This is a genomic window from Rahnella aquatilis CIP 78.65 = ATCC 33071 (genome assembly GCF_000241955.1).
In the GTDB taxonomy this organism is placed as follows: Bacteria; Pseudomonadota; Gammaproteobacteria; order Enterobacterales; family Enterobacteriaceae; genus Rahnella; species Rahnella aquatilis.
Map to the genome: position 1 here is coordinate 2,929,298 of NC_016818.1, position 230,686 is coordinate 3,159,983.

The window sequence follows — 230,686 nt, forward strand, 5'->3', positions numbered from 1 at the left end:
AAAGCAGTGTAAGCAGCAGCATCTGGGCGATCATAATTCGCCGTACGAGCGTTGGAGTTCTCAGGTGGCGCCAAAAATTTCGCATCAACCAGCCCCTTTCTGAATCGGCACAGTATCAATGACATACCCTACGCCCCTCACCGTTCGTACATAGCCGTCGCCGATTTTGCGACGTAAATTACCCATATGCACATCGAGTGCATTGCTCATATTTTCTTTTGCGCCGAATATCCTTTCTTCCAGAAACCTTCGTGTAAGCACGCGATCAGTGCGCATCATTAACGTTTCAAGCAGCGCGTATTCACTTGCCGTCAACTCAACATTCCGCGCGCTCACTGTCACGCGACGAGTCGGCACGTGGAGAGATAACCCACGAATTTCTATCACCTCATTCTCAAAACCGTAACTGCGTCGCGCAAGGGCTCTCACCCTGGCCAATAACTCGGCAAGAATAAAAGGTTTGACGAGATAGTCGTCGGCACCGGCATCCAGCCCGCACAGGCGATCCTGCAGAGTGCCTCGCGCGGTCAGAATAATGACGGGGATCCCCTTGAGCTGCTGGCGCAAGTACACCATCAGGCTCATGCCATCGCCGTCAGGCAGTCCGAGGTCGAGCAACACAAGTTCCGGCACGCAGGCATCGAGTTGATGCAGCGCATCCACTTTGCGGCGAACCCATATGACATCTAATCCTTGATCTGCAAGGGCAATACGTACGCCGTTGCCGAGATCCAGGTCGTCTTCGATGAGGAGAATTTTCACAATAGTTACGTTATCAGCAGTGAATGAAGAACGTCTGAAGAAAAAAACGGTATCAGGAAATTTATCAGGTTTGTGTCACCGGCACGTGCTTAAGTATTTCTTCATTTTTAGCTCATGAGAACTTTAGGGTGCGTATTCAAACTGAGCGTTCTGGCGTTTAAAACCCGCTTGTATCGTAATCATTTGAATCCATAAGGACTTCTTTAATGAGCAACTTCGAACTGCGTCATAAGTTCCCCTATTTACTCTCAGGACGCACCCTGAAAAAAATGCTGCCGGGCGCGCTGCTGGCGTTACTGGCCACCCCAACACTTGCGGCAGAACCACAACAGGGTAACGCCTTAACGTTGGGAGGAGGCGTGGATGTTACGCCACTTTATTCTGGTTCGGATGAGAACCGCGTCACGACAGCCCTGGTGCTTGATTACTCGATGCATAATGGGTTCTTCGTGAGTACCACGCGGGGTATCGGTTACGGCAACAGCATCGGCAAGCTGGATTACAGTACTGCGCTGAGTTATCGCGCAGGCCGTAAGGATCATGACGTGGACAGCGACTCAATGAGCGATGGCAGTGACGACTTACGGGGTATGGGCGATGTCAAAGGCTCGGCTATCGGGGCATTGGGTCTGGGGTATAAGGTCACCGACTGGCTTCATTTACAATTGCAGGCTGAGGTGCCGTTTTCTCAGCGGGACAATGGCGCGGCCCTGCATTTCAGCATTATCAGCCCGCTTTATAGCTCATCGGAAAATACCGTGACGATGGCGCTGACCAGCAGTTGGGGAACAGGCAACTATATGCAAACTTACTACGGGGTAAGTTCATCACAGTCAGCCGCATCGGGGTTTACTCAATATGATGCCGGTTCCGGGATTTATGCCTATTCAATGAATATGGACTGGACGCACAAGTTCAACCAGGACTGGAGTGTAGTGGCCGCGACAGGCTTTACGCAGTTGGCTGGTGATGCACGCAACAGCCCGATTGTGCAACGAAAAGCATCGCCCAATGGAAGCTTGAAAGTGACATATCGCTTCTGATCATTGTTCGATTGCACTGTCAATAAATACACACTCGATCCGCCCCGATTCAGATGATGGGGCGGTACTCACAAAGGACGTAAGGATAAAGGGTTACTGGCGTCATGCTATATTCACGTTAAAGCATTAAAACGACTTTGTAGAAAAGATTACACGAAAACTTACAGCAATAACGTCCGCTAATATTAAAGCATTGCCCGATGAATAGATTTTGCCGTTTGGCCTTTTCACATCAAGAGATGCAACATCCGCTTCTGGCACAGAACGGCTGTTAAATCACGTTCGATCTTATGCCCAGGTTCAAAAGAGTCTCTGAATCATTTCCTTCGGTGATTTGATCTTCAGCCCATGCAATGAACAGGGGGGCCAGATCATTGTGGAGAAAGTGATATTTGCGGGAAAAAACAAGCAACCCGAGTAGGTCATTGAGTGTGTATAGAGACGGCATCTGATAATCCTTTACCTGTATTTTTTTCATGAACTCTGACAGTGATAATTTCTGAGTACATCATGAACTGAACAGTGAGTCGGTGTAACCGAATGAAACTCTAATTAACCTTCATTTTATCTTACCTATTGATATGGATTCTATAAAGAGTGCCAGAAGAGGAAGAGATTGCTCAAGCGCTAATTCTGACCATGAGTGATCCTGATAAATCCATTCAGGATTAGAGGAGTATGATCTTACCCACGTAATGTGAACATGGCCCTAAGCGAGGTTCTGGTTTTCAAACTGTTCCGGGCTGAGTCCGCCACAGGCGCTGTTACGTCGCCACCGATTGTAATCACACTCGATATAACTAAACACCGTCGTCCGCATGATTTCCCGGCTGATAAAGCGCTCACCGTGGATACATTCCACCTTCAGCGAGTGGAATTAGAAAAGCCCGCTTAAGGAAACTTAAGCGGGCTTTTTATTCAAATCAGCAACCTGTTTGACTATTTACTTTCTCAATGCACATGCGTATTGCTCGTACCCCAGGCGTGTTGATAACCGGGATATTTATGCACGGTGATTTCGCAAGCTGCTAATATTTATTCTACGATGCTAACATTTGTTTTATCGTTATTATCAGTCACGGCATGAACTTCTATCTTGTGAACTGAAACATCGACCTGATTACTGTTTTTGCTGCAACCAGATGAAAGGCAAAAAAATAGCATATTGATCACCATGATTATTTTCATAATTTATTCCATTTTTAATTAACAAGGTTACAGTCTTGTTGACGTACTCTGTCCTGCTTGTGGCGGATAATGAGAAAAACGAATAAAGTTCGCAGCGGCTCGCCCTCCCTCTAGCTGAGAGGATTCAAGGATTTTCTCTCCGTTGCTACCAATAACACCAATATAAGCAGACCCACCGCCATCTAAATTTAGCGCAGTACCTGGTATTGGGTTTAACTGGTTAATTCTGTTCACTACCATTGACCATTCTGACAATGTATAGCCGTTAGAACTTAAAGCCCCCCTCTCTCCGGTACTTTTTCCTATCAGCAACCGCTGCATCCCCTCGTCAACAATCTTCCTCGTTGAAATAATCGCAGCCCTTGGATTAGGATGTGCCGCATGGGTCAGCGTTCCTGGCTCGGGAATCTGTCTGGGATTTTTTAACTTATAATTTGCATCATTCGCCGGGAGAGATTCAAAGCGGGGCTGACCACCGGAAGATAATAATGGTGCACTACTTAACTTGCTCTGATATCCCAATGAGAGTGAATGATAGTCATTAGCATATTGGGAAGGAACGGGTAGTGACTTTACCTGAGTATTCCCATTATACACAGTGGGGCCTATGGGGGTGTTTTCAGGTTCATTTCCTGCTGCCTTTTGACCCATGTTATAAAACCCCCCATTGATTACCACTGTCATTTTATTTAATGCGTTGACCTTACCCAGGGCTTGCAAATCTTTTCCTGCTGAGGTGACTGGATTTATTACTGTACTCCCCCCTACAACCGACGAGCGGTAATATTTTGAGGAAATAGCCAGATATTCAATGGTTCTGGGCTCACTGGTTTCCCTGGAAAATTTAAATCCTAAAGGACTTAATTGTTCATTAGTTCCTTTAATGGAAACATGGATTAACCCTTCAGCAATATCCTTAACTATAAAATGTGAATTTTTTCCCTGTGAAGGTTTACATCCGTATCCCTTAATTTCATTTTTTGCTTCATCACTGATCATACCGCCAATATCATGATATGAAACAGGGTTATTATGCACCATGCAATATAAATTCAGGCCATCGGCAATACCCCCCGGATCGGCGCTAACCCAACGGCAACACCACGGCATATAATAACGAAGACCATAATAATATAATCCGCTTCTATCCAACTCTTTGCCACTGTAACGGACATATTTATATTTTACTTCGCTGCTATTCCCTGCCCATACGGCAGTACCGCCAAATGGAAAATACTCCTCAATGGTTAATACATTCCCTGCCTCGTCAAGTTCAATATTTTGTGACCGAATAAGATTACCGAGACTGTAACGCCATTGCGGACTGGTAATGCTGGTATCTCCCCCTGTTTCCCAGACCAGTACGCGCAACTGCGCAGACCCCGCGGAGATATTCACTGTCACGATTTGTTCTGAGACATTCTCACCAGCACGGGTACAACGTATTTCCATGCCCGGTAAATACAACACCTGTTGTGTATTCTGCCCGCTATTTAATTGGGCTTTTTTGGCAATCCGCTGATGTCCTCCTGCATAATAATAACGCTCCCAGTCACTGTCATTCTCATTACTGCGCTGCACGAGTGTAATCTGCTGCAATTCATTACGCTGATCCCAGATCATGGGTTGACCGGGCTGAAGCATTAATATATTTCCAGTTGCGTCAAAACTGTCGTCAACATCTTCAGGTTTCACGTCGCCCGTTTGCAGTAGCGCACGATTGTTATTTGTGGCAATAACCGTTTGTTGAGTAAAATTTTGCTCGCTGAGATGTGAGAATTGCGTCATGTTGCCCGCAGCGTCATAGGTATAACTTCGGTTCCAGGGAACAAGATTACTGCTGTCAACAATCGGGGCGGGAAGCTCAGGGCCTTGGTGAACTATTGTATTATTCTGACGACCACTGGCGCTGATCAACTGGTATAACGCATCGTAGGAATAGGTTTTATCCGGCGTCACACGGCGGTTTTTGTAAAATCTGACGTCTTGAGATAGATCGGTGACAAAGGTGACGTTGCCGACGGGATCGTACTCATACCGCAGATCACACAGCGTTGTGTTGTCCCCACGCAGTGTGGTAACCCCCGTAATACGCTGAGTCTCCGCTTCATAAATATACTGTGTAACCACACCATTTCCTGCGGTTTCACGCAGGATCTGACCGGCAGCGGAATATTCAATATCACTGACAGTCACTTTCTCCGTGTCTCCTGCTAACGTGAGATAATGTTCCTGAAGCTGCCCTGCAACATTGCATACCCAGCGTTGCTGATTGCCCCTGGCGTCGGTTTGCAAGGTGGTATTGCCCGTCGCGTCATAGTCCCAGTTGGTCTGAAAACTTTCCGGGTTTAGCGCGACCTGCCAGGCGCTTTCATCTTCTCCAGCCCAGTTTGCCGGTGTATCCATATCGGCAAGCAGTTGCCTGCTGATGCCTGCCGGTTGTCCGGTCAGCATGTAGGCAAGGTTTTTTTCTACACCGGCGGGATCATAATGCGCTATCAGCCTGCTATTTTGATTGAGTGATTTATCGCTACCGTAAATGAACCGTTCACTGACGCAACTGGCCTGATCCATTGCCTGCTCGGTGACCATGACAGGCCGGCCAATGTTGTCATACTGATGCCAGCACTGATTACCTTCACTATCTTGCCCCCAACAAAAGTGTCCTTCACAGGTTCCCATCTGCCATGAACTACCCGCATCGACGCTTTCCGTTTTCAGCGGCTGGCCCGACAAGGAATAGATCGTCGTAATATTCGGCACAACACTTTCACCATGCTGCATACGGGCAAAGAGCCGCGCATCTGTGCTCTGCTTGATAAAACCCTGATCGGTATAGCTGTTTTGCGAGATAAGTTCCTGTAGCGCATCATCCAGACTGGCCCGGTTATAACGCAAACCGCGAATTAATAATCCCCGATTATCGTAGACGCCAATATCTGGCGTCTGAGTGTACAAATTCGTTTGCTGTTTCATTATCGTCCTCTGATTTTTTAATGGGTCCAGATTATCCGGACCCATTGAAAGGTTATGCTGTCAGTGTGTCATTCTCGTCTTCACTGACCACAAACCACGGGTAGTAACTTTTTTTGCGCAGGTAACCTTTCGCCGTAATCACCTTGTTTTCCCTCCCTAATGCATCGTAGTAGTGATCATCGGCGTAACCCTCTGCACGCATCGCGCAGTCTTTTACATACTGCCAGTCGTCAACGAACCCAGGTTGATATTGACGTACCACCAGCCCCTTATTGTCATATTCCACCCTGCCTGAGACTGCCCAGCGAGTTGCGGCGTCAATGATTACCGGTTGCCCGTTTTCATCCACCACCAACTCACCGTCTGCATCTCGTTGCCAGGCTTCACCTGGCGAAACTTTGCCGCAGGCTTGCAACGGGCGACCAAAGCCATCCTGATAAGCAACTGCCACTCTGACTTGTTGCGCACAATCATCGGGATAACGATCTGCGGTGAGGGTCGCCACCTGAACAGGAGAGATTTTTGCCTCGCCAAGGATTTGACGGGTAGCAGCGGAGAGTCCGGTTGCGGTCTTCTGATGACGAAGCCATTGATGACCGGCACTGCGGATAAAACCTTGCGGCGTAAGGAAACGCAGTGACACCAGACGCTGCCACTCATCAGAGGTGAAGGAAAGTGGAATCACCTGCCCCATCCAGCTAAAGAGATCATAGGCAACCCTGCTGGCCTGCGGCTGGATTGACTGTCCGGCGCTGGCAATCACATCCGCGACACTCTGACCCGGTGTCACAGGGCTTGACATTAATGAATCAAAACCTGTTGCCACACCTTGCCCGGAACCATAAAACGTTGTCGCGATAAGATTTCCCAGGGCATCGCGCTGAACTTCCCGGGTGTTATCATTGATATCTACCCCCTGCCAGGGCTGTAAAAAGCGGTAATCGGCAGCGCTGAACATCGTGTTGCCTAAGGCATCCGTTACCGCAACGATCAGGCAGTTGTAATCATCCCATACGAAGGTGGTCGGACCGGTCAGGACGGTGCTTTGCACGGTAACGGGCCGATAAAAACCATCAAGCGCTTTAAAGGTGGTGAAACCCTGTTCAATTGCCCACACTAATGCCTCGTCCGCTCCCTCGGCCTCTAAGACCCGTTCCGTTTGGATATAACCCGCCTCCAGCAGCATGTTTTGCAACGCTTCACTTTCCAGTGCACCGTCATAGGCAGCCAGCGCAGCATCATCCAACTCGGCCACCACGCAATGATCCACCAGCGCGGTAAAATCGGGCGCATCCCCTCCCTGATAAATGACTTCGCTTTGCCCGGCAAAAGTGCGTGGTTGGGTATGGCCCAATAATCCGTCAGGAGAGATAAGATCTTCATAACGCAGGCCGCCGCCGCGCCAAGCCGGCTGGCTTAGAAAATTTTGCCGTTGCTGATGGGCAAGCCCCAGACGCCAGGCCTGGCTGTCAACCAGGTGGTAAACACTGCAACGCTGCTCGCTGATGCGCAGGAATGTCTGCTGATCGTCGTAACTACTTTGCCAGGTGGTCGGTGGCAATGTGTCCGGATAAGGGTTGTCGGCTGGCTGGTCACGGCGGGGGTAATTAAGATTCACAGACCAAAGCGGCGTGGCAAACTCATCACGTTGTATTGTGACATGCTGACTCACCTGTGGGTCAACCGCCAGCCGTTCATAGCCCCAGTTCCATTGCTCCAGCGGCGCAACCAGCGCCACGCACGGCTGGCTGCTACAGGCGACCTGTACCCGACGAACCAGATAGCGGTTAAGGCTCACCTGATAAGGGATGTTTTCCTGATCTCCACCGTCCAGACCATAGCTTTCACTGCGCAGTAACTGTCCTTTCAGCGCCCGATAAAGCCACCATGAGTCGGTGTCGTCAGCCTGTAACGGGATGTCCATTTCATCCTCTTCGCTGTATTCGCTAAAGTACGTCGGGCTTATCGCGAAGGCCAGTGGATCCTGATACGGCGTACCATACAAAGACGCTTCATCCTGCTGCTGACCGGTGTGATACCAACCTTTTGTTAATAAGGGCGGTGTAAAACTGATGGGACTACCATCACTGGCCCAGTCTCTCTGGCTATCCTGCAACTCAAGATAGCCAAAACCACGAAATTCCCGTTCATTGCCGTCATAAACCCCTTTGCGATAGCGATACTGTTGCGTAAGGATATTGCCGGTAATTTCGTCGGTAGCGACCACCTGCGACACAATGTGAACCGGAAAAGGAAGCTGGCTAACTGCCTGAGTATTTTCCTTTTTTTCATCCAGCCATTCCTGAGCAGAACTCCGGTAAATAAGCGAGGTATCGCCGCCCATATTGTTATTCGTCCCGCTGAGTAACCAGGGCTTCGCGGTGGCAAAATCGTAACGCCAGTGTTGGGGGGTCGGATGGGGTAGTGAAAATATCAGGCTGGCCATTCCCTGCCCCTGGACGTCTGCCGCACTGACCTGGCACAGCCTGTCATAGCGCGTTCCCTCCGGCAGCGGCAATGTGACCGGCGCGGAAAGACTGTTTCCTGACTGATTAAACCAGATACGCAACTGATCGCTTTCCCTATACAGCAGATCGGCGGTACCAGAACCATCGAGATCGGCTAACAGCACCTGTTCGGGGTTAAACGTCTGTTCGTCAAAATCAAGTGCGGCGAGCTGGAACGGCGCGGCAAAGACGCCGCCCCCGAGATTTGGCCAGACGGTAATGTCATTGTAACGAATGCGTACCAGATGCAGCTGACCGCTACCCAGCACATCACTGAATGCCACCAGTTCCCGGGCATCACGCCCGGCAACCGTCAAGTCATTGCGTTGGCTGACCGTCAGTGCCGGGGCGAATCCCTCGCGCAGATTGCCGTAAAACCGCACACTTTTCGGACCTATCATCGCCAGATCGCTCAGACCGTCACCCGTCAAATCCACCAGTTGTGCCTGCGTATGGAAAAACTCGCTCGGCAAGGTGTTGAACGCCGTAAAATTCGACCACTGGGCATCAGGGCTGAGTGAGAAAAACCCCGCCAGTCCCGGCTGTGTCACCAGCCAGTCCAGCTTGCCATTGCCGGTGATATCCATCAGCCGTGTTTTTGCAGGTTGTAGCGAGGGCTGCCATGGAAGGGGCTGCCAGGCGCTGTAACTGACCGAATCCCCTTCAGCAGAGCCCCGTTCCGGCGCGCGATAACGCCACTGCTGTCCGGCACGGTATAAAATGCCGGGAAGACCTTCCCCAAAGAGATCCACCAGCTGGTAAAACGGGCTTTCATCCACCCCCGGCATAGCGTCAAACGGTTGCCATTGGTCCGCATCCAGTCGCGGTTCAAACGTGTTGTAGCGTAAGTCCAGTGGCGGCACACACTGTACCGTTCCTGCGTCATCCCAGGCCATTGACTGAGCGCCCACCAGCACAGTGAGGCGGGGATCCTGCTGATATTCAAGCCGGAGACAGGAAACCAGGGTGTCCTCTTCTGCCAGTTCGTCAGGAAAATGATGGAACATTAGTACCTGCTGGCATAACCGGTGAGTACGGATCTCAAAGCCATAGTCATAACGGGAAAAAGGATCCTGGCGCAATGTCCATGGCCCGGTTGCCGTGAACAACGGTGCGGTATCAGGATCCATTCCACGTTCGCCATAATCGAAGACCAGCGTAAACAACCAGTGTTGACTGGCTGACAGATCCTGCCATGCATAGAGGTCGGGCGACGCCACAACGTTGCTGTAGTCTATCCCCACCAGATAACGCTGGCTGCGACAATCGCGGCTGGCTTCAACCGAACCTTCTGCTATGCCATCGGTGGTTTCCGGCTGATAGCGATAATGAATATGCTCTCCGCCGGGAGAAACCGACTCTTCCAGCATCCACACCGCAATGTGGGTGGTGTTATCCGGATCGGCAATTTGCGTATTGGCGTTTTTGCCAAAGCAGTGCAACTGACCGTCTGTGCCGTGCAACAGCCAGAACTGCGCAGTGTCATGTTGCCAGCTTTCGATACGGGTAAAGGCACCTTCGATCCGGGGGGAATAACGAACGACCTGCCAGGTTTCGTTCAGTTGAATCTCACCATAAGCGGCACAGGTGGTGGTAATCACCTGCCCATTTTCATCCCGCTCAGGCATGAGTACTTCGCCACCCGGTGCTAAAAACTCATCCTGACCGGTGTACTGAGGCACGCCCTGAGAGGTACGGCGGCTGATGTAAGGAATATTCACGCCCCAGCCGAGGCCAAAAACACCATTACCGGCGCTGCTGCTGTAGCTCAGCCCAATATCCGGGCCATAACCACGCCCTGCGGAAACCGGTAAAGGAATGGAAAGACTTGCCAGGCCAGATGGCCCGATATTGCCTAGCGCTTCACCCATGCCAGGCAGCGCACCGCCGCCTTTGGGTAAGGAGGGGGGCGTCACTGCCACCGAACGAGACTGATTCTGCTGTGTCATGCACAATTCTCCCGCCACCGACATGCGTCGGTGGCCTCAATGAATTAAAGGATTAAGGTTGCGATGCGATGACCGACTGTTCAAAAGTGGAACCACCGTAGACGGCGGTGTAATGCACCTGAACAATCACATCGCTCAACGCTGCAAGAAGCGCACTTTGTTCCGCAGACGTCGGATTAGGGAAGCTCAGTTGCCAGGCCGAGACCGCCCCTGTTCCCTCAAACGGCAGATAGCGTTCGTCACTAAAGCTCAGCTCAAACAGCCCGCTGTCATTCAGGCCGCTTGAAACCGCCACTTGCTGGCTGGCTCGCAGGTTATTGATAATGTTTGTGTTGCTACCAGTGTCAGAGTCATTGAGGTGATTCACTCCCTCGATATCCGCTTTTAGCAGCGTACTGCTGGAGGTTTGTGTCAAGGTTGCCCGCACGTCCTGGTAAGGCCCCAATAATGTCGGTAACGAGACGGTGACAAATTTCAACTGCCGCTGATAATGGCCAGGATAATCACTGTCCAGAAGTGATTCATTGAGGGCAAAATTCAGCGTGCCCTTCGCGATAAATGCGTTCCAGGTTGTGTCATCATTAATTAATGATTTCAGCGACAGTGTTTTAGTCAGCTCCAGACGACGCTGGTTACGGTTAAGCCAGGAGGACTCCATCTGATGCAGATTGAGTTGTAAAGATTCTCCCACCAGCAGCCCGTGATACGTGTCGTTCCAGGTATTCGGCTGAATAAACCGGGTCACGGTATCGCACATTTCATATTGCCAGCAAGCCTCTGCACTCAGGCACAGAGATACCACTGCGTCATAAGCCTGATAATAAAGTGCGGATAGTTGCCCGGTGAGCCAGTTGTAAAGCGAAGCCTGGGTAAAACGAGACGTCAGGTAGTTCAGCGTTGTTTGCAGGTTTGCCTGTTGCGCCTGCGCCTGCTGTAACGAGGTCTGTGCAGCCTGCTGTCGTATTGCCAGCGCAGCAAGCTGATCGTCGATATTTGTGATCTGGCGATCGGCCTGATCGGCCTGGAATTGCCACTCCTCATTGCGACGACGATATTCTTCGGAAAGTTGAATACGGCTGGCGACCAGTTCCTGACTCTGACCCGTCAGTTGCAGGATCAAGCCCGATGCGTAAGCCGCACCGCCCCATTTCGAGCCGCCATCGGAAAATCCAAAAATATCAGGTGCCATATTCATACCGGCCCCCACAGCAATAAGCGGTTCGGCTGCCGTGAGCAGGGAGCTGGCGCTGGTTTGCAGATTCATCGCCTGACTTTCGCTGGAGGACACCCCATTGGTACACAGTGTAGAATAGTGATTACTGGCCTCCACGGCGATGGTCTTGCTGGCTTCAAGCGCCGTCTGGTCAGCATTCAGCGCATCAATAGCCTGCTGTTGTAAGCTGATGGTGAAGCTGGAAATATCCACCATCTGCTGTGCCTGCATTTGCTGTAATGACGCATTGTCGCCGCGCTCATAAAAACTGAGCAATGTCTGACCAAATTGCGTCAGCGTACTCACCGCACCATAAGCACTTTGCAACATTCTGCGGAATCGATACGGCGGAATCATCGCTGAAAGCCCGGCACTGGCGCTCGTCAGTGAACCGCCCTGCGCCGATTGCTGCATGAGTACGGTAGGGTTCACTGGCGTCGCATACAGCGGAATATTCAGCGGCTGACCATCGATACTCAGATTGTGTCGCAGGTTATACATGCGGGAATCCAGCACATTCCAGTAATTCAAAAGCTGCGTGTTGAGTGGCAGAACGAAATTAGGATTGATGTCGGTTTGCAGGGCAGTGGCCATCTTACCGGGGAAGGCATAAAGTCTGTCTGCTAAAGTGTTCTCCAGCTGGCTTAGCTGAGGATCAGTTGCACCCGCGATGACGTCCAGCGTGTCTGGCTGCCAGCGGTTTACAAGTTGCACATCCGGGCGCGGTCCCAGCAGATTTTTGGCCTGGCTATAGCGCAGTTTCGCCTGACTGAGTCCATCATTGGTCAGCAAACGGTAATCTGCATCACCGGCTGCGATCATATTGCGGACATAGGCCATAAACAGTGCTTTTTGATAATGCATAGGATCGGCAGTGGCCAGCGCATCCGGGTCGACGGGATTTTGTAATGAGTCAGCCAGACTTTCGGGGCTACTCTCTTCGACCAAAGGCCGGACGCTCCAGTAATCCGGTTCATCGTTATCACGGCCGCGCGCGGTGGGGTCAAAGATATAATTTAGCCAACTCAGGGCTTCATCATATTGCTGTTCCTGATTCAGGCGATACCCCACCAGGAAAGGCATATGAAAAAATAACTCCCAGAAATAAAGCCCGTTGGCACCATTAAAATCCATGGGGGCAGGTTCGCCATCGGCAACCAGTGCAGGCTCCTCGGTCATCTGCGTATCCCAGGAAAGCAAAGCATCAATACTGGTGCTGGCTTTATTAATCAGCTCTTTGGCAAATAACGTATTCAGGCGAATAGGACTAATTGGCGTGCCATCGGAAAAAGTCATTGACTGAAAATCGAGAAATACAGCAGTGCCGAGTTTAGAATCAGTATATTCTGACAATGAAGGTGTAAGAATTGTGTCCATAGAGGTCACAGTAATATTAAATGAACGCCATGCTATAGTACTGTACGGGTCTCCTCCTTGTTGTTCTCTTTCAATCCCATACACAAAGGTTGTTATACCTATAGTGCCAGGGATCTTGACGGCGTATTCTTCATCAGTACCCGCATAAATTATTTTTTGAGCAAGCGGGCTATTCTCCGCACCCCAGTCCCCAACAAAGGCTTTGGCCCACCAAGTGATGGGGTCTTTATCAGGTTGATCCATGTAGAAGTTTGGAGAAACATGTCCACCGCCATAGTTAAAATATAAATTAGCGACTTCACTATTCCAAAGCTTATCTTTTAGCTCTTTATATTCCATCGGGTAATTACTGAATATATAATTTTCATTATCAGAATTATATTCTATATTCTCGTCACTCTGATAAACTGGATCGGAGTAAAAAACACCGCGGTCGTCCTGAATGTTCATATCGACACCGCTGAGATCAGCATGATCCTCCAGGTCAATAGATACACTGCCATTTAAATAGGCTATATTATCGCAAAACTCAATTGATATGTCCGAACTAGTGATATCCCCGGAAGCACCACTGATCTTGTAAAATTGATAAGTACATGGGTCAACAGAATATTTCAATGGTATTGAAATTATATAAGTGTTATCTGTCTGTTTAGTTAAACTCATGTCGCCTATGGAAATATTATCAATGTAAGACAGTATCCCACCGTTAAAGTTATCACCGCTGTCTACAGCTGAAACAGAAGTAATAATAACTTCATCATCGCCCGGTATTGTATACTGAATTAATTTTTGACCATCGGCCGTTCCAAAAACACTACATACGGGAGAAACATAAGTATCTTCATACAGAACGGGATTGAACCATGCGTCAACTCCCACGCTAAACGTCTGATATATACCATCTTCAACTGTCACATACAAACAGAAAAAACCCGTTGCTGATTCCGACTGCTCAGTTTTGTTGCTGCACAAAGCCATAGTGAAATAGTCATTAGCCTCTGCAGACAACAACAAACTCGTGCTACGATTACCTTCACGTGAACCTACCACGGAGATTGCACTCCAGGTATTATCAAAACGCAAATATGAGGTATTACAGGTCAGTGTTATAATATCATCAACGGTTGTTCCATCTTCACTCACTGTCTGTCCTGTCACCATTCTTTCAAACCAGACAGCATAGAGTCTATTATTAAAGATAGTCGGCCTGACGGTGCCAACAAGCGCATCGTCATTGATAGATAATGTGGCTTCATTCCATTCTGACCAGGCATTTACAGAAATAACATTTGAAACATTCTCAGCCATATCGAAAGTACGCCAAAAATATTTCGCTGAGGATCCCCTCGTTTTCCCCAGCAGATAGTATCTGTCCTTTGTCACATCAACGCCATTAAGATAACCGCTTACCATATCCAGATTGGCCACCTGCTCGAACTCATTCAAATAGTTAAGAACGGCATCCTGTGCTGTATCAGAATTAATCTTGTTTTGATTAAGAATGGTTTCCAGATCCTGAAAATAGGTAGTTTTATTTTGGCGTAATGTCGGATCAATATAATCCTCAGGGTAGTTTTGCAACTCCATTTCCCCTGCCCAGATAGCGTACTGATTATTCCCATTTTTCCAGCCCTGTAACTGGTCGTTATCAATATTACTACTATTAAAATCCGGCTCCATATTTAACGCCATGCTGTTCATATACTGCTGGATGCTGGATATTGCTGCCGCCACCTGAGAGGTCGTCACATCATTAGAAACCATTGGATCAATCAAAAGATATTCATACACATCTTCCGGTGTTTTAATATAAGGTGACAAATCAGCATTATTTTCTACATACTGACCGAGATAATAAGAAAGCAACGCATTACGGTGCGTCTGATTTAATTGTGCAGAAATTGACGTTGTCATAAATAATATTCCTGTGCGAATTTTAGACAGGCGGGGTTACCACAGCGATCGCGGTAATTCCGACACGTTAAATAAAAGAGCTAACGGATAAGCGCCCGTGGCGCATTACTCTTATGAAGCGGTTCCCTGCACCGCAACCAGCGATTCCCCGACAGGTTGCCAGGTTTCGTAATCTGAGTCAGGGTTAAGCGCCGCCACCTGAAGCAGTATTTCTACACAGAGACCGCTCTGCTCCGCGAGGTTTTGCAGGCGCATCACTCCATCAATATGCGTTAACGTCGTCGCAATACTGTCTGTTTCAGATTCAGGTTCAGGTGTAATAGGCGCAATATGATTCACGGCCAGTTGTACTTCACTGGCCTCCCAGCCAAGTAATTTCGCCAGCGCTTTTGCCGCGCTGATGGGTGTCACCGCATTGGATCCATTAACCCATTTAAGATAGGCCAGCAAGGCATCTTCATCAGTGGTAATCACCATCATTGCATCGGCATAGCGGCTAAACTGATAAAACGTCCTTAAATTAATCGTGTTATCATTTACGCCGAACCAGGCTGGCCAGGTTAAATAGGCGTTTAACATCGCAGGGGTTAATGTAAATTCACGGGTCATTTCTGCCCGACACCCCAGTTTCAGCATCAGTGATAAAAAGGCAAGGATCCCGGGGTCTTGTGGATCGGAAATATCTTTCAGCGCCCAACACTGACTGAGAAATTGCCAGCTACTGGAATTCGCCCATGTTAATAAGAATGGGGGTAAGCCCTGTGCCAGAGTGTAGTTTTTGGCAATACTGCTGTTCGCAATCCCATCCTGCGAGAGCTTAGTTTGATAAATCAGGTTTGTCAGAATGGCGTCAATTTCATCATCTGAAAGCGGGCTATTAAAATCAATACTTCCGATCACCGTATCAATTTCTGTATAAAGGGCGTTATAAACAGTTTCATCTGCACTGGTCACTACCGGTAAAATAATACCGTTTGCATCAATGAGAGAACTTAACGTATCCATCCAATTAATGGATCCCCCCCCCGCAGTTTCATTAGGTACACCGCACGTTTCGAGGATAGTTTCGCTTAATAATGATGAAACAAGCTGCTGATTAATATCTGCAATTAAATTAAATTGTGCGGCGGTAGTATATTTTGGTTGTTCTTCCGTGTTATCTAACGTTGTAAGTGCCAGCAGCAGCGAAGGCGAAAGATTATGTTGTCGCAGCCAGGTACAAGCATCAGACATCGCCATAAGTGTATCGAGAATGTCAGTGGCAGGTGTTTCGGCAGGACTAATAAAGGGTATGGCAGCCAACTGAGGTAACAGCGTTTTATCAATTAATTGCATTAACGCAATACCATTGTCAAAATTTAAACCTAATAGTTCAGGTAATTTAACCAGTCGATAAAATGCTGATACTATCGCTAATGAGCAGGGTAACGTCGTCGTTCCTTCTCCCGGTTCACAAGCCGGACGAGTCAGACTTGCGCAAATTTGATCGCCCAGAAAGCGGAACTGAACCTCATTAATGCCCAGCCCTGCGCAGAGTTGCTTAACAACCCGTTCAGTTGGATCAGTATAATCAAATTGTTCATCCGTGATTTCAAAAGGCTCTTCAAATAGAGAAGGCGAATTAAAGAGTTGATCGATAAATGGCACCTCCGGAGCAATAGCATAAGGGGTGATTTCATTGATTATCGCCGCGAATTGTGCCGGCGTGGTCCCATAACTTTTGGAGTAATAATTAAAGATACCCAACATTCTTAAGGTATTATCGTTCATCACCCGCAAGGTGTTTTCTTCAGCATTCATGGCGGCAGTCACCAGCAAATCCACCTGACTGTAAGGGAGTGCCAGCCATTTCTGCAAACGAATCAATCGATTGATCCGGTCCATGCGATCATCGGAGAGATTTGCTAATTCCGGATCCGTTGATGAGGTAATAACAATAGGATCTACGCCGTTATTGATAAAAACAGCACCATAATTATTCGGTGTTGGGGTCGCAGGTGCTGAGGGTGAGAGATAATTTGGAGAAACGGTCACGTTATATCCGCCGGCTGTGCCCGCAATCAATTCCTCAACCTCACGCACCGTAAGTGCGGCTTGTTGAGAAAAAACTGTCAGAGGTTCGAACACACTATAGGAATCGGCATTAATACCGAAATTTGTCATGTAGAACGTCGGCAAACTCGCCGGGTCAACGGGCAGGTCTTGTAAGATTTGATATTGTTCGGGAGCCAGTTCCCCCCCCATTTCCCAGGCGATTTGCCGTAAGCCAGTATTGCTGGTTACGGCCAAAAAATAAGGCCAGGCAATATCCATTTCTGCAATCATATCGGTCAAATTAAGCTGACACTGCGCCAAAGACAAAAGAGTCTGTTGCTGGGGAAATGTGTAGGGTAAAGAATTAGGGTAGCGTGTTGTCGCCAGTGTTTTATCCGCATCATCGCCTGCGGTGGTCATAATGGCAGTCGCCAGGATATTATTAACAATATCGAGCGATGGAACGACCTGGTTAATGGCATTATCATTAATAAATAATACCGGCAGATCGGGGCGCCTAACGGCCAATTTAAAAATATCAGCAGTATTTTCCGTGGAATTCTCCCAGGCTAACGACTGCGTATATAGCCATGCCAAATATGAAACTGGAGAGTCATTTGCTTCCGGCGCTGATTTCAGACAATAGGCCGCCCAATTTTCATCGAATAATGACTGCCAGGTGGGTCCTGATTTTTGTATACCGCCCGGGTTATCTCTCTGACCAGGCATATTCATGACACTTTTTTCCTTGAATATACGATTTACCTGTTGTGAAAAACCGGCAGCTAAATCGTAAACTGAGGCGGCTTGTTGCTTAAAATCATGACGATGTTTCTGGGCGAATTCATCCCTACTCATTTTAATAATATCAAATGTAGATTGATAACCACTTTGCTGCAGCTTTGTGTTCATCTGCAAAACATCTTCCATGGTGTTAATAAGCTTACTGTGTGAACTCATAACCTAAATCCTCGATGTATTATGATTATTGTTTTTCCAGAGTGTATTTAAAACCGCCAGAAATTGCAGCGTTTTTACATTCTAAATTAACAATACCCTTATTAAGTGCAAGGACGAGATTACCCGTTATTCCAGAACGTCTTCAAGATCATTTTTTGCACATTATCTTTTCATTTTTTAAGAGGAAATTAACTTTATCTTGAGTGGACTATTTTCTTTAAATTGTATGGAATATTTACGCGATATCTCAACACATAGGGATTTGAAATGAGTAATTTTATAGCTAAAAATGTTCAATATTTTATACGAGTAGCTCAGAAAAAAAGCATTGTGCATGCTGCTGATGATCTTTGCATCACATACTCTCCACTTTACAAAATTATCAAGGAGTTAGAGAAAGATCTTGGAAAAAAGCTATTCTTTAAAAAAGATAATTTATTAGAGTTAACAGAGTTTGGAAAACATCTCTACGAAGCATTACACCCTCTTTACCAGACCCTCGACTCTTTGGAATCAACTCTATTTAGACGTAAAAAAAATTATTTTGTGACATTCATCGTGGATGAACAATGCCCGGATTTTATTAGTCATCAAATAATTTCCCTCAATAAAAACATTCATTTCGATAATATTTTACACGAAAGTATTGACGAGTCGACACTTTGCAGTACATTAAATAACTATTCGAACAGTGCAATCATCTCTCTTAATCATTTCACCCATGATAAAATGATCAGTTCAATTGAGCTTATTTCAGTCGAATGCTGCCTGGCAATACCCTGTAAATATAAAGACCAGCCTATTTCTGAAACAATTAAAGAATTGCCCATTCTGCAGAATGCCTCGAACAAGATTATGCATACGCTTATCTCTATCATCAGTGATAGCTTGATTGAGAATAAGATCGCACCCACAATCACTACCAGCAAACATGACATTGCTACAAACCTTGAACTTATTGCAAAAGGGGGTTATATGGGGATTTTTCCCAAGAAAATCGTATCGTTTATTAATCATCCGGGTGTTTGTTTTACCGAACCAGATCACAAAAAACTCAGGCTCCCCTACAAAGCGTATTTTTTGACAAGCAACGCAAAACAAATAGAAGAAATTTGCACTCAGTTAAAATGAAATGGCACTCACTAAGAAATAAATGTCTATAGTCTGGTAAAGGTCATCCCAGCCAGAGGAGCAAAATTAAAAAAAACCGCTTAAGGAAACTTAAGCGGGCTTTTTGTTAATCCCTGGTGGCAAGTCTTGCTAAAAACTTGCTGCGCGACTCAACAAATGCTGATGTTTTGGCGTTAAAACATAACCGGGACGTGTATTACGCAGGCCGGTATGCAATCCCGGAATATTTTCGGGGAAGGCGCTCCAGTGTTCAGGTTGCGAAATCTTTTGTGAACGAAAATAGTGACGCCACTCCGCTTCTGTATCCACGACAGTCCAGTCACCTCCGTCAACGATGGCCACCGGGAAAGGCCCGGGTCTGGCGACAACGCCCAGATAACCCTGACTTTGTTCTACGAGATGCCGCTCTTCCTGCCACATATAAGGCACAAAATTATTTTGTGCGCCGTGACGGACGGCGTTCATGTGAGTCGCTTCGAAAGGACGGGAAGGATCGACTACCGCAATATTTTTATTGATGGCATGACGAATGCCAGTCTCGTCTTCGCTGCCTACTGCCGGCGCTGCGCCACTGCTTTTTGAGACGATATCGTGCATATCATAATCCCCGGTGTAAGGCACGATACGTTTGGCAGCAATATTGTCCCTGAACCGGGTCAGATCCTCGTTTCTGGACAGGTCAAGCGCAAAAATTTCGTCTTTTGCTTTTTCAATATTATGAACCCAAATGCCAGAAACTGCGCCGGCAGCGCCCCCCCAATGCCCCACCAGTCCAATCAGCCCTGCATTTTTGGCATTCTCCAGCATCTGTGCTGAATCCTGGCCGTAAACTGCATTAACAGACTTATCTTTTATCGTTTTCTCCAGGATATTATGCCCCTTAGCAGCCGCACCATTATTCAGAGCATCTATGGTATAAACACCGGATTCCCGGAAACTCAATATGGCGTTTTTCTCCCGGGCGGCTGATTCTATCGGTGCCATGTGCGCTGCGGTGACAAACTCACGCATAACACGCTGCCGGGCCTCTGCGCCGGTGGTTATCAGACCGCCGGTATCATATTGAGTAACGGGATTGTTATGTACCATTATGAAAAGGTTCAGCCCGTCCACTTCCCTGGCCGGATCAGCCGCCGTCCAGCGGCATAACCACGGGGCATAATAGCGATATCCGTAGTAATACAACCCTGTGCCGTCACGCTCTTTACCGGAATAACGCACCGTTTTATACGCCGCTTCGGTCTCATTGCGGGTCGCCCATACCGCCGTGCCGCCGAACGGATAATATTCCTCCCGGCTGATGATCTGGCCGGTTTCATCCAGTTCCAGCTGTAAGGAACCGATGTTGTCATCCAGGCTGTAGCGTATCCGGTTGTTCTCCAGCCCCGCCGGCAGCCCCTTCACCCAGCGCAGCACCCGTACCTGACTGCGCCCCGCCTGTGTGGTCACCACCTCCAGTTGTTCACGGTACGCGGGCTGACTGCTGACACCGTTGCTCACCGTCTCCTGCCAGGTGTTACGCAGCTCCAGCCCCGGAAGATAACGCACTTCGCTCACCGTCCACAGTCCGCTGCCGGCATTCGTCAGCGTACGGGTCTGTTTACGCACCCGGATCCCCTCCCGGTACTGATATATCTCGCGGTCGTTCTGTTCTGCATCCGCCTCACTGCGGCTCACCCGCGTCACCGTCTGCAACTGGTTGTTCGCATCCCACGTCAGCGGCCCGGTGGCATCTGTATAGCCGCTGGCGGGTTTACCGCCTTCCGTCTGCAGGGTTTTCAGCTGCCCGCCCGGCGTGAACCAGCTATCCCAGTCCACACCCGCCGGGGTCAGGCTGCTGTTATTGTCCTGACGGATACTGCGGTTGGAGGTAAGCTGCGTAACCATATTCATGGTGCTGTTCACCGCACCGGTGTGCGTCAGGGTGCTCAGGTTGCCGCTGTCGTCGTAGGCATAGGTTCGCGTGTAAGGCACGCACTGGTCACCGGTGGCCGGAAGATGGCTGTCCTGCGCGCCGTGCGCGGCATTTTCACGCCCGCTGGCACGGATAAGCTGATACAGCGCGTCATAAACGAACTGCCGCACGCCATCCGTACTCTGGTTACTGAACCAGGCGGTACTGACGGTGGAATCATCCACATGAGTGATGTTGCCCACCGGGTCGTAGAGATATTTCAGCGACTGCAAATGCGTGGTATCACTGTCCCGCGTGGCAACGATCTCACTCAGGCGCAGCGTCGCCGCCTCATAACTGCAGGCGGTGGTCACGCCGTTACCGGTATGCGCAGTCAGAATCTGCCCTGCCGCGTTCATTGTCATCCCGGTCAGCAGCGGCACGGGGGACTGCCCCTGCAACTGGAGGGTCTGCGTCAGCAGTACACCGCTGACATCGCAGGTAACGCTGACGGCATGTCCGCTGGCATCGGTCTGTGTGAGGGCCGCCCCCAGCGCATCCGTCTGGAGCATGGTGGTATAGGCCGTTTCTTCCAGCAGAGTCCGCCGTCCGGCGTTGTCGTCCGGCCAGTCCGGCAACCCGTCAGCCTCCCGCAGGAAAGTCTGAGAAGAGGAAAGAACCGTACCGCTGAGGGCAACGCTGCCGGTAGTCAACAGCCCGCCTTCATCGTATTGTCTGACACAGACACCGCGCAGATTATCGTCCTGCGGATTGATTGTCTGCGCATCGCTGTCGCCGTACACCAGCACGGCGGACGTGCTGGTGTCAGGGTTGCCACTGCGTTGCCGGGTGGACGACTGCGTCCGCCCCAGCGTATCGTATACCCACTGCATGACCGTACCCGCCGGGTCACGGGACCAGAACGCGCGGCCCCCGGCATCAGAGAGCATGGCTTCCCGACCACTGTCGGTACTGTCACGGCGTAAAGGGCTGCCGTTCAGCGAACTGAAAGTCGTGAGACTGGCTGCGGTGGAAGACTCAGCCTGCCAGGCGGTAAACAGACGCGGGTCCCGGGCACGGACGGTCAGTGAGTCGTTGGACACCAGACTGTGGGTGATCAGCAGGCTGGCCGGATCGCCCGCACGTGTGCGGTTCCAGTTAAGGGTGCGTATCGCGATGCCACGGTTGTCGGTGACACTGATTACAGGCGTGCCAGAATAAATACTGTTTACCATGAGATTATTCCCTGGATAACGAAATATATTATTTACGACGAATAAAGCTGAATAACCGTCTAAAAATCCCGCTAACAAAAGAAGTAAAACGACTCCACAAACTTGTTTTATTAACCGGAGCTGCAGCAGACTTTGGTATGAATGGCGGAATACCTTCTAAAGGATCATTTTGAGTATTCATTACAGGCGCAGGTGCCACGACAGGTTTCGGTTTCAATGCGAGCTTTGGAGAAAATATTTTATAATCAGGTACCCCCTCAGACATACCCGCCTCTGAAACGGCAACAGACCTCATCCAGTTCTCATCAACACCCGCATATTTTTTGGCATTCTGATGACCAGGATCTGCATACATTCCATCATCTCCGTGCTGATTATCCCAGTGGATCTGGAGAGAGGATACTTTTACCGAGGGTTCCAGCCCTATGCTATCCGAGAGCCGGGCCAGGGCATTGTACTGTGCTTTCATCTCGACAGATTTATCATGATACCTTTCACGCGCGGCCAAGAGCGCGTTCTGGGCATTATTTTCCTCACCAATATGCAAAAGACGTGATGCCAGAAATACACCTGTTCGTCCCATGCCTCCCCAACAATGCGTGGCAACTTTTCCGGTTTTACTGTATTCATCAACCAATGCATTATAAGCAGCCAGCTGATTAACCGAAGGCGCATGCCAGTCATTTATGGGGAATAAAATAAACGTTATGCCCTGCTTATTAAGGGCTTCTTTTGATGCCTGATAGTTATTTGATTCCAGGGCGATAACCGTTCTGACTCCCTGATTTTTTAAATACTCAGCTTTTCTGTCTAAATTCTCATTAACAGAAAACAAAGACATGCCGGCAAAATTATGCTGCCCACCATCCGCCCTTCTGACCCAATTAAAACCATTAGGTTTTTCAGCAAAAAAGCCGTTTTTATCTGTATAAGTCACGGGATTGTTTTTGACCATTCGATACAGATTTAAGCCATCCATCGTCCCGGCGGGGTCGGCACTTAACCAGCGTCCGGCCCATGGCTGATAATAGCGGTAACCGTAATAGTACAACCCGGTTGCATCCCGTTCCTTGCCTGAGTAACGCAGGATTTTGTAGTCTGCTTCTATTGCACTGCGCGCCGCCCAGACAGCGGTACCCCCATAGGGATAATACTCCTCCTGACTGATGACAACACCGTCGCCATCAACTTCTAATCCAGTGCTGCCCACCAGATTATCGTAACTGTAACGCAATTGACCATTACTGATGTCCGCCGGTTTACCCCTCTCCCAGTACAGCATTCGCACCTGCGCCCTGCCAGCTTCACCTACAGTGATCACCTGCAAATCCTCTGTCAGCCCGCTGCTATTCGCTGTACTTCTCATCTCCAGTCCGGGCAGATATAACACCCGTTTGCTCTGCAGGCTGTTGTTGGTTTTTTGTGTACTGACTTTCAGCACCCGCAAACTGCTACCATCGTAACGGTAGCTCTCACTGTCATTATCGTCTGCGTCACGCGACACCGGTGCTACCTGCAAAAGCTCTGCACGTGCAGTCCAGCTAAGTTGCTGCCCCGGCTGTAATTGCTTCTGAACGCCGCGTGCAGTGAACAATGCATCTACCTCGGATGACTCTCCCGTCAACGTGCTGAGCACGCCACGGTTAGTGCGATCACTTATCGTTATGCTGGTGGTGTAGTTGTTATTTGTCGCGGGAGCGCTATGGCGGATCTGTGTCAGATTGCCCCCCCGGTCATAGCTGAAATTGCGGGTGTAATTGGTGTAAGTGCAGTTGTCAATGGGAACCGTGGCAGGAGGTAAATCACTGCCTTGCTGGCCAACATTAGCCATCTCCCGTCCTGTGGTACTGACCAGTTGATACAGGCTGTCATAGTGATATCTACTCTCAGGCACCACTTTCTGATTTCGCCAGAATCGGGTTTCTTCTGCGTCGTTGGTGATGCACAGCACGTTGCCGACCGGATCGTATTCATAGCGCAGATCTTGCAGTATTTTTGCCCCTGCGACATGTCCAGCCGGACGCGCAGTAGTTATCCCCATCAGACGCAAGGTCTGTGGCTCATAACTGTAAGTCGTCACCACACCATTTCCGTGGACCTCCCGCAACTTCTGCCCGGCAGCTGAGTATGCCAGGGACTGAATAATCGCTTTCTCTACACCCTTAACTTTCAGCCAACTGCCCGACAGCATTCCTGCGACGTCGTACTTCATACGCTGCAGATTACCGGCTGCATCGGTAGTCATAAGCGGCAGACCGCTGGCATCCGTTGTCGTCAGGGTCGTATAACTCTGCATAGCCAGTTGGTCATTCCATGCGGACATCTCTTCTCCCTGCCAGTTCGCGACGGTATCCGGGTCATCTGCATTCTTCAACAGCCTTAAAGTGACTGACGACGACATGCCTGTCAGCGCCACACTGTCTGTATGTATAAGGCCAGCCGTATCGTAGTGGCTGACACATATCCCTGCCAGGTTCACATTTTTTTCTGTCTCTGTATGGCCTGCATACACGAAACGTTCGGATACTCTGGCAATATCTCCGGTGACGTGATCAGTGATACTTAACGGACGTCCTGGCAGGGTGTTTCCTTCATATTTGTAGCTGCTGGTCACAGCCTGTGAACAGTCGACATGTCCCTCGTCATTGGTACTGATACCGCTCACTATCATTAACAATCGTCCGGCAGCATCGTTAAGGGCGATGGTGGTACCCGCGTCGGCACTCAGGGTTCGCAGAATATTCCCCGACAGATCGGTCAGATACATGAAGTTAGTTTGTGCAGTCTGAGACAATCGTGGGTCGGCGCTATGAGTCATAAAACCACGCGCATTATACTTAAGTTGGATGATGCGCTCGTCTGTCACTGTCACTGTGTCCGGATGGCGGTAATATGCAATGTCACGCACAGTAAGTCCGCGATTATCCACCACGGTGATATCCGGTGTACGCTGATATAACGTATTATTTGTGCCAGACATTAGCGGCCTCCTTTGGCGTATCATTAAACAGAGTCATAATGCCTCCTGCGTATCGTTCTCATCCTCACTCACTGTAAACCACGGGAAATATTGCTGACGGGTCTGGTAACCTGACCCCGCTCTGACCACTTTAATTTCCCGTCCCGGCGCATCATAAAAATGGGTATCCGCATAACCTGCGGTGCGCAGCGCGGAATCAACAACGTATTGCCAGTCGTTAATGAAATAAGGCTGGTATGCCCGCACCGGCAGCCCTTTATTGTTGTATTCCACCCGGCCACTGACTGCCCAGCGCGGGTCAGCCGGTGTTGTCACCGGCTCGCCTCCCGTGGCGATCACCAGTTCTCCGGCGGTATCGCGCACCCACGCATCGCCCGGGGCAACCTTGCCGCTTTGTTGCAATGTCCGGCCAAAGCCATCAAAAAAAGCCACGCTGATGCGGACCTGTTGTTGATCATCATCGGGATAGCGGTCTGCCGTCAGGGTGGCAACATGAACAGGTGTCGTCACCGCATCAGCAAGAAGCCCACGAACAGAAGCATCAAGGCCGCTAATCTCCCGCGTCGAGTTTGCCCAGTCCCGCCCGGCAGCACGAATATAGCCCTCAAAGGTAATAAACCGCTGTTCCAGAAGAGTATCCCAGCCACTACCACACTGTTGTTGTGTAACCTGCCCCATCCAGCTGAAGGGGTCATCAACAATAACGGTTGCCAGATGCTGCGGGCTGCCTTCGGCCTGATTAATGGCCTGTTCAACCGTCAGTGTTACCGGAACAGGGTATTCCGTCACCGAATCAAATCCGGTCATCACGCCCTGCTCCGTTCCGTAGAAACTGCTTCCCATCTGCCCGCCGAGTGCGTCCAGTTGAATTTCAGCGGTATTATCGTTGATATCAATGATCTTACAGGGCTTGAGGAAGCGATAGTCATAGGCGGCGGAGGTGGTATTCCCGGCAGCATCACGCGAGCTGATGACACAACAGGCGTAATCGTCATAAGTGAGTGTGGTCGCGCCGGTTAGCATGGTTTGCCGCTGTGTCTCAGGCAAATAAAAACGGCTGGCGGGCAGATAAGTCGTATAAGCACTGGCAATACAATAAACCGGTTCATCACTGGCACCCGGCACTGGCAACAACGCCGGTACGTGCACATATCCTGCCTGCGCCAGCAGAGGAATAAGTTCGTCACGGCTCAGTATGCCGTCATAGGCCGCCAGACTGGCCTCATCCAGTTCAGCCGTTTCGACATGATCAACCCTTGCGCCTAAATCCGGCACGGCAGGTTGATAAAAAATCTGACTTTGACCTGCATAAATACGCGGGCGACTATTGCCGAGTAACCCGTCTGGTTCAGACAACATTTCAAACGTAATGCCGCTGGCCGGTAACGCGTAATTTTCATAGGTCAGGATATTGGTACGCTGACAGTCACTGATCCCCGGACGCCATGCCTGAGCGTCAGTTAAATCAATATAAGATGCCCGCCCCTCGGTTATTCTCAGCACCTGCTGCTGACTGTCATACGAACTCGCCCATGCCGTATCCGGTAATATGGCCGGATACGGATCAACCCCGGGTTTGGTCAGACGGGGATAGTTTATATTCACCTGCCACACCGTGGCACCAAAGCAGTCTTTTTGCATCACCACTTGCTGGGCAATCAGCGGATCTGTGGCGATCTGCTCCCAGTTATAGCTGACCGACTCAAGCAAGCCCGGCATCGCTACGCTGGCGTTTTTACCTTTGGCGGGTTGCACCAGCCGCACCTGATAACGTTGTCGGGTCTGGGTATAAGGGATCGGGTTATCTGCCCCATACACCTCACTGCCAAGTAATGATCCTTTCAGCGCACGATAGAGCATGGCGCGGTTTTCGTGACTCACATCCGTCAGTGCAATGTCTTTGCCACCGGACGCATCGAACTGACTCAACCAGGTCGGGTTCACCGTGACAGTAAAACGCCCCACATAGGGTGTGCCGTAGAGGTCGCTTTCATCTTCTTCGCGTCCGGTATGAAACCAGCTTTTACTGATCAGCGGCTCTGTATCTTCACTCGTTAGAACACCACCGGTAGTATCGGTTTGTTCAAGATAACCAAAGCCATAAAATTCGCGCATAACGCCGTCATACACCCCTTTACGGTATCGGCTGCGTTGCGTCAGTACACTGCCGCTGATCTCGTCGGTGTTGACCGTTTGCGAAACGATATGGATCGGGAAAGGCAGTGCTGAAACAGCGCCGGGAAACTGCTGTTTTTCATCCAGCCACTCTTGCGCCGAACTGCGGTAAATAATTTGGTTGTGATTGCCCTGATTGTTATTCACCGCCTCCAGAAGATAAGGTTTTATGCTGGTTAAATCACAATGCCAGTGCCGGGGCGTCATGTAGGGCACCGACAGGATCAGACTGGCTACGCCCAGGCCCTGCGAATCGGCGACATTTAACTGGCACAGATTGTCGTAACGGATACCGGCTGGCAGCGCAAGCTGCATCGGGGCGGCCAGGCCGTTACCCGACAGGTTAGCAAAAACCTCGATGTAATCACTGTGCATATACAACAAATCAGCGCCACCCGATCCGTCCAGATCGGCCAGAATAATGCGGCCGGGGTCAAAACTCTGGCGATCAAAGCTCAGCGTACTGAGAACAAAAGGTTCACCAAATTTGCCATGCCCCAGATTCGGCCAGACGGTGATGCCGTCATAACGGATGCGGATCAGATGTTGCTGGCCTGATCCCAGCATGTCGCTGAACCCCACCAGCTCAGTGGCATCCCGGGCAAAAACCGGCAAAGTGTATTGCTGCTCGATCTGCACCGGACGGGTAAAACCCTCGCGGTTATTGGCATACAGACGCACGCTTTTCGGCCCGATTAACGCGATGTCCGTCAGCCCCGAGCCGGACAGATCGGCCCACTGTGCTGAAGGATGGGTGAATTCTGTCGGAAAGGCGGAAAACGGCGTAAAGGACGACCATTCACCCGACGGGTTGAGGGTAAAGAAACCGTTGATGCCAGGCGCAGTCACCAGCCAGTCCAGCCGTCCGTCTCCGTTAACATCCATCAACGCCATAGAGGAAGACTGCATGGCAGGCACCCGAGGTAAAAGCTGCCAGTCACCGTAAGTGACGCTGTTCTCACCTTCGCTGCCTCGTACCGGTGCACGGTAATACCAGCCGCCGGACTGGCGAAACAGGACGCCCGGAATGCCTTCGCCGTATAAATCCACCAGCTGATATTGCTGCCCGTCGTCAAGGCCCGCCAGCGCAGGAAAAGGCTGCCACTGTTCAGATGAGGGACTGACAGAGAACGGGCTGTAACTCAGATCAAGCGGCGGACGGCTTTGCACCGTGCCATCGGTTTCATAGGCCAGAATTTGCGCGCTGATCATCTGGCTTAGGGTGGCAGAACTTTGGTACTCCAGCAGAAGCCGGAGCACTAATGTTTCCGCCGCGTGCAGTTCAGACGGAAAACGATGAAACATCAGAACCTGACGACAAAGACGATGACAGCGAACCTCAAAGCCCACGTCATAGCGTGAAAAAGGATCCGGTCTCGCCAGCCAGTCAGTCGCAGGCGCACAGGCGACAGGCGCATTCGGATCCAGACTCCTCTCGCCATAATCGAACACCAGGCTAAACAGCCACTGGCTGTCATTTGGCATCGTCTCCGTCCAGGCATACAGCGCTTCCTGCGCCGTTTGGTTGCCATAATCAACCTGCGTCAGATACACAAACGTGCGGTGATCGCGTTGCTGTTCATTCCCGGTCAGGCTGACACCGGCATCATCTTCTTTTTTATAACGATAGCAAATATGTTCACCGTTGGGACTGACCGACTCCTGCAACATCCAGCCCGCAATGCGGCTGGCGTCTTCGGGGTCGGTAAGCTGTGCCGCTGGCGATTTGCCCAGACAATGAAGCTGGCCGTCGGCGGTATGAATCAGCCAGAAATCGCCGCCCTGCGTACCCTGCCAGCGCTCAATAAGATCGCTCCCGGCGGTGACTTGCGAAAGGTATGGAGTGACGCGCCAGGTTTGATCCAGCGTCACCTGTCCGTAACGTGAGACGTTACGGCTGACTATTTGCCCGTCATCGCCGTATTTTGGGATAAGCACTTCCCCGCTCGCCCCGATAAACGCGTCCTCATCAGTATAATGAGGCACACCCCGGCTGGTCCGTCGTTGAATGCTTGCCGCCGCGCATCCCCACCCCAAACCGAATTCGCCGTTTCCTGCCCCGCTGCTGTAACTCAGCGCCAGCGCAGGCGCATAGCCCCGCCCGGCAGAAATGGGCAACGGCACAGTCATACCGGCCATACCGCCGGGGCCGATATTCCCGAGTGCTTCGCCCATGCCCTGAATGGCTCCCCCGCCTTTCGGCAGGGAGAGTGTATTTACGGGTAACGTTGAAGACTTCTCTGTTTGTTGCATACCGCCTCCTGAAAATGGATGTCGCTACCTTCGCCTTGTTTTATTCCATCACGACAATGTGGCTTTCACATCCTCTTCAAAGGTTGTCCCGCCATACAGCGCGGTGTAGTTGACCTGAACAATCACATCATTGAGTGCATCAAGCAGGGCTTTTTGTTCGGTATGCGCAGGGTTCGGGAACGAAAGTTGCCAGCCAGAAATTGCACCCGTCCCTTCAAACGGCAGATAGCGTTCGTCCCCAAACGAGAGTTCAAACAGACCGCTGTCTGAGAGTCCGCGCGAAATAGCCACTTGCTGGCTGGCACGCAGATTGGCTATCACATTGCTGTCACTTCCGGTGGTGGGATCCTGCAAATATTGCACACCAAGGATGTCCGCCTTCAGTAAGGTACTGCTGCCGGTCTGCGTCAGTAAGGCGCGAACGTCCTGCCACGGGCCAATCAGGGTAGGCAATGAAACAGAGACATATTTTATCTGGCGCAGATATTGCCCCGGATAGTCGTTATCAAACAGCGTCTCATTGAGCGTAAAGCTGAAGACCCCATTCTGGCGCTGAACATCAAACTGGCTGCCCAGCAACTGACGCAGCGAAATCGTTTTAGTCATCTCTAAACGACGGGTATTACGGCCCAGCCAGGCCGCTTCCATCTGCTGCACGTTAAGCTGCAGGTTCTCGCCGACCAGCAAGCCCCGGTAGCTGTTATTCCAGGCAGAGGTGTTGATAAATACCGTGGTGAAATCACCAATTTCGTACTGCCAGGCGGATTGTGCATTCAGCGCCTGCGTAATCACCGCATCATAGGCCTGGTAATAAAGGGCCGCCATTTGCCCGGCCAGCCAGTTATACAGAGAGGACTGACTAAAGCGCGTATTGAGGAAGGTCAGCGTGGATTGCAGATTGTGTTGCTGTTGTTTTGCCTGCGCGAGCGATGTCTGCGCGGACTGTTGCCGGATGCTCAGTGTATCGAGTTGCTTATCAATGGCGTTCAGTTCCCCCTCCGCCTGCTGATATTGAATTTTCCATTCATCACGACGGCGACGCCATTCCTCAGATATCTGGATCCGCTGAGCGGCGGTTTGCGTGACCATCGCCGCGGACTGGAGAGAATCGAAACCGGAATAAAGTAACCCCCCCCATTTTGACCCGCCGACAGCCAGACCAAAAATATTCGGTGCCATATCCAGCGCGGCTCCGGCGAGGGACATCGCCGGGGCAGCAGCTATCAATGCTGCCGAGGCAGAGTAGCTGTTCAGCACAGACTCTTCCTGATCGGTTAAGTTGTCTTCGTAAAGCGAGCGGTAGTGCGCGAAACGCTGTGCCGTCACCTCACGGCTGGCATACATGGCGTCACGCTCTGCCTGCAGCTCGTTAAGGGCTTCTTCCTGCAGAGTAATCGCAAATTCCGAGAGATCTACTGCCTGCTGCTGATCCAGCTCCTGCAACGCGGCACTCTCCCCCCGTTCGTAGAAACTCAGCAAATTACTGCCAAACTGGGTCAGTGTTGAAATGGCGCTGTAAACACCCGGCAACAAGACCCGGAAGCGATAAGCCGGAATATTGATTGCGGCGCCCCCGGCGACCTGCAACAGGCTGCCGCCCTGCGCCCGCTGCTGCATCAGTTGTGTCGGGTTAGCAGGCGGCGCGTAGAGTGGAAGGATCATCGGCTGGCCATTGATACTCAGATTGTGACGCAGATTAAACAGCCGGCCATTGAGCGTTTGCCAGAACGCCAGCAACTGCACATTGAGAGGCGAAACAAAGTTCGCATTATCCTGCACTGCCAGCGCCTGATTGAGCCCGCCGCTTAGCAGCGGCAAATCCGTGGTGCTGATGAGTTGCTGCTCAAAATTGCGCAACGCAAGATTGGGGCTGGCACTCACCTCTGCCAGCGTTTGAGGCTGCCATTGATTGACAATCTTTAACGCCGGATCCGGCCCGAGTAAATTGCTGACCTGCGCATAACCTAAACGCGCATTGCCCAGCGCATCCGGCGTCAGCTGACGGTAGAAGTTATCCGCCTGATCAAGAATATTACGCACATACACCATGAACAGGTTCTTGCGATAGTGCACCGGCTCGCTCATCGCCACACTGTCCGGGTCAAGAGGGTTAATCAGGGAATCCGCCAGCAAATCTGTCACGTCCGGCGTGACAATTGGCCGGGAATTCCAGTAATCAGGCTGCGGATATAGCGGATTGCTGCTAACACGGCCTCGCGCAGAGGGGTCAAACAGATAGTGGTACCAGTTTCGCGCTTGTGCATACTGTTGTTCCTGGTTCAGCCGCCAGGCCACCAGATACGGCATATAGAAAAACAGTTCCCAGAAGTAGAGGCCATTGGCACCGTTAAAGTCCATCGGCACCGCAGTGCCACCCGATGTTAATGCAGGTTCCAGCGTAAGCTGGGTGTCCCAGGCCAGCAGGGCATCAATGCTGATGTTGGCTTTGGCGACCAGCTCTTTCGCGAACAGGGTGTTAAGGCGAATTGCGGAGATTGTTGAACTGAACTGGCTAAAATCGAGAAATTGCACTTTACCTAAGGTGATATCAGTGATTGAGTTTAATTTCGGTGAATTAGCCAGCCCTTCATTCACTTTAAAATTTATTTTAATGGCCGAGTCACCGTAGCTGGTGCCATTAAGCGTCTGGCTTATTCCATAAGAAATCGTCACCAACTGATTTAGTGAAGGTAAAGTATAAGGAATATTGAGTGAATAGGTCTGTGTGCTGTTTGCCGAAGCAAATTCCTGGGTTGCCAGGCGTGTACTGCTTTTCCACTCCCCCAAATAGCCACTTAAAATCGTCTTTGTATGGCTGTAATCAAAAAAGCCAAAAGCGGAATATACATTGTTATTAAATTCATCACCATAAACAAGCTGGACGACTTGAAAATGTATATCTGCGGCCCCGCTTGAAACAAGCTGATTTATGTGCGACTCACTAAATGAATTTGCGAGTGAAAGCGATAACATACTATCTGAATCAAACTTATGCCTCCCAAAAGGGAATAAGCCATCATAACGATTCCTTTCAACAGTAACGTAGGCATAATAATTATGATAATCATAAGAAGGATCATAATGCGCATCGAGATAAATATCATTCCCTGCCAGTTGAATAGTTGCTGATAAACTACCATTAACGTCACCACTATCAATAGAGTTGATACTAAGCTTAGCATAGTGGTAATTATTAAAGGTCGCATTTAAATCAAAGCTGACGATTATAGCGCCCGACGAATTCTTGACTACTTTTACATCACTATCTTTGACTGGTGATATTTTATTTACCAGATGGGCACTATCAGATATGTTCAGGCTTGAAAAAGAGGTAAGATAATATTTAAATGACCCCGCTATTTTTGGTTGAATACGAGATTGATGGTCACTGGTGCAGAGATAAGGGAAATAACTAGAGATATCAAAGCCACTATCATTGATAATAACATTAAACCACTCATCAACACGATATTGAAGAAAATTATCAACATCATCTGATACCAGGCTCACACACAGGCTACGCTGATTTCCGCTAGCAGAGGGATCATCCTGCACCGACAAAGTATAAAGATCAGATTTATCGGTGTCATAGAGCCAGCTGGTATCATCCACTGTCTGACTGCCTAAAGCCTGAGGCGCACTCCAGCTATTATCATATTTTCTATAGGCAACATAGGCGGTAATGGTAGCACTGTAATTAATCTGATCACCGCTGCTGCCAGCCTCATCTGTTGTTATACTCCGCTCCCACCAGCTCAGGTATAAGCGGTTATTAAACATGACCAGACGCACGATTCCGACCAGTGTTTCTTCCGCAAGATTGACATCCACTTTTAACCACTCTGACCAGGCACTGGCCGGAATGATCCCATTTTCACTCATCCCCATATTCAGCGAACGCCAGTACCACACGGCCGGGCTATCTTTACTGCGGCCAAGAAAATAATAAACATCCTGTTCTTCATCGAAGCCATCCAGAGATCCGCTGACCACATTCAGGTTGGCGATTTGTTCAAATTCATTAAGATAATTCAGCACTACACTCTGCGCAGTATCACTGTTGATTTGATTCTGGTTTAAGGTGGTTTCCAGATTTTTGAAAAAAGTCGTTTTCGAACTGCGCAATGACGGGTCGATATAATTTTCAGGGTAAGTGTCCAGCTCCATGGCCCCGGCCCAGAGGCTGTATTGATTCGCGCCTTGCTTCCACGCACTGAGCGTATCGGGGTCGATCACGTCACTGTCAAAACCCGGCTCCATATTCAGCGCCAGACTGTTCAGGTATTGCTGAATACTGGTCATGGCGGCTGAGGCTTTTGACGTCGTCACCTGTTGGGTGACTAACGGGTCAATCAATAAATATTCATAGATATCGTTGGTATCGCGGATACAGTCCTGCAACTCACCGGCCTGATAATTTGGCAGATATTGCCCCATATAATAAGCCAGTAAGGCGTCACGATAACCTTCGTTTAATTTTGCTGCCGCTGATGTTGTCATAATAATGATTCCTGTATTTAACGATTGGGTTATCGCGGATTTATTCCGCCTGCGTCGTGGAAATCAGGGATTCCCCGGCCTGCTGCCACTGGTCGTAATCGCTTTGTGTCGTCAGTTGAATAATCTCCAGCAGAGGGGTCATCGACAGTCCGGTGAGCTGACTGAGGTGCTGCAGGCGCATGACCTGATCAATCAGAATTATACTGTACACCCAGTTGGCCGGTGCATTATTGCAGACGTAATAAATAGCCTCTTCCGTTTCCTTCACCTCCCAGCCAAGCAGTGCGGCAAGCGCACGGCTGGACTCCGCCGGGCCGAGCACGATGCCGTTGCTTGCCCGGCTCAGATACGCCAGAATGTCATCTTCATTCAGCGGCGTTTGCAGGCTCAGACAGTCATAGCGGCTAAAGGCGTAAAGTAGTGGCAGGGTCAGGGTGGTATCCGGCACACCAAACCAGTCAGGATGGCTGAGATAGGTGCTCACCGCCGCCGCAGACAACTGGAAAATACGGGTCAGTGCCGCCCGGCGGCCGACATCAAACAGCAGCTCGGACCAGGTGGTGACTCCGCGGTAATGGGCATCAGTGACGTCACGCAGTGCCCAGGTCTTGCTGAGTAAGTCATAACTGCCGGAATCCGCCCACGTCAGCAGGAAAGGAGAAAGGGACTGATCAACACCCAATGTTCGGGCAATGGCACTGTTGGCAATACCGTCCTGGGTTAATTTCGTCTGGTAGATCAGGTTGGCGAATTGTGCCGTGATTTGTTCATCAGTTAACAGGCTGTCAATTTCAACTTTGGCAATATCTGCAGCCACCATGCGGGTGATAGCCTCCAGTTCAGATTCTCTGGGCTGGCATACAACCGGTAAAATTATACCGTCGGCATCAATCAGGTCGCTAAAGATGAAGATATAGCTACCAGGCATTATTTTGTATTTACAATCGCTTACCGGTACGTTGTTTTTTACAATATTTCGAATCTCTTCAAGTGTCAGCAATCGATCCCACACGGAGATATCACAATAATTTGTAACAGTGGGCTGGCCATACTTCCCTAAATCCCCAAACCGACCTATTGTTACACTCGATCCTGGTGTAATTTGAGCAGATGCTATACGGTTGGGATTGCTTTGCCAGAATTCATCCGCTGAGCTGATATATAGCTGTAATTTAATTTCATCTGCTTTAAAGCCATAATATACATACAACCATTCTCCTTTAGTCATATACGCCCCGGTGATATGTACTCCCGATGAAGCATCATCAAGATAAGTCACCTCGATATGTTTTGTACTCGTACCAGCATTATAATTAATTTCGAAACCATGACGCTGACTTGATGTTTTATCAGTCATCATAATATGTACTTTATCATCAGTAACGCTCACCGGGACATTCATCCAAAAACCGATGGCATAGTCTTTATCCCCCTGAAGCCCGGTCATGACAACATCTGAGAAAGCGATATATTCTGATCGCGTTGTATCAACCTGATAGCTGGGTGTAAATTTACTTTCGTCTTCACCAAGTAACTTACAAAATGAGCCTTCTCTCATGGTTTCAGGACTTTTGCTTATATCCATAGACAGATTACTCGCTTCAAAAACCGCATCCGTCAGCAATGCTGAACTGAGGTGCTGATTAATATCGCTGATCAAATTCATCTGACCGGTGGTGGCATTTTCCTGAGGTTGTCTGGCTCCCTCAGTATCCAGAATCACCAGCGAGGTGGCGGCAGAAAGCCCTGTCGTTTTCAGCCATTGCACCCCGGAAGACAACGCCATCAGCACATCGAGAATATCGTCGCCGCTGGCATTCACCGCCTTAATGACCGGTACCCCGGCCAGTTTGTCGACTACCCGCTGACCGCTGATGAGCTGCATCAGTGACAGCCCTTCGGTCAGGCTCAGGCCAAACAGTTTCGGCAGCGTCGCCAGCCGGTACAGAGCCGAGACCACCGGTAATGTACAGGGCAAGGTTTTATTGACCAGATTGCCCTGTTGCCCTGCAACCCGTTCCGCCAGAACGGAAAATTGCGCTTCGGTAATCCCTAATCCCGCACAGAGTTGTTTAATAATGCGACCGTTCTGGCTGCTATTGTCGTCATAAATAAAGTTGGTATTGGTCAAGGCAAAAGGTTTTTCAAATAATGAAGGTGAATTAAATATCTGATCAAAAAAGGGTACTGCAGGAGAAATAGCATACGGCGTTATTTCGTCGATCAGCGCGGCAAATTGCCAGGCATTGACATCATAATATTGCTGATAATGACAAAAGACTCCCAGCATACGCAGCGTATTGTCATTCATGGTAAGTGTCGTGTTATTTTCTGCATGCTGGGCGGCACTGACCAATAAATCGACCTGATCATAAGGTAACCCCAACCAGCGCTGTAAACGGATTTGGCGGTTGATCCTTTCCAGGCGATCATAGTTGAGATAAACGAGACATCCGTCTGAATCTTTATCTAAAGGATAATAATGAATCATATCCGTGCGACCACCAACGGGTAAATCACTATTCATGATATCAGTTATCGGTCCAACCGATATATAGTAACTCCAAATCGCCATATCATCGAATTCCATGACTGCTTTTCTGTTCGGATATTTTTCATAGTACGCATTACCTTTGTTGCCATTAAAACCAAAGCAGTCTGAATGGCCAATGGAAGTGATAGCTGTAAGATCAAGTTCTCTATAGTTTTTAAAAACCCCTCCGTAACCATATCGAAAATAAATTGTCATGGAGTTGGTGTTTGTGCCATCGCCACTTGCAAACATAGTATTGAAATAACACCACTTACCAATCCCGCTAAAGGGTATAGTCGCCTTCGATATGTGTACCCCATCGCTGAATTCAAAGGAGAGAGAATAGGCACCATTACTCAACAATAAAAATAAACTTATTCCAGCAGAGGTATCAGCATCGGCATCTAATTTATTGGTATATATTAATGCATGGTCTGGAGCGCCCTCATGAATTTTGCACCAAAAATTTAGCGTATAAGAAATGTACTTACCTTGTGAATAAATAAGATCGCTGGGTAAATAAAAGTTATTGTTTTTATCCGGCTCGGTAATGACTGCGCGGCCATAAGGGCAATCAGTGGTATATGTCGGCTCGCCATTAAATATTAAATTGACCTTACCCGCCTCATCCTGAACCGGAGCTGAGTAAAGCCTGTCACTAATAGGATTAATTTTCACAGGCTCACCCTGCCCGGCATTAATAAACTTCGCGCCATATTGTAACGGGCTGGCAGAAAGCCCCGGCACATTAGCGGAAGCGACCACCGTACTTCCCCCGGCATTGCCGGCTATTAATGATTCCAGTTGCGTTTCATCCAGCGAGGTTTTTTGCAAAAATACCTCTCTGTCTTCTAATTCCGTCACAGCACTGGCAGCGCTGGCGACACCGTAATTCGCCTGATACCAGGCATCAGTGCTGGCATTGACCGCTTCGGCAACAATGTGCTGTTGTTCGGGTGCCAGGTTGCTGCCGAGTTTTTTTGCCGTATCGGCTAACACGCTGCTGAAAGCATCGCCGGTGAACAACGGCCAGGTGACATCCGCCTGCTGGATAATGTCCTGTAAAACAACCGATTTATCTTCCAAGGCAGTCAGAACTTGTTGATGCGGATAATGATAGGGCAACGTATTCGGATAACGGGTGGTGGATAATGTTTTATCAACCGTTGTCGACTCAGGAACCGAAGGGGCAATAGCCGCTTCCAGTACATCATTGACAATATCCAGCGTCGGTATGACCTGATTGATCGCGTCATCATCCAGTAGCAGACGGGGTAAATCAGGGCGACGCTGGCTTAAATAAAACACGCTGTTAACGGCTGAGCCAGCGGCGTTTTCCCAGTCCAGCGCCTGTTGATAAAGGAAGCTGAGGTAGGACACCGGTGAGTCCAGCGCTTCGGGTGCGCTGGTCAGGCAGTATTGCGTCCAGGTCTCATTAAACAGTGAAGCATAGGTGGGAATGTTTTGTTCAAGGGCACCCAGTTGTGTTGCCTGTAAGTCCTGAGAATTTTGCACGCCCCGTAACAACGCGGGTGAAGTCGCTGCAACTGTCGCGCCAGCCAGCGCATTTTTTTTAAACAGGCGGCTCAGTTGCGTCGCATAACCAACAGCCAGATCATACACTTTTTGCGTGTCTTGCCCGAAATCCTGCTGATGGCGGTTAATAAAAGTATTACGGGGCACACGGACAATATCGAATACCGAATGGTATCCCTGTTCTTCAAGCTGATCGTTGAGTTGTAATACTGCGGAAATGCGGGATAACGAATCAGGATTATTTCCAGACATATTTCACACCTTATGATTGGCTCATCAAGCAACGTTAAAAACGGTCTGTTGTCAGTGTGAAATACAATACAGCCTGGCTGACTAAAGACGCCTTTAAGATGAGTATTCATAAGAAGAAGAAGGCCGCCATCATTCATCCAACAATAAATATCACATTTTAATTCTGATAATAAAAAAATAATAAAATCAACAATAAAATATATTATTATTTTAAATGATATTGTTTTTGTTTTATGTGAGGAAAAAATCGCCGGTCGCCGGAAATACGGAAACTGTATTGGCGCACCACGAACGGCTTTTTAATGACGTTTATCGACGCGCGCCACAATGAGATCACCCAGCCACTGAATGCCGCAAACCATCACAATCAGCACAACGATCACTTCAATCATCACAACTGTTTCGAAACGCTGATAACCGTAGCGGATCGCCAGATCACCTAGTCCGCCTGCGCCGATAGCGCCAGCCATGGCCGATGCGCCAATCAGTGCCACCAGCGTGACCACAAATCCGGACAAAATACCGGGCAGCGCTTCAGGGATCAGCACGTCCCAGACAATACGCAGCTTACTGGCCCCCATCGCTCGAACAGCGTCAGTCAGACCGCGATCCACATCGCGCAGCGAGACTTCTGCCACGCGGGCGAAATACGGTGTTGCCGTTATCGACAATGGCACAATCGCCGCCCATGTACCGAGTGACGTACCGACCAGAAAACGGGTGAGCGGGATCAGCGCCACCAGCAAAATGATAAACGGCAGCGAGCGGAAACCGTTGATGACCAGCCCGAGCGAGCGGTTAATCCAGCGGTTTTCGGCAATGCCGCCGGGGCTGCTCATCACCAGAATCAGACCCAGCGGCAAACCCGCGATCAGCGAAAACAGGCCGGAAATTGCCGTCATCAGCAACGTTTCCTCGATGGCGTTAATCAGTAAATCAATCATGACCGGAGACATAACCTGTCAGCTCCACGGTGGCCTGGCGCTGTTGCAGCCAGTCTAAAACGGCCTGCTCAGATGCCACGTCATTTACCGGCACTGAGAAGAAGAAACGCACGACAGCGTAATGTTGTATATGGTCAACACCGCCCTGGATCAGCCGGAATTTGCCCGGTAACGCCGTTGCCATCAGCGTGAGAATTTCGCCCTGTCTGCCCTGTTCCGCATACTGCACGCTGTAAATTGCCTCGCCTTTTCGCACCGGCGTCAACCGTTCAGCCAGCGCTTGTGGCAGTTGCGGCAATAACCCCTGCAACAGCGTGCGGGTCAGCGCGGATTGCGGATGAGCAAACACCTGCCACACCGGCCCTTTCTCGATAATTTCACCGCCATTAATCACCGCCACGCGATGCGCTATCTTTTTGATCACATCCATCTCATGCGTGATCAGCAAAATGGTAATGCCGAGTTTCTGATTGAGGGATTGCAGGAGCGCGAGAATGGAACGGGTGGTTTCAGGATCCAGTGCCGACGTCGCTTCGTCGCAGAGTAACAGTGCCGGATTTGCCGCCAGCGCACGGGCAATACCCACGCGCTGTTTCTGACCGCCGGATAACGCCGCCGGGTAATTTTTCGCTTTGTCTTCCAGCCCGACCAGCGCCAGTAACTTCGCGACCCGCGCCTGACGCCGGACCTTGTCATATCCGGCGATTTTCAATGGCAGTGCGACATTCTGTTCAACCGTTTTGGCCGACAGCAAATTGAAATGCTGAAACACCATCCCGACGCGGCTGCGCACCGCCTGCAAGGCTTTCTCGCTGAGGCCTGTAATGGCGCGACCTTCGATTTCAATCACGCCGCTGTCCGGTTGTTCCAGTCCGTTGAGACAGCGGATCAGGGTAGATTTCCCCGCACCGCTGCGGCCGATAATGCCCATGATTTCGCCCCGCCGGACGGTCAGCGAGACCGCTTTCAGTGCCTGTATTTCCCCAAACTGACGGCTGACGCGGTGCAGACGCACGACGTTTTCCGTGCTGTCTTCAGAACTGTCCTGCATCAGATCCCGATCAGTATGGGTGAACGGCCCGGCATTCACCGGGCGGGCATGGGCTTTGTCTGAAGGCGTTGTCGTGAATTGCGCGCCGGTTTCAGAGATGATCGTCATGCTTTGCACCCTTACCAGGCAGTTACGCCGGTGCCTTTATAGACCTTATCAAACACCTGTCTGACGGCATCGTTCTGGTAAGAACTGACCAGCGTTTTCACCCACGGTGCATTGACGTTTTCGGTTTTCACCGCGATGAAATTATTGTAAGGATTACCTTTTACCGGTTCCTGCGCAATACGATCCGCCGGTGTCAGGCCGCTTTTCAGCGCCCAGTCGGTATTCACAATCGCAGCATCAAGATCCGGCACGGAGCGACCGATAATGCCGGAATCCAGCTCTTTGATGGTCACATGACGCGGATTCTCAGTAATATCCGCTGTGGTGGCGAAAATACCGGCACCCGGTTTGAGTTTGATCACGCCAGATTGCTGGAGCAGTATCAGACCCCGCGCTTCGTTCGCCGGATCGTTAGGCACGCCGATCACCGCCCCGTCTTTCAGTTCGCCCGCTGTTTTCACTTTTTTGGAGTACAGGCCAATCGGCCACACGGCGGTATCGCCAACGCGCACAATATTGTAGTGATTCACTTTGATCTGATTATCGAGGAAAGGCTGATGCTGGAAGGCATTGGCGTCCACTTCGCCGTTTTGCAACGCTTCATTGGGTTGATTGTAATCGTTGAAAATCACCGGTTTTACCGTCAGACCTTTGGCTGCGGCCTGTCTGACCACTTCGCGCCAGACATCTTCGTCTTCCCCGCTGATAATGCCGACTTTAATGGTGGTTTTATCAGCGGCCTGTGCCGCACTCAGCGGTGCCAGAACGCTGCCGGACATGATCACTGCCGAGGTCGCAGCCAGTAAAAAAGCGCGGTGAATACGGTTTTTTGTTTTGCTGAATGTCTTGCGCATACGTTATCCCCAAAAGTTTGATGAGCGGCCTGCACAGGGCGGTGTTTTTGTGCAGGAATTTGGCGAGTATACGCATCGGGTTATTTCTTTATAATATTGTTTTAACGATAGTTATTTCTGAAATGAATAACTGAAATGGGATAGTAAAGCGATAAAAATGCTAAGTGTTTTTGAGTGGCAATGTCACTTAATCTGCTGACAATAAAAAACCCGCCGAAGCGGGTTTTGAGTTTCGGGTAAACAGCGGATTAAGACTGCGGATCTACCGGCTGAACTTCAAGAGAGACCATGCCGATGCCCAGTTTACGCGGCTGGAAGCCTCCGCTGGTGCCTTCGGTCGGTTCGGTCGGCTCCGGCGGCGTGATGACAATACTCTGCTCCGCTCCCGGATTGGTGAACTGGACTTTCACGATGCCATCTTTATCGCCGAAGGTGACAAACTGCTCCTGATCCCCGACGCGGACGGAAACCGGCTTATCGATGTTATTGCCGTAAGCCCGTGCGCGGATCACCACATCAAAGGTGGCGGGCAGCGGTTTGACGTAATCAATTTTCACCGACGGCGCCAGATTGGCATCTGACCAGCGTCCCCAGTTTTCGACGGCTGAAACACCGGTAATCGCTTTTACCTGCTCCGGCAAGCCCGGCACCATAAAGGCGATGGCTTTCGACTGATAAGTGGTGGCGGAATCATCAATGTTCAGCGTCCTGAGGGTTTGCTGATAAATCGCATTGCTGCCCGAGGTGTCTTTCACGAAGTCCACTTTACCTTTGAAGGTATCGCCGGTGGCCTGCACGATCGTCGGCTTCGCCCCGAGGTTCCCCGATGCAACACACAGGCCGGTATTGAGCGACAATTCCGGCGCCCAGACGCGTCCCATTTCGTAGCATTTATCAACCCAGACAAAGTTATCGCTGGTCGCCAGTCCGGCCAGCTGTTTTTTCAGCGGCGTGGACAGATAGACATCAAACATCGGCTCAATTTTGTCTGCCGTGACCTTCAGAATAAACGGCGTTTTGATGGTCATGCCGGAGAAGGTGAAGGTGTTGTCTTTGGTATTCACCGCGTAATCTTTGATGCTGTTCGGGAAGCCCCACTGTTTGATCACCGCCGGTTTCCAGGCATTCACTTTGTCATCAATATTCAGGAACTGCGCGGTCATCGATGTCGCAGAAATACCGCTGCGTCCGAGGCCGATATAGTTGTCGCCGCCCATCATATCCAGTATGGTCGCGCCGTTATCCAGCGTGCTGCGTTTCGCCCCGTTCAGCTCACCCACCGGATGACGCCCGTCGAGTACGAAGAACAGGTCTTTGCGGTTCTGTTTGGTCAGAATGTTGTACGCCGTATTGTTCATCGCCAGATGGTCGGAAGACACCACAATGATGGTGTTATCGAAATAACCGGACTTTTTAATCTTATCGATAAAAGCGGCAATCAGTTCCTGACTACAGGACACCGCGCTCAGTGACTGATTCGCCTTACCGTTCACTTTATATTCCTTGCGGGTACAACCGCGTGAAATAAAGCCGTCAGGATGATGCGTATCAACGGTCAGCGCGAACAGTGAAAACGGCTTACCTTCCTGACTCAGCGTTACGAATTTTTTGTACACCTCATCCAGCAAAGTGTCGTCATACCAGCCCCAGTCGTTTTTATATGACGGATCCGCCACGGTCGGGCGCAATTCGTTGTAACCATAAAGATTGTCGAAACCATGGGATTTCAGGAAGGTCCCTTTGCCTGCAAAAGCCAGTTCAGCGCCCTGATAGAAATAGTTGGTGTAGCCTGCACCTTTAAGCACGTCGCCAAGACACACATTCTCAGGGTAGAACGTCGCCAGTGCACTGGAGGCATTGCCATCAAACGGCGCAAACAGCGGGATCCCACACTGAGAAGCCACCATACCGGCGATGGTATAACCGGTACCCGGCAACTGTTTGGTATTCGTGAAATCGGTGCTCTGCGCTTTATGGCGGCTTAATTCGGTGGTCAGGCCGGGGAACACGTTGTCATCAAAATACGTGCGTTCCAGACTTTCGCCGTAGATATAAACCAGGTTAGGCTTTTTCGCGCTTTTAATGGCTTTTTCGGGCACTTTGTAATAGGTATTAAAATCTGCCCCGCTGCCGGAAATTTGCGTTTTAACCAGGCGGGAAATGTTCTGGAATGCCTGGGTGGAACCGACAGAAAAGACCGCCAGTACCACGGCCAGCGCACTGTAGACGGCGCTGCTGTGTTTGGCACGGCGCTGCTTCAGCCCCCATGCCAGCAAAGCAAATACGGCAATCAGCCCCGCCAGTAAGCCGATAAATGGCAGGATATATTTATTGAGCCCCGCCCCTTTCAGGCTGCTGGTGACGGTATATAACACCGCGTCCGTAATGCCCTCACCGGTGAAATAATTGCTGCCGATCAGGATGACGTTAAGAATGACGTAAAGCCCGAGGAAAAACAGCACCAGTGAAAACCAGACACGGCTGGCCGACGCCCGCGTGACGTAGAGAAAAATAGAAGAAAGAAATAATACGAAGGAAATTATCTCAGAAGCCATTTCAGCACCCTGTCTGATTTAAACAATAAACTCTACGACCCATTTCTGCTGTTTTGCGAGCAGCGCCGACGGTTCAACTCATCGGGCGAATGACCCGTTTGTCATTCACTTCATCCCTGAGACAGGAAAACTCATGCCAAAAACGGATAGCGCTATATAGCCTGTTGATTCTGTTGGGTCAACGCCTTAACACGGCTTCAGGCCACTGATATGCCCAAAAAAACTGACGTTTTACAAATTCATGGCAGCTAATTTCGCATGATACCTCAGAAAATTAACTTTCCGGTCACCTTTCTGTAAGAATTGCATGATAGCGGAATACTGTGGGCGAAATGTGGAGGGAGGTTGAAAATGCGAAAAATAATTGGCGTGAAGGCCCGCAATACGGGGTATCGCGGGCATTGAAGATGAAAAATCAGATTCCTCCGAGATAAGCTTTGCGTACCTCCTGATTATGTAAAAGCTCCTCTCCCGAACCGCTAAGACGTATTTGCCCGTTGACCATCACGTAACCCCGGTCAGAAAGCCTGAGTGCATGGTGCGCATTTTGCTCCACCAGAAAAATAGTCATGCCGTTTTTCGCCAGTTCGCGCAGGATCTGGAAAATCTGTTTGACGATAATCGGTGCCAGCCCGAGACTCGGTTCATCGAGCAGTAACAGCGTCGGGCGGCTCATCAGCGCACGGGCAATCGCCAGCATTTGCTGTTCACCACCGGACAGGGTCATCGCCCGCTGTTTGCGGCGTTCCTTCAGGCGCGGGAATAAATCAAACATCGTTTGCAGGTCTTCTGCCGCGTGTTGATTCCCGACGGGAATGGTCCCCATCAGCAGGTTTTCTTCAACGGTCATATCCGGGAACACACGTCGCCCTTCCGGCGATTGCGCTATCCCTGCCGAAGCCACAAAGTGCGTCGATTTGCGGCTGATATCTTCGCCGCGAAACAGGATCTGCCCGCTCTGCACTCGTGGCTGGCCGAATATCGACATCAGCAGTGTGGATTTCCCGGCACCGTTGGCACCAATCAGCGCCACGGTTTCCCCCTGATTCACCTGCAAAGAAACCTGGTGTAATGCCTGAATCGCCCCGTAACAGACGCTCACCTCACGAAATTCCAGCATCGCGTCGCTCATAAGCTGACCTCGTCGTCTTCATCAGCACCCAGATACGCAGCGATGACTTTTTCATCGTTCTGAATAGCCTGCGGTATTCCTTCGGCAATCACGTCGCCGTGGTCGAGCACAATAATATGGTCGGAGATTTCCATCACCATACCCATATCATGTTCGATCAGTAGCACGGTGATGTCGTGATGATCGCGCAGGAAGCGGATAATTTTGCTCAGTGTGCGAGTTTCCACCGGATTCAGACCGGCGGCCGGTTCGTCCAGACAAATCATTTCCGGCGCGGTACACATCGCCCGGGCGATTTCCAGCCGCCGCTGCTGACCGTAAGACATTTCCCCTGCCAGCCGGTTGGCGCAATCGACCAGTTCCACCACTTCCAGCCAGTAAAATGCGCGGTCAAGCGCCTGATTTTCCGCACGGCGATAACCCGGCGTATTGAGCACGCCCGCCAGCAGGTTGCGGTTGGTTTGCATGTGTTGCGCCACCAGCAGGTTTTCCACCACCGACATTTCACGAAACAGCCGGATGTTCTGAAAAGTACGCGCCAACCCGGCGCGGTTCACCAGATGCGTACCACCGAACATTTTGTAGAAAATACGTTTGCCCAGTTGCGCCGGTTTTATCCAGTCATCCGGCTGAAATTTCTGCCCGAGCACCTGAATCACATTGGTCGTCCGGCGGCGCGTATTGAGCAAAATATTGCCGCCGGAGGCTTTATAAAAACCAGTCAGGCAATTAAATACCGTGGTTTTCCCTGCGCCGTTCGGGCCGATCAGCGCGGTAATCGAGCCGCGTTTCACCACAAGATTCACATCGTTCAGCGCCTTAATGCCGCCGAAATGCATGCGCAAATGTTCAACGCTCAGGATAGGGTTATCCGCTGACACTTCGCTCATGGTGCGACTCCTTTGCGCACGGCAAACCCGCTGCGGCTGATGCGGATTAACCCGCGCGGCCGCCAGATCATCATCACCACCATTAAAACGCCGAACAGCAATACGCGATATTCGGCAAAGCTGCGCAACAGTTCCGGCGCGACGGTCAGCACAAATGCTGCCAGCACCACGCCGATGGTTGAGCCCATACCGCCCAGAACCACAATAGCGAGGATCAGCGCAGACTCGAAAAAGGTGAATGAGGTCGGGTTAACAAAGCCCTGATACGTGGCGAAAAACACGCCCGCGATTCCGGCAGTGGACGCCCCAAGCGTAAAGGCAGACAGCTTCACCAGTACATGATTGAGCCCCATTGCCCGGCAGGCAATCTCATCCTCACGCAGCGCTTCCCACGCCCGCCCAATCGGCATGCGGGTCAGCCGGTGTTTGATAAACAACACCAGCAACACCACCAGAACCAGCACGGCATAGATGAAGATAAATTTCATGTTCGGGTTATACGTCAGATGGAAAAACTCGTGGAACGGCACGCCGCCCTCCTTCGCCCGCCGGCCAAATTCCAGCCCGAAAAAGGTGGGTGGCGGTGCGGACACGCCGTTCGGGCCGCCGGTAAATGACAACCAGTTGGTCAGCACCAGCCGGATAATTTCACCGAAACCTAACGTTACGATCGCCAGATAATCGCCGTGCATTCGCAGCACCGGAAACCCCAGCAAAGCGCCCGCCAGTGCAGCCAACAACGCCGCCAGCGGCAGCATCGACCAGAATCCCAGCCCGAGATACTGATACCCCAGCGCCAGCCCGTACGCCCCGATGGCGTAAAACGCCACGTATCCCAGATCGAGCAAACCGGCCAGCCCGACCACGATATTCAGCCCGAGGCCGAGCAGCACATAAATCAGCCCCAGAATGGCGACCGTCAGAATGTATTTGGTGGCGACGAACGGGAAGAAAATGGCCAGCACAATCAGCAGCGGAATAACCCAGCGCAGATTGCTTTTGTAATCCGGCGGACGGACATACACCCCCGCGCTGTCGGATTCGAAACGCGCACGCATTTTCTGTCCGGCAGTCGTTTCTAAAAATGCACTGAGCAGGAAGCGGCCAGTCATCACCGCCGCAATGATCCAGACCAGCCGCTGGCTATGGAAGTTAAAGCTGTAGCCATCAAGTACCACACCGACCACCGGCCCGAAAATAATCAGCGCCACCAGCCCGGCAAAAATGGCATCCAGCAGACAGCGTTTTAATGAAAATCCGCTGTTCACAGCAGTTTGTGACATCATTTTATTTCCCTCACACTTTCGTCACGACCGGACGGCCCAGCAGGCCCTGAGGGCGGAAAATGAGGATCACCACCAGTAATCCGAAGGAGAAGACGTCTTTGTAATCGGAATTCACCATGCCCGAGAACTGCGCTTCGGCAATCCCCAGGATCAGCCCGCCCAGCATCGCGCCCGGTAATGACCCGATCCCGCCAAGCACCGCGGCGGTAAAGGCTTTGATGCCGATGATGAATCCGGCATAGAAATCGAACGTGCCGTAGTTCATGGTCACCAGAACCCCGGCCAGCCCGGCCATCGCGGCGCCAATCATGAAGACCAGCGAGATAATACGGTCAGTGTTAATGCCCAGAATCGAGGCCATTTTCCGGTCCTGCTGCACGGCGCGACACATCCGCCCGAGTCTGGTGTTGCTGATAATCCACGATAAAACCAGCATGCCCACCAGCGACGCCACCAGAATGAAAATTTTGGTGTAGGTCATCTGGACAAAACTTTCACCGATATGAAAACGGAACGCGCCATCGAGCAGGGTCGGAATACCCTGCTGTCGCGGCCCCTGACTGATTTGCGCGTAATTTTGTAAGATGAGCGACATGCCGATAGCGGAAATCAGCGGTGCAAGGCGGGTCGAATTACGCAGCGGCTTATAGGCAATGCGTTCAATCGCCCAGCCATATACGCCGGTGACCACGATGGTGAACACCAGCGTGCCCAGGATCAGTAACGGAAAAGAGTGCAGTCCGAAGAAGGAGAGCAGCGCCAGCGCGATGGCGCAGAGGTAAGCCGAAATCATATACACTTCGCCGTGTGCAAAGTTGATCATCCCGATAATGCCGTAAACCATGGTGTAACCGATGGCGATCAACCCGTAAACGGCACCCAGCGTAATGCCATTAAACAGTTGTTGCAGAAAGAATGAATCCATAAATACGCAGTCTCTTTTTGTGACCGCGCCCGGCGCAGGCGCATTCATTAAAGCGAATAAAACGTTATCGTTGCAGTCAGTTACACCCGGCCAGTACTCAGAGGCCGGGTGTAACATGATGAATAAGCGCGTTTTATTCTTTCACTTCCTGGTATTTGCCTTTGTCATCCCATTTATAGACCACGTAATCCGAAACTTTCAGATCGCCCTTGCTGTCCCAGGCTTTTTTGCCCATGACGGTATCGACGCTGTGGGCTTTCAGCCACTGACTGGCTTTGGCGGAATCGCTGCCACTGGTGGCTTTGAACGCCGCGGCAATGGCCTGAACGGAAGCGTAGGAATAGAGCGTGTAACCTTCCGGCTCGAACTTGCTGGCGCGGAATTTATCGATAACGGCTTTGCCTTCCGGGATCAGACGCGGGTCTTTACCGAAGGTCATCAGGATACCGTTGGTGTATTGCGGACCACCGGCAGCGGTGACCATTTCTTCGTTGACGATACAGTCACCGGAGAAGAAAGTGGCCTGCACGCCCTGTTCTCGCATCTGGCGGACCAGCGGACCGGCCTCCGGATGGCAGCCGCCGAAGAACACCACATCCGGTTTCTGCGCACTGATTTTGGTGACCAGCGCGTTGAAGTCTTTTTCGCCACGCGATAACCCTTCGTACATCACTTCTTTCACGCCACGCTTGTTGAGCGCCGCTTTGGTAGCATCCGCCAGCCCCTGCCCGTAGGTATCTTTGTCATGGATGATGACCACTTTTTTGGCTTTCAGCTTGTCGATGATGTAATCGCTGGCAACCTGCCCCTGCTGGTCGTCACGTCCGCACATGCGGAACATGTCGCTCATGCCACGTTCGGTAATTTGCGGATTGGTCGATCCCGGTGTGATAGCAATAATTCCGGCATCGTTGTACACCTCAGACGCTGGCATAGTAGAAGATGAACAAAAATGCCCGACCACCGCCTGCACTTTATCCTGATCCACCAGACGGTTAGCCACCGCAACAGCCTGTTTTGGTTCACAGGCGTCATCGCCCTGAACCAGTTTGATTTTCTCGCCGTTGATTCCACCTGCGGCATTAATGTCTTCAGCGGCCTGTGTGGCGCCGTGCCAGTACTGATCGCCATAGGTGGCGTTCGGGCCGGTAAACGGGCCGGCAACGCCAATGACGATATCCGCACGCGCGGTAAACGCAGTGACCAGACAGCCTGCCAGCAACAAAGAAAGAGGACTTTTAATAAATTTCATCGACATCATCATGATCCTTAGGACAGAGTTTATGCAAAACGGGTGATGGAAAACGTATGCAGCAAAAACACCAACACAAAGTCGTAATCTGAAAATCTGAAATTTAACGCTTAAGCCTTGAGACTGAGGGTTTCCCGCTTATCAACGGAGGTGAAAACATCAAAGGTAAGAAACTTAAGCAAAATATCTGCCATTGTTACTGAACCGCTGAGAATGTGACGGGTTATGTGAGTATAGATAGCGTCGGGCAGGCGTTACAGGCAACTGACAGAAACAACGACGGGATCACATCGCACCGTGCTGGTGCGCAAGCACGGCTTTCTACGCACTATTACGCGTAGTGACATTTTTATTCTTTGCTTCTTACGGCGGGTTGTTTTGTAATGCGTACAGATGATTGCAACAGGAACCTGCTGAACAATGAAGAAATTATCCTGCCTGACCGCGGTGGTTTTGGCCCTGACGTTAACGGGCTGCGCCAGTGATTATGTGATTAACACCAAATCCGGTGACCAGTTTTTCGCCCACGGCGAACCGGATCGCGACCGCGATACCGGCATGACCAGCTACACTGATATGAACGGTGATTATCATCTGATGAATACCAATGATATTGCGGGCATTGTGAAGAAATAGCGTTTACGGGCAATAAAAAACCGGGCGGAAGCCCGGTTTTTCGTTTGAAGCATAAAAAGAAACTACAGCCCGTTTTCAGCGATATCCATCGCAAAGTACGTCAGAATAATGTCTGCGCCTGCACGTTTAATCGCGCCGAGACTTTCACGCACCACGGCACGCTCATCAATAGCACCGGCTTGTGCGGCAAATTTGATCATCGCGTATTCACCGCTGACCTGATAGGCCGCCAGTGGCAGGCGGGAGGCTTCGCGGATATCGCGGATCACATCCAGATACGCCCCCGCCGGTTTAACCATCAGCGCATCAGCGCCTTCCTGTTCATCCAGTAATGATTCACGCACAGCTTCGCGGCGGTTCATCGGGTTCATCTGATATTGCTTGCGGTTGCCTTTCAGTACACTGCCGCCCGCTTCACGGAAAGGGCCGTACAGGGAGGACGCGAACTTAGTGGAATACGCCATGATCGCGGTATCAATGAAACCGGCTTCATCCAGTGCACTGCGGATCGCCTGCACCTGACCGTCCTGCGCCGCAGAAGGTGCAATAAAATCTGCGCCCGCAGCCGCCGCCACGACGGCCTGTTTGCCGAGGTTGATCAGCGTCGCGTCGTTATCCACCCCGTGATCGTGCAACACTCCACAATGGCCATGTGAGGTGTATTCGCAGAAACAGGTGTCGGACATGACGATCATTTCAGGCACGGTGTCTTTGCAGATACGCGCCATACGCGCGACCAGACCGTTTTCATTCCAGGTATCGCTGCCGGTGGCATCCATGTGATGCGAAATACCAAACGTCATGACCGAGCGGATACCGGCGCGGGCGTAACGTTCGATCTCGAACGCCAGGCGGGATTCAGGGATGCGCAGCACACCGGGCATGGCTTCGATGGGTACGTATTCAGAGGTCTCCTCTTCTACGAAAATCGGCAGTACCAGATCGTTGACGCTAAATTCAGTTTCCTGAAAAAGAGTGCGCAGGGATTCGGACTGTCTCAGGCGGCGAAGGCGTGAGCTCGGGAACTGATTCGACATGAAAACTCCTAAAATTAATCTGTTGCACTGATATTTTTGAGAAACAGGAGCGCAGACAGTTCAGACGGCAGGAGGCAATGCAGCGCCGTCAGACGATGGAGCCCGCATTTTATAATAACTTTTAAACAAATGATGAACTTTCCGTGAGGAGATGTAACCGGGGCCGCATTTTTGACAAGGCGATCCCAATGTTGGAATCGCCTGGAGCGCATTATCCTAACTTAATTTCGCGATCGGCCGAGGCGATGGTTGAAGGACGATGCGCGATAAAGATCCGCGTAATATCCAGTTCGCTGATCGCCTGATTTATCCGCATTTCGTTGTCCAGATCCAGATGGCTGGTGGCTTCATCAAGGAACAAAATGGCCGGACGGCGGTACAATGCGCGGGCAATCAGTAAACGCTGTTTCTGGCCGCCGGACAGGCTGCCGCCCAGTTCACTGATCAGCGTTTCATAGCCCATCGGCATCCTTTCGATATCGTCGTGAATATTACAACGGCGGGCACAATCGACAATACGCGCCTCATCTTTCTGCTCGTCAAAGCTGGCAATGTTTTCAGCGATAGATCCGGCGAATAACGTATCATCCTGTAACACGCAGGCGATGCAACTGCGGTAGTTATTCAGGCCGGCGGTGGTGATATCCATGCCGTTGATCAGGATCCGCCCTTCGGTTGGCGTGAGTAAACCGGTCATGATTTTCATCAGCGTGGTTTTCCCCTGCCCCGACGGCCCGGTGATCGCCACGCTTTCACCGGCCGCCACCGACAGGTTCAGCCCGTTGATCAGCGGTGCGGAAAGGCTGTCGTACTGGAAAACCAGATCCCGCACCTCCAGCGATGCCGCCTCGCCCGGCCGCAACAATTCACGTTCCGGCAGCGATTTTTCAGTATCTGTCAGTGCAATATCCGCAATACGGTCGCGGTGCAAAGAAAGCATGCGCAGTTGCAATACCATGTTCAGCAGATTGGCCGCGCGTTCTGAAAACTGCCCGCGATAAGTGTTAAATGCCACGAACATCCCGAGCGTCATATGACCGTCAATCACCTGCGTCGCCCCCAGCCACAACAGCGCGACCTGATCGAGCGTGGCGATCAGCGTGTTGCCGCCGGTAAACATCATTTCAAACCTGGTTTTACGTACCGTCGCATTAGCGTTATCGATGTTGAGATTCAGCCAGAAATTGGCGCGGGCTTTCGATAAACCGAGCGCCTTGAGCGTACTGATGCCGTACAGCGTTTCCATAAAGTGCGAACCGGCACGCGCGCCTTTAACAATCTGCTCTTCTGAAACCTGCCGGTAAGCGTTATAGGTCGTCAGGCGGAAAACGACATAAATCGCCGTAAAGCCCAGGATCACCCAGATCAGCCAGCCGCCATACAACACCATCATCACGATTAACCCGACCGACATTATGCCGTCAATAATACTGTTCACCACGTTGGTGGTCAGCGTGGTGCGCAGTGTATCGAGCGAGGTAAAGCGCGACTGAATATCCCCGAGTTTGCGTTTCTCAAAGTAATCGAGCGGCAGTTTCATCAGATGGTCGAACAGCCGCGCTTTCCATTGCACGTCAATCAGCGTACTCATCACCAGCGATGTCCAGGCGCGTAACATGCTGACACCGGTGCGGAAAATAATGAAAAACAGTAAGCCAAGGCAAATCAGCGTCAGTAAATCCGGGTCTTTGGCCGGGATGACATGGTCCATCACCAGTTGCATGCCGACCGGCAGCAACAGGTTGACCGATTCGATCATCAGCGAGAGGCAGAAGATTTTGGTCAGCGCCGGAATAAGCCCGCTGACGTTGCCCATCATTTTGCGCAAATCCAGCCGGACGCGTGGCTTCTCAGAGGTAAAACCGTTGTCCGGCCACAGCTCCAGCGCTACGCCGGTGAAATGTTCGGACACTTCGCGCATGCCAAGCGAACGGCGGCCAAAGGCCGGATCGTGAATAATCACTTTGCCCTGTTTAACACCGACCAGCACCACGAAATGATTGAGATCCCAGTGCAAAATACACGGCGTTTTCAGCGCATTAAGTTCATCGATATCCAGCTTTAACGCGCGGGATTTCATCTCATTCGCCGTCGCGATATCCATCAGGGTACGCAGCGTCGCACCGCGTGACGAAATGCCGTAACGCTGGCGCAGACTTTGCAGATCGACGTGTTTGCCGTGATAGCCAAAGACCATCGCCAGACTGGCGAGCCCGCACTCGGCAGCCTCTGTTTGAATAATCTGCGGCACACGGTGACGCCAGCTAAAGTGCAGGCGGTCAGCCAGCTCCCGTACGTTATCGAGATTCATTGATTGGCCCCACCACGCTTTTCTTCATGCTGTAATACGGAGACAACATCCACTGATACAGCGGCCTTTTCTCCAGGAATAATGTCGATTCAGCTTTCATGCCGCTGGATAAATTCAGCGTCTCGCCGTGCCAGTCCATCGCTTTTTTATCCAGTGACACAATCACTTTGTAATAGGGGCCGCTGACCGTGCCGTTCGCCGTGCGCGGTGCGCTGGCGTAGGAATTCAGCTCCTGTTCGGAAACCGGTGCAGAAGAAATCGATTCCACCTTGCCGGGGAACTGGCCATATTTTTCAAACGGATAGGCTTCATAGCGGATATTAATATGCTCCCCCGCTTTCACGTAGGGCACGCTTTCATTGGGCAGCCAGGCCACAAGGAAAAACGGAGAATTACTGGCAGGCACCAGCTGCGCAAGGCTGTCACCCGCGTTAACCATCTGACCGGGCGTGACACTCAGTGAGGAGATTTTGCCGGAGGTCGGCGCGGTGATCAGCAACGAGCCTTTGGCATCGGCCTGCGCCAGCTGGCGTTCGAGGTCATTGCGCTGGTAGCCGTATTGCGAAATCTGATTATCGAATTCGGCTGCGCGGGTCACCAGCTCGCTGCGCAGATTGGTCATCTGCAGCGCTTCCTGAATCGCCTGCGTATTCAGGCTCTGGAATGATGTCTGCTGCTGGTAAAACAGGTAGCGCTGATTATTCAGCTGGTCAGTATTGATCAGCCCTTTCTTCTGATACGCGCCATAGTTCTGCATGCTTTTTTTCATGGCATCCAGCCCTTCCTGCGCGGAATCCACCATGCTTTGTGAAACTTCATGCGCCTTCTGATACTGGTCAAGTTGCTGTTGCAGATTTTGCAGCGTTTCCTGCTTATTGTGTTCCAACTGGGCAATGATGGAATCGATTTGCTGGCGCTGCTTTTTAATCGCGGCGAGCGTGGTGGTGCTGACATTCCCCGCCTGCGTCACGCGGCTGACGTCGATTTCATATAAAGGCTGGCCTTTTTTTACGGGTTTACCGGTGTCGACATACAATTTTGTGACCACGCCCTGCTCAGGGCTGAATAAATTAATGCTGTGCGGTTGAGTGATGATTTCACCGCTGACGTTGATGCGGCGTGTGTAGTTGGCGAAGATGAGGAATATCAGTAAAGCAAACAGGAAGAGAGCCGTCAGTGTCGTTACAATCCATAGAGGCCAGCCTGCGAGCAATAAAGCCTTACCCGCCCAGTGACTTTGCTGATGTTCATTCACCTCTTTACGAAAGAGCATATTTAAGTGTTCCAGAAAAACCGGCTGAAAAAACAGAATCTTTGAAAGATAGCAGCCCATAATCGCCCTGCCACCGCGATTACTCTGAAACAGAAAAAACCCTTATTTCTGTCCAGTTACGGCTGCGCTGTCATATTAATTTACATCCGGACTCATAATTAAAAACCCTCATCTCATTATGATTATTTTTTGCACGAAAAATGAATTATTCAGATATCTTTAACTATTAATTATATTTAAAAACAGGTGGTTATATTTAAAACTCCACTTAGGAGATTATTCCTAATCAAATTAACACGGCGGTACTCTACGCTTAATCCCTGTGAAGACATTGCGTAGAAATTATCTCCATAGACTTACTCAATGTTTTCATTGCCCCGTTATTTAAGGGGACTTGCTTTAACAGATTAAAAGGAAGGCCTAAGATGAAACAATTAACAGAACATGATATTGAAATGGTTAATGGTGCGGGTTGGTCGGAAGATGTAAATAAGGTTGCCGATCGCCTGTCAAGCTTTGGTCAGGACGCGGTAAGTGACACCAGTAATGCGGTGAACAAGGCGTATTCACAAATTTCCGATGGTCTCGCTAAAGCACAGAACTATCTGACAACCTAGTTTATAAACATCTTTCGGTTGTACAGAAAGTTAATTTATAAGCAACTCAGTCAGAGTAATACAAGCCCCCGTTAATTTGGGGGCTTTTTTTATTCCCGCCGATATTGTTTAGACTATCTAATCCATATCACTATACGAAGCCGAATTTCTGAGTAAACTCCATACCCACAATTTCACCATGTGAATACAGTTTCCTCACACCCCGAAAAGCAGGATGCTTTTCACATGCCAACCAGGGACCGGAATGGACACACTTTCCCGTTATTCTCTTGCTATCTGGAACAGCCCGTACGCTTTGGACGTGCTGAATTTTCGCGGCGAGGAACAGCTCAGCGAGACCTTTTCCTACACCGTTGACGTCACCTGCTCCGAACCGGATATCGGTGCCGCACAGATACTGCGCCAGTTCGCCAGCTTCACTATGGGCACGCCTTTTCAGCCGGAACGCGCCGTGTACGGCGTTATCCGTGACTTTCAGCGCTTATCCACCTCCGCCGACGAAACCCTGTACCGCCTTGAGCTGGTGCCGCGCCTGCGGCTGCTGGAAAACAGCACCAACAGCTTTATTTTTCAGAACCAGTCGGTGCCCGACGTGGTGGAATTTATCCTGCGCAAACACGGGCTGGAGGGGCAGGATTTTGAGTTTCGCCTCAGCCACGCCTACCCCGACCGCGAGCTTATCACCCAGTGGGGCGAGACCGACCTGCAGTTTATAAAACGCATTCTGGCCGAGGTGGGTATCTGGTTCCGCTTTGAGGCGGATACCCGCCTGACGTGTGAGAAGGTGCTGTTCGGCGACGGGCCGGAGCAGTACCGGTTTGGCGTCACGCTGCCGTACTGCGAGCCGTCGGGGATGAGCGACGGCCACGCCGAAAGCGTCTGGGGGCTGAAAATCCACTGGAACGCCGTGACCGGCAAAATCTTCAAACGCGATTACAACTACCGCGAGGCGACCACGCCGCTGGACGTCAGCGCACAGGTGCGCAGCGCCGCGCCGGTGACCGGCGAAAGCTACCTGTACGCCGGACCCTACCGCGAGGCCGGTGAGGATATCGACGCCGCCGCCGAAACCGGCGCGTTTTATGCCCGCATCCGCCATGAACGTAAACTGAATCATCAGTGCCGCATCTTTGCCCGCACCACCGCCAGCGCGCTGGCGCCGGGTCAGGTGCTGGAGTTGCAGAACTATCCGTTCAGCGACCTGCCGGACGGTGTCCTGATTACCCGCATCGTCGCCAAAGGCTCCCGCACCGACCACTTCCGCCTCAATATCTGGGGCATGGCCTACCGCGAAACGATTGGCTTTCGCCCCGAACCGCCGGCGCGGCCGGTGCTCAGCGGCACGATACCGGCGCGGGTGGAAAGCCCGACCAAAGGCGACATCTACGCGTGGCTGGATAATCAGGGGCGTTACCGCGTACGGATTGACGGCGACCGCGCGTCGGCCGATGCCGGTTATGCGTACCTGTGGGTGCGCCTCGCCAAACCCTACGGCGGTGACGGCTACGGCTGGCATATGCCGCTGACCGACGGCACCGAAGTGGCGATTGCCTTTGACGGCGGCGACCCTGACCGGCCGTATATCGCCGCCGCGCTGCACGACTCCGAACATCCTGACCACGTGACGGAAAGGAACCACACCCGTAACGTCCTGCGCACCCCGTCAAATAACACGCTGCGGATGGAGGACCGGCGCGGTGAGGAGCACATCAGGCTCGCCACCGAATACGGCAAAACCCAGCTGAATAGCGGGCATATCGTCGATGCGCAAAACGCGCCGCGCGGGCAAGGTTTTGAGCTGCGCACCGACGAACACGGCGCCCTGCGCGGCGGTAAGGGCGTCTTTCTCAGCGCGGACGCCCAGCCGCAGGCGCAGGGTCAGGTGCCGGATAACAGCGCGGCGATGGCTGAAATCGAATACCTGCAGGGTCAGGTAAAGGCCCTCAGCCAGGCCGCCGCCGAAGCCAGCGCGCTGGAGGCCGACATCGCGGCGCAAATCGCCATGTTCAGCGAACGGCTGAAGCCGATAAATCAGGTGGTGCTGGCCAGCGCGCCACAAGGGATTGCGCTGACCAGCGGCGAACATATGCAGCTGGCGGCGACCCAAAACATGATACTGAACGCCGGTAAAAACGTGGATATCGGGGTGATTAAGAACCTGACCGTCAACACCGGTGAGAAAATGGGCCTCTTTGCGCTGAAGGGTGAGATGAGCCTGAAGGCCGGCGAGGGCAGGGTCGACGTTCAGGCGCAGAACAACCAGCTGGCGCTTGCGGCGGGCAAAAAAGTGAGCATCACGGCGGTGGACGGCGACATCCTGTTCAGCGCGAAAAAGCGCATCACGCTGATAGGCGGCGGCAGTTATCTCATCCTGCAGGACGGCAAAATCGAGTACGGCACGGCGGGTGAGTATTTCAGGAAAACGCCGCACACGGTGCTGACGGTGGCGAACCCGGTGCGGCTGAATATGCCCGATATGAGGCCGGGCTTTACCTATTCTGCCCTATATCAGCTGGTGGATAAGGAAGGCGAGGTTTTGGTCAATGTCCCCTATCGCCTGCAAAGTGCGCAGGGTAAAAAACTGACGGGCTATACCGACCGGGAAGGGAAAACGATGCCGTTCTACTCTTCAAAACAGGAAGAGGTTGAGCTGCACGTCGTGACACAAAAACCTCAACAAACCGAAACACTCTACTACATCGGTCAGGTTGATCCGCTGGAAATGGAAACCGAACTCAGGGAGGAAGCACAATGAATGTACCCCAGGCACCTGAAACACCGTCCGGTGACAATGCGCCCTATGAATGCACAACCACCACGGTTGATATGCAGGAGAAACAGGCACGGTTACCCAATGAACAAAGCCGCCAGTATCTGCACCTGAAAGTCGAATATGCCATGCGTTTTCCCCGGCTGACCGCCGCGACCCGCCGTAATGGCCGCCTGTATAACATCAGCCTGAAACAACTGATGATGAGCGGCCTTATCCGCATAGATGAGATTGCCCGCAACTACCACTGGTATTACAAAGCGGAAGTCCCGTTTGATATCCGCACCACGCCACCCAGACCTTATCTGAGTAGTACATTGCTGAAAGCGGAGAAGGAAACAAGGCGTCATACCCTCAACCCGTTCCCTGAAGCCGGTAAGGGCATTTACCGCCGCCCGGATATCATTATTGTCAAAAATAAACAGGACCGCTGGCCGGGGCTGGCGGGACCGGACAGTGAAGGCATTATGCATGCGGATAATCTGGAGCGGTTGGTGGAGGTGAAATTCCCTGAGGATAAATTTGGTAGTGGGCAGTATGAAGACTATATGTTGATAGTTGGCATGGACAGGGACCGATTTACAATTTTAGAAATCCATGACTGCCGGCCCGATGAAGGCAAACAAGCCGACCACGCCTTTAATGTGACAGGTAAAGCCATCAGTAAGTACTGGCCCATGTTCTTTTATCCCCCCATCTTCCTGCCGCGCCCGCCGGGCACTCCGCAGCCTGCACGCATTGAACCCTGGACGCATGCGGCGGAAGGTATGGTGGCTGACCTGAGTGAAGGCATGGTGGACGGCATTGCCGAAGGATGGGACGCGTTATCGGCGGAGGTGCAGGCCATATTCAGATACACCGGCGGCTGGCTGAATGACAGCGGCACATGGCTTCACATCCGGGCGGAGGGCACCTGGCAGTGGGTAAGTAAAACAGGTAAAAAACTCTCCTTCTGGACGGATGAACAACTCAGAGCCGCCTGGGCGGGCATTCAAAAAGCCACTGACCTGGCGCTGGAAACCCTGAAACAAATTGACTGGGTACAGGTGCTGACCAGCGTTGCTAAAACCGTGGGGGTGATTTTGGTTGCCATCGGCATCGGTGCGGTGGTGGTAACGCTCGGCATACCGGAAGCCCTGGTAGCGGCATTTTTACTGATTATCAGGCTGGCCATTATGGCATGGGAATCGCTGGTCTCCGTACTGGCCGTGGGTGCCGGCACCGCAGCGGTCGCAGCACAATAATAAGGAAATTAAAATGGACTTAAATTACATCGAGCGCTGGCTGGCAGATGCTACCGTCAATTATCAGGATGGCCGCCCTGCAGTTGGGCTGGGGCTGATCATTACAGTATTTTTTCGCAATGGGCATACACCTGAAGTGCGTCAAAAAATGGTTGGCTGTGTTGACCGCTTTTATAAAGAATTTGGCGATTTATTGAAAAAGCAAATGAATGGTCGTTGGGTTGGAATAACTGAGAAAAACTATGCCAAAAAGAGACAGGAGATTATTGACTCTTCTCCAGAGGAAATTTTCGACTGGTATCTGACAAGTTCCACGGAAGATTACCTCGCTCCTGACTACGCGATATCAATTATGGGTAAACGTATTTTTCATAATGACAATAATCGTTCTGTTATCAAACTAACCTTTCCATTGAGTCTTTTAAATGAAGAGGATGGCCCAAAGCGCTACCAAGACTGGCTGCTCTGGCTTTGTAACGAATTCGAGGTTGAAAGCGGGTATGCAGGAATATCTTTCTCCCTTCCTCAGGAGTTCCATCGCATGTTCCCTTATGAGTATTCACTGGCACAACGATTCCCCAGCGTCATGGTAGATTCGATTGGTGTACTTGAGGGGTTACATGCGATTAAGGGCATTAAAGGTGCCTGTTGGTACAATATAATAGGGACTCCATGGCTGGAAAAACTCGGCGGTGAGAACCATATAAAACGGATGCTGGCAGACACGCCAGAAATAAGCTTGTTAACCTACAATAACGGTTTGATTATAAAAGCAGGTGAAAAGCCGCCCGCATTAGGTGAGATTAATTCTGAAGAATTACCGCCATTATTAGTTAAAGTCAATCAGGTTATAAAACCCATTCGTCTGCAGAAAGAGCGTTCCCTGCATTTTTATTCCATGGAAGATAATCATCAATTTGATAATGCATCTACCGCCAAATGGTATGCGCGCTTTGACGAAGCCAGCGATAAATTACCCATCCCGGAATTATTGCCGGACGAACATGCTGAACCAGCGCGTATCACGGCTTACAGCGGCGAAACCAGCCCGCACACCGGCCGCTGGGGCACCTTTATCGACGGCAGTCTGCGTTATGTTCATGTCAAACAAGGACAAGTTCTGCCGGAATATGAAGATAAAAAAGGTAAGCTTCATCGCACGCTTTGGTCATTGCTGGAGCGGGATGATAAGGGCAGCGTGCTGAAAGCGTAGCAGGTAACGATACCGTCTGTACAACGCAATAAGGAAATTAAAATGGACTTAAATTATATCGAGCGCTGGCTGGCAGATGCCACCGTCAATTATCAGGATGGTCGCCCTGCAGTTGGGCTGGGGCTGATCATTACGGTATTTTTTCGCAATGGGCATACACCTGAAGTGCGTCAAAAAATGGTTGGCTGTGTAGATCGTTTTTATAATGAGTTCCATACTCATCTCAAAAAACAAATGAATGGTCGTTGGGTTGGAATAACTGAGAAAAACTATGCCAAAAAGAGACAGGAGATTATTGACTCTTCTCCAGAGGAAATTTTCGACTGGTATCTGACAAGCTCCACGGAAGATTACCTCGCTCCTGACTACGCGATATCAATTATGGGTAAACGTATTTTTCATAATGACAATAATCGTTCTGTTATCAAACTAACCTTTCCATTGAGTCTTTTAAATGAAGAGGATGGCCCAAAGCGCTACCAAGACTGGCTGCTCTGGCTTTGTAACGAATTCGAGGTTGAAAGCGGGTATGCAGGAATATCTTTCTCCCTTCCTCAGGAGTTCCATCGCATGTTCCCTTATGAGTATTCACTGGCACAACGATTCCCCGGTGTGATGGTGGATTCGATTGGTATGCTTGAAGGCGGAGATGCAGTTGAAGGTATTAAAGGGGCTTGCTGGTATACGATCCTGGGGAATAGGTGGGTTGAAAAGCTGGGAGGGGTATCTTTTGTTAACAAAATGGTAGCAGACACCCCTGAAATCGCTATCTTGTCCTACAATCAGGGGCTGATTTTACAAGCCAGTCAACAGCCTCCGGGACTCGGTGAAATTAATGATGAAGGCTTACCGTCACTTTTAGTCAAGGTGAATCAAATTATCCGCCCGATACGTCAGGATGGTCATAACAGTCTGCACTTCTATTCAATGGAGGATAACCATCAGTTTAATAAAGAATCCTCCATGAAATGGTATGCGCGCTTTGACGAAGCCAGCGATAAATTACCCATCCCGGAATTATTGCCGGACGAACATGCTGAACCAGCGCGTATCACGGCTTACAGCGGCGAAACCAGCCCGCACACCGGCCGCTGGGGTACCTTTATCGACGGCAGTTTGCGTTATGTTCATGTGAAACACAGACAAACCCTGCCGGAATATGAAGATAAAGAAGGCAAGCTTCATCGTACGCTTTGGTCATTGCTGGAGCGGGATGATAAGGGCAGCGTTTTTATAAATAGCTGAATGACTTTTGGGCGAGTAACCGGTTTTGATTTAAACCGGTTACTGTTTTTCATAAGAAAGCGTGGCGGGGAATAATACGGACAGATAAGACTGCGTTTGATACAGGGAAGCCATTGTTTCATTGGAAAGAATCTCAGTGGACAAAAACAGGCTGGACCCTTATCCGCCGGGTTGAAGGTGAATTTATCAACGTTCCGCAGGGAGGATTTTTCCCGAAAGGATCACCGGAGGAATTATACAACTGGCAGGAGAAATAATTGTTAACTGAACATCCGATTTTGATCCGGGAATTATAACTTGTCATAAAAACCACAGTCATAATCCCGGTTCATTTTTGTTAAATACCCGCTTTTGTTTTCTCACTTTTCACCATGCTGTTCTTCAGCTTGCCGATAAGCTCCCGGCGAAAATCACCGAGTTTCGGTTTATCGCCTTCCAGCCATGGCAGCGGACGGCACAGTTCCATGGTTTTGATGCCCAGACGTGCAGTCAGCAAACCGGCACCGATGCCTTGTGCCGCACGCGCAGAAAGGCGGGCAGCCAGATCCTGTGACATCCAGTCCATCCCCACTTCACGCACCAGTTCGGATGCACCGGCGAACGCCATATTGAGCAGCACCAGACGGAATAAACGGATGCGGCTGTAATAGCCGAGTTCAATGCCATAAAGCACGGCGATACGGTTAACCAGCCGCAGGTTACGCCAGGCGATAAACGCCATATCCACCAGCGCCAGCGGGCTGACGGCAATCATCAGCGCGGATTCGGCGGCTGAATGACTGATTTCACGTCGAGCCTGTGCATCGAGAACCGGCTGAACCAGACGGGCATACAGTTCGACCACTTCGCGGTCATTCTGCGTTTCATGCAGTGACGCCTGCCACCGTTGCAACGCCGGATGGCTGTTATCCAGCCCGGCCTGCGCTGCCAGCTTTTCACAGAAAACGCGTCCCTGCCCTAATCCGTGACTGTGCATTAATTCACGAGCCGTATCGCGCTCGTCGGCACGCTGACGCAGACGGTACAAGCGCCGCCATTCGGTCACGACGGAACCGACACCAGCGACAATAATAAGCCCGCCTGCGGTGCAGGCACCGAGCGCCACCCAGTCCTGCCGGATCCACGCCTCGTGTACCCATTGCACGCCCTGCGCCACGACGCTGATGCCCAGCACCGCCACGCCGAGACGCACAATTTTGCCCCACAAACTGCGGCGGGGTTTCAGCGCGCGGTTAAGCACCGCTTCGGCCTCGCCCTCCTCCTGCTGTTCATCTGTCCCGGCGGTGACCGGGATAAAGCGCTCTGAAATCTGCTCGTCAAAAGCCAGCGCCGGTTTGATCACCGGTTCAGACGGTGCTTTTAATTCCGTTTCAAAATCGATACGCGGTTTTATCGGTTCGCTCATCGCATTTTATCTCCCAGTAAAAACTCCATCACCGCATCCAGACGGATGTGCGGCAACGGCGTGTCCACGCTCATTTCGCGCGGACGAAACTCGTCAAAATGAAAACCCTGTTTTTGCCAGAACGCATGCCCCGGCAGACGCGCAGGCACTTCGCCGGGGAACACGGTCAGCGGCGCGCCATCCTGCAACCGGTGCCCTTTCAGCGCGGGCAAACTTTGCCCCTGATATTCCACCATGCCGGTTTCCGTCGCCTGTACCGAAGCCAGCCCGGCGCAATCCATACTGATGCCTTCGAACGCCGCATTCTGCCAGGCTTCCTGCACCAGTTGCTGTAACAGTGACACCAGGTTGGCGTGCTGATCGCCGGTAATGTGGTCGGCTTTGGTGGCGGCGAACATCAGTTTGTCGATGCACGGATTAAAAAGACGGCGGAACAACGTACGTTTGCCGTAGTGAAAACTTTGCATCAGTTGAGTCAGTGCAAGACGCATATCATTAAACGCCTGCGGTCCGCTGTTGAGCGGTTGCAGACAATCGACCAGCACAATCTGGCGGTCAAACTTCACGAAATGATCTTTATAAAAACCTTTCACGATGTTCTGGCAGTAATAATCAAAACGTGTGCGCAGCATGCCGAGATTGCTGTTTTTATCCGCCTGTGCCAGTTGCGTATCGGAATAGCGGTTCAGCTCCGGCCACGGGAAAAATTGCAGCGCAGGCGCTCCGGCCATATCTCCCGGCAAAACAAAGCGACCCGGCTGGATGAAATGCAAACCTTCCGTTTTGCAACGCACCAGATAATCGGTGTAGGCCTGGGCAATCGCACCGAGCAGATTTTCATCCGCCGGGGCCAGCGGATCGCATTGCCTGCACAGCGTCAGCCAAGGCGTGGCCCAGTCTGCGCGATCGCCCTGTAACAGCCCCGCCATCTGGCGCGACCAGTCGAGATAGTTTTGCTCCAGCATCGGCAGATCCAGCAGCCATTCGCCCGGATAATCGACGATCTCCAGATACAACGTGGAGGTATCTTTGAAGTGACGTAGCAGGGAATCATTAGAGCGATAACGCAGCGCCAGACGGATTTCGCTGACGCCCCGGGTTGGCGTGGGCCACGCAGGTGGCGTGCCATAAAGTGACGCCAGACCTTCGTCATAGGTAAACCGCGACACGCCCAGATCACGCTGGGGGACGCGTTTCACGCCGAGCAAGCGCTCTTCGCGGGCAGCCGAAAACAGCGGTAAACGGGCACCGCTGTGGATGTGTAAAAGCTGGTTTACGAAGGCGGTGATAAAAGCGGTTTTGCCGCTGCGGCTTAAACCGGTGACGGCCAGCCGCAGATGCCTGTCCATGCCGCGATTGATCAGTGAACTAAAGTCGTTTTGTAGTCTTCTCATTGCTCTCCCTGGCATAGCGCCCAAACAGCGCAGTCAGAATACGTTTGAATAACGGTTCTAATAATAGTGCTAAAACATACCGCAGTGGCCCTTTTCCTACCACGCCCAGCACGCGCGCCGCCAGCCCGGCAGGGCCGAAAGTCAGCGCCAGCGTAATCATAACGCTGAAAATTTTCGAAAACAGGCTGCGCTTACCCGGCAGCGAGGAATTCAGGGAACGGATCATAAAGATTCCTTAAGCGGGAGGTGAGAGGGAAAATAGCAGCCGGAACAATGTCCGGCGGCCAGAGGCAAGGCGGTGAATAAAGAATTAAAGCTGGCGGAACCGGCTGCGCACACCGAACGTTTCCGAAGTGACATAACGCTCGACCTGACGTAAACGCTGTTCACTGGCTTTCAGCTCGCGGTCGGCTTCTTCCAGCAAATTACGTGGCGATGGTGCAGTTTCATCGTCATATTCGCTGGCCGGTACCGGATCCAGCACGTAACTGAGGATGATGTACGCCACCAGTGTGAACATGAACAGGCCAAAGAAAACCGACAGCACGGCCATAATACGCAGCAGTTTTACCGGCACGCCCAGATAGTGCGACAGCCCGGCCAGCACGCCTTTCACCACGCCCTCTTCCGGTACGCGGTACAATTTTTTCTCTGACAGACGGGTCGCCATTATGATTGCCTCCAGCCCGGGTGTTCGGCATCGAGAATTTCTTCCAGCGCCTGAATGCGTTCACGCATACGTTGCGCTTCATGGGTCAGACTGGTGAGATTTTGCATCTCATGCTGACTAAGCTGACTGCCATTTTGCTGGCGATTGCTGTAGTGAAGCCACAACCAGACGGGCGCCACGAATAAAACGAAAATAGTCAGCGGAATAGCTAAAAACAGGAAGCTCATTATCTGTATCTCTCCTGGAATCTGATGAGTCTTATTAATTCGATAATCCTGCTATAACCTGCCTGCGAACAGGCAGGTTTGATGGCAAACATTAGGCGTCCTGGTTGCCGTTCATTTTAGCTTTCAGGGCAGCGATCTGTGCGCTGATTTCATCGTCGGCTTTCAGTTCGGCGAATTGCTGATCCAGTGATTTCTTTTTACCGATACTGACGCTTTCCGCTTCCGCTTCCATATGGTCGATACGGCGTTCGAACTGCTCAAAACGCGCCATCGCTTCATCAATTTTACCGCTGTCGAGCTGACGGCGAACGTCACGCGAGGACGCCGCGGCCTGATGGCGTAAGGTCAGCGCCTGCTGACGCGCACGGGTTTCGGTCAGTTTGCTTTCCAGCTCACCAATTTCTGACTTCATGCGATCCAGCGTTTCTTCCACCACGGTCACTTCGTTTTTCAGCGTAGTGACTAACTCGGACAATTTTTGCTTTTCGATCAGTGCCGCACGGGCCAGATCGTCTTTATCTTTACGCAGGGCCAGTTCGGCTTTTTCCTGCCATTCAATCTGCTGGGATTCACCCTGATCGATGCGACGGATCAGTTGTTTCTTTTCTGCCAGCGCACGGGCGGAGGTCGAACGCAGTTCCACCAGCGTGTCTTCCATTTCCTGAATCATCAGACGAACCAGTTTTTGCGGATCTTCTGCTTTATCCAGCAAGGTGTTGATGTTGGCGTTAATGATGTCAGCGAAGCGAGAAAAAATACCCATAATCGAAATTCCTCTTTGTTTCTGTTTGGTTTCCGGCCAAATGATTACCGGTTAAAGCCGCAGGTAATTTTTTCACTGCGGTGATAAACCTATATCAGGATCCGTGCCAACTTTTTAAAATTATTATCTGCATGAATAAATTGAATTTTTCATCTTTTCCTCTGCTATGCTTATTTTTCGAGATGATTATTTTCACTAAGTGTTAGTGTGTTTCACCACACAAGGAAAGCCAAATGACGGATAACACAGACAATTTACTCGGCGAAGCCAACGCCTTTATTGAAGTGCTGGAACAGGTTTCACAACTGGCGAAACTCAACAAACCGGTTCTGGTCACCGGCGAACGCGGCAGCGGAAAAGAACTGATTGCACATCGTCTGCATTATCTGTCGCCCCGCTGGCAGGGGCCGTTCATTTCACTTAACTGTGCGGCGCTCAATGAAAACCTGCTGGACTCCGAATTGTTCGGCCATGAAGCGGGGGCATTTACCGGCGCACAGAAACGTCATCTCGGGCGCTTTGAACGTGCGGATGGCGGCACGTTATTTCTTGATGAACTGGCGACAGCGCCAATGCTGGTGCAGGAAAAACTCCTGCGCGTGATCGAATACGGCCATCTGGAACGCGTCGGGGGCAGCCAGCCGTTACAGGTGGATGTCCGTCTGGTGTGTGCGACCAATGATGATTTGCCGATGCTGGCCGCTGAAGGAAAATTCCGCGCCGACCTGCTCGACCGGCTGGCGTTTGATGTGGTGCAACTGCCTCCCCTGCGCGAACGCCAGCAGGACATCATGTTGCTGGCCGAACATTTTGCCATTCAGATGTGTCGTGAACTGTCTCTTCCTTTGTTCCCCGGATTTACGGAATATGCCCGCGAAACCCTGCTGGCCTACCGCTGGCCGGGAAATATCCGCGAGCTGAAAAACGTTGTGGAGCGATCGATGTACCGCCACGGTACCAGTGATTTTCCGCTCGATAATATTATCCTGAACCCGTTTGCGCAGCGCACCGCCGTAACGGCTGACGACAGTAAGCACGATAACCTGCCGACGCTGCCGCTGGATCTTAAGCACTGGGTCACCGGGCAGGAAAAAAATCTGATCGAACAGGCTTTACGGCAGGCGCGGTTTAATCAGCGTAAAGCGGCTGAGCTGCTGAACGTGACCTATCATCAGTTACGCGGAATGTTGAAGAAACACGGGATACAGGTGAATTCGCAGGAAACGGCTGAATAGCAGGCAAAAAAAAGCCAGCACCCGAGCTGGCTAAGTCATACTGGAAGCAATGTGAGCAATGTCGTACCTGGCGATTAACGTCCCTGGCGGGACACCTTTCGTTCGGTAAAAAGAATGATAATGGTTCTCAGTATCGTCTGTAAAGCAGTTTGTTGAGAATATTTCTCATTACCACAATGATATCATGGCTACTTATTGAACACCCTTAAGGTCGTTAAGGACTTCATTTTGTTTCGCCTCAAGCCTTGCCAGAATAATTTTTGCGCGATGTGCCGCAGGATCATACGCTGTTTTGCTCAATGGATTGGGGTACCTCGCAGAGTACGGTACACTTAGCCTATTGCACCTTAACTTTGAAGCCTTTATGCGTCGTCTAACTTTGTGGATGCTTTTACTGATCGGCTTGTCCACAGCAGCTTTTGCTGAGACTGCCCCAAAACATGCCAGCCCGGTCGTCGTCAGTGCGCCGGTGAAAGACATTCGCCAGAGCGGCTTTGTCTATTGTGTTAACGGCATGATCAACACTTTTAACCCGCAGAAAGCCAGCAGCGGGCTGATCATTGATACGCTGGCCGCACAGTTATATGACCGCCTGCTGGATGTCGACCCCTATACCTATCGCCTGATGCCAGAACTGGCACTCAGTTGGGAAGTGCTCGATGATGGCGCAACCTACCGTTTCCATCTGCGCAAAGATGTATCTTTCCAGAAAACCGGCTGGTTTTCGCCGTCGCGCAAGATGAACGCCGATGATGTGGTGTTCAGTTTCCAGCGCATCATCGACCCGAAAAATCACTACCACGCCGTAAACGGTGAGGAGTATCCGTATTTCGACAGCCTGCAGTTTGCCCGTGCGGTGAAAAGCATCAAAAAACTCGACGATTACACCGTTGAGTTTCGCCTCAATAATCCTGACGCCTCATTCCTGTGGCACCTGGCCACGCACTACGCGCCGGTGCTTTCCGCAGAATATGCCGGAAAACTGACCCAATCCGGCAATGAAGAAGAGATTGATCGCCAGCCGGTCGGCACAGGTCCGTTCCAGTTAGGCGAATACCGCACCGGACAATATGTGCGACTGGCGCGCAACGGACAATACTGGAAAGGCACGCCGCGCATGGCGCAGGTGGTGATTGATATGGGTGTTGGCGGCACCGGGCGTTTGTCGAAATTGCTGACCGGTGAATGTGATGTGCTGGCCTATCCGGCGGCCAGTCAGCTTTCCATATTGCGCGAGGATCCGCGTTTGCGTCTTTCCCTGCGCCCCGGGATGAACGTTGCCTATCTGGCTTTCAATACCAACAAAGCCCCGTTCAATGACCCGCGCATCCGTCAGGCGGTGGCGCTGTCGATCAACAATCAGCGCCTGATGCAGTCGATTTATTATGGCACCGCTGAAACCGCTGCCTCTATTTTGCCGCGCGCGTCCTGGGCTTATGACAGCAACGCACAAGTGACGGAATACAATCCGGATAAAGCGAAGCAAATCCTGAAAGATCTCGGACAGGAAAAGCTCAATCTGCATTTATGGGTGCCGACGGCGTCGCAGTCATTTAACCCCAGTCCGCTGAAAACCGCCGAACTGATCCAGGCAGATTTGGCGCAGGTGGGTATTAAAGTCACGATTGTCCCGGTCGAGGGACGTTTCCAGGAAGCTAAGCTGATGGAGATGAATCACGACCTGACGCTGTCCGGCTGGTCAACAGACAGTAACGACCCGGACAGTTTCTTCCGCCCGATGCTCAGTTGTGCGGCGATTCATTCGCAGACCAACTATGCTCACTGGTGTAGCCCGGAATTTGATGAATTACTGCGTCAGGGGCTGTTGTCACAGCAACTTTCTCAGCGCATTGAATTCTATCAGCAGGCGCAAAAAATACTTGAGCAGGAACTGCCGGTGTTGCCACTGGCCTCTTCCCTGCGCCTTCAGGCTTACCGTTACGACATTAAAGGGCTGGTGTTGAGCCCGTTTGGCAATTCTTCGTTTGCCGGTGTGTTTCGTGATGATGAAAAAAGTCGTGATGACGAAGGAAGGAAAGCGCCATGATCATCTTTACGCTACGTCGCATTTTGCTGCTGCTGGTCACGCTGTTTTTCCTCAGTCTGGTGGCATTCAGCCTGAGTTATTTCACACCGAATGCGCCACTGCGCGGCGCGTCCTTATGGGATGCCTACCGCTTCTATTTTGCGGGTCTTTGTCAGTTTGATTTTGGTGTGTCGAGCATCAACGGCGAAGGCATCTCTTATCAGCTGAAAGCGGTTTTCCCGGCTACGATGGAACTGTGTGTTCTGTCCTTTGCGCTGGCGTTAGTCGTCGGGATCCCGCTGGGCATTCTGGCGGGGGTGATGCGCGGAAAATGGCCGGATGTGGCCATCAGCAGCATGGCCCTGCTCGGCTTTTCAATTCCGGTGTTCTGGCTGGCGGTGTTGCTGATGCTGTTCTTCTCGCTGCAATTGGGCTGGCTGCCAGTTTCCGGTCGTCTGGATTTACTCTATCAGTTGAAAACCGTCACCGGCCTGACGCTGGTTGATGCCTGGCTTTCCGATTCGCCATACCGCCATGAGATGATCATGAGCGCCATCCGCCATATGATTTTACCGATCGCCGCGCTGGCCGTTGCGCCGACGACAGAAGTGATCCGCCTGATGCGTATTTCCACCGACGATGTGCTGGAAAAAAACTACGTGAAGGCCGCCGCAACGCGCGGTTTATCACGCTTTACGATTATCCGTCGCCATGTATTACACAACGCGCTGCCGCCAATTATTCCAAAACTCGGCCTGCAATTTTCGACCATGCTGACGCTGGCGATGATTACCGAAGTGGTCTTTAACTGGCCGGGCATCGGGCGCTGGCTGATTAACGCCATCCGTCAGCAGGATTACGCGGCGATTTCAGCCGGTGTGATGGTCGTTGGCTCGCTGGTGATTGTGGTTAACGTGCTTTCAGACATTCTGGGTGCACTGATGAATCCATTGAAACATAAGGAATGGTATGCCCTTCGATAATGTATACCGCGAAAAACAGGTTCCGAGCCCGCTGCGCCACACGTGGGGGATTTTTTATCGCGACACGCTGTCGATGATCGGTTTCTACGGCGTGCTCGGCTTGTTATTGTTGTGCGTATTTGGACATTTATTAGCCCCTTACGCGCTCGACCAGCAATTCCTGGGTTACCAGCTATTACCGCCATCCTGGTCGCGCTACGGCAATGTGTCGTTCTTCCTCGGCACTGACGATCTGGGTCGTGATTTACTCAGCCGGATGTTAACCGGTGCAGCACCAACAATTGGCGGCGCACTGGTGATTACTCTGGCAGCCTCGCTGTGTGGCGTGATTGTCGGTGTGCTGGCCGGGATCAGCCGGGGTCTGAAATCGGCCATTCTGAACCATATTCTCGATACACTGCTGTCGATCCCTTCCCTGCTGCTGGCCATTGTCGTGGTCGCGTTTATCGGCCCGAAGCTCGAGCATGCGATGCTGGCTGTCTGGCTGGCCCTGTTGCCGCGCATTTCGCGTACGATTTACAGTGCGGTGCATGATGAGCTGGAAAAAGAGTATGTGGTCGCCGTGCGGCTTGACGGCGCATCTACCTGGCAAATTCTGCGTTTTGCCGTTCTGCCGAATATCGTCGCAGTGCTGGCAACGGAATTTACCCGTGCACTGTCAATGGCGATTCTGGATATCGCCGCGTTAGGCTTTCTGGATCTGGGCGCGCAATTGCCTTCACCGGAATGGGGAGCCATGCTCGGCGATTCGCTGGAGCTGGTGTACGTCGCACCGTGGACAGTCATGCTGCCAGGGGCTGCCATTCTTATCAGCGTGCTGCTGATCAACCTGCTGGGTGACGGTGTGCGTCGGGCGATTAACGCGGGGGTGGAATAATGCCGTTACTCGATATCCGCAATCTGACCATTGAATTTATGACCGCCGATGGCCCGGTCAAAGCCGTCGATCGCGTCAGTATGACGCTTAACGCCGGTGAAATCCGCGGACTGGTGGGCGAATCCGGCTCAGGTAAAAGCCTGATTGCCAAAGCTATCTGTGGCGTTACTAATGACAACTGGCGTGTGACGGCTGACCGTATGCGCTTTGATAACATCGACCTGTTGCAGCTGACGCCCCGTGAGCGGCGCAAACTGGTCGGGCAAAACGTATCAATGATTTTCCAGGAGCCGCAGTCCTGTCTGGATCCTTCAGAAAGCATTGGTCGCCAGCTGATTCAGGCGATCCCCGGCTGGACCTATAAAGGTCGCTGGTATCAGCGCTGGAAATGGCGAAAAAAACGCGCCATCGAGCTGCTGCACCGCGTCGGAATTAAAGATCACAAAGACATTATGGCCAGTTATCCGTATGAACTGACCGAAGGCGAGTGCCAGAAAGTGATGATCGCCATCGCGCTGGCGAATCAGCCACGTTTGCTGATTGCCGATGAGCCGACGAATGCCATGGAACCGACCACCCAGGCACAGATTTTCCGTCTGCTGGCGCGGCTCAATCAGAACAATAACACCACCATTTTGCTGATCAGCCACGATCTGCAAATGATGAGCAAATGGGCGAACCGCGTAAACGTGTTGTATTGCGGACAAACGGTTGAAAGCGCGGTGTGTGAAGAACTGCTGGCCACGCCGCATCATCCTTATACACAGGCACTGATCCGCGCGATGCCTGATTTCGGCCGCTCACTGCCGCATAAAAGCCGTCTGAATACGCTGCCGGGTGCCATTCCTTCGCTGGAACATTTGCCGATTGGCTGCCGCCTGGGGCCACGCTGCCCTTATGCGCAGAAAAAATGCATCGAAACGCCACGTCTGCGTCTGGCTAAAACCCATGCGTATGCCTGCCACTTTCCGCTGAACATGGAGGAGCAATAATGGGCGAAACTCTGCTCGAAGTGCGCAATCTGAGCAAAACGTTCCGTTATCGCACCGGTCTGTTCCGCAAAATGAATCTCGACGCCGTAAAACCGGTCAGCTTTACCCTGCGCGAAAAACAAACGCTGGCGATCATCGGCGAGAATGGTTCCGGCAAATCGACGCTGGCCAAGATGCTTTCCGGTATGGTCGAGCCAAGCGGCGGCGAAATTCTGATTGATGAACATCCGCTGGAGTTTCGTGATTATCGCTTCCGCAGCCAGCAAATCCGCATGATTTTTCAGGATCCGAGCACATCACTTAATCCACGCCAGCGTATCGGGCAGCTACTCGAAGCGCCACTGCGGCTGAACAGCGAAATGGAGGCACAACAACGCGAACAACGCATCAACGAGACACTGCGTCTGGTGGGCATGCTGCCTGATCATGCCAATTATTACCCGCATATGCTGGCGTCGGGTCAGAAGCAGCGCGTGGCACTGGCCCGTGCGCTTATCCTGCAACCTAAAGTGATCGTGGCGGACGAAGCGCTGGCGTCTCTGGATATGTCGATGCGTTCGCAAATCATCAATATGATGCTCGAATTGCAGGAAAAACAAGGCATTTCATATATCTACGTGACTCAGCATTTGGGCATGATGAAGCACATCAGCGATCAGGTACTGGTGATGCACGAAGGCGAAGTGGTGGAACGCGGAAATACGGCCGAGGTTCTGGCAGCACCGCTACATGATCTGACCAGGCGGTTGATTTCCAGCCACTTCGGCGAAGCACTGACTGCCGATGCCTGGCGCCGTGACGGTCATTAATGCCATTTTCGCGTGATAAACGGGCAGATTCCCCCCGCAAACGGTGTCAGGAAACTGACGCCGTTTTCCTTTTATGCAAATTCACCTCCTGCTATTCCTTTTCGATATGATTTATCGCTTAACATTATTTTATATCGGCAACAGTATCGGCAAGGATAGGGCCTGATAATTTGCCTGAGTGACAGGCTTGAAGAAAGGACCCGTTCATGGAACAACAACGCAAGGCCGCACACAGCGGCTGGTATCATGAAACACAATCCAGCCAATATGGTCATCTGCCGCTCGATCCCCACGCAGCGTTGGTACAGGATCGCTTTCTGCTGGGCCTTGATGCTCAGCTCGACCCGACGCTTCGCCAGTTGCTTAACGAACGCCAGCGACTGCTGCGGGCATCCCGCGCCTGTTATGAGGTGCTGTTTCCTGACACTCTGAGGGTGTCGCGTACCGAAACATTATCATTGTATGACCGTCTCAGCAGTGCACTGACGGTGGCACAGGTCAGCGGCGTACAGACACTTTGTAGCCATTACGCTGCCCGTCTCGCCCCGCTTCCCAGCCCTGATGCCTCCCGTGAAAGTAATATCCGCCAGACCCACATTACCCAGTTCGCGCGATTACTCGCTACCCAGCCAACACTGATTACGGCACCCATGCTGCACCAGCTTTATGACGTGGGCTTCAGCACGCGCGATATCGTGACCTTTACGCAGGTGATTGGCTTTGTCAGTTATCAGGCGCGTGTACTGGCGGTTCTGAATGGTTTACGAGGCCGCGCCGCCGCCGTATTGCCGGGATTTCCTTCGCCGGAAGGTTGCGAGCAGAAAGGATTTTCACTGGCGATGTTGCAATGGACATCGCGTTTACCGGAGGTGGTGCCGGAAAACGCCAGCCAGCATCAGCAGGATGTGCTGGATTTAATCGCGCCGGACGCCCGTTCTTCCTCTTTCTATACATTACTGGTGCATGACGCCGACGCGCTGAGCGAATTTTCTGCGGTATTCAATAATATTATGCAGGCCGGCGCGGATCCCGTCGCCGCGTGGCGTGAACTGGCTGCCGTGGCAACGTCGCAGCTCAACGGTTGTCTGTATTGCGCCGGGATCCACGGACGTTTATATCTTGAAGCGGGCGGTAATGAGACGCTGATTAGCGAATTATTCGCAGAAAATCATCGCGATGATGCCGTCGATACGCTGTCGAAAAATCTGCAAGACAAAAAAGAAGTCGCTTTACTGGAAGCGGTAGTCACCCTGACCCGCACACCGGAACGTTTTGATGCACGCCAGTTGCATGGTTTGTCTGATGCAGGTTATTCGGCAACACAATCTCTGGATATTCTGCTGACTGCGGCGCTGTTCAGCTGGTCAAACCGTCTGATTCAGACGCTGGGTGACACCCTGAATCAGTAGTTCCCCGCCTCTTTACCTTCATTGTTTATCCCCTCACTCCGGCAGGACATTCCCCTGCCGGTGAGGCTAATTGTAAATATCCGCGCCACCTAACCGGCATAAGTCGTATTAATCTTATTTTCAATCGGAAATTTAGTGTTAAAACGAGAGACCGATCACATTACACTGTGCGCCATTCGGGATAGAAGATCCGCAGTAAATTCTTTATTCATAAAACACCTTATAAAAGCCATTCACCCAGAAATATTCACTGTTTATTCACTCTTATTCAGCCCAAAAAACTACTTAAGCGTTTTCCTGTAAAACAATGGCACTATCAAAATGGTGATTATAATTCATGCAACATATTCACATTGTCTATTTAGAAAACATAAACGTTAATTCTGCATAACATTTCGAACATAGTTTAATCACGTCGGATAAGTTAAATGTAACAGCATATGTCAAACTCCTTGCCACATTTACGAAGATAGTGAACATTACTTGCCGTCATCCCATCTTATAACAATGCAAAGGGTGCTTATTTCGCGCCACTTATGCGTTTCCGCCACATACGGCCGGAAGGAATAAACAGAGGTACGAGTGTCAACTGCAAACAAAACACCCAATAATGAAAGCGTGAGTCTTAACGCCTTCAAACAGCCAAAAGCGTTTTACCTGATCTTCTCCATCGAATTGTGGGAACGTTTCGGTTACTACGGCCTGCAAGGGATCATGGCGGTTTACCTGGTCAAAATGCTTGGCCTGAGTGAAGCCGACTCCATCACCCTGTTCTCATCATTCAGTGCGCTGGTCTATGGCTTCGTCGCTATCGGCGGCTGGCTGGGCGATAAAGTGCTGGGCTCAAAACGCGTGATCGTGCTGGGCGCGATTGTTCTGGCGTTAGGTTATTCATTCGTTGCCTATTCCGGCCACGAAATCTTCTGGGTTTATCTGGGCATGGCGACTATCGCCGTCGGCAGCGGCTTGTTTAAAGCAAATCCATCCTCATTGCTTTCTACCTGCTACGAAAAAGATGACCCGCGTCTTGATGGCGCATTCACCATGTATTACATGTCAGTGAACATCGGTTCGTTCTTCTCCATGCTGGCAACGCCATGGCTGGCCGCGAAGTACGGCTGGAGTGTGGCGTTCTCCCTGAGCGTTGTGGGTATGTTGATCACTATTGTCAACTTCCTGTTCTGCCGCAAATGGGTAAAACGTCAGGGTTCAAAACCCGATTTCGCTCCGCTGCAGTTCAAAAAACTGCTGATGGTGTTGGTCGGGGTTGTGGCGCTGGTATTCCTGTCGAGCTGGTTGCTGCATAACCAAACCATCGCACGTATGGTTCTGGGTGTGGTTTCCGTGGGTATCATTATTGTCTTCGCGAAAGAAACCTTCTCAATGCAAGGCATCGCACGCCGGAAGATGATTGTGGCGTTCCTGCTGATGATGGAAGCGGTCGTGTTCTTTGTACTGTACAGCCAGATGCCAACATCGCTGAACTTCTTCGCTATCCACAACGTAGGCCACGATCTGCTGGGTATCAGCTTCCAGCCTGAACAGTTCCAGGCGCTGAATCCGTTCTGGATCATGGTTGCCAGCCCGGTTCTGGCGGCTGTCTACACCAAGGTCGGTGACCGTATGCCTATGCCGCACAAATTTGCGATGGGTATGGTGCTGTGTTCCGGCGCATTCCTGGTACTGCCGTGGGGTGCGAGCCTGGCGAATGAGCAAGGCATCGTGTCGGTAAACTGGCTGGTGCTGAGCTACGCGCTGCAAAGTATCGGTGAACTGATGATTTCCGGCCTGGGTCTGGCGATGGTGGCGCAGCTGGTTCCGCAACGTCTGATGGGCTTCATCATGGGTGCCTGGTTCCTGACCACTGCAGCCGCTGCGATTATCGCGGGTTACGTGGCCAACCTGACTGCCGTGCCTTCTGACATTGATGACGCGCATGCCTCACTGGCAATTTACAGCCACGTATTCCTGCAAATTGGTATTGCAACGGCTGTGATTGCTGTACTGATGCTGGTGACCGCCTCTAAACTGCACCGCATGACGCTGGATCGCGAAACTGACGAGAAACAACCTGAACTGGCTTCTGCTCAGTAAACGCACAAGCGTCTGATGATGGTTGACGAACGCCTCCTCCGGGAGGCGTTTTTTTATGGCTGGAATTTAGGATAAGTTTTCATTGTGTTAGGATTATGTAAGCGAGACTTACGTAAACGGAACCATCCTGATGCACGAAAATCACAGTCAATATAAGCAATTAACCCGCTATTTATCCGCCGATATTCTTAAGAACAAAAAGGATTTCTCCTGGCGGCGGATAATCATCAGGTGCATAAAGCAACCTCAACACCGGTACATTTTCTGGTGGCGTATCGCAAGCTACTTATATGCGACGGACAGCCATTTCTGCAAAGCCCGCGCCCGTAAGATTAACTTCTCGTTAATAAGAAAGTATGGCATCGAGATCATGCTGGGAACGCAGATCGGAGAAGGTGTCAGGCTCCCTCATCTCACCGGTATTGTCATCAATCCTTATTGCACGATTGGAAAGAATGTCCGGATCCGGCAAAACACTACCATCGGCATTAAAATCGATGAGGGGAACAGGCGCATAGTGATTGGCGATAATGTGGATATTGGTGCTAATTGCTGCATTATCGGCAATGACATTACCATCGGCGACAATGTCACTATTGGTGCAATGTCGTTCATCAACAAGAACATTCCTGACAATGCCGTGTGTTATACCGAAAAGCGCTGCAAGATAATCATCAATACGTAAGCAACGTCTGCCGTCAGCAAAGAGCATTTCCCCCACAAGAACCTTTCGTTTACGCTCTTTCTGACCTGTACAGGCATTTTTACCCTAAATGGTACCGGCCTTTTCCACTTTGTTTCGCGCGGTACATAGCGGCATCGGCCCGTGCCATCAGCGTATCCGGAAGTAAAGGCTGGCGTGCGCGGCCTATCGCCACGCCGATGCTGGCAGACAGCGCCACCGGGACACCTGCGATACGCTCGATTGAATGCAATGCACTCATCAGGCTGATGCAAATGCGGCTGACGTCACTTTCAGTATTCATCAGCTGGCTCAGCAAAACCGTAAACTCATCTCCCGCCAGGCGTGCCACAATATCTTGTGAACGCAGATTATCGCGTAAGGTATGACCAAAAAATTTCAGAATTAAATCGCCAAATTCATGTCCGTAGGTGTCGTTGTACGCTTTAAAATTATCAATATCCAGAAAGAGTAATGCGATGTCTTTATCTGCTTTTTCTTGTTGCCTGGCGGCATAAATCAGTGACTGCTGAAATGCGCGCCGGTTCGGTAATCCGGTCAGTGAGTCGTGATTTGCTTCAAATTCCAGCCGGGCCTGTAACGCTTTAATTTCACTGATATCGGTCGAAAGGCCGTAATACCCATTGCGGATATCGTCGCAGGGGATCAACGTGGTATGCAATATGCCGCCTTTGCCGTGGCGGGAGTGATCCGGCAATTCAATTTCGTAACTTACCGTCATTCCCTGCAACGCCTGACGAATGTAGGGTTTAATCTTCTGATAACCGTCGTCCCCTACCACCTCTCTGACCTGCTTCCCGCTGACCTCAGTCTCTTCGACGCCATACCAGTTGGCGTGAAAATGATTCACGAAAGTGTATTGCTCATTCGCATCAACATGACAAATCAGCGCGGGAATGTTATCGGTAATGTCCCTGAGACGTTTTTTGCTTTCGGTCAGTTCCCGTTCACGGGTCAGGCGCCGGGCGATTTCCTGATGGAGCTGATCCATCGTCACCTGTAACTCATGCGTCCGGTCGGCCACACGGCGTTCCAGATCCCCCTGCAGTGAATACAGCGCCTGTTCGATATGTTTACGCTCGGTAATATCGCTGATGACCACAATGTAGTGATGGGCTTCACCGGCCACATTGCGCACGAGTGAGGCCGTCAAAGTCACCCACAGCGTGCTGCCGTTCGCGCGCTGTAAGAGTTTTTCTACACTGAAACTTTTTATTTCACCGGAGAGCAAACGGGGAACCAGCACGTTTTCGGCATAAAGATCATCAGAATGGGTCACGTCATGCAGCAGGCAGTCGCGCAGCTGATATTCGGCATACCCCAGCATATTGCATACCTGGGGATTGATGCGCAGCCAGCGCCAGTCGAGTCCGACTAAGGAGAACCCGACAGCAGCGTGCGCAAATGTCTGTTCAAACAAAGCTTCACTTTTCGCCAGATTATCTTCTACCCGCGCCGTGTACTGCCGGTTTTCAAGGTGAAAAATATAACTTTGTACCAGCGCCGTCATATCCAGCAAAGTCTGCTGATCTTCATCACACCAGTCTCTCGGACGGTCATCAATCAGGCATAACGCGCCAAGTGCCACCCCCTCTTTTGAATGCAGGGCGCAACCCGCATAAAACACAATGTGAGGGTCACCAGTGACCAGCGGATTATCGTGAAAGCGCAAATCAAGGCGGGCATCCCTGACAATCAGCGGACCGGGTTCAAGAATAGTATGACCGCAAAAGGAGGTATCACGGGGAGACTGATTGATGTCAACGCCGGTGTGAGAAAGGAACCACTGCCGGTCAGCGTCAATCAATGAAACAACAACCGCTCTGGCCTGAAACTGCCGGGCGGCCATCCGGGTAATGCGGTCGATCTCCTCAATTCTGGGGGAGTTCAGGATGCCCAGTGAAGCCAGTATGGCAAGACGAGCCTGTTCATCAACTGCCGGTTGAGGGACTAACATAATGCACTCTCAATGATTACCGATGGCTGTTCCATCAAGTCTACTGTGTTTGGCCGGGAAAACGGCTCTGATTCCGCCCCGCAGGGGCAAAAATCAGAATAGTGACAGATCATGAAATGCGTAAATATTTAACAATTTCTGAACGATTAGGGGTAAATCAATCCATTAAAGGGAGGTCACCCAATTGACATGAGTGGCATCCGCCTGCCCCGATTGCTCAGCATCAAGGCGGAATTTCTCCCGCATCTCTGAAGGCGTTGCGCCATAGAACGCCTGAAAATAGCGACGTAAAGCGCCGGGCTCCAGGCCACACTGCCTCGCAATGGCAGCCAGACTTTGATCCGACATCGAAGAGGTCCGCAGGAGGCGCTTCGCCAGCAGTAAACGCCGGCTGCGGATGAACTGCGCGATGCCGCCAAGCGGTTCAAACAGGCGATATAACCCTGAACGCGAAATAGCAAAATCTTTGCACAGAATATCAATACTGATCGGTCTGCCGAGATGCTTTTCGATATACAGGCAAATGCGCTCAAGACGTGCACTTTGCTCAAACGGATGTTCCACCTTTTTCCCCGCCACCAGATGCAGAGTTTGCAGGAAGACCGACGCTGCCCCCTCGCCAGTGCTCAGCACTTCCTGTTCGGTCATCTGATCAAACACCTGCACCATCGTCGCAAAATGATTGCGCAGGATAATGTTCACCGGTGAGGCTGCCGGAATGCGCTTCCCGTGTAACGAAGCGATATCGACATTAAAATGCAAGCTGTGCTTGGGCATAATAATGTACTGATAAGAACCGAGACGCGGTTTCAGTTCCCCCGGATAGACATGGATTTTAATCGGCTGTGACATATCCTGGATCAGGATATCCCCCTGGCTCAGCATGAACCGTTCGCCGAAACACTGACAATCCATCCCTCCGATGATCACAATGAAAATGACAATATGATCAGGCATCGAAAACAGGTTGCCGTACTGGCGATTGATATCATGCTCACTGACGGTCAGCACACCGCCAATCACGCGACCAAAGTTGTAGCCGGTGACGCCCCAGTCAAATTCTTCCCTGTTGCGATCAGGCAGTTCAAGTTTGAAACCTGCGCTGGACATTCCGTCCTCCCATTCGTAAAAACGGGTGTCGAAATCCTGATAAATGTTCGCACTATCAACGATCTTTCGTGATGATGAATCGCCCATTTTCTCACCGAAAATTAAGATAATTCCTAAACGATAATCCACCGCGCCCTGATAAATCAATGCTCAGCAGCAATTGGTAATACTTTTTAACCAAAACAATTTATTTTTTTGTCAGGTCATCACCTTTAAAAGACTTTAAAATCAGAAAGTAAACTGCGTTATTCGGCGAATTGAGCGGGCAGGTTGTTCGCGATAATAATTTCAGGATCAGGTAATATTGCGAATGAAAACCCCTTTTTCCGGTTTGCTATCCTTAATAAAATCTCAGTCAGAGTATTGACTCAACTCACTCCGGGAGCGCGCGATGGTAATAAAAAGAAAGGTCCTGGATGAGGGACGTCAGCTTAAAAGAATGAATGCAGAAACCCGCAGACAGTCGCACATGCATAAGTGGTTCGCGATTGTGGCGGCTCTCGACTGTGTGCTGGTTATTTTTTATGATCAGGATATGCGTAACATTATTTTCTCAGCGTGCGTCTGTGCGGTATGTACCTTCCTCTGGCTGAAAGGCCGTAAACAATCCCGCAGTTACCGGCGCGAATGGGATGAAAAATTTGGAACTAAAAAGCACCTCTGATGCTTCATTTCAACCTGAGCTTCTGCCGCAGCCTTACCGTTTATAAAGAAATTCCTAAATATGATAAAAGTGTTTCTGTCCTGCAGGGATAATCAGTCACAATAACCGTTCGCGTGCCTTCTACACTCTTTCACCAATTTTTTACCACAGTCTTATTCAGCGAATTTTCCCGGGACCGTATCCGACAGCGGTGTACACGCCTGCTTCTCTCAGGCTCCGGTTAGCCATGAATTCGCAGCATAATATTCCGATGACGATCAATATCGGTATGGCATCCGGTGATGCCCAATCAGTATTCAGTCTCACACTGATTAATCCAGACAGATAATGCTTCGTATTGCAGCCAATTCGCCGGTAAAAACCGCATTTCACTGAGTTGATCGTTATTCACCCGAACAATATATCGAATACCTTACTTAGGGCGTGATAACCAATTGAATTTTAAAATTTAAAAACAACGGTAATATTCTCATCCCATTGTGAGTAATAATTGCAAAAAACAATCTGATGAGTTTACAGGCTAACAAACTGTGCCACATCACACTCATTTTCTGCTCGGGGTATTTAACTCATGCTTACAGATATTGCGATATGCCAGGCAGTTCTTGATGCTCTTCCCGAAGCGACAGTCCTTAAAGATAATGAGCGTAAACTGGTATTTCTTAATCAGAAAGCCAGCGAATTTTATGGGCGTGCGCGGGAAGAATTAATTGGTCAGGATGTTTCTTTTTTCACGGATCCTGAACAAGCTGCCCGGCAGCGTGAACGCGATATCGAAGTTCTGGAAACCGGCGAGAAAACGGTCAACGAAGAAACGCTGGTTGACCCGTCAGGTAAGCGACGCAATGTGCTGGTGCGTAAATCCCGCGTCACACTGGAGGCACGGCATTTCATTCTGACCTCCATTATGGATATTTCACTTTTGCGCAGTTCAGAAGCGCAGATCCGCTACCTTGCCCGTCATGACGTATTAACCGGCCTGCCAAACCGGACGGCATTGAGTGAAGAACTTAGCCAGATTGCCGCCCAGCGCATGTATCGCCCCGAGCCCTGCGCCCTCTTCTTGTTGAATCTCAATGATTTCAATTACATCAACGACACATATGGCTATCAGGCGGGCGATGCCATTCTCTGCGAATTCGGCCAGCGCCTGCGTAATGAAGTCGGCAACAGCGGAACGGTTTCGCGCATCGGCGGCGATGAGTTTTCGATTATCCTGCGCAATAATCCGACCAGTGAAATGGCCAATAATCTGGCGCTGGAAATACTGGTGATGATGCGACAGCCGTTTACGCTGACGCGGGCCAATCCGATGATGACGATTTCATTCGGCATCGTGATGTTTGGCGCAGAGAATATTACCGCCGGCGAGATCATGCGCCGCGGGAATACGGCGCTGCTGGAAGCCAAGCAGCGTGGCAAAAATATGTTCTCGTTTTATTCTGAATTGCTCGATGCCAGCAGTGTCAGTAAACGCATTATGGTGAAAGCGCTGGCGGAATCGCTGGCCAGAGAAGGCGACCTGACCTGCGTTTATCAGCCTATTTTACGCAGCCACGATGAAAAGGTCGTTTGCGTTGAAGCACTGGCGCGCTGGAACCATGGCGTGCTCGGACAGGTTTCGCCGGTGCAGTTTATTGCCCTGGCCGAAGAGACCGGGCTGGTTATTCAGCTCGGCGAAATTGTTCTGCGTCAGGCGTGTCGCGATATCAGGAATTTTGAACGGCTCAATCTGGCGATCAACGTTTCTGCCGTTCAGCTCGGTGAGCCGGATTTCGGACCGCGTATTCTGGCGGTTTTGGCGGAGGAAAATTTCCCGCCTCCGCGACTTGAACTTGAACTGACCGAAACCTCCGTGATGAACGCCAACGAGACCAGCCTCAGCCATCTCGCTAAATTACGGCAGGTTGGGGTGAAAATTTCGCTGGATGATTTTGGTACCGGTTATTCCAGTCTCAGTTTGCTGAAAGATATCTCGGTAGACAGCGTGAAAATTGACCGTTCATTTGTGCAATACGTCACAGAAGTGAATGATACCGCCGCTATTGTTTCTGCCGTGTCTCAGCTTGGCAATAAAATGCATCTTAACGTCATTGCAGAAGGTGTCGAAAATCAGCTGCAAAAATCCTTTTTAGTATCAGCAGGTTGCTCGCACCTTCAGGGCTATCTGTTCTCGCGCCCCGTGCCGGTAGAAGTGTTAAAAACGTTACTGAGCAATGAAATGAATATGTTAGCCAGTACATAAATCAGCTATTTATAAGCACCATAGATAACTCAAAACACCTTATTAATTCATTCAATTGGCGCTCGTCCCTGTTTTACTGACATGATCCGAGGCTGATAAATCACGCCGTTTAAGGAACTACATCATGTCATCGTTTTCAGGTATCTGGGTCCCGCTGGTCACGCCTTTTCATGAAGGTGAGATCGACTTTACTGCACTGAAAGCATTGTGCACCCGGCTGCTCAAACGGGGCGTTGACGGCGTCGTGGTCTGTGGTACGACCGGTGAAGCCCCTATGCTCACCAAAGAAGAACAACTGCAGGTTCTGGATGCTGTGCTGGAAGTGGTGCCGGGTCATCAGGTGATCATGGGGCTGTCAGGCACGCATATGCCGGTTATCCGCGAAATGCAGGAGGCGATTTTACGCCGTCCGGTTGCCGGTTTGCTGATCCCCGCGCCCTACTACATCCGCCCTTCTCAGGCCGCACTGGTCGCCTGGTTTACAGAAATTGCAGATCACGCCACAGTACCGATTGTGCTTTACAACATTCCTTATCGTACCGGCGTACAGATGGAACTGGACACATTCCGCCAGCTGGCTAAACACCCGCGTATTACCGCCGTCAAAGATTGCGGCGGCAGCATAGATCTGACGCTGTCGCTGATTGCTGACGAAGAACTTGACGTGTTGTGTGGCGAAGACGTGCAGATATTTTCAACCCTGAGCCTTGGCGGTAAAGGGGCGATTGCCGCGTCGTCACATATTTTTCCCGAAGAGTTTGTGCAGCTGATTAAACAGTTCAAAGCGCAGGATATCGTGGCCGCGCGTAAAACTTTCTTTGGTTTGCTGCCCATGATCCGGCTGATGTTCTCTGCCCCGAATCCGGCAGCCATTAAGTACGCATTATCACTGGACGGGTTAATGGATAACGAGCTGCGCGCTCCCATGCTGCCTGCGCCGGAAAGCGTTGAACTGGCGGTGCGGGACTTTCTGAATCAGCACTCGCGCTAAGGGCGCACATTTCATCAGAATATGAGCAACCGGACGCACTGTCACAATTAAAACACTGACTTTTACTCCCGCCAGTTCTAGGATAGAAGTAGTTTTTATATAGCGCTGTCGCGGCCCTGTGAAACCATGGTGTCAGGCGGGTTGCTCATCCAATGGAGTGTTTATGAAACTGTATTATAAAGCCGGTGCCTGTTCCCTTTCCCCTCATATCGTTCTGCGTGAAGCGGGTCTGGATTTCAGCATTGAGAAGGTTGATCTGGCGACTAAGAAAACCGAAACCGGTGATGACTTCCTCGCAGTCAATCCAAAGGGGCAGATCCCCACGCTGTTGCTCAATGATGGCAGTATTCTGACCGAAGGCGTGGCTATCGTGCAGTATCTGGCTGACCAGAAACCTGACCGCCAGCTGATGCCGGAGCAGGGAACACCAGCCCGTTATCACGCACTGGAATGGCTGAACTACATTGCGACTGAGCTGCACAAAGGTTTCTCGCCGTTGTTCAATCCAAAAGCACCGGAAGAGTTTAAGGCGCTGACCCGTGAAGCACTGAGCAAGAAATTTGCTTACGTGAATGAGTCTCTGAAAGGCAATCACTTCCTGCTGGGTGCCCGTTTCAGCGTCGCGGATGCCTATCTGTTCACGGTAATGGGTTGGGCGAAGGCGCTGAAGTTTGACCTGACTGCGCTGACGGAACTGAACGCCTATCTCGACCGCGTGGCCGCACGTCCGGCCGTTGATGCTGCGCTGTCAGCTGAAGGCCTGAAATAATTACTTTCTTGATATGAACGCGAAAAAACGCCCCGGCGGCTGCAGCACGGGGCGTTTTTGTTTATTCAGGTAATGGGTTTTCAGTCCGTGATTACAGTTTTACTGCCGCGAAGTGATGCTCAGGTTTGACCATTTTGTCCTGTGCCGCCACGATTTGCAGTTCATATTCACCCATTGCATGCGTCGCCAGCATGACTTCATAGACAGCGGCTGTTACGTGCTCCAGCGCGTTATCCAGCGCTTCGCCTTTGAGCAGATTCACCAGCAATAACCCGCTGGTCAGATCGCCTACACCAACCGGCTGACGGACACCAAAATCAACCAGCGGACGATCGATGTGCCACGCTTCATCCGCAGTGACCAGCAGCATTTCAAAGCGGTCACTGTGATAGCCTGCGCGGCTCAGGTGTTTCACCAGCACAATTTTCGGACCTTTGCTGATCAGTTCCCGCGCAGTGGCGACGGCTTCTTCAACACTGGCCACCGCGTGACCGCTCAGCAATTCAAGCTCCAGCAGGTTCGGCGCGATAATGTCGCAGTTAACCAGTGCCTGGTTGCAATGGAATTCGGCAACGCCCGGCGCCACGATACAGCCTTTTTCAGGATGTCCCATGACCGGATCGCAGAAATACCAGGCATCCGGATTCGCCGCTTTCACCCGACGGACAATCTCCAGAATGCTTTGCCCCTGCTCCGGCGAACCGATATAGCCACTCAGCACCGCATCACAATCCTTCAGACGGTCAATTTCCGCAATGCCCTGCGCGATGTCAGTCAGATGTGCAGCAGGCATAACGCAGCCGGTCCAGTGGCCGTACTGCGTATGATTGGAAAACTGAACAGTATTCAGTGGCCAAACGTTTGCGCCCATACGACGCATAGGGAATTCCGCCGCGCTGTTACCCGCGTGTCCAAAAACCGTGTGTGACTGGATAGAAAGAATGCTTTTCATGAAGAATTTCCGATTGCAACGTCATCGGGGGAGATGGCGGGATTACTGATATCAGGGAACAAAAACGGGAGACCTTGCAGTCCCCCGTTCTACCGGCCTAAAACTTATGCCCACAGCAACAGGGTGTAGTTCTTTTTACCGCGACGCAGCAAGGTATAACGACCAAACAAACGGTCACTGTCAGCGAAGCTGTATTCTGTATCCGTCTGTTTTTCGCCGTTTACAGAAACCGCGTTAGAAGAAATCATGGTGCGTGCCTGGCCTTTCGACGGTGCCATACCGGCGATAACCAGCGCCTGTTGCAGATCTGTGTCATGTGGCACTTCAAACAGCTCCAGGCCATCCTGCGCCAGCTGGCCGAAATCGACTTCGGTCATTTCGCTCAGGGAGCCAGAGAACAGGCTCTGCGTAATACGTTTTGCGGCCGCCAGACCTTCTGCGCCATGAACCATACCGGTCACTTCTTCGGCCAGGACATATTGGGCGCGTGGCGCTTTACCGCTGGTTTTATCTTCTTCTTCCAGCGCATTGATATCTTCAATGCTCATGAAGGTGAAGAACTTCAGGAAACGGTAAACGTCAGCATCCGCAGTATTGATCCAGAACTGGTAGAATTTGTACGGGCTGGTTTTCTTCGGATCCAGCCAGACTGCGCCACCTTCGGTTTTACCGAATTTCGTGCCGTCAGATTTGGTGATCAACGGAACAGTCAGGCCGAACACTTGTTTCTGGTGCAGACGGCGGGTCAGGTCGATACCGGAGGTGATGTTACCCCACTGGTCAGAACCGCCGATTTGCAGCTCAACTTTGTGCAGATCGTAGAGGGAGGCAAAATCGTAACCCTGCAACAGGTTGTAAGAGAATTCAGTGAAGGAGATACCGCTGTCATCGCGGTTCAGACGCTGTTTAACCGCTTCTTTGTTGATCATCTGGTTAACAGAGAAGTGTTTACCGATATCACGCAGGAAAGTCAGCACGTTCATGCCGCCGAACCAGTCGTAGTTATTGGCGGTGATAGCGCTGTTTTCACCACAGCTGAAATCCAGGAACGGCGAAACCTGCTGGCGGATTTTCTCAACCCATTCATTCACGGTTTCATTGGTATTCAGTTTACGCTCCGTCGCTTTAAAGCTCGGGTCACCGATCAGACCGGTTGCGCCGCCCACCAGAGCGACAGGCTTGTGCCCGTTCAGCTGGAAGCGTTTCAGACAAAGCAAAGGCACCAGATGTCCCAAATGCAAGCTATCTGCGGTAGGATCGAAACCGCAATAGAGTGCAATTGGCCCTTGCGCCAGTCGCTCTGCTAACGCTTCTTCATCCGTTACCTGGGCAATGAGGCCCCGCTCTTGCAATTGTTTAATCAGGTTGCTGCTCGCCATCAAAGACTCCGTTTGTTTATACTCAGAAATAGGTACTGAATGTGTGCAGATTTATGTCTGACATCATGCCGCGCATGTGCCTTTTCTCTCACCTTTACGGGGGAACGACATAGAATAAAGCGCTCGTCGTCCGAGCGCTAGGAAATCGCGTGTTTTTTCGTGGTCAGGGTGCGAGGCGGTCTATTTTCCAGCCAGTTTCTGTCTCTGCTTCGTCACGCTGGTAAATGAACCGATCGTGCAGACGATGTTCGCCGCCCTGCCAGAACTCCATCGAATCCACTTTGACACGAAAACCGCCCCAGAAACTTGGCAGCGGCACTTCACCATTGCTGAATTTCTGTTTCAGTTCGAGGAATTTGCTTTCGAGTACGCCGCGCGCCGAAATACGGCTGGACTGCTGGGAAACCCACGCGCCGATCTGGCTGTCTTTCGGGCGACTGGTGAAGTATTTCATCACTTCCAGCGTCGACAGACGTTCGGCCTGACCGAGTACAATCACCTGCCGGTCCAGCATGTGCCATGGGAACAAAAGACTGATGCGTGCGTTGTTTGCCAGTTGCTGCGCCTTGCGGCTGCCCAGATTGGTATAAAACACCAGTCCCTTTTCGTCATAATGCTTGAGCAGCACAATGCGCTGGAAAGGTTGTCCGCGCTCATCAACCGTCGCCACCACCATCGCCGTCGGGTCAGCCAGACGGGCATCACAGGCCTGTTTCAGCCAGTGTTCAAACAAAGGCAGTGGCTCAGGGGTTAAATCAGCACGACGCAGCCCGCCACGGGTGTATTCGCGGCGCGAGTCCGCAATATCAAACTCTTTGTTATCAGACATATGGATTCAGTTGCGTATCTAAGGAAGGTAAACGCATTGTGCACCCGCCGCGTCAGGATCTCAATGTTCCTGACGCGGGGTGAGCAAGCGCAGCCAGCGCAACGGCAACGCGAAGCAGGAAGGGTAGGTTTATTTTTGGACGCAGTCGTCGATAATCACATTCTCACCGCGCTGCACAAAAGCCTGATTACCTTTAGACCAGAACGTGTAACGGCCATCGCTGTATTGCGTGCCGGAAGCAGCCTCAACCTGTTTCAGTTTCAGCTGTTCACCATCGAGAACCATATTGACCTGCTGCGCCGGTTTATCCAGCGTGACTGTCAACGGTAAGGTACCGCACTGGTAGTGCAATTCTTCTGTCGGACTTTCGGTCTGGTGGCTGAACTGGCTGCATCCTGCCAGTGTTAATCCTGCTAACGTAGCGATAATCGCCTTCTTCATTCGGTACTCCCTGATGGTCTTTAATGATCTCTTTTATTTACCACGCCCGCAGGCGTAGCACATTGAGATAAAACCGAGAACGCATCAGGGACGGATTGAAACGACCGGATAAATCGCGCCGAGCAGCGTTTCACGACTTGCGCCTGTGACCGACGGCAAATTGCCAGGCTGACCGGATAGCGTGCGGAATGCCAGCCAGGCAAACGCCAGTGCTTCCATGTCATCACCGCTGATACCGCAGGCATCCGTGGTGCAAACTTCCGTGCCCGGCAGCATCGCGGAGAGCCTCGCCATCAGTAACGGGTTGCGCGCCCCGCCGCCACACACCATCAGCCGGTCGCAGCCGCCGGTCAGTTGCACCTGCTCGGCAATGCTTACCGCAGTCAGTTCAGCCAGCGTCGCCTGCACATCCGACGGGGAGATGTCCGAAGCACGCGCCAGTTGCTTTTCCAGCCACCCCATATTGAAATATTCGCGCCCGGTACTTTTCGGTGCCGGTTCGGCAAAGTAAGGATCCGACAACATCTGCTGGAGCAAACGTAAGTTCACCCGCCCCTGATTTGCCCATTCAGCGCCTTTATCATACGGCTGTGCGAGATGACGCCAGATCCACGCATCCATCAGCATATTTCCCGGACCGGTGTCGTAACCCCGCACCGGCTGGCCCGGCAACAGCATCGAAAGATTCGCGATGCCGCCGATATTAAGGATCATGCGACGTTCGGCGGGATCAGCCAGCAATGCCTGATGGAAAGCAGGCACCAGAGGCGCGCCCTGACCGCCCCACGCCATATCCCGGCGACGAAAATCGCCCACGGTGGTAATGCCGGTCATGGCCGCAATGCGGTTATTATCCCCCAGTTGCATCGAAAACGTCGTGTCGCCTTTCGGCTGATGCCAGACAGTTTGCCCGTGGCAACCAATGGCGGTCACTTCGTCAGGCGAGATATTGGCACTTTTCAGCAAGCCCAAAACGGCCTCACCAAACAAAATACCCAACTGAGTATCGAGCGTCCCGACCTGTTCGAGTGTGACCGGTTGCCCCTGGCACATGCCGAGGATCGCGTTTTTCAAAGCTAGAGGAATAGGATGTGAATAGCTGGCTTGCTGCGCGACCCTATGCTCATCTATTGCAGCCAGCACGACGTCGACACCGTCGAGACTGGTGCCGGACATCACACCGATATAGCGACCTGACTTCATAGATAACATCCTTAACTCTCCAGGAAAAAGGTCAGAAAAAGTAATCACTACAGAGTAATCGGTATTTGAAGGGCAACGCCATGAGTTACTGAATTTTTATTACATCGTGTGATGACTTCGTGTTTTTCTTGTTACGTTTTTTATCACTGAAAATACCGGTGTACTAAAAACCAGCAATTACAACATTTCATGTCGGTATTTTTGATTGAGCCATTCGCTGTCTAAAACGTAAACCTGCGTTTATTATTAGTTGAACAGGCCTTCTGTATACTAGGTGAAAGTGAAACAAATATGGTATATGACACCTTCGACACTGATGTTGAACTTGTTTACTGTTTTTTCTCTGTTGTTGCCGCTACTCTGAAACGTGTGCAGCAGCATAATAAAGGAGCTATTTATGATTAAGCGTTTACTTGTCGTCGCCCTTGCCGGCGTTTCCCTTGCTGGCTGCGTGAGCGATAACTCTCTGTCCGGCGATGTCTACTCCGCATCCCAGGCGAAGCAAATTCAGCAAGTGACCTACGGGACCATTGTGTCTACCCGTGCAGTACAAATCCAGGGTGGTGATGATGCAAACATCGTCGGCGCACTGGGTGGTGCAGTATTGGGTGGTTTCCTGGGGAATACCGTCGGTGGTGGCACTGGTCGTAGTCTGGCAACCGCTGCAGGTGCAGTCGCAGGTGGCGTTGCCGGTCAGGGTGTGCAAAGTTCGCTTAACCGTTCAAACGGTGTAGAACTGCAGATTCGTCGTGATGACGGTTCGACCATTCAGGTGGTTCAGAAAGCCGGTGCAACCAAATTCAGCGTCGGTCAGCGTGTCAGCATGGCCAGCAGCGGCAGCACCATTACTGTCTCTCCTGGCGCCTGATTTCCCCTGCCTCAACGTAAAAAACCGAAGCCAGTGGCTTCGGTTTTTTTATGGGTAATTCTTTTCTGTCCGGACAAATGCAACGCTGTGTGACGCAATATAAAGTCGGTTCTTATGATTTGCTTTGCAGGGAAGCAATATTTTTTTCCAGCCGGGACAACATCCCGCCCAGGAGTTCGATTTCCGAAGAAGACATGCCGGACAAAATCTCTTTACGCGTGGAATCAATAACGGATTCCATTTCATTAATGATCGGCGCGGCTTCTTCAGTCAGCTTGATCCGCTTGGCGCGGCGATCGCTCGCACACGTCTGACGGGTGATCAGCTTCTTTTCTTCCAGTTGATCGAGCGTACGAACCAGAGACGGTTGCTCAATCCCGATGGCTTTCGCCAGCTGAATTTGAGACTGCTCCGGAGGTAACATATTGATATTATGCAGTGTTACCCAATGTGTTTGCGTGAGTTCCAACGGTTTTAACCGATCGTCAATCAACGCACGCCAGGCACGAACTAATCGTGCTAGATCTGACCCCAGATTCGATTCCAATTATCCCCTCCTTATAATTAGCATGCTAAGATAACTCCCCAGAGTTTAGCTTAGTTTTAGGAACATTAATCGAGAAATTACAATTCTATATATAATAGTAGGTACGATTGCATCCGGAAGCGCGGCCTCTGCTTCCAAAGGTAAGCTTGTTTATAACACAATCACCGGCAGAGATTAATATTGTGAATGCGCAAATGTTTCACTCAGGCTTCCCGCTACAGGATCTGGTCCTGGGTGCCTCACTTTATTTCCCCCCGATGTTCAAAGCTTTTTTACTGGGGTTAGTATTCTGGCTTTTGATACACCGCGTGCTGCGTGATTGGATTTATTCCGGTGAAGTCTGGCATCCCACCCTGATGGATTTATCTCTTTTTGTGATCTCTATTTGTGCCGCACTGATGCTTATGGTGAACCTCTGAAATGAAATTTAAGACGCTAAAATATTTCTCTACCGTGCTGGTTTTTGCGGTCGCAATTTGTGCAGGCTGGTGGATGTGGAATTATTATATGCAATCGCCCTGGACGCGTGACGGCAAAGTACGCGCCGAAATTGTCAATATCACGCCGGAAGTTTCCGGGCGCATTATTGAAATAAATATCCATGATAACCAGTTTGTTAAAAGCGGATATCCGTTATTCAGTCTGGATCCGGTGCCTTTTAAAATCGCTGTCGATAATGCCGACGCTGCGGTAGCTAAAGCCGCCGCTGATTTAGCCAAAGCCAATCACGAAGCCCACCGACGACGGGGGCTTGGCGCTAATATTATTTCCGCCGAATCGCTTGATGAAGCCAATATCAATGCCAAAGCCATGCAGGCAGCCTATCAGGCTGCACAGGCGTCATTAGAACAGGCCAAATGGAATCTGAGCAAAACCACTATTGTTGCGCCAGCTGATGGTTATATCACCAATCTGCAAACCCGCCGCGGAAACTATGCCACTGCAGGGACACCGCTGGTCGGGCTGGTGGATATTCATTCTTTCTATATTCTTGGGTATTTTGAAGAAACAAAACTCAAAAATATTCGCGAAGGCAGCATGGCGGATATCACGCTATTTAACGGCAATACTCCGTTGCAGGGCCGGGTCGAAAGTATTGGCCGGGCTATTTATGATCAGAGCCTCGATACGCCGGAAGATTTGCTGATGAATGTGAAACCGAACGTGCCGTGGGTACGGCTGGCACAGCGCGTACCGGTACGTATTAAGCTTGAGAACGTGCCGGAACATGCAGTGCTGGTCGCCGGGACCACCTGCACCATTTCGATTCGCCATTAAGGCCGTGCAGTGAATCTTTCCTGGCTCGAATGGAAAAATACGCCGTGGGGAAAAGCCACGTGGGGACAATGGCGCTATGCCCTGCGTAATTCCATCGCAATGATACTTGCACTTTATATCGCTTTTGAATTTCAGATGGACGAGCCTTACTGGGCCCTGACCTCGGCGGCAGTGGTGAGTTTCCCCACCGTCGGTGGCGTTATCAGTAAAAGTATCGGGCGGATCATTGGCAGTCTGCTGGGTGCCATGGGCGCGGTGTTTATTGCCGGGCATTGTCTGAATGAACCCTGGCTCTTCACGTTTGCCATTGCCGCATGGCTGGGGATTTGTACCTACGTCTCCAATCATTATCAGAACAACGTCTCTTATGCGTTTGCGCTGGCGGGTTACACGGCAGCCATCATCGCGTTCTCCACCGTAGACGTCACCGATCCGACACAAATTTTTGATATCGCACAGGCGCGTGTCGGCGAGGTCATCACCGGTATTTTGTGCGGGGGTTTTATGATGATGGTGTTGCCCAGCACTTCCGACGGCGACGCTCTGCTCACCTCGCTGCGCAAAATGCACACCCAGTTGCTGGAACATGCGCAATTGTTGTGGCGGACAGAAATCTCAGATCAGATCAGAACGTCGCACGAAGGGGTGATCGGCCAGATCCTGACCATGAATCTTCTGCGTATTCAGGCATTCTGGAGCCATTACCGCCTGCGCCGCCAAAATAATGTTGTGAATTATCTGCTGCATCAGCAATTACGCATGACCAGCTACATTTCCAGCCTGCGCCGGATGCTGCTGAACTGGCCTCATCCCCCTGAAAATTTGCAGGAGGTACTGGCTGTTTTGCTTGACGAACTTCGTAAGCCGGATACGGATAAATACAAGCTGTCCCGAATTCTGCTGCATATTCAGCCCCTTGATACGGCTGATTTCCGTCATCAGGCTTTCTGGTTACGTTTACGTGATTTTTGCTGGCTGTATCTTCGCAGTGATCGGTGGTTACAGCGGGTAGAAAATGCCAACGAAGCCGAAGCCGAAACTCTCCGGCCACCGAAAATCAGCCATCTTGCCCAGCACACCGATACCCTCGAAGCCGCATATAACGGGCTGCGGACTTTTTTGTGTATTGTCACCGGTTGCGCCTTCTGGATGACAACGCAGTGGGATTCCGGTGCCGGTGCGGTGGCGCTGACAGCCGTCAGTTGCGTGCTGTATTCCTCCACGGCCTCGCCGATCAGTAGTGTCACGCTGCTAATAAAATCACTGGGATTGCTGTTTGTTGGCTGTTTTTTGCTGAAATTCGGGCTGATGGTACAGATTGACAGCTTCTGGGTGTTCTGCGCCTTCTTCCTGCCGATGTTAGTGACGATGCAGATGATGAAACTACAATACAAACGTTACGCCGGTTTATGGGGGCAGATGATCGTGTTTATAGGATCGTTTTTAGCTGTCACCAATCCACCGGACTTCGATTATCAGTCATTTATGAATGACGGCGTGGCAAAAATTGCCGGTGTCATGCTGGCCGGGATTGCCTTTCAGGTGTTAAGGCCAAGTTCTGATAAACGTAAAAGCCGTCGCATTATCCGCGCCCTGCGTCGTGATTTTATGGATCAGCTCAGCCGTAAACCCGCGCTGAGCCATTTCCAGTTCGAATCCCTGATTTATCACCGGATGAATCAGCTCAATCAAAGTAAAGATCACATCTCACGAACCTGGTTGTTGCGCTGGGGCGTGGTGCTGCTCAATTGCAGCCATATTGTCTGGCAGTTGCGCGAATGGGAAACCCGCTCGGATCCGCTGTCTGCGGTGCGGGACGTGTGTATTCACTGCCTGAAAGGGGTGATGACTGAGCGCGGCGTCAGCCATGAAAACCTTGACGCCACGCTGACTGAGTTAATGCGGATGAGCAATTCCCTGGCTCACCATCCGGAACCTGCGGCACGTGAGCTGGCGGGGGTGATCTGGCGCTTATACTGCTCGCTTTCACAATTGCAGCAGGCCATCTCGACAGAAGATGGCCTGGCGGTCAGCGCCACAAAACCCGCGTGAAGCGGTTAAGGAACATCAAATCCTAATGCGGCTTTACGAATGCGGAACCATTGCTGACGCGTCATTTCCAGAGACAATGATTTCAGCGCCGACTGTACGCGCTCGATTTTACCCGAGCCGATAATCGGCAGCGGCTGAGACGGCAGGCGCATGACCCAGGCGTAGACCACCTGCTCGATGGTGTCTGCGCTCATTTCATTCGCGACAGCCTGAAGTTCCTCACGCAGCGGCTGGAATTGTGCATCGCTGAACAGACGGCCGCCACCCAGACAGGACCATGCCATCGGTTTGATGCGCAGTTGCTGGCAAAGATCCAATGTCCCGTCAAGAATGGCAGGCTGATGGATGGGAGAAATCTCTACCTGATTGGTCACCAGCGAAAACGGCAGACGCGACTGCAACAGGCTGAACTGTGCCGGGGTAAAGTTGGACACGCCGAAATGTTTGACTTTGCCGCTCTTATGCAACTGCGTGAATGCCTCAGCAACTTCATCGGCATCCATCAGCGGATCCGGACGGTGGATCAGCAATAAATCCAGATAGTCAGTACTCAGATTGCGCAATGATTTCTCCGCACGATCTACGATGTACTGCGTATCCGTAATGTAATGGCCGATTTTGTTGTCGGGATCTGCCGTGGTGGCGATGCCGCATTTACTGACAAGTTGCATTTTTTCGCGCAACGAAGGTTTAAGGCGCAACGCCTCACCAAATGCCGCTTCGCACTGATAGCCGCCATAAATATCTGCATGATCGGCTGTCGTAATGCCCATCTCAACGTGCTGTTCCATGAATGCCAGAACCTGTTGCGGCGTCATGTTCCATTCCATCAGCCGCCAGTAACCACAAATCAGCGTTGAGAATACCGGCCCTTGCGGGGAAATCGGGGTACGTGCTTCCATTATGAATCCCTTATATTTTCGATTTTCGTCCCACAGAATACACAACGCCTGTGGCGCTGTATTGATGCGACGCGCAAGAATTGTCAGGAAGCGGACCGCCGTCACGACAGCGGTAAACGACAGGTGAAATCAGAACAACTCTGGTTGCTCCGGCAAGGGTTCGTCCGGTTGTTTCCCCGCGCGCTGCTGGCGCATCAGGCGTTGCTGGCACAACCGCAGCACATGGCGTTTTTCTGTGTCAGTCATTTTCATCCAGCCGAAACGCTCCTCGCGGCTGCGCAGGCAGCCACGGCAATAACCGCGTTCATCGGCCTGACAAATGCCACGGCATGGACTGGGGATGTCAAAAAATTCGAGTTGCTGAGCCACACGCCCTCCGCAAATAACGGTGAACATTTATTCAAGACGCTTTCCTGCTATCCCGCAAGGTGATTTGCATCTTATGTTGCGGGCTTCAAATATCTGCAACACAGACCTGCTACCGTCTTTTTAGCCATTTTCACCTGTCGGAAAATGGCCTTACTGTTTCGCGAGCCCTCACCAAGAAAACAGATGTTTGCCCTCACCTCAGCCGGCACCCGCCGGCTCTTTTTCAATTTTTTTCGGCCCCTTAAGTATGGATGCAAACCTGAAATCAGACTGTGTTTCGCGAAAAAGCACCGTCCGCGTAGTCACGGGCAGGTCAGATGCGATAGAAAGGTGGCATTAAGAAAAGGTCGTCTGACGTGAATGCTCTTCTTTAACGTCTTACCGATCAGTCCATTAACTTCGGAGTTACTGAAATGACCAAGCTTTTCACCCCTATTGTTGTCGGTAAAAACACGCTGCCTAACCGTGTTTTTATGGCACCTCTCACCCGTCTGCGTAGCATCGAACCGGGGGACATCCCTACACCGCTCATGGGTGAATATTATGCACAGCGTCACAGTTCTGGCCTGATCATTACGGAAGCCACTCAGGTTTCATTCCAGGCGAAAGGGTATGCCGGTGCGCCGGGCCTGCACACGCCGGAACAAGTGGCAGCATGGAAAAAAATTGTGGCTGGCGTACATCAGAAAGACGGACGCATTGCGGTTCAGTTGTGGCACACCGGACGCATTTCACATAACAGTGTTCAGCCTGACAATCAGACACCGGTTGCGCCTTCCGCTGTCAATCCAAACACCCGCACCAGCTTGCGTGATGAGCAAGGCCACGCCATTCGTGTCGATTGCCCGACGCCGCGCGCGTTAGAGCTCAGCGAGATCCCAGGGATCGTGAATGACTTCCGTCATGCCGCAGCCTGCTCCGCAGAAGCCGGTTTCGATTATATCGAACTGCACGCCGCGCACGGCTACCTGCTGCACCAGTTCATGTCTCCGGCATCTAATTTGCGTGAAGATGAATACGGCGGCAGCATTGAAAACCGTACCCGTCTGACACTGGAAGTGGTCGATGCCACCATTGACGCCATCGGCGCCGATCGCGTGGGTATCCGCATTTCGCCAATGGGTCCCTTCAACGGGCTGGATAATGGCGAAGATCAGGAACAGGCGGCTATCTATCTGCTCGACGAGCTGAACAAACGCAAACTCGCTTACCTGCATATCTCCGAACCGGACTGGGCTGGCGGCAAACCTTATTCCGCAGAGTTCAGGGCGGTGATCCGTGCGCATTATCAGGGCGTGATTGTCGGGGCCGGTGCTTACACCGCAGAAAAAGGCGAAGAGCTGATCGAAAAAGGCTATATCGATGCCGTGGCATTTGGCCGCAGCTATATTGCGAACCCTGACCTGGTGGAGCGCCTGAAATCTCACGCGCCACTTAACGAACCCAAGCCGGAAACTTTCTACGGCGGCGGTGCTCAGGGTTATACCGACTATCCGACCCTGTAATCATTAAAAAAGCGTAATTCACTCTTTACAGCAGAAGATGCCCTACTTCTGCTGTTTTTTTTGGTCAGTCATTCAACAAGCAGTTGCCGTTATACAGACAAAACGGCGGCTATCAGTTAGGCTTGACCCGTTAATTCTCATCCTGCAAATAAAGAGGAACCTATGCGTTTACTCCACACCATGCTTCGTGTTGGCGATCTGCAACGTGCTATCAGCTTCTATACCGATGTTTTAGGTATGCGTTTGCTGCGTACCAGCGAAAACACTGAATATAAATACTCTTTGGCTTTTGTCGGTTACACCGAAGAAAGTGAAGGTGCAGTGATCGAACTGACCTATAACTGGGGCGTCGACAGCTACGACATCGGCACCGCTTACGGTCATATCGCATTGGGCGTTGATAACGTCGCACAAACCTGTGATGACATTCGTAACGCAGGCGGGAAAGTGACCCGTGAAGCGGGCCCGGTCAAAGGCGGGTCCACCATTATTGCGTTTGTCGAAGATCCGGACGGTTACAAAATTGAGTTGATCGAATCCAGACATGCAGGTCAGGGGCTGGGTAATTAATCATCCCCGAACACTGACAGGGGCGCAATCGCGCCCTTTTTTATTGCCCGATTTTTGCCACAACCCTGCAAGGCGCGGCAAAATTTGTCATAATGCGCGCTGAATTCGATGAAGATAAGAAACTAATGGCCGAGAATAGTGACATTAACGCCCTGAGAGGCCGTTTTCGTGGTTTTTATCCCGTGGTTATCGACGTAGAAACCGCCGGATTTAATGCCAAAACCGATGCGCTGCTGGAAATTGCGGCAATAACACTGAAGATGGATGAGGACGGCTGGCTGCAAAGCGATGAGACCGTGCATTTTCACGTCGAGCCTTTTGAAGGCGCAATACTGGTGCCGGAAGCGCTGGCATTTAACGGTATCGATCCGACCAATCCGCTACGCGGCGCGGTCAGTGAATATGAAGCCCTGCACGAGATTTTCAAAGTCATCCGCAAAGGGATGAAAGAGCAGAACTGTAACCGCGCGATCATCGTGGCACACAACGCTAATTTTGATCACAGCTTCCTGATGGCAGCGGCTGAACGTGCCGGGTTAAAACGTAATCCGTTCCACCCTTTTGCCACGTTTGATACCGCCGCATTAAGCGGGCTGGTACTCGGCCAAACGGTGCTGGCAAAAGCCTGTATCAGCGCGGGTATCATCTTTGACAGCAGTCAGGCACATTCTGCGTTGTATGACACCGAACGGACAGCCGAACTGTTCTGTGAACTGGTAAACCGCTGGAAACGCCTGGGTGGCTGGCCTCTGGCGCTTTCAGACGAAGAAGCCGAAGACGAAACGGCGTCGGAAGAAAATCAGCAGTAACGACTTTTCCGCCGGGCTGAAGACAAAAAAAGAGCGACATCATGTCGCTCTTTTTATTTACCGGACGAAAAACCGGCACTCTTCCGGAGTATTACTCTTCAGAAGATTTGTATTTTTCAGCGGTTTCTTTGATCAACTGCTGCAATTCGCCGCGCTGGAACATCTCAACCACGATATCGCAGCCGCCCACCAGTTCACCGTCAACCCACAATTGCGGGAACGTTGGCCAGTTAGCAAATTTGGGCATTTCAGCACGGATGTCCGGGTTCTGCAGAATATCCACGTAAGCAAAACGCTCGCCACAGGCGGAAAGCGCCTGAACAGCCTGAGCGGAGAAACCGCAGCTTGGCAGTTTTGGAGAACCTTTCATGTACAGCAGAATCGGGTTTTCAGAAACTTGCTTCTGAATCTTTTCAATTGTCGGAGTGGTCATTTCTTGCTTCCTCAAGCCGGTACAGGCTGTCACGATCATTACTCTTCACGCGCAGCACAAAGAGACGGTGCACAATCACAATGCTTTCTATTGTAACGATGGCAGCCATCAGATAAAAACGCCATTTTTTGTGGGGTCTTTCTCAATACTGGCATTTTATTTAACAATTTTTACTGTGTGCGCTCAGGCTCACATATTAAAACATTCATCGAGAATAACATTTTTGGCGTTCATCAATCACGTCAGATTTGCAAAATCCCATTCTTTAACTTAAATATTAACACCCTGAAAAATGGTTATTTTTTTGACTAAAAATGGCGTTTATTTCGACATAAAAAAAGCTATTAACTTTTTCTCACAATATGATCTAGAATCGAGGCAATTCGTGCTTTTTTGTCGGGTCCTTTTAGGCAATACTCTGACATCCCTGATGTTTAACCTACCACTCATGGTAACGAAGCTATGCGCTTACTGTTCACGCTTTTTGTGCTGCTCTTTACCCAACTGTTTCTGAATATGGCTCATGCATCGCCGCAGACTCGTGTCTCTGCCGATCAACGTAAAAGTCATGTTAATCAGGCTGCGCCGGAAGAACGGCGAAAGCGAAAAACAGCTGCCGCGAAAACCAGTAAAAAAACTAAAATCACGCCAGTGACAGAACAAAAAACTCAGGACAAGAATTCGAAGAAGAAAGTAAAAAGCACCGAACTGGTTAAACGAAAGACCACAACGGAGAAAAGTGTCAGAACGACCCGGGCCGAGAGTAAAAAAGAAAAGACACTGAAGACCACCCGGGCCGAAAGCAGAACAGAGAAACACGCTAAAACCCGTGCACTCGCGAAAAACAGCACGGAAAGGGCCAGTAAAAAAGAAGCCTATGGCCGGCACCGCAAAGGTAAAAAGTCCGAAGAAGACAGCAAACCGATTACGCTCAGTGCAACACATAAAAAACGCTATCAGCATGCCCAGCAAACGGCCATGACCAAACTGATGCATCAGGTAGGAAAACCGTATCGCTGGGGCGGAACCTCACCGAATACCGGTTTTGATTGCAGCGGCTTAGTCTATTACGCCTACAAAGATTTGATCCGCATTAAAATGCCACGCACAGCGAATGAAATGTATCACCTGCGCGATGCGGCTCCGGTCAAACGCGGCGAACTTGAAAGCGGTGATCTGGTATTCTTCAGAATCAATAACCGCGGCGCAGCAGACCATGTTGGTGTTTATGTGGGTAACGGCAAGTTTATTCAGTCTCCGAGAACAGGCGAAGACATTAAAATCACCTCTCTCGGCGATGATTACTGGCAAGATCACTATGTGGGCGCACGTCGGGTAATGACCCCGAAAACGATCCGATAATAAACAATTCGTTAAGTCTGAAGTTTCGCTAATCAGCCATTGAATAGCATTTAACGAAGCGTTTATGCAGGGAAGAGTATCAGCGGTAACGGTCAGTGCGTAAAATTGAAAAGGGCGATCCCTGCAACAGGAATCGCCCTTTTTTATGGCGGATCACTTAATGAATCAGTTCATCACTGCGGTGAAGCTGAAAGCAATAATCATAAGCAAAGCGCATACCGTGGTGATCAACGATAATTTCAGGTTGCTGTCCATCAAACCCCCTTTCGGATCAAATTGTGGCATTTTTAAAGCCACACTCATTGTGTGCCAACGCATTTTCTCATAATTAACCTTTAAAATCTTGTGTTGAATGACAAGGCGTTCCTGAGAATTTTGCTTCCACTTTCCTGCATTATAAGAGAAAATTGTCGGTTAACACGCCTGTGTGCCGGTTGATTTCACCCGAGAGCATTTCACGCCTCATTCTGAAGAATCCACCCAACGATTTGACTGCCCTTTTAGAAGCCAGCAGTGAGATCCACGCAAGCAAACGATTAACATAATGCTAACGTGCTGAAACACGTGAGTTCAGGAGTCATTGTTTACATGGCAACGATTAAAGATGTCGCAAAGCGCGCTGGCGTTTCCACTACAACCGTGTCGCACGTCATCAATAAAACACGTTTCGTCGCCGAAGAAACCAAAGACGCGGTTCTCCTTGCAATCAAAGAGCTACATTACTCGCCGAGTGCTGTCGCCCGGAGTCTGAAGGTCAATAACACTAAAACGATCGGCCTGCTGGCGACATCCAGCGAAGCGCCCTATTTTGCCGAAGTGATTGAGGCCGTGGAAAACAGTTGCTTCTCCAAAGGCTATACGCTGATTTTATGTAACTCGCATAATAATCTGGAGAAACAACAAGCCTATCTGCAGATGCTGGCGCAAAAGCGCGTCGACGGCTTGCTGGTGATGTGCGCAGAATATCCTGATGAATTGCTTAATATGCTCGAGGAGCACCGCGCCATTCCCATGGTGGTCATGGACTGGGGCGAAGCGCGTAAAAACTTCACCGACAGCATTATTGATAATGCTTTCGAAGGCGGTTACATGGCCGGGCGTTATCTGATTGAACGCGGTCATCGTGATATTGGCGTGATCCCGGGACAACTTGCACGTAATACCGGCGGCGGCCGCTTCCAGGGGTTTGTGAAAGCACTGACCGAAGCCAATATTCCGCTTCGTGAGGAGTGGGTGGTTCAGGGCGATTTCGAGCCGGAATCGGGCTATCAGGCGATGCATAAAATTCTGATGCAAAAGCATCGCCCCACTGCCGTCTTCTGTGGCGGCGATGTGATGGCAATGGGCGCCATTTGTGCCGCAGACGAACTGGGCCTTCGCGTTCCTCAGGATATTTCTGTGATCGGTTACGACAATGTGCGTAATGCCCGTTATTTCTCTCCGGCGCTGACAACCGTGCATCAGCCGAAAGAACGTCTGGGTGAAATGGCCTTTACCATGTTGCTGGACAGAATTGTCAGTAAACGTGAAGAGTCTCAGACCATCGAGGTACATCCGAAACTGGTCGAGCGACGTTCAGTCGCCGACGGTCCGTACCGCGATTACCGCCGTTAACAGATATCGAACGCCTGCCTGTGCAGGCGTTTTTTTTAATCACGCAGCCATTCCTGATTCATCGTTTCTGTCTCGCCCATATAGTCCAGTAACCAGGCCAGTGAGGGTGACGGATTGCTTTGATCCCACGTCAGACAGCACGGACTGTCCGGGAACCTATTTTCCAGCGTCAGCACCTGCAACTTCTTCTGTTCTATCCACGGCGTGACGCGGTGAACCGGCATCATCCCCACGCATAAACCTTCGGTCAGGCACTCCAGCGCGCAGGTCCAGTCTGGCACGACCAGGCGCCGCTGATTATCCAGCGTCCAGGTATCACGCTTAGGCAATGTCCGGGAAGTATCTTCCAGACAGAGTGCCGGATAAGGCCGCAGTTGATCATCATTCAGTGCGCCGGATAATTGCGCCAGCGGATGTTGCGGGCTGACGACGCAATGCCAGTCCATAAATCCCATGTCACGAAAACTGAAGCGCCCGCCAACGGGTATCGCGCGCGTGGCACCGATCGCCACGTCTGCACGCCCGTCGACCAGCGCATCCCAGACACCATTAAACACTTCCGAGTGAATAATGAGTTCGGTATCCGCAAAATGGTGGTAAAAATCGAGCACCAGACGCCGTGTTCGTGCAGGTTTTACAATCCGGTCGACCGCCACACGTAATTCGCCGCGCCAGCCGTTCGCCACCTGCTGACACTGCCGGCGTGTGGCTATCATTTTTTTTGTCAGAATCCGCGCTTCATCGACAAAAACCTTGCCTGCAGGCGTCAGCACTACCTCCCGGTGGCGACGTTCAAACAACGGCACGGCCAGCCACTGCTCAAGCTGACGGACGGTATAGCTGATAGCCGAAGGCACGCGGTGCAAGTCTTGCGCTGCCGCACTAAAACTGCCGGTTCTTGCCACGGCATCAACCACTTCAAGGGTGTATTCTGACCACATAATTCAGCCTTCAATATTTTTGATAGCAGTGTGCAAATATTAGCGTTTCACAAGCCTGTTATCAAAGCGTTAAACTCCGCCTCCGGTACGTAATCTGCGTCACATCATCTGCAATAAATAAATTAACGAGACGATAATGAAACCCTCCTTTGGATTTATGCTCTATCTTGCGGGACTGAGCATGCTGGGCTTTTTAGCCACCGATATGTATCTGCCTGCGTTCAGCACCATGCAAACCAGCCTGATGACCAGTCCGGGGATGATCAGCGCAAGTCTGAGCATTTTTCTTGGCGGATTTGCTCTCGGCCAGTTGTTATGGGGGCCGCTGTCGGACAAGATCGGTCGAAAACCGGTCCTGCTTCTTGGCCTGACATTGTTTGCAGTCGGCTGTCTGGGCGTTATCTGGGTTGAAAACGTTCGCGCCCTTCTGGCCCTGCGCTTCTTACAGGCGATGGGGGTTTGTGCTGCCGCAGTCACCTGGCAGGCAATCGTTGTTGACCGTTTCTCTGCCGATGTAGCTAAAAAAACCTTCGCCAGCATTATGCCGTTAGTAGCACTTTCTCCGGCACTGGCACCGTTGCTGGGTGCGTGGGTGCTCAATCATTTTGACTGGGAAGCTATTTTTGCCCTGCTGACGGCGGTTGCCATCATTTTAGTGCTGACGACGCTGACTCTGCGTGAAAACAAACCGGCAAAACAAGCAAAGGCAGATAAAACCGGGTTTGTGACATTGCTGAAATCGCGTGTTTACAGCGGAAATGTCATGATTTATGCCGCCTGTTCAGCCGGCTTTTTTGCGTGGCTGACGGGTTCACCGTTTATCCTTAGCGACATGGGCTATTCGCCCGGTGCCATCGGGCTGAGCTATGTTCCGCAGACTATTGCTTTCCTGCTCGGGGGTTTTGGTTGCCGTGTTTTGATCAGCAAGCTGGACGGCAATAAAATTCTGCCATGGTTACTGGCGGGTTACGGCATCAGTATCGTGGCTTTGTTCTGTGTCGCCATGTTCACGGATGCCGGGCTGATAAGCCTGCTGATCCCTTTCTGTCTGATGGCTTTGGTGAATGGAGCAACCTATCCAATTGTTGTCGCGAATGCATTAATGCCATTTCCTGCTAATACAGGCAAGGCTGCAGCGTTGCAAAATACGCTGCAGCTCGGGCTTTGCTTCCTTGCCAGCCTGCTGGTTTCCGCATTTATTGTGCATCCGCTTATGGCGACAGTCACGATCATGCTGTCTACACTATTGTTGGTAGTTTGGGGCCGCTGGCTCTCTTTGCAGGATGAAATTGCGCCAGGCAATGAGCAGCAACCGGAGCAGGAAGCTCAGACACGGCATGCGAATTAATAGTGATAATACCCTGTTGTAACAATCACTTAACGGGCATTTTCATTCATTGTGATTAATTATTGAGAATGCCTGCCAGCGAGCCTATACTCAACAAAACCAAATAAAATAGCATTTTTACAAAACTTTTATTACATACTTAAGTCAGACGCGCGGACAGTGTCACACTTATTTTTTTCTTACTTTTTCAAGGATGATTTTCCTGCACGTCTTCTGGCGCGCAGGTGTTCTTCTTAATTTCCTCTGTTGGTGTCGAATATCGGGCTAGGCGCTAGTCGTCTGTTCTCATAAAGACCTGCAAAAAATAGCCTTTGCTTTTCCCGGCAGGTTAATAAGTCAGAAGAGAAAGTGATGGAGAAGCTATGAGTTCATCGTGTATAGAAGATCAAAGCATTCAGGACAATCAATGGTACCGGATCGCCAGTGAAATGCTGGCGATGGCAGGTATTCAGGTAAACGGTAATCGTCCTTTCGACCTTAAAGTAAAAAACACTGACTTCTTTAAGCGTGTTTTACAGGAAGGTTCTCTGGGCCTCGGTGAAAGTTATATGGATGGTTGGTGGGAATGTGACCGTCTGGATATCTTTTTCCAGCGCGTTATCCGCGCCGGTTTGGAAAATAAACTGCCCCACCATTTTAAAGATACGTTACGCGTCGCCGCAGCACGCCTGACCAATCTGCAATCCCGCAAACGGGCGTGGATTGTCGGTAAAGAGCATTATGATCTGGGCAACGATTTATTTACTCTGATGCTCGACCCTTACATGCAATATTCCTGCGGCTACTGGAAAGAAGCCACTACGCTTGAAGAGGCACAGGAAGCAAAACTCAAAATGATCTGTGACAAGCTGCAATTAAAACCGGGCCAGCGCTTACTGGATATCGGTTGCGGCTGGGGTGGATTATCAGAGTACGCTGCCAGAAATTATGGCGTGAGCGTTGTGGGTGTGACGATTTCTGCTGAGCAACAAAAACTGGCGCAAAAACGCTGTGAAGGGCTGGATGTCACCATCCTGCTACAGGATTACCGTGACCTTAATGATCAGTTTGACCGTATTGTTTCTGTCGGGATGTTTGAACATGTGGGTCCGAAAAATTATCAGACCTATTTTAATGTCGCCAAACGCAATATCAAACCTGACGGCATTTTCCTGCTGCACACCATCGGTTCTAACAAAACAGATCTTAATGTCGACCCGTGGATTGATAAATACATCTTCCCCAACGGTTGTCTGCCGTCTGTTCAGCAAATTGCACAAACCAGCGAGTCGCTGTTTGTCATGGAAGACTGGCACAATATCGGCGCTGATTATGACCGTACGCTGATGGCGTGGAATGAACGTTTCCAGAAACACTGGCCGGAACTGGCGGAAAAATACGGTGAACGTTTCCACCGCATGTTTACCTATTACCTGAATGCCTGCGCCGGTGCTTTCCGCGCCCGGGATATTCAGTTGTGGCAGGTCGTCTTCAGCCCGGAAGGTGTTGATGGCGGAATGCGCGTACCACGCTGATTGTCCTCTCTTCTGTTAATGAAAACCGGACAAAATGTCCGGTTTTTTTATGCTGATAAATAGCCTGGAAAACTATTCTGCTTTATCGATCATCGCCTGCGCCGTGGCGATCGCTGCCTCACGACTGGCTAATACCCGTTCTACCGTATCGACAATCGCCTGAGTTTGCGGATCGATTTCGATATTAATTTTGTCACCCAGACGTTTCGTGCCCAGCGTCGTGCGTTGTAACGTTTCAGGAATTAAATGCACACAAAAACGGGTACGGGTCACTTCACCGATGGTGAGACTAATACCGTCAATACCGATATAACCTTTATGTAATACATATTTCATCAAATCTTCATGCGGCATGCGGAACCAGATCTGACGGTTATTTTCTGACGTCAGGATTTTTGCCACTTCCGCCGTACAAATAATATGACCAGACATTAAATGCCCGCCAATTTCATCATTAAAACGCGCAGCACGTTCCAGATTAACCGGGTCGCCCTCTTTCAGTTCACCCAGATTTGTCAGGCGCAGGGTTTCTTTCATCAGATCAAAACTGACCAGATCACCGTTAACTTCTGTGACCGTCAGGCAGCAACCGTTATGTGCCACCGATGCGCCGAGTTGCAGGTTATCCAGCATATCTTCAGGTAAACGAACAACATGGGTACGGAAATTGGGTTTCTCGTCGATCGATACGATCGTGCCGGTTCCCTGTACAATTCCGGTAAACATAGCCTTTTCCTCAATGTTTGAATCTGTTGTATTAAAACGTCACTCAGGTCAGTTTGCCGCAGAATTAATTGAAAGCCAATTCTCTGCGATAAGAAATAGCACCGTCCGCTTCAATTTCATTATTTAACCAGCTATTAACAGCTTTGTTTGCTTAAAAATACCGACAATGTACAATCTTCAGACTATTTCTCTCTGTTTAATGCCATCTGTCGTGGCGTTTTTTATTCAATATAATCAAGAAAAAAGGTGTATCTGTGCAGAAGTACCTTGCAGAAGCGCGGGTTCTGTTAGCGCTTGCCATCCCGGTCATCCTTGCGCAAATAGCCCAGACATCCATGGGCGTTGTGGACACAATAATGGCAGGTTCGGTCAGTGCCACGGACATGGCTGCCGTCGCTGTCGGCACCTCAATCTGGTTGCCGGCAATTTTATTCGGACACGGTTTACTCTTATCACTGACCCCCACCATCGCGCATTTAAATGGTGCCGGACGTCGCGATAAAATTGGTCATCAGGTTCAGCAAGGATTCTGGCTGGCGTCGGCGGTTTCGGTGCTGATCATCGCGGTGCTGTCTCAGTGCGAGCATATTCTTAACCTGATGCACAATATTGATCCCGAACTGAAAGCAAAAGCCGTCGGCTATCTGCACGCCATTATGTGGGGCGCTCCGGGCTATTTATTCTTCCAGGTGTTGCGTGATCAGTGTGAAGGTTTGTCAAAAACCAAGCCCGGCATGGTGTTCGGCTTTATCGGTTTGCTGGTGAACATTCCCGTTAATTACATTTTCATTTACGGAAAGTTCGGCGCGCCCGCACTCGGTGGTGTCGGTTGTGGCGTTGCGACGGGAACAGTGTATTGGGTCATGTTCTTTATGATGCGGATTTACGTACGCCGCAATCGTGCCCTGCGCGATACTCAGCCACATTCACGGTTTGCCAAACCCGACTGGCCGACGTTGCGCCGCTTAATCCAACTCGGTATGCCAATCGCACTGGCATTATTTTTCGAAGTGACACTGTTTGCGATCGTTGCCCTGCTGGTCTCCCCGCTGGGGATTGTAGCCGTCGCCAGTCACCAGATTGCACTGAACGTCGGTTCGCTTATGTTCGTCATTCCGCTGTCTTTAGGGGTCGCTGCCACTATTCGTGTGGGGTCTCGGCTCGGGGAATCGTCGGTTGAAGGTGCGAAGATTGCGGCTTATACCAGTATCGGAACGGGGATTGTGATGGCCTGCTGCACCAGCCTGACGGCCATCATTTTCCGTGAGCACATTGCCTCCCTTTATAATGACAGCCCGGAAGTCGTCACGCTGGCTTCCCATCTGCTGATCTTTGCTGCGCTGTTTCAGATTTCAGATGCGATGCAGGTTATTGGTAGCGGCGTGTTGCGGGGCTATAAAGACACACGTTCCATCTTCTATATAACGTTTGTCGCTTACTGGGTGCTGGGTCTGCCGGTAGGATACGCTCTCGGACTGACCGATATTCTGGTTCCGCGGATGGGGCCAAGCGGTTTCTGGTGCGGATTTATTCTGGGGCTGACCTTCGCAGCGCTGATGATGACATTGCGGATGCGCTGGTTGCAGAAGCAGCCGTCTTACACCATTTTGCAAAAAGCAGGCCGTTAATCCCCCGGCGTCTTCCGCGTGCTGTGAATATCTGAACCGGCACGCGGATTTTTCAGCCATTGCGCTGGCCGTTTGTCTAAAAAAACAACGCAATGCACATAAGCTCGGCAGTCGCACACAATATGACAGGAAAATGTCTTTTTTCCCTTGCCAGTACTCAGAGAGGCCGTTAATATTCGTCCCCGTCGCCAACACTGGCTGATGAAAAAGAAAAACGATGCGTCCGTAGCTCAGTTGGTTAGAGCACCACCTTGACATGGTGGGGGTCGGTGGTTCGAGTCCACTCGGACGCACCAACTTTCTTAGCAGTACCGTTGCATATTGTGCGTCCGTAGCTCAGTTGGTTAGAGCACCACCTTGACATGGTGGGGGTCGGTGGTTCGAGTCCACTCGGACGCACCAAAGCAACTTCCTCAATGCCCTCTTTTGCTCCTCCCTGAATGACCTGAATACCTCCCTGACAGCATCTTGTTATCCTTAATAAATTTACGTTAAGTCATCCGTTTGTATTTTTTAAAGATTATTTCCTGAATGTATCATTTTTGACAGGGGTATGAACAAACCGTTATAGCTTCCGCTTTCCACCCTGCCCGCATTGGATAATTTCAAAACAACGTTCCAAAATCTGCCCTAAGCTTGCGCCGCATCACGTTTTTTATTTGGTTTCCCAACCTGTTCCCCTCTATAATACGCATCGTCTCTTCGATTGAATGGTTTCAGCCCCTTGATCTGTCGATATCGCATTTACAAAAGCGTGATCACTCCAGTAGCGATGATAAATCGCACAAATCGCTATGCTTTGGCTGAACTTACTACACCATTCCTTTCACAGTCTTCTACGCTTAGTAATGATTTGATTCAACCAGGCAACACCTCAATTCCGCGCGGGCAGCACGGCTGTCAGGCAAACGCTTTTCCAATCCATCACAACTTGTAGATAAAATCGTCATGAAAAAGACCAAAATTGTTTGTACCATCGGCCCGAAAACCGAATCCGAAGAAATGCTGACCAAACTGCTTGATGCAGGCATGAACGTTATGCGTCTGAACTTCTCTCACGGTGATTATGAAGAGCATGGTCAGCGCATTCAAAATATCCGCAACGTGATGGCGAAGACCGGTCACAAAGCGGCAATTCTGCTGGACACCAAGGGTCCTGAAATCCGTACCATGAAACTGGAAGGCGGCAAAGACGCTTCACTGGTTGCGGGTCAGACTTATACCTTCACCACCGATCAAAGCGTTATCGGTAACACCGAACGCGTAGCAGTGACTTATCAGGGCTTTGCTGCTGATCTGAAAATCGGTAACACCATTCTGGTCGATGACGGCCTGATTGGTATGGAAGTGACCAACGTCACCGAAACCGAAGTGACCTGTAAAGTCCTGAACAACGGCGACCTGGGCGAAAACAAAGGCGTTAACCTGCCAGGCGTTTCTATCGCACTGCCAGCACTGGCTGAAAAAGACAAACGTGACCTGATCTTCGGTTGTGAGCAAGGCGTTGACTTTGTCGCGGCTTCTTTCATCCGTAAACGTTCTGACGTTCTGGAAATCCGTGAACACCTGAAAGCACACGGTGGCGAACACATCCAGATCATCTCTAAAATTGAAAACCAGGAAGGCCTGAACAACTTCGATGAAATCCTCGAAGCTTCAGACGGCATCATGGTTGCCCGCGGTGACCTGGGTGTTGAAATCCCGGTTGAAGAAGTTATCTTCGCGCAGAAGATGATGATTGAGAAATGTAACCGTGCACGCAAAGTGGTTATCACCGCAACGCAAATGCTCGATTCCATGATCAAAAACCCACGCCCTACCCGTGCAGAAGCTGGCGACGTGGCTAACGCCATCATCGACGGCACCGATGCAGTCATGCTGTCGGGTGAAAGTGCGAAAGGTAAATACCCGCTGGAAGCCGTCACTATCATGGCAACCATCTGTGACCGTACTGACCGCGTAATGCAAAGCCGCATTGACGGTCAGAACGAAAACCGCAAACTGCGCATCACAGAAGCTGTATGCCGTGGCGCTGTTGAAACTGCAGAGAAACTGGACGCGCCACTGATTGTCGTTGCCACCAGCGGCGGTAAATCAGCAAAAGCCGTGCGTAAATACTTCCCACATGCGACTATCCTTGCCCTGACCACTAACGAAATCACCGCACGTCAGTTGATCCTGACCAAAGGCGTTGTGACTCAACTGGTAAAAGAGATTGCTTCTACTGACGACTTCTACCGTATCGGTAAAGAAGCGGCTATTGAAAGCGGTCTGGCACAAAAAGGTGATATCGTAGTGATGGTTTCTGGCGCACTGGTTCAGAGCGGCACAACCAATACTTCATCGGTGCATGTTGTTTAATTAAAAACGTGACCACGAGCATTAATGAACGCTGCGAAATGTGGCGTTTATTTATTCAAAAAGTATCTTCTTTCATAAAAAGTGCTAAATGCAGTAGCCGCAAAATTGGGATAAGTCCCATGGAATACGGCTGTTTTCGCTGCAATTTTTAACTTTTTCGTAAAAAAAGATGCTTCTTTGAGCGAACGATCAAAATATAGCGCTTACCGACAAAAAATTATTCTCATTAGAAAATAGTTTGTGTAATACTTGTAACGCTACATGGAGATTAACTTAATCTAGAGGGTTTTATAATGAATCGCACTAAACTGGTACTGGGCGCTGTAATCCTGGCTTCAACTATGCTGGCTGGTTGTTCAAGCAATGCTAAAATCGACCAACTGTCTTCAGACGTTTCTACTCTGAACTCTAAAGTTGACCAACTGAGCAACGACGTGAACGCAATCCGTTCTGACGTTCAAGCAGCTAAAGACGATGCAGCTCGCGCTAACCAACGTCTGGATAACCAAGCTCACGCTTACAAGAAGTAATATTTACTTCTCTAGTTCAATGGCGCACTCAGTGCGCCATTTTTTTGCCTGCATTTTATGCCTCTTTCTCCCACGCCTCCATCGCTTTGAATCATCACTAAAACCCCCTTTTAAAACGCCCTCTATCGCTCACCTGAATGTCAGACAGTAAAAAGGGGCCATGATGGCCCCTGAAGTTTACATCTCTTCTGCTATGCTTCTGCGACGTTTACTGCGTACTGGCGGTATTGACTGCCGGCTCGTCCGAGGTCGCTGTTTGCGGCTGATTGATAACAGGGGACATATCTCCCGCTTTATCGCCAACGCTGACCACAACAGGCATCCCCGAACGGCGTGTAATGGCTTCTTTTACCATCTCAGCATTAGTGTCATCGTGCTTAATGAATTTCTTCATTGCCGCGGTCAGCGGGATCGGTTTGGTTTGCGGATCATCTTTCTCCGTGCGGGACAACGGCTGATGCACCTCGATATAGCGTTTACCATCTGGTTCGATATCAAACTTGATGGGCTGATTCACGATTTGCACGCGGGTCCCTTTAGGCACCGAGTTAAACAGCGCTTCGATATCGTCAGGACGCAGGCGGATACAACCGGAACTCACGCGCATACCAATGCCGAAGTTCGCATTGGTGCCGTGGATCAGATACTGCCCTGTTCCTGCTGACAGACGCATCGCAAACAAACCCATCGGGTTATCCGGCCCGGCTGGCACCATGCCCGGCAATGTGATGCCCTCTTTCAGATAGGCTTTACGGATATTGGCGGTTGGCGTCCAGGTAGGATTGGGGATCTTCTGGCTGACCGATGTCACCATCTCCGGTGTGTTACGCCCTAACTGGCCGATACCAATCGGATAGACGATGACTTTGTCCTCGCCTTTCGGATAGTAGTAAAGACGCAATTCAGCCAGATTGACGACGATACCTTCACGTTTGGTATCCGGTAATAGCATCTGAGAGGGGATAGTCAGCACAGTTCCGGCTTTTGGCAAATAAGGGTCAGTTCCCGGATTCGCTTCCAGCATCGCAATCAGGCCAATTTGATATCTGGCAGCCACGTCTTCCAGCGGCTTACCGTCGTTGGGGACAACATACGTCGTATTTTCGCCGATCAGGCGGCTATTATCCGGTGGCAATGGATATTCTGCTGCAATTGCGGTCAGGGAATGCGTTGCCATTAGTGTGCCAACTAACATTGCCAGAAGGGGGAATGCGCGTCTCATACTCAGTCCTTTTTCGGCCTGCGCTCAGCGAATCTGAGGCAAGACAATTATGTTGTCCGGTAATATTAACAGCGCAGAATCTCATGGCAATCAAACCACTGAAAATCAGAAAGTTACCTTGCGGAAGTCGGAATAAAACACAGAAGGATAGAGAGTTGAAAAATCAGGAGTAAAAGGAAATATGCGGGGAGAAAGAAAAGATCTGCCTGGCTCATTAGCAGACAATTCCTAATGAGCAAGGCAGTGCGGCAGCAGGCTGTATTAAGACAGTTCTGCGGCTTTAGCGCGAATAGAGCGAATCATCGCTTCCAGCCCTTGCGAGCGTGAAGGCGTCAGATGTTGGCTCAGTTCAAGTTCAGTGAAAAACGGACGCACATCCAGTTCCACCACATCACGAGGCGTTAAGCCCTGATACAGGCTGAAGACAATCGCGACCAGACCTTTAACGATGGCGGCATCACTGTCACCTTCGAAGGTCAGTGCACCACTTTCATCGGTGCGCATCACAATCCACACCTGACTCTGGCAGCCGGAAATCAGGTTTTTATCCTGACGGTGCTCTTCCGGTAAAACCGGTAACTGGCCACCCAGCTCAATCACGTACAGATATTTTTCTTCCCAATTCGGGCATCGGGAAAAATTTCTGACTAACTTGTTTTTATCTGGCAAAGCCATAACGACATCCTGATCTGGGCTGTCAGGATTAACCCAACAACCGGTGAATACGTTGCAGTCCCGCGACCAAACGGTCGACTTCTTCACGGGTATTGTACATCGCAAGCGACGCGCGGCACATAGCGGGAACACCATAGAAGGACATCAGTGGCATCGCACAATGATGTCCGGTGCGGATTGCAATACCGTATTGATCAAGGAAACTCCCGACGTCGTACGCATGGTGTTTACCAAGATTGAACGCAATAACCCCTGCACGGGTAGCCGGGCCGTAGATCTGAATATCCGGCACCTGCGCCATGGCATTGAGCGCATAGCTCATCAGTTCCTGTTCATAAGCATGGATATTTTCCAGCCCCAGGTCAGTCACATATTCCATTGCCGCACCCAGCCCCATAATGCCGCCGGTATTGGGTGTGCCCGCTTCAAAGCGCCACGGCGCCGCCGTGAATGTGGTGCCTTCCGTCAGGCTGACATGCTTTATCATCGAGCCGCCACCTTCCCACGGAGGCATCTGATCCAGCAACGCTTTACGGCCATACAGGATACCGATACCGGTCGGGCCGTAGAGTTTATGCCCCGACCAGACGTAGAAATCACAGCCCAGCGCCTGCATGTCAACCGCCTGATGCATAACCGCCTGTGCGCCATCAACCAGAACGGTCAGCCCGGCAGCTTTCGCCTGCAGGATGATCTTTTCGATCGGGTTAACCGTGCCCAGTACATTGGAAATATGGGCCAGCGTCAGCAATTTTGTGCGCGGTGTGATAAGCCCTTCCAGCTGTGATAAATCTAGCTCACCTTCAGGCGTCAGGTGCCACACATCGATATGAAGATCACGTTCTTTCGCCAGCATCTGCCATGGCACGATGTTCGCGTGGTGTTCCATTTCAGTCAGAATGATGTGGTCGCCAGGATGTAAAAATTCACGCCCCCAGGTATTGGCGACCAGGTTAATGGCTTCCGTGGAACCTTTGACGAAGACAATTTCTTCCGCCGATGCGGCATTCATGAAATGGGCGGCCTGAGTGCGGACGTTTTCCATCTGCTCAGTCGCTTCCGCGCTCATGGTATGAATACCACGGTGAACCGCAGCATAACCTTGCTCGAAGAAAGCCATTTCACGTTGAATGACCTGATGCGGTTTCTGTGCGCTGGCCGCACTGTCAAGGTAGGCCAGCGGCTGGCCGTTAACTTCACGGCTCAGCACAGGGAAATCGCTACGTACTTTTTCCAGTGGAAAACTCATTACTTACCTCGATTTAGTCTGCCTGCAATACGGGCAATGACGACTTCACGCAGGGTTTCATTCTCAATGGCTTCCGTCAGCTCAGCGGCAAAAGCAAAGATGATCATTTGCTGAGCATCCTGCCCGCTGATCCCACGGGTACGCAGATAGAAAAGCTGTTCGTCGTCGATACGACCCACCGTCGCACCGTGGCTGCACTTCACGTCATCGGCATAAATTTCCAGCTGAGGTTTGGTATCAACCTCAGTGTGTTTGCCCAGCAACAAGTTGTTGTTGGTCATTTTGCCATCCGTTTTCAGTGCATGCTGAGCCACTTTAATCATGCCGTTGAAAATCGCTTTAGCGCGATCGTTCACGATGACTTTGTGCAACTGGTTGCTGTTGCAATAGCCTTTGTTGTGTTCCAGATACGTGCGGGTATCGGCAATCTCAGCGTCAACCGGCAGAACCAGACTGTTGATATCCAGATTGCTGTTTTCGCCGTTCAGCTGCGCACTGGTGTTGTGACGGGTCAGACCCGCGCCCAGCAGGAAACTGTGGCTGGAAACACGCGCGTCGCGCCCGATGACCAGATCATTATGCGAGAAGTGGAAACTGGCCTGGCTTTCAAAGGCCAGTTTATAATGCGTGAAATCTGCATTATCGCCCACATTTACCGTCATACGTGCACCGGTGAAATGGCCCTGATCGTTCAGACTCAGGTAATGTTCGATCACTTCAGCATTCGCGCCGTTCTCAATCGCCAGGTGATAACGATGATGCACTGTATTCATTTCGCGTGACTGCTCACGACCACTGCTCAGATGTAGCAGATACAGCGGTTTCTCAGCCTGCTTGCCCGCAGGCAAACGCACGAAGAAAGAATCCTGCGCCAGACTTTCCGTCAGATGTAAAAACACCTCTGACTGAATCGGATCCGGTAACGTTTGTTGCGCGGCCGCGTTCAGTTTTTCAATTTCAAACGCACCGGTATCACTGTCGCTGAGGCTCGCATCAAAACGGCCATCCACGAAAACCAGGCGGTAGCAATCCAGTGGCAGCGCCAGGGATTTGATTTTCTCAACGGTCAGCGCCTGCTGCTGAGGAGCAAAGAACTGATTACCCAGCAGTGAGGAAACCGGCGTGTACTTCCAGTCTTCCAGTTTGGCGTGCGGAAAACCGAGGCGTAACACCTGTTGCCAGTGGGCATGCGCGTGGGGGGATTGCTCACCACCACGGCTTTCAAAAAGACGGTAAAGTTGCTGCATAGCGTGCGAACTGCCCGCCGCAGGGACATTACTCTTCGTCGGTAAGCCAGCCATAACCTTGCTCCTCTAACTGTTTAACCAAGGTGAAATCGCCGGATTTAACAATGCGGCCCTGATACAGAACATGCACGTAGTCAGGCTTGATGTAGTCGAGGATACGCTGGTAATGGGTGACAATAACGAATGAACGTTTGCCGTCACGCAGTGTGTTAACGCCATCAGAAACAATCTTCAGCGCATCAATGTCCAGACCGGAGTCAGTTTCATCAAGGATGCACAGGTTTGGCTCAAGCGCCGCCATTTGCAGAATATCGTTACGCTTTTTCTCGCCACCGGAGAAACCCACATTCACTGAACGGGTCAGCAAATCGGCAGGCATCTTCAGCATCGCAATTTTTTCTTCGATGAAATCTGCGAAGTCAAAACGATCCATCGGTTCCTGGCCGCGATATTTACGCACCGCGTTCACTGCAGTTTGCAGGAAGAAATGGTTGGTCACGCCCGGGATTTCGACCGGATACTGGAAAGCCATAAATACGCCTTCACCCGCACGGTCTTCCGGGGCGAGTTCCAGCAAATCTTTACCGTTGAAGATGACGGAACCGTCAGTCACTTCGTAATCTTCACGGCCAGCCAGTGTCGCGGAGAGCGTACTTTTACCTGAGCCGTTCGGGCCCATAATGGCGTGTACTTCACCCGGTTTGATCTCCAGATCAAGCCCTTTCAGAATTTCCTTTTCTTCGACACGGACCTTCAAATTCTTAATGCTTAACATACGTATCCTTGAGTTTGCGCCTGCGCGCTCATAATTCTGTTTATGCTGTGACTTTGATGAACTCAAACCTGCGCGTCGCACACATCACACCATGCCGCGACGGCAGGAAAAACGTACGGCGAATTAACCGACGCTGTGTTCAAGACTGATCGCCAGCAGTTTCTGTGCTTCGACAGCAAACTCCAGCGGCAGCTCGGAAAAGACATCTTTACAGAAACCATTCACTATCATGGAAATAGCGTCATCTTCGCTGATACCACGTTGCAGACAGTAAAACAGCTGGTCATCGCCGATTTTTGACGTCGTGGCTTCATGTTCCAGCTGAGCCGTGTTATTGCGCACTTCAACATACGGGAACGTATGCGCGGCACTGTCGGCACCAATCAGCATGGAGTCACACTGCGTAAAGTTACGGGCGTTTTCTGCACTTGGCAGGATCTTCACCAGACCGCGGTAGCTGTTCTGGCTGTGGCCGGCGGAAATACCTTTGGAAATAATGGTCGACTTGGTGTTTTTACCAATATGGATCATTTTGGTACCGGTATCGGCCTGCTGTTTACCACTGGTCAGCGCAACCGAGAAGAATTCACCGATTGAGTTATCCCCTTTGAGAATAACGCTCGGATATTTCCAGGTGATGGCTGAGCCGGTTTCAGACTGCGTCCAGGACATCTTCGAGCCAGCGCCTTCGCACAATGCACGTTTAGTCACGAAGTTCAGAATACCGCCGCTGCTGTCTTTACTACCGGAGAACCAGTTCTGCACCGTGGAATATTTCACTTCCGCGTCTTTGTGCAGGATGACTTCAACCACCGCAGCGTGGAGCTGATAGGTGTCACGCACCGGGGCGGAGCAGCCTTCGATATAACTGACATAACTGCCTTCGTCAGCAATCAGGATCGTACGTTCGAACTGACCGGTTTTCGCTGCATTGATACGGAAGTAGGTCGACAGTTCCATCGGACAACGCACGCCTTTTGGCACATAAACGAAAGTACCATCCGAAGCCACCGCCGCATTCAGTGCCGCAAAGAAGTTATCCTGCGCGGGCACCACGGTACCGAGATATTTACGCACCAGATCAGGGTATTCATGAATAGCTTCACCGAATGAGCAAAAAATGACGCCTGATTCAGCCAGCTTATCGCGATACGTTGTGGAGACAGACACGGAGTCAAAAATCGCATCAACGGCGACTTCTTTGCCTTCACGAACCGGAACACCCAGTTGCTCAAAGGCTTTTTCTACTTCACTGGTGAGGTAGTTTTTACCGTCAAGCGCAGGAATACTGTGAGAATCTTCCGGAGGTTGCTGCGTGGCGCCAGGCTGAGAACCGCACGTATCATCGCAGCTGCCACAGGATGGCGCGGAATAATAGCTGTAATCCTGGTAATCAAGAGGCGTGTAATACGCTTTGAGCCAGTGCGGTTCTTCCATTTTCAACCAGGCATGATAAGCCTGCAGACGGAACTCCAGCATCCACTCAGGCTCGTTGCGCTTTGCGGAAATCGCACGCACCACATCTTCGTTGATGCCTGATGCTAATTCATCGGTTGCCAGCTGGGTAAAGAACCCTTCCTTGTAATTCGTCCCCTCGCCGACCCAAGACTGCACATCATCTGGAATTTCTACGTTGCTTCGTGACATGTTGGTTACATCGCTTTGTTTACAATAATCTTAGAAACAGAAAGTCTTAAACACCGAAACTTTCGCCACACCCGCAGGCATGCTGAGCTTTAGGATTATTGAATTTAAATATCTGATTCAGTCCTTCACGGACAAAATCCACCTCGGTTCCGTCGATGAAAGGCATGGCCTTCAGCGGAACAAACAGCAAAGCGCCGTCATGTTCAAACACCAGGTCATCGCTGGCCGGTTGTTTGGTTAAATCCAGAACGTAGCCAAAGCCAGCACAACCCGATTGTTTCACGGAGAGCTGGAGACCTTTAACTTCAGGGTCCTGAGCCACCAGAGTATTAATCTGTTTCGCTGCAGAATCAGTCAGGCTAACGCCTTGCCATACGTTGTCGTCTAAAGAGAAAGAGCCGACAGTTTCAGTTTGCATCTGTCTTACCTCATAATTTTACGGTCATAGACAAGACCTATTGTCTCTATTCTAGTGATAACATTAATCACTTCAACCTCTTGTTTTAAGAGGGTATAGCAATGGCACACGGGGAAAGACACTCAATGTGCATTGTCTTTACATCCGGCCGCTGGCGGGTCTTGAACACCGCAACCATCAACTGATTGAATAAGTTGTCAATTTTTTGTTAAAAATTGAAATAAACCTCATAAAAAGTAAGGTTTAATAGCTTTCATTGTATCTATTATAAAACATTCATCGGAAATGCCTATTTATGAATTAGCCATATTCGGCGAATTAAAGCTCTTTTTGCTTACGGGCTTAAGCGCAACATAATGAAAAAAACCGCATGAAAACGTTGATCCGGCGATTTTTTGCCAATATGATGCTTATTATTTGATAATGATTATCATTCAGATAACCCGGAATACTGAGAATGACTCAATCGGTAAATGCGTGGTTGCAAAGCAAGATCGACGAATATAAATCGAGTGTCCGCGATGCCACCGTGGATTTTTATATGGCGGATGCCGCCTTACGTCGCCCTGATGCCCATCTTTGCCAGCTCAAACGCTTCAACAGCATTTGTCTGGATATGGCCAATCTGTGCCTGCAAAACGGGGATGATCACAGTTATCTTCATGCGTTATGCAAATTGCATAACCGCCTGATCCTGGAAATCAACAGCGTGGTTCGGTGTGAACTCTTCCGTGTTCAGAGTTACCATTTTGCGCGGCACACGTTAAAACTCATTTGTCAGTATTATGCCATGATGGGCATCTGGGAAAAAGCAACGGCCTTTCAAACTGACTTCGCCAAACGCGTTCCTTTCCAGCTTTAATTTATTTTCAACGGGTTACTTTCCTTTATTAGGGCAAAAAAAAGCGGACACATTTATCATGTATCCGCTTCTCCGATATCTGACTGTATGATCAGGGCTGATTAATAGCCTGTATCAATGTTCGATCACCATGGTCGTCAGTCGCGACACACAGCAAAGATTGCCTTTCTGATCAAAAATCTCAATCTGCCACACCTGACTGCGGCGACCGGTACGTAAGGCACGGCAGACGCCACGCACGTACCCTTCCCGCGCAGACTGCATATGGCTGGCATTAATTTCCACGCCCACTACGGTTTGTTTTCCTTCACAGCATAAATAGCCCGCCATTGACCCTATGGTTTCCGCCAGAACAACGGATGCGCCGCCGTGCAGCAAACCAAAAGGCTGCGTCGTGCGCACATCTACCGGCATGGTCGCTTCGAGGAAATCCTCACCCAGTTTCGTAAACTCAATCCCCACATGCCCCACCATACATCCCTGGCTGCGCTGATTCATGGCTTCAAGCGTGGTGCTCCGTTTCCAGAATGACATAATGCTTCCTTATTAATTGTTAGGGGATGATTTCCAGCAGTGCCTGCAGCGGATGGCGAACGCCGTTGCCTTCGATTCGTTTTACCTGACTGCGGCAGGAATAACCGGTTGCCAGACAGCGCTGGCGTGGCAACCGTTGCAAAGAGGTATGCCAGGAAAGCTCATAAATCCCCAGTGAGTTTTCGAGATTTTTGGTTTCATGACCGTACGTGCCTGCCATTCCGCAGCAACCGACACTGATATTTTCCAGCTTAGCACCGTAGCGCGCAAAGATGTCGCTCCACTGTTTGCTGCTGTTCGGCAAGGCAGTACTTTCCGTACAATGTCCGAACAGATACCAGGACTCGCCACTTTGCTGTTGTGCCGGACGCTCAGCCAGCCAGGCGTCCAGCCATTCATGCACAAGCTGAACCTGGAACGAACCGCGCGTGTCACCGAGAATTTCCTGATATTCATCGCGGTAACACAATACCAGCGCAGGATCGACACCCACCATCGGCATTCCCAGCTGTGATACACGGTTAAGGAACAGCGACGTTTTCCTGGCTGTTTTGGCAAATCGGGTCAGGAAACCTTTTATGTGCTGCGCTTTGCCATTAGGTGAGAAAGGCAACAGAACCGGTTTAAGACCCAGTTTTTCAATCAGACGGATAAAATCAGCAACGACCTGTGCATCATAAAAACTGGTAAACGGATCTTGTACTACCAGCACGTACTCACCACGCCGTGCAGGCGGAATGGCTTCCAGTTGTTCAAGGGTCATTGTACTGGCGCGATGCCCTGATAACTGCTCGCGAAGCGTCGGAGAAGACAGCAAAGGCAAATCTACCATGCCGATACTTTTCCGGCTCATCTCACGCAACCAGGGCTGCCTGAGGAAAAAGTTGAACACTTTTGGGGCCTTGGCCATCAGGGGAGCGTAGCTTTCCACGCTCGCAACAAAATGATCGCGTGCCGGGCGCAGATAGCGCGTGTGATAAAGCTGCAGGAAACGCGAGCGGAAGCCCGGTACATCAATTTTTATCGGGCACTGCGTCGAGCAGGCTTTACAGGCCAGACAGCCGGACATTGCCTCTTTCACTTCATGTGAGAAATCATATTCGCCTTTATTGGCATGCCAGGTGTTGCGCGTACGCTCGATCAGGCTGCGGAAACTCATGCCTTTTTCCGGCAGCGCATGCTCAAGCGCCAGCGGATCGACACCTTGTTCCGACAATAAACGCAACCACTCACGTACCAGGCCCGCGCGACCTTTTGGTGAGTGGATACGGCTGCCGGTGATTTTCATCGACGGACACATCGGGCTTTTCACATCAAAGTTAAAGCACAGACCGTTACCGTTACATTCCATCGCACCGCGGAATGACTGACGGACTGCCAGCGGAATACGGCGATCCAGGGTTCCGCGTTTTGGCGCATCGACTTTCATCATCGGTTCGTCGCACTCAAGCGGCGCACAGATTTTGCCGGGATTCAGACGGTTATCCGGATCGAATACAGTTTTGATCCGGCGTAATTCATGGAACAGCGCTTCACCAAAAAATGCCGGACTGTATTCTGCACGGAAACCTTTGCCATGTTCTCCCCATAGCAACCCCCCGTATTTAGCAGTCAGGGCGACGACTTCATCGGAGATTTGTTTGAGTAATATCTCCTGCTGCGGGTCACACATGTCCAGTGCCGGACGCACATGCAATACACCCGCATCTACGTGCCCGAACATGCCATAACTGAGATGATGACTGTCGAGCAGCGCACGGAATTCGACAATATAATCCGCCAGATGCTGAGGAGGCACGCAGGTGTCTTCTGCAAACGGCAGCGGTTTAGCTTGCCCTTTTGCATTACCCAGCAGGCCAACAGCTTTCTTGCGCATCGTATAAATGCGCTCAATACCAGGCAGATCAGCGCAAATCTGATAGCCAATAACACCGCCCTCTTGATCACTTATCAGGCTATCAAGGCGTTCACACAACGCACTGACCTGAGTTTCAATCAGGTCGGCATCATCTCCGGCGAACTCAACAATGTTCAGCCCCTGCATGTCTTTGCCTTCAACATCCGTGATGTAATCACGAACGCTGTGCCAGACAATGTCTTCACGCGCCAGATTCAGCACTTTGGAATCCACGGTTTCAACCGACAGCGCCCTGGCTTCCACCATAAAAGGAGCGTTGCGTAACGCTGAGTTAAAGGAATCGTATTTGATATTGACCAGACGACGCACTTTGGGGATTGGCGTGATATTCAGACGTGCTTCGGTGATAAAGGCCAGCGAGCCTTCTGAACCGGTCAGGATGCGTGTCAGGTTGAAGGTTTGCAGATCGTCACTCAACACATGCCGCAGATCGTAACCTGTGAGGAAGCGGTTAAGTTTCGGGAATTTTTCAAGCACCAGCGCGCGGTTATCACGACAACTGTCCAGTACGGTGCGGTAAATCCGCCCGATGACCGAATCTTCTTCACCCAGCTTTTCCGCCAGCGCCGTCGGTATAGCAGTGGTATCCAGCATATCGCCACCGAGCACAATCGCACGAACACCGAGAACGTGGTCAGACGTTTTGCCGTAAACCAGCGAGCCCTGACCAGATGCATCGGTATTAATCATGCCCCCCAGCGTCGCACGGTTACTGGTTGATAACTCAGGCGAGAAGAAAAAGCCGAACGGACGCAGATAATCATTAAGCTGATCTTTGATAACCCCGGCCTCAACTTTAACCCAGCCTTGTTCCAGGTTGATATCCAGAATGCGGTTCATATGACGGGACATATCAACCACAATGCCACGGTTCAGTGACTGACCATTAGTCCCGGTACCGCCTCCGCGCGGCGTGAAAACAAGCGTTTTAAAACGTTCCTGCCCGGCCAGACGGGCAATCAATGCAACATCTGACGTTGCTATCGGGAATAAGACCGCGTCCGGCAGCAACTGATAGACACTGTTGTCCGTCGCCATCGTCAGCCTGTCGGCATAACTTGTTGTGACATCACCCGTAAAACCGTTACTTTTTAACGCGTCCAAAAAATCGAGCACCAGCTGGATGACACCCGGTGCCTGAGAAATCTGTGGGATCATTGAATTATGACTCTGTCTTTGTTGTATGCCTGGCGGGCCCGAGGCGACCTGCCGGATCTGCCGGGCAGATCCACCCTGTTCTTTATCTGGAATAAAAACTAACATACTTCGTTTTTAAGCGCTCCGTCTGGTTCATCTTTGTTGCAGATGTTTCATGACATGCCGCAAAAAGCACGTACGGCAGCAACGCCTTGCAACTAATTGTGTGGCGGGCTATCCAAAAGCAGCCGTATGTTCCATGCTTATTTTTAGCATGCTTTTTATGAAGATAGTGTTTGGAGGCACAGGGTTCGTGCCTGACTTCGTTTATCACATTGAGAAACATGAATGAATCTCCCAATTAAACGTTATGACTTGCCCCAGATTATGTTCGGGGTACTGTTTATCGCCCTGATGACGATCGCCAGTATCTGGATTGTTCAGCCTTTTATTTTGGGCTTCGCCTGGGCTGGCATGGTGGTTATCGCCACCTGGCCGCTGATGATAAAACTACAAAGGATCCTGTGGGGACGCCGTTTTCTCGCAGTCATTATCATGACACTCCTGCTGATCCTTTTATTCGTTTTGCCTATTGCCTTACTGGTCAGCAGTGCCATTGAAAATGGAGCGCCTTTGGTCGCTATTGCGAGCAATCCGTCTATATTGCACATGCCTGATTTCCACTGGTTAAATTCTATTCCTCTGGTTGGACATAAACTTTACATTGGCTGGCATGCGCTGATTAACGGTGGCGGTAACGCACTGATGGGCAAACTGCAGCCTTATGTCGGGCAAACTGCGTCGTGGTTCGTCGTCCAGGCCGGGCATCTTGGACGCTTCATTGTGCACTGTTCGCTGATGCTGTTATTCAGCGCCCTTCTCTATAGCCGTGGCGAACAGGTTGCGATGGGGATCCGTCATTTCGCCGTTCGTCTTGCCGCTGAACGCGGTGATGCTGCGGTTATTTTAGCCGGACAAGCAATTCGCGCCGTGGCGCTGGGTGTGGTTGTCACCGCAATTGTGCAGTCCGTTCTTGGCGGCATCGGGCTGGCAATCGCTGGTATTCCTTATGCCACTGTGCTGACTGTCGTGATGTTCGTGTGCTGCGTTGCGCAAATCGGGCCGTTGCTGGTGCTGATCCCTGCCATCATCTGGCTGTACTGGTCCGGCGACAATACCTGGGGCACCGTCTTGCTGGTATGGAGTTGTGTGGTCGGCTCTCTGGATAACGTGCTGCGCCCGGTTCTGATCCGCATGGGGGCAGATTTACCGATGCTGCTTATCTTGTCCGGTGTTATTGGTGGCTTATTTGCTTTTGGCATGATTGGCCTGTTTATCGGACCGGTCGTGCTGGCCGTCTCATACCGTCTGATTTCGCTTTGGGTTCATGAGGCTCCTGAGCCTGATATGAAACCTGAAGAAGCACTGAAAGCGCTGGATGAATAATTTCATTGCGCTTTAACTGACCACAGGCGTTGCCCTGGTAATTCAACCGGGCAGCGCCTTTTTCTTTATTCCCGCTTTTTTCCTGAATTACTCACACTCAACACTTCTTCTCATCAATTAGCATGAGAATAATACCTATTAGGAGAATTCTTACAGACTAAATACCTTGAGAAACTTAGTATTATTAACAGTTCGGATTTCAACCCACTGATTTATATACAAGCTTCCCCCTAAGCTGGTATATCCCAAATTGCTGTGTGTAGTCTTTGCCTGTCTTCTATGACGGGCTTTTTTTTTATTTCTTTACCTCATCCTTCTCTTTATCATGCAACCCGATACCCATTATTTTTTATTGCCGTAACTTATATCCGCGTAAAAAAAAGGCCGCCACATGAAAGTGACAGCCTTTAATGTCGGGCATTAGGAGTTTATTTACTTTTCAGCTAACGCCAGCCAGGTTTGTACAACGGTATCCGGATTCAGTGACAAACTGTCGATTCCCTCTTCCATCAGCCATTGTGCGAAGTCCTGATGATCTGAAGGTCCTTGCCCGCAAATACCGACATATTTCCCCTGTTTCTTAGCGGCTTTGATGGCCATCGATAAAAGCGCTTTAACGGCTTCGTTTCGTTCATCAAAGAGTTCAGAAACCACGCCGGAATCACGATCCAGCCCCAGCGCGAGCTGAGTCATATCATTAGAACCTATAGAAAAACCGTCAAAATGCTCAAGGAACTGATCTGCCAGTAAGGCATTTGACGGGATTTCACACATCATGATCACTTTCAGGCCATTTTCGCCCCGTTTCAGCCCCTGATTCGCCAGCTCTTTCACGACAGCTTCAGCCTGTGCCACGGTACGTACAAACGGGATCATCACTTCAACGTTGGTCAGCCCCATATCATTACGCACGCGTTTCATGGCCTCACATTCCAGCGCAAAACAATCACGGAAGCTGTCGGAGACATAACGACCCGCGCCACGGAAGCCGAGCATCGGGTTTTCTTCGTGAGGCTCGTATTTTTCGCCGCCGACCAGATTGGCGTATTCATTCGACTTAAAGTCGGACAGACGCACAATCACCCGTTTCGGCCAGAATGCTGCGCCAAGCGTTGCGATCCCTTCCGTCAGGCGTGCCACATAATATTCACGCGGGCTGTCATAGCCCTGAATCATCTTATTGATGGTTTCCTGCAATTCCGCCGGCTGCTGATCAAACTCCAGCAAGGCTTTTGGATGCACACCAATCATGCGGTTAATGATGAATTCTAAACGCGCCAGCCCGACACCTTCATTCGGCAGACAGGCGAAGTCGAACGCGCGATCGGGGTTGCCGATATTCATCATGATCTTCAGCGGTAATGTTGGCAGTTCATCAATTTCAGAACTCTGGACGGTGAAGTCCAGCTCATCCTGATAGACATAACCGGTATCGCCTTCAGAACAGGAAACCGTCACTTTCTGGTTTTCTGTGAGTTTTTCAGTGGCATCACCACAACCGACTACCGCAGGAATACCCAGTTCACGCGCAATAATAGCGGCGTGACAGGTACGGCCCCCGCGGTTGGTGACAATTGCCGATGCCTTTTTCATGATGGGCTCCCAGTCAGGATCCGTCATGTCGGTCACCAGAATATCACCCGCCTTAACGTGGTGCATTTCACTGATATCATGAATGATTTTCACCGGCCCGGCCCCGATGCGATGGCCGATAGCGCGGCCTTCAACCAGCACTTTGCTGCTGCCATTCAGCTGATAGCGTTCCATCACCTGACCGTTGGAACGAACCGTCTCCGGACGCGCCTGCACGATATAAAGGTTGCCGTTATGGCCATCTTTCGCCCATTCGATATCCATCGGGCGGCCATAGTGTTTTTCAATCAGTAATGCCTGACGGGCCAGTGACTGCACTTCGTCATCCGTCAGGGAGAAACGGGTGCTCAGTTCAGCAGGCACATCTTCAATCTGTACCTGTTTGCCATGTTCCTGGCTCGGCGCATATACCATGCGAATTTTCTTCGAGCCCATCGTGCGACGGACAATAGAAGGCTTATTCTTTTCCAGGGTCGGTTTATGTACATAAAATTCATCAGGGTTAACCGCGCCCTGAACGACCATTTCACCCAGACCATAAGCCGAGGTGATAAAGACCACCTGATCAAAACCAGACTCGGTATCAATGGTGAACATTACGCCTGCAGAAGCGAGATCAGAACGCACCATGCGCTGTACACCCGCAGAAAGCGCCACACCACGATGGTCGTAGCCCTGATGCACACGATAAGAAATGGCACGGTCATTAAATAAGGAAGCATAAACATGTTTCACGGCGGTCAGTACGGCGTCAAACCCCTGAACATTCAGGAAGGTTTCCTGTTGTCCGGCAAATGACGCATCCGGCATGTCTTCGGCTGTTGCAGAAGAACGCACAGCGAATGACGCATCAGGCTCACCGTCAGCAAGTTGCTGATAGGCCTCGCGGATGGATTTCTCAAGTTCAGGCTGGAATGGCGTCTCAATGATCCACTGGCGGATTTGCATGCCCGCCTGGGTTAATTGCCCGATATCGTCAACATCCGTTTTATCCAGCAACTCATGGATACGGTGGTTTACACCGCTCTGATCGAGAAAATCATTGAATGCCTGAGAAGTCGTTGCAAAACCATTTGGAACTGAAACACCCAGATCAGACAAATTGGTGATCATTTCCCCGAGGGATGCGTTCTTGCCCCCGACTTTATCAACGTCCTTCATACCCAGTTGGTTGTACCAGATAACATTGCGTAAATCGGGATCGAGATGAGCCATGAAACAATCCTTTCTTATTTATTTACAGTAAAAGTCAGTAGGCGTGCAAACCGGTTGTCGAGTCATTGTCAGCGACGCTTTTTCTGTCATTTAACAACGCTGTCATTTTGAGATTAGCATAATGCTCCATAAGAGATGGACAGGTGAATCGATCCAGCAAATCAAACTATTTTTGTTTAGGACAATTCCAGCGCAGCAAAAGGACGCGCGTGATGGAAAACAAGATTATTCCTTATGAATCAGTAAGAAGTTCTCGTTAGTTTCGCCACGGAATCAATGTTAACAGGGCTGCTGAAGTTAGGCTGAAGCAAATCAAAAAGCTGCGAGACATCGTGGAAAATTTAAAATAGCATTTCATTTATTACAGTCATTTTGCGCACTGTCTCGCAGTCATGAACAGAACATCGACAGGCGGGTGAAATCCGCTTTTTATTTCCTGAAATTCTGGTTATTACTAAATAAGCGATAAATTGAAGATAAATGAAGTGTGACAACTCAGGAGCAGTTTGTGGACAGATGCGTATTTTACATTTCAGACGGTACCGCGATTACAGCAGAGGTTTTGGGCCACGCCGTACTTTCACAATTTCCGGTAAACGCCACAACCTACTCTCTCCCCTTTGTCGAAAGTGAAGAACGTGCCAAAGCCGTCTGCCGGCAAATTAATGAAATTTTTGAGAAAACCGGTGCCCGGCCGCTGGTGTTTTATTCCATCATTTCACCCAATATCCGCGACATCATTAAAGGCAGTGAAGGTTTCTGTCAGGACATTGTCCAGTCACTGGTCGCCCCCTTACAGAATGAACTGGGCGTCGATCCCACTCCCATTGCCAACCGGACGCATGGCCTGACCGCCAGCAATATCACTAAATACGATGCACGCATTGCCGCGATTGATTACACCCTGGCCCATGACGACGGCATTTCCCTGCGCAACCTCGATCAGGCTCAAGTGATTTTACTGGGTGTCTCACGCTGCGGTAAAACACCGACCAGCCTTTATCTGGCATTACAGTTTGGTATCCGCGCAGCTAACTATCCATTTACCGCCGACGACATGGACAATATCCAGTTACCTGCCGCGTTAAAGCCATATATGCATAAGCTGTTTGGCCTGACGATTGACCCGGAGCGCCTGACGGCAATTCGCCAGGAACGGGTTGAAAACAGCCGCTATGCATCTTTGCGCCAGTGTCGGATGGAAGTCTCTGAAGTAGAAGCCTTATTTCGTAAAAACCAGATCCGCTACCTCAACAGTACCAATTATTCCGTCGAGGAAATTTCGGCAAAGATCATGGACAGCTTCGGCATGAGCCGCCGTATGTTCTGAATCCTTTTTACTGATGTGGATGGCATATCCTGCTGACAGTGGTTGAATTCATCGGTTTTTGCGTTATTGTGACCGGCATCACTTCCCGGTATTCCTGCCGCAGAGAAGAAACAAATTTTCGAGAACACGATGTCACAAACAGATGAACTGCGTACGACGCGCATCGACAGCCTGATTACGCCTCAGGCACTGGCAGACAAATTGCCAATTTCCCCGTCGGTGGCACAACACGTGATGGAATCACGTAAACGAATTGAAAAGATTATCAGCGGTGAAGATCGGCGGTTGCTGGTCGTTGTTGGGCCCTGCTCAATCCACGATATAGAAGCGGCTATTGATTACGCGGGCAAACTCAGCGTACTGCGTGAAAAGTATCAGGATCGCCTGGAAATCGTCATGCGTACGTACTTTGAAAAACCACGTACCGTTGTCGGCTGGAAGGGCCTGATTTCAGACCCTGAACTGAACGGTTCCTGCCGTGTTAATGACGGCATTGAACTGGCGCGTAAGGTATTACTGACCGTTAACCAACTGGGCATCCCGACTGCGACCGAATTCCTTGATATGGTGATCGGACAATATATTGCCGACCTGATCAGCTGGGGGGCCATCGGTGCACGTACCACAGAAAGCCAGATCCACCGCGAAATGGCCTCGGCGCTTTCCTGTCCTGTGGGTTTTAAAAATGGGACTGACGGGAATACCCGCATCGCCATCGACGCTATCCGTTCGTCACGTACCAGCCATATGTTCCTGTCACCGGATAAAAATGGTCAGATGACTATTTACCGTACCGCCGGCAATCCTTATGGTCATGTGATTATGCGCGGAGGTAAGAAGCCAAATTATCATGCGGATGACCTCGAACAAGCCTGTCTGAATCTGGCGGAATTCGATTTGCCTCAGCATCTTGTGGTCGATTTCAGTCATGGCAACTGCCAGAAACAGCACCGCCGTCAACTCGACGTGGCAGAAGATATTTGCCAGCAGATCATCAGCGGTTCAACTGCCATTGCGGGCATCATGGCGGAAAGTTTCCTGGTTGAAGGCACACAGCCTATCGTTCCCGGCCAGCCTCTGGTTTACGGCAAATCGATTACCGACCCTTGTCTGAGTTGGGAAGACACTGAGACATTGCTCTCAATGCTCGCGCAGGCCACAAACAGCCGGTTTTGATCACTTTGCTGTAACCTTCTTAAGGGCAACGTTGGTTGCCCTTTTTTACGATAACAGCGCACTAACGCCCTGTCCGCTCTGATACTTTCTCTCACTGACTCGCCTGCTTCCCCTCTTAAATTAAGGGGTTAACGCCACAGAATTACATGCCAGCCACAAAAATTTCCTTGATGTGTTTAGGTAATGATTTGATAATGATTATCAAATTGATATTAATTCCCATTACCAATCATGCGTGAATCGCGCTTTTGCCCTAAATATTTTTACAAATCATTCACATAACATCGTAAGTTTTTATCCGCCAGCTAGCGGATGACCTAGACAACGAGGAGACAGCAATGCATTCAGTTCACTATCAGGACTATTTACAGGCCAAAGAAGCGAATCCCGGTAAATATGCCCGCGATCTGGCGGAGATTTTGGGCATCAGCGAAGCTGAGTTAACGGCTTTGCGTGTTTCTCATGACGCGGCACGTCTGGATGTTGATGCCCGTACCTTGCTGGCTGCTCTGGAAAATGTGGGCGGCGCGAAATCGATTACCCGTAACGACTTTGCCGTACACGAGCAGGAGGGCCGCTATGAGAATCAGCATCTGAGCGGTCATGCCGGTCTGATCCTTAATCCTCGCGCGCTGGACCTGCGTCTGTTTCTGCAACACTGGCTGCACATCTTCAGCCTGTCAGAAACCACGGCCCGCAGCGTCCGTCACAGCATTCAGTTCTTCGATGCGCACGGTGATGCCGTTCATAAAGTGTATAACACCGATGAAACTGACATGGCAGCATGGGATGCGCTGATTGCGCAGTACAAAAGTGACGTCAATCCGCCGTTGCAGATAGAGGCAGTTCCTGAAACGCCGGCCCCGATGGCCGCAGATACCCGCACTCTCGATACTGAATGGCGCGCAATGACCGACGTTCATCAGTTCTTCCAGTTGCTGAAACGCCACGACGTCACCCGCCAGCAAGCATTCAAAGCCGTCGGGGACGATCTGGCATGGCGAGTGGATAACGGCTCACTGACGCGTTTACTGAATATCGCCAAAGATGACCAAAACGAAATTATGATTTTTGTGGGCAACCGTGGTTGCGTACAAATTTTCACCGGACAGATCGAAAAGGTCATGCCGCACGGAGAGTGGATCAACGTCTTCAACAAGCAGTTCACTCTGCATCTGGTGGAAAGTGCTATCGCAGAAAGCTGGATCACCCGTAAGCCGACCAAAGACGGTTTCGTGACCAGCCTGGAATTGTTTGCCGCTGACGGCACCCAGATCGCGCAACTTTACGGTCAGCGTACCGAAGGCACCCCTGAACAAACTCAGTGGCGGGAACAGCTGGCGCAACTTAGCAGCGAAGGTGTGGCAGCATGAAAAAAACGTTGAAAATGCTGGCCGCTGTTACAGCATTGCTGGCGACTCCGGCGCTGCATGCCGCTGAAAAGCTGGTCAGTATTGGCGGTGACGTCACCGAGATTATTTACGCACTCGGTGCGGGCAACGAAATGGTCGCCCGCGACAGTACCAGCTTGCGTCCGCAGGCGGTACTGGGTCTGCCGGACGTCGGTTATATGCGTCAGCTTAATACCGAAGGGATTTTATCTATGCACCCGTCGCTGGTACTGAGCAGCGAGCTGGCAGAACCGTCACTGGTTTTAAAGCAGCTTGAGCAGAACGGTGTAAAAGTGGTTCGTGTGCCGGGAACACCTTCTGCTGAAACCGTCCCGCGTAAAATAACAGTGATTGCGGCGGCACTGAACCGTCAGGCAGAAGGTGAAAAACTGATCGCGGACTATCGTTCGCAGATTTCAGCTATTCACCACGATCCTTTGCCGGTAAAAATGCTGTTTGTGATGAGTCACGGTGGCATGACCTCTATGGCTGCGGGCCAGGGTACTGCGGCAGACGCCATGATCACGTCTGTCGGGGCGAAAAACGCGATGCAAGGCTTCAGCCGTTATCGGCCGCTGTCACAGGAGGGTGTGATCGCCAGTGCACCGGATATCCTTTTACTGACCGCGGACGGTGTTAAAACCCTTGGTGGAATGGAACAGGTGTGGAAACTGCCGGGTGTTGCCATGACGCCTGCGGGCAAAAATAAGCGTGTGCTGGTTATCGATGATATGTCCCTGCTGGGCTTTGGTTTGCAAACGCCTGCGGTGATGGCACAACTTCGTCATGCGGCGGAACAGGCAAAATGAGCAGCATGAGCCCTCCGGTGCCGTCACGTCGCCGCTCACCGGTTTGGGCGCTGATTGGCCTCGGCGGCGCGCTGCTGGTGCTGGCCGTGATGGCAACCAATACCGGTGCGATGTCACTGTCGCTGGGAACGCTGCTCGCACGCCCGTTTGACGACAGTTTGTGGCAAGTCTGGCTGACAATCCGCCTTCCCCGCGTGTTGCTGGCTGTGATAGTCGGTTGCGCGCTGGCCAGTTCCGGTGCGGTGATGCAGGGTTTATTTCGTAACCCGCTGGCAGACCCCGGTCTGCTTGGCATTAGCAGCGGCGCGGCGCTGGCGGTTGCACTGACCATTGTGATGCCGCTGGCATTGCCGCCATTACTGGCCCTTTACAGCCATATGATCAGCGCATTTGTCGGCAGTCTGGCAATTTCAGCTATCGTCTTTACGCTGAGCCGTTTCGGCCATGGCGGATTATCGCGTTTACTTCTCGCCGGTATTGCCATCAATGCGTTGTGCGGGGCTGCTGTCGGCGTGTTGACCTACGTCAGCGATGATCAGCAGCTACGCCAGTTTTCACTGTGGAGCATGGGCAGTCTCGGGCAGGCGCAATGGCCTACACTGGCCGTGGCATCTTCGCTGATCCTGCCTGCCTGTATTGCGGCGCTGTTTATGGCGCGGCGCCTGAATATTCTGCAATTAGGTGAAGAAGATGCGCACTATCTCGGTGTGAATGTCCGCCGTACGCAATTGCAATTATTGCTGCTGAGCGCCCTGCTGGTCGGGGCTGCTGTCGCGGTTTCCGGTGTGATTGGCTTTATCGGTCTGGTGATCCCGCATCTGTTGCGGATGCGTATTGGCGCCGACCACCGCTGGCTCTTACCGGGATCGACCATGGCGGGCGCCTGCCTGCTTTTGCTGGCTGACACGCTGGCCCGGACCCTGGTTGCTCCGGCAGAAATGCCCGTGGGATTGTTAACCAGCCTGATTGGTGGCCCGTATTTCTTATGGCTGATCCTGCGCCCGGGGGTTACGCGTAATGTCTGATTTCACTTCATCCATGGTTGCAGAAAACCTGACGTATTCCGTCAACGGCCGCCGGTTAATTGACGATGTTTCACTCAGCTTGCAAAGCGGAGAGATGGTGGCGCTGATTGGGCCAAACGGTACCGGAAAATCAACACTGATGCGTATGCTGACCGGATACCTGATGCCACAAGCGGGGCAGATTTCGCTTCAGGGAAGGCAACTCAATGACTGGCCAGCACAGGAACTGGCGCGCACCCGGGCGGTTATGCGTCAGAACAATACCTTAGCGTTTGGCTTTAGCGTGCGGGAAGTGCTGACACTCGGGCGTTCACCGCACGGTCAGCAAAATCTGCAACGGGCACTGACTGAAGTCATGACGCAGACTGACTGTCTGAATCTGGCAGAGAGGGATTACCGTCATTTATCAGGTGGCGAACAACAGCGGGTTCAGCTTGCGCGGGTGCTGATCCAGCTCTGGCAACCCGAACCTTCCTCGCGCTGGTTGTTTCTGGATGAGCCTACATCGGCACTGGATTTATATCATCAGCAACACGCGTTGCGTTTACTGCGACAGTTAACCCGGCAAACGCCGCTGGCGGTATGTTGCGTGCTGCATGATCTCAATCTCGCGGCGTTGTATGCCGACCGGATTATTTTATTGCACAGCGGAAAAGTGGTTGCCAGCGGGACGCCCGCTGACGTACTGAGCGAAGCCATACTCAGCCGCTGGTATCAGGCCGATTTGAACGTCTGCCCGCATCCGGAAACCGCATTGCCGCAGATTTTCTTGCGTCAGTAGAGAGGGTTCAGTAAAAATGCCACATCAGGATGTGGCATTTTTTATATCAGCTCGAACAGGAAATTTCGAGGTGCTTACCCCAGTCAGGGGGTAATGCCGCCATCTCGTCATACTGAGGCGCATCGCTGTAAGGATCACGTAATGCCTGATGAAGTTGCTCCAGCGCACTGATGTCATCCGCTTCAGCCCTTTCAATGGCTTTCTGCGCCAGATAGTTTCTCAAAATAATACGCGGATTACTTTGTTTCATGGCGTCCTGCCGCGTTGCATCACCAATATCTTCCGTTTGTAAGCGCTGACGATAAGCCTGATACCAGCTGTCGAAAGCCTGACGGTCGATGAACTCATCCCGCAAAGGCGACGCGGCTTGCTGTTGTTCTGTCTGGCTGAGCAACCTGAAGGTCTGGGTGAAATCCCTGCCCTCTTTCGCCATCAGGCTCAACAATCCGGTCAGCAGATCGTTATCTTGTTTATTCTCTGTGAAGAAGCCCAGTTTGCCGCGCATCAGCGTGCCATAGGCTCTCATCAGCGCAGGTTCATACTCGCCAAGCGCGGTTTGTAGCTGTTCCGCTGACATCAGGCCGGATAACGTCTGTGCCAGACGATGCAGATTCCAGTACGCTACCGCCGGCTGATTATCGTAGCTATAACGCCCCTGATGATCGGAATGGTTGCAGATATAACCCGGCTGATAATCGTCGAGGAAACCGTAAGGGCCGTAATCGATAGTCAGCCCGAGAATGGACATATTGTCGGTATTCATCACACCGTGGGCGAAACCAATACTTTGCCATTGCGCCATCAGCCGGGCAGTGCGCTCTACCACCCCGGTAAACCATTGCTGGTAGCGTAATGCCGCCACCGGTTCACTTTCCAGCAACTGCGGCCAGTGGTGTGCGATGACATAATCTGCCAGCTGCTTTACCTGCTCAGGTTGTTTACGGTAGTAGAAGTGTTCAAAGTGACCAAAGCGGACATGGCTTTCCGCCACGCGGATCAGCATTGCGCCGCGCTCAGGCTGCTCGCGAAAAACCGGCTCATCGCTGGTGACAATCGTCAGCGCCCGCGTTGTGGGCACCGATAAATGATGCAGCGCTTCAGAGGCGAGAAACTCACGAACAACGGAGCGCAAAACCGCCCGACCATCACCCATTCGTGAATAAGGGGTCAGCCCTGCCCCTTTCAGATGCCAGTCGAACCGTTTTCCGGAAGGTAAAACCTGTTCGCCCAGTAAAATACCGCGTCCGTCACCCAGTTGTCCGGCCCACTGGCCGAACTGATGCCCGCTGTAAACCTGAGCCAGAGGCTGCATGCCAGGGAAGAATTTTTCACCGCACCAGTATTGACGATGTTCAGCACCGAAAAGTGATTCATCCAGTCCCAGTTCTCGCGCCAGTGGTTCGCTGTGGTAAAGAAGCCTTGCGCCTTTTAGCGGCGTCGGTTGCAGTTGCGTATAAAAGCCAGGCAACTGGTCAGCATAATGATGTTCAAATTGCGGCATAAATCCCCCTTTTTAATAGTGTAGGACTGCGGGGCGATAATTAACACGGAGAGAACGCAGGGAGATTATTACCTTAAGTTATAAAAAACCCGGCATAGCAGGCGCTGGCCGGGATCCTGAGAATGAAACGATCTGCGATCAGTGAAATTGAGCTGGCCGCACAAGCAGACTGTTCAGTTCGGCGGGGTCAACGCCAGGCCATAACAACCCCTTCACCCCTTGTATATCCGCTTTGCGTAACGCGTCAAAATAGTCCTGAGTGTCGAGCCCGTCGATCACAATATTCCGGCAAAAACGGTTAACATTTCGTACCAGCGATGGCATGACAATAGTGAAATGTTCTCCCTCATAGAGCTGCCAGAAAAGATTTTTGTCGAGCTTCACCCACTGAAAAAGATGGTCAAAAATGGGCACCATATTAATGGTGCCTGACCCGAAGTTTTCCAGCCACAGCGGGAAATATTGCTTCAATGCAACAAGTTGCAGGTTATTCCTGCCTTCGGAAAGACGCGGGAATGACTCACTCAGATTAAGATGAATGAAAGTATGCGTGCTGAAAGCCTTGCGGAGATTTTCATCTTCCAGTAATAAGGCCACCTGTCTTTCCTCAACACTAATATTCAAAATAACCTGATTATCGCTAAACCATCGGGCATGCTCACCCGCCCATATCTGTTGCTCATTAAGAAACCGTAATAACTGCTGCGGTGTTAACAGGTTCAGTACCAGTTCTGTAGGCATCACTAACTTGCTGTCTGCGCTGGAAAAACGGCAAATCAATTCTACGGCGAGTAATTTCCCTTCAGTAGTGTAGACCGGCTGGCACAGATAGCTGCTGTTAAAGGCCGTATCGAATTGTATTTTCATTTTTGTCCAAAACATCAACGGCACGGCTAATTGATTAATAACTTTTTTGACAATCAATCAGATCATAAAGATACCGGGGCCCCGAGGCGAAACCGAAATATTAGAGAAATTGATATCAAGAAAGAACCTGTCCGGTTGTAAGTCTGTTGCGACGACCAGGCGAACAGCTGCGAAATCAAAAATTTTTAAGACACCCTTCTTCTTGCCGCCTTCTTATTAAGGTTTATGCCATTCAGTCCAGCAATTTCAGACTAATCTTATCGTCAGAGATAAAAACGTGCAACTTGCCGTATGAGTGCTACCGGTCATTTTTAACAAGAATTTTTGCTGTGTTTTATGCTGATGTACATAACACATGTTACTAAATATTTTAGCTAATGGTTATAGTCACTTATGAAATATTGTGCAAGTGCCAGCATTCACTGCCAGGTTTTTTAAAAATCATAGATGATTTTTCTGTCGCAATAATAAAGCAGAAATTATGCGTCATCTGCCAGCTTAATCATTGCTGAGAAAGGGTTCAGACGTGATGAAGTGCAACAACCGCCGGAGGCCCGCCTGGCATCAGCCTCCGGTGTTCTCTCCGTTATCGGATACAGCGCACCAGCCAGTTTTGCAGTTCAGTAAGTTCTGCCTGCATCGCCGGATATTGATTAATGATGCGCTGGCAAGTTTGCCCGACGTCCTGCGCGTGATAGCGCGTACCGGCCAGTTTTCCGGCTAACGCCAGCAACGGGGCTGGATTAAGGCTGTCGGTGAAAATCTGCGCACGGCTGATATTACCCTTCTCCACATCAAAGTGGATATCCACACCGCCCCAGACAAACCGTTCGTTCAGCAAGTGGCTGAATGCCGGTGCTTTGCCGAAATTCCATTCCCAGCTGCTTTGTTTGGCAAATCGTTCGGGGAAGCCAGGAATATCCGGAAACACGTCCGGAGAGATGATTTCAGGTTCTGCTTGCGCACCATACCAGTCAAAAAACGCTTCGGTGACAGCTTCGCAAATTTGCTCATGACTGATATCCGGCACAAACTCATTAAGATTTGCAACCCTCGAGCGCACCGAAGTGATCCCTTTCGCCTGTAACTTTTTGACGTCCGGATTGAGATAATTAGCGAGACGGCTAAGATCGGCATTAAGCAGTAACGTGCCATGATGGAAGCCGCGGTCGGCCGTTTCACGATAGGCGGAACCGGAAATTTTCCGCTCGCCTTCCGGCGTCTGAACCACCAGATCGTTACGACCCGATGCGCTGGCATCGATGCCCAGGCTCTTTAATGCATTGAGTATAATGCCGGTTGAAACGCTTTTATCATATTCCGGCTTGCCCGCCATAAAGGTGAAACAGGTATTCCCCAGATCGTGAAAAACCGCTCCGCCGCCACTGCTGCGTCGCGCCAGACGAATACCGTCTTCTTCCATTCTGCGGGTATTGCATTCTTTCCACGGATTCTGCGCCTGCCCGATAACCACCGTTTCGGCATTCCGCCAGAGGAACAACACGCGCTGCGTGGTCATCTCGCGGAAAATACAGTCTTCTACAGCCAGATTGAACCAGGGATCGTAAGAATCGGAAAGTAATAGTCTGAGAGGTTTCATTGCATATTCATCCTGAAAGAGTCTGCCCGGATAATAACAGCAAAAAACAGGATGAAATACGCAGTGAAATCAGGGGGAATGTGATCTGGCGCCGCGTCAGATGCGGCGCGCCTGCCAGTACACTTTACGCCAGTAAACGTTATCGAGTGAAGAACGGGTCACGCCCTGGCTGGTCGACGCGTGAATGAACTGATCGGCCGTGTCATAAATACCGACGTGAAGACCATTTTCACCGCTGCCGGTTTTGAAGAAGACTAAGTCGCCGGGCAACAACTCATCACGTGGCACTTTGGTGCCAATTTTGGTCTGGTCAGCGGTCGTTCTCGGCAGCACGACGCCAAATCGGTCACGGTAAGTGCGGAAGACAAAACCCGAACAGTCGACGCCGCTCGGTTGTAATCCGCCGTAACGATACGGGGCACCGTGCCACTGGCTGAGCTGGTCGTTAAGCTCGGCCACGACAGTAATAGAATCGGCAAACCTGCCGCTCGGCGGCGGAGCATGGCTGCTGCAACCGTTAAGAATTAATGCGGCAACAGCCAGCAGGGAATACATGGATACGGACGGGCAGCGCATAGTGCATTCCTTCTCGAATAGCGTCACGGCATGATCAGACGCGAAGGTTTACGCGTGCCGGATAAGTCGCCGTTATCTAAGAGCTAATAGAATTTAGCGCTATTTTATCCGTCATCCAATGTTTAATGATGTTTTTTATCGTCATAAAAACCCTTTAATGGGATTTTTTTACCGGCTTACTGTGGATAAGCCAGACACCTGACAGGATAAGCAAGCCGCCCATTGTTTTACTTAAGCTGATGCTTTCATTGAACCAGGGCAGAGTGACGGCGGCAACATACACCAGCGCATAACTCAGACTGAGTAAGGTATACGCCCGGTTGAGCGGCAGGTAACGCAACGCAAAAAACCAGCATCCCATTGATAATACATAGCCACACAGCCCGAGAAAAACGGCAATCAGGGCATGTAAATGGCTAAGAATAAAGGAAGTGTTTACAGCCGACAGTGAAAACAACGGGATCTGCACCATGCCCCATTTCATCAGCAATTGTGCCGCCGTGACCAGCAACACACTCCCCGCGCCCCACAGATATCCCTTCATAGGCTGATACTCATAAGTGCTATGCCACACATGATCAGCGCGACGCCGCACCAGTGGCGGCCATCGACAATCTCACCAAAGAACCCGCGGGCACACAGCGTGATTAAGACGAAATTCAGACTGAGCATCGGATAAGCCAGACTCAGCGGCAGTAATTGTAAGACCCGCAACCACAACAGCATGGCGATACCGAGCAATAATATCGCCAGCCCGAGCCAGCGTAAAACCCCCGCCATACCCGCCGCAGCCACCAGTGCGGCCTGCTTCTGACAAAGCTGACCGGCACAGGTGATGACGCTGACGGCAAGAACCAGAAGGAAACCGGTCATGGCAGTTTTTTGTAGAATAACAGCGCCTGCCGGTCGACCCGCACCGTTCGATCTGCAGGAGGCAGAGAGGATTTCACCCCAGCATTGCGGTCAAGCCTGAGGATGAGAGAGACGTTTCCTTGCTGACGCGCGTGTTGCAGCCATTGTGAGAAATGCGCCGCATCAACAAAATTGTCTTTGGCATCCGGATAGCTCAGACCGTACTGCAGCTCACCCTTTTCATCAAACATCAGAATATCGCTGCGCTTGAGTGTCCACGCAATGGCAGTTGCCACACCGACGTTATCTGTCAGCACATACCGGCTGTCTTTCAGCAACGCCATATTTTGCGTCAGAAAGGGTTGCGGCTGCTTGGAATCCATTACTTTTTTCGGAATAGCCTGTCCGATAAGCAACGCCAGCACCAGCGGGCAAAGGGCAGCCCAATACCAGCGCTTTTTCAAATCCGTCAGCGATATTGCGCCTGCCAGCGCCCACACTGCAAAACACAAAATACCTATCAGTGCATGTGGCAACTCCGGACGGCTGAACACGGCTTTGATGTGGAAAGGCAATATGCCCGAGACCACCAGAACCGCCGCAGCCAGCAGAATGCCAAACACGATATTGATGACGCCATTGGCTTTCAGTGCCCGTAATTTCCCTGACTCACGGATATTACCCAAATAATCCGCCATCAGCAGGGCAAGCGGCGCAAAGCACGGCAAAATGTAAGTCGGCAATTTACCTTTAGCAACGCTGAAGAAAATCAGCGGCATGATTGCCCAGCTAAACAGGAAGAATAATTCCGGACGCATGACCCGTTTAGTCCAGCCCGCCCGCAGTGCTCCCGGTAACAACCCGAGCCACGGCAGCGCGCCCAGAAACAGTACCGGCAGGTAATACCAGAAAGGTGCCTTGTGCTGAGCATCGGCCTCTGCGAAACGCTGAATATGCTCAACCCAGAAGAAGTAGTTCCAGAAGTCCGGCTCGCGGTGTGCTATCGCCAGCACCCATGGCAGGCTCAGTACCGCCGCGCTCACAATCGCCACTGGCCCCCAACCAAACAGGGTTTTGAAACGCTTTTCGCGCCAGATAACCGGCAGAAGGGCAATCACCGGTAACGCCAGTGCCAGAAAACCTTTGGTCATAAAGCCCATACCGCAGGCCAGCCCGAGAACTATCCAGCTCAGGGCTTTATGAGAGGCGCGCGAGACCCGCAGGCAGAAATAGCTTGCGACCATTGCAGCCGTCATCCACAACGTGATCATCGGATCCATCACGCTGTAAGTTCCGATGCCGAAGACCAGCGCCATGGACAGATAAATCAACGCCGCCGTGTAAGCCGTCTGGCGGTTACGCCACATAAGATGTGCAAGCCAGAACACCAGAATGGCGCTGAGCGCCGTGCTGAATACCGCACCAAAACGCACCGCAAAGTTGCTGTCACCAAAAATCATCTGGCTGATATTATTAAACCAGTATCCTGCGACAGGTTTCTCAAAATATCGCAGCCCGAGAAGATGCGGTACCACCCAGTCGCCGCGCTGGAGCATTTCGCGGCTGATTTCTGCGTAACGGGTTTCATCGGGTTGCCATAAGAGACGGGTATTAAGAGGAACAAGGTAAATCAGTGCAAAGAACACTAAAATCAGAGTGCCCCACACGCCTTTAATTGTTTTCGACATCAGGAAAAACCTTCTTGCTGACAGCCTAACCAGCCTTCCCGACCCGGAAAACTGGCGCGAACCACTTTGCCTCTTGGCAATGTACTCAGATCTTGCGGCAACAACTCACCCAGCGCACAAAACTGGATCCCCTGTGCGGATGCACGGGTTAATAATTCATCGAACTGTTTAGCCAGTGACATGCCTTCCACTTCGGCATGAATGGTATAAACCGGCACACCATTATCTTTCGCAATAGCATCAAGAATAAAGTCGTTGAAGTTATCTGCATTAATCTCGCCGCCAGCCACTTCGTCGTAAGTCGGTAATGTCACGGGGATCTGCACGGTGCCCGGTGTCCCATTTTCCAGTACGGGCAGGAAAGGTCGCGTTCCGCGGCAATCACTGTTGTAGTAAAAATGGAAACGTTCTTTGACTTCAATGACCCGCTCATCGGCACGCCAGCCTGCGACTGCCGAACATTCAACGTCATGACCCAGACTTTTTTCGAGCGCCTCCAGCCCCAGCCTGATTTGTTCTTCCATCTGTTCCCCGGACCATTTCCCGACATTGGCCTGCCAGCCCTGATGATCCCAGGCGTGCAGCCCGACTTCATGCCCGCGTTTTGCGGTTTCTTTCATCAGATAACCGAGGTCACGCGCGATAAGTTTACCCGGCCACGCAGTGCCTGCCAGTAAGATATCCCAGCCGTAAAGAGACGCTGCATTAGAGCGCAGCATTTTCCACAGGAAGCGCGGTTTAAGCAGGCGCCATAAATGGCGCCCCATATTATCCGGGCCAACGCTGAAGAAGAAACTGGCGGTAATTTTATGATTTGCAAGGGTTTGCAGAAGCTGAGGGACACCCTCGCGGGTGCCACTCCAGGTATCCACATCAATGCGCAGACCCACTTTCTTCATGACGGGCACCGTTTCAGGCTTTGTCAGCGTCAGGATTTACTGAACGCAGGAAGAAATCCAGGGTTTCAGCAACGGTTTTATCCATGCCAATTTCCGGTTTCCAGTTCAGCAGACGACGGGCATTTTTGATGCTCGGCGTGCGATGCTCCACGTCCTGATAGCCTTTACCGTAATAAGTGCTGCTTTCCACCAGATTGAAACCGGCGAACGGCGGGAACTGCGCGCGTAGCGGATGCGATTCAAAGCTGCTCAGCAGCATTTCTGCCAGTTCACGAATGCTCGCTTCGTTGGTCGGGTTACCGATGTTGATGATCTGACCATCACACAAGTTGTCGCGGTTTTCGATAATGCGGAACAACGCTTCGATACCGTCGTTAATATCCGTGAAGCAGCGCTTCTGCTCGCCACCATCCACCAGTTTGATCGGTGAACCTTCAACCAGATTCAGGATCAGCTGGGTAATGGCGCGGGAGCTGCCGATACGCGCGGCATCCAGGTTGTCCAGACGTGGGCCCATCCAGTTAAACGGACGGAACAGGGTAAATTTCAGGCCTTCTTTCGCGCCGTAAGCCCAGATAACCCGGTCCAGCAACTGCTTGGAAACCGAGTAAATCCAGCGCTGTTTGTTGATCGGACCGACAATCAGACGTGAATGATCTTCATCGAATTCTTTGTCATCACACATCCCGTAAACTTCAGACGTTGACGGGAAAATGATACGTTTTTTGTATTTCACACAATCGCGGACGATTTTCAGGTTTTCTTCAAAATCCAGTTCAAATACGCGCAGCGGATTACGGGTGTATTCAATTGGCGTTGCGATAGCCACCAGCGGCAGCACGACGTCGCATTTTTTGATGTGATATTCAATCCATTCTGAATGAATGCTGATATCACCTTCCACGAAGTGGAAATGCGGATTGCCCATAAAACGGCTGATAGCGTCAGAGCTGATATCCAGACCATAAATTTCATAGCGATCTTCGCGAAGCAGGCGCTCGCTCAGGTGGTTACCAATAAAGCCATTCACACCGAGAATTAAAACGCGGGTACGACGTTTCATCACCGCCGTTGGCAGCGTAGCAACGCGCATATCCGGCATAATGCCCAGTTCCAGCGCCAGACGGGAGCCCTGAACATACAGACCGTTTTCGCTCTGGCCGGCCAGAATTTCCAGCGCACCTTCGCCACAGGCGATGGTCAGCGGATCAGAAGAAAGCACAGTGCCCGGTTGTTTGTCGTGCTGAGTTGCCAGCGGACGTGCACGCCAGATAGTCAGTTTACGCTGTCCCAGATAAGAGAACGCACCCGGGTAGGGTTCAGTCACCGCACGGATCAGGTTATTGATTTCTGTGGCAGATTTGTGCCAGTGAATTTCACCGTCTGCCGCAGTACGGCGGCCAAAGTAGCTGGCCTGCGTTTCATCTTGCGGGGTCAGGGTGATGTTGCCCGCCTTCATTTCAGGCAGCACATCCGTCAGTAAGGCTTTAGCCGCTTCACGCACTTTGGCATGAAGTTTCAGCGCAGTATCATCGGCAGTAATAGCCACTTTACGCTGACCAACGATGTCGCCTGCGTCAGGACGTTTGACCATTTTATGCAAGGTCACGCCCGTTTCAGTTTCGCCATTCAGAAGCGCCCAGTTAACCGGCGCGCGACCGCGATAACGTGGCAACAATGAACCATGCAGATTGAAGCCACCCTGCGGTGCCAGAGATAAAATCTCTTCGCTCAACATATTGCGGTAGTAGAAGGAGAAAATAATATCGGGCTGTAAAGCACGGATGCGGTCGACCCACAATGGATGGTTAACATCTTCAGGCGCATAAACAGGCAAATCCAATTCAGCACCCTGACGCGCAACGGAAGAAAAGAATTGGTTCTCATTCGGGGAATCAGTATGGGTGAAAACCGCCTGAACATCGTAACCCGCGTCAACCAGAGCCTGTAAACCAACACAACCAATATCATGATAGGCAAATACAATCGCTTTCATCACTCTTCTTCCTGACTGTTATCTTCGGAACGAACGCCGACGACTTTTTGAACGAAATAACGGGGACGCGCACGAACATCGTTATAGATCCGCCCGATGTATTCACCGAGTAATCCCATACCGACAAACTGCGCACCGATAAACATGAATAACAATGCAAATAGCGTGAATACGCCTTCCGCGGACCACTCAGGGCCATTAATAAGGCGCATTAAAATAAGAAATACCGCGAGAACGAAACCGAAGATGGCAATCACACTGCCGACAACGCTGAGCATTCTCAAGGGTGTTGTCGTCAGGCAGGTGATCAGGTCATACATCAGATTGATCAGTTTCATCAGGCTGTATTTGGAATCACCAAATTCACGCTCGGAATGCTGAACAGGAATTTCCACGGTTTTGCGCGCGAATGTGTTAGCCAGAATAGGAATGAACGTACTGCGCTCATGGCAGTGCAGCATGGCTTCAATGATGTGACGGCGATAAGCCCGTAACATACAGCCGTAGTCACCCATCGATTTGCCGGTGGCGCGCTGGATCATCATGTTGATCATCTTTGATGCCGTTTTACGGAACCAGGAGTCACGACGGTTAGCACGCACGGTGCCGACAACGTCATAACCTTCATCCGCCTTAGCAACCAGACGCGGAATTTCCTCCGGCGGGTTCTGCAGATCAGCATCTAAGGTAATAACCAGATCCCCCGTAACATGGCTGAAACCGGCCATTATCGCGGAGTGCTGACCATAGTTACGGTTGAGTAAAACAGCGATGATATGGCTGTCAGGTTGTTCGGCGGCGGCAGAAAGCATATCGCCGGAGCTGTCGGAGCTGCCGTCATCCACCAGAATAATTTCGTATTGCTGGGTTAATTGTTGACAAGCGGCCTGCGTGCGGGAAAGCAACGCCGGCAGGCTTTCTTCTTCGTTGTAGACCGGGATAACTACCGAGACTTTACGAATAGGTTCGTAATGCGCCACTACTGCGCCTCCAGAAGGGAAAAAAGAGCCGCGACAACGCGGTCAACGTCGCTGTCCTGCATATCAGGGAACAGCGGCAAACTGCACAAACGCGCCGAATTCCATTCGCTGTTTGGCAGGCTCAGGTGCGGATAACGTTCGCGATAATATTTTTGAGTGTGAGCAGCACGGAAATGTAAACCGGTTCCGATACCCTGCTCTTTCAGGCGTTCCATCAGTGCGTCACGGCTGATACCACAACGCGCTTCGTCCACACGTATCATGAATAAGTGCCAGGCATGCAGATGCGGGTAAGCGGGCACATTCATTGGCAGATACGGTGAACCCTTTAATTTATCCAGATAACGCTGTGCCAGCTCCGCCCGACGGGCATTCATTTGTGCCAGACGCTTAAGCTGTACGACAGCGACAGAGGCATGAATATCGGAGAGATTGTATTTAAAGCCGGGTTCGACCACTTCAGCTTGCGGTTTACGCCCCAACACCTGACGATCAAATGCATCAACAGCCAGACCGTGGAATTTCAGTGCCCGTACTTTTTCAGCCAGAGCATCGTCATCCGTGGCAATCAGACCGCCTTCAGCGCAGGTCATATTTTTAATGGCGTGGAACGAGAAGATTGCCGTTCCCTGCGCGCCAATCCAGCGGTCACGATATTTTGTGCCTGCAGCGTGCGCGGCATCTTCTATCACCGCAATACCATGCTGATTTGCCACGGCATAAATAGGGTCAAGATCCAAAGGCGCACCGGCGTAATGAACAGGAATAATCGCTTTGGTTTTTGGCGTTATGGCTGCGGCAACCGCTTCGGCACTGACCATCAACATGTCAGGATCAACATCCACCATGACCGGTTCTGCGCCGAGCAGGACGATCATGTTGATGGTTGAAACCCAGGTTTGAGAAGGCGTAATCACTTCATCGCCAGGGCCGATGCCAAGCGCCATCAGGGTGACATGCATGCCGCCAGTCGCAGAACTGACGGCGATAGCATGCTTACAACCGAAAGTGGCAGAAAAATCCTGTTCAAGCTGATGGGTCTGTGGCCCGGTGGTGATCCAGCCAGAGCGTAAAACCTGCCCCACTGCAGCTATTTCTTCTTCGCCCATAGACGGACGGGAAAAAGGCAAAAAGTTTTCCATTACGCTATCCCAAAAAGGTAATTAACCGGTAACGACTGTAGACCGCATTTATTTAACAATAAGTAAACGCCATCGTGAAATTAGGGATCTTATGATGTCGGTTTAATCTTAATTTAACCTTAAGGATTTGCCAGCTTGGTGAAGTTAAACAGAAAGTAAATAAACAAAAATTAAATAACGTCTAAATGGAAAAGCCATTTAATAACAAATAATTACATTGATTTTGTTTTTTTAAGAAAAAGTGAACTTTATTAAAAAAATGCATTACTTGCGTTTTTTATGACCAAATAGGAATTGAGATAAAGCGTAAAACCTAATAATAATATAATTAAACCGCTATGCATTAAGCTCAGGTAAATCTCAGGTTGCCATTATCCATTGCCTGCCAGCCAGTTCGTGTATCTGAAATGCCACTTTGTATACGTCTGAGAGTATTTCAGACTGCATGACATCAGCACATTTTCCCGCCGCCATCACCTGACCCTGCGACATGAGCCAGACCTGATGCGCGTAATGCAGGGTGTGGTTGAGATCATGATCGCTTAACACCACGGAACGACCTGCCGCGCAAAACGCCGAAAGCAGCTGATCCAGCGCCTGTTGCTGGGCAACATCCAGGCTGTTCATCGGCTCATCAAGGAATAAAAGCTGACTGTCAGGATTCACCGTCGGCCACACCTGCAATAAAGCCGCCGCCAGCCTCACCCTCTGCCATTCCCCACCAGACAAATGCGTAACCGGGCGGCCAAGTTTATCGCTGAGATGCAGAGCATCACATAAATATGAAATCGTGCGCTCAAGAACGGCGGGATCCACTTTTTGCGGCTGATGAAGGGACAAATATTGAAATACCGGCATCAGGGATGCCGGTGTCAGTTGCTGACATAACCAGGCGCGAAGACGTGCCTGCCGGGGGCCGGGAATGTCAGTCAGCCGTTGTCCGTCGAGAATAACCTCGCCGTCCCCTGCTGACATACCGGCCAGACGGGTCAGCAAAGTGCTTTTCCCGGCGCCATTCGGGCCGATGATGTGGATCCGACAGCCCGGCATAACCTGGGTGCTAAATGCACGAAGCCGCCCCGCAACGGTTATCTCACGACATTCCAGCATCGGTGTATTCACACGCAAATTATTTCGCCAGTGCCGCTTTGATGGTTTCCATGAGGATCGGATCTTCCGGTGTCATATCGGGTGCGAAACGCTGGACCACGGTGCCGTCACGACCAATCAGGAATTTCTCAAAGTTCCACAAGATGTCATCGGGCTTCAGAGGCTGGCGACCTTTACTGGCCAGACGCTCATAGAATGCACTGTCCTCCGGTTTGACTGCTGTCGGACAGGCCGCAATCAGCGCTGAATACAGCGGATGACGATGGTCTCCGTTGACGTTGATTTTGCTGAACATCGGGAATTTCACGCCAAATTGGGTCGTGCAGAAAGTTTTGATTTCATCTTCTGTCCCCGGCTCCTGGGCACCGAATTCGTTGCACGGGAAGCCCAGTACTTCAAAACCGCGGTCGTGCCATGCCTGATAGATATTTTCCAGCCCTTCGTACTGCTTGGTCAGGCCACATTGCGAGGCCACATTCACGACCAGCAATACTGAACCTTTATAAGCACCGAGCGTGGTAGTTTCACCATCGATAGTTTTCAGGGAGATATTATAAATTTCATTACTCATCGTTTTTATCCTGATATTTGTAGGTTAGGGAAAGGGGTTTCAGGGAACAGCATAGCCGACACACCGGAAAGGATCAGCGGATTTGTCCGGTTCTGGTCAGCAACCAGATGAATACCGGTGCACCCAGCGTGGCGGTTACCACGCCAACCGGCAGTTCCGCCGCAGATAAACCAATCCGGGCCAGCACGTCCGCTAACAATAAAACTGAAGCACCGCAAAGTGCACAAGCAGGCAATAAACGGCGCTGATCGGTGATCCCGCAAAGCCTGAGAATGTGCGGGATGATCAGTCCGATAAAACCGATGACGCCCGATAAGGCGACGCTCAGCCCGACCATCCAGCCAACGGCAAGCACCAGAATATAGCGCCAGGTGTTCAGCGGGATGCCGAGTTGCCTCGCCTGCTGTGTCCCAAGCGACAACAGATTGAGCGTATTCCCCTGCCTGACCAGCCACAGTAAAACGGGCAGCAACATGCATCCCAGCCAGATCTGATCCCAGTCAACACCGCCAAATCCGCCCATCATCCAGTACATCAGTTGCCGTAAATCGAGATTATTGCTGAAATAAATAGCCCAGGTCATTAAAGCACTGCAGGCAATCCCAATTGCAATCCCGACAAGCAGCATACGGGCATTCGTCAGAAGGCGTTTACGGGCGATATACAGCAGAAAGAAAGTGACAACCAAAGCCCCGGCGATGGCGGCCAGACTCATGATCCAGACGGGCAACAGGCCGTGGCTTAGCATGACACAAAAAACCAGCGCGACGCAGGCACCATTGGCAACGCCAAGCAAACCAGGCTCAGCAAGGGGATTTTCGAACAACGACTGCATCACTGCGCCAGAAACAGCGAGACTTGCCCCCACCAAAATGACAGCGACAGCGCGCGGAAACCGTAATTGCCACACGAAGAGACGCGCCTCAGCGCCCAGCCATTGATCCGGCCACAGCCAGCTTTCGCCCGCACTCAGACTGAACGCCCATATCAGCAATAACAGCATACTCAGCCCGTATAACCAGCGGCGGTCACGGTCTTTCTGTTGCTGTTCAAAAGCAGAAAAGGTCTGCGGGATAGGCATGAATGGCTGATTCCTGAGGCTGACGGGAAGTGACTATCCTACCGATATTAAGCAGTTAGCTCTAGAGAAGAACAGGGGAATGCCACAAATAGAAAATAAAAAAGCCGGTGGCTGAGCACCGGCTTCGGACACTTTCCGGATTACAGTGAGGTTCAGTGTCCCTGATAGCCGTTTGGCGGGATCGGCTGACCGTTCCCCTGATGACCATTATTATCATGACCGTTTGGACGGCCCTGATTATGGGGCTGCGGTCCGGGCTGGTTATGCCCTGGCTTGTCATGGCCGCGCTGCGGTGGTTTAGCGTCCCAGCGATTACCATGCCAGTACATACCGTGTTCATTACGCTCACCGTAATGATGGCCCTTGTGGTCATGCCACCACTGCGGTGGACGCCAGTCATAACCATCCCAATAGTAACCGCGTTGATCCTGATCCCCGAGGTGAAGTGATACGCCAGGTACGTTGAGGTCAACAGAAACATTTGCCTGCGCGATCACAGGCAAAGCCAGTGCACAACACAGCAATAAGAGAGATTTTTTCACGTGAGTTACGCCTTCTTTATTATTTTATGACGTGATTTTTATATCAGTCAGGTATTGAATAAAATATAAGAAATAGGCGTATTTTCGGATAACTTGCTCTGAACTTACAATAAAAAAACAAACATGTCCGGGTTGAAATAATTCAACAGCAAGGTGTTTATTATCAATTAAATTCTTATTACGACGCTAACAAATCTTAACGTAAGCCTGACAACAACCCACCTGCATTCTATTTATAATCGCCCTGTTTATTCAAACAAAGGATAAGTTTTATGCGTCGTATTTTAGCTCTGCTTAGCGTTGCTCTGATTGTCGTCAGCCTCAGCGGCTGTTTATTCCCACCATTTTGGGGTCCTGGCGGCGGTCACGGCGGTGGTGGTCACGGTCCGGGCGGACCGCGTATGTTCTATAACCACTAGTCATCTTTTCTAATTTTACTCTTCAGTTCGCGGTTAATCTTTCCGGCATTATTTATTCAGGCATTAATATGCGTATATTATTAACTGAACATAATGAGTAAGTTATCATCGGGGCTTCGGCCCCTTTTTATTGAAATGATATTCAGGCAAATAATAAACCGAAGTTCCTTTCTGATCTTGAAATTTAATCTATCAGACTAATCCTGAACCGCCTACCCCTTTAACACTATCTTTTCACTTTCTGTGCTAATAACTTAAAAGCGTTATAATGCATTTCTTTCGATGACACAGTGCTCTTATAAATCAGGCAAAAAAAAGGCCGCTTTCGCGGCCTTTTTGATGTTTTTACTTATTCTTTCGGAGTGGCATTCTCTACACGACTTTTCAATTTCTGTCCCGGACGGAAAGTCACCACACGACGCGCCGTGATCGGAATATCTTCGCCGGTTTTCGGGTTACGTCCCGGACGTTGGTTTTTGTCACGCAGATCAAAGTTGCCAAAGCCAGACAGTTTAACTTGCTCGCCATTTTCCAAAGCACGACGTACTTCTTCGAAAAATATTTCAACAAGGTCTTTGGCATCCCGTTTGCTCAGCCCGAGCTTCTCAAACAGGTGTTCTGACATTTCAGCTTTAGTAAGCGCCATAGGTTCAATCCCTCAAGGATGCTTGGAATCGCTGTTTTAGAGCCTCTACACATTTTGCAACGGTAGCGGCGATCTCCTCTTCTTCCAGTGTACGGCCGGTATCCTGCAACACCAGACTGATAGCCAGGCTCTTGTAACCCTCAGCTACGCCCTTGCCACGGTACACATCAAACAAGTTTACGCCAACTACCTGATTTGCGCCAACTTTCTTACACTCTGCCAAAATATCATCTGCGGCCACGTTTTCGGCCACTACAACAGCGATGTCACGACGGTTCGCCGGGAAGCGGGAAATCTCTTTCGCATCAGGCAGTACGCGGTCCGCGACCTTGTTCCACAACAGTTCGAAGACCACCGTACGGCCATTAAGATCGAGTTTACGTTCCAGCTCAGGGTGTACTACACCAATGAAACCAATACGTTCGCCATGCAAATAAATCGCAGCGCTCTGCCCAGGATGCAACGCAGGATTCGCTTCCACCCTGAACTGCACATCGTTCATTTTGCCGGTAAGCTCAAGAATAGCCTCAAGATCACCTTTCAAATCGTAGTAGTCAACTGCCTGACGCGCCAGATCCCAATGCTCTTCATTTTTAGTGCCTGAGATCACACCAGACAGCATGACGTCCTGACGGATACCCAAATCGGCTTGACTATCAGGCACAAAGCGCAGGCCGCTTTCAAATAAACGTACGCGACTTTGCTGACGATTTTGGTTATTGACCACCGCAGTCAGCAGACCTGACCACAGGGAAAGACGCATGGCGGACATTTCTACCGAGATCGGGCTAGGCAGAATCAGCGCTTCTTCGCCAGGATGCAGCAGAGCCTGCACTTTTGGATCGACAAAACTGTAAGTGATCGCTTCCTGGAAACCGCGGTCAACCAGCAGATTTTTCACACGTTTCAGCGAAAGATTGGCTTCACGGTGTTTAGTCATCACCAGGCTGGCTTTCACCGGTACATCAGGGATATTGTTGTAGCCGTAAACACGGGCCACCTCTTCCACCAGGTCTTCTTCGATTTGCATATCGAAGCGCCAGCTTGGTGCAACAGCCACCCAGTGATCGCCGTGATGCTGAACCTGGCAACCCAGACGGGTCAGAATGTCAGTGACCTGTGCATCTTCAACGTGATGGCCGATCAGGCGATCCAGCTTTTCACGACGCAGGGTGATAGTTGCCGCTTTCGGCAAATCAGCTTCGGAAGTGGCTTCAATAACCGGGCCCGCTTCCCCGCCGCAAATACTCAGCAACAATGCAGTCGCGCGTTCAATGGCTTTGAATTGTAGTTGGGGATCAACACCACGCTCATAGCGATGGGATGCATCAGTGTGCAGACCCTGGCGACGAGCACGACCGGTGATGGACAGTGGCGCGAAGAAAGCAGATTCCAGCAGGACATCCTGCGTCTCGTCGTTCACACCTGAATGTTCACCACCAAAGATACCGGCCATCGCCAGCGCTTTCTCATGGTCTGCAATCACCAGCGTATCTTCCGCAAGTTTCGCCTGTGTACCATCAAGCAAAGTCAGCGGTTCGCCTGGCTGCGCCATGCGCACAACAATGCCGCCACTGATGCGGTTCAGATCAAACGCATGCATTGGCTGACCGAGTTCGATTAACACGTAGTTAGTGATATCCACCACAGCGTCGATAGAACGGGTACCGCAACGACGCAGTTTTTCACGCATCCACAGCGGCGTTGGCGCTTTAACGTTGATGCCTTTAATAACGCGCCCCAGATAACGTGGACACGCTTGTGGTGCCTGCACATCAATGGAAAGGGTGGCATCAATAGTGGCTTTTACCGGGTTCATTTCCGGCTCAACCAGTGGCAACTGGTTAATAACAGCGACATCACGCGCTACGCCAAGGATACCCAGACAGTCAGCACGGTTTGGCGTTACGCTGATTTCAATCGTGGTGTCGTCGAGCTTCAGGAATTCACGGATATCGGTGCCGACCGGCGCATCCAGCGGCAGTTCGATGATACCGTCATGATCTTCGGAAATACCCAACTCAGAGAAAGAACACAACATGCCTTCTGAAGGTTCACCACGCAGTTTGGCCGCTTTGATTTTGAAATCACCCGGCAATACAGCACCCACAGTCGCTACCGCAACTTTAAGGCCCTGACGGCAGTTTGGTGCGCCACAGACGATATCCAGCAGACGATCCCCGCCCACGTTGACTTTGGTCACACGCAGTTTGTCTGCGTTCGGGTGCTGACCGCATTCGACAACCTCACCGACAACCACGCCATTAAATGCGCCTGCAACCGGCTCAATGCCATCAACTTCCAGGCCGGCCATGGTAATTTGGTCTGATAATGCTTCGCTGCTGATGGCTGGGTTTACCCACTCACGCAACCAGAGTTCACTGAATTTCATGTGATATTCCCGCCTTACTTAAACTGTTTGAGGAAACGCAGATCGTTTTCGAAGAATGCACGCAGGTCAGTCACGCCATAGCGCAACATAGTCAAACGTTCCATCCCCATCCCGAAGGCAAAACCGGAATAGACCTCTGGGTCGATGCCCACATTGCGCAGAACATTCGGATGTACCATGCCGCAACCCAGCACTTCCAGCCATTTGCCATTTTTACCCATCACATCCACTTCTGCAGAAGGCTCTGTGAACGGGAAATAGGAAGGACGGAAACGGATCTGCAAATCAGCTTCAAAGAAGTTGTTCAGGAAATCATGCAATGTGCCTTTCAGGTTGGAAAAGCTGATGTCTTTATCAACAATCAGACCTTCCATCTGATGGAACATCGGGGTATGAGTCTGATCGTAATCGTTACGGTAGACGCGACCCGGCGCGATAATACGAATCGGCGGCTGCTGGTCTTTCATCGTACGGATCTGAACACCGGAAGTTTGCGTACGCAGCAGGCGCTTGGTATCAAACCAGAAAGTATCATGATCGGCACGTGCCGGATGATGACCCGGAATGTTCAGCGCATCAAAGTTGTGATAGTCATCTTCGATTTCAGGACCGGTTTCCACGGTAAAGCCTAATTCACCAAAGAAGGTTTCAATGCGGTCGATAGTACGGGTCACCGGGTGCAGACCACCGTTTTCGATACGACGACCAGGCAGGGAAACGTCAATCGTTTCTTCAGCCAGACGGGCATTCAGTTCGGCGGACTCCAGCATATTTTTACGCGCGTTCAGGGCTTCCTGAACCTGCGCTTTCGCTTCATTGATGACCGCGCCCGCAGCAGGGCGCTCTTCCGCAGGTAATTCACGGAGCGTTGTCATCTGGAGTGTCAGGTGGCCTTTCTTACCCAGATATTCGACACGCACGTTATCCAGCGCGGCGATATCCTGAGCACTCTCTACGGCGGCCTTGGCATTGGCAACCAGCTCTGCGAGATGTGGCATTGCTTTCCTCTTCTTCTGGCCAATATGGCCCGATGTAAAATAACCGTGATGGATCAGGGGCGCGATCTTACCCTGGACCTTAGTGTATAAAGCACAGATACAAAAAAGCCTCCACGAGGGAGGCTTAAGCGCTACTTTTCGTTTCTTCTCTTACGCGCGAAAGCCTTCCTGAGTCAGGCGCTAAAGTAAAAAAAGAAACGGAAAATAGCAGCATTCATGCTTGCGTTACCTTATCGGTTGTAAATCTTGTACCGGGATTCTGAATATCAAACAAAGGGTATTAAACAACGAAACAGAATGTTTTTAAACACAAAATATAAAAGAGGGAGCAAGCTCCCCCTTTCACCTGACTTACGCCAGTGCTGCTTTCGCTTTTTCGACCAGTGCAGAGAATGCCACTTTGTCGAATACTGCGATGTCAGCCAAGATCTTACGGTCAATTTCAATAGAAGCTTTTTTCAAGCCGTTAATGAATTTGCTGTAAGACATGTCGTTCTGACGAGCTGCTGCGTTGATACGCGCGATCCACAGCTGACGGAACTGACGTTTCTTTTGACGACGGTCACGGTAAGCGTATTGACCAGCTTTGATAACAGCCTGGAATGCAACACGATATACGCGAGAACGGGCACCGTAGTAGCCTTTCGCCTGTTTTAAGATTTTCTTGTGACGTGCACGTGCAATCACACCACGTTTTACGCGAGCCATATGCTCTCCTGAGTTTTATATTCTAGATGAAAAAAAGTGTATTTATGCGTACGGCAGACATGCAGAGACCAGACCCAAATCGTTCTTGGATACCAGGCCTTTTGGACGCAAGTGACGTTTACGCTTAGTAGCTTTTTTGGTCAGAATATGACGCAGGTTTGCGTGCTTACGCTTAAAACCACCGTTGGCGGTTTTTTTGAAGCGTTTAGCGGCGCCGCGTACTGTTTTGATCTTTGGCATTTTAAATTCCACTTCGCATTGTTATTAACATGAATCAGAAAGGCGAATCCAGCATACGCGGTGCAAACACCGCGCAGCAGGATTACTTGGAAGCCTTACTGTTTCTTCTTAGGTGCGAGCACCATGATCATCTGACGACCTTCGATCTTCGTAGGGAAGGATTCGACAACGGCCAGTTCAGAATCTTCACACAGGTCTTTACGGACGCGGTTAAGCACTTCCATACCGATCTGTTGGTGCGCCATTTCACGCCCACGGAAACGCAGGGTGATTTTGGCTTTATCGCCATCTTCCAGAAAGCGAATCAGGTTGCGTAGTTTGACCTGATAGTCGCCATCATCGGTACCAGGTCGGAATTTGATTTCCTTAACCTGAATAACTTTTTGTTTCTTTTTCTGCTCTTTGGTCGACTTGCTCTTCTCGTAGAGGAATTTGCCGTAATCCATGATTCGACAAACTGGCGGCTCGGCATTCGGACTGATTTCTACTAAATCGACGCCCGCTTCCTCAGCTTTTTCAAGAGCTTCATTCAGACTGACAATACCAATCTGCTCGCCATCGACGCCGGTGAGGCGAACTTCTTGCGCGCGAATCTCTTTGTTAATGCGATTAGGACGCGCCGGTTGAACTCGTTTTCCGCCTTTAATACTTTATTCCTCCAGTTGATGAAGACTTCTGCTGCGGATTTCCGCCAGCAGTTTGTCAACGACTTCGCTAACATCCATGCTTCCTAAGTCTTTGCCGCGACGAGTACGAACAGCAACTTTGCCTGCCTCGACCTCTTTATCGCCACAAACTAACATATAAGGAACACGGCGTAGCGTGTGTTCGCGAATTTTAAAGCCAATCTTCTCATTTCTCAAGTCGGCTTTAACGCGAATGCCTGCATCTTGCAGTTTTTTAGTTAATTCTTCGACATAGGTAGCTTGTGAGTCAGTGATATTCATGATCACTACCTGTACCGGAGCCATCCAGGTTGGGAAGAAGCCCGCGTATTCTTCAGTCAGAATACCGATGAAGCGCTCCATTGAACCCAGGATAGCACGGTGAATCATTACCGGAACCTGACGGTCGTTACTTTCGCCAATATAAGAGGCGTTCAAACGACCCGGTAATGAAAAGTCGAGCTGCACGGTACCACACTGCCACGCACGATCCAAACAATCATGCAAGGTAAATTCAATTTTCGGACCGTAGAACGCGCCTTCACCCGGTTGATATTCGAACGGAATGTCGTTTTCAGTCAGCGCAGCTGCCAGATCATCCTCAGCGCGAGTCCACATTTCGTCAGTACCAATGCGCTTCTCAGGGCGGGTGGATAATTTCACCACAATCTTTTCGAAGCCAAAAGTGCTGTACATGTCGTAAACCATGCGGATACAGCTGTTCACCTCATCACGCACCTGCTCTTCAGTACAGAAGATGTGAGCATCGTCCTGAGTGAAGCCACGAACGCGCATCAGGCCGTGCAATGCGCCAGAGGGTTCATTACGGTGGCAACTGCCGAATTCAGCCATACGCAATGGCAGGTCACGGTATGATTTCAGCCCCTGATTGAAGATCTGAACGTGCCCCGGACAGTTCATTGGCTTGATGCAATATTCACGGTTTTCAGAAGAAGTGGTGAACATTGCTTCTTTGTAGTTTTCCCAGTGACCTGTTTTTTCCCACAGCACGCGGTCCATCATGAACGGGCCTTTCACTTCCTGATAGTCGTATGACTTCAGTTTCATGCGTACGAAGGCTTCCAGTTCACGGAAAATAGTCCAGCCGTCGTTGTGCCAGAACACCATACCTGGCGCTTCTTCCTGCATGTGGTACAGGTCAAGCTGCTTACCAATCTTACGGTGATCGCGTTTACCGGCCTCTTCCAGACGCTGAATATAGGCATTAAGTTGCTTTTTATCTGCCCATGCAGTGCCGTAGATACGTTGCAGCATTTTGTTATCACTGTTGCCACGCCAGTAAGCACCGGAGGTTTTCTGCAGTTTGAAATGATGGCAGAAACGCATGTTCGGTACGTGCGGACCACGGCACATATCGACGTATTCTTCATGGTGGTACAAGCCCGGACGATCATCATGACTGATGTTCTCATCCAGAATCGCCACTTTGTATTCTTCGCCACGGCTTGCAAAGGTATCGCGCGCTTCCTGCCAGCTGACTTTCGTTTTAATGACGTCGTAATTCTTTTCAGCCAGTTCGTGCATGCGCTTTTCAAGCAGTTCGATATCTTCCTGAGTCAGCGTACGATCTAAATCGACGTCGTAGTAGAAGCCATTATCGATAACCGGGCCGATTGCCATTTTGGTGTCTGGCCACAGTTGTTTAATGGCATGACCCAAAAGGTGCGCACAGGAGTGACGCAAAATTTCAAGACCGGCTTCGTCTTTCGCGGTGATGATCGCCAGTTGTGCATCCACTTCAATCAGATCGGTTGCATCCACCAGTTCGCCGTTAACACGACCAGCAATACAGGCTTTCGCCAGGCCTGGACCGATATCAAGGGCAACATCAAGGGGAGAAACGGGGCGATCAAAAACGCGCTGGCTTCCATCAGGAAGAGTAATGACAGGCATGCTAATTCCTTAATCTACAGTGGTGCCCCACACGACAGAGCACATCTAGAAAAATATTTGAGTTTAACTACATGTAGTTATTCACGCTATTTAGCTTTACCTTGCCAAATATAGGCACCCTGAATACATCATCTCATTGTACCGGGATGCGACGCGAAAACAGGCGATGAGTTTAGCATTCGTAAAGTGCGAATTTCCAGCAACCTGTGTTGCTATACACGGATATTTTTCGTGTAATCTCCCCTGACACGTTAAGTTAACCTGGGCAGCATTTTAAAAAGGGATGGATATGACAGAAGTCAGGCAGTTGTTTGAAGTACTGGGATTGGGCCTGATGGTACTGCTTCCGCTGGCAAATCCGCTGACAACCGTGGCTTTGATGCTCGGCCTTTCAGGGAATATGACCACACAGGAAAGAAACCAGCAGTCGCTGATGGCCTCAGTGTATGTGTTTATCATCATGATGGTGGCGTATTACGCAGGACAGGTGGTGATGAATACGTTCGGGATTTCCATTCCCGGTCTGCGCATTGCGGGGGGGCTTATTGTCACCTTTATCGGTTTCAGAATGCTGTTCCCGCAGCCACACGTGGAGGAAAGAATCCTTATCGAAAACAAAACGGCTGAAATGAAGAAGCAGGATTCACCGAATATCGCTTTTGTTCCTCTTGCGATGCCAAGTACCGCCGGACCGGGTACCATCGCCATGATCATCAGCAGCGCGTCGACAGTAAGGTCATCTGACTTTCCGCACTGGATCATTACCGTTGCGCCGGTGATGATTTTCTTTTTAGTGGGGTTGATTTTATGGATCTCTCTGCGCAGTTCCGGGGCGATTATGCGTCTGGTCGGGAAAAGCGGGATTGAAGCAATTTCACGTCTGATGGGATTTTTGCTGGTGTGTATGGGCGTTCAGTTCGTTATCAACGGTGTTATTGAGATTATCAAAACCTTCCCGCCAGCAGCCTGAGCCACTGGCGGAAACATCAATGCTTACCGCATGGCAAGGTAAGCATTGTTCACTTTCCACAAATAGCGTGGAGCTTGTGGTGCCGGATGTTTTTTCTGCACATGGGCAGAAAACTCAGCAGGCGTCATCAGATTGATTTTCGCAATCGCATACGTTTTATCTTTATCAAACGTTCTCAGCAACGCCCCTGCTCCGTTCACATACGCCAGCGTGGTGGCGTAACGGCGGGTTTCAGGGTTATTAATGCCGGCAAGCTGCTGTTGTAAAATGCTTAAATAAGCCGTTCCAAGATCGATGTTCACCGCCGGATCTTTTAAATCACGCGGGGTAGGCTGACCGTAACGACCTTTCATCCGGTAGGCATCGCGTCCTGCCGTTGAGGCCTTTAGCTGCATTAACCCAATCGCATTCGATTTGCTGACAACGGTTGGGTTATATCCAGATTCGACCTGAATGATTGCTTTAACAAGTGTTTCGTCGACGCCGTAAGTATTTGCCGCCTGGTGAATAACATCACCATAAGGCCCCGGATGCATTAGTGAGGTATCGCGCTGAGGTGGCGGCGATGGATTCAAAAAATGCGTAGTCTGAACCGGTGTTTCTTTAGCGCAACCCGCCAGCAACAGCGCGGCCATCAAATAAAGAATGTTTGGTTTCACGTTATCTCTCTCGCGACTGGGACGAGATGTAGCATATACATCTTCTTCCAACACCTGAATATATTTTTAGTCTATTATTATTATTGTTTTGTTAAACAAGGGGGTTAGGAATATGTCGATAAGACAATTCCGCTTATAAAACCTCTTTCATGTCACATATTCCTAAATTAACCTGTTCGCTGATGACGATTTCTATTTAGTCATCTCAGAAATTGCATAAATTGACGTCATCATCTGATTCAGCCGTGCGCCGGATCGGGTTTTCGAAGCTGAAAAAACGCTAACTTAATGAATTATCGGGCCAGTCAGAAGGGGTAATACCATGTGGCAAGCCGTCAATCGTTTGTTGAGTGAACACTTAGGCAATGCTGAAATTCGCGAACGTGTTGAGCTTCCGGGAGGCGAAATCCACCCGGCCTGGCGGCTGAGTTACGGCGACAGGGACGTGTTTGTAAAATGCAATGCGCGCGAAATGTTGCCTATCTTTGCCGCTGAAGCCGATCAACTGGCCCTGCTTGCGCGTAGCCAGACTGTCCGGGTGCCGGAAGTGTATGGTGTAGGTAGCGACCGTGATTACAGTTTCCTCTTACTCGAATATATCCCGCAAAAACCTTTGGATGCACATAATGCCTATGTGTTAGGCCAGCAACTTGCCACGTTGCACCAGTGGAGTGAACAACTGCAATTCGGTCTGGATTTCGATAATGAACTGGCGACGCTTCCTCAACCTAACAGCTGGCAACGGCGCTGGGCCACTTTTTTTGCTGAGCAACGTATTGGCTGGCAGTTGCAACTGGCCGCCGAAAAAGGGATGACGTTTGGCAATATCGAAGATATCACCGCCATGGTTCATGCACGTTTACAGAATCATCAGCCGCAACCTTCACTTTTACACGGCGATTTATGGCCGCATAACTGTGGCTTATCTGATGATGGCCCGGTGATTTTTGATCCCGCCTGCTACTGGGGAGACCGGGAATGCGATCTGGCGATGTTGCCGTTGTACCCCAATGTTCCGCCACAATTATATGATGGCTATCAGAGTAAAACGCCACTCCCTGACGACTTCATTTCGAGGCAACCGGTCTACCAGTTATATTACCTGCTTAACCGCAGTAATTTATTCGGTGGTCAGCATCTTGTCGTGGCGCAACGCGCCATCGAAAGGTTGTTACACGAAGATATCAGTTAGCGGGATGACTATTTTAGCACTGTGTAAATAAGGCCTGAACACGTTAATATTCAGGCCTTATTTTTCATGCTCACAGAAACCCGTGATAAATATGCCTTCAAATTATCAGGCAATTAATCCTAATAATTTCAAAATGAAATAGCCGATCACAGCGATGATGATGGGCAAAATATACAACGGGAAATACTGCACCAGAATCGTGTGTCGCGGTATCACGATACGCTCTTCAATTTGCGGACGGGTACGACCTTCAGCACCTTTTGCCTGTTCCAGAATAAGCTGATCCTGGATACCTTCGCGAATGTGTTTTACCTGACGGGACATTCTCGCGCCGGAAGCCTGAAGTGCCAGCCCTACGAAAATCAGCCAGTAGATAATGAAGAACATGATGTTTGCGCTGGTGACACCCTGCCCTAAAGCCGGCACCGGTGAGTTGTACCAAAAGACGTTGAGAAACGAGGTATTGAACTTCACCATATCCACCATCACGTGGATGAAATCCAGCATGACCGCGTTGATGCCCTGCTCCGTCTTAGTGTGCTCGTTGATAAAAGTCAGCAAAGAAATCAGCGTGGAAAGCAGCGCAGGGATAAAAATGATCCACCCCGCAATTCGTTTAATTACTGCCACACGTCCGGCTTGTTGGTACGTCATGAATTCCCCTTGTTAGGATACCTAAAGCAACGGCTAAGTTTACCCACAGAAAGCCTGCTCCGCCCAATGTTTTAATCAGTTAGCGTAATGGTGCACAGGGAACGGACCGTCCTGACCATTTTCACATCAGATTTCACCTGCATTCCCGCCGATGTTAGAGTGAGTTTCTATTTATTGTGAGGGAGTCCGCTTTCATGGCTTATGTCCGCCCTGTTAATGCAGCAATTTTCGATATGGATGGTCTGTTAATTGATTCTGAACGGTTATGGACTCAGGCTGAGCTGGACGTTTTCAGTCGCCTGGGCGTTGATATTTCACAGCGCCATTTGCTACCGGATACGCTGGGTTTGCGTATCGATCAGGTGGTCAGGATGTGGTATCAGGCGCTTCCGTGGCAGGGGCCTGATCAGGAGGAAGTGTCCTCAATGATCATCGCCCGCACGATTGAACTGGTGGAGCAAACCCGGCCGCTGTTGCCTGGCGTTAATCATGCCCTCGAGCTTTGCCGTGAGCAGGGGCTGAAGATTGGCCTCGCGTCTGCATCACCGCTGTTTATGCTCGATATCGTGCTGGAAATGTTTAATTTACAATCCTTCTTTGAGGTTCGTGTTTCTGCGGAAAAACTGCCGTACAGCAAACCGCATCCTGAAGTTTATCTGCTGGCTGCCGGAGAATTACAGGTTGATCCGCTGAACTGTGTGACACTCGAAGATTCCTTTAACGGCATGATCGCCACCAAAGCCGCGCGTATGCGCTCGGTGGTGGTGCCGGACCATGAATACAGTGTGGATCCTCGCTGGGCGCTCGCCGATGTCAAACTTTCTTCCCTTGAAGAATTGCGTGTGGCACACATCAGCTAAAATTTATGCGCAGCAGCATGAGCGGCTGCGCATCTTCTCTGCTTTCACTTCTTTTTAAATTGCCTTCCCTACGCATTTCCCCTGCCACAATTTTCAAAGCTTCGTTTAATTTCGTAAATCTTGAACTGACTCATAAAATAAATAAAACGTTATTTCATTTTTATTGAATTCATATGCCAATGAACCTATGATTCCTGCAACAAGGACGAGCCGGGAGCTCTCCTGCTTCTGTACGCTGTCACTGCCACGCAACGGTCAGACTAGCCCGGTAAGTCCTCCTTAATATCGTTATCCATGAGAGGCGCCCACATGCAAGTTCGTCAAAGTATCCACAGCGACCACGCGAAAATGCTTGATACCGCTGAATTACGCCGTGAATTTCTCATTGAGAAAATCTTTGAGAAAAATGCCTATACCATGACTTACAGCCACATCGACCGCATCATTGTCGGCGGTGTCATGCCCGCTGAAAAAACGGTATCCGTGGGTGATGAAGTCGGTAAACAGCTTGGCGTGAGCTATTTTCTCGAACGTCGCGAACTCGGCGTGATTAACATCGGCGGCCCGGGCCTGATTGTGGTTGACGGTACGACGTATGAAATCGGTCATGAAGAAGCGTTATATGTCGGCAAAGGGGCAAAGCGGGTCGAGTTCAGCAGCGTTGATGCGTCCAAACCGGCCAAGTTCTATTACAACAGTGCGCCGGCCCACACCACTTTCCCGAACAAAAAAATCACGCTGGCGGAAGCCTCTCCGCAGACCATCGGTGATGCAGCCACCAGCAACCGTCGCACCATCAATAAATTCATCGTGCCGGACGTTCTGGAAACCTGTCAGCTAACCATGGGGCTGACCAAACTGGAAGAAGGAAGTCTGTGGAATACCATGCCTTGCCATACGCATGAACGCCGTATGGAAGTGTATTTCTACTTCAATATGGAAGCAGAAACCGCCGTGTTCCACATGATGGGACAGCCGCAGGAAACCCGTCATTTATTAGTGCACAACGAACAGGCTGTCATCTCTCCTAGCTGGTCGATTCACGCCGGTGTGGGTACCAAGAACTATACCTTCATCTGGGGTATGGTCGGCGAGAATCAGGTATTCGACGACATGGATCACGTCAAAGTCAGCGAACTGCGCTAACTCCCTCTTGCTCTGCCTTAACCGGCAGAGCCACTCATTTTTTATGGCGAACATGCCGTTGCAAAAGAGACCCTGAATATGATCCTCAGTTCATTTGAATTAAGCGGCAAAGTCGCAATCGTCACCGGTTGCAATACCGGGCTGGGCCAGGGCATGGCACTTGGTCTCGCGCAGGCGGGATGCGATATTGTGGGCATTAATGTCTCCGCACCTGAAGAAACGGAAAAAAAAGTTACTGCGCTGGGCCGTCGTTTTCTTGATCTGAGGGCTGATCTGAGCAATATCAAAGGTATTCCTGAACTGATTGGGAAAGCGGTCGGGGAATTTGGTCATATCGATATTCTGATCAATAACGCCGGGATTATCCGCCGCGAAGATGCCATCGACTTCAGCGAGAAAAACTGGGACGATGTGATGAATGTGAACAGCAAAACGCTGTTCTTTATGTCACAGGCCGTGGCGAAGCAGTTCATCAAACAGGGTAACGGCGGCAAAATTATCAATATTGCCTCCATGCTCTCGTATCAGGGTGGGATCCGGGTGCCCTCCTATACGGCGTCAAAAAGTGCCGTCATGGGTCTGACCCGACTGATGGCCAATGAATGGGCGAAGCATAACGTCAATGTGAATGCGATTGCGCCGGGATACATGGCCACAAATAATACCGAGCAGTTGCGCGCCGATGAAGAGCGTAGCAAAGAAATCCTCGACAGGATCCCCGCCGGGCGCTGGGGCTTGCCGGAAGATGTCATGGGGCCGGTGGTCTTTCTGGCGTCAAAAGCCTCCGACTACGTTAATGGCTACACGATTGCCGTTGATGGCGGTTGGCTGGCACGTTAACGGCGTAATAAGTGACATCAGAAAGGCGTATTTTTATACGCCTTTTTCTTTTTTATCAGCCCGTTGACAATTAGTTACAGGGTATCACTTCCAAGATTGTGACAGTTTCACTTATACTGGATAAAATAACAGTTATCCAGTTCGGACGCGTCATGACGGCGGAAGGTCACATCATTTTCTCAATTGCCTGCGCAGTATTTGCTAAGAAGGCACAGCTTTCTCCCGAACTGGCACATGGCGACTGGTGGCATATCATTCCAGGGTCTTTACTTACCTGTCTGCTGCCCGACATTGATCACCCTAAATCGATGCTGGGTCAACGTCTCAAATGGTTGTCAGCCCCCATCGCCAGGGTTTTTGGCCACCGTGGGTTCACTCACAGTTTGCTGGCTGTGGCCGGTGGGATTTTCCTGCTGCGCACCCATTTCCCTCGCGACTGGGTAATCCCCGCTGACGCTTTCCATGCCATGATTATCGGTTATCTCAGCCATATTCTGGCGGATATGCTGACGCCCGCAGGGGTGCCGCTGCTCTGGCCTTGTCGATGGCGTTTCCGGTTGCCCCTGATTAACAGTCAGAAAGGTAATCAGCTCGAACGCACACTTTGTCTCATGCTGGTCGGCCTGACGCTTTTCTGGCCAGACTGGACGCCCATCATTGGTGCAATAAATCCGGACTTTTTTAATCACATTCTGAAATTATTCATTTGAGTAGTATGAAAGACTGCCGTTTTGGTGGAAATCAATACAAATAACACCAAAAAGTTATAAAGCATTACTTTTGGATATAAATAGTCAGGCCCTCAAACTGCTATTCTGCACCCCAATGCTTTGGGATGGTGCAGTCCTTTTCGGAAACACCCGTTTCATTTATCAAAATTATAAGTTTGGAGTCTGGTATGAATCTTCCGCTCGTTCTTAACGTAGTGGTTTTTGTTGCCCTGCTTTTGCTGCTGGCGCAAACCCGCCACAAGCAATGGAGCCTGGCAAAAAAAGTTTTGCTGGGTCTGGCTATGGGTGTCGTATTTGGCCTGGCTTTGCAGCTGATCTACGGTTCCGATGATCCGGTACTGAAAACTTCAATTAGCTGGTTCAATATTGTCGGTAACGGCTACGTCCAGTTGCTGCAAATGATCGTCATGCCTCTGGTTTTCGTCTCTATTCTGAGCGCGGTAGCGAAACTGCATAACGCGTCAGCGCTGGGCAAAATCAGCTTCCTGACGATCGGTACTCTGCTGTTCACCACGCTTATCGCTTCTCTGGTGGGCATCTTCGTGACTGGCCTGTTCGGTCTCACCGCTGACGGCCTGGTCCAGGGCACGCAGGAAACGGCGCGGCTGACAGCAATTCAGTCTAACTATGTCGGCAAAGTGGCTGATCTGAGCGTGCCTCAGCTGATTCTTTCCTTTATACCTAAGAACCCGTTTGCTGACCTGACAGGCGCAAGCCCGACATCAATCATCAGTGTCGTGATCTTCGCCGCTTTCGTCGGTGTTGCGGCCCTGCAACTGGTGAAAGATGATGCAGAGAAAGGTCCGCGCATTCTGGCCTTTATCGATACCCTGCAGGCATGGGTGATGAAGCTGGTGCGTCTGGTCATGAAACTGACCCCGTACGGCGTACTGGCTCTGATGACCAAAGTGGTCGCGGGCTCAAACATTCAGGACATCATTAAGCTCGGCAGCTTCGTTGTCGCGTCTTATCTGGGTCTGGGCATTATGTTTGTTGTTCACGCGGTACTGCTGTCATTCACCGGTGTTAACCCGGCTAAATTTTTCCGTAAAGTGTGGCCGGTACTGACGTTTGCTTTCACCAGCCGTTCCAGTGCCGCAACCATCCCGCTGAGCGTTGAAGCGCAGACACGTCGCCTGGGTATTCCTGAATCTATCGCCAGCTTTGCGGCATCTTTCGGGGCAACGATCGGTCAGAACGGTTGTGCCGGCCTGTACCCGACCATGCTGGCCGTAATGGTTGCACCAACGGTCGGCATCAACCCGTTTGATCCGGTATGGATTGCAACATTAGTGGGTATTGTTACCCTGAGCTCTGCGGGTGTTGCCGGTGTGGGTGGTGGTGCAACATTTGCAGCCCTGATCGTGTTGCCTGCCATGGGCCTGCCGGTTACGCTGGTTGCCCTGCTGATTTCTGTTGAGCCCCTGATTGATATGGGCCGTACCGCACTGAATGTTAGCGGTTCAATGACTGCCGGTACTATAACCAGCCAGTTGCTGAAACAGACTGATAAATCGGTGATGGATGCTGAAGAAACGGCTGAGCTGGCTCACCGTTAATTTCAGATTGCTGCAAACAAAAAAACCGAAGCTAGTGGCTTCGGTTTTTTTATGCACGAAATACTGCACTGACTCAGAACGCGATTATTCAGAACGGATAGTCGTGAAAACCGATTTGCTCTGAAATATTACGCGCAGCAGTATGCAGCATTTCCACGTAATGACTTTTGCTTTCTTCCGAGAAACGAATCGTCGGGAAAGAAATACTCAAGCCAGCAATGACCACACCAAAGCGGTCGAATACCGGAACCGCGATACAACGAAGCCCTTGTTCCTGCTCTTCGTTGTCTTCACCGAACCCCTGCGCGCGAACCTGATCCAACGCAGTCTGCAAATCAGCAGCATTCATGATGGTATTTTCAGTACTGCGGGTAAATTCAATTTCCTGCAACAGCGCGCTGACTTCTGCTTTATCACCCCACGCCAGCAACACTTTACCGATCGCGGTGGTGTGCAGCGGATTACGACGACCAATGCGCGAATGCATCCGCAGGTTGTACATCGAATCAATTTTATGGATGTAGACAATTCCGTCTTCATCCAGTGCACCGAGGTGGATCGTTTCGCGGGTCAGACGGGACAATTCTCGCATCTGGATATCGGCGCTGCGGATAAGATCGACGTTTTGTAATGCCTTGGCACCCAGTTCAAACAACTTGAGCGTCAGGGAATATTTCTCTGATTCCCCTTCCTGCGCGACATAGCCCAGAGATTTCATCGTCTGAAGAAAACGATAAACCGTGCTTTTAGACATCATTACGCGCTGAGAAAGTTCAGTAATACCAATCTCACGCTCTTCCCCCAGTGCTTGTAAAATGCCAAAAACTTTCAGGACTGAGGAGACGGAATCGGGTTGCTTATCAAGATCTGCGATAGCCATAGGGTGTATTACCTGCTCGCGTTGAGATTGTTTCAAAAAAAATAGAACGTAGTTTTTATTATAATGGCAAGCACCGCTGAGAAGCAATCAACCCATTGATCAAGAATGTAAGAACTGTTAAGCCAGCTTCATTCCCGGCAGAAAGATAAAATTCATTACATCATGTGACAATTGTCACTTTACGTTAATTAGCGTAGTAATATTACCCTCTCTGATGACTACGCACTGACAGAACTCATGACTCCTACACCTGCTGACGGATTAGCCATTCCACAACGATATGGCGCTATTCTGGCGATTGCGCTGGGTATTACTGTTTCTGTACTGGATGGCGCTATCGCTAACGTCGCGTTGCCCACTATCGCTAATGATTTCCATGCCAGCCCGGCAACCTCTATCTGGGTGGTTAACGCCTATCAGCTGGCGATCACGATTTCCCTGCTTTCGCTGGCTTCGCTGGGTGACATTTTCGGCTACCGCCGCATTTACCAGACGGGCCTTCTGGTATTCAGTATCACCTCTCTCTTCTGCGCCTTGTCGGATTCACTGATGACACTGACTGTCGCCCGCGTGTTACAAGGTTTCGGGGCGGCAGCGATCATGAGCGTGAATACCGCGCTGATACGAATTATTTATCCGCAGCGTTTCTTAGGGCGTGGCGTGGGGATTAATGCACTCATCGTCGCCGTCTCGGCAGCGGCCGGACCCACCATTGCCGCCGGTATTCTGTCGGTAGCCTCCTGGCAATGGCTGTTCGCCATCAACGTTCCGATTGGTATTGTGGCTCTGATACTCGGTCTGAAGTTCTTACCGGCCAACCCGACACGAAGTCAGGGTCAGCGTTTTGATATCGTCAGCAGCCTGATGAATGCCCTGACCTTTGGCCTGCTGATCAGCGCTATCAGCGGCTTTGCACAAGGTCAGAGCCGTATGCTTATCCTGGGGGAAATCATTGCCCTTCTTATCATCGGCTGGTTCTTTGTACACCGTCAGCTTTCGCAGCCTTTCCCGCTGCTGCCGATCGATTTATTGCGCATTCCTATTTTCAGTCTGTCCCTGGGCACTTCGCTGTGTTCTTTCAGCGCTCAGATGCTGGCTTTTGTTTCACTGCCCTTCTTCCTGCAAAACACACTCGGTCTGAATTCCGTGGAAACAGGTCTCCTGCTCACCCCGTGGCCGCTGGCGACGATGGTGATGGCACCGATCGCCGGGCGTCTGGTTGAACGTTTCCATCCGGGAATGCTGGGCGGGATTGGTCTGGTTGTGTTCTCGTTCGGGCTCTTTTCATTGTCATTGCTGCCAGCGGAACCTTCACATCTGAATATCATCTGGCGCATGTTGCTGTGCGGTGCCGGTTTTGGGTTATTCCAGTCGCCGAATAATCACACGATCATCAGTTCAGCCCCGCGAAACCGCAGTGGCGGCGCAAGCGGCCTGCTGGGAACCGCACGGCTTTTGGGCCAGACAACCGGCGCGGCGATGGTTGCCTTAATGTTTAACCTGTTCCCGATGCATGGCACTCATGCCTCTTTGATCCTTGCAGGGACTCTGGCCGGAACCGGCGCACTGGTCAGCTTGCTGAGGATGACGCAGAAAACCAGCAGCCAGAAAGAGGCGGATAACCTGAAATCCTGACATAAAAAAACCCGGCAACTCGCCGGGTTTTTTTATCAGTAATAACCAAAGGTTGATTACTTAATATATGCACCACTGCGCAGCGCTTCGATACGCTTATCCAGCGGCGGGTGGGACATAAACAGCTCACTGAATGACTTAGACTTACCGTTGATGCAAAATGCCATCATGCTGCCCGCTTCCTGCGGTTCATGGCTGGTTTTCAGTCGCTGCAATGCAGCAATCATTTTTTCACGGCCTACCAGTTTTGCAGAACCCGCATCCGCATGGAATTCACGATGGCGCGAGAACCACATTGTAATGATGCTGGCCAGAATACCGAATACCAGTTCCAGTACGGTCGCCACGGCAAAATAAATCAGCGGGTTGCCGTTGCTGCTTTCTTCGCCATCACGGTTGCCGGAAAGGAAACCAGACGCCACCTGCGCGATAATACGTGAAATGAAGATCACGAAGGTGTTCACGATCCCCTGAATCAGGGTCATGGTCACCATATCGCCGTTGGCAATATGGCTGATTTCATGGGCAATAACTGCCTCAGCTTCGTCCTGGCTCATGCTTTGCAGCAGTCCGGTACTGACGGCCACCAGAGAGGCATCACGGCGCGCGCCAGTCGCGAACGCATTAATATCGGGTGCGTGGTAAATGGCCACTTGTGGCATCGCAATGCCTGCCTGATGCGACTGACGGCGTACGGTTTCCATCAGCCAGCGCTCAGTTTCATTACGAGGCTGCTCAATAACTTCACCACCCACCGAGCGTAACGCCATCCATTTCGACATCAGCAACGAGACAATGGCACCACCGAAGCCAAACAGCCCGGCCATGATCATCAGCCCCGGCACGCTGCTGTGCTGAATGCCAGTCAGGCTAAGCACCAGCCCGAAGACCAGCATAACGGCCAGGTTAGTCAGCAGGAACAACGCTATACGCATCATAAAATTTCACTTCCTCATTGTTACTTCATTGTTATTAGCAGAGTCACTACTACCGGCACATAGCACATCCGGTTGTCCTGATCCTATGGGCTTCTTATCAGGATTCAAGAGCTCATGCGTTCTGAAGACCTGAATTCACAATACTTTACATTTTGAAGCGTTTTATTCACAGACGGATCTGAAATTTCGACGTTTTTAGAATAACCGTGAATGAGAGTTCAGGAACTTTATGCACAATAAACGCATAAAAAAAGCGCACCGGAGTGCGCTTTCAGTCTGACCTTCACAAGAGTTATTTCGCCGGGGCCTGATCAGCCTGTGACTTTTCCAGATTACCGAGATCAACAGCAATGTTGTCGGCTTCATCAAGGTAAGGATCCGGAGCAACATAATCTTTCGGCAAATCGTCGAGAGATTTCAGCGGCTTCTTGCCTTCACGCTTGAAGCGTTCGTTCAGGCGATTAAGACGCAGTACATCATCCTCTTTGTCTTCTTTATCACGCTGTGCATAATTCAGAGAGGCAATGTTACGTTTGTCTTTCAGCGCCTTGTAACGCGCAATATCTTGCTGGATATACTGGAACTCAGGATTTTGCGCAATGCGGGCTTCATGGGCTTTCAGCAATTCAGGCAGGAACGGTTTCATGTCGCCTAATTTGGTGTAAGTTGCCGCATTAATGCTATCCCACGGAAGTGCGTTATCTTCGAACTTCTCGCCGGTTTCAATCGATTCAATACCGGTTGGCATCAGGATATCCGGGGTAACCCCTTTACGCTGAGTACTGCCACCGTTGATGCGATAGAACTTCTGGATAGTGTATTGCACAGAACCGAGCGCAGGCCATTCAGGGCGCAGCATCTGGTCGTAAATACGGTTCAGCGAACGATACTGCTGAACGGTACCTTTACCAAAGGTCGGCTCACCGACAATCAGCGCACGGCCATAATCCTGCATAGCGGCTGCGAAAATTTCAGATGCCGAAGCACTGAAACGGTCAACCAGAACCACCAGCGGACCTTTATAGTAAACAACGCCATCGGTATCGCTGTCCTGACGGATGCGGCCATTGTTGTCGCGTACCTGAACTACCGGGCCACTTGGAATAAACAGACCTGACAGCGAAACCGCTTCCGTCAGAGCGCCACCACCGTTGGTACGCAGATCGATAACCAGACTGTTAACGTTCTGCTTAGCCATTTTCTGCAACTGAACTTTGACGTCATCCGTCAGGCCCACATAGAAGCCAGGAATGTCCATCACAGCGACTTTTTGAGCACCCACATTTTTGATGGTCATTTTGACGGCGCGATCTTCGAGACGAATCTTCTCGCGGGTCAGCGTAATCATATGGTTCTTGGCATTTTTACCCGCTGGCAAGATCTGCAGACGGACTTTGCTGCCTTTTGGCCCTTTGATTAACGCAACCACATCATCGAGACGCCATCCGATCACATCAACGATCGGAGTCTGTTTGCCTGCCTGAACCTGACCGACACCCACAATACGGTCACCCACCGCAATGGCTTTACTTTTGGCCGCCGGGCCGCCAGCAACCATCGAATTGATGACGGTATAATCGTCGTCCCCCTGCAAGACCGCACCAATACCTTCCAGAGACAGGCTCATTTCGGTATTAAACTGTTCGGTGCTGCGCGGCGACAGATAGTTAGTGTGCGGGTCAATTTCATGCGCGAAAGCATTCATAACCAACTGGAACACATCTTCGCTGTTGCTTTGCGTCAGGCGTTTCATCGCAAAATGATAGCGCTTGGACAACACATCACGAATTTCCTGATCGTTCTTGCCGGTCAGTTTGAGGTTCAGCTCGTCATATTTGACTTTCGCATCCCACAATTTGTCCAGCTCAGCACGGTCTTTCGGCCACGGTGATTTGCTGCGATCAAGTTCAATGGTGTCGTTGCCAGTGAAATCCATCGGGCGCTCAAGCACTTTTAACGCATAGTCATAGCGTTCGAAGCGGCGTTTCTGAGCCAGATTGAATAAGGCATATGGCGTGGTTAACTGACCGGATTTCAGTTCCTCACCCAAGGTGGCACGTTTATCAGTAAATTGTGCAACATCGGAAGCCATTAATACGTTATGGCCATAATCGAGCATGTTGAGGTAACGGTCGAAGATTTTCGCTGAGAAATCGGCATTAAGGTCGAACTGACGATAATGTGAACGGGTAAAGCGAGCAGTCACACGCTCGCTCACCGTTGCATCCTGCGGATCTTGCGTTAAATTAGGAAGTTGAGCGAGAGTCACCGGTGTACTCTCGTTCGCTGCAAAGCTGGTATTCACCAGCCCCGCACCTGCCATTAACAGACCCGCGATAACGCTTAATCTGACAAATTTGTTCATGCCTGAGTTGGCCTCCGTATCAGAACTGCAAATGTTCTGCGCGTACAATCATCGCCAGACCCGAAGAGAGTTGAACGCGAACACCGTCTTTGGCAATTTCCAATACGGTTGCATCCATCGCACTCTTACCTGCTCTGACTTTGATTTCCTGGCCAATTTGCAGTTTTGAAATGTCTGTTACTGGCACCTGACGCGGTTCACGTTTTTCCTCACGCGGTGGGCGAGGTGTACGTGGTTTGCGATTTTCCTGACCAGCCACAGCTGCGGGCGCATTTTCACGACGCGGCGCAGGTTTTTTAGCGGCCGGACGTGGACGACGTGGCTCAGTGGTTTCACCGGCTTCACGACGTTTAGCCTGTTGTTCTGCACGTTGTGCCTGAACACGGGCTTTAGCTTCTTCCAACTGTTTACGGGCATGTTCTACGTGCTGCTCTTCGAGAACGCCACATGAATTACCATCAAGATCCACACGTTCTGCACCGACTTTAACGCCGTACAGATAACGCCAGCTTGAGGTATACAGACGCAGAGCAGAGCGTAACTGAGTTTTGCTCAGATTCTCTTCACCTTGCACGCGCTCGACCAAATCCGCAAAGATACCGATCTTTAATGGGCGTGCTTCGCCTTCGGCGGTAAAACAGAGCGGGAACCGCTCAGCCAAAAAGGCGATGACTTCTTTACTACTGTTCAACTTAGGTTGATTTTCCATGAAATTTCCTGATTACAACGGGTTTGCCAACCGGCGCAGGCATGAACAGGCGTCATTATAATGACGCCGTTATTAAATGCCACGTTATCCGACGATCAACTTACGATCAGATTGACATATTTTTCAGCATCGCAGTTTTCGAGATGCTGGCAAAGCCCGCTGACTAACTCTGTCAGCCCCTGTTCATCCGCTTCATCGAAGCGCTGATAAACGGTGCTATCAATGTCTAATACGCCGATCACTGTGCCATTGACGGTCACTGGCAGAACAATTTCGGCATTACTTGCTGCGTCACAGGCGATATGCCCCGGGAAGGCATGAACATCGCCCACACGCTGTACGGCATTTTCCGCTACTGCGGTACCGCAGACGCCTTTTCCTACCGGAATACGCACGCAGGCAATTTTACCCTGGAATGGCCCCAGCACCAGTGTTGTGCCGTCCAGCAGGTAAAAACCCACCCAGTTGACGCCATCAAGACGTTCAAAAAGTAAGGCGCTTGCGTTCGACAGAGTCGCAATAAAATTGTTTTCTCCGGCGATCAAGGCGTTAAAATCACGTTTTAATTCCGTGTAGAATGCTTCTTTATTCATGTAGTAACCAATAATAACCTAAGGGCACTGAGCCATTCTGTTGTGCTTAACCTCTATAAAATAAGCATTAAATGCCCATGTGAACAAGGTTAATCCTGTGTGACATCAAAAAGACTCACCTACAATAACTGTTTGCCGACCGCATAATACGTTATTTTGTCAAAAAAACCTGGCTGATCTTGGCGTGATGGCCTCGCATGCCCCCCTTTGGGGATGCGTAATTGTAACAACAGGTATTCTTTACTATTCCAGGTACTATGAAAATACACACAATATCAGCCCAGTTACCGCATGTTCGATACCAGCGATGCAATGAATGCGATTACCTTTTCTCGCTGCCGACGCTGAAACGAACGCAGACAGCACATTGCCCGCGCTGCAATGCCAAAGTAGAAAAAGGTAAAGTCTGTTCCCTTCCCCGGCTGATCACCATGGCCATCAGCATTTTGCTGCTGATGCCTTTCGCCTATACCGAGCCGCTGATCAGCATCCGCATGCTCGGCACACGCATCGATGCCAGCCTGCTCGAAGGCATCTGGCAGATGTCGCGCCAGGGCGATCCGGTCACGGCAAGTATGGTGGCGTTTTGCACCATCGGTGCGCCGCTGACACTCGCTGTTTCAATTCTTTATCTGCATTTTGGCAGCAAGCTGGGGATGAATCTCAAACCCGTGTTGCTGATGCTTGATCGCCTGAAAGACTGGGTCATGCTCGATATTTATCTGATTGGCATGGCAGTCGCCAGCATTAAGGTCAAAGAATATGCGGATATCAATGCCGGCGTTGCGCTGGCTGCGTATCTGATGATGACTGTGATGGTGACGCTGACGATGATTAATCTGAACATTGAGCAGCTTTGGGAGGAGTTTTATCCGCAGCGCAGACCGAAAGGCGTACCGTCTTCACTGCGTTTGTGCCTTGCCTGTAAATTCACCGGCTTGCCGGATGAACGCGGGCGCTGTCCTCGCTGTCATGTTCCCATGCGACTACGCTACAAACACAGTCTGCAAAAAACCTGGGCGGCGTTGATTGCAGCAATTATGTTTTTAATCCCGGCCAATTTGCTGCCGATTTCCATCATTTATGCAAACGGGCAGCAACTGAAGGACACCATTTTCTCCGGCGTCGTTTCGCTTGCCACGTCGGGGAATATGCCGATTGCCGCGATTGTGTTTATCGCCAGCGTACTGGTGCCTTTTACCAAAGTGATTGTGATGCTGACGCTGTTACTCAGTATTCATTTTAAAGCGATTCAGGGACTGAAAACGCGGATCCGTTTACTGCGACTGGTCACCTGGATAGGACGCTGGTCGATGCTGGATTTGTTTGTTATTTCATTAATGATGTCGCTGGTAAACCGCGACCAGCTTTTGTCTTTTACCATGGGACCGGCCGCCTTTTACTTTGGCTCTGCCGTAATTCTGACCATTCTTGCCGTTGAATGGCTTGATAGCCGCTTGATTTGGGATGCACATGCAACAGGAAACGCCGAATACTCCGACTGAAGCACGGATAAAACACAGGCGCCGGATTTCGCCTTTCTGGTTACTGCCGTTTATTGCTTTACTGATCGCCGGATGGCTGATTTACAGCAACTATCAGGAGCGTGGGAATACTGTCACGATCGATTTCCAGTCGGCAGCAGGTATTGTTGCGGGCCGTACCCCGGTGCGTTATCAGGGGGTTGAGGTGGGGACAGTAGAATCCATCAGTCTGACCAAAGATCTGCGTACCATTCAGGTAAAAGTCAGTATCAAAAGCGATTTGTCTGACGCCCTGCGTGAAGGCACGCAGTTCTGGCTGGTGACACCGAAAGCTTCGCTGGCCGGTGTTTCCGGGCTTGATGCGCTGGTGGGCGGTAACTATATCGGCATGATGCCGGGACCAGGTAAAGAGAAGGATCATTTCGTTGCCCTCGATACTCAGCCCAAATTCCGCCTGAATACCGGCGAACTGATGGTTCATCTGCATTCAAAAGATCTGGGTTCACTGAGCACCGGTTCGCTGGTGTATTACCGCAAAATCCCTATCGGAAAAGTTTACGATTACGACATTGAAAGCGGTAATGACGGCGTCACCATTGATTTGCTGATCGACAAGCGTTTTGCCGGTCTGGTGAAGGACAACACGCGCTTCTGGAACGTATCCGGTTTTAAAGGCGACTTCAGCCTGAGTGGTGCGAAAGTGCAAATGGAAAGCCTGGCCGCGCTGGTTAACGGAGCCATTTCCATGGACTCGCCAAATGACGGTAATCCGGCCAAAGCAGATCAGTCTTATGTGCTGTATCCGGATCTGGCGCAAAGCCAGCGCGGGGTTGAAATCGATCTCGATTTACCCAACGGCAACGGCTTGTCAGAAGGACAGACGCCGCTGATGTATCAGGGGTTGCAGGTCGGTACTCTGACCAAAATCACTTTGCAGCCAGACAATAAAGTTACCGGTAAACTCACTGTCGATCCGTCGGTGCTCGATATGATGCGCACCGGCACACGTATCGAAATGAACAGCCCGAAAATTAGTCTGAACAACGCTAATCTCAGTCAGTTGCTGACAGGGAATACACTGGAACTGATACCGGGCGATGGCGAGCCGCAAAAGCATTTCGTGGTGCTTGACAGCAACCAGCGGCTGCTTCAGGACCCCGGCACGCTCAAGATCCAGCTGATTGCGCCGCAAAGCTATGGAATTGATGCGGGGCAGCCGATCAAACTTTACGGTATCAACGTCGGTTCGGTCATGGACCGCACGCTGACTGACGAAGGCATTCTGTTCAATGCCGCCATCAAACCGGAATATAAAAATTTGCTGCACAAAGACAGCAAGTTTGTCGTCAACAGTCGCGTGGATGTGAAACTGGGTATTGATGGCATGGAAGTGCTGGGGGCCAGCGCGCAGGAATGGGTCGATGGTGGTATCCGTCTCATTCCTGGCAGTAAAGGTGAGCCAGTCCAGAAATACCCTCTTTACAGCAACGCGGAAAAAGCAGCTGAAGGTATTCAGGGCGACCAGCCAGGTGCCACGCTGACATTGACGGCGAGAACGCTGCCAGATATTCAGGCTGGATCAGTGGTGCTTTACCGCAAGTTCCAGGTTGGGCAAATTGTGAATGTGCGCCCGAAAGCGAACGAGTTTGAAGTTGATGTGTATATTCAGCCGCAATACCGGAATCTTCTGTCAGAAAAAAGCATTTTCTGGGCCGAAGGCGGCGCGAAAGTGCAGCTCAATGGCAGCGGTCTGACCGTTCAGGCCTCGCCGCTGGACCGTGCCCTGAAAGGCGCGATCAGCTTTGATAATCTTGAAGGTGTCTCCACCAGCAAAGGGGTGAAACGGGTTCTGTATGATTCAGAAACCTCGGCCCGCGCCGTCGGCAGCCAGATAACACTGAACACTTATGATGCCAGTAAGCTTTCCGCCGGCATGCCAATCCGCTATCTGGGCATCACGATTGGTCAGGTCGAATCACTGAAGCTTGATCCGCAACTTAATCAGGTTTCGGCCAAAGCCGTGCTGTATCCGGAATATGTGAATGATTTTGCCCGTCGCGGTTCGCGCTTCTCGATTGTTTCTCCGGAGATTTCAGCGGGTGGTGTCAGCAATCTCGAAACCCTGCTCCAGCCTTACATCAACGTTGAAGCGGGCAAAGGCGTTCCGGCGCGCAATTTCGACCTGCAGGAATCCACTATCACGGATTCCCGCTACACTGACGGTCTCGGCATTGTTGTCGACGCCGCTGAAGTCGGCTCATTGCAGATCGGCACGCCAGTGCTGTTCCGTGGCATCGAAGTAGGTACGGTCTCGGGCTTCTACCTTGGTGCGATGGCCGACCGGGTAAACGTGACCCTGAGGATCAGCAAAAAATATCAGTATCTGGTGCGTGAAAACTCTGTGTTCTGGCTGGCGTCCGGTTATGACTTGCAGTTCGGTCTGACTGGCGGCGTATTCAAAAGCGGTACATTCCAGCAGTTTATCCGCGGCGGTATTGCTTTTGCGACCCCGCCGACAACGCCGCTTGCACCGAAAGCCGCCAATGGCAACCATTTCCTGCTCAATCCGGAAGCGCCGAAAGACTGGCAGAAATGGGGAACGGCGATCCCCAAAAATTAACCGATATGATTTTTATCAGGGCCACCTTCGGGTGGCCTTTTCGTTTACGGGCTGAGACGGAAGCCCCTCTCCGCACAGGTAAATATGCTAAACTCCGCGGCTGAAAACTTATTCAGTTCTGGAACCGCACTCTTGTCAAAGCTCACCATTGCCAGCAGTTTTGCTGATAAATTACCCGCCGCTTTTTTGGAAGCCACTCGCGCGATCATGCCTGCCAGCCTGAGCATGGAGGATTTTATAGCGGCCTGTCAGCGCCCTCTTCGCCCCAGCCTGCGGGTCAACACCCTCAAAATCAGCGTGGCAGATTTCCTGACTCTCGCCGGCAGTTATCAGTGGGATTTAGAACCTGTGCCGTGGTGCGCCGAAGGTTTCTGGATCAACCGCCATGCGCTGGATGAATCACGTTTAGGCAATGCGTTGTCTCATCTTGCGGGGCTGTTTTATATTCAGGAAGCCAGCTCCATGCTGCCGGTCACCGCGTTATTTGCCCATGATACTCAGCCGACGCTGGTGATGGATGTCGCCGCCGCACCGGGTTCAAAAACCACACAGATTGCAGCGCTGATGGAAAACCAGGGCGGCATCGTTGCCAATGAATATTCCGCAAGCCGGGTAAAAGTTCTGCACGCCAATATCAGCCGCTGCGGTGTCAGCAACACGGCGCTGACGCACTTTGACGGTCGCGTATTTGGTGCCGCATTACCGGAAACTTTCGACGCCATTCTGCTGGATGCCCCCTGCTCGGGCGAAGGTGTTATCCGTAAAGATCCTGATGCCATGAGCAACTGGTCTGAAAACAGCGTGTCGGACATTGCCGCCACGCAGCGTGAACTGATCGACAGCGCTTTTCATGCGCTGAAACCGGGCGGCGTACTGGTTTATTCAACCTGCACCCTCAATGCGCAGGAAAACCAGCAGGTTTGCCAGTGGCTGCTTGAGACTTATGCTGATGCGGTGGACAGTGAATCGCTGGCAGACTTATTCCCGGATGCGCAAAAAGCGGTAACGCCGGAAGGTTATCTGCACGTATTCCCTCAGGTCTATGACAGTGAAGGTTTCTTCGTCGCGCGTTTTCGCAAAACGAACTCCGTACCGCGCCTGCCTGTTCCGGGATACAAAATCGGTCGTTTCCCTTTTTCTCCGCTTTCCCGTCAGGACAGCGCAGAAATTATCAACGCTGCCGGTCAGTCCGGGCTGTCATGGCAGGAAAAACGATATACGTTGTGGCAGCGCGACAAAGAGATCTGGATGTTCCCGGCGGTTCTGGAACCCCTGTTTGGGAAAGTGCGCTTCTCGCGTATTGGTATCAGGCTGGCCGAGCGCTTTCCGAAAGGCTTTCGCTGGCAGCACGAAGCCGTGGTGGCATTCAGCGATACGGAAGCTAAAAACCGTTTTGAAATTGACGACGAACTGGCACAAAGCTGGTTCCGGGGCGTCGATATTTATCCGCAAACCACCCCACCGGCGGATGAATGTCTGGTCACATGGCTCGGCCAGCCGCTGGGATTAGCGAAGCGGATCGGAAGCCGGATTAAAAATAGCTTGCCGCGCGAGCTGGTCAGGGATGGTGCGGTTCGCCCGCAGATCTTATCGGATGATTAATTAATTCAAATTTTTTGCAAACTTCTGTGCCAGAAGATCATCCGGATGGCGCAGAATATCCTCCCTAATCATCATCTTTTACGATAAAAACTCATTCTGACAAGCATTTTGGCGAATTCTGTACAACGTAACCTTTAGGTGAAATCAGGGTGACAAAGTGCATAGAACAATTAATTAGACAACATTTTATGCTGAATATAGTGGATAATTATTTATATTATCAAGAAAGGATTATTGAATTATAAGTAGGAATAATCCTACCGTGACATGTATTATTGCCATCAAGATAACATTGCTAGTGATATATCATTTTCAGATATAAATCTTAATGCCTGATGTTGAGTAAAGACCTGCCAGTCGGAGAAGTGTCATGTCGGATGAAATGAAACTCGAATCAGCAGATGGACTGCTATTACAGCAAATGGCCAGCCTGCGGGATATTATCGATAACAATTCTGACTGGATCTGGGAAGTCGATACGCAGGGGCGTTATGTTTTCTCTTCCAATAAATGCATCGAGTTTCTCGGTGTTCCGCCTGAAAAAGTATTAGGCAAAACGCCTTTTGACTTCATGCCGCCTGATGAAGCCAAACGGGTTGGCGAACAGTTTGCCGCTATCGTCGAACGACGCGCGCCCTTCGGTGGTTTGCTAAACCGTAACATTCGCCCTGACGGTACGGAAGTCATTCTCGAAACCAGCGGCGTTCCGCTGTTTGACAATGAAGGTAATTTCCGTGGGTATCGGGGGATTGACCGTAACCTGACCAGCCTTGATCAGGCTCCGGGTCAGCGCCTCTTCCAGCTTGAAACCATTTATTCCAATGCGCCGGTCGGCCTGTGTTTTATTGACCTGCAAATGCGCTACGTCACCGTAAACGATGCCATGGCGAATATTATCGGTTTGCAACCTTATGAAGCGATTGGCCGTAAAGTGGGCGTATTCCTGCCCGGTCTTTCTCCGCTGCTCAATAATGCACTTGAACTGGCGCAGCGGAATGAAACCACGCCGGACCGCGAATTCTCTGTTCCCGGTAAGAATCAGGTTTTCTTTGTCCGTATCAAAGCAGCCTGTGATCCACAGAATCAGCTTAATGGCCTTTCCGTCGCGATGACCGACATTACCAGCCTCAAACGTATGGAAAAAGCACTGCGTGAAAGCCAGGAACATTACCGCAATATGGTTGAGCTGAACCCGCAAATCCCGTGGACAGCAGATCCGCGAGGCCTGCTCAACGATGTCAGCTCACGTTTCCAGCGGATAACCGGTATGACGCGACAGGATATTCTGGCCGACAAGTGGATCCAGAGTATGCATGTGGAAGACCGCCGTGCTGCCGTACAGACCTGGGAACATTGCCTGAAAACCGGCGCACCACTGGATATTGAAGTTCGCTTCTGCCATGTAGACCGCGGCTGGAACTGGATGCGCATTCGTGCCGCTGCGAGCTATGCACCCGACGGCTCAATTCAGCGCTGGTACGGCACCGCTGAAGATGTGCATGAACGTAAATTGCTGGAACTGAAACTGGTCAAAGCTAACCGCCGTCTGGAAATTCAGGCACGCACGGACTCCCTGACCAAATTGCCGAACCGCCGTGAGTTTAAAAAAGTGCTCAGCCATGAATACATGCGGGCCAGGCGTAACCGCACGCCGCTGACCGTGGTGATGATCGACATTGATTACTTCAAACATTTTAACGATCACTATGGTCATCTTTCCGGTGACGCCTGCCTGCGTCTGGTAGCCCGTACATTACGAAAATCACTCAAACGCAGTACCGATGTCGTGACACGTTTTGGCGGCGAAGAGTTTGCTGCGATCCTGCCGGATACTGATTTGAAAGGTGCGTGGATTGTGGCACAGCATATTATGGAATCCATTGAAGCGCTGGGCATCAAACATAGCTTCAGTGAATTTAATCGCGTGACGATCAGCCAGGGCATCGCAACCTATATGCCAGATCAGGATCCGGACATTGAGGACCAGTCGGATATTGTGAGCGCCGCTGATGAAGCTTTGTATCTTTCAAAAAACAATGGCCGCAACCAGATTAACGCCATGCCCGTCTCAGTCAGATTCAACAAGCTTTAATCCTCTCCGCAGTCGTGCGTTATCTGTCGCGCGGCTGGTTTATCTTTTCCTCCTGACGCCTTCAGCTATTGTTGCCTCTGTAAAAATTCGGCTGGCACTTTTTGTGCTGTCGGCTATCCTCATATAAGGGAGACCAACTGGTCATACCTGATGTTACTGAAATCATTCGCGTCACGCTGGCAAGGAGTACCTGATGGGAAAATCGAGTATAAGAATTGGCAGTTACGAAATTGACGATGCGCATCTCTCGACGCCTGAGGCTAAAGGTGGCGATAAAGTGCACATTCCCTGCAAATCAGATCCTGATTTGTGTATGCAACTTGATGCCTGGGATGATCACACCAGTGTCCCGGCAGTAGTCGATGGTCGTCACTCGGTGTTGTACAAGGAGAAGTATGACGCACAGAAAGATGAGTGGATCATGCGACTGGAGTGATACTGCATGGCGAACGGGATTATGTTCGCCATGCCGCTTGCGGTCAGTCAGCGTTTTCAACCAATGAAATACCCCGCCCGGCAAAAAAGCGGGCGAAAACTTCCACGGGTAACGTGACATCCTGCTGCGTGTAAATATCATGACCGGAGGGATTGTGAAAGGTCACAAACTCTCGGTCTGCATGCGTCACCAGCACCAGATGCCCGCCTTTACGTGGCGGAACAGTCTCCGGAATCCGAATTGACGGATGCACCGAGGCGATGAAAAACCGGTGATCGACCAATTGTGCAGCAATATCCTCAGCCAAAATATCCACTTTGATTACTGCGGTCAGCTCTAACTCCTGACGAACATACTCAACAAAAGGCGCATAAATTAACCCCTTAATGTTCTCGCCCTCTCTCACATAGGCGCCATAGGGCAGGCTGCGTTGTGTCAGATTAAGAACAGGCACGACTTTTCCGGAAACCGCTGCCAGCACCATTTTCAGGCAACACATCCCACAAACATGGTTTGCCCATTCAATAAATTCCTGCTGGGTGGAAGCGCCAGACTGCGCCCAGAGTTTGATATCGCTCAGTTCGAGTTCACCGGCAATAATACCTGCGGCACAATCAGGATCTTCCCACTGACTGAAATAAGGTATTCCGGAAAGGGTTGTAAAAGCGCGTTGATTGGCTGAATTCACTGACATGACATATTCCTGAACGACAGATCGACAACATCAGGTTGATCATATAACTGGTGGGATTTAAGGTCTGATTTTCCTTATCAGACCCCTCAGATATTTAGAACTTCTCTATCATGCGGAACTTCATCAGCAACAATGGCATAGTGGGTTCAAACATCTCGTACTCTTCGAAGAAACGCTGATGCTCAGCGCGCCAGTAAGCCAGCGTGCGGTCACCCTCACCTTCTTCCCAGGCATGTTGCTCTGTCACCTGGTCAAACGGAACTTGTTTCACTTCGGTCAGTTGTACGGCACACACCGGATTATTGCGACCATCGACCACCACAAAGATTTCGCCCGGTTCGGGTTCCGGGTCATCATCAAGGTTTGAACAGGTGGCGGTTTTTGTGCCTGCAATAACACGCTTAGCCAGTTCGTCTGCTGACGACTCGGTATCACCAAACGACCAGCGCTCTGCATCCCTGTATTTAAGTGGGATCTGCGGAATCATAATTTATCCTTTCGATTGAGATAGTTCACTACCATAACAGGTAAACATTAGCACAAAAAAACCCGCCGTAGCGGGTTTTCAAAGCCGGAAACACATCCTAAAGCTTGCAGTTATCCGGCATCGTTACCGGCCACTGTCTTGCACTGCCGGCACCGTATAAAACGGCAACCCCGCATTCCTTATCGACCCTTGCAAGCGGTTTCCCCGTTTTATCAATCATCATCGACATAGCAGGCGTTGAAACAACGGCAACGCCGCTGTCAAACGGTGAGACGGCACTGAATAGCGGGGCAATGGCAAAGTTGCCCTGCACGTCGACAAAACCGTAATAATTATTAGTTTTGGCAAAGGCCAGACCATCCACAGGCAAACCTAAGTCGGCATACGCCATGCCCTCGGCTTGTTTCCCCTGACTGTTTATCCAGGTTTTCATACCATCTGCGCGGGTCAGTACAGCGTGATCATTCACCATCAGGCTGGCTTTTCCCTGCACCGTCAGCATTAATTTACCGCTGTTGTCGACATAACGGGTTGCGGCTGCACCCTCCTGAGGGTCGTAAGAGACAGACCATGCACTGCCTGGCGGCATTACCCATCTGCCCTCCGGCATAGCCGCAACCCGCACACCTTTATCATCGATCAGCTCATACCCTGCTGGCGTCGAACGCAAAGCGCGGCCCTGAACAAAAGCAGAACTTTGGGCTTCCGCCATTGGCTGAATTTGCCACTCCCCTTGCGCCGAAAGGTAACCTTCCTGCGGCTTGCGGGATAATTTTACCCAGTCGCCCAGCGCGCTTATGCGGGTTTGCTGTTCATGCAGTTCAATGTTGCCTTTGGGATCCAAAAGCCAGGACTGCCCTGCAACAGAGGTGGCAACAATACGTCCATCGCTGAACTGAGTGACCGATAACCCCGCTGTTGGTTCGATTCTCGTTTTCGCATCATTGCCAATAATTTCGGTAATCACACTGGATTCAGGTTGCTCAGCAGCGGCCGGTTGCGTCAGCAGCCAGAGCGCAGAATTGATGCGTTTTGCTTTAGCATACTTCGCTTCAACGGTGGTTTTACCCTGGCTGTCTACAATGCCCCATAAGCCCTCCGGCGTTCTGAACGCCGCCAGACCATTGGCGTACTCACCCACATCCTGATAAGAGGGCTGAATGACCGTTTTCTGCGTGTTGACATCAAAGATGCCCCACAGCGCGCCTTCGGCAGCGGTTTCACGATAACGGAACCAACCGTTACCGACAGACTCAATCTCGAAAACGTTAGGTAAATCATAATGCTTACCCGCGTGATCCAGTGCAGTCAGTTTTCCGTCCAGATAATCCAGCGCATAGCCATGAACAAAGGGAGAAATATTGTCTTCTGTCAGCGGGATAACAATTTTCCCCCGGGCATCGACAACACCGGTTCCCTCAGCCGTTCTGACAATAAACTGTTCGATATTTCCGTCCGCGTCAGCAGACTGAATATCCAGCCATTTGCTGTCAATCTGAAGTGAGCCGTCCGGGCGCAGGAAACCGGCACCGTTTTTACCGTTTCCAGATTCAGGACGGATCAGCGCCAGTGGTGACTGTGCAGAAGTGGCATCATCACTGAAATTGAGAGGTTCAATCCGGCTGCCATCAAGGGTGCTGATATTCTTCTGATTCAGTAACGCCTTTCCTGATGCATCAACAATATTGACGACATCTCCGTGTTCGTTACGTAGCCACAAACGGTGGTTGATCACTTCTGCACTGGCGATTTGCGCCAGCCAACCCACATTCTGCGAGCCCCCGATCATGGCTGCGGATGGCGCAACAATCGCGTTAACCTTTTTCGGGTTACCTTTAGTGGTAATCAGATATTCACCCGTGCTGTGCTCCCAGGGCTCACTGCCCGCTGGCAACAGGAGAGGTTGTTTACGTCCTGGGACATACACTGTGAGAGCGTCTTTAGCGACGGGGTTCAACACGTAATCACCCGAGACACGCAGCGAAGCGGCATCAGCTTCACTGAGGGTCGCGATAACCGCAGCGAAATTATCAAGTAACTTGATCCCTTCAGCGGTTTTCGCCAGCCAGAAAGCGCCGGTTTCTTCGCTGACAGACAAGTATTTTTGTTCGTCCGGCACGCCGTCAGTGCGAATTAACGTAATTCCTTCCGCATTTTTCGCCAGGGCAACAGAAGGGTTTTGCGGATCAAGTGTGATTGCGCGGTATTGCGGCAGAACGCGCCAGCTAAGATTACCATCAATGATGCCATAGCCTTTGCTGGCATCAAAAGCGATAAAGAGATCTTTCGGGCCGAACGGTTCAACCACTTCCATTTTGTCTGTAGCCACATGACGGACACCGTCAGGCGAAAGCAGAACGCTGTTAAACGTCAGACTGAGGCGGGCCGGAATGCCGTCACTCAGCGTGGCGTCATCCACTAATTCATCCAGCGCTTTACCGACCGGTGCGCCTTTACGGTCAATAATCTGCGGTTTTCCACCTGCAGTCACCACAGCCAGCCCGGATTCGGTAAAGGGCTGGACGTGATCAAAAGCCGGCGGAATCATCCAGTTTCCGGTCAGATCAATGAATCCCCACTTGCCCTGTTGCATGGCAGCGGCGGCACCGAAATGATAGTCACCGACTTTTTCAAAAACAGGTTTAATGACCAGTTGCCCCTGATTATTTAAAAAGCCCCAACGCTCGCCATTGATCTCTGCAGCAGGCAAAAGTACTGCTGCACGGCCTTCATGGACATCGCGGATACATAAATTCTGAACCACAGGCAATGCATTATGCATTTGTGCATCAGCCTGCGCCGCGGGTAACGGCGCAGAACAACTGTCGGGTTCTGCCGCGATTGCAGAGGCTGTCAGCGTCAATAAGGCCAGTGTGCTACTGGTATTCAGAGCACAACGGAGAGCATTTCGTAGCCTTGAAGATTTGCTGACAAACATTAATTACCTCCGGTATCGCATGCAGGAGCCTTGGCTGGCCAGAGATAAGCCCCTCGGGCATCCACAATGACACGCTGATTGCAGCGCACCTGAATTTTCGCCTGAACAGCCCCATCGCTGTTAAGCAAGCTGACCACACCTTTACCGCCAGCCCAGGCATGCTTTTCGCTAAAATCATTCGCCCAGTCGAACTTAGGCAAAATAGCAAAACGCCCTGTAGTATTGATATAACCTAGCAGATTTCCATAGGTCGATTTCTTCATGGCGGTAGCAAAATTATTGCTCATTGCGCCGACCTGATCGAAGTAAGCACCGATCAGTTTCTTCCCTTGCTGATCAACAAAACCATACAGGCCTTTGCTATCGCGCACAGGGATCACGCCTGAGCTGGCTTTATCTGCCTGCAGGCTGTCGAGCCCGGCGAAACGCTGGATCTCATTGCCGTCGTTGTCATACAACACAGTTTCGCCGGTTGCGTCGTCATTCATGGCCAACCGCGTCATCGAGTTCAGCGCCTGAGCCTGCTCAAAACCCTCTAACGGCACCGCGCCATGATCATTAATCAATGTGATACGGCCATCACTGACGGCACGACTCAGATTAAGAGGGGGGATGAAATTGAATTCAGCAGTATAAAGTGGTTGGATTTGCCAGTCACCCTGGCTGTTAATCACCCCAAAATGAGGCGAGAAACTGAGCATAACCCAGTTGCCATCGACAGAACTTGAGGATGCGGTAATTGCCTTGCTGACAGGGAAACGCCCTGCACTGTCAAGCAGTGCAACACCCCCATCGGCAGGTTGAACCAGCCAGTGGTTTTGGCCCACGGGCTGCGGTCTTGAGAGTAAATCTGTTGCTAAAGCCTGACCGCTTTCAGCGCTGTAGAGGCTGTAATGGCTGGCAAGCGCACCGCGTTCACCAGGCTGATCGTTATCGGAAAGCGTAAAGGCACCCTGCCCGATATACTGGAATTTACCGCTACGGCCCGCATCAGGCGCAATCGCCCAACTGCCGTCGGTTCTGAGAACACCCCAACCCGCATCTGTCTGCGCCAGGGCATAACCGTCATTGAACGAATCAATCTGGATAAACTGAGGAGCGACTTTACTGCTTTTACTCGCGATATCCCATAAGCCCCAACGTTGGGCATCTTTTTCGCCCTCAGTATAAAACAGCAGGCCGGATGACAAACGCTGAGCGCTTTGCTGAATGTTTGCCGGCACGTCAATCGCATTACCACTGCGATCAATCAGGTGCTTAACGTCTGCATTGCCGCTGTTGTCAGTGGCCCAGGTATAGTCGCCGTTAAACGGGGTGATTTGCGTAAATACTGGCTGGATAACCCATTTCCCCGCAGCATCGACAGCGCCAACCTTTTTGTTTTCAGTATGGATGATCAACGGAGCCTGCGACGCATCTTCTTCAACCGATGCCCACTGCGGGTCGGAAAGCACGTTTCCCTGAGAAGTAAGGATAGCAGGAGGTTTTGTTGCATCGACAGGCGTCAGAACTGCCCATGGCAGGCTGTGTGCCGCATCTGTGTCTGCCTGAGCCAAAGCATGGATGTCATCGGTCATCGGCGTCGTGCCCAACGGCCTTAACTGATAGTCTTTCAGCGCGGTCAGCGTGGCGTCGTTAAGAAGCGCTACGCCGTTATTGTCATAGATCTGCACCACCTGAGGCGTTTTACCCTCAGTTTGCATCACCCAAAGGCGGTTGCCCTGTTGCAGAATTTGCGGTTTATTCACTTTCAGCGAAGCAATCTGATTATCAGCACCGATAATCACAATGCCTTTGCTGCCCGTACCCACGGTAGCCTTGCCCCAGACGAGGATGTTCTCAGATTGGTCTGCAGGAATATCCTGCACTTTTTCCAGCTTATTATTGAGAAGCTGTTTACTGTTATCAGTGCCTGTAACCAGCCAGCTACCTGAAGCCAGCGGGCGCACAGATTTATATTGCTCTTTATTTAACGACACACCCTGCCGGTCAACGAACACCCAGACATTTTTGGTTTTCACTGCAACGATGTCTCCGCCAAGTTGCGGCTCGTCGCGGGTTTTAAGGATCATCGGGTCAATCGCCCAGTCACCGTTTTCGTCGAGATATCCCCAGTAACCGTCTTGTGCAGAATCACGCTTTTGGGCCGGAATCAGCCCGGACTGAGGCATATCCAGTGCGATGACATCATCAGGCAGAGAAAGGGAACGATCTGTTGAGGCATTCCACAATGCTGGAGAAACTTGCGTTTGTACGCTTGCCAGTGCCTGACCGCGCACAAATCCCTGGCTGTCGAGAGAAACGGCAAACGGCAGCGTTTTTATCACCGCACCTTTGCGATCAATCAGTACCAGACGGTTATCGGTCACCACCAGCGCAGTGCCTTGCGCATTGAAATCGGTTGCTCGGGTAAACTTAGGTTCAATAACCCAGTGACCTTTCTTATCGATATAACCGAATTTATCGCCTTTTTTCGCAGCAGCCAGATCATTCACAAAGCCACGGGCTTCACTGAAATCAGGCTTGATCACCATATGCCCGCTGGTATCCACGTAACCCCAGAGTGGTTCGCGAGATAACCCGACCAGCACAGGGGAAAGTCCCTGCTGGAAAGGCAACTGGCAATCCCTGGCCGTTTTTGCATTGCTACACGCCCGTAACAGTGCGTCATCTGCATGTACCGGCAGGCTAAAAAAAGCATTCAGAACCAGGGATAACGCACTGAAGTTTCTGACATATTTGAATTTTTCGGAGCAATTCATCCGATGCCCTTATAACTGGATAAAATTAGAAAGTGTAGCGCCCGCATTTTTTCATCACCCGCAAAATGGGCGGGTGAGACGGCAAAAAATCCGATAATAATCAATTTAAAACGAGCGCACATGCCATACACCTATAGGGTGTCAGCTTGTGAAAGAAAAAGCAGCTATTTTATTACTCTGTAACGAATGAATACACATTATCAATTCACAGAAAAATACGTTGGGTTTGTTATCGCTCATTTGGGCTCCTCACCTGCAGATAACCTGCCAGCAACATTCCAGCCTCCTTACTAGAAATTAGATCATTTTCATTTACATATGTATGAGCGGCTAACAATTAATCTTCGGAAGATTATTACAACTCTTGATTAAGGTCATTATTTCCTCCTCTTTTGTCTGGTTTTATAGATTCCAGAGCGTTATGTGACCAATATCACTCCCGGTTCGAACGGCGTAAAACCCGGCAGTGTTCGGTTGCAGCGTATTTCAGGTGTTTTATCTCATTGGGGGAAGTCATGCCTATCGTTCGAGCCAGATTGAGTCTGTTTGGTGGCGACACTGTCGTCATACGTTGTTCAGAAAAATGTCACATTCATCTGATGTGTGAAAATGATGTTGAGCGAAAAGGACGTCACTCAGGTTTCGGCGATATTTTGACAATTAACGATCAAAATACGGCTTATGTGGGCATACCTTATAAAGGCATCTGGAACGTTCTTATCGATTCTCAGTGTGACTCACTGGAGCATTCAATAAGTTATCTGCCTGCCTGAACCCCGCTATTATCTTCCCGCCCTTGTTCCTTGATCTGTGGCCGTTATCAGGCGGATGGAAAACCATTTGCCTGATATCTCATGTATTACCGGTCAGCCCGGCCTGCATCACAACGGTACAGGCAGCCGCTCGCACCATCCAGCAGCAAAATGCTGAATTGCGTGATGTCCTGGAAAAACTTTCGTCTGTCACATCAATTACATACCGTTATTGAATTGAACATTCCATAATTTTCAAAAGACTTTTTTCTGTCTGATTTAGGTATTGCCAGCCCGGATTTCACATTGCATTCTGTCAGGGGTAATGACGTGGCACCGGTCGTACTGGCCGGATTTCTTTCAGGCAAAAAACAGATCCTCATAATGAATAATAAATCACTTTGCACCATCGCTGACGTGGCGGATCTCGTTCCGCAATTGCGCCAGATTCGCCAACACCTGCACCAACACCCTGAACTTTCCAATGAAGAATCTGCAACCGCAGCACTGGTCGCTGAAAAACTAGAATCTCTTGGCTATCAGGTGACTACTGCAGTTGGCGGATACGGCGTTGTCGGTACCATGAAACTTGGCAACGGATCACGCTGCATCGGTATCCGTGCAGATATGGATGCCCTGCCCATCACCGAACAGACAGGCGTGAGTTACACCAGTCAGTTTCCCGGGAAAATGCATGCCTGCGGCCATGACGGTCATACGGCGATGTTGCTGGGCGCAGCCGCGCAGCTTGCGCGCAGCAAAAACTTTTCCGGCACCGTGCATCTTATTTTCCAGCCCGCGGAAGAAATCGGGTTTAACAGTGGCGCAGAGCGCATGCTGGCCGAACAGTTGTTTGAGCGATTCCCGTGTGATGCCGTCTACGGACTGCATAATCATCCCGGCTATCCGGTCGGCAAAATGATGTTCCGTTCTGGCCCGTTTATGGCAGCCTGCGACACAGTTAATATCACTGTTCATGGCAAAGGCGGGCATGCAGCCCGCCCGCACATGACCGTGGATCCAATACTGGTTGCCAGCGGTCTGGTTATCGCCTTGCAGTCCGTTATTTCGCGCAATATCGACCCGAATGAAACAGCCGTCGTCACCATCGGTTCATTACATTCAGGTCATGCGGCGAATGTCATCCCTGAAACTGCGCGCCTTGAAATGAGTGTTCGATCCTTCGATCCTGAAGTACGCAAAATTCTTGAACAACGTATCCGTACTCTGGTGGAGAATCACGCTGCCGGTTACGGTGCCCGCACTGAAATTGAATATATTCCCGGATATCCGGTGCTGGTGAATCACGCCCAGGAAACAGCATTCGCTGTGGAAGTGGCAAAAGAACTGCTGGGTGAAGAAAACGTGGTCGATAATCTTCCGCCTATTTCAGGTAGTGAAGACTTTGCGTATTTCCTGCAACAGAAGCCCGGTTGCTTCCTGCGTCTGGGTAACGGAGACAGCGCGGTGCTGCACAATCCGGCCTACAACTTTAACGATGAAAGTCTGAGCTTCGGCGCAGCCTACTGGACACGTCTGGTCGAGCGCTATTTAGGAAGTTAACGGCAAAAACCGAACCAGCGCATGCCAAAGTGGAAGTGATTGGCATGCGCTGCGTTGTATTCCGGCCCGATGGAATTGCCAAAATACGGGCAGCTCTCTGAAAATAACGTCCGCACATATTCTCCTTCTGCGCCGGTCTGAGGCCATTGTTTCAGCACCGTTAAATGGCGGCCGTCAGCCAGCGAGAAACCGGCAATGTCCAGCGCCTGGGCCGTAGCATGTTCACTTAGCCGCGCATCAGGTTTGTTATAGACGTTCCGGCAGGCATAGCTGCCAAGATGGTCAATACGCACCAGTGGCGAACCTAATTCCTGAATGGCCAGCGGTTTCGCCACCTGAGTGACAAACATTGCGCTGCTAAGTGCAAGGCGACAGCTCGACAGATAACCCGAACTCAGTGAAACATCGCCAAATCCGCGAACGCGTACTGAATGAGTCAGCGGACACTTTCCGCCCATATTTCCGGCACTGTTAAACTTTATCGCCCCCTCTTGCTGAGCCCGTTCAAGCACAGCCAGACATTCCTGAGGATTGTTATCCAGCCTCCTTAATTTGTAGCGGGTGATTAGATTCGGCGGGTCATTAATGGTCACCGGTATGAAAGGATTATATTCAGAAGGAACATGACGACTTATCCACGGGCCACTGAACCAGGCCACACCGATAATCACAATAAAGCTTACCCAATAACGCATAGTGTTCCTTTAGCACTACTTCGCATTAGCAGTACATTGATTTTTCACGTGTAATAATTTGAGTATAGCGTCTGAGTAAACAGTGATCTGACGGGGTTACAAGTTGGGAAATAAACTTACTTAGCTTTGACATAAATAAACATTGGGTTTGTTACTTTTATATCCGAAGACGATGTTTCTTCTCCTGTGTCCACTGTGAACTGTCCTTCATAGTGTGTAAGACCCTCGCATTACCCCTTTCAGCCCGCCCCCGAGCGGGCTTTTTTTTATCTGCCATCTCAGGCTTAAGTCAGGAGTGACGCAGCGAAAGACTCTACACCGCGTCATCCAACATACTGAAAATCTTACTTATGCGTAAAATCGATCACCATTCTGCCTTTAATTTTGCCTTGTTCCATTTCCTGGAAGATCGCATTGATATCGCCCAGAGGACGTTTGGTGACTTTCGGCACCACTTTACCTTCAGCGGCAAACTGGAAAGCTTCAGCCAGATCTTCACGGGTACCCACCAGTGAACCGACAACCTGAATGCCATCAAGCACCAGACGGGGAATGTTCAGGCTCATGGATTCCGGCGGTAAACCCACCGCGACAATACGACCACCGGCACGCATCGCATCTACTGCTGAGTTAAAAGCGGATTTCGCCGTGGCTGTTACCACCGCAGCATGCGCGCCACCGACTTTCTCCTGAATAATTTTTGCTGCATCGTCTTTTAGCATATTAATGGTCAGATCAGCGCCCATATCGGCGGCAAACTCCAGTTGCTGATCATTAACATCAATAGCAATCACCTTGGCGTTGAATACATTTTTAGCATATTGCAAAGCCAGATTACCTAGACCGCCCAGACCATAAATAGCAATCCATTTACCCGGCTGAATACCCGATACTTTTACAGCTTTATACGTGGTCACGCCTGCACAGGTCACGCTACTCGCTGCCGCAGACTCCAGACCATCCGGGACTTTCACCGCATAATCGGCCGAGACAATGCACTCTTCAGCCATGCCACCATCAATGGTATAACCTGCATTAATCACCTGACGACATAATGTTTCATTACCCGTTGTACAATATTCGCAATGCCCGCAGCCTTTATAGAACCACGCGACGCTGGCACGATCGCCAACTTTCAACGCGGTGACTCCCGGTCCGATTTTTTTTACAATACCGATCCCTTCATGCCCGAGGATTACGCCGGTCTTATCACCAAAATCACCGTTTTTGACATGCAAATCCGTATGACATACACCACAGCACTCCATCTCTAAAAGTGCCTCACCATGTTCCAGGTCACGCAGAGTCTTCTCAACGACGCCCACAGAGTGGTCTTTATTAACAACAGCAGCTTTCATTTTCCTTTCCTTATCGTTGTGGCGGAGCCTTAACGTTACAACGCTATTTATCAGGCTGCAAATGAGAATCAAACGCTTTAACCATCACATTCAAGACGATAGCGGAAAGTTTTATTTCCATTTCCTCCCCCTCTTGTGATGGCGTAACGTGGGTAGTATTGCGCGCCGGGATAGAATAAATGTGTATTTTTATTTTCAGGTTATTCATTGCAATATGATTATCCTTGGGCATAAAAATACGATTAGGAAGCATATTAATATTTCCCTACCATTAAGCAATATCGATACTTTCAACACACAAAAACTCAACGTGAATTTCACTTTTATAAATAAATCAATAAACAGCTCAAGATATAAATTTTAAGGCCGATAGTGAGATTAATAAAATATAAATCAGCTCATTCAACTGATTTGTAAGTTATAGAAAAATATCCGAAGCCTATTCAGGGCGCATTTATCGTTTAGACACATAAGGATTATAAAGTGAGATTTATACGAGATGTTAAAATACGAACAGCATTAATAACCATTCTCATCACTTTTTCACTTTTGTGGGCCGGTGTATCAGGTTTTGCCTTATACTCACTTAACCAATTGAAAAGTGAACTTAATTTCACCAATATTCAACAGCAAAACGGTGACATTATTAATGGTGCTAATGCACAGTATTACCGTGCAGTAACGGCACTGGAACGTGCCATGGCTGGTTTAGAAAAAAATGACAACGGCATTTATGATGTTGAAATAAAAGCCACACTGATCGAATTAGAAAGCCTAAGGAAAGGGCTTGATCAATTTAAAAGCATTAATCACGGCAATCTGGACTCAAATACAATCGGGGATATCTATAACAGTTCTTTTACGCTTTTCAACAGTGCTCTGGTCCCGATGTATGAATCAGCAACGGGAAAAAATATAAGTGTTTTCGAATCATTAAAAAATGATAAATATCTTCCACTTAGACGTAACTTTAGTGCAGCCATAGAGAAATATAATGAAAAAATCATCTCTCTTAACGCCGAAGCGAATCACAGAATTACCCAGTGGGTTGCATGGTGCCAATATATACTTATAGGGGCTATGGCCTTCAGCATTGTCATTATGCTTATGAGTGATCGTTATCTGGCAAACTTTCTTGTTAACCCCTTAAACAAAGTAAAGGCTCACCTTGAATCACTGGCAACAGGCATACTTGACAGCAAAATCTCTTATCACAGCCAAAATTGCATTGGACAATTAATCCCTTATATCAACAAGATGCAAGATAACTGGGCCAAAACAGTCTACGACATCCGAAACAGCGCCGATTCAATTTACAAAGGCTCCAGTGAAATCTCCACCGGAAATACCGATCTTTCCTCCCGGACTGAAGAGCAGGCCTCTGCACTTGAAGAAACAGCCGCAAGCATGGAACAACTGAGTTCAACCGTCCGCCATAACGCAGATAATGCGAGTCAGGCCAGTACCCTGGCAGAACAGGCAACGCTGGAGGCAAACCAGGGTGGGGTTATTGTTAACGATGTAATATCTACCATGGTAAAGATTAACGCCAGCTCACATAAAATCGTAGAAATAATAAGTGTTATCAACGGAATAGCATTTCAAACCAACATTCTTGCCCTCAATGCCGCTGTCGAAGCTGCACGGGCCGGAGAGCAAGGTCGGGGATTTGCCGTCGTTGCCAGTGAAGTAAGAAACCTGGCGCAGCGCAGCGGACAAGCCGCAAAAGAGATTGGTGTGCTCATTAATGAATCGGTTGAGAATATTCAGTCAGGGTCAGCGCAAGTGACTCAGGCCGGGGGAGCAATGGAGAAAATCGTCAGCTCAGTCAGCCGTGTAAATGACATCATGAGCGAGATAGCGGCTGCATCGACTGAACAAAGCAAAGGGATAAACCAAATTGGTATAGCGGTAGTTCAGATGGACAGTGTTACGCAGCAAAATGCCGCATTAGTGCAGCAATCAGCCGCCGCCGCCGCCTCACTTGAAGAGCAAGCACGTCAGCTAACAGAAATTGTCTCCGTGTTTAAAATCGAAGGCAAGGCTCCCCTTTCTTCATCGGCTCCTCTTCTCAAAAGTAAAATACAAAAAAATAGCGGAGTTTTAACCGCAGAACATAGCGGTTGGACAAAGTTCTGATATTGCAGCCCTTCCCGGCATGATGAGAAGGGCTGGTTCGTCATTGGCGGTTGCACAATGTGATGGCGTTGAATCTTGAAGTTTTGCTGTCAGATATAAGCAATGACGGAACGGAGAGTGATGACCAGAAACAGGAAAAAACTCTACATCAGACAGCATTAAAAATACTAATTGCTGATATTTTCACTTAACAACGTGTTTATATCCAATAAGTTGTGTGTTTTTTTATGTTCAAACATTGCTTAATGTAACATCGCTATTATCCTTAAAACGTGTCATCAAAAGATTAATCCGCAGTCGTTATGCCACAAGTGAGGTATATCGCATGCGGATTAATGTATATGCCCCACCCGGGATGATTACTTTTTGAGGATAAGGAATGAAGCTTAAACTGATAGTCAAAAGCCTTGCTCTGGCAGGGTTACTTTCATCAACCAGCCTCACACCGCTATTTGCACAAGAGGCGCCAAAGGATGCTACTGCGGCGACCAAACAAGCTAATGACGCACTTTATAATCAACTTCCTTTCTCCGATAACACCGATTTTACCAACGCCCATAAAGGATTCATCGCCGCAATACCGGCAGATGTGATCAAAGGGTCGCAGGGGAATGTTGTCTGGGATCCACAGAAATATGCCTTCATCAAAGAAGGTGACAAGGCACCGGAAAGTGTCAACCCAAGCCTTTGGCGGCAGTCGCAATTAATTAATATCAGCGGCCTCTTTGAAGTAACCGACGGGGTTTATCAGATCCGTAATCTTGATCTTTCCAACATGACCATTATTGAGGGGAAAGAAGGAATTACGGTAGTTGACCCGTTAGTCTCGGCGGAAACCGCGAAAGTGGGTATGGATTTGTACTATAAAAACCGCGGGCAAAAACCTGTTGTCGCGGTGATTTATACCCACAGTCACGTTGACCATTATGGCGGCGTGCGGGGTGTAGTCGACGAAGCGGATGTGAAATCCGGTAAGGTAAAAATTTATGCGCCGGCCGGATTCATGGATGAAGCGGTATCCGAGAATATCATGGCGGGTAATGTCATGAGCCGCCGTGCCAGTTACATGTACGGGAATCTGCTGAAGCCGGACGCGAAAGGTCAGGTAGGCGCGGGACTGGGTACCACCACATCGGCGGGTACAGTGACATTAATCGCGCCGACCAACTACATCACGAAAACCGGTCAGAAAGAGACAATTGATGGCCTGACGTACGATTTCATGATGGCACCGGGTTCTGAAGCACCTTCCGAAATGTTGTGGTATATCGAAGAGAAAAAACTCATCGAAGCGGCAGAAGATATCACGCATACCCTGCATAACACGTACTCGTTACGTGGCGCAAAAATTCGCGACCCGCTGGCCTGGTCAAAATACATTAACGATGCAATTAACCGCTGGGGTGATAAAGCAGAAATCATCATGGCGCAGCACCACTGGCCGACGTGGGGTAAAGATAACGTTGTCAATCTGATGAAAAGTCAGCGCGATATGTACCGCTATATCAATGATCAGACACTGCGCCTGGCGAATACCGGTCTGACACGTGATGAAATAGCCGCAAACTTTAAATTACCGGACGGTCTGGCTAAAACCTGGGCAAGTCGTGGTTATTACGGTTCTGTAAGCCATGATGTAAAAGCCACCTATGTGCTTTATCTCGGCTGGTTTGACGGCAACCCGGCAACATTAGATGAACTTCCACCTGAGGAAGCAGCGAAAAAGTTTGTCGATTATATGGGCGGTGCGGATAACATCCTGAAAAAAGCCAGAGAGGATTACGATCAGGGGAATTACCGGTGGGTCGCGCAGGTGGTGAGCAAAGTTGTCTTTGCTGATCCGAAAAATGAGGTTGCGCGTAACCTCGAAGCTGATGCCTTGGAGCAACTGGGCTATCAGGCCGAATCAGGACCATGGCGTAATTTCTATCTGACCGGCGCGCAGGAATTACGTAATGGCGTACAGAAACTGCCAACACCTAATACCGCCAGCCCGGATACGGTAAAAGCCATGTCTCCGGAAATGTTCTTTGATTATCTGGGCGTACATATCAATGGTGAAAAAGCGGCGAATGCAAAAGCAGTGTTCAACGTTGATCTGGGCAGTGATGGCGGCAAGTACAAGCTGGAACTGGAAAACGGCGTGCTCAATCATACCGCTGACGCTGAGGCGAAAGATGCCGATGCCACTATTGTCCTGAACCGTGACACCCTTAACAAAATCATCCTCAAGGAAGAAACACTGAAACAAGCTGAAGATAAAGGCGATGTGAAAGTGACCGGCAACGGTGCGAAGCTGGATGAAATGTTGGGTTATATGGATAAATTTGAGTTCTGGTTCAATATCGTCACGCCATAAATAAAATCCCCCTGCGGTGTTTTCATCACAGGGGGATTCAATTCAGGTGATCCTATGCGTCGGATATTTACACTATTACCCTCACTTTTAAGCCTCGTTTCAGGTTATGCCGTGGCGGCTGAACAATATGCACCGGATGCTGCACAGGCGAATAACCCGCTGGCCAATATGACTGCATTCAATATGCAGAACTATTATATCGGCGACGTCAGCGGAACGGATAAAGATGCCAACCAGTTCTGGTTTCGTTATGCCCAGCCGTTTTCATTGGGTGAAAGTAACTGGCTTCTGCGAGGCTCTTTACCCATAAACACCTACCCATCACCTCCCTCTGGCGGGCATAAAACCGGCACAGGTGATCTTAACCTTTTCGCTTCATGGCTGATTGATACCGGCAACCCTGCTGTCAGCTTTGGCTTTGGTCCGCAAATCACGGCCCCCACAGCAAGCGATAATTCATTGGGCACAGAAAAATGGTCAGCGGGTTTGGTCAACGTATTGTTTGATGCGAGTTCACCAAAATTTCAATATGGGTACCTTGCGTCCTGGCAGCACAGTTTTGCCGGAAAAGATGATCGCAACGATGTTCATCTCGGCACATTCCAGCCATTTCTCTTCTATCAGTTAGGAGGCGGTACTTACCTTCGTGCGGCACCTATATGGGTTTATAACTTCCAGAATGACAGTTATAGCGTCCCCATGGGACTTGGGATTGGGCAGGTCATCAAGCAGGAAAAAACCGTCTACAACTTCTTTATCGAACCACAAGGCTCGGTGGCAGATCACGGACCCGGTCAACCCAAATGGCAGATTTTTGCCGGGCTGAATCTGCAGTTTCTCTAATTTAGTCAGATAACTAAAACATAAGGGGAATGGTTGCCATGCTAACGCAGGTGCAGCGTTCCCCTTTCTTATTGCTGTTTTATAGCCGGTAATATTCGCAGCCTTAATAAGCAGAATGGTAACAGGAAGAGATTTAGATGATTGTTTTAAAGGCAGCTTATTGATTTAAGAAATGTTCAAAAAAAGCAAACACTTCCTCAACCTATTAAAATCAGTAAGTTAATTCATTAATTGGCGACAAAATGGCGGTGACTTACTCCTCAAGGATCCGCGTGCTCTGATTTAGTCATAATTTAATGTGCTTATTCATAAAGAGGGAGTGCCTCAGTCGAGCGTTTGGTCGTTCATTGATGCCGGATCTTCCAATGGTAGGTGGTGAGCATCTGCCTCAAGCGTGATCGAATTGTGCTGCTTGCCAGCCCTTAACAATATCCGTGCCGTCACAAAATTAAGAACGGATGCAACCACAGAAACCAGTAATCCGACACCAATCGCGTCGAGCGGCTGCGGGATCAACATACGTTCTACTGCGGTATAGGCAATACTGACTGCAGCCAGGAGGATCAAGAACCCCTCAAAAGCGCTCGAAAAATATTCGGCTTTACCGTGTCCATATGCGTACTTATCGTCGGCCGGAAGTGCAGCCAGGGTCAGCATCCAGAGCGCCATTAGGGCTCCCGCGAGGTTGACCACGGATTCGATGGCATCAGACAGCAGACCGACCGAACCGGTCATTTTCCACGCCACACCTTTTAGTCCGATGGTGGCAATAGCCGTGGCAATGGACAGCCAGGCGTAGCGCGTAAGCAATGGAGGCAACGATTTGTTTTTAATAATTATTTTTCCCTATAATGAACGGCGAATTCAATTATTATCACACCAAAAATTAATCAACTAAGTTAGGTGTGCGATTTTTATATGCTTCAATTAAAAGATGCAAAACTCCCATTGCACCATGTGCATAAAAATAGATCTCAATGAAAGTTGTAAGGAATTTATGCCAGTGAATGATTGTTTCAGCCATATTTGAATGCATGGTGTCTAATAAGAACCATAGGCCACCTGAAAGTGCTACAATTAGCAACGCCAGAACTCCAAACCCTTGGATTGTACTCGCAACCCCCCCAGAATGAGCATCGGGCAGGCGAAAGCGGGTCAGCGTTTTTAGGTCTTGTTTAATACCACTAAAATCAAGCGTTGCCCATGAAAAGTAATAAGAAAAACCTCTCTGAGTCAACATCCAACATAACATTAGAATACCACATATAATTAGGCCAAATCCTGAAATAATATGCATCCAGGTTATAACTCCTTCAAGACTATGTTCAGCAATTGCTTCAGTCTCTGTCAGATTAGAGTTAATAATTTGTGAAAGTATTAAAAATGCCACAATGATGTGAAGAATACGAAAAAAAGGAGCGTATTCATGGGGCAATAGATTCCAGAGTCGAGATTTCATTAATGAGTCCTTAGCATGTTTATCGATATCCTGAATCATACAAAAGAATTATTAGCATAACCTTAATTCTGAAAATTACAGCAGACATTAACGCACTACATGATAATGACACTCAGGAAATAGGAATGATAACTATTATTATGATTTATTCTCTTTCTGTTCTTATTACTCAGTGGAGCCCTTATATACAATAATTTCAAAAAGATGATATCTTCTGGAATGTAAACACCCACGAAATATCCTTACTTATTTTTAATTACCCAAATATTTTAAGAATATTATCCGCTCTCACTCACATTAAGCGATGAATAAACAATATCCTGTCATTTGCATTAAAATAAAAACTTCTCCATTAAACTGCACTTCTATATGGCATTTCTTAATATAACTGCCAGACGTAAATTACGAAGTGACCGAGGATGATGGTCCCCAGACAACATTAGAGTTACAGCAATCAGGTATGTTCAATTCCATCGTAAGACCCGGGATTGAACATGCCTGCGGATAGGGGAAATTAAAGGATCTTTTTCATTGAAGGTGAAGTGTGGAAAATGAAATCATTCCTTTCATAAAAGGGAATTGCTTCTTTTCTTGCATCAAGAAAAACAAAATTCATCTCCCTGCTTTTAGCCTCGCTGACAGCGAAATCAAGAAGTAACCTACCCGTTCCCGAATGACGCTCATGCTCATCAACGACCAGATCATCAATATGCAGGTGAGAACCTCGTGCCAGCGTGTGTACAGGCCTGATCCCCATCACACCGATAATTCTTTCTTCGAGAACAGCGGCAACAAGCTCATACCCATTCAGAGTCTGAACTCTTACGCTTTTTAAAAATTCGCCTTTGGTGATATTTCTTAGCTGAGCAATGATCGGGAATGCGCTTTCCCACTCTGAAGGAAGTAATTTTTTAATCAGAACAGTCATAAAACATCCAATTCAATAAGCTGAGTTATTATTTATAGGATTGTTATTATTACGTTGCAACGTAAATCACTTTAATTCTACATGTATGTTTTTCACCATAACATACAATGATCATATTTGATTAAAAAATGACCAAATTGTGATTGTTATGATGCATTGCCCGAAATGCTAAGACGCAGCACACATCCGTTCCAGCTGTTATCTGAGCATTAATACCGCGGACCATCACCAGTGTCAGAACATTAATTGCAGTTGTACGTTCAAAACGCATGAGTCCATTTCATGATGACCGGTGGCAATATCATCGTGTTGCAGCGCATCCTCGGGCACTCAGATACCCGCGTCACAATGCGCTATGCACACTTCGCCCCTGATCACTTAGAAGACGCTATTTACCTGAATCCGCTGGCTCAAATGGGTGGCGGCAGAAAGTCCAAATGAGTAGCATTGGAGGTAACAGGAAGTGATGTAAGTGATTGTTTTAAAGATAAGTTATTGATTTAAGAAATGTTCAAAAAAAAGACCGAATACGATTCCTATATTCGGTCTAGGGAAATGGCTCTTGGGAGAGAGCCGTGCGCTAAAAGTTGGCATTAATGCAGGCGGTTAAGCCGTACAACTTAAAGAGTAGACGACAGATGACTATTTTCCACCCAGTTTGAAACATAGTGATAATAACAATGATGTATTATTTTCATTGTGTGACAACATACGCAAAACATGGAATTTACATCAGTCAGTTATCGCCGGCACGGCCGTTCAGCAAAGTGACCGGGCTTTGGCAATAAAAGGTGCCAGACTCATTTTTTGCCCTGGTTTCTGCGGGTCATCAAGCCAGATTTTCTCCAGCGGCACGGCCTGAACCTGATGGTTTTTGACCTGCTCTTTTGCCACGTCATTCAGAGGATATTGCGCCAGCGTGCTGTCGTTAATCACATACAGCGCATTACCGGGGCGGCATTGCAACATGACTTCTTCACGGGTAAAGGCCCAGGCTTTACCGTATTGCAGGCGGCTGATCGTTTCCAGTTGGGGTGCCGCAAAGCTGCTGGCGGATAAGGTCAGCAACACGCAAGCGAGTAGTGTTTTCCTCATGATTTTTCCTCGGTCATATTAAATTCCTGATACTTGTGCAGGTAACCCGTTCAGCGCGGTGCCAGTGTGGCAAACACACTCACCAGCAGTAAAACACCCAGCGCCAGCCCCCATTCGAGCCAGGTCATCATGACAAAATAGTGTTGTGCCCTTTCGGGATCTTTAGCCATTAACGGCACCAGCCGGTAGCGGTTAAATACAGCAACGGTCACCATCATTCCGACCATGAGCACTTTAACCACCAGAAGACACTGGTAAAGCGACGTCATATCGGTCGGCCAGCGCTGTAAAATAATGGCTGTGTTGACGATGCCGGTGAGGATCACCAGCACGACGGCGGCATGTCCCCAGACTGAAAAACGAATCAGTGTGGCAATCGCATAGGGCCGTAAAGCGAGCTGTCGGGTATATGCCATGCAGGTCAGTAACGGCAGCAGGCATCCGAACCAGTACGCCGCGCTGAGCAAATGCACGACATGATTGGTCCGCTGTATTAACCCGAGCGTCCCTTCATGCATCGCAGCATGGCCGACCAACGCCTGACTCATCAGTAAACCGCATGAGCACAGGAAGACCAGCATATTCCGCGCGGGCAGCCAGTCCATCAACAGCATCAGCAACAGCGCGGCCGTCAGCAATAAATGCCAGCGCCAGACGTCACCAAATGCAGTGGTTAACACCAGCAGCCAGACATTCAGGTTCAGCGCATCACCCCAGCCGTTGCCCATCAGCGCGGCCTGAATCGCCAGCATACCGACCGAAGTGACCGCCGCAACCAGGGCGGAGCAAATCATCAGGGTCTGGTTTTTGCGCAACAACACGGCCGAGAAACCAGCAGGCGTCAGCAGTGAGCACAAAACGCTCAGACCGAAGATTTGCATCAGCGAAGCAAAATGCATGAAGCGGCACAGAACAAAAAGTGCAGTCAGACTCATCGCTTATTTAACGGTGAAGCTGTACTGACCGTGCGTTTTATGACCATCAACAGAGACAACGTTCCACGAAACAATGTATTTACCCGCGCTCAACGCATCGGTGAGTGGCAGAACGGCCTGAGTATTGTCATTCGCTGCCAGCATCATTTTACCGGTTTTCACTGTTTTCTGACTGGCATCCGTCAGGGTGATTTTACTGAAATCAGGCTCGATCCCCTCACTGAATCCGAGAGACAGTTCAGACGGGCTGACGGTTAAAAGCGAATCCGCCGCAGGGGTTTCTGTTTTCAGATGGGCGTGAGCGGAAGCTTGCTGTGAGATAAATCCGCTCAGCAGAACAGCTGAGACTGCCAGGGCACGGCAAAGAGAAGTGGTTTTTTTGAACACGATAATTCCTTGGCTTGCTTAACGATGAATTTATAACGCCGTCACTTTAGCGCAAACCACCGCAAAACGTTTGCCAAAAAGGCATAAAAAAACGCAGAGGCGTAAGCACCCTGCGTTTTTATGGACATCTCTGGCGGGAAATCAGCCTGCCGGAGTTTGTGCCACCATATTTTTGAGATCTTTATCAACGAAGAACAGGCCGTTACCGGTGTTGCTGACCAGCGCCAGTTTATCAAGGACAGATTTGAACAACGTCTCTTCTTCATGCTGCTCAGCAACGTACCACTGCAGGAAGTTGAAGGAAGAGTAATCTTTCAACGTCATAGACAGATCAGCCAGTTCGTTAATTTTCTGGGTAATCAGTTGCTCATGTTCGTAAGTCTGTTTGAAAAGATCGGTCAGGGATTCAAAAGCAACCGGCGGAGCGGCAATCGCACCCAGCAAAGGCAGAGCACCGGTATCGCTGACGTATTTGAACAGGCGATGCATGTGATCCATTTCTTCCATTGAATGCTGTTTCAGGAAAGCGGCGGCACCTTCGTAGCCTTTGTCGCTGCACCATGCACTCATCTGCAAATATAAATTGGCAGAATAAAACTCGAGGTTCAGCTGTTCATTAAGCTGATCAATCATTTCTTTTTTAAGCACGATACGGCTCCATAAATTGAATTAAAGCAGGTGGGCTGACTTATTTATCTGCATTATGCCCGCATCAACACAAAATAAATACACCTGATTCACATTAATATGCACTGCAATAACAAATAAATTCAACTCATTGATTTTAAATATTTTTATAAACAACTAAATATTCAAAAATGATAATCATTAACATATGATTTCATATTAAAAGCAATCATTCTTATTTACGAAATTAATTACCCCTGCCTTATTGGATATAATTATCAGTTCTGTTTTTTGAATGGTTCTTATTTACTCCTGATAATTATCCGCATTTAATGTCAGGCGCGGCAACAGAAAAGCAAAATCACCACATTCACGCTGGCGCCGGCCTCGGGTACAATGTGGCAAAATGAATCATGGGGAAACAGTGATGAGCATCAATCTGGCTGAAATCAGCAAAGAAGAAATGGATCGTATCAATGTCGATCTTGCGGCCTCAGCGGTGGCCTTTAAAGAACGCTACAACATGCCAGTTGTCGCGGAGATGGCGGAACGCGAGCAGCCTGCGCATCTGCGCACCTATTTTCGTGAGCGGGTAATGTTCTATCGCGGGGAATCACATAAATTCTCCCGCTTACCTTATGAGCCAAAGCAAAAGTAAACGGGATGAGCAGGCAACGTTAGCGCCGGGCGGCGAAACGCTGGTTGGTGCGGATCAACTGATCGAGAATGCCAGGCTCGTCGAACGAATGCCCTGCCCCTTCAATAATATGCAACTCCGCTTCCGGCCATGCCTGCGCCAGATCCCAGGCGTTTTGCACCTGGCAGGCCATATCATAACGGCCATGCACAATGACGGCCGGAATGTGGCGAATACGTTCGACATTTTTCAACAACTGGTCGTCACTTTCCAGAAAGCCCAGGTGTGTAAAATAGTGATTTTCTATGCGGGCAAACGCCAGCGCGAAATTGTCCTCACCAAAGGATGACGAACCTTCCGCAGGCAGCAGCGTCACGGTCTCCCCTTCCCACAGGCTCCAGATTTTAGCGGCCTCAAGCTGAACAGCGCGATCGCCGGAGGTCAGACGGGCCCGGTAAGAAGCAATCACGTCCTTACGTTCTTCTTCCGACAGAATCGACAAAATACGTTGCCATTTTTCCGGGAAGAAGCGGGAAGCGCCGTCCTGATAATACCAGGACAGTTCCTGCTTACGCAGCGTGAAGATACCGCGCAGCACCATCTCGCTGACATGTTCAGGATGCGTCTCGGCATACGCCAGTGCCAGCGTTGAACCCCATGAACCGCCGAACACCAGCCATTTGTCGACACCGGCCATTTTGCGCAAACGCTCGATATCTTCGACCAGATGCCATGTTGTATTGTTTTCGAGACTGGCGTGAGGTTTTGAGCGTCCGCAGCCACGCTGGTCAAACAGCATGACGTCATAATCATTGGAATCAAACAACTGACGGTGTACCGATGAACAGCCACCGCCGGGTCCGCCGTGAAGAAATACTGCTGGCTTGCCTGCCGGGTTTCCGCTGCGTTCCCAGTAAATTTGATGGCCCTCGCCGGTATCAAGCATGCCGCTGGCATAGGCTTCCAGTGGCGGATATAACCCTTTAAATTTTGGCATGACATTTCCTGTTCTATTCGGCCAGTGTATTGATTAATGTGCTTACATCTTCATAACAGCGCATCGGCTAGCCCGCGACAAGATGTTATGAGCAAAAATCGTTATTTTGCATACCGTTCGCATACTTATCGCGCAATTTCACTTTCAGGCACGTCCGTATCAGCCATAAAACGGCTACGCAAAGAATGAAGAAAAACCCACAAAGATACTTGCAACCGGAGCGAATTAAGCAGTAAATAGCAGAGCAACCCAATCCACCCGCTTTAAGAGAGGCAAATATGAGTAAAGGAATGGATAGCAAAAAGAATGCGAAGAAAAAGCCATTGAAAACTCCGGCTGAGAAAAAGGCGGAGAAAAAAGCCAAGAAAGCGTCTGCTTAATCCTGGTCTTCGTAGATCAAACCCGCCAAGAGCGGGTTTTTTTATTCTCCCCGTATTCTTCAGCGCGCGGAGGTGTTGTCCGCCAGCGCCAGCACAAAGGCGTATTCCAGCGCGATATCTTCGTAAGCTTTAAAGCGCCCGGATTTACCGCCGTGCCCGGAATCCATATCGGTATGCATCAGCAGCTGGTTATCATCGGTTTTAAGCTCGCGTAATTTCGCTACCCATTTTGCCGGCTCCCAGTATTGCACCTGCGAATCATGCAGTCCGGTGGTGACCAGCATATGCGGATAAGCCTGTGCGCGAACCTGATCATACGGGCTGTATTGCAGCATATAGTCATAATACGCTTTGTCGTTCGGGTTGCCCCACTCGTCATATTCACCGGTGGTCAGTGGAATGGATTCATCAAGCATGGTGGTCACCACGTCAACGAACGGCACCTGCGCCACAATGCCGTGATACAACTCTGGCGCCTGGTTGATGATCACGCCCATCAGCAAGCCACCCGCGCTGCCGCCCATGGCGTAAACCTGTCGGGCATCACCGTAACCTTCAGCAACCAGTTCTTTGGTCACATCAATAAAGTCATGGAATGTGTTGAGTTTGTTGAACAGTTTGCCATCGTCATACCATTGCTGGCCCAGTTCTGCGCCACCGCGGATGTGCGCCAGTGCGAATACAAATCCTCTGTCGAGTAAACTCAGACGACTGCCGCTGAATGCCGGATCCATACTGCTGCCGTAGGAACCGTAGCCGTAAACCAGTAACGGATTTTCATTCGGCTTAAACAGTTCGCGGCGATACACCAGTGACACCGGGACTTTCACACCGTCACGTGCCGTGACCCAGACACGTTCGCTGCGGTAATTTGCCGCGTCAAAATCTTTCACTTCCTGCTGCTTGAGCAGCGTGCGGTCATGCGTATCCAGATCAAGTTCAAACAGCGAGCTCGGCATGGTCATGGAAGAATAACCATAACGCAGCAATGACGTATCCGGATCCGGATTGTATGCCAGCCAGGTGGTATAGGTCGGATCATCAAACGCCAGCGATTTTTCCTCGCCGGTTTTCCAGTGGATCTGACGCAACTGCGTCAGCCCCTGCTGGCGTTCTTCCACCACCAGCCAGTCGCGAAACAGGCTGAAACCTTCGAGCATCACTTCAATACGCGGCGCAATCAGCGTCTGCCAGCGGGCTTCGTCGCCATCTTCGCTTTTGTATAAACCGAAGTTTTTACCGTCTTTTGGGGAGCGAATGTCTTTATTGGAACGAATATAGAAATGCCCGAGATAATGATCGAGCGCGTATTCATGATCTTTACGACGCGGGAGGAATACCTGCGGTGTAGCCTGCGGATCATCGGCATCCAGCAGCAGGACTTCTGACGTCGTGGTGCTGTCGAGATGGATCAGGATGTATTTTTCTGATGTGGTTCTATCCAGCCCGACGTAAAACGTGTCGTCCTTCTCTTCATATACCAGTTTGTCGGTTTTCGGATCGGTACCGACGACGTGGCGATAAACCTGGTACGGCAGCAGGGTTTTCTTGTGCTTGCGGACGTAATAAAGCGTTTGCGAATCGTTCGCCCACTCACTGCTGCCGGATGTGTTTTTCAGCAGATCGTCCGTCCAGGTATCGTCATCAAGCTTTTTGATACGGATGTCGTACTGGCGGCGGGAAAGGAAATCCTCCGCCACGGCCATCAGCCGATTATCAGGGCTGATATCGAGACCGCCCAGCGTGTAAAACTCGCTGTCTTTGGCGCGTTCATTGCCATCAATCAACGTATTCCAGCTTTCATGTTCCGCTGCGGGCTGGCGCAGATAAAGGGGGTATTCATTGCCCGGTTCATAGCGGGTCTGATAACGGTAACCATGTTTCACATAGGGAACGGAATGATCCTGCTGCGCGATGCGTGCGACCATTTCGCCGTACAGGGTTTCGCGCAACGTCTGATAGGGTTGCATGGCCTGCCCGGTATATTCGTTTTCAGCCGTCAGATAAGCCAGCACCTGAGGATCGGCGCGGTCATCGTCACGCAGCCAGTAATAGTTATCGACGCGGTCATCGCCGTGTACGCTCAGGGTTTGCGGGCGTTTTTCAGCCTTTGGAGGTGTCATCATCTCGGGATCTCTTTGTCCTCTTTGTGGTGTGATAAGAGTGACAGGTTTAGGCGGGGAAACCAAGAGACGTCAATGCAGGGAAATAATGCGTCCGCTAAGGGATAACGGACGCTGTAAAAACCTTATACCGGTACGCTGTAGCTGATTTCGCCGATCTGGCAGTTGAGGGTCACCTGATAGGTTTTATCAGTGTGATCGCCGCGCACTTTTAGCGGCACATTCCATCCGGCGTTACTGCCGCTGATGCTGTCAGTCACCACCCAGGCCACCGGAGTGGAAGTGCCAAGCACTTTCTTATCTGCATCCCAGCGCGGAATACGATTTTGCAGGAAATCACGTTTCACCAGCGCCGCCACATCCTCTTTCGTGGCCGTGGAACAGGGGGTTACGGTTGCCGTTCTCACTTCAGGCTCATCGGCCTGCGCAAACTCGCTCAGACCGCTCATTCCTGCAACGGCCATCACAACGCCCAAGATTATCTTTTTCATCGTTCGTCTTCCCAGTCTTTGTCGTTCATTCAGTTGACCTTGCCGGACAATATCCCTACATAAGGCAAGGTCATCACTTGCGATAGATAATATAATCCTCAACAAGGCAATAACACAACATTAACAATAAGACGGCCAACGCAAAGCGAAAAGAAAATCCGTTAACGCAAGATAATGGCTTTGCAATTTTTGCCTTTGATTTTCCCTTCCTGCAAACGTTGCAGCGCTTTCTTCGCGCTTTTCTGACGAATCGCAACATAAGCGTGAACCGGGAACATATCAATTTTACCGACTTCAGCGGCGGTCAGCCCGGCATCACCGGTCAGCGCGCCCAGAATATCGCCGGGACGGATTTTGGCTTTACGGCCGCCATCGATACACAATGTTGCCATTTCAGGGTCAAGCGCCACCGGCGCGGCGGCCAGTGCCTGAGCGGCTGGCTGCCAGGTGAAGCGCTGACGGGTGTAATCTTCCAGCGCCGTCACTCGTGGCATTTCCTGCGGCGTGACCAGGCTGACAGCCAGTCCGCTGGTGCCCGCACGACCGGTACGCCCCACGCGATGAACGTGTACTTCCGGATCGAAAGACAGTTCGTAATTAATGACCAGACCCAGTTGCTTGATATCCAGCCCGCGCGCCGCAACGTCTGTCGCCACCAGTACGCGGCAACTGCCGTTGGAGAAACGCACCAGTACGCGGTCGCGGTCGCGCTGCTCGAGGTCGCCGTTCAGCGCCAGGGTGCTGATGCCTTTCGCAGTCAGGGCATCACACACCTCCTGACAGTCGCGTTTGGTGTTACAGAACACCACGCAGGAGGTCGGCTGATGCTGATACAGCACTGCGGCCAGCAGCGATAAACGCTGATGTTTGTCGGCTTCGATGAAAATCTGCTGGATATCAGCAATGTCATCTTCGCCTTCGATTTCAACTTTCAGTGGCTGGCGCTGGAATTTAGAACTGATGCGCTCAATGCCGTCCGGATACGTCGCGGAGAACAGCAGCGTCTGGCGATCCTGCGGCGTATAACTGACCACATCTTCGATGTCTTCGCTAAAGCCCATGTCCAGCATGCGGTCCGCTTCATCGAGCACCAGCACTTTCAGTTCGTCCAGTTTCAGCGTGCCTTTACGCAGGTGCTCCTGAATACGACCCGGCGTACCCACCACAATGTGCGGCGGATGGACCAGCGACTCAAGCTGCGGCCCGATGGCCTGGCCGCCACACAGAGTGAGGATTTTGATGTTCTGGGTAAAACGCGCCAGACGGCGTAATTCTTTGCTGACCTGATCGGCCAGTTCGCGGGTCGGACACAATACCAGCGCCTGAGCGACGAACTGTGAAACGGTAATGCTGTTCAGTAAACCGATACCGAAAGCGGCTGTTTTACCGCTGCCGGTTTTGGCTTTGGCGCGGACATCCTGACCCAGCAGGATGGCGGGCAACGACGCTTCCTGAATCGGGGTCATTTCGGTATAACCCAGTTCATTCAGGTTAGAAAGTTGCTCAGCGGGTAATGTCAGGGCGGAAAAGGAATGCGTGCTCAAGGCGATAACTCTTTATGTGAGGCAAAAATCGGGGCAGCGGCAGGAAGCCTGACGCCATGGTTTGGGTAAATGATAACAGAGACGCCCGCAGACTGCCTTAAACGGCAGAAAACGGGCTGAAAAAAACCTGTAAATCCCGCTTTTATTTTTCACTTAAAGGGATCAGCGGTGCTGCGCAATCGTTTTCGTCGGCAATAATTTCAGATATACTGCGCGCCGAAATTCCTATTTTCCCTCACACAGATCTGGGTACGAAGCTATGTTAACCATTGGAACTGCACTGCGCACCGGCGCCACCCGCGTCATGTTATTAGGCTCTGGCGAACTGGGCAAAGAAGTGGCAATCGAATGCCAGCGACTGGGCCTGGAAGTGATCGCCGTTGATCGCTACGCTGATGCACCGGCGATGCAGGTCGCCCATCGCAGCCATGTCATTAACATGCTGGACGGCGATGCACTGAAACAGGTTATCGAAAGCGAGCGCCCTGATTTTATCGTGCCGGAAATTGAAGCGATTGCCACCAGCATGCTGGTCGAGCTGGAGAAACAGGGTCACAACGTAGTGCCTTGCGCTGAAGCGACCCGCCTGACCATGAACCGCGAAGGTATCCGTCGTCTGGCCGCCGAAACGCTGAAGCTGCCCACTTCCACTTATCAGTTTGCTGATGACGAAGCGGCTTTCCGTGAGGCTATCGACGCCATCGGCTATCCGTGCATTATCAAGCCAGTGATGAGTTCTTCCGGTAAAGGTCAGAGTCTGATCCGCGGTGCCGATCAGTTGCAGGCGGCGTGGGATTACGCCCAGCAAGGCGGACGTGCTGGCGGCGGACGTGTGATTGTTGAAGGTCTGGTGAAATTTGATTTTGAAATCACCCTGCTGACTATCAGCGCCATTGACGGTATTCATTTCTGTGCGCCAATCGGACACCGTCAGGAAGACGGCGATTACCGTGAATCCTGGCAGCCACAGCAAATGTCTGAACTGGCGTTGCAGCGCGCCAAAGACATCGCAGAGAAAGTGGTGAAAGCGCTGGGCGGTAAAGGTCTGTTTGGTGTTGAACTGTTTGTCTGTGGTGATGAGGTGATCTTCAGCGAAGTGTCACCTCGTCCGCACGACACCGGTATGGTGACGCTGATTTCTCAGGATTTGTCAGAATTCGCCCTGCATGTGCGCGCATTCCTCGGTTTGCCGGTGGGCAATATCCGTCAGTTCGGTCCTTCCGCTTCTGCCGTTATTCTGCCGGAACTGACCAGCAACAATGTGACGTTTACTGGCCTGGAAAACGCGCTGACCGGCTACAACCAGCTCCGTCTGTTCGGTAAGCCGGACATCAGTGGTAAGCGCCGCCTTGGCGTGGCACTGGCGATTGCTGACAATGTCGAAGATGCCGTCGGACAAGCCAAACAGGCTGCGGCGGCAGTGATCGTTAAAGGCTGAGGTTGCCGGGGCTGAAGCGGAAAAAAACCGGACGCCTGAAAAGGGTCCGGTTTTTCTTTGCAGTAAAAGGAAACTGCGGATCACCGTTTTATTCGTCGTCTTCGTCATCAAAAATGACGGTCACGCGATCGCCTTTGTGCGTTTCACGGATTTCTTCTGCAACGGTCGCAATGGCTTCGCCGCTGCTCATACCGTTTTCCATTAACTGGCGGATACGATCGGCGGCCTGTTCTTGTTCATGATGCGATAATGAAGGCATACCTGTCAGCATGGGAGTGTCCTGTTGTACTGATGATGATGGAAGCCCGCGCAGTGCGGGGTTGCACAGTATACGCCTTATTCACGCAAATCGCCTGCGCTGCTTTCAGGCAGCCCGAACTGTGTTAGGATCCTGAAAAATAGCCATTGCGCCAGAGAAACTCATACCCGTCATGCGATTCGCCCAACCCGTTGTTTTCCATTCATTACCTTATCAGCCCGATGCAGTCACTGAACGGTTTGCGCCGCTTTCTGCTTTGCCGTGGGCGATGTTGCTGCATTCCGGTTCGGCACAGCACCAGCATAATCGTTTCGATATTCTGGTGGCCGATCCGCTGATCACGCTGACCACACGTGGCGCGAGGACGCAGATTGAGCACAACGGCATGAACGAAACGCGGGAAGAAGATCCGTTTGCTTTACTGGAAGAGCAACTGGCAGTGGCTGGTTTACAGGCAGAAAGTTCAGCAGATTTTCCTTTTCTGGGCGGTGCTCTGGGTTTGTTTGGTTATGATCTGGGGCGTCGTATTGAAGCATTGCCGGAAACGGCGGAACGGGATATCAACCTGCCGGATATGGCAGTGGGAATTTATGACTGGGCGCTGATTGCCGATCACCATTTACAGCGTCTGACGCTGATTTGCCACGGTGATGTTTCTGAACGTTTGCGCTGGCTGGCGCAATACCTGCCTGTTCCTGCGCCTGCGCCTTTTCGTTTACATGCGCCATGGCAGGCGAATATGAGCCGCGAAGAATACGGCGAGAAATTTCGTCAGATTCAGGAATATATTCACAGCGGTGATTGCTATCAGATCAATCTGGCGCAGCGATTTTCCACGCATTACAGCGGCGATGAATGGCAGGCTTTCCTGCGGCTGAATCAGGCCAACCGCGCGCCCTTCTCCGCGTTTCTGCGTCTGCCGGAAAATGCCGTTCTCTGCCTTTCCCCCGAGCGTTTTATCTGGCTGAAAGACGGTGAGATCCAGACCCGCCCGATTAAAGGTACGCTGCCACGGTGCGAAGATCCCGCTGAAGATGCTCAACAGGCAACGCGGCTGGCGGCATCAGAAAAAGATCGCGCCGAGAACCTGATGATCGTCGATTTGCTGCGTAATGATATCGGTCGGGTGGCGACACCTGGCAGCGTGCGGGTGCCGGAACTTTTCGTTGTCGAGCCCTTCCCCGCCGTACACCATCTGGTCAGCACCATTACCGCACGGTTGCCTGAAACCTGTCACGCCAGCGCCTTGCTGCGCGCCTGTTTTCCCGGCGGATCGATTACCGGTGCGCCCAAAGTACGCGCAATGGAAATTATCGAAGAACTTGAACCACAACGGCGCAACGGCTATTGCGGCAGCATTGCGTATCTGAGTTGCTGCGGCACGATGGACAGTAATATTACCATCCGCACGTTGCTCACTGCGCAGGGCAAAATTTACTGCTGGGCGGGTGGCGGGATTGTCGCTGACAGTCAGGAACAGGCGGAATATCAGGAAACTTTTGATAAGATCGCCCGTATTCTGCCTGAATTAGGAGACATACAGCCGTGACGTTGCTGGCACAACACGCGCCCTTACAGACATTTTCACCTGCCGTGGAAGATTTCATCCTGCGTTTTCAGTTGCAGCAACCGCGCCTGCCTGCTGCAGCATTGCGCGGAACCCGCCACGCCGCCGTATTAATCCCGATTATCTGCCGTCCGGAACCCACTATTTTACTGACACGCCGCGCCGATCAGTTACGTAAACACGCCGGTCAGGTGGCGTTTCCGGGCGGAGCGGCGGATGCCACCGATGCCTCAATTATTGCCACCGCATTACGTGAAGCGCAGGAAGAGGTCGCGATCCCGCCTGAACAGGTTCATGTATTAGGCACATTATCGCCGCAGGACAGCAGCAGCGGTTTTCAGGTCACGCCGGTTATCGGTCTGTTGCCCGTCGATGTGCCGCTGCATCCGGCTGAAGATGAAGTGGCCGAATTGTTTGAAATGCCGCTGCGCGAAGCGTTTGATCTGGCGCGTTATTACCCTCTGGATATTCACCGCAGAGGCACTCACCACCGGGTATATTTGTCCTGGTATCAGCAACAATTTGTCTGGGGACTGACGGCAGGAATTATCCGCCAACTGGCCCGGCAGGTTGAAGCCTGAGCTTAGTGATTACATTACGATCACATTTTTGCATCAAATAAGTTTATTTCATGCGAAAAATGAAACTTTTGCCTCTCAGCCCTTTTAAACTATAAGTCTATCCATAAGAACAAGAGACCCCTCCAGGGGCACTCTCTGCTGTTTGTTCATTTATGGAAGCCAGGGATCCCGTTCCCTGCCGCAATCTATTACAGGAGTATTCGACGTGATTAGCGTTTTCGACATGTTCAAGGTCGGGATTGGCCCTTCCAGTTCCCATACTTTGGGCCCGATGAAAGCAGGGAAACGGTTCGCTGATGACCTGCTGGAAAAGGGCATGATGCCTGCCGTTACGCGTGTCGCCGTGGACGTATTTGGTTCTTTGTCTCTGACAGGCAAAGGCCACCACACAGATATCGCCATTATTTTAGGCCTGGCGGGTAACCAGCCAGATACCGTCGACATCGACGGCATTCCCCATTTTATCCGCGACGTTGAGCAACGTGAACGCCTGCCGTTGGGCGGAACCCAGCATGAAGTCGATTTCCCCCGTGATACCGGTATGGTGTTCCGCGGGGAGAATTTGCCGCGTCACGAAAACGCCATGCAAATTCACGCTTTTGCGGGTGACAAGATGATTTACAGCAAAACCTATTATTCGGTCGGCGGCGGCTTTATCGTTGATGACGAGCATTTCGGTCAGCCGGTGCTGGACGAGGTGACAGTACCGTACAGCTTTAATTCGGCCAGTGAAATGCTGGCAAAATGTAAGGAAACCGGACTGTCATTATCCGGCCTGGTGATGAAGAACGAACTGGCGCAGCACAGTAAGCAGGATATCGAGCAGTATTTTGAGAAGATCTGGCACACCATGCAGGCTTGTATCGATCGCGGCCTGAACACCGAAGGCGTTCTGCCCGGCCCGCTGCGGGTGCCGCGTCGTGCTTCTGCCCTGCGCCGGATGCTGGTGTCTAACGACAAACTTTCCAGTGATCCGATGAACGTGATCGACTGGGTGAATATGTTTGCCCTCGCGGTTAACGAAGAAAACGCGGCGGGCGGACGTGTCGTGACAGCACCAACCAACGGTGCATGTGGCATCGTGCCAGCGGTGCTGGCGTATTATGACCAGTTCATTCAGTCGGTCAGCCCGGATATTTATCTGCGTTATTTCCTGACTTCCGGCGCTATCGGCATTCTGTATAAGATGAATGCGTCGATTTCAGGCGCAGAAGTCGGCTGTCAGGGCGAAGTCGGCGTAGCCTGTTCAATGGCGGCGGCCGGTCTGACGGAATTGCTCGGCGGCAGCCCGGAACAGGTGTGCGTTGCGGCCGAAATTGGCATGGAACACAATCTGGGATTAACCTGTGACCCGGTTGCCGGACAGGTTCAGGTTCCTTGCATCGAACGTAATGCCATCGCATCAGTGAAAGCCATTAACGCCGCCCGTATGGCGTTACGCCGTACCAGCGAGCCGAGAGTCTCACTGGATAAAGTCATTGAGACGATGTATGAAACCGGTAAAGATATGAATTCAAAATACCGGGAAACCTCACGCGGCGGTCTGGCGATTAAAGTTCAGTGCGACTGATCCTGTCGAAAAGATGACATTTTCCTGCGGTATTTTCAGGTTGTATTATTTTCAACCCATTTACCGCAGGAAATACCATCGGGCTGGTAGCTGGCAGCAATAAAACCTTCACTAACAACAACCTGTTGTATTATCAATACATAATGGTAGTGGGACTTGCATTATACCCTGCAGGTGCGGCATGCTGATTTTCGCCTGATTTTTCCTGTCCGGGTACCCCCTTATTACGTCTGCTTAAACGTCGGAAATGGGCAGAAAAAAAAGTGACACCGTCACCTGAACGGTCATTGTTTCGATTTGAACAGAGAAATACAGGGAGTTTGCCGCAACTCAGACTGAGCGCCCGACGATTTACAGCTACTATCTATAAAAACGAAATGGCTGTTACGCATCGGTAACCCTTTAAAAATAATAATTTGAGCCTGCATTTAACTCGGGATAAAAGGATTAGAACGATGCTGTTCTCCCAGACCGGACTTGCGAAGTATCGCTACTATCGCATTGCGCTCGCCAGTGCAATAGGGATAGGTACGCTGCTTCTGACGCTGGGCGTTCGTATCTACGAACAAGCTCAGGTCATCGCCGAAGACCAACAGCGTGTGGCTACTCACACCGTTGAAAAACTGGAAAAATTGCTTGAGCCAGCCTCTCCGGTCGACAGAGTTGTTCCTGTCGACCAGACACTCACCTGTAACGCCCTGCAACCTCTGTTGCAACAAACCGTCGCCCGGATGCAAACATTACGTTCAATCAGTGTCGTCAGCAACGGCACCATTGTGTGTTCGAGCCTGGTGGGCACGTTGGATCTGAATTTCAATAAAACCTTGCCTGCCTTCGCACAAGGTAAAACCCAACTTGAGTTGCGAGCCTCGAAATGGAGCCGGGCCGATACACCAACGCTGATTTTATGGCATCCGTCCACAGCGGATAATCTTAACGGCGAACTGTTTATCTATAACATCGGGATCTTGTCGAATTTCCTGCTCGAACCCCAACCGCCTTACGCCAGCCACATCGTGCTCAACGTCGGAGAGCAAAATCTCGAATACGGCAAAAAAACAATCGTCAGTACCAACGCCCTGCCGCGACCGCCTCTGCTGAGTGCCCGCTCGGAAAAATATGATTTTTCAGTCTCTATTTATGGCGACAAAGCCAGCACGCTGGCCTGGGAGGAACTGTTTTCACATCTGCCGCTGTCGGTTCTGATTAGCCTGCTGTCAGCAACGGCGGTTTATCTGTTCTCCGGCAGTCGCATCAGTCTGGCTTATCCGATCAGCCACGGCATTTCCCACCGCGAGTTTAAAGTCTATTGTCAGCCCATTATCAACAGCACAGACGGCCGCTGTATAGGCGTGGAAACGCTGATGCGCTGGAAAAACCGCCGGCAGGAATGGGTTTCGCCGGATGTATTTATTCCTCTGGCTGAACAGCACGGCTTAATTATTGCGCTGACGCGTTATCTCATTCAGACCGTCGCTGAAAATCTGTCAGTATTTCCGGCAACGCCGGGTTTTTACGTCAGTATTAATGTTGCTGCGCAACACTTCAATAATATGGAAATTGTTGATGACATCCGAAAGCTGTGGCTCCCGGCGCAGCCCTCGGTTTCTCTCATGCTGGAACTGACGGAGCGGACGCGGTTACAGGAGTTACGTGCAGCGGAAATTTCACAATTAAAAGAAATGGGTATTCTGCTCGCCATTGATGATTTCGGGACAGGTCACAGTTCACTGAGCTATCTCAAAACGCTCAATCCGGACGTGTTGAAAATCGATCAGGCGTTTACGGCCTCCATTGGCACTGACGCGATTAATGCCACTGTCACGGATACCATCATCACGCTGGCGCAGCGTCTTAATTTGAAACTGATTGCCGAAGGAGTGGAAACCCGTGAGCAGGTGGATTATCTGCGCGAGCGTAAGGTCGATTCATTGCAGGGTTATTACTTTGCCCGCCCGATGCCTATAGAAGTCTTCCCGATCTGGCTGGAACGTTATAAGAAATCCAGGCAGAACATGGAATTACAGGATAAGACAGATCCGCTCTGAAGGCAGAAAACCTGCCTTTTCCGTCCATAAAAAACGGCGACCTGAGTCGCCGTTTTACATCCCGAAATAAAGCCCCGTTACTGGTCTTCATCCCATCGGTCTTCTGATTTCAGCCGCGTAATGCGCACGCGTTCGATACGGTATTCCGACACGTCAAGAACTTCAAAGTGCAGCGACGCCATTTCGATCACCTCCCCCACAACCGGCATCTGGCCTGATTTCGACAGCAGCAGCCCGGCAAGAGAAGCAAAATTGTCGTCAGCATTCACCAGCGTTTTGACGTCCAGAATTTGCTGCAACAGATGTAAATCGGTCCCGCCTTTAGCAATCCAGGCATCACCGTCAGTCACGACGTCCGGCGTTTCATCTTCGTCCGGGAATTCACCCGCGATGGCCTCCAGCACGTCCAGCGGCGTCACCAGCCCCTGAATCACACCAAACTCATTACTGACCATCACCAGACGGCCTTTGGCTTTGCGCAGAACCGCCAGCAGGTTGATGACGTCCATGGTTTCCGGCACCACAATCGGCGGCGTTTGTTCCGCGAACGCGACAATGCTTTCACCATTTTCCAGCGTCACCAGCAGGTCTTTCGCACGGACCACACCGATAACATCATCCAGAGAATAACGGCAAATCGGGAACAGGCTGTGCGGCGTATCGAGAAGCTGACTGCGGATTTCGGCCGGTGATTTTTCACAGTCTACCCAGGAAATCTCGGTGCGCGGCGTCATGATGCTGCGCAGGGAACGTGACGCCAGCGTCAGCACGCCGGTAATCATGTGACGTTCTTCTTCGGCAAAGGTTTCACCGACCGGCAATACATCACCAGCAGGCTCATCTTCATGCTCATTCTGGCGTTTCCCGCCCATCAGTCGCTGAATGGCTTCCGCGGTGCGTTCCCGCATCGGTCGGCTGGACTGGCTTTTCAGGAAATTACGGCGCGCAATCTGGTTGAACAATTCAATCAGGATGGAGAAACCAATCGCGGCATACAGGTAACCTTTCGGAATGTGGAACCCGAAGCCTTCCGCAATCAGACTCAGACCAATCATCAGCAGGAAGCTGAGACACAGCACCACGACGGTCGGATGGTTATTCACAAAACGCGTCAGCGATTTCGATGCCAGCAGCATCACGCCCATGGCGATGACCACCGCAGTCATCATGACGGCCAGGTTATTCACCATACCGACTGCGGTTATCACCGCGTCGAGCGAGAAGACGGCATCAAGCACAACGATTTGTGCCACTACTGCCCAGAAACTGGCGTAACCGCGGTTCGTTGCACCATGCTCGTCATGCCCTTCCAGCCGCTCATGCAGCTCAGTGGTGGCTTTGAACAGCAGGAATATCCCCCCGACTAACAAAATCAGATCGCGGCCGGAGAAGCTGAATTGCGCAATGCTGAACAGCGGCGTGGTCAGTTTCACCATCCACGAAATCAGTGACAACAAACCTAAACGCATGATCAGCGCCAGCGAGAGGCCGATAATACGGGCTTTATCACGCTGCTTCGGCGGCAGTTTATCGGCAAGAATCGCAATAAAAACAAGGTTGTCGATACCCAGAACAATTTCCAGCACGACAAGCGTCAGCAAACCGACCCAGATTGAAGGGTCCATCAAAAATTCCATGTCAGACTCCGCAATGAGTAAAAGAAAAAAGACGCACAAAAACGCGATACGCCAGGCTGTCAGATGACCGTCCGGAAGTATTGGCTACAGAAATAGCAGATGAAAGCGGTTTCAGTGCGACAGAAATCAGGCCCATTGGGGCAGATTTGCCGGTAAGAATGAGGTGAAAAAGCGAAGAATAGTGACGTCGGTGACAGTCCATAGGGAGGGCTGAGGCCCGGTACTCCTGTTCAGTTGTTCGGAAAATCACTTTAGCAGGAATGATTATTTGAAGAAAGAGTGATTTTTTACCTTCAGCATCAATTTGAAACATCTATGCTGTTTTAATAGTCGATGTGAAACCGTATTCACAATACGTCGTTCAATAACGGACAGTCGTCACAAAAATTATTTTTTCGCACACTAAAATAAATCACGTCGCACAACCGGTTGAGGTTCTGCCATTTTACAGTTTTGCAGTCTTATCAGAAATTAAGGAAAGTCAGAACGCAGGGAATGCCCTGTCCGCCTCAGGAATAAAAACGGGCGGATATCATCAGCACCATTACTTATGTGCATAACTCTTTCCAAGAGTTAACAGAGGAGGTAGCGAGTGAGTATTGCTATTATCATCGGCACGCACGGGTCAGCAGCTGAGCAGTTGCTGAAAACAGCGGAAATGATTTTAGGTGAACAGGATAATGTCGCCTTTATTGATTTCGTTCCCGGCGAGAATGCCGAAACCCTGATCGAAAAGTACACGGCAAAGTTGGGTGGTTTAGACACCAGCAGCGGCGTCCTTTTCCTGGTCGACACCTGGGGTGGCAGCCCGTTTAATGCCGCCAGCCGTATTGTTGTCGATAAGGAAAATTACGAAGTTGTCACCGGTGTTAACATCCCAATGCTGGCAGAGACTTTCATGGCCCGCGATGACAACCCTTCTTTCGCAGAGCTGGTTGCCATTGCAGTGGAAACGGGGCGTATTGGCGTAAAAGCGCTGAAGACCCCGGAACCTGCTGCTCAAGCCCCTGCTGCCGCCCCTGCGCCAAAAGCAGCCGCCCCGGCTAAACCTGCCGGTCCGAACGACCATATGAAGATCGGCCTTGCCCGAATCGATGACCGTCTGATCCATGGCCAGGTAGCGACCCGCTGGACCAAAGAAACCAACGTGACCCGCATTATTGTTGTCAGCGACGAAGTGGCTGCCGATACCGTGCGTAAAACGTTGCTGACTCAGGTTGCTCCTCCTGGTGTTACCGCACACGTTGTCGACGTCGCGAAAGCTATCCGTGTCTGGGATAACCCTAAATACGCTGGCGACCGCGTCATGTTCCTGTTCACTAACCCGACGGATGTTCTGCGTCTGGTTGAAGGTGGCGTGAAAATTACCTCCGTTAATATCGGCGGTATGGCCTTCCGTCAGGGCAAAACTCAGGTCAATAATGCCGTATCTGTCGACGAAAAAGATATCGAAGCGTTCCGTAAATTGAACGAAAAAGGTATCGAACTTGAAGTGCGTAAAGTCTCTACCGACTCACGCCTCAAGATGATGGATCTCATTAATAAGATGAATTAATAAGTGCATCGCGTTTTACAGATTCCTTCAACGTTATCTGTCTGATGTACCTGTTTATACTCAGCGTCCTTTGGTCATAGGAGAAGTGCAATGGAGATCACCACACTACAAATTGTGCTGATATTTATTGTTGCATGTATTGCCGGGATGGGTTCGATCCTGGATGAATTTCAGTTTCACCGTCCGTTAGTCGCCTGTACCTTGATCGGTTTTGTTCTTGGTGATGTAAAAACCGGGATCATCATCGGCGGTACTCTGGAAATGATCGCGCTTGGCTGGATGAACATCGGTGCTGCTGTTGCGCCAGATGCCGCCCTCGCTTCTATCATTTCTACCATTCTGGTTATCGCAGGCGGACAGTCCGTCGGTGCCGGTATCGCACTGGCGATCCCGCTGGCAGCAGCAGGCCAGGTATTAACCATCATCGTTCGTACTATTACCGTTGCCTTCCAGCATGCAGCGGATAAAGCGGCTGAAAAAGGGAATCTGAGCGCGATTAGCTGGATCCACGTTTCAGCGTTGATTCTGCAGGCAATGCGTATCGCTATCCCTGCCGTGATTGTTGCTGTGTCTGTGGGTACTGCCATTGTTCATGACTTGCTGGCATCTATCCCGGAAGTGGTCACCAACGGTCTGAACATCGCCGGGGGTATGATCGTCGTGGTAGGTTATGCCATGGTCATTAACATGATGCGTGCTGGCTATCTGATGCCGTTCTTCTACCTCGGTTTCGTGACCGCTGCATTCACCAACTTCAACCTGGTTGCACTGGGTGTGATTGGTGTGGTGATGGCGGTTCTTTACATCCAGTTGAGCCCGAAATACAACAAGTCTGCGCAAGCGGCGGCTGCACCGGGTGTTAACGATCTCGACAACGAATTGGATTAAGGGTGAAGGACATGGTTGATCAAACTGAAGTTAAAAAACTCACGGCCAGCGATATTCGCGGTGTGTTTATGCGCTCCAACCTTTTCCAGGGGTCATGGAACTTCGAACGTATGCAGGCATTAGGCTTCTGCTTCTGTATGGTGCCTGCCATTCGTCGTCTGTATCCTGAGAATAACGATGATCGCAAAGCGGCCATCAAACGCCACCTGGAATTCTTCAACACCCATCCTTACGTTGCGGCCCCGGTTCTGGGTGTTACGCTTGCGATGGAAGAACAACGTGCCAATGGCGCACCTATCGACGACGCGGCCATCAACGGCCTGAAAGTCGGTCTGATGGGGCCTCTGGCCGGTGTGGGTGACCCGATCTTCTGGGGTACTGTGCGTCCGGTGTTTGCTGCATTGGGTGCGGGTATCGCCATGACCGGTAGCCTGCTGGGGCCATTGCTGTTCTTCGTTCTGTTTAACCTTGTACGCCTGCTGACCCGCTACTACGGCGTGTCTTATGGCTACAAAAAAGGTGTCGATATCGTTAACGATATGGGCGGCGGCTTCCTGCAAAAACTGACTGAGGGGGCGTCTATTCTCGGCCTCTTTGTCATGGGGGCTCTGGTTAACAAATGGACGCATGTCAACATTCCGCTGGTGGTGTCAAAAATCACTGACCAGACGGGCCATACCACCGTCACCACGGTACAGAGTATTCTGGACCAACTGATGCCAGGTCTGGTGCCATTGCTGCTGACCTTCGGTTGTATGTGGCTGTTGCGTAAGAAAGTGAATGCGTTGTGGATCATCGTTGGCTTCTTCGCCATCGGTATCTTCGGTTACTGGATTGGCCTGTTAGGTCTCTGATAACCTTCAAAGCCGGGGCAATTTTCCCCCGGCTTTTTTGTTTCTGCTATTTATCTTCTGGTGATTTTTACTTTGTTTTGCCTGACGGCTGTAAGCTGGAGTTTTCATGTCTGTAACCGATATCGTCCTCGCCCTTTTCACTCTCCTGTTGCTTGCCTACGCCATCTATGACGAGTTCATCATGGGCACACGAAATGGCAAAACGCGCCTGCGGGTCAACCTGCGCCGCCGCAACAGACTCGATTCGATTATCTTCATCGGTCTTCTGGCTATTCTTCTTTATAATAATATCCATGCAAATGGCACCGCTATTACCAATTATTTATTGATCGGCCTGGCGCTGATTGCTTTCTATCTCTCTTTTATTCGCTGGCCAAAAATGCTCTTCAAACAGGAGGGTTTTTATTTCGCTAACACCTTCATCACCTACGATCGGATCCGCAGTATGAATCTTTCTGAAGACGGCATCCTGGTATTTGAATTAGAACAGAAAAAATTATTAATTCGCGTAAATGAATTGGATGATCTTGAGAGAATCTATAAGGTTATGGTTGATAATCAATAAGTTAATTTTAAACCTTTAGTTATCACTTATAGCACAACGCATATTTTCAGAATTTAAATTAACCTTACAAATAACAATGTTGATATATACCCTGTGAAATAAAGTTGTTATTCCCCAAGGTTGGGCGTTATTTAAAACCCCTATTTTATTTGGTGTTGTCCTGAATAAAAATAGTATGGTAAGGTTTCGCCGTCATTTGGGGGCTACTCTCGTGAACTTATCCGCTACGCTTATTCTTGCTTTTGGCATGTCAATGGACGCTTTCGCTGCGTCAATCGGTAAAGGGGCCACCCTTAACCGTCCTTGCTTGCGCGAAGCCTTGCGTACCGGCCTTATTTTCGGTGTCATAGAAGCTATCACTCCGCTGATTGGCTGGTATCTGGGACTGGTAGCCAGCCGGTATATTATGCAATGGAGTCAGTGGGTCGCGTTTACGCTGCTGTTTATTTTGGGCGCGCGCATGATCATCGAAGGGCTGAAAAACAAGCCTGAAGATAACCTGACTACGGCAACCCGCCATAGCTTCTGGATCCTGGCTGCTACGGCGGTCTGCACCAGTCTTGATGCCCTGGCGATCGGTGTCGGCTTAGCTTTTCTTGAAGTGAACATCATACATACCGCACTGCTCATCGGTTTGGCGACCATGGTAATGTCAACGATTGGGATGATGGTCGGGCGTTTTATCGGCCCGCTGTTAGGCAGGTGGGCCGAAGTTCTGGGAGGTGTTATTCTGATCGGAATAGGATTGAGCATCCTGCTGGAGCATCCGGGATTTTTACACTGATACGCGCTGATGTATCCTGATGAGAAAGTCTGTTTCGCATTCAAAGGCCGCCTGAGCCTTTAAATTAGCCATCACCTCTTCCGTTGCCCGCCATGCAAATGGCGTCATCTGCAATAAATCAAATGCCTGTCCACCTGAAAGCGTCATGCCGTACGCCAGCGTTTCCGTACTGATCCGCTCAAAACCGTCCAGTTGTTCATCAAGATCAGCATGCAATTGTACATCCTGATAAATCAGCCCTTTCAACTGATAAAGATGTCGCGGGCCGGGTGCCACTGTGATCACCAGACCACCCGGTTTTATCGCCCGGTGCAACTCCTGCGCCTTACAGGGTGCATAGATGCGGATGACTGCATCCAGCGAGCCGTCGGCAAAGGGCAGCCGGTGGCTGGAGGCCACACAAAAAGACACATCGTGGTAGCGTTTAGACGCGTAACGGATAGCCACTTTGGCCACATCCAGCCCGAAGACGTTCAGCGCACGCTGTTGCATGAGCCTCTCAGCGAATGCCGCAGTGTAATACCCTTCTCCGCAGCCAATATCCAGCAACGTGCCTGCAGTTTGCGGTATAGCTTCATCGAGAATATCGGTCAACCGGTCCCGCAGAGGCTGATAGTGTCCGGCATCCAGAAAAGCACGACGCGATACCATCATTTCTGTGCTGTCGCCGGGTTGCTTTGAGCGTTTGTGCTGCACGGGCATCAGATTGACATATCCCTCTTTCGCATTATCAAACTGATGATTGGCCGGACAACGCCATTGCTGACCGGTCAGCATAAGCGGCTGGAAACAAAGCGGGCACTGATAAGTCATGCGGAAAACCTGCAAGGAAAGTCTGAGGGGCGAAGATTCGCAACAGTGTTAAGTCTAAAGAAGGTGCTCCGGGGTTGCAACTGCTGGAAAATTCCGCTCAAAGGTGGCTACACTGGTTCCATAACATTTTCCTAACGAGACACGAGATGAGTGACTACTCAGCTTTACTCAGTCAAATTCCCGGTATTGTGCATGGCTTCGGCGATAAACAGGCGTTGCTGCCTGAACATCTGCAAAGCTATGAAGCGACCCGCCCCGAAAAAAAACAGGTACACGGCACCCGGATTGTGGATGTCACCGTCGCAGGCCAGGAATGCGGTGAAGCGGATGGCTTCATCACCGCAACGCCGGGCATTCTTTTGGCCGTTTTCACCGCAGATTGTTTACCGGTAATTTTCTGTCGCAAAGATGGCAAAGAGGTCGCGGCAGTGCACGCCGGCTGGCGCGGGCTGATCGACGGCATTCTGGAGCAAATGGCGCAGCGGATTAATCAGTCGGGTAATACGGCACAGTGGTTTGCGTCTGTCGGTCCGGCAGCGGGAGCCTGCTGTTATGAAGTCAGTCAGGAACTGATTGATACTTTTATGCACCGTCTCGATTTACCTCCTGCGCTCATCTCACCGGCCCACCGCCACCTTAATCTGGCTGCCATTGCCGAAGCCAAATTGCGGGCGCTGGGGTTTGCAGACGTTGACCACACAGGCCGTTGCACGATTTGCTCTCCCGATGCCGCCGGAACCGGATTCAGGTACACCAGCTTTCGCCGTAACAGCCATCAGCGGGCGCAAGACCCGACACACCCGGGTATCAGCGGGCGAAACCAGCAATCAGGGATCATGATCCTCTGAGCCTGAACGGCTGACACAAAAAAACCCGCCTTGGCGGGTTTTTTTACAGCTAACGCTGCTTAGATTGCAGTTACGTTAACTGCTGACGGGCCTTTCTGGCCGTCCTGGATTTCGAACTCTACGTTCTGGCCTTCAGCCAGAGTTTTGAAGCCGTTACCCTGGATTGCAGAGAAGTGTACGAACACGTCTTTGCTGCCGTCAGCAGGAGTAATGAAACCGAAACCTTTAGACTCGTTGAACCACTTAACTTGACCTTTGATCTTTGCCATCTTGAGTATTTCCTTTGGATTGTTTAAACCGCCCAGCGGCGTTACATAGACAAACTAGAGTCGTTACTGCTTGAGGCACTAAGATTAAAATCGGCAGAGAAGCGGTATTCAACGTGAACGTCTTTACTCAGAACTTCTATACTGAAAATGCCACACATATACAGAACTGTACCTCGTTTTACCCAGATGCGTTATCACATACTCTGAATTCGATGGCAAGCCATTTTTAATCAGTGATGGACATGTCGCACATATTTGAGCCGGTTAAAGGCACTTCGTGTTCAGGTAAGCTGAAATATGTTGATAGACATGCTTTTTTCTGCTTTGCAGTTTTACCTGCATATCAAACAAAACAATAACGACCTGTTTCGATTATTGATCATTTAATGCAGAACCGTAAGCGTAAAACACACCTTTATTTGAATTTTTATTGCCAGCGCTCACCAAAACACTTCCCCGCAGAGTGCACCCGGCATCGCGTCACAGGCCTTACCGTATGGGATTGCGTCGGTGACAGCGCGTCACGCGGCGCTTGCGGATACGTGTGTATCAGCACGGGCCTGGACAGAAAGTCTCTGTCTGTCCCTGTGACTGGTTATGCAATAATCAATTACGCCATAGACGGATAAAATGGTGCAAAACAAACAGTGAAAATCAATAAATGCACCTTAAGTGTGCGCCTGTACTTTCTGCCAGAAAATAGCCAGACCAGACAAACTTCAGTCAAAATGAATTCCAAACCACGACATGTTGTAACGGTGATTTTTTATCGTGGCGATTTTGACATTATAATGAATTAATGTTTGCGACTTGGTTAAAACAACATAACAGTTTGCAAACACACACAGCAGGCTTATTCAAATATTAAATATGGATATGAAAAAGTAATATTAATTACCGTGATCTAAATCCCATATCAACTTTCTCTCCCTGCTCAGATTGTCTCATTACCCGCCCGCAGGCAACCGCAATAGTATGGCAGACAGCTCGCCGGGGTTGCAGATACGCGAAACGAAGTCAACCCACTGTTTAGCAAAACAAAAATCCATTTTTCCTGACAAAAAGAAGTTTCTGAGTGTCTCACCAGGAAATATTCTGTTTTGATAAAGACGCTTTGGGAAGATAAATAATCTACCGGAACATGAGAATTAACATTCACATAACACCTACTGAATGTAAGTGTTATGCAAAACTTTATTTAACTGATAATACTTCTCATTCGATAACTCAAATGTTTGCTTACATATCCCCGATTACGGTGGAAATCATATTCAATCTTTAGAAATGCTTGCACCAATTCTTAATGGTTTAAATTCCATTTCAGGCGATTTACTTTGACTTATGGCTTCTGCTAATTCAGTCAATGGCTGATCCAGAGATTCATCCGCTAATTCAAAAACCCCCCAATGAATGGGAACCGCCTTTTTACAACGCAACTCAGTAAACACAGTGACAGCCTGCTGAGGGTCCATATGTTGCGCACTCATGAACCATCTTGGTGCATACGCCCCCACAGGAATTGCCGCTAAATCGAAAGGCCCAAGACGTTGTCCAATCACTTCGAACTGGTTGCTGTAACCGCTGTCGCCGGAAAAAAAGAACCTTAAATCGGGATGGCTGACCACCCATCCACACCAGAGAGACCGGTTTCTATCCCATAATGTCCGCATACTCCAGTGGCGCGCCGGGACAGCCGAAATCGTCAGTTTGCCAAACAGGTGCTCATCCCACCAGTCAAGTTCCTCGACATAACGCACCCCGCGTCGCTCGAGCCACCGCTTCATGCCCAAAGGCACCATAAATTGCACATCCGGAAAGCGTCGTAATAGCTTGCGAACCGTTGCGCTGTCGAGATGGTCATAATGGTTGTGGGATAACAGAACAATATCAATGGGTGGGAGCTCTTCCACCGTCACTGCAACCGGCGTTTTTCGCTTAGGTCCGTAGAAACTGAATGGTGAAGCACGATCAGACAACGCAGGATCCATCAGGATGTAGCGCCCGGCAACACGCAGCAGTAAACAGGCATGTCCTAAAAACCACAAACGATCATCAGACCCGCTAAAATCGGCAGCCTGCCACCACTGACTGACAAAGTGATCGTAACCTTTCGCCGGAGGCGCAGGCAGGCGACGTTCCTTGCGTTCTTTCCTCCAGCGTTTGAGATCGCCCTCCTGCCGGTTGTGAGGCTCGGCATTAATAAAACCATCCGGTGTGTGATGTGTTTTTGACGGGTCGTAATAAGGATTTTTACCTGACATAAGGCTCCATGAGATAACGATTTCTATCGGCGGCAGCGTAAAGCCATGATGTGGATTAATTAGCATACTTATTGAGCGCACTACAGATCGAAAGTGAAAAATTATGTGGCAGTTCAGCCGCTCCGTGAGGTTAAGAACATCTTAATAACTTCATGTTTAACTGGAGAGGTTCAAAAAGGAGATTATTTATGATCATGAACACCACGAGAGACCGTAAAACCTTTGCGGCAAGGCTGACCCATATTATGCAGATCCAGACACAATATGGACGGTTATGGCTGCGTTCCCGTTTTCGCCGGATGAAGGTTCCGGCCTCAGTAAAGATTTTTCTTCTCGCCCTGCTGGGGCTGTCGGCTTTGGCCATCACCGGAACCTTGCTGCTGATCCTCGATGTCATCGCACTGATGTCACGTTTTTTGAAACGGCCTTTTCAGCGGGGCAGCTTCCGGCAGCGTTATCTGATGAGAAAGCCTGTATAACGAAAAACCGTGGCGGATATCTCCGGCACGGTTTGGGAAGAGAGTAATGTTTGACTGACTATCAGGCAGGCATACCGCAAAGTTTGGTCAGATTTCTGGCGCCGATCATGAGGGTTGCAACATAGGATTGTCTGCGGGTCACAACTTCGACCGCAACACGCGCATCTTTATATTTGATGAGATAGGTTGAAGGCCAGCCCTGCCGGCGTTTGCCGTAGGCTTTTTCATGACTGTCGATAGCTGCGTGAGCAACCACCAGATGGGAGAGAGTTTTATCACCTTTAATGATGCGCTTCATAATGGACTCCGCCTTAGACACAACTGTCAAAATGAGGAAACATTAATCACTTGATACGCATCGCTTTATGCGACGCTTATTCGAATCACTTCTTTGCAAAACTTTGTCACTCTCTGAGTATCTCCGCGCTTTTGTTTATACGCAAGTCTTACTCAGCAGGAAACATACCATGGCGGCACGAAGGGGCCGTTGGCTTTGCGCCTGCCACTGACCTTGCGGACTGCTGATTTCAGCCAGCCAGAGAGGATCGCTTTGCAACTCTTTAAAATTAATGCTGATTTTGTTGGCGCAAATGATCGGCCACGCATCGGAGGGGTTATTGCAATAATCTTTACCTTTCATTCCGCCATAGGGATACCACTTCTCAGGTTCCTCCCCGGTCAGTAAGGCTATGTTGTGGTTCACTTCACTGTCGTTTTCTTCAGACCATTTGATCATCAGTTATTCCATCCTGCAAGGCACATGCGTGGAGACTACCGGAGGAATAAGACAGTTTTATGAAGGAGGATCATAGAGGAAGAGAAGGTAAAGATAGAAACGTAGTGTATCAACGAAAAACCCGCCACCAGAAGACGGGTTAACAAAACAAAATTATCTTTCAGGAATAAAGCCACGCAGGCTGAGCGCAGAATCCTCGTCTGCCTCAACAGGAGATATATTACCCTTTGCCTGTGCAGCCAGAATCTTAAGTAACTCTGTCTGCTGGCGTTGCTGCTCAGCAATCTCCTGTAACAGAGCAATCTGTTCATTGGCCCGGACACTGGCACGGCTAACAAAAAACCACACCAACAAAAATAACAGTGCTGAAAGTGCACACAGCACCAATGAAGCCAGGCTGTTTTGGCCCATTGCGAAATCAAACATTGACTACCCTACCACTGACTGTTCAGAACGTTCATCTTACCACCCCCGGCAGGCCAGGGAAGCCATTCGCAAAAAAACAGGGTTTTCTTACATACCGGCATCAGCGCAGGCGTTGAACAAAAGACATTCAGGCAGGCATCCGCTAAAAAGGGATGAATGAGGTGATAGCACATACGCCCAGATCAAAGTTGCCCCCCTGATCACAGTAACTGTTTAGCGCCAGCAGATACAGACCGATGCAAATGAGCAGGAAAAGAACGAACGTAACGATCCTCCGGACATTGAAAACAGGCTTTTTCAATTTAATGGCAGGTCTCTTTTGGTTTAAAAAGCGTCTATCAGGGCTCAAAGGCGACGTCCGACATTTGACTGAACAGAAAGACATAGTACGACGAATATCCTAAACAACGATATAACGAAGCTAGGCTTTTACACGCGATACAACGTGTAATAATCACCTACGTAAATCAAACAATAAAATGTATAAGTTTTATCTATAAATAGCGGGCAATCCTTGTTTGATCTTAGTCAAGCAAAGTAATGTTTATTACCCTGAGCTTCTGATTACCCCCATTTAATAAGTTCTATAAAATGGACTAATTAATAAAAACCACAAGCCTATTTATATAGAAAAACAGAACATGAAATAATGAATTAATTCCTGCAAGGCCCATGACAGAAATCCCCCTCCTGAACCTTATTCTGATAAGATAAACCGGGTTACGTCTGGCGCCATATCCTCAAGATCCACGACATACAAGCCCTGCAACAGCAGATTGCATGAATGTTTAATGCTCATTATTTAGAAACTGATAAAGAAATTGCTTGCTCTACAGTTGATTAATAAATTCAATAATATTGCACCCATCATTAAAATAATTGACTTTTAATGGATATTCTCAGGAACTTCCTTGTTGAATTATACCACTCGTTAAAATATCATCCCGCCGTCGAACAGTTCTTCTGTATCTTCGGTTATATAAATGAAAGCATAATGGCTGAAGTATTTTCAGCTGATTCATGCTGACTATTTTTTATTGAGGGATTAATAAATGCATGCATGGAATAAAAAGTTCTTCGTTTCTAAAATAGCGCTGGCCTGCGCTGTTGCAGTCGCGACCCCCGTGGCGATGTCAGCAGACATTTCTGACACCGTTTACGATACGTTCTATCATGACTACACGCTGGCGGGTCATATTGGATATCGTGGATATGTAGACAATGATGGAGCGAATACCAGCTATACCGGCGGAGACATCTACTCTTCTATCAATAATGCGGTGGTTAACGGTGTTATTTCCACTCACTATCTCGGTTTTGATAGTAATAATAGCAACACACTGAATATCACTAATACGACTGTCAACGGCATGATCACTTCTGAGTGCATGACGAGCGATTGCACAGCCCGTAATGATTATGATCAGTCTCCTTTGCAACTGACCATTGATAATTCCAATATTAATGATACTTACGAACACTTTGATTACGATGTTACTGATGACAATGGCGTTCGTGACCACGAAGTCCTGAACACCTACGATATGGGCGTTGCAGTGACATTGAATCAGGAAAGTAACATCGTTATCAAAAATAACTCTCACGTCGCGGGTATTGCACTGACGCAAGGCTACGAGTGGGCTGATACAGATGTTAATAACAGCAATACTTTTGATAATACCCTGACGGTAAATGATTCTGTGCTGACTTCTGGTTCTTATACAGAATTGCAGACCAGTGGTTTCTACGGCCAGTCTGATAAGCCAAGCGATTACGGTAATATCAGCGCCGCAGGTACTCAGGCTGATGATATCGCTTTATCTGTTGTTGCCAGTGCAACTGCGGATAACGCAATGAAAACCAATGCCGTA

Annotated in this window: 189 protein-coding genes, 2 tRNA genes, 1 other RNA gene, 4 pseudogenes and 1 other annotated feature (2 of these 197 cut by a window edge); of the genes and pseudogenes, 81 read left to right on the forward strand and 115 right to left on the reverse strand. The window is 50.5% G+C overall.

Features of this window, described 5'->3' with window-relative positions; translation table 11 throughout:
• Together RAHAQ2_RS13240 and RAHAQ2_RS13245 are read right to left on the reverse strand one after the other, a co-directional pair.
• A protein-coding gene (locus tag RAHAQ2_RS13240) for a sensor histidine kinase (protein ID WP_015697725.1) crosses the window boundary here: on the reverse strand, positions 1 to 85 show its 5' portion. Its footprint begins 1,304 nt before the window's first position; the window shows 85 of its 1,389 coding nt (coding positions 1–85); it begins with the start codon at positions 83 to 85; its stop codon lies beyond the left edge, outside the window.
• Complete coding sequence (locus tag RAHAQ2_RS13245; protein WP_015697726.1) at positions 85 to 762, reverse strand: response regulator; 678 nt, start codon at positions 760 to 762, stop codon at positions 85 to 87. Before RAHAQ2_RS13245 ends, RAHAQ2_RS13240 begins: the two co-directional genes overlap by 1 nt.
• 206 nt (positions 763 to 968) lie before the next feature.
• Between RAHAQ2_RS13245 and RAHAQ2_RS13250 the strand changes: the two genes are divergently transcribed.
• A complete protein-coding gene (locus tag RAHAQ2_RS13250; protein ID WP_015697727.1) occupies positions 969 to 1,805 on the forward strand; it encodes a MipA/OmpV family protein in 837 nt (278 codons plus the stop codon).
• A 709-nt stretch (positions 1,806 to 2,514) separates the two neighbouring features.
• Here RAHAQ2_RS13250 and RAHAQ2_RS24980 read toward each other — a convergent pair.
• The 5 genes and pseudogenes from RAHAQ2_RS24980 to RAHAQ2_RS13280 all read right to left on the reverse strand — a co-directional run.
• Positions 2,515 to 2,682 (reverse strand): annotated as a pseudogene (locus RAHAQ2_RS24980) (integrase core domain-containing protein); the annotation flags it as partial.
• Positions 2,683 to 3,020: 338 nt separating this feature from the next.
• On the reverse strand, positions 3,021 to 4,286 hold the full coding sequence (locus tag RAHAQ2_RS26220) for an RHS repeat-associated core domain-containing protein (RefSeq protein WP_420802815.1): 1,266 nt from the start codon (positions 4,284 to 4,286) through the stop codon (positions 3,021 to 3,023).
• A 1,735-nt stretch (positions 4,287 to 6,021) separates the two neighbouring features.
• Positions 6,022 to 10,425: a SpvB/TcaC N-terminal domain-containing protein gene (locus RAHAQ2_RS13270; RefSeq protein ID WP_041682449.1), complete on the reverse strand. Its 4,404-nt coding sequence runs from the start codon at positions 10,423 to 10,425 to the stop codon at positions 6,022 to 6,024.
• Positions 10,426 to 10,477: 52 nt separating this feature from the next.
• Complete coding sequence (locus RAHAQ2_RS13275) at positions 10,478 to 14,932, reverse strand: Tc toxin subunit A-related protein (protein ID WP_015697732.1); 4,455 nt, start codon at positions 14,930 to 14,932, stop codon at positions 10,478 to 10,480.
• Positions 14,933 to 15,043: 111 nt separating this feature from the next.
• Positions 15,044 to 17,926 (reverse strand): Tc toxin subunit A, encoded by a 2,883-nt coding sequence (locus RAHAQ2_RS13280; protein WP_015697733.1) that lies wholly within the window; start codon positions 17,924 to 17,926, stop codon positions 15,044 to 15,046.
• Positions 17,927 to 18,193: 267 nt separating this feature from the next.
• On the opposite strand from RAHAQ2_RS13280, the gene RAHAQ2_RS13285 reads away from it, so the two are divergent.
• Positions 18,194 to 19,057 carry a LysR family transcriptional regulator gene (locus tag RAHAQ2_RS13285; protein ID WP_015697734.1) on the forward strand — a complete coding sequence of 288 codons (864 nt, stop codon included), beginning with the start codon at positions 18,194 to 18,196 and terminating at the stop codon, positions 19,055 to 19,057.
• Between the two features lie 129 nt (positions 19,058 to 19,186).
• On the opposite strand, the gene RAHAQ2_RS13290 is transcribed toward RAHAQ2_RS13285, so the two are convergent.
• From RAHAQ2_RS13290 to RAHAQ2_RS13355, 14 genes are all read right to left on the reverse strand, one after another.
• Complete coding sequence (locus RAHAQ2_RS13290) at positions 19,187 to 22,186, reverse strand: RHS repeat-associated core domain-containing protein (protein WP_015697735.1); 3,000 nt, start codon at positions 22,184 to 22,186, stop codon at positions 19,187 to 19,189.
• Between the two features lie 28 nt (positions 22,187 to 22,214).
• Positions 22,215 to 25,166, reverse strand: coding sequence for an RHS repeat protein (locus RAHAQ2_RS13295; protein ID WP_015697736.1), 2,952 nt, complete (start codon positions 25,164 to 25,166; stop codon positions 22,215 to 22,217).
• 33 nt (positions 25,167 to 25,199) lie between these two features.
• Positions 25,200 to 29,594: a SpvB/TcaC N-terminal domain-containing protein gene (locus RAHAQ2_RS13300; protein WP_015697737.1), complete on the reverse strand. Its 4,395-nt coding sequence runs from the start codon at positions 29,592 to 29,594 to the stop codon at positions 25,200 to 25,202.
• Between the two features lie 48 nt (positions 29,595 to 29,642).
• On the reverse strand, positions 29,643 to 34,094 hold the full coding sequence (locus tag RAHAQ2_RS13305; RefSeq protein ID WP_015697738.1) for a Tc toxin subunit A-related protein: 4,452 nt from the start codon (positions 34,092 to 34,094) through the stop codon (positions 29,643 to 29,645).
• Between the two features lie 40 nt (positions 34,095 to 34,134).
• A complete protein-coding gene (locus RAHAQ2_RS13310) occupies positions 34,135 to 38,415 on the reverse strand; it encodes a Tc toxin subunit A (RefSeq protein ID WP_015697739.1) in 4,281 nt (1,426 codons plus the stop codon).
• A 299-nt stretch (positions 38,416 to 38,714) separates the two neighbouring features.
• On the reverse strand, positions 38,715 to 39,371 hold the full coding sequence (locus RAHAQ2_RS13315) for a methionine ABC transporter permease (RefSeq protein WP_015697740.1): 657 nt from the start codon (positions 39,369 to 39,371) through the stop codon (positions 38,715 to 38,717).
• The gene (locus RAHAQ2_RS13320) at positions 39,352 to 40,518 is read right to left on the reverse strand and encodes a methionine ABC transporter ATP-binding protein (protein ID WP_015697741.1); all 1,167 of its coding nucleotides are present in this window, start codon (positions 40,516 to 40,518) and stop codon (positions 39,352 to 39,354) included. Before RAHAQ2_RS13320 ends, RAHAQ2_RS13315 begins: the two co-directional genes overlap by 20 nt.
• Before the next feature lie 11 nt (positions 40,519 to 40,529).
• Positions 40,530 to 41,372, reverse strand: a complete 843-nt coding sequence (locus tag RAHAQ2_RS13325; protein WP_015697742.1) for a MetQ/NlpA family ABC transporter substrate-binding protein — start codon at positions 41,370 to 41,372, stop codon at positions 40,530 to 40,532.
• 248 nt (positions 41,373 to 41,620) lie between these two features.
• Positions 41,621 to 43,927, reverse strand: a complete 2,307-nt coding sequence (gene opgB / locus RAHAQ2_RS13330) for a phosphatidylglycerol--membrane-oligosaccharide glycerophosphotransferase (protein ID WP_015697743.1) — start codon at positions 43,925 to 43,927, stop codon at positions 41,621 to 41,623.
• Positions 43,928 to 44,342: 415 nt separating this feature from the next.
• On the reverse strand, positions 44,343 to 45,059 hold the full coding sequence (locus tag RAHAQ2_RS13335; RefSeq protein ID WP_015697744.1) for an ABC transporter ATP-binding protein: 717 nt from the start codon (positions 45,057 to 45,059) through the stop codon (positions 44,343 to 44,345).
• The gene (locus RAHAQ2_RS13340; protein ID WP_015697745.1) at positions 45,056 to 45,949 is read right to left on the reverse strand and encodes an ABC transporter ATP-binding protein; all 894 of its coding nucleotides are present in this window, start codon (positions 45,947 to 45,949) and stop codon (positions 45,056 to 45,058) included. The genes RAHAQ2_RS13335 and RAHAQ2_RS13340 overlap by 4 nt, the downstream gene beginning before the upstream one ends.
• Positions 45,946 to 47,232, reverse strand: a complete 1,287-nt coding sequence (gene livM, locus RAHAQ2_RS13345) for a high-affinity branched-chain amino acid ABC transporter permease LivM (RefSeq protein ID WP_193785520.1) — start codon at positions 47,230 to 47,232, stop codon at positions 45,946 to 45,948. Before livM ends, RAHAQ2_RS13340 begins: the two co-directional genes overlap by 4 nt.
• Before the next feature lie 13 nt (positions 47,233 to 47,245).
• Entirely contained in the window at positions 47,246 to 48,160 is a 915-nt protein-coding gene (locus RAHAQ2_RS13350; RefSeq protein WP_015697747.1) for an ABC transporter permease subunit, read from the reverse strand.
• Positions 48,161 to 48,293: 133 nt separating this feature from the next.
• Entirely contained in the window at positions 48,294 to 49,418 is a 1,125-nt protein-coding gene (locus tag RAHAQ2_RS13355) for a branched-chain amino acid ABC transporter substrate-binding protein (protein ID WP_037039816.1), read from the reverse strand.
• Positions 49,419 to 49,832: 414 nt separating this feature from the next.
• Between RAHAQ2_RS13355 and RAHAQ2_RS13360 the strand changes: the two genes are divergently transcribed.
• On the forward strand, positions 49,833 to 50,048 hold the full coding sequence (locus RAHAQ2_RS13360; protein ID WP_015697749.1) for a YgdI/YgdR family lipoprotein: 216 nt from the start codon (positions 49,833 to 49,835) through the stop codon (positions 50,046 to 50,048).
• 62 nt (positions 50,049 to 50,110) lie between these two features.
• On the opposite strand, the gene hemB is transcribed toward RAHAQ2_RS13360, so the two are convergent.
• The 3 genes from hemB to RAHAQ2_RS13375 form a co-directional block, all read right to left on the reverse strand.
• Entirely contained in the window at positions 50,111 to 51,085 is a 975-nt protein-coding gene (gene hemB, locus RAHAQ2_RS13365; protein WP_015697750.1) for a porphobilinogen synthase, read from the reverse strand.
• Positions 51,086 to 51,296: 211 nt separating this feature from the next.
• Positions 51,297 to 53,396 carry a peptidase domain-containing ABC transporter gene (locus RAHAQ2_RS13370; RefSeq protein WP_015697751.1) on the reverse strand — a complete coding sequence of 700 codons (2,100 nt, stop codon included), beginning with the start codon at positions 53,394 to 53,396 and terminating at the stop codon, positions 51,297 to 51,299.
• Positions 53,383 to 54,669 carry an HlyD family secretion protein gene (locus RAHAQ2_RS13375; protein WP_037039824.1) on the reverse strand — a complete coding sequence of 429 codons (1,287 nt, stop codon included), beginning with the start codon at positions 54,667 to 54,669 and terminating at the stop codon, positions 53,383 to 53,385. The genes RAHAQ2_RS13370 and RAHAQ2_RS13375 overlap by 14 nt, the downstream gene beginning before the upstream one ends.
• A gap of 425 nt (positions 54,670 to 55,094) precedes the next feature.
• On the opposite strand from RAHAQ2_RS13375, the gene RAHAQ2_RS13380 reads away from it, so the two are divergent.
• The 6 genes and pseudogenes from RAHAQ2_RS13380 to RAHAQ2_RS25980 form a co-directional block, all read left to right on the forward strand.
• Positions 55,095 to 55,286 (forward strand): hypothetical protein, encoded by a 192-nt coding sequence (locus RAHAQ2_RS13380; protein ID WP_015697753.1) that lies wholly within the window; start codon positions 55,095 to 55,097, stop codon positions 55,284 to 55,286.
• A gap of 244 nt (positions 55,287 to 55,530) precedes the next feature.
• Positions 55,531 to 58,041 carry a type VI secretion system Vgr family protein gene (locus RAHAQ2_RS13385; RefSeq protein ID WP_015697754.1) on the forward strand — a complete coding sequence of 837 codons (2,511 nt, stop codon included), beginning with the start codon at positions 55,531 to 55,533 and terminating at the stop codon, positions 58,039 to 58,041.
• On the forward strand, positions 58,038 to 59,300 hold the full coding sequence (locus tag RAHAQ2_RS13390; RefSeq protein ID WP_015697755.1) for a VRR-NUC domain-containing protein: 1,263 nt from the start codon (positions 58,038 to 58,040) through the stop codon (positions 59,298 to 59,300). The genes RAHAQ2_RS13385 and RAHAQ2_RS13390 overlap by 4 nt, the downstream gene beginning before the upstream one ends.
• A 13-nt stretch (positions 59,301 to 59,313) precedes the next feature.
• A complete protein-coding gene (locus tag RAHAQ2_RS13395) occupies positions 59,314 to 60,513 on the forward strand; it encodes a DUF3396 domain-containing protein (RefSeq protein ID WP_015697756.1) in 1,200 nt (399 codons plus the stop codon).
• A 42-nt stretch (positions 60,514 to 60,555) separates the two neighbouring features.
• Entirely contained in the window at positions 60,556 to 61,758 is a 1,203-nt protein-coding gene (locus RAHAQ2_RS13400) for a DUF3396 domain-containing protein (protein ID WP_015697757.1), read from the forward strand.
• A gap of 122 nt (positions 61,759 to 61,880) precedes the next feature.
• Positions 61,881 to 62,015, forward strand: a pseudogene (locus tag RAHAQ2_RS25980) (type VI secretion protein ImpA); the annotation flags it as partial.
• An 80-nt stretch (positions 62,016 to 62,095) separates the two neighbouring features.
• Here RAHAQ2_RS25980 and RAHAQ2_RS13405 read toward each other — a convergent pair.
• The 6 genes from RAHAQ2_RS13405 to pspA form a co-directional block, all read right to left on the reverse strand.
• Positions 62,096 to 63,163, reverse strand: coding sequence for a YcjF family protein (locus RAHAQ2_RS13405; RefSeq protein WP_015697758.1), 1,068 nt, complete (start codon positions 63,161 to 63,163; stop codon positions 62,096 to 62,098).
• Positions 63,160 to 64,557 (reverse strand): YcjX family GTP-binding protein, encoded by a 1,398-nt coding sequence (locus RAHAQ2_RS13410; protein WP_015697759.1) that lies wholly within the window; start codon positions 64,555 to 64,557, stop codon positions 63,160 to 63,162. The genes RAHAQ2_RS13405 and RAHAQ2_RS13410 overlap by 4 nt, the downstream gene beginning before the upstream one ends.
• Complete coding sequence (locus RAHAQ2_RS13415) at positions 64,532 to 64,783, reverse strand: phage shock protein PspD (protein ID WP_015697760.1); 252 nt, start codon at positions 64,781 to 64,783, stop codon at positions 64,532 to 64,534. The genes RAHAQ2_RS13410 and RAHAQ2_RS13415 overlap by 26 nt, the downstream gene beginning before the upstream one ends.
• 84 nt (positions 64,784 to 64,867) lie before the next feature.
• Entirely contained in the window at positions 64,868 to 65,227 is a 360-nt protein-coding gene (gene pspC / locus RAHAQ2_RS13420; protein ID WP_015697761.1) for an envelope stress response membrane protein PspC, read from the reverse strand.
• Positions 65,227 to 65,454, reverse strand: a complete 228-nt coding sequence (gene pspB / locus RAHAQ2_RS13425) for an envelope stress response membrane protein PspB (protein WP_013576050.1) — start codon at positions 65,452 to 65,454, stop codon at positions 65,227 to 65,229. The genes pspC and pspB overlap by 1 nt, the downstream gene beginning before the upstream one ends.
• Positions 65,455 to 65,545: 91 nt before the next feature.
• Positions 65,546 to 66,217 (reverse strand): phage shock protein PspA, encoded by a 672-nt coding sequence (gene pspA, locus RAHAQ2_RS13430; protein WP_015697762.1) that lies wholly within the window; start codon positions 66,215 to 66,217, stop codon positions 65,546 to 65,548.
• A gap of 233 nt (positions 66,218 to 66,450) precedes the next feature.
• Between pspA and pspF the strand changes: the two genes are divergently transcribed.
• From pspF to dtpA, 8 genes are all read left to right on the forward strand, one after another.
• Positions 66,451 to 67,452 (forward strand): phage shock protein operon transcriptional activator, encoded by a 1,002-nt coding sequence (gene pspF / locus RAHAQ2_RS13435; protein ID WP_015697763.1) that lies wholly within the window; start codon positions 66,451 to 66,453, stop codon positions 67,450 to 67,452.
• A 364-nt stretch (positions 67,453 to 67,816) separates the two neighbouring features.
• Positions 67,817 to 69,499: an ABC transporter substrate-binding protein SapA gene (gene sapA / locus RAHAQ2_RS13440; RefSeq protein ID WP_037039835.1), complete on the forward strand. Its 1,683-nt coding sequence runs from the start codon at positions 67,817 to 67,819 to the stop codon at positions 69,497 to 69,499.
• Positions 69,496 to 70,461 (forward strand): putrescine export ABC transporter permease SapB, encoded by a 966-nt coding sequence (sapB, locus tag RAHAQ2_RS13445; RefSeq protein ID WP_015697765.1) that lies wholly within the window; start codon positions 69,496 to 69,498, stop codon positions 70,459 to 70,461. The genes sapA and sapB overlap by 4 nt, the downstream gene beginning before the upstream one ends.
• Positions 70,448 to 71,338, forward strand: a complete 891-nt coding sequence (sapC, locus tag RAHAQ2_RS13450) for a putrescine export ABC transporter permease SapC (RefSeq protein WP_015697766.1) — start codon at positions 70,448 to 70,450, stop codon at positions 71,336 to 71,338. The genes sapB and sapC overlap by 14 nt, the downstream gene beginning before the upstream one ends.
• Positions 71,338 to 72,330, forward strand: coding sequence for a putrescine export ABC transporter ATP-binding protein SapD (sapD, locus tag RAHAQ2_RS13455; RefSeq protein WP_015697767.1), 993 nt, complete (start codon positions 71,338 to 71,340; stop codon positions 72,328 to 72,330). Before sapC ends, sapD begins: the two co-directional genes overlap by 1 nt.
• Positions 72,330 to 73,139 (forward strand): putrescine export ABC transporter ATP-binding protein SapF, encoded by an 810-nt coding sequence (sapF, locus tag RAHAQ2_RS13460; protein ID WP_015697768.1) that lies wholly within the window; start codon positions 72,330 to 72,332, stop codon positions 73,137 to 73,139. Before sapD ends, sapF begins: the two co-directional genes overlap by 1 nt.
• 206 nt (positions 73,140 to 73,345) lie before the next feature.
• Positions 73,346 to 74,548 (forward strand): CMD domain-containing protein, encoded by a 1,203-nt coding sequence (locus RAHAQ2_RS13465; RefSeq protein WP_015697769.1) that lies wholly within the window; start codon positions 73,346 to 73,348, stop codon positions 74,546 to 74,548.
• A gap of 582 nt (positions 74,549 to 75,130) precedes the next feature.
• Positions 75,131 to 76,642: a dipeptide/tripeptide permease DtpA gene (dtpA, locus tag RAHAQ2_RS13470; protein WP_015697770.1), complete on the forward strand. Its 1,512-nt coding sequence runs from the start codon at positions 75,131 to 75,133 to the stop codon at positions 76,640 to 76,642.
• Between the two features lie 343 nt (positions 76,643 to 76,985).
• Here the strand turns inward: dtpA and RAHAQ2_RS26160 are convergent, their stop codons facing one another.
• From RAHAQ2_RS26160 to RAHAQ2_RS13485, 3 genes are all read right to left on the reverse strand, one after another.
• Positions 76,986 to 77,363, reverse strand: coding sequence for a hypothetical protein (locus RAHAQ2_RS26160; protein WP_337999432.1), 378 nt, complete (start codon positions 77,361 to 77,363; stop codon positions 76,986 to 76,988).
• A 43-nt stretch (positions 77,364 to 77,406) separates the two neighbouring features.
• Positions 77,407 to 79,302 (reverse strand): diguanylate cyclase domain-containing protein, encoded by a 1,896-nt coding sequence (locus tag RAHAQ2_RS13480; RefSeq protein WP_015697772.1) that lies wholly within the window; start codon positions 79,300 to 79,302, stop codon positions 77,407 to 77,409.
• A gap of 165 nt (positions 79,303 to 79,467) precedes the next feature.
• Positions 79,468 to 80,499 (reverse strand): helix-turn-helix domain-containing protein, encoded by a 1,032-nt coding sequence (locus RAHAQ2_RS13485; RefSeq protein ID WP_037039856.1) that lies wholly within the window; start codon positions 80,497 to 80,499, stop codon positions 79,468 to 79,470.
• A gap of 304 nt (positions 80,500 to 80,803) precedes the next feature.
• On the opposite strand from RAHAQ2_RS13485, the gene RAHAQ2_RS13490 reads away from it, so the two are divergent.
• The 4 genes from RAHAQ2_RS13490 (at position 80,804) to gstA (ending at position 85,081) form a co-directional block, all read left to right on the forward strand.
• A complete protein-coding gene (locus RAHAQ2_RS13490) occupies positions 80,804 to 81,076 on the forward strand; it encodes a hypothetical protein (RefSeq protein WP_015697774.1) in 273 nt (90 codons plus the stop codon).
• Positions 81,077 to 81,647: 571 nt separating this feature from the next.
• Positions 81,648 to 83,321, forward strand: coding sequence for a putative bifunctional diguanylate cyclase/phosphodiesterase (locus RAHAQ2_RS13495; RefSeq protein WP_015697775.1), 1,674 nt, complete (start codon positions 81,648 to 81,650; stop codon positions 83,319 to 83,321).
• Positions 83,322 to 83,445: 124 nt separating this feature from the next.
• Positions 83,446 to 84,312: a 4-hydroxy-tetrahydrodipicolinate synthase gene (dapA, locus tag RAHAQ2_RS13500; protein ID WP_015697776.1), complete on the forward strand. Its 867-nt coding sequence runs from the start codon at positions 83,446 to 83,448 to the stop codon at positions 84,310 to 84,312.
• A 163-nt stretch (positions 84,313 to 84,475) separates the two neighbouring features.
• Positions 84,476 to 85,081, forward strand: coding sequence for a glutathione transferase GstA (gene gstA, locus RAHAQ2_RS13505; protein ID WP_015697777.1), 606 nt, complete (start codon positions 84,476 to 84,478; stop codon positions 85,079 to 85,081).
• Positions 85,082 to 85,172: 91 nt separating this feature from the next.
• Here gstA and pdxY read toward each other — a convergent pair whose 3' ends face one another.
• From pdxY to anmK, 5 genes are all read right to left on the reverse strand, one after another.
• On the reverse strand, positions 85,173 to 86,033 hold the full coding sequence (gene pdxY, locus RAHAQ2_RS13510; protein ID WP_015697778.1) for a pyridoxal kinase PdxY: 861 nt from the start codon (positions 86,031 to 86,033) through the stop codon (positions 85,173 to 85,175).
• A gap of 104 nt (positions 86,034 to 86,137) precedes the next feature.
• Entirely contained in the window at positions 86,138 to 87,412 is a 1,275-nt protein-coding gene (gene tyrS, locus RAHAQ2_RS13515; RefSeq protein WP_015697779.1) for a tyrosine--tRNA ligase, read from the reverse strand.
• A 163-nt stretch (positions 87,413 to 87,575) separates the two neighbouring features.
• On the reverse strand, positions 87,576 to 88,241 hold the full coding sequence (pdxH, locus tag RAHAQ2_RS13520; RefSeq protein ID WP_015697780.1) for a pyridoxamine 5'-phosphate oxidase: 666 nt from the start codon (positions 88,239 to 88,241) through the stop codon (positions 87,576 to 87,578).
• A gap of 129 nt (positions 88,242 to 88,370) precedes the next feature.
• Positions 88,371 to 88,682, reverse strand: coding sequence for an MliC family protein (locus RAHAQ2_RS13525; RefSeq protein WP_015697781.1), 312 nt, complete (start codon positions 88,680 to 88,682; stop codon positions 88,371 to 88,373).
• An 84-nt stretch (positions 88,683 to 88,766) separates the two neighbouring features.
• Positions 88,767 to 89,885, reverse strand: a complete 1,119-nt coding sequence (anmK, locus tag RAHAQ2_RS13530; RefSeq protein ID WP_015697782.1) for an anhydro-N-acetylmuramic acid kinase — start codon at positions 89,883 to 89,885, stop codon at positions 88,767 to 88,769.
• Between the two features lie 397 nt (positions 89,886 to 90,282).
• On the opposite strand from anmK, the gene RAHAQ2_RS13535 reads away from it, so the two are divergent.
• Complete coding sequence (locus RAHAQ2_RS13535) at positions 90,283 to 90,753, forward strand: outer membrane lipoprotein (RefSeq protein WP_015697783.1); 471 nt, start codon at positions 90,283 to 90,285, stop codon at positions 90,751 to 90,753.
• 112 nt (positions 90,754 to 90,865) lie between these two features.
• On the opposite strand, the gene slyA is transcribed toward RAHAQ2_RS13535, so the two are convergent.
• A complete protein-coding gene (gene slyA, locus RAHAQ2_RS13540) occupies positions 90,866 to 91,300 on the reverse strand; it encodes a transcriptional regulator SlyA (protein WP_015697784.1) in 435 nt (144 codons plus the stop codon).
• A gap of 194 nt (positions 91,301 to 91,494) precedes the next feature.
• Between slyA and RAHAQ2_RS13545 the strand changes: the two genes are divergently transcribed.
• Genes RAHAQ2_RS13545 through RAHAQ2_RS13555 form a run of 3 tightly spaced genes read left to right on the forward strand, consistent with a single transcriptional unit; the run spans position 91,495 to position 94,630 of the window.
• Complete coding sequence (locus RAHAQ2_RS13545; protein WP_037039858.1) at positions 91,495 to 91,719, forward strand: DUF1656 domain-containing protein; 225 nt, start codon at positions 91,495 to 91,497, stop codon at positions 91,717 to 91,719.
• 1 nt (position 91,720) lies between these two features.
• Positions 91,721 to 92,578: an efflux RND transporter periplasmic adaptor subunit gene (locus RAHAQ2_RS13550; RefSeq protein ID WP_015697786.1), complete on the forward strand. Its 858-nt coding sequence runs from the start codon at positions 91,721 to 91,723 to the stop codon at positions 92,576 to 92,578.
• Positions 92,579 to 92,587: 9 nt separating this feature from the next.
• Positions 92,588 to 94,630, forward strand: coding sequence for an FUSC family protein (locus tag RAHAQ2_RS13555; protein WP_015697787.1), 2,043 nt, complete (start codon positions 92,588 to 92,590; stop codon positions 94,628 to 94,630).
• Between the two features lie 5 nt (positions 94,631 to 94,635).
• Here the strand turns inward: RAHAQ2_RS13555 and RAHAQ2_RS13560 are convergent, their stop codons facing one another.
• Both RAHAQ2_RS13560 and RAHAQ2_RS13565 read right to left on the reverse strand, forming a co-directional pair.
• Positions 94,636 to 95,532, reverse strand: a complete 897-nt coding sequence (locus RAHAQ2_RS13560; protein ID WP_015697788.1) for an aldo/keto reductase — start codon at positions 95,530 to 95,532, stop codon at positions 94,636 to 94,638.
• 129 nt (positions 95,533 to 95,661) lie between these two features.
• Positions 95,662 to 95,901, reverse strand: a complete 240-nt coding sequence (locus tag RAHAQ2_RS13565; protein ID WP_015697789.1) for a DUF1289 domain-containing protein — start codon at positions 95,899 to 95,901, stop codon at positions 95,662 to 95,664.
• A gap of 413 nt (positions 95,902 to 96,314) precedes the next feature.
• Here RAHAQ2_RS13565 and nemA point away from each other — a divergent pair, with 413 nt between their 5' ends.
• From nemA to rnt, 3 genes are all read left to right on the forward strand, one after another.
• Positions 96,315 to 97,406, forward strand: coding sequence for an alkene reductase (gene nemA / locus RAHAQ2_RS13570; protein WP_015697790.1), 1,092 nt, complete (start codon positions 96,315 to 96,317; stop codon positions 97,404 to 97,406).
• A gap of 162 nt (positions 97,407 to 97,568) precedes the next feature.
• Positions 97,569 to 97,976, forward strand: coding sequence for a lactoylglutathione lyase (gene gloA / locus RAHAQ2_RS13575; RefSeq protein WP_015697791.1), 408 nt, complete (start codon positions 97,569 to 97,571; stop codon positions 97,974 to 97,976).
• Between the two features lie 92 nt (positions 97,977 to 98,068).
• On the forward strand, positions 98,069 to 98,785 hold the full coding sequence (gene rnt, locus RAHAQ2_RS13580; RefSeq protein ID WP_015697792.1) for a ribonuclease T: 717 nt from the start codon (positions 98,069 to 98,071) through the stop codon (positions 98,783 to 98,785).
• A gap of 91 nt (positions 98,786 to 98,876) precedes the next feature.
• Here rnt and RAHAQ2_RS13585 read toward each other — a convergent pair whose 3' ends face one another.
• Positions 98,877 to 99,218 carry a Grx4 family monothiol glutaredoxin gene (locus RAHAQ2_RS13585; RefSeq protein WP_015697793.1) on the reverse strand — a complete coding sequence of 114 codons (342 nt, stop codon included), beginning with the start codon at positions 99,216 to 99,218 and terminating at the stop codon, positions 98,877 to 98,879.
• Complete coding sequence (locus RAHAQ2_RS26130; protein WP_269430008.1) at positions 99,199 to 99,327, reverse strand: hypothetical protein; 129 nt, start codon at positions 99,325 to 99,327, stop codon at positions 99,199 to 99,201. The genes RAHAQ2_RS13585 and RAHAQ2_RS26130 overlap by 20 nt, the downstream gene beginning before the upstream one ends.
• Positions 99,328 to 99,680: 353 nt before the next feature.
• Here RAHAQ2_RS26130 and RAHAQ2_RS13590 point away from each other — a divergent pair, with 353 nt between their 5' ends.
• On the forward strand, positions 99,681 to 100,580 hold the full coding sequence (locus RAHAQ2_RS13590) for a C40 family peptidase (protein ID WP_015697794.1): 900 nt from the start codon (positions 99,681 to 99,683) through the stop codon (positions 100,578 to 100,580).
• Between the two features lie 165 nt (positions 100,581 to 100,745).
• Here the strand turns inward: RAHAQ2_RS13590 and cydH are convergent, their stop codons facing one another.
• Positions 100,746 to 100,898: a cytochrome bd-I oxidase subunit CydH gene (gene cydH, locus RAHAQ2_RS26225; protein WP_148267130.1), complete on the reverse strand. Its 153-nt coding sequence runs from the start codon at positions 100,896 to 100,898 to the stop codon at positions 100,746 to 100,748.
• A 270-nt stretch (positions 100,899 to 101,168) separates the two neighbouring features.
• On the opposite strand from cydH, the gene purR reads away from it, so the two are divergent.
• On the forward strand, positions 101,169 to 102,194 hold the full coding sequence (purR, locus tag RAHAQ2_RS13595) for an HTH-type transcriptional repressor PurR (protein WP_015697795.1): 1,026 nt from the start codon (positions 101,169 to 101,171) through the stop codon (positions 102,192 to 102,194).
• Positions 102,195 to 102,229: 35 nt separating this feature from the next.
• Here the strand turns inward: purR and punR are convergent, their stop codons facing one another.
• Entirely contained in the window at positions 102,230 to 103,135 is a 906-nt protein-coding gene (punR, locus tag RAHAQ2_RS13600) for a DNA-binding transcriptional activator PunR (RefSeq protein ID WP_015697796.1), read from the reverse strand.
• A 136-nt stretch (positions 103,136 to 103,271) separates the two neighbouring features.
• On the opposite strand from punR, the gene punC reads away from it, so the two are divergent.
• Complete coding sequence (punC, locus tag RAHAQ2_RS13605) at positions 103,272 to 104,483, forward strand: purine nucleoside transporter PunC (protein ID WP_015697797.1); 1,212 nt, start codon at positions 103,272 to 103,274, stop codon at positions 104,481 to 104,483.
• A 362-nt stretch (positions 104,484 to 104,845) separates the two neighbouring features.
• Entirely contained in the window at positions 104,846 to 105,997 is a 1,152-nt protein-coding gene (gene cfa / locus RAHAQ2_RS13610) for a cyclopropane fatty acyl phospholipid synthase (RefSeq protein ID WP_015697798.1), read from the forward strand.
• Between the two features lie 72 nt (positions 105,998 to 106,069).
• Here the strand turns inward: cfa and RAHAQ2_RS13615 are convergent, their stop codons facing one another.
• Positions 106,070 to 106,723: a riboflavin synthase gene (locus RAHAQ2_RS13615; protein ID WP_015697799.1), complete on the reverse strand. Its 654-nt coding sequence runs from the start codon at positions 106,721 to 106,723 to the stop codon at positions 106,070 to 106,072.
• Positions 106,724 to 106,977: 254 nt separating this feature from the next.
• Here RAHAQ2_RS13615 and RAHAQ2_RS13620 point away from each other — a divergent pair, with 254 nt between their 5' ends.
• The 5 genes from RAHAQ2_RS13620 (at position 106,978) to RAHAQ2_RS13640 (ending at position 111,242) form a co-directional block, all read left to right on the forward strand.
• Positions 106,978 to 108,351: an MATE family efflux transporter gene (locus RAHAQ2_RS13620; RefSeq protein WP_015697800.1), complete on the forward strand. Its 1,374-nt coding sequence runs from the start codon at positions 106,978 to 106,980 to the stop codon at positions 108,349 to 108,351.
• A 219-nt stretch (positions 108,352 to 108,570) separates the two neighbouring features.
• Positions 108,571 to 108,647 (forward strand) — tRNA-Val (locus tag RAHAQ2_RS13625).
• 29 nt (positions 108,648 to 108,676) lie between these two features.
• A tRNA-Val gene (locus tag RAHAQ2_RS13630) sits at positions 108,677 to 108,753 on the forward strand.
• A 546-nt stretch (positions 108,754 to 109,299) separates the two neighbouring features.
• Positions 109,300 to 110,712: a pyruvate kinase PykF gene (pykF, locus tag RAHAQ2_RS13635; RefSeq protein WP_015697801.1), complete on the forward strand. Its 1,413-nt coding sequence runs from the start codon at positions 109,300 to 109,302 to the stop codon at positions 110,710 to 110,712.
• 293 nt (positions 110,713 to 111,005) lie between these two features.
• Positions 111,006 to 111,242, forward strand: a complete 237-nt coding sequence (locus RAHAQ2_RS13640) for a major outer membrane lipoprotein (RefSeq protein ID WP_013576093.1) — start codon at positions 111,006 to 111,008, stop codon at positions 111,240 to 111,242.
• A 208-nt stretch (positions 111,243 to 111,450) separates the two neighbouring features.
• Here the strand turns inward: RAHAQ2_RS13640 and RAHAQ2_RS13645 are convergent, their stop codons facing one another.
• The 7 genes from RAHAQ2_RS13645 to sufA all read right to left on the reverse strand — a co-directional run bounded on the left by RAHAQ2_RS13645 (position 111,451) and on the right by sufA (position 118,475).
• Entirely contained in the window at positions 111,451 to 112,464 is a 1,014-nt protein-coding gene (locus RAHAQ2_RS13645; RefSeq protein ID WP_015697802.1) for a L,D-transpeptidase family protein, read from the reverse strand.
• Positions 112,465 to 112,725: 261 nt separating this feature from the next.
• Positions 112,726 to 113,139: a cysteine desulfuration protein SufE gene (gene sufE, locus RAHAQ2_RS13650; RefSeq protein WP_015697803.1), complete on the reverse strand. Its 414-nt coding sequence runs from the start codon at positions 113,137 to 113,139 to the stop codon at positions 112,726 to 112,728.
• 28 nt (positions 113,140 to 113,167) lie between these two features.
• On the reverse strand, positions 113,168 to 114,388 hold the full coding sequence (gene sufS / locus RAHAQ2_RS13655) for a cysteine desulfurase SufS (RefSeq protein WP_015697804.1): 1,221 nt from the start codon (positions 114,386 to 114,388) through the stop codon (positions 113,168 to 113,170).
• Positions 114,388 to 115,689 carry a Fe-S cluster assembly protein SufD gene (gene sufD / locus RAHAQ2_RS13660; RefSeq protein ID WP_015697805.1) on the reverse strand — a complete coding sequence of 434 codons (1,302 nt, stop codon included), beginning with the start codon at positions 115,687 to 115,689 and terminating at the stop codon, positions 114,388 to 114,390. Before sufD ends, sufS begins: the two co-directional genes overlap by 1 nt.
• Entirely contained in the window at positions 115,664 to 116,410 is a 747-nt protein-coding gene (sufC, locus tag RAHAQ2_RS13665) for a Fe-S cluster assembly ATPase SufC (protein ID WP_013576099.1), read from the reverse strand. The genes sufD and sufC overlap by 26 nt, the downstream gene beginning before the upstream one ends.
• A 123-nt stretch (positions 116,411 to 116,533) precedes the next feature.
• The gene (gene sufB / locus RAHAQ2_RS13670) at positions 116,534 to 118,057 is read right to left on the reverse strand and encodes a Fe-S cluster assembly protein SufB (RefSeq protein WP_015697806.1); all 1,524 of its coding nucleotides are present in this window, start codon (positions 118,055 to 118,057) and stop codon (positions 116,534 to 116,536) included.
• A gap of 46 nt (positions 118,058 to 118,103) precedes the next feature.
• Positions 118,104 to 118,475, reverse strand: coding sequence for a Fe-S cluster assembly scaffold SufA (sufA, locus tag RAHAQ2_RS13675; protein ID WP_013576101.1), 372 nt, complete (start codon positions 118,473 to 118,475; stop codon positions 118,104 to 118,106).
• A gap of 457 nt (positions 118,476 to 118,932) precedes the next feature.
• Here sufA and RAHAQ2_RS13680 point away from each other — a divergent pair, with 457 nt between their 5' ends.
• Complete coding sequence (locus RAHAQ2_RS13680; RefSeq protein WP_015697807.1) at positions 118,933 to 119,337, forward strand: hypothetical protein; 405 nt, start codon at positions 118,933 to 118,935, stop codon at positions 119,335 to 119,337.
• Between the two features lie 114 nt (positions 119,338 to 119,451).
• On the opposite strand, the gene RAHAQ2_RS13685 is transcribed toward RAHAQ2_RS13680, so the two are convergent.
• On the reverse strand, positions 119,452 to 119,871 hold the full coding sequence (locus RAHAQ2_RS13685) for a hotdog fold thioesterase (protein ID WP_015697808.1): 420 nt from the start codon (positions 119,869 to 119,871) through the stop codon (positions 119,452 to 119,454).
• Between the two features lie 19 nt (positions 119,872 to 119,890).
• The gene (gene ydiJ / locus RAHAQ2_RS13690; protein WP_015697809.1) at positions 119,891 to 122,947 is read right to left on the reverse strand and encodes a D-2-hydroxyglutarate dehydrogenase YdiJ; all 3,057 of its coding nucleotides are present in this window, start codon (positions 122,945 to 122,947) and stop codon (positions 119,891 to 119,893) included.
• A 327-nt stretch (positions 122,948 to 123,274) separates the two neighbouring features.
• On the opposite strand from ydiJ, the gene ydiK reads away from it, so the two are divergent.
• Together ydiK and rprA are read left to right on the forward strand one after the other, a co-directional pair.
• Positions 123,275 to 124,372: an AI-2E family transporter YdiK gene (gene ydiK, locus RAHAQ2_RS13695; protein ID WP_015697811.1), complete on the forward strand. Its 1,098-nt coding sequence runs from the start codon at positions 123,275 to 123,277 to the stop codon at positions 124,370 to 124,372.
• Between the two features lie 187 nt (positions 124,373 to 124,559).
• Positions 124,560 to 124,670, forward strand: an RNA gene (gene rprA, locus RAHAQ2_RS24995) — antisense sRNA RprA.
• Between the two features lie 134 nt (positions 124,671 to 124,804).
• On the opposite strand, the gene ppsA is transcribed toward rprA, so the two are convergent.
• A complete protein-coding gene (gene ppsA / locus RAHAQ2_RS13700) occupies positions 124,805 to 127,180 on the reverse strand; it encodes a phosphoenolpyruvate synthase (RefSeq protein ID WP_015697812.1) in 2,376 nt (791 codons plus the stop codon).
• 508 nt (positions 127,181 to 127,688) lie between these two features.
• On the opposite strand from ppsA, the gene ppsR reads away from it, so the two are divergent.
• The 6 genes from ppsR (at position 127,689) to RAHAQ2_RS13730 (ending at position 133,692) form a co-directional block, all read left to right on the forward strand.
• A complete protein-coding gene (gene ppsR, locus RAHAQ2_RS13705) occupies positions 127,689 to 128,510 on the forward strand; it encodes a posphoenolpyruvate synthetase regulatory kinase/phosphorylase PpsR (RefSeq protein ID WP_015697813.1) in 822 nt (273 codons plus the stop codon).
• Positions 128,511 to 128,639: 129 nt separating this feature from the next.
• The gene (locus tag RAHAQ2_RS13710; RefSeq protein ID WP_015697814.1) at positions 128,640 to 129,686 is read left to right on the forward strand and encodes a 3-deoxy-7-phosphoheptulonate synthase; all 1,047 of its coding nucleotides are present in this window, start codon (positions 128,640 to 128,642) and stop codon (positions 129,684 to 129,686) included.
• A gap of 338 nt (positions 129,687 to 130,024) precedes the next feature.
• Positions 130,025 to 131,059, forward strand: a complete 1,035-nt coding sequence (locus RAHAQ2_RS13715; RefSeq protein ID WP_015697815.1) for a hemin-degrading factor — start codon at positions 130,025 to 130,027, stop codon at positions 131,057 to 131,059.
• Positions 131,056 to 131,886 carry a heme/hemin ABC transporter substrate-binding protein gene (locus RAHAQ2_RS13720; RefSeq protein WP_015697816.1) on the forward strand — a complete coding sequence of 277 codons (831 nt, stop codon included), beginning with the start codon at positions 131,056 to 131,058 and terminating at the stop codon, positions 131,884 to 131,886. The genes RAHAQ2_RS13715 and RAHAQ2_RS13720 overlap by 4 nt, the downstream gene beginning before the upstream one ends.
• Positions 131,883 to 132,911, forward strand: a complete 1,029-nt coding sequence (locus RAHAQ2_RS13725; RefSeq protein ID WP_015697817.1) for a FecCD family ABC transporter permease — start codon at positions 131,883 to 131,885, stop codon at positions 132,909 to 132,911. The genes RAHAQ2_RS13720 and RAHAQ2_RS13725 overlap by 4 nt, the downstream gene beginning before the upstream one ends.
• Positions 132,904 to 133,692, forward strand: coding sequence for a heme ABC transporter ATP-binding protein (locus RAHAQ2_RS13730; RefSeq protein WP_015697818.1), 789 nt, complete (start codon positions 132,904 to 132,906; stop codon positions 133,690 to 133,692). The genes RAHAQ2_RS13725 and RAHAQ2_RS13730 overlap by 8 nt, the downstream gene beginning before the upstream one ends.
• Before the next feature lie 46 nt (positions 133,693 to 133,738).
• Here the strand turns inward: RAHAQ2_RS13730 and RAHAQ2_RS13735 are convergent, their stop codons facing one another.
• The 15 genes from RAHAQ2_RS13735 to RAHAQ2_RS13805 all read right to left on the reverse strand — a co-directional run bounded on the left by RAHAQ2_RS13735 (position 133,739) and on the right by RAHAQ2_RS13805 (position 149,097).
• On the reverse strand, positions 133,739 to 135,193 hold the full coding sequence (locus tag RAHAQ2_RS13735; protein ID WP_015697819.1) for a protein adenylyltransferase SelO: 1,455 nt from the start codon (positions 135,191 to 135,193) through the stop codon (positions 133,739 to 133,741).
• A gap of 138 nt (positions 135,194 to 135,331) precedes the next feature.
• On the reverse strand, positions 135,332 to 136,117 hold the full coding sequence (locus RAHAQ2_RS13740; RefSeq protein WP_238532033.1) for an EAL domain-containing protein: 786 nt from the start codon (positions 136,115 to 136,117) through the stop codon (positions 135,332 to 135,334).
• A gap of 529 nt (positions 136,118 to 136,646) precedes the next feature.
• Positions 136,647 to 137,660 carry a lipoate--protein ligase gene (locus RAHAQ2_RS13745; protein ID WP_015697821.1) on the reverse strand — a complete coding sequence of 338 codons (1,014 nt, stop codon included), beginning with the start codon at positions 137,658 to 137,660 and terminating at the stop codon, positions 136,647 to 136,649.
• 96 nt (positions 137,661 to 137,756) lie between these two features.
• Positions 137,757 to 138,236, reverse strand: coding sequence for an NlpC/P60 family protein (locus RAHAQ2_RS13750; protein WP_015697822.1), 480 nt, complete (start codon positions 138,234 to 138,236; stop codon positions 137,757 to 137,759).
• Between the two features lie 154 nt (positions 138,237 to 138,390).
• Positions 138,391 to 138,780: a 4-amino-4-deoxy-L-arabinose-phosphoundecaprenol flippase subunit ArnF gene (arnF, locus tag RAHAQ2_RS13755; RefSeq protein ID WP_015697823.1), complete on the reverse strand. Its 390-nt coding sequence runs from the start codon at positions 138,778 to 138,780 to the stop codon at positions 138,391 to 138,393.
• Positions 138,777 to 139,109 (reverse strand): 4-amino-4-deoxy-L-arabinose-phosphoundecaprenol flippase subunit ArnE, encoded by a 333-nt coding sequence (gene arnE / locus RAHAQ2_RS13760; protein WP_015697824.1) that lies wholly within the window; start codon positions 139,107 to 139,109, stop codon positions 138,777 to 138,779. Before arnE ends, arnF begins: the two co-directional genes overlap by 4 nt.
• A complete protein-coding gene (gene arnT, locus RAHAQ2_RS13765; protein ID WP_015697825.1) occupies positions 139,106 to 140,776 on the reverse strand; it encodes a lipid IV(A) 4-amino-4-deoxy-L-arabinosyltransferase in 1,671 nt (556 codons plus the stop codon). The genes arnE and arnT overlap by 4 nt, the downstream gene beginning before the upstream one ends.
• Positions 140,776 to 141,675 (reverse strand): 4-deoxy-4-formamido-L-arabinose-phosphoundecaprenol deformylase, encoded by a 900-nt coding sequence (gene arnD, locus RAHAQ2_RS13770; RefSeq protein WP_015697826.1) that lies wholly within the window; start codon positions 141,673 to 141,675, stop codon positions 140,776 to 140,778. Before arnD ends, arnT begins: the two co-directional genes overlap by 1 nt.
• A gap of 13 nt (positions 141,676 to 141,688) precedes the next feature.
• Entirely contained in the window at positions 141,689 to 143,671 is a 1,983-nt protein-coding gene (arnA, locus tag RAHAQ2_RS13775) for a bifunctional UDP-4-amino-4-deoxy-L-arabinose formyltransferase/UDP-glucuronic acid oxidase ArnA (RefSeq protein WP_015697827.1), read from the reverse strand.
• A complete protein-coding gene (gene arnC / locus RAHAQ2_RS13780; protein WP_015697828.1) occupies positions 143,671 to 144,651 on the reverse strand; it encodes an undecaprenyl-phosphate 4-deoxy-4-formamido-L-arabinose transferase in 981 nt (326 codons plus the stop codon). The genes arnA and arnC overlap by 1 nt, the downstream gene beginning before the upstream one ends.
• Positions 144,651 to 145,793, reverse strand: a complete 1,143-nt coding sequence (gene arnB / locus RAHAQ2_RS13785) for a UDP-4-amino-4-deoxy-L-arabinose aminotransferase (RefSeq protein ID WP_015697829.1) — start codon at positions 145,791 to 145,793, stop codon at positions 144,651 to 144,653. The genes arnC and arnB overlap by 1 nt, the downstream gene beginning before the upstream one ends.
• Before the next feature lie 360 nt (positions 145,794 to 146,153).
• Positions 146,154 to 146,903 (reverse strand): vitamin B12 ABC transporter ATP-binding protein BtuD, encoded by a 750-nt coding sequence (gene btuD, locus RAHAQ2_RS13790; RefSeq protein WP_015697830.1) that lies wholly within the window; start codon positions 146,901 to 146,903, stop codon positions 146,154 to 146,156.
• 19 nt (positions 146,904 to 146,922) lie between these two features.
• Positions 146,923 to 147,474: a glutathione peroxidase gene (locus tag RAHAQ2_RS13795; RefSeq protein WP_015697831.1), complete on the reverse strand. Its 552-nt coding sequence runs from the start codon at positions 147,472 to 147,474 to the stop codon at positions 146,923 to 146,925.
• Positions 147,475 to 147,547: 73 nt separating this feature from the next.
• Positions 147,548 to 148,555, reverse strand: coding sequence for a vitamin B12 ABC transporter permease BtuC (gene btuC / locus RAHAQ2_RS13800; RefSeq protein ID WP_015697832.1), 1,008 nt, complete (start codon positions 148,553 to 148,555; stop codon positions 147,548 to 147,550).
• Positions 148,556 to 148,707: 152 nt separating this feature from the next.
• On the reverse strand, positions 148,708 to 149,097 hold the full coding sequence (locus RAHAQ2_RS13805; RefSeq protein WP_015697833.1) for a DUF2502 domain-containing protein: 390 nt from the start codon (positions 149,095 to 149,097) through the stop codon (positions 148,708 to 148,710).
• 272 nt (positions 149,098 to 149,369) lie between these two features.
• On the opposite strand from RAHAQ2_RS13805, the gene RAHAQ2_RS25810 reads away from it, so the two are divergent.
• Positions 149,370 to 149,516: a hypothetical protein gene (locus RAHAQ2_RS25810; protein WP_015697834.1), complete on the forward strand. Its 147-nt coding sequence runs from the start codon at positions 149,370 to 149,372 to the stop codon at positions 149,514 to 149,516.
• A gap of 349 nt (positions 149,517 to 149,865) precedes the next feature.
• Here the strand turns inward: RAHAQ2_RS25810 and ihfA are convergent, their stop codons facing one another.
• The 8 genes from ihfA to thrS all read right to left on the reverse strand — a co-directional run bounded on the left by ihfA (position 149,866) and on the right by thrS (position 157,079).
• The gene (gene ihfA / locus RAHAQ2_RS13810; protein ID WP_004089944.1) at positions 149,866 to 150,162 is read right to left on the reverse strand and encodes an integration host factor subunit alpha; all 297 of its coding nucleotides are present in this window, start codon (positions 150,160 to 150,162) and stop codon (positions 149,866 to 149,868) included.
• Positions 150,163 to 150,166: 4 nt separating this feature from the next.
• Positions 150,167 to 152,554: a phenylalanine--tRNA ligase subunit beta gene (gene pheT, locus RAHAQ2_RS13815; protein WP_015697835.1), complete on the reverse strand. Its 2,388-nt coding sequence runs from the start codon at positions 152,552 to 152,554 to the stop codon at positions 150,167 to 150,169.
• A gap of 14 nt (positions 152,555 to 152,568) precedes the next feature.
• Positions 152,569 to 153,552, reverse strand: coding sequence for a phenylalanine--tRNA ligase subunit alpha (gene pheS, locus RAHAQ2_RS13820; protein ID WP_015697836.1), 984 nt, complete (start codon positions 153,550 to 153,552; stop codon positions 152,569 to 152,571).
• Positions 153,553 to 153,650: 98 nt separating this feature from the next.
• Positions 153,651 to 153,775, reverse strand: a sequence feature (Phe leader region).
• Positions 153,726 to 153,770: a pheST operon leader peptide PheM gene (gene pheM / locus RAHAQ2_RS25715; protein ID WP_106120997.1), complete on the reverse strand. Its 45-nt coding sequence runs from the start codon at positions 153,768 to 153,770 to the stop codon at positions 153,726 to 153,728. It overlaps the preceding feature by 45 nt.
• Before the next feature lie 128 nt (positions 153,776 to 153,903).
• Positions 153,904 to 154,260, reverse strand: a complete 357-nt coding sequence (rplT, locus tag RAHAQ2_RS13825) for a 50S ribosomal protein L20 (RefSeq protein WP_013576134.1) — start codon at positions 154,258 to 154,260, stop codon at positions 153,904 to 153,906.
• A gap of 42 nt (positions 154,261 to 154,302) precedes the next feature.
• Positions 154,303 to 154,500: a 50S ribosomal protein L35 gene (rpmI, locus tag RAHAQ2_RS13830; protein ID WP_013576135.1), complete on the reverse strand. Its 198-nt coding sequence runs from the start codon at positions 154,498 to 154,500 to the stop codon at positions 154,303 to 154,305.
• A gap of 95 nt (positions 154,501 to 154,595) precedes the next feature.
• Positions 154,596 to 155,147 carry a translation initiation factor IF-3 gene (gene infC / locus RAHAQ2_RS25000; RefSeq protein WP_013576136.1) on the reverse strand — a complete coding sequence of 184 codons (552 nt, stop codon included), beginning with the start codon at positions 155,145 to 155,147 and terminating at the stop codon, positions 154,596 to 154,598.
• Positions 155,148 to 155,150: 3 nt separating this feature from the next.
• Positions 155,151 to 157,079 (reverse strand): threonine--tRNA ligase, encoded by a 1,929-nt coding sequence (gene thrS, locus RAHAQ2_RS13840; RefSeq protein WP_015697837.1) that lies wholly within the window; start codon positions 157,077 to 157,079, stop codon positions 155,151 to 155,153.
• A gap of 289 nt (positions 157,080 to 157,368) precedes the next feature.
• Between thrS and RAHAQ2_RS13845 the strand changes: the two genes are divergently transcribed.
• On the forward strand, positions 157,369 to 158,049 hold the full coding sequence (locus RAHAQ2_RS13845) for a MarC family NAAT transporter (RefSeq protein WP_015697838.1): 681 nt from the start codon (positions 157,369 to 157,371) through the stop codon (positions 158,047 to 158,049).
• 23 nt (positions 158,050 to 158,072) lie between these two features.
• On the opposite strand, the gene RAHAQ2_RS13850 is transcribed toward RAHAQ2_RS13845, so the two are convergent.
• Entirely contained in the window at positions 158,073 to 158,708 is a 636-nt protein-coding gene (locus RAHAQ2_RS13850; protein WP_015697839.1) for a transglycosylase SLT domain-containing protein, read from the reverse strand.
• A 322-nt stretch (positions 158,709 to 159,030) separates the two neighbouring features.
• Between RAHAQ2_RS13850 and RAHAQ2_RS13855 the strand changes: the two genes are divergently transcribed.
• Positions 159,031 to 159,900: a fructosamine kinase family protein gene (locus RAHAQ2_RS13855; RefSeq protein WP_015697840.1), complete on the forward strand. Its 870-nt coding sequence runs from the start codon at positions 159,031 to 159,033 to the stop codon at positions 159,898 to 159,900.
• 105 nt (positions 159,901 to 160,005) lie between these two features.
• Here the strand turns inward: RAHAQ2_RS13855 and RAHAQ2_RS13860 are convergent, their stop codons facing one another.
• A complete protein-coding gene (locus RAHAQ2_RS13860) occupies positions 160,006 to 160,554 on the reverse strand; it encodes a YniB family protein (protein ID WP_015697841.1) in 549 nt (182 codons plus the stop codon).
• 194 nt (positions 160,555 to 160,748) lie between these two features.
• Between RAHAQ2_RS13860 and hxpB the strand changes: the two genes are divergently transcribed.
• The 5 genes from hxpB to RAHAQ2_RS13885 all read left to right on the forward strand — a co-directional run bounded on the left by hxpB (position 160,749) and on the right by RAHAQ2_RS13885 (position 165,690).
• Positions 160,749 to 161,414, forward strand: coding sequence for a hexitol phosphatase HxpB (gene hxpB / locus RAHAQ2_RS13865; protein WP_015697842.1), 666 nt, complete (start codon positions 160,749 to 160,751; stop codon positions 161,412 to 161,414).
• Positions 161,415 to 161,723: 309 nt separating this feature from the next.
• Positions 161,724 to 162,560, forward strand: a complete 837-nt coding sequence (gene kduI, locus RAHAQ2_RS13870) for a 5-dehydro-4-deoxy-D-glucuronate isomerase (protein ID WP_015697843.1) — start codon at positions 161,724 to 161,726, stop codon at positions 162,558 to 162,560.
• Positions 162,561 to 162,638: 78 nt separating this feature from the next.
• A complete protein-coding gene (kduD, locus tag RAHAQ2_RS13875) occupies positions 162,639 to 163,400 on the forward strand; it encodes a 2-dehydro-3-deoxy-D-gluconate 5-dehydrogenase KduD (RefSeq protein ID WP_015697844.1) in 762 nt (253 codons plus the stop codon).
• Positions 163,401 to 163,552: 152 nt separating this feature from the next.
• Positions 163,553 to 164,110, forward strand: coding sequence for a metal-dependent hydrolase (locus RAHAQ2_RS13880; protein WP_015697845.1), 558 nt, complete (start codon positions 163,553 to 163,555; stop codon positions 164,108 to 164,110).
• 188 nt (positions 164,111 to 164,298) lie between these two features.
• Positions 164,299 to 165,690, forward strand: a complete 1,392-nt coding sequence (locus RAHAQ2_RS13885) for an L-cystine transporter (RefSeq protein WP_015697846.1) — start codon at positions 164,299 to 164,301, stop codon at positions 165,688 to 165,690.
• Positions 165,691 to 165,778: 88 nt separating this feature from the next.
• Here the strand turns inward: RAHAQ2_RS13885 and kdgR are convergent, their stop codons facing one another.
• Positions 165,779 to 166,570 carry a DNA-binding transcriptional regulator KdgR gene (gene kdgR, locus RAHAQ2_RS13890; RefSeq protein WP_013576147.1) on the reverse strand — a complete coding sequence of 264 codons (792 nt, stop codon included), beginning with the start codon at positions 166,568 to 166,570 and terminating at the stop codon, positions 165,779 to 165,781.
• A gap of 237 nt (positions 166,571 to 166,807) precedes the next feature.
• On the opposite strand from kdgR, the gene RAHAQ2_RS13895 reads away from it, so the two are divergent.
• A complete protein-coding gene (locus RAHAQ2_RS13895; RefSeq protein WP_015697847.1) occupies positions 166,808 to 168,205 on the forward strand; it encodes an MFS transporter in 1,398 nt (465 codons plus the stop codon).
• Between the two features lie 56 nt (positions 168,206 to 168,261).
• On the opposite strand, the gene htpX is transcribed toward RAHAQ2_RS13895, so the two are convergent.
• The 4 genes from htpX to RAHAQ2_RS13915 all read right to left on the reverse strand — a co-directional run bounded on the left by htpX (position 168,262) and on the right by RAHAQ2_RS13915 (position 172,810).
• Complete coding sequence (gene htpX, locus RAHAQ2_RS13900) at positions 168,262 to 169,143, reverse strand: protease HtpX (RefSeq protein ID WP_015697848.1); 882 nt, start codon at positions 169,141 to 169,143, stop codon at positions 168,262 to 168,264.
• A gap of 292 nt (positions 169,144 to 169,435) precedes the next feature.
• Positions 169,436 to 171,508, reverse strand: a complete 2,073-nt coding sequence (gene prc, locus RAHAQ2_RS13905) for a carboxy terminal-processing peptidase (protein WP_015697849.1) — start codon at positions 171,506 to 171,508, stop codon at positions 169,436 to 169,438.
• A 19-nt stretch (positions 171,509 to 171,527) separates the two neighbouring features.
• Positions 171,528 to 172,217 carry an RNA chaperone ProQ gene (gene proQ, locus RAHAQ2_RS13910; RefSeq protein WP_015697850.1) on the reverse strand — a complete coding sequence of 230 codons (690 nt, stop codon included), beginning with the start codon at positions 172,215 to 172,217 and terminating at the stop codon, positions 171,528 to 171,530.
• Between the two features lie 95 nt (positions 172,218 to 172,312).
• Positions 172,313 to 172,810 carry a GAF domain-containing protein gene (locus tag RAHAQ2_RS13915; protein ID WP_015697851.1) on the reverse strand — a complete coding sequence of 166 codons (498 nt, stop codon included), beginning with the start codon at positions 172,808 to 172,810 and terminating at the stop codon, positions 172,313 to 172,315.
• A 257-nt stretch (positions 172,811 to 173,067) separates the two neighbouring features.
• Between RAHAQ2_RS13915 and yebS the strand changes: the two genes are divergently transcribed.
• From yebS to RAHAQ2_RS13940, 5 genes are all read left to right on the forward strand, one after another.
• Positions 173,068 to 174,315 carry a membrane integrity lipid transport subunit YebS gene (yebS, locus tag RAHAQ2_RS13920; RefSeq protein ID WP_015697852.1) on the forward strand — a complete coding sequence of 416 codons (1,248 nt, stop codon included), beginning with the start codon at positions 173,068 to 173,070 and terminating at the stop codon, positions 174,313 to 174,315.
• Complete coding sequence (locus RAHAQ2_RS13925) at positions 174,284 to 176,914, forward strand: PqiB family protein (protein WP_015697853.1); 2,631 nt, start codon at positions 174,284 to 174,286, stop codon at positions 176,912 to 176,914. Before yebS ends, RAHAQ2_RS13925 begins: the two co-directional genes overlap by 32 nt.
• A 147-nt stretch (positions 176,915 to 177,061) precedes the next feature.
• A complete protein-coding gene (gene rsmF, locus RAHAQ2_RS13930) occupies positions 177,062 to 178,516 on the forward strand; it encodes a 16S rRNA (cytosine(1407)-C(5))-methyltransferase RsmF (protein ID WP_193785522.1) in 1,455 nt (484 codons plus the stop codon).
• Between the two features lie 370 nt (positions 178,517 to 178,886).
• Complete coding sequence (locus RAHAQ2_RS13935; RefSeq protein ID WP_015697855.1) at positions 178,887 to 180,608, forward strand: sensor domain-containing diguanylate cyclase; 1,722 nt, start codon at positions 178,887 to 178,889, stop codon at positions 180,606 to 180,608.
• A 193-nt stretch (positions 180,609 to 180,801) separates the two neighbouring features.
• Positions 180,802 to 181,044 carry a YebV family protein gene (locus RAHAQ2_RS13940; protein ID WP_015697856.1) on the forward strand — a complete coding sequence of 81 codons (243 nt, stop codon included), beginning with the start codon at positions 180,802 to 180,804 and terminating at the stop codon, positions 181,042 to 181,044.
• A gap of 43 nt (positions 181,045 to 181,087) precedes the next feature.
• On the opposite strand, the gene RAHAQ2_RS13945 is transcribed toward RAHAQ2_RS13940, so the two are convergent.
• The 4 genes from RAHAQ2_RS13945 to RAHAQ2_RS13960 all read right to left on the reverse strand — a co-directional run bounded on the left by RAHAQ2_RS13945 (position 181,088) and on the right by RAHAQ2_RS13960 (position 187,925).
• Entirely contained in the window at positions 181,088 to 181,738 is a 651-nt protein-coding gene (locus tag RAHAQ2_RS13945; RefSeq protein WP_015697857.1) for a hypothetical protein, read from the reverse strand.
• Positions 181,739 to 181,832: 94 nt separating this feature from the next.
• Positions 181,833 to 182,225, reverse strand: coding sequence for an ASCH domain-containing protein (locus tag RAHAQ2_RS13950; protein WP_013576159.1), 393 nt, complete (start codon positions 182,223 to 182,225; stop codon positions 181,833 to 181,835).
• Between the two features lie 97 nt (positions 182,226 to 182,322).
• Positions 182,323 to 185,163 carry a WG repeat-containing protein gene (locus RAHAQ2_RS13955; RefSeq protein WP_015697858.1) on the reverse strand — a complete coding sequence of 947 codons (2,841 nt, stop codon included), beginning with the start codon at positions 185,161 to 185,163 and terminating at the stop codon, positions 182,323 to 182,325.
• Positions 185,163 to 187,925 (reverse strand): WG repeat-containing protein, encoded by a 2,763-nt coding sequence (locus RAHAQ2_RS13960; protein WP_015697859.1) that lies wholly within the window; start codon positions 187,923 to 187,925, stop codon positions 185,163 to 185,165. The genes RAHAQ2_RS13955 and RAHAQ2_RS13960 overlap by 1 nt, the downstream gene beginning before the upstream one ends.
• Positions 187,926 to 188,440: 515 nt before the next feature.
• On the opposite strand from RAHAQ2_RS13960, the gene RAHAQ2_RS13965 reads away from it, so the two are divergent.
• Positions 188,441 to 188,698 (forward strand): DUF1883 domain-containing protein, encoded by a 258-nt coding sequence (locus RAHAQ2_RS13965; protein WP_015697860.1) that lies wholly within the window; start codon positions 188,441 to 188,443, stop codon positions 188,696 to 188,698.
• Between the two features lie 363 nt (positions 188,699 to 189,061).
• On the forward strand, positions 189,062 to 190,240 hold the full coding sequence (locus RAHAQ2_RS13970; RefSeq protein WP_037039916.1) for a M20 aminoacylase family protein: 1,179 nt from the start codon (positions 189,062 to 189,064) through the stop codon (positions 190,238 to 190,240).
• Here RAHAQ2_RS13970 and RAHAQ2_RS13975 read toward each other — a convergent pair.
• From RAHAQ2_RS13975 to RAHAQ2_RS13985, 3 genes are all read right to left on the reverse strand, one after another.
• Positions 190,237 to 190,935 (reverse strand): extensin-like domain-containing protein, encoded by a 699-nt coding sequence (locus tag RAHAQ2_RS13975; RefSeq protein ID WP_015697862.1) that lies wholly within the window; start codon positions 190,933 to 190,935, stop codon positions 190,237 to 190,239. The two genes, RAHAQ2_RS13970 and RAHAQ2_RS13975, sit on opposite strands and share 4 nt — an antisense overlap.
• 344 nt (positions 190,936 to 191,279) lie before the next feature.
• Positions 191,280 to 192,293: an alcohol dehydrogenase AdhP gene (adhP, locus tag RAHAQ2_RS13980; protein ID WP_015697863.1), complete on the reverse strand. Its 1,014-nt coding sequence runs from the start codon at positions 192,291 to 192,293 to the stop codon at positions 191,280 to 191,282.
• Between the two features lie 43 nt (positions 192,294 to 192,336).
• A complete protein-coding gene (locus RAHAQ2_RS13985) occupies positions 192,337 to 192,546 on the reverse strand; it encodes a hypothetical protein (protein WP_015697864.1) in 210 nt (69 codons plus the stop codon).
• A 230-nt stretch (positions 192,547 to 192,776) separates the two neighbouring features.
• On the opposite strand from RAHAQ2_RS13985, the gene RAHAQ2_RS13990 reads away from it, so the two are divergent.
• From RAHAQ2_RS13990 to RAHAQ2_RS14000, 3 genes are all read left to right on the forward strand, one after another.
• Positions 192,777 to 194,432, forward strand: coding sequence for a methyl-accepting chemotaxis protein (locus RAHAQ2_RS13990; RefSeq protein ID WP_015697865.1), 1,656 nt, complete (start codon positions 192,777 to 192,779; stop codon positions 194,430 to 194,432).
• Positions 194,433 to 194,811: 379 nt separating this feature from the next.
• A complete protein-coding gene (locus RAHAQ2_RS13995; protein WP_015697866.1) occupies positions 194,812 to 196,791 on the forward strand; it encodes an alkyl/aryl-sulfatase in 1,980 nt (659 codons plus the stop codon).
• Positions 196,792 to 196,845: 54 nt separating this feature from the next.
• Positions 196,846 to 197,634: a hypothetical protein gene (locus RAHAQ2_RS14000; RefSeq protein ID WP_015697867.1), complete on the forward strand. Its 789-nt coding sequence runs from the start codon at positions 196,846 to 196,848 to the stop codon at positions 197,632 to 197,634.
• Between the two features lie 324 nt (positions 197,635 to 197,958).
• Here RAHAQ2_RS14000 and RAHAQ2_RS14005 read toward each other — a convergent pair whose 3' ends face one another.
• From RAHAQ2_RS14005 to RAHAQ2_RS14015, 3 genes are all read right to left on the reverse strand, one after another.
• Positions 197,959 to 198,453, reverse strand: a complete 495-nt coding sequence (locus RAHAQ2_RS14005) for a cation diffusion facilitator family transporter (protein ID WP_015697868.1) — start codon at positions 198,451 to 198,453, stop codon at positions 197,959 to 197,961.
• 67 nt (positions 198,454 to 198,520) lie between these two features.
• Complete coding sequence (locus tag RAHAQ2_RS14010) at positions 198,521 to 199,093, reverse strand: cytochrome b/b6 domain-containing protein (RefSeq protein WP_015697869.1); 573 nt, start codon at positions 199,091 to 199,093, stop codon at positions 198,521 to 198,523.
• A 514-nt stretch (positions 199,094 to 199,607) separates the two neighbouring features.
• A complete protein-coding gene (locus RAHAQ2_RS14015) occupies positions 199,608 to 200,021 on the reverse strand; it encodes a GNAT family N-acetyltransferase (protein ID WP_015697870.1) in 414 nt (137 codons plus the stop codon).
• Positions 200,022 to 200,205: 184 nt separating this feature from the next.
• Here RAHAQ2_RS14015 and RAHAQ2_RS25005 point away from each other — a divergent pair.
• A pseudogene (locus tag RAHAQ2_RS25005) lies at positions 200,206 to 200,304 on the forward strand (ogr/Delta-like zinc finger family protein); the annotation flags it as partial.
• Positions 200,298 to 200,462: pseudogene (locus RAHAQ2_RS14020) on the forward strand (site-specific integrase); the annotation flags it as partial. The pseudogenes RAHAQ2_RS25005 and RAHAQ2_RS14020, both read left to right, overlap by 7 nt.
• A gap of 318 nt (positions 200,463 to 200,780) precedes the next feature.
• On the opposite strand, the gene RAHAQ2_RS14025 reads toward RAHAQ2_RS14020, so the two are convergent.
• The 4 genes from RAHAQ2_RS14025 to ftnA all read right to left on the reverse strand — a co-directional run bounded on the left by RAHAQ2_RS14025 (position 200,781) and on the right by ftnA (position 203,086).
• Positions 200,781 to 201,116 carry a YebY family protein gene (locus RAHAQ2_RS14025; RefSeq protein ID WP_015697871.1) on the reverse strand — a complete coding sequence of 112 codons (336 nt, stop codon included), beginning with the start codon at positions 201,114 to 201,116 and terminating at the stop codon, positions 200,781 to 200,783.
• A 50-nt stretch (positions 201,117 to 201,166) separates the two neighbouring features.
• Complete coding sequence (gene copD / locus RAHAQ2_RS14030) at positions 201,167 to 202,051, reverse strand: copper homeostasis membrane protein CopD (RefSeq protein ID WP_015697872.1); 885 nt, start codon at positions 202,049 to 202,051, stop codon at positions 201,167 to 201,169.
• Positions 202,052 to 202,054: 3 nt separating this feature from the next.
• Complete coding sequence (gene copC / locus RAHAQ2_RS14035) at positions 202,055 to 202,441, reverse strand: copper homeostasis periplasmic binding protein CopC (protein ID WP_377432693.1); 387 nt, start codon at positions 202,439 to 202,441, stop codon at positions 202,055 to 202,057.
• A 138-nt stretch (positions 202,442 to 202,579) separates the two neighbouring features.
• Positions 202,580 to 203,086 carry a non-heme ferritin gene (gene ftnA, locus RAHAQ2_RS14040; protein ID WP_015697874.1) on the reverse strand — a complete coding sequence of 169 codons (507 nt, stop codon included), beginning with the start codon at positions 203,084 to 203,086 and terminating at the stop codon, positions 202,580 to 202,582.
• A 406-nt stretch (positions 203,087 to 203,492) separates the two neighbouring features.
• Here ftnA and RAHAQ2_RS14045 point away from each other — a divergent pair, with 406 nt between their 5' ends.
• Entirely contained in the window at positions 203,493 to 203,723 is a 231-nt protein-coding gene (locus tag RAHAQ2_RS14045; RefSeq protein WP_013576177.1) for a DNA polymerase III subunit theta, read from the forward strand.
• Between the two features lie 19 nt (positions 203,724 to 203,742).
• Here the strand turns inward: RAHAQ2_RS14045 and pip are convergent, their stop codons facing one another.
• The 4 genes from pip to dbpA form a co-directional block, all read right to left on the reverse strand.
• Complete coding sequence (gene pip / locus RAHAQ2_RS14050; protein ID WP_015697875.1) at positions 203,743 to 204,699, reverse strand: prolyl aminopeptidase; 957 nt, start codon at positions 204,697 to 204,699, stop codon at positions 203,743 to 203,745.
• A gap of 439 nt (positions 204,700 to 205,138) precedes the next feature.
• On the reverse strand, positions 205,139 to 207,205 hold the full coding sequence (locus RAHAQ2_RS14055) for a S9 family peptidase (protein ID WP_015697876.1): 2,067 nt from the start codon (positions 207,203 to 207,205) through the stop codon (positions 205,139 to 205,141).
• Positions 207,206 to 207,327: 122 nt separating this feature from the next.
• Positions 207,328 to 207,693 carry a protein YebF gene (yebF, locus tag RAHAQ2_RS14060; RefSeq protein WP_015697877.1) on the reverse strand — a complete coding sequence of 122 codons (366 nt, stop codon included), beginning with the start codon at positions 207,691 to 207,693 and terminating at the stop codon, positions 207,328 to 207,330.
• Between the two features lie 161 nt (positions 207,694 to 207,854).
• Positions 207,855 to 209,237: an ATP-dependent RNA helicase DbpA gene (gene dbpA, locus RAHAQ2_RS14065; protein ID WP_015697878.1), complete on the reverse strand. Its 1,383-nt coding sequence runs from the start codon at positions 209,235 to 209,237 to the stop codon at positions 207,855 to 207,857.
• Between the two features lie 259 nt (positions 209,238 to 209,496).
• Here dbpA and purT point away from each other — a divergent pair, with 259 nt between their 5' ends.
• On the forward strand, positions 209,497 to 210,675 hold the full coding sequence (purT, locus tag RAHAQ2_RS14070) for a formate-dependent phosphoribosylglycinamide formyltransferase (protein ID WP_015697879.1): 1,179 nt from the start codon (positions 209,497 to 209,499) through the stop codon (positions 210,673 to 210,675).
• 88 nt (positions 210,676 to 210,763) lie between these two features.
• Here purT and RAHAQ2_RS14075 read toward each other — a convergent pair whose 3' ends face one another.
• Positions 210,764 to 210,946, reverse strand: a complete 183-nt coding sequence (locus tag RAHAQ2_RS14075; protein WP_013576184.1) for a YoaH family protein — start codon at positions 210,944 to 210,946, stop codon at positions 210,764 to 210,766.
• A 160-nt stretch (positions 210,947 to 211,106) separates the two neighbouring features.
• Between RAHAQ2_RS14075 and pabB the strand changes: the two genes are divergently transcribed.
• The 4 genes from pabB to RAHAQ2_RS14095 all read left to right on the forward strand — a co-directional run bounded on the left by pabB (position 211,107) and on the right by RAHAQ2_RS14095 (position 216,700).
• On the forward strand, positions 211,107 to 212,483 hold the full coding sequence (gene pabB / locus RAHAQ2_RS14080) for an aminodeoxychorismate synthase component 1 (protein ID WP_015697880.1): 1,377 nt from the start codon (positions 211,107 to 211,109) through the stop codon (positions 212,481 to 212,483).
• Complete coding sequence (locus RAHAQ2_RS14085; protein WP_015697881.1) at positions 212,480 to 213,082, forward strand: CoA pyrophosphatase; 603 nt, start codon at positions 212,480 to 212,482, stop codon at positions 213,080 to 213,082. The genes pabB and RAHAQ2_RS14085 overlap by 4 nt, the downstream gene beginning before the upstream one ends.
• A 205-nt stretch (positions 213,083 to 213,287) precedes the next feature.
• Positions 213,288 to 214,652, forward strand: coding sequence for an L-serine ammonia-lyase (locus RAHAQ2_RS14090; RefSeq protein ID WP_015697882.1), 1,365 nt, complete (start codon positions 213,288 to 213,290; stop codon positions 214,650 to 214,652).
• Between the two features lie 455 nt (positions 214,653 to 215,107).
• Complete coding sequence (locus tag RAHAQ2_RS14095) at positions 215,108 to 216,700, forward strand: EAL domain-containing protein (RefSeq protein ID WP_015697883.1); 1,593 nt, start codon at positions 215,108 to 215,110, stop codon at positions 216,698 to 216,700.
• A 77-nt stretch (positions 216,701 to 216,777) separates the two neighbouring features.
• Here the strand turns inward: RAHAQ2_RS14095 and RAHAQ2_RS14100 are convergent, their stop codons facing one another.
• Both RAHAQ2_RS14100 and RAHAQ2_RS25570 read right to left on the reverse strand, forming a co-directional pair.
• Complete coding sequence (locus tag RAHAQ2_RS14100; protein WP_015697884.1) at positions 216,778 to 218,337, reverse strand: TerC family protein; 1,560 nt, start codon at positions 218,335 to 218,337, stop codon at positions 216,778 to 216,780.
• Between the two features lies 1 nt (position 218,338).
• Entirely contained in the window at positions 218,339 to 218,650 is a 312-nt protein-coding gene (locus tag RAHAQ2_RS25570) for a hypothetical protein (protein ID WP_148267131.1), read from the reverse strand.
• Positions 218,651 to 218,929: 279 nt separating this feature from the next.
• Here RAHAQ2_RS25570 and manX point away from each other — a divergent pair, with 279 nt between their 5' ends.
• The 5 genes from manX (at position 218,930) to mntP (ending at position 222,983) form a co-directional block, all read left to right on the forward strand.
• Positions 218,930 to 219,892: a PTS mannose transporter subunit IIAB gene (manX, locus tag RAHAQ2_RS14105; protein WP_015697885.1), complete on the forward strand. Its 963-nt coding sequence runs from the start codon at positions 218,930 to 218,932 to the stop codon at positions 219,890 to 219,892.
• Between the two features lie 90 nt (positions 219,893 to 219,982).
• Positions 219,983 to 220,780 carry a PTS mannose/fructose/sorbose transporter subunit IIC gene (locus RAHAQ2_RS14110; RefSeq protein ID WP_013576191.1) on the forward strand — a complete coding sequence of 266 codons (798 nt, stop codon included), beginning with the start codon at positions 219,983 to 219,985 and terminating at the stop codon, positions 220,778 to 220,780.
• Positions 220,781 to 220,791: 11 nt separating this feature from the next.
• The gene (locus RAHAQ2_RS14115; RefSeq protein WP_015697886.1) at positions 220,792 to 221,634 is read left to right on the forward strand and encodes a PTS mannose transporter subunit IID; all 843 of its coding nucleotides are present in this window, start codon (positions 220,792 to 220,794) and stop codon (positions 221,632 to 221,634) included.
• 106 nt (positions 221,635 to 221,740) lie between these two features.
• Entirely contained in the window at positions 221,741 to 222,199 is a 459-nt protein-coding gene (locus tag RAHAQ2_RS14120) for a DUF986 family protein (protein ID WP_015697887.1), read from the forward strand.
• Positions 222,200 to 222,410: 211 nt separating this feature from the next.
• Positions 222,411 to 222,983, forward strand: coding sequence for a manganese efflux pump MntP (gene mntP / locus RAHAQ2_RS14125; RefSeq protein WP_037039883.1), 573 nt, complete (start codon positions 222,411 to 222,413; stop codon positions 222,981 to 222,983).
• Here the strand turns inward: mntP and rlmA are convergent.
• The gene (rlmA, locus tag RAHAQ2_RS14130; RefSeq protein WP_015697889.1) at positions 222,975 to 223,796 is read right to left on the reverse strand and encodes a 23S rRNA (guanine(745)-N(1))-methyltransferase; all 822 of its coding nucleotides are present in this window, start codon (positions 223,794 to 223,796) and stop codon (positions 222,975 to 222,977) included. The two genes, mntP and rlmA, sit on opposite strands and share 9 nt — an antisense overlap.
• Before the next feature lie 146 nt (positions 223,797 to 223,942).
• On the opposite strand from rlmA, the gene pgeF reads away from it, so the two are divergent.
• Positions 223,943 to 224,644 carry a peptidoglycan editing factor PgeF gene (gene pgeF / locus RAHAQ2_RS14135; RefSeq protein ID WP_015697890.1) on the forward strand — a complete coding sequence of 234 codons (702 nt, stop codon included), beginning with the start codon at positions 223,943 to 223,945 and terminating at the stop codon, positions 224,642 to 224,644.
• Between the two features lie 59 nt (positions 224,645 to 224,703).
• Here pgeF and cspE read toward each other — a convergent pair whose 3' ends face one another.
• The 3 genes from cspE to RAHAQ2_RS14145 form a co-directional block, all read right to left on the reverse strand.
• Positions 224,704 to 224,913 (reverse strand): transcription antiterminator/RNA stability regulator CspE, encoded by a 210-nt coding sequence (gene cspE, locus RAHAQ2_RS14140; RefSeq protein WP_002221949.1) that lies wholly within the window; start codon positions 224,911 to 224,913, stop codon positions 224,704 to 224,706.
• Between the two features lie 41 nt (positions 224,914 to 224,954).
• A complete protein-coding gene (locus RAHAQ2_RS25010; RefSeq protein ID WP_072010221.1) occupies positions 224,955 to 225,071 on the reverse strand; it encodes a DUF2627 domain-containing protein in 117 nt (38 codons plus the stop codon).
• A gap of 1,113 nt (positions 225,072 to 226,184) precedes the next feature.
• Positions 226,185 to 227,174 carry an MBL fold metallo-hydrolase gene (locus RAHAQ2_RS14145; protein ID WP_015697891.1) on the reverse strand — a complete coding sequence of 330 codons (990 nt, stop codon included), beginning with the start codon at positions 227,172 to 227,174 and terminating at the stop codon, positions 226,185 to 226,187.
• A gap of 194 nt (positions 227,175 to 227,368) precedes the next feature.
• On the opposite strand from RAHAQ2_RS14145, the gene RAHAQ2_RS14150 reads away from it, so the two are divergent.
• On the forward strand, positions 227,369 to 227,653 hold the full coding sequence (locus tag RAHAQ2_RS14150; protein WP_238532034.1) for a hypothetical protein: 285 nt from the start codon (positions 227,369 to 227,371) through the stop codon (positions 227,651 to 227,653).
• A 61-nt stretch (positions 227,654 to 227,714) separates the two neighbouring features.
• Here RAHAQ2_RS14150 and RAHAQ2_RS14155 read toward each other — a convergent pair whose 3' ends face one another.
• The 4 genes from RAHAQ2_RS14155 to mgrB all read right to left on the reverse strand — a co-directional run bounded on the left by RAHAQ2_RS14155 (position 227,715) and on the right by mgrB (position 229,086).
• Positions 227,715 to 227,951, reverse strand: coding sequence for a DUF4060 family protein (locus RAHAQ2_RS14155; protein WP_013576199.1), 237 nt, complete (start codon positions 227,949 to 227,951; stop codon positions 227,715 to 227,717).
• Between the two features lie 135 nt (positions 227,952 to 228,086).
• Positions 228,087 to 228,389 carry a phage protein NinX family protein gene (locus tag RAHAQ2_RS14160; RefSeq protein WP_015697893.1) on the reverse strand — a complete coding sequence of 101 codons (303 nt, stop codon included), beginning with the start codon at positions 228,387 to 228,389 and terminating at the stop codon, positions 228,087 to 228,089.
• 153 nt (positions 228,390 to 228,542) lie between these two features.
• Positions 228,543 to 228,815: a YebO family protein gene (locus RAHAQ2_RS14165; protein ID WP_015697894.1), complete on the reverse strand. Its 273-nt coding sequence runs from the start codon at positions 228,813 to 228,815 to the stop codon at positions 228,543 to 228,545.
• A gap of 142 nt (positions 228,816 to 228,957) precedes the next feature.
• Positions 228,958 to 229,086, reverse strand: a complete 129-nt coding sequence (mgrB, locus tag RAHAQ2_RS26300; protein ID WP_455567032.1) for a PhoP/PhoQ regulatory lipoprotein MgrB — start codon at positions 229,084 to 229,086, stop codon at positions 228,958 to 228,960.
• 781 nt (positions 229,087 to 229,867) lie between these two features.
• Here mgrB and RAHAQ2_RS14170 point away from each other — a divergent pair.
• Positions 229,868 to 230,686, forward strand: the 5' portion of a protein-coding gene (locus RAHAQ2_RS14170) for an autotransporter outer membrane beta-barrel domain-containing protein (protein ID WP_015697895.1). 1,872 nt of this gene lie beyond the right edge of the window; only the first 819 of its 2,691 coding nucleotides appear in the window; it begins with the start codon at positions 229,868 to 229,870; its stop codon lies off the right edge, out of view.

Coding starts and splice junctions, on each gene's coding strand:
- RAHAQ2_RS13645 (WP_015697802.1), bottom strand. CDS start 112,464: ATGAGACGCGCATTCCCCCTTCTGGCAATGTTAGTTGGCACACTAATG.
- RAHAQ2_RS13855 (WP_015697840.1), top strand. CDS start 159,031: ATGTGGCAAGCCGTCAATCGTTTGTTGAGTGAACACTTAGGCAATGCT.
- RAHAQ2_RS13250 (WP_015697727.1), top strand. CDS start 969: ATGAGCAACTTCGAACTGCGTCATAAGTTCCCCTATTTACTCTCAGGA.
- RAHAQ2_RS13290 (WP_015697735.1), bottom strand. CDS start 22,186: ATGGTAAACAGTATTTATTCTGGCACGCCTGTAATCAGTGTCACCGAC.
- RAHAQ2_RS14110 (WP_013576191.1), top strand. CDS start 219,983: ATGGAGATCACCACACTACAAATTGTGCTGATATTTATTGTTGCATGT.
- RAHAQ2_RS14010 (WP_015697869.1), bottom strand. CDS start 199,093: ATGAAATCTCGACTCTGGAATCTATTGCCCCATGAATACGCTCCTTTT.
- RAHAQ2_RS13355 (WP_037039816.1), bottom strand. CDS start 49,418: ATGTCGATGAAATTTATTAAAAGTCCTCTTTCTTTGTTGCTGGCAGGC.
- RAHAQ2_RS13845 (WP_015697838.1), top strand. CDS start 157,369: ATGACAGAAGTCAGGCAGTTGTTTGAAGTACTGGGATTGGGCCTGATG.
- RAHAQ2_RS13325 (WP_015697742.1), bottom strand. CDS start 41,372: ATGCGCAAGACATTCAGCAAAACAAAAAACCGTATTCACCGCGCTTTT.
- purT (WP_015697879.1), top strand. CDS start 209,497: ATGTTAACCATTGGAACTGCACTGCGCACCGGCGCCACCCGCGTCATG.
- RAHAQ2_RS13965 (WP_015697860.1), top strand. CDS start 188,441: ATGCCTATCGTTCGAGCCAGATTGAGTCTGTTTGGTGGCGACACTGTC.
- sapF (WP_015697768.1), top strand. CDS start 72,330: ATGGGCGAAACTCTGCTCGAAGTGCGCAATCTGAGCAAAACGTTCCGT.
- RAHAQ2_RS13915 (WP_015697851.1), bottom strand. CDS start 172,810: ATGAATAAAGAAGCATTCTACACGGAATTAAAACGTGATTTTAACGCC.
- RAHAQ2_RS13615 (WP_015697799.1), bottom strand. CDS start 106,723: ATGTTTACCGGAATTGTACAGGGAACCGGCACGATCGTATCGATCGAC.
- livM (WP_193785520.1), bottom strand. CDS start 47,232: ATGTCACAAACTGCTGTGAACAGCGGATTTTCATTAAAACGCTGTCTG.
- RAHAQ2_RS13720 (WP_015697816.1), top strand. CDS start 131,056: ATGAAAAAAACGTTGAAAATGCTGGCCGCTGTTACAGCATTGCTGGCG.
- RAHAQ2_RS13400 (WP_015697757.1), top strand. CDS start 60,556: ATGGACTTAAATTATATCGAGCGCTGGCTGGCAGATGCCACCGTCAAT.
- RAHAQ2_RS13375 (WP_037039824.1), bottom strand. CDS start 54,669: ATGCTCTTTCGTAAAGAGGTGAATGAACATCAGCAAAGTCACTGGGCG.
- hxpB (WP_015697842.1), top strand. CDS start 160,749: ATGGCTTATGTCCGCCCTGTTAATGCAGCAATTTTCGATATGGATGGT.
- pspF (WP_015697763.1), top strand. CDS start 66,451: ATGACGGATAACACAGACAATTTACTCGGCGAAGCCAACGCCTTTATT.
- pspA (WP_015697762.1), bottom strand. CDS start 66,217: ATGGGTATTTTTTCTCGCTTCGCTGACATCATTAACGCCAACATCAAC.
- RAHAQ2_RS13995 (WP_015697866.1), top strand. CDS start 194,812: ATGAAGCTTAAACTGATAGTCAAAAGCCTTGCTCTGGCAGGGTTACTT.
- RAHAQ2_RS13715 (WP_015697815.1), top strand. CDS start 130,025: ATGCATTCAGTTCACTATCAGGACTATTTACAGGCCAAAGAAGCGAAT.
- proQ (WP_015697850.1), bottom strand. CDS start 172,217: ATGGAAAATCAACCTAAGTTGAACAGTAGTAAAGAAGTCATCGCCTTT.
- rplT (WP_013576134.1), bottom strand. CDS start 154,260: ATGGCTCGCGTAAAACGTGGTGTGATTGCACGTGCACGTCACAAGAAA.
- RAHAQ2_RS13880 (WP_015697845.1), top strand. CDS start 163,553: ATGACGGCGGAAGGTCACATCATTTTCTCAATTGCCTGCGCAGTATTT.
- RAHAQ2_RS13415 (WP_015697760.1), bottom strand. CDS start 64,783: ATGATCCGTTCCCTGAATTCCTCGCTGCCGGGTAAGCGCAGCCTGTTT.
- dapA (WP_015697776.1), top strand. CDS start 83,446: ATGTCATCGTTTTCAGGTATCTGGGTCCCGCTGGTCACGCCTTTTCAT.
- RAHAQ2_RS13590 (WP_015697794.1), top strand. CDS start 99,681: ATGCGCTTACTGTTCACGCTTTTTGTGCTGCTCTTTACCCAACTGTTT.
- hemB (WP_015697750.1), bottom strand. CDS start 51,085: ATGTCGAATCAGTTCCCGAGCTCACGCCTTCGCCGCCTGAGACAGTCC.
- nemA (WP_015697790.1), top strand. CDS start 96,315: ATGACCAAGCTTTTCACCCCTATTGTTGTCGGTAAAAACACGCTGCCT.
- RAHAQ2_RS14075 (WP_013576184.1), bottom strand. CDS start 210,946: ATGCTGACAGGTATGCCTTCATTATCGCATCATGAACAAGAACAGGCC.
- RAHAQ2_RS13280 (WP_015697733.1), bottom strand. CDS start 17,926: ATGAGTTCACACAGTAAGCTTATTAACACCATGGAAGATGTTTTGCAG.
- RAHAQ2_RS13945 (WP_015697857.1), bottom strand. CDS start 181,738: ATGTCAGTGAATTCAGCCAATCAACGCGCTTTTACAACCCTTTCCGGA.
- gstA (WP_015697777.1), top strand. CDS start 84,476: ATGAAACTGTATTATAAAGCCGGTGCCTGTTCCCTTTCCCCTCATATC.
- kduD (WP_015697844.1), top strand. CDS start 162,639: ATGATCCTCAGTTCATTTGAATTAAGCGGCAAAGTCGCAATCGTCACC.
- RAHAQ2_RS13640 (WP_013576093.1), top strand. CDS start 111,006: ATGAATCGCACTAAACTGGTACTGGGCGCTGTAATCCTGGCTTCAACT.
- sufS (WP_015697804.1), bottom strand. CDS start 114,388: ATGAGTTTTCCACTGGAAAAAGTACGTAGCGATTTCCCTGTGCTGAGC.
- sapD (WP_015697767.1), top strand. CDS start 71,338: ATGCCGTTACTCGATATCCGCAATCTGACCATTGAATTTATGACCGCC.
- RAHAQ2_RS13940 (WP_015697856.1), top strand. CDS start 180,802: ATGGGAAAATCGAGTATAAGAATTGGCAGTTACGAAATTGACGATGCG.
- purR (WP_015697795.1), top strand. CDS start 101,169: ATGGCAACGATTAAAGATGTCGCAAAGCGCGCTGGCGTTTCCACTACA.
- prc (WP_015697849.1), bottom strand. CDS start 171,508: ATGAACAAATTTGTCAGATTAAGCGTTATCGCGGGTCTGTTAATGGCA.
- RAHAQ2_RS13970 (WP_037039916.1), top strand. CDS start 189,062: ATGAATAATAAATCACTTTGCACCATCGCTGACGTGGCGGATCTCGTT.
- arnT (WP_015697825.1), bottom strand. CDS start 140,776: ATGTCGAAAACAATTAAAGGCGTGTGGGGCACTCTGATTTTAGTGTTC.
- RAHAQ2_RS13295 (WP_015697736.1), bottom strand. CDS start 25,166: ATGTCTGGCACAAATAATACGTTATATCAGCGTACACCGGATATCACC.
- RAHAQ2_RS13960 (WP_015697859.1), bottom strand. CDS start 187,925: ATGAATTGCTCCGAAAAATTCAAATATGTCAGAAACTTCAGTGCGTTA.
- rlmA (WP_015697889.1), bottom strand. CDS start 223,796: ATGACTTATCAGTGCCCGCTTTGTTTCCAGCCGCTTATGCTGACCGGT.
- RAHAQ2_RS13560 (WP_015697788.1), bottom strand. CDS start 95,532: ATGGAAGCACGTACCCCGATTTCCCCGCAAGGGCCGGTATTCTCAACG.
- RAHAQ2_RS14025 (WP_015697871.1), bottom strand. CDS start 201,116: ATGAGGAAAACACTACTCGCTTGCGTGTTGCTGACCTTATCCGCCAGC.
- ydiJ (WP_015697809.1), bottom strand. CDS start 122,947: ATGATCCCACAGATTTCTCAGGCACCGGGTGTCATCCAGCTGGTGCTC.
- sufB (WP_015697806.1), bottom strand. CDS start 118,057: ATGTCACGAAGCAACGTAGAAATTCCAGATGATGTGCAGTCTTGGGTC.
- RAHAQ2_RS13730 (WP_015697818.1), top strand. CDS start 132,904: ATGTCTGATTTCACTTCATCCATGGTTGCAGAAAACCTGACGTATTCC.
- arnB (WP_015697829.1), bottom strand. CDS start 145,793: ATGGAAAACTTTTTGCCTTTTTCCCGTCCGTCTATGGGCGAAGAAGAA.
- RAHAQ2_RS14015 (WP_015697870.1), bottom strand. CDS start 200,021: ATGACTGTTCTGATTAAAAAATTACTTCCTTCAGAGTGGGAAAGCGCA.
- RAHAQ2_RS13795 (WP_015697831.1), bottom strand. CDS start 147,474: ATGAGTAATGAAATTTATAATATCTCCCTGAAAACTATCGATGGTGAA.
- RAHAQ2_RS13710 (WP_015697814.1), top strand. CDS start 128,640: ATGTCACAAACAGATGAACTGCGTACGACGCGCATCGACAGCCTGATT.
- pdxY (WP_015697778.1), bottom strand. CDS start 86,033: ATGAAAAGCATTCTTTCTATCCAGTCACACACGGTTTTTGGACACGCG.
- yebS (WP_015697852.1), top strand. CDS start 173,068: ATGAAAATACACACAATATCAGCCCAGTTACCGCATGTTCGATACCAG.
- cspE (WP_002221949.1), bottom strand. CDS start 224,913: ATGGCAAAGATCAAAGGTCAAGTTAAGTGGTTCAACGAGTCTAAAGGT.
- cydH (WP_148267130.1), bottom strand. CDS start 100,898: ATGCGTTGGCACACAATGAGTGTGGCTTTAAAAATGCCACAATTTGAT.
- RAHAQ2_RS13490 (WP_015697774.1), top strand. CDS start 80,804: ATGGTAATAAAAAGAAAGGTCCTGGATGAGGGACGTCAGCTTAAAAGA.
- pheS (WP_015697836.1), bottom strand. CDS start 153,552: ATGCCACATCTCGCAGAGCTGGTTGCCAATGCCAAGGCCGCCGTAGAG.
- pip (WP_015697875.1), bottom strand. CDS start 204,699: ATGCCAAAATTTAAAGGGTTATATCCGCCACTGGAAGCCTATGCCAGC.
- sufC (WP_013576099.1), bottom strand. CDS start 116,410: ATGTTAAGCATTAAGAATTTGAAGGTCCGTGTCGAAGAAAAGGAAATT.
- RAHAQ2_RS13270 (WP_041682449.1), bottom strand. CDS start 10,425: ATGACACAGCAGAATCAGTCTCGTTCGGTGGCAGTGACGCCCCCCTCC.
- RAHAQ2_RS13750 (WP_015697822.1), bottom strand. CDS start 138,236: ATGCGCTGCCCGTCCGTATCCATGTATTCCCTGCTGGCTGTTGCCGCA.
- pspB (WP_013576050.1), bottom strand. CDS start 65,454: ATGAGCTTCCTGTTTTTAGCTATTCCGCTGACTATTTTCGTTTTATTC.
- RAHAQ2_RS13310 (WP_015697739.1), bottom strand. CDS start 38,415: ATGTCTGGAAATAATCCTGATTCGTTATCCCGCATTTCCGCAGTATTA.
- arnA (WP_015697827.1), bottom strand. CDS start 143,671: ATGAAAGCGATTGTATTTGCCTATCATGATATTGGTTGTGTTGGTTTA.
- thrS (WP_015697837.1), bottom strand. CDS start 157,079: ATGCCTGTCATTACTCTTCCTGATGGAAGCCAGCGCGTTTTTGATCGC.
- RAHAQ2_RS13495 (WP_015697775.1), top strand. CDS start 81,648: ATGCTTACAGATATTGCGATATGCCAGGCAGTTCTTGATGCTCTTCCC.
- punR (WP_015697796.1), bottom strand. CDS start 103,135: ATGTGGTCAGAATACACCCTTGAAGTGGTTGATGCCGTGGCAAGAACC.
- RAHAQ2_RS13480 (WP_015697772.1), bottom strand. CDS start 79,302: ATGTTAGTCCCTCAACCGGCAGTTGATGAACAGGCTCGTCTTGCCATA.
- RAHAQ2_RS14115 (WP_015697886.1), top strand. CDS start 220,792: ATGGTTGATCAAACTGAAGTTAAAAAACTCACGGCCAGCGATATTCGC.
- RAHAQ2_RS14160 (WP_015697893.1), bottom strand. CDS start 228,389: ATGATCAAATGGTCTGAAGAAAACGACAGTGAAGTGAACCACAACATA.
- pheT (WP_015697835.1), bottom strand. CDS start 152,554: ATGAAATTCAGTGAACTCTGGTTGCGTGAGTGGGTAAACCCAGCCATC.
- RAHAQ2_RS13390 (WP_015697755.1), top strand. CDS start 58,038: ATGAATGTACCCCAGGCACCTGAAACACCGTCCGGTGACAATGCGCCC.
- arnE (WP_015697824.1), bottom strand. CDS start 139,109: ATGACCGGTTTCCTTCTGGTTCTTGCCGTCAGCGTCATCACCTGTGCC.
- sufE (WP_015697803.1), bottom strand. CDS start 113,139: ATGGCTTTGCCAGATAAAAACAAGTTAGTCAGAAATTTTTCCCGATGC.
- RAHAQ2_RS13385 (WP_015697754.1), top strand. CDS start 55,531: ATGGACACACTTTCCCGTTATTCTCTTGCTATCTGGAACAGCCCGTAC.
- RAHAQ2_RS13545 (WP_037039858.1), top strand. CDS start 91,495: ATGTTTCACTCAGGCTTCCCGCTACAGGATCTGGTCCTGGGTGCCTCA.
- ydiK (WP_015697811.1), top strand. CDS start 123,275: ATGAATCTCCCAATTAAACGTTATGACTTGCCCCAGATTATGTTCGGG.
- RAHAQ2_RS14165 (WP_015697894.1), bottom strand. CDS start 228,815: ATGTTTGATTTCGCAATGGGCCAAAACAGCCTGGCTTCATTGGTGCTG.
- RAHAQ2_RS25010 (WP_072010221.1), bottom strand. CDS start 225,071: ATGTGTGGCATTTTCAGTATAGAAGTTCTGAGTAAAGACGTTCACGTT.
- pgeF (WP_015697890.1), top strand. CDS start 223,943: ATGAGTGACTACTCAGCTTTACTCAGTCAAATTCCCGGTATTGTGCAT.
- RAHAQ2_RS13350 (WP_015697747.1), bottom strand. CDS start 48,160: ATGGATTCATTCTTTCTGCAACAACTGTTTAATGGCATTACGCTGGGT.
- RAHAQ2_RS13985 (WP_015697864.1), bottom strand. CDS start 192,546: ATGCTTCCTAATCGTATTTTTATGCCCAAGGATAATCATATTGCAATG.
- RAHAQ2_RS13275 (WP_015697732.1), bottom strand. CDS start 14,932: ATGACAACGTCAATTTCTGCACAATTAAATCAGACGCACCGTAATGCG.
- RAHAQ2_RS14150 (WP_238532034.1), top strand. CDS start 227,369: ATGAACACCACGAGAGACCGTAAAACCTTTGCGGCAAGGCTGACCCAT.
- cfa (WP_015697798.1), top strand. CDS start 104,846: ATGAGTTCATCGTGTATAGAAGATCAAAGCATTCAGGACAATCAATGG.
- RAHAQ2_RS13285 (WP_015697734.1), top strand. CDS start 18,194: ATGAGTAATTTTATAGCTAAAAATGTTCAATATTTTATACGAGTAGCT.
- arnD (WP_015697826.1), bottom strand. CDS start 141,675: ATGAAGAAAGTGGGTCTGCGCATTGATGTGGATACCTGGAGTGGCACC.
- RAHAQ2_RS13370 (WP_015697751.1), bottom strand. CDS start 53,396: ATGAATCTCGATAACGTACGGGAGCTGGCTGACCGCCTGCACTTTAGC.
- RAHAQ2_RS13925 (WP_015697853.1), top strand. CDS start 174,284: ATGCAACAGGAAACGCCGAATACTCCGACTGAAGCACGGATAAAACAC.
- RAHAQ2_RS13935 (WP_015697855.1), top strand. CDS start 178,887: ATGTCGGATGAAATGAAACTCGAATCAGCAGATGGACTGCTATTACAG.
- RAHAQ2_RS13300 (WP_015697737.1), bottom strand. CDS start 29,594: ATGCAACAAACAGAGAAGTCTTCAACGTTACCCGTAAATACACTCTCC.
- sapC (WP_015697766.1), top strand. CDS start 70,448: ATGCCCTTCGATAATGTATACCGCGAAAAACAGGTTCCGAGCCCGCTG.
- RAHAQ2_RS14145 (WP_015697891.1), bottom strand. CDS start 227,174: ATGTCAGGTAAAAATCCTTATTACGACCCGTCAAAAACACATCACACA.
- RAHAQ2_RS14000 (WP_015697867.1), top strand. CDS start 196,846: ATGCGTCGGATATTTACACTATTACCCTCACTTTTAAGCCTCGTTTCA.
- RAHAQ2_RS13525 (WP_015697781.1), bottom strand. CDS start 88,682: ATGAAGAAGGCGATTATCGCTACGTTAGCAGGATTAACACTGGCAGGA.
- punC (WP_015697797.1), top strand. CDS start 103,272: ATGAAACCCTCCTTTGGATTTATGCTCTATCTTGCGGGACTGAGCATG.
- RAHAQ2_RS13410 (WP_015697759.1), bottom strand. CDS start 64,557: ATGAGAAGACTACAAAACGACTTTAGTTCACTGATCAATCGCGGCATG.
- RAHAQ2_RS13885 (WP_015697846.1), top strand. CDS start 164,299: ATGAATCTTCCGCTCGTTCTTAACGTAGTGGTTTTTGTTGCCCTGCTT.
- rpmI (WP_013576135.1), bottom strand. CDS start 154,500: ATGCCAAAGATCAAAACAGTACGCGGCGCCGCTAAACGCTTCAAAAAA.
- RAHAQ2_RS13975 (WP_015697862.1), bottom strand. CDS start 190,935: ATGCGTTATTGGGTAAGCTTTATTGTGATTATCGGTGTGGCCTGGTTC.
- RAHAQ2_RS13485 (WP_037039856.1), bottom strand. CDS start 80,499: ATGGGCGATTCATCATCACGAAAGATCGTTGATAGTGCGAACATTTAT.
- RAHAQ2_RS14055 (WP_015697876.1), bottom strand. CDS start 207,205: ATGATGACACCTCCAAAGGCTGAAAAACGCCCGCAAACCCTGAGCGTA.
- RAHAQ2_RS25570 (WP_148267131.1), bottom strand. CDS start 218,650: ATGTTTCAAATTGATGCTGAAGGTAAAAAATCACTCTTTCTTCAAATA.
- kduI (WP_015697843.1), top strand. CDS start 161,724: ATGCAAGTTCGTCAAAGTATCCACAGCGACCACGCGAAAATGCTTGAT.
- RAHAQ2_RS13305 (WP_015697738.1), bottom strand. CDS start 34,094: ATGACAACATCAGCGGCAGCAAAATTAAACGAAGGTTATCGTGACGCC.
- RAHAQ2_RS13405 (WP_015697758.1), bottom strand. CDS start 63,163: ATGAGCGAACCGATAAAACCGCGTATCGATTTTGAAACGGAATTAAAA.
- RAHAQ2_RS13535 (WP_015697783.1), top strand. CDS start 90,283: ATGATTAAGCGTTTACTTGTCGTCGCCCTTGCCGGCGTTTCCCTTGCT.
- RAHAQ2_RS14155 (WP_013576199.1), bottom strand. CDS start 227,951: ATGAAGCGCATCATTAAAGGTGATAAAACTCTCTCCCATCTGGTGGTT.
- sufA (WP_013576101.1), bottom strand. CDS start 118,475: ATGCAAACTGAAACTGTCGGCTCTTTCTCTTTAGACGACAACGTATGG.
- RAHAQ2_RS13320 (WP_015697741.1), bottom strand. CDS start 40,518: ATGACGATCATCTCTGAAACCGGCGCGCAATTCACGACAACGCCTTCA.
- RAHAQ2_RS26130 (WP_269430008.1), bottom strand. CDS start 99,327: ATGGCTGCCATCGTTACAATAGAAAGCATTGTGATTGTGCACCGTCTC.
- RAHAQ2_RS13585 (WP_015697793.1), bottom strand. CDS start 99,218: ATGACCACTCCGACAATTGAAAAGATTCAGAAGCAAGTTTCTGAAAAC.
- arnF (WP_015697823.1), bottom strand. CDS start 138,780: ATGAAGGGATATCTGTGGGGCGCGGGGAGTGTGTTGCTGGTCACGGCG.
- pdxH (WP_015697780.1), bottom strand. CDS start 88,241: ATGTCTGATAACAAAGAGTTTGATATTGCGGACTCGCGCCGCGAATAC.
- anmK (WP_015697782.1), bottom strand. CDS start 89,885: ATGAAGTCAGGTCGCTATATCGGTGTGATGTCCGGCACCAGTCTCGAC.
- gloA (WP_015697791.1), top strand. CDS start 97,569: ATGCGTTTACTCCACACCATGCTTCGTGTTGGCGATCTGCAACGTGCT.
- RAHAQ2_RS13735 (WP_015697819.1), bottom strand. CDS start 135,193: ATGCCGCAATTTGAACATCATTATGCTGACCAGTTGCCTGGCTTTTAT.
- RAHAQ2_RS13380 (WP_015697753.1), top strand. CDS start 55,095: ATGAAACAATTAACAGAACATGATATTGAAATGGTTAATGGTGCGGGT.
- opgB (WP_015697743.1), bottom strand. CDS start 43,927: ATGGCTTCTGAGATAATTTCCTTCGTATTATTTCTTTCTTCTATTTTT.
- adhP (WP_015697863.1), bottom strand. CDS start 192,293: ATGAAAGCTGCTGTTGTTAATAAAGACCACTCTGTGGGCGTCGTTGAG.
- RAHAQ2_RS13950 (WP_013576159.1), bottom strand. CDS start 182,225: ATGATTCCGCAGATCCCACTTAAATACAGGGATGCAGAGCGCTGGTCG.
- RAHAQ2_RS13860 (WP_015697841.1), bottom strand. CDS start 160,554: ATGACGTACCAACAAGCCGGACGTGTGGCAGTAATTAAACGAATTGCG.
- RAHAQ2_RS13465 (WP_015697769.1), top strand. CDS start 73,346: ATGGAACAACAACGCAAGGCCGCACACAGCGGCTGGTATCATGAAACA.
- RAHAQ2_RS14100 (WP_015697884.1), bottom strand. CDS start 218,337: ATGGAATTTTTGATGGACCCTTCAATCTGGGTCGGTTTGCTGACGCTT.
- btuC (WP_015697832.1), bottom strand. CDS start 148,555: ATGCCTATCCCGCAGACCTTTTCTGCTTTTGAACAGCAACAGAAAGAC.
- RAHAQ2_RS25810 (WP_015697834.1), top strand. CDS start 149,370: ATGCGTCGTATTTTAGCTCTGCTTAGCGTTGCTCTGATTGTCGTCAGC.
- pabB (WP_015697880.1), top strand. CDS start 211,107: ATGCGATTCGCCCAACCCGTTGTTTTCCATTCATTACCTTATCAGCCC.
- ihfA (WP_004089944.1), bottom strand. CDS start 150,162: ATGGCGCTTACTAAAGCTGAAATGTCAGAACACCTGTTTGAGAAGCTC.
- RAHAQ2_RS13895 (WP_015697847.1), top strand. CDS start 166,808: ATGACTCCTACACCTGCTGACGGATTAGCCATTCCACAACGATATGGC.
- htpX (WP_015697848.1), bottom strand. CDS start 169,143: ATGATGCGTATAGCGTTGTTCCTGCTGACTAACCTGGCCGTTATGCTG.
- RAHAQ2_RS14120 (WP_015697887.1), top strand. CDS start 221,741: ATGTCTGTAACCGATATCGTCCTCGCCCTTTTCACTCTCCTGTTGCTT.
- RAHAQ2_RS13550 (WP_015697786.1), top strand. CDS start 91,721: ATGAAATTTAAGACGCTAAAATATTTCTCTACCGTGCTGGTTTTTGCG.
- RAHAQ2_RS13745 (WP_015697821.1), bottom strand. CDS start 137,660: ATGAAACCTCTCAGACTATTACTTTCCGATTCTTACGATCCCTGGTTC.
- RAHAQ2_RS13685 (WP_015697808.1), bottom strand. CDS start 119,871: ATGTCATTCTGGAAACGGAGCACCACGCTTGAAGCCATGAATCAGCGC.
- RAHAQ2_RS13360 (WP_015697749.1), top strand. CDS start 49,833: ATGAAGAAATTATCCTGCCTGACCGCGGTGGTTTTGGCCCTGACGTTA.
- RAHAQ2_RS14045 (WP_013576177.1), top strand. CDS start 203,493: ATGAGCATCAATCTGGCTGAAATCAGCAAAGAAGAAATGGATCGTATC.
- kdgR (WP_013576147.1), bottom strand. CDS start 166,570: ATGGCTATCGCAGATCTTGATAAGCAACCCGATTCCGTCTCCTCAGTC.
- sapA (WP_037039835.1), top strand. CDS start 67,817: ATGCGTCGTCTAACTTTGTGGATGCTTTTACTGATCGGCTTGTCCACA.
- RAHAQ2_RS13340 (WP_015697745.1), bottom strand. CDS start 45,949: ATGAGCGAAGTGTCAGCGGATAACCCTATCCTGAGCGTTGAACATTTG.
- RAHAQ2_RS14095 (WP_015697883.1), top strand. CDS start 215,108: ATGCTGTTCTCCCAGACCGGACTTGCGAAGTATCGCTACTATCGCATT.
- RAHAQ2_RS13955 (WP_015697858.1), bottom strand. CDS start 185,163: ATGTTTGTCAGCAAATCTTCAAGGCTACGAAATGCTCTCCGTTGTGCT.
- rnt (WP_015697792.1), top strand. CDS start 98,069: ATGCGCGCTGAATTCGATGAAGATAAGAAACTAATGGCCGAGAATAGT.
- yebF (WP_015697877.1), bottom strand. CDS start 207,693: ATGAAAAAGATAATCTTGGGCGTTGTGATGGCCGTTGCAGGAATGAGC.
- ppsA (WP_015697812.1), bottom strand. CDS start 127,180: ATGGCTCATCTCGATCCCGATTTACGCAATGTTATCTGGTACAACCAA.
- btuD (WP_015697830.1), bottom strand. CDS start 146,903: ATGCTGGAATGTCGTGAGATAACCGTTGCGGGGCGGCTTCGTGCATTT.
- pspC (WP_015697761.1), bottom strand. CDS start 65,227: ATGGCGACCCGTCTGTCAGAGAAAAAATTGTACCGCGTACCGGAAGAG.
- sapB (WP_015697765.1), top strand. CDS start 69,496: ATGATCATCTTTACGCTACGTCGCATTTTGCTGCTGCTGGTCACGCTG.
- RAHAQ2_RS13725 (WP_015697817.1), top strand. CDS start 131,883: ATGAGCAGCATGAGCCCTCCGGTGCCGTCACGTCGCCGCTCACCGGTT.
- RAHAQ2_RS13395 (WP_015697756.1), top strand. CDS start 59,314: ATGGACTTAAATTACATCGAGCGCTGGCTGGCAGATGCTACCGTCAAT.
- sufD (WP_015697805.1), bottom strand. CDS start 115,689: ATGGCTGGCTTACCGACGAAGAGTAATGTCCCTGCGGCGGGCAGTTCG.
- pykF (WP_015697801.1), top strand. CDS start 109,300: ATGAAAAAGACCAAAATTGTTTGTACCATCGGCCCGAAAACCGAATCC.
- copD (WP_015697872.1), bottom strand. CDS start 202,051: ATGAGTCTGACTGCACTTTTTGTTCTGTGCCGCTTCATGCATTTTGCT.
- RAHAQ2_RS13315 (WP_015697740.1), bottom strand. CDS start 39,371: ATGTCTCCGGTCATGATTGATTTACTGATTAACGCCATCGAGGAAACG.
- RAHAQ2_RS13680 (WP_015697807.1), top strand. CDS start 118,933: ATGACTCAATCGGTAAATGCGTGGTTGCAAAGCAAGATCGACGAATAT.
- tyrS (WP_015697779.1), bottom strand. CDS start 87,412: ATGGCGAGCAGCAACCTGATTAAACAATTGCAAGAGCGGGGCCTCATT.
- RAHAQ2_RS13335 (WP_015697744.1), bottom strand. CDS start 45,059: ATGAGCGACGCGATGCTGGAATTTCGTGAGGTGAGCGTCTGTTACGGG.